The organism is Halomonas alimentaria (genome assembly GCF_009902005.1).
Taxonomy (GTDB): Bacteria; Pseudomonadota; Gammaproteobacteria; order Pseudomonadales; family Halomonadaceae; genus Halomonas; species Halomonas alimentaria.
In genome coordinates, this window is the sequence record NZ_WUTT01000001.1 from 2501368 (window position 1) to 2693761 (window position 192394).

General features: G+C 67.6%; 180 protein-coding genes and 1 other RNA gene (1 of these 181 cut by a window edge). 76 read left to right on the plus strand and 105 right to left on the minus strand.

Annotation, left to right across the window (positions count from 1 at the left end; all coding sequences use genetic code 11):
• From GRB96_RS11840 to ehuB, 3 genes are all read left to right on the plus strand, one after another.
• Positions 1-169: the 3' portion of a phasin family protein gene (locus GRB96_RS11840; RefSeq protein WP_420841784.1), read on the plus strand. The gene continues 209 nt to the left of window position 1, outside the view; the window shows 169 of its 378 coding nt (coding positions 210-378); its start codon lies off the left edge, out of view; it ends in the stop codon at positions 167-169.
• A 173-nt stretch (positions 170-342) separates the two neighbouring features.
• A complete protein-coding gene (locus tag GRB96_RS11845; protein WP_161432336.1) occupies positions 343-894 on the plus strand; it encodes a carboxypeptidase-like regulatory domain-containing protein in 552 nt (183 codons plus the stop codon).
• A gap of 148 nt (positions 895-1042) precedes the next feature.
• Positions 1043-1915, plus strand: a complete 873-nt coding sequence (ehuB, locus tag GRB96_RS11850; protein WP_161432337.1) for an ectoine/hydroxyectoine ABC transporter substrate-binding protein EhuB — start codon at positions 1043-1045, stop codon at positions 1913-1915.
• Between the two features lie 3 nt (positions 1916-1918).
• On the opposite strand, the gene hda is transcribed toward ehuB, so the two are convergent.
• Together hda and GRB96_RS11860 are read right to left on the minus strand one after the other, a co-directional pair.
• Complete coding sequence (gene hda / locus GRB96_RS11855; protein ID WP_161432338.1) at positions 1919-2620, minus strand: DnaA regulatory inactivator Hda; 702 nt, start codon at positions 2618-2620, stop codon at positions 1919-1921.
• Positions 2617-3696, minus strand: coding sequence for an AI-2E family transporter (locus GRB96_RS11860; protein ID WP_161432339.1), 1080 nt, complete (start codon positions 3694-3696; stop codon positions 2617-2619). Before GRB96_RS11860 ends, hda begins: the two co-directional genes overlap by 4 nt.
• Positions 3697-3821: 125 nt before the next feature.
• Here GRB96_RS11860 and purM point away from each other — a divergent pair, with 125 nt between their 5' ends.
• A complete protein-coding gene (gene purM / locus GRB96_RS11865) occupies positions 3822-4886 on the plus strand; it encodes a phosphoribosylformylglycinamidine cyclo-ligase (RefSeq protein WP_161432340.1) in 1065 nt (354 codons plus the stop codon).
• Positions 4883-5620 carry a phosphoribosylglycinamide formyltransferase gene (purN, locus tag GRB96_RS11870; RefSeq protein ID WP_161432341.1) on the plus strand — a complete coding sequence of 246 codons (738 nt, stop codon included), beginning with the start codon at positions 4883-4885 and terminating at the stop codon, positions 5618-5620. Before purM ends, purN begins: the two co-directional genes overlap by 4 nt.
• Before the next feature lie 137 nt (positions 5621-5757).
• Here the strand turns inward: purN and dcd are convergent, their stop codons facing one another.
• From dcd to GRB96_RS11895, 5 genes are all read right to left on the minus strand, one after another.
• Positions 5758-6324 carry a dCTP deaminase gene (gene dcd, locus GRB96_RS11875; protein ID WP_132042428.1) on the minus strand — a complete coding sequence of 189 codons (567 nt, stop codon included), beginning with the start codon at positions 6322-6324 and terminating at the stop codon, positions 5758-5760.
• A gap of 99 nt (positions 6325-6423) precedes the next feature.
• Complete coding sequence (gene apbC, locus GRB96_RS11880; protein ID WP_232911025.1) at positions 6424-7224, minus strand: iron-sulfur cluster carrier protein ApbC; 801 nt, start codon at positions 7222-7224, stop codon at positions 6424-6426.
• Positions 7225-7381: 157 nt separating this feature from the next.
• Positions 7382-8500, minus strand: a complete 1119-nt coding sequence (locus GRB96_RS11885; RefSeq protein ID WP_161432342.1) for a coiled-coil domain-containing protein — start codon at positions 8498-8500, stop codon at positions 7382-7384.
• Between the two features lie 145 nt (positions 8501-8645).
• The gene (locus tag GRB96_RS11890; RefSeq protein ID WP_161432343.1) at positions 8646-9377 is read right to left on the minus strand and encodes an RNA pseudouridine synthase; all 732 of its coding nucleotides are present in this window, start codon (positions 9375-9377) and stop codon (positions 8646-8648) included.
• A 75-nt stretch (positions 9378-9452) separates the two neighbouring features.
• A complete protein-coding gene (locus GRB96_RS11895; protein ID WP_161432344.1) occupies positions 9453-10127 on the minus strand; it encodes a spermine/spermidine synthase domain-containing protein in 675 nt (224 codons plus the stop codon).
• Between the two features lie 180 nt (positions 10128-10307).
• Here GRB96_RS11895 and GRB96_RS11900 point away from each other — a divergent pair, with 180 nt between their 5' ends.
• Complete coding sequence (locus GRB96_RS11900; RefSeq protein WP_240894160.1) at positions 10308-11234, plus strand: YihY/virulence factor BrkB family protein; 927 nt, start codon at positions 10308-10310, stop codon at positions 11232-11234.
• A gap of 31 nt (positions 11235-11265) precedes the next feature.
• On the opposite strand, the gene GRB96_RS11905 is transcribed toward GRB96_RS11900, so the two are convergent.
• The 4 genes from GRB96_RS11905 to GRB96_RS11920 all read right to left on the minus strand — a co-directional run bounded on the left by GRB96_RS11905 (position 11266) and on the right by GRB96_RS11920 (position 15818).
• Entirely contained in the window at positions 11266-12717 is a 1452-nt protein-coding gene (locus GRB96_RS11905; protein WP_161432345.1) for a phospholipase D family protein, read from the minus strand.
• A 136-nt stretch (positions 12718-12853) separates the two neighbouring features.
• Positions 12854-14380, minus strand: a complete 1527-nt coding sequence (locus tag GRB96_RS11910) for a tripartite tricarboxylate transporter permease (RefSeq protein WP_161432346.1) — start codon at positions 14378-14380, stop codon at positions 12854-12856.
• Positions 14380-14826 carry a tripartite tricarboxylate transporter TctB family protein gene (locus GRB96_RS11915; protein ID WP_205743529.1) on the minus strand — a complete coding sequence of 149 codons (447 nt, stop codon included), beginning with the start codon at positions 14824-14826 and terminating at the stop codon, positions 14380-14382. Before GRB96_RS11915 ends, GRB96_RS11910 begins: the two co-directional genes overlap by 1 nt.
• Positions 14827-14831: 5 nt before the next feature.
• Entirely contained in the window at positions 14832-15818 is a 987-nt protein-coding gene (locus tag GRB96_RS11920) for a Bug family tripartite tricarboxylate transporter substrate binding protein (RefSeq protein WP_161432348.1), read from the minus strand.
• Between the two features lie 206 nt (positions 15819-16024).
• On the opposite strand from GRB96_RS11920, the gene GRB96_RS11925 reads away from it, so the two are divergent.
• From GRB96_RS11925 to GRB96_RS11940, 4 genes are read left to right on the plus strand one after another with little or no spacing between them, the layout of a single operon-like run.
• The gene (locus GRB96_RS11925; RefSeq protein WP_161432349.1) at positions 16025-16621 is read left to right on the plus strand and encodes a helix-turn-helix domain-containing protein; all 597 of its coding nucleotides are present in this window, start codon (positions 16025-16027) and stop codon (positions 16619-16621) included.
• On the plus strand, positions 16618-17283 hold the full coding sequence (locus GRB96_RS11930; protein ID WP_161432350.1) for a response regulator transcription factor: 666 nt from the start codon (positions 16618-16620) through the stop codon (positions 17281-17283). Before GRB96_RS11925 ends, GRB96_RS11930 begins: the two co-directional genes overlap by 4 nt.
• Positions 17280-18653 (plus strand): sensor histidine kinase N-terminal domain-containing protein, encoded by a 1374-nt coding sequence (locus tag GRB96_RS11935; protein ID WP_161432351.1) that lies wholly within the window; start codon positions 17280-17282, stop codon positions 18651-18653. Before GRB96_RS11930 ends, GRB96_RS11935 begins: the two co-directional genes overlap by 4 nt.
• On the plus strand, positions 18650-19762 hold the full coding sequence (locus GRB96_RS11940; protein WP_161432352.1) for an ABC transporter substrate-binding protein: 1113 nt from the start codon (positions 18650-18652) through the stop codon (positions 19760-19762). Before GRB96_RS11935 ends, GRB96_RS11940 begins: the two co-directional genes overlap by 4 nt.
• Here GRB96_RS11940 and cobA read toward each other — a convergent pair.
• Both cobA and GRB96_RS11950 read right to left on the minus strand, forming a co-directional pair.
• Entirely contained in the window at positions 19759-20592 is an 834-nt protein-coding gene (gene cobA, locus GRB96_RS11945) for a uroporphyrinogen-III C-methyltransferase (RefSeq protein WP_161432353.1), read from the minus strand. The two genes, GRB96_RS11940 and cobA, sit on opposite strands and share 4 nt — an antisense overlap.
• Entirely contained in the window at positions 20589-22073 is a 1485-nt protein-coding gene (locus tag GRB96_RS11950; protein ID WP_161432354.1) for a sodium-dependent transporter, read from the minus strand. Before GRB96_RS11950 ends, cobA begins: the two co-directional genes overlap by 4 nt.
• 134 nt (positions 22074-22207) lie before the next feature.
• Here GRB96_RS11950 and cfa point away from each other — a divergent pair, with 134 nt between their 5' ends.
• The 3 genes from cfa to GRB96_RS11965 all read left to right on the plus strand — a co-directional run bounded on the left by cfa (position 22208) and on the right by GRB96_RS11965 (position 26490).
• The gene (gene cfa, locus GRB96_RS11955) at positions 22208-23359 is read left to right on the plus strand and encodes a cyclopropane fatty acyl phospholipid synthase (RefSeq protein WP_161432355.1); all 1152 of its coding nucleotides are present in this window, start codon (positions 22208-22210) and stop codon (positions 23357-23359) included.
• A 193-nt stretch (positions 23360-23552) separates the two neighbouring features.
• Complete coding sequence (locus GRB96_RS11960; protein WP_240894161.1) at positions 23553-24452, plus strand: GGDEF domain-containing protein; 900 nt, start codon at positions 23553-23555, stop codon at positions 24450-24452.
• Positions 24453-24519: 67 nt separating this feature from the next.
• A complete protein-coding gene (locus GRB96_RS11965) occupies positions 24520-26490 on the plus strand; it encodes a RecQ family ATP-dependent DNA helicase (protein ID WP_205743530.1) in 1971 nt (656 codons plus the stop codon).
• Here the strand turns inward: GRB96_RS11965 and GRB96_RS11970 are convergent.
• Positions 26479-27099 (minus strand): hypothetical protein, encoded by a 621-nt coding sequence (locus tag GRB96_RS11970; protein ID WP_161432356.1) that lies wholly within the window; start codon positions 27097-27099, stop codon positions 26479-26481. The genes GRB96_RS11965 and GRB96_RS11970 overlap by 12 nt on opposite strands.
• A gap of 126 nt (positions 27100-27225) precedes the next feature.
• On the opposite strand from GRB96_RS11970, the gene GRB96_RS11975 reads away from it, so the two are divergent.
• The 3 genes from GRB96_RS11975 to GRB96_RS11985 all read left to right on the plus strand — a co-directional run bounded on the left by GRB96_RS11975 (position 27226) and on the right by GRB96_RS11985 (position 30490).
• Positions 27226-27564: a 4a-hydroxytetrahydrobiopterin dehydratase gene (locus tag GRB96_RS11975; protein WP_161432357.1), complete on the plus strand. Its 339-nt coding sequence runs from the start codon at positions 27226-27228 to the stop codon at positions 27562-27564.
• On the plus strand, positions 27565-28752 hold the full coding sequence (locus GRB96_RS11980) for an amino acid aminotransferase (protein ID WP_161432358.1): 1188 nt from the start codon (positions 27565-27567) through the stop codon (positions 28750-28752). It abuts the gene before it with no gap.
• A 217-nt stretch (positions 28753-28969) separates the two neighbouring features.
• Entirely contained in the window at positions 28970-30490 is a 1521-nt protein-coding gene (locus tag GRB96_RS11985) for an NCS2 family permease (RefSeq protein WP_161432359.1), read from the plus strand.
• 84 nt (positions 30491-30574) lie between these two features.
• Here GRB96_RS11985 and GRB96_RS11990 read toward each other — a convergent pair whose 3' ends face one another.
• The 4 genes from GRB96_RS11990 to GRB96_RS12005 form a co-directional block, all read right to left on the minus strand.
• Entirely contained in the window at positions 30575-31522 is a 948-nt protein-coding gene (locus GRB96_RS11990) for a Nudix family hydrolase (RefSeq protein WP_161433103.1), read from the minus strand.
• A 90-nt stretch (positions 31523-31612) separates the two neighbouring features.
• Positions 31613-32830 (minus strand): bifunctional glutamate N-acetyltransferase/amino-acid acetyltransferase ArgJ, encoded by a 1218-nt coding sequence (argJ, locus tag GRB96_RS11995; RefSeq protein ID WP_161432360.1) that lies wholly within the window; start codon positions 32828-32830, stop codon positions 31613-31615.
• A 36-nt stretch (positions 32831-32866) separates the two neighbouring features.
• A complete protein-coding gene (gene secA, locus GRB96_RS12000) occupies positions 32867-35605 on the minus strand; it encodes a preprotein translocase subunit SecA (RefSeq protein WP_161432361.1) in 2739 nt (912 codons plus the stop codon).
• A 66-nt stretch (positions 35606-35671) separates the two neighbouring features.
• A complete protein-coding gene (locus GRB96_RS12005; RefSeq protein WP_205743531.1) occupies positions 35672-36034 on the minus strand; it encodes a hypothetical protein in 363 nt (120 codons plus the stop codon).
• Between the two features lie 99 nt (positions 36035-36133).
• Here GRB96_RS12005 and GRB96_RS12010 point away from each other — a divergent pair, with 99 nt between their 5' ends.
• Positions 36134-36601, plus strand: a complete 468-nt coding sequence (locus GRB96_RS12010) for a DUF721 domain-containing protein (protein ID WP_170293777.1) — start codon at positions 36134-36136, stop codon at positions 36599-36601.
• A 109-nt stretch (positions 36602-36710) separates the two neighbouring features.
• Here GRB96_RS12010 and lpxC read toward each other — a convergent pair whose 3' ends face one another.
• From lpxC to rsmI, 17 genes are all read right to left on the minus strand, one after another.
• Positions 36711-37622, minus strand: coding sequence for a UDP-3-O-acyl-N-acetylglucosamine deacetylase (gene lpxC, locus GRB96_RS12015; protein ID WP_161432362.1), 912 nt, complete (start codon positions 37620-37622; stop codon positions 36711-36713).
• A gap of 112 nt (positions 37623-37734) precedes the next feature.
• Entirely contained in the window at positions 37735-38913 is a 1179-nt protein-coding gene (ftsZ, locus tag GRB96_RS12020) for a cell division protein FtsZ (protein WP_161432363.1), read from the minus strand.
• 35 nt (positions 38914-38948) lie between these two features.
• Positions 38949-40238 carry a cell division protein FtsA gene (gene ftsA, locus GRB96_RS12025; protein WP_161432364.1) on the minus strand — a complete coding sequence of 430 codons (1290 nt, stop codon included), beginning with the start codon at positions 40236-40238 and terminating at the stop codon, positions 38949-38951.
• 194 nt (positions 40239-40432) lie between these two features.
• Positions 40433-41158 carry a cell division protein FtsQ/DivIB gene (locus GRB96_RS12030; protein WP_161432365.1) on the minus strand — a complete coding sequence of 242 codons (726 nt, stop codon included), beginning with the start codon at positions 41156-41158 and terminating at the stop codon, positions 40433-40435.
• A complete protein-coding gene (locus GRB96_RS12035; RefSeq protein WP_161432366.1) occupies positions 41155-42084 on the minus strand; it encodes a D-alanine--D-alanine ligase in 930 nt (309 codons plus the stop codon). Before GRB96_RS12035 ends, GRB96_RS12030 begins: the two co-directional genes overlap by 4 nt.
• Complete coding sequence (gene murC, locus GRB96_RS12040; protein ID WP_161433106.1) at positions 42081-43538, minus strand: UDP-N-acetylmuramate--L-alanine ligase; 1458 nt, start codon at positions 43536-43538, stop codon at positions 42081-42083. The genes GRB96_RS12035 and murC overlap by 4 nt, the downstream gene beginning before the upstream one ends.
• A gap of 13 nt (positions 43539-43551) precedes the next feature.
• Entirely contained in the window at positions 43552-44640 is a 1089-nt protein-coding gene (gene murG / locus GRB96_RS12045; RefSeq protein ID WP_161432367.1) for an undecaprenyldiphospho-muramoylpentapeptide beta-N-acetylglucosaminyltransferase, read from the minus strand.
• Positions 44637-45860 carry a putative lipid II flippase FtsW gene (gene ftsW / locus GRB96_RS12050; protein WP_161432368.1) on the minus strand — a complete coding sequence of 408 codons (1224 nt, stop codon included), beginning with the start codon at positions 45858-45860 and terminating at the stop codon, positions 44637-44639. The genes murG and ftsW overlap by 4 nt, the downstream gene beginning before the upstream one ends.
• Complete coding sequence (gene murD / locus GRB96_RS12055) at positions 45857-47269, minus strand: UDP-N-acetylmuramoyl-L-alanine--D-glutamate ligase (protein ID WP_161432369.1); 1413 nt, start codon at positions 47267-47269, stop codon at positions 45857-45859. The genes ftsW and murD overlap by 4 nt, the downstream gene beginning before the upstream one ends.
• The gene (gene mraY / locus GRB96_RS12060) at positions 47269-48351 is read right to left on the minus strand and encodes a phospho-N-acetylmuramoyl-pentapeptide-transferase (RefSeq protein WP_161432370.1); all 1083 of its coding nucleotides are present in this window, start codon (positions 48349-48351) and stop codon (positions 47269-47271) included. The genes murD and mraY overlap by 1 nt, the downstream gene beginning before the upstream one ends.
• Positions 48352-48360: 9 nt before the next feature.
• Positions 48361-49728 (minus strand): UDP-N-acetylmuramoyl-tripeptide--D-alanyl-D-alanine ligase, encoded by a 1368-nt coding sequence (locus GRB96_RS12065; RefSeq protein WP_161433107.1) that lies wholly within the window; start codon positions 49726-49728, stop codon positions 48361-48363.
• Positions 49728-51230 carry a UDP-N-acetylmuramoyl-L-alanyl-D-glutamate--2,6-diaminopimelate ligase gene (locus GRB96_RS12070; RefSeq protein WP_161432371.1) on the minus strand — a complete coding sequence of 501 codons (1503 nt, stop codon included), beginning with the start codon at positions 51228-51230 and terminating at the stop codon, positions 49728-49730. The genes GRB96_RS12065 and GRB96_RS12070 overlap by 1 nt, the downstream gene beginning before the upstream one ends.
• A 43-nt stretch (positions 51231-51273) precedes the next feature.
• Positions 51274-52995, minus strand: a complete 1722-nt coding sequence (locus GRB96_RS12075) for a peptidoglycan D,D-transpeptidase FtsI family protein (RefSeq protein WP_161432372.1) — start codon at positions 52993-52995, stop codon at positions 51274-51276.
• Complete coding sequence (gene ftsL / locus GRB96_RS12080; protein ID WP_161432373.1) at positions 52992-53315, minus strand: cell division protein FtsL; 324 nt, start codon at positions 53313-53315, stop codon at positions 52992-52994. Before ftsL ends, GRB96_RS12075 begins: the two co-directional genes overlap by 4 nt.
• A gap of 28 nt (positions 53316-53343) precedes the next feature.
• Positions 53344-54297 (minus strand): 16S rRNA (cytosine(1402)-N(4))-methyltransferase RsmH, encoded by a 954-nt coding sequence (rsmH, locus tag GRB96_RS12085; RefSeq protein ID WP_161432374.1) that lies wholly within the window; start codon positions 54295-54297, stop codon positions 53344-53346.
• Positions 54298-54352: 55 nt separating this feature from the next.
• Positions 54353-54705, minus strand: an RNA gene (rnpB, locus tag GRB96_RS12090) — RNase P RNA component class A.
• 246 nt (positions 54706-54951) lie between these two features.
• Complete coding sequence (rsmI, locus tag GRB96_RS12095; protein WP_161432375.1) at positions 54952-55809, minus strand: 16S rRNA (cytidine(1402)-2'-O)-methyltransferase; 858 nt, start codon at positions 55807-55809, stop codon at positions 54952-54954.
• A gap of 51 nt (positions 55810-55860) precedes the next feature.
• Between rsmI and GRB96_RS12100 the strand changes: the two genes are divergently transcribed.
• The 4 genes from GRB96_RS12100 to GRB96_RS12115 are packed head-to-tail and all read left to right on the plus strand — an operon-like array spanning position 55861 to position 59160.
• Positions 55861-57612 carry a penicillin-binding protein activator gene (locus tag GRB96_RS12100; protein ID WP_161432376.1) on the plus strand — a complete coding sequence of 584 codons (1752 nt, stop codon included), beginning with the start codon at positions 55861-55863 and terminating at the stop codon, positions 57610-57612.
• Positions 57596-57964 (plus strand): YraN family protein, encoded by a 369-nt coding sequence (locus tag GRB96_RS12105; protein ID WP_161432377.1) that lies wholly within the window; start codon positions 57596-57598, stop codon positions 57962-57964. The genes GRB96_RS12100 and GRB96_RS12105 overlap by 17 nt, the downstream gene beginning before the upstream one ends.
• Before the next feature lie 24 nt (positions 57965-57988).
• The gene (locus GRB96_RS12110; protein WP_110281837.1) at positions 57989-58582 is read left to right on the plus strand and encodes a phosphoheptose isomerase; all 594 of its coding nucleotides are present in this window, start codon (positions 57989-57991) and stop codon (positions 58580-58582) included.
• The gene (locus GRB96_RS12115; RefSeq protein ID WP_161432378.1) at positions 58579-59160 is read left to right on the plus strand and encodes a BON domain-containing protein; all 582 of its coding nucleotides are present in this window, start codon (positions 58579-58581) and stop codon (positions 59158-59160) included. The genes GRB96_RS12110 and GRB96_RS12115 overlap by 4 nt, the downstream gene beginning before the upstream one ends.
• A 109-nt stretch (positions 59161-59269) precedes the next feature.
• Here the strand turns inward: GRB96_RS12115 and GRB96_RS12120 are convergent, their stop codons facing one another.
• From GRB96_RS12120 to zapE, 8 genes are all read right to left on the minus strand, one after another.
• Positions 59270-59758: a ClpXP protease specificity-enhancing factor gene (locus tag GRB96_RS12120; protein ID WP_161432379.1), complete on the minus strand. Its 489-nt coding sequence runs from the start codon at positions 59756-59758 to the stop codon at positions 59270-59272.
• Positions 59759-59808: 50 nt separating this feature from the next.
• On the minus strand, positions 59809-60435 hold the full coding sequence (sspA, locus tag GRB96_RS12125) for a stringent starvation protein SspA (RefSeq protein WP_161432380.1): 627 nt from the start codon (positions 60433-60435) through the stop codon (positions 59809-59811).
• A 138-nt stretch (positions 60436-60573) separates the two neighbouring features.
• Positions 60574-61341 (minus strand): cytochrome c1, encoded by a 768-nt coding sequence (locus tag GRB96_RS12130; RefSeq protein ID WP_161432381.1) that lies wholly within the window; start codon positions 61339-61341, stop codon positions 60574-60576.
• Positions 61341-62600 (minus strand): cytochrome b, encoded by a 1260-nt coding sequence (locus GRB96_RS12135; RefSeq protein WP_161432382.1) that lies wholly within the window; start codon positions 62598-62600, stop codon positions 61341-61343. Before GRB96_RS12135 ends, GRB96_RS12130 begins: the two co-directional genes overlap by 1 nt.
• Positions 62600-63199, minus strand: coding sequence for a ubiquinol-cytochrome c reductase iron-sulfur subunit (gene petA, locus GRB96_RS12140; protein ID WP_161432383.1), 600 nt, complete (start codon positions 63197-63199; stop codon positions 62600-62602). The genes GRB96_RS12135 and petA overlap by 1 nt, the downstream gene beginning before the upstream one ends.
• Before the next feature lie 217 nt (positions 63200-63416).
• Positions 63417-63806, minus strand: coding sequence for a 30S ribosomal protein S9 (rpsI, locus tag GRB96_RS12145; RefSeq protein WP_161432384.1), 390 nt, complete (start codon positions 63804-63806; stop codon positions 63417-63419).
• Positions 63807-63819: 13 nt separating this feature from the next.
• The gene (rplM, locus tag GRB96_RS12150) at positions 63820-64248 is read right to left on the minus strand and encodes a 50S ribosomal protein L13 (RefSeq protein ID WP_161432385.1); all 429 of its coding nucleotides are present in this window, start codon (positions 64246-64248) and stop codon (positions 63820-63822) included.
• Between the two features lie 146 nt (positions 64249-64394).
• Positions 64395-65564: a cell division protein ZapE gene (gene zapE / locus GRB96_RS12155; protein ID WP_161432386.1), complete on the minus strand. Its 1170-nt coding sequence runs from the start codon at positions 65562-65564 to the stop codon at positions 64395-64397.
• 205 nt (positions 65565-65769) lie between these two features.
• Between zapE and GRB96_RS12160 the strand changes: the two genes are divergently transcribed.
• Positions 65770-66219, plus strand: a complete 450-nt coding sequence (locus tag GRB96_RS12160) for a ZapG family protein (RefSeq protein WP_161432387.1) — start codon at positions 65770-65772, stop codon at positions 66217-66219.
• A 58-nt stretch (positions 66220-66277) separates the two neighbouring features.
• Here the strand turns inward: GRB96_RS12160 and GRB96_RS12165 are convergent, their stop codons facing one another.
• Positions 66278-67039, minus strand: coding sequence for a Nif3-like dinuclear metal center hexameric protein (locus tag GRB96_RS12165; RefSeq protein WP_161432388.1), 762 nt, complete (start codon positions 67037-67039; stop codon positions 66278-66280).
• Positions 67040-67159: 120 nt separating this feature from the next.
• Here GRB96_RS12165 and GRB96_RS12170 point away from each other — a divergent pair, with 120 nt between their 5' ends.
• Positions 67160-68428 carry a S1C family serine protease gene (locus GRB96_RS12170; RefSeq protein ID WP_161432389.1) on the plus strand — a complete coding sequence of 423 codons (1269 nt, stop codon included), beginning with the start codon at positions 67160-67162 and terminating at the stop codon, positions 68426-68428.
• A gap of 164 nt (positions 68429-68592) precedes the next feature.
• Here GRB96_RS12170 and hisD read toward each other — a convergent pair whose 3' ends face one another.
• From hisD to GRB96_RS12215, 9 genes are all read right to left on the minus strand, one after another.
• Entirely contained in the window at positions 68593-69912 is a 1320-nt protein-coding gene (gene hisD, locus GRB96_RS12175; RefSeq protein ID WP_161432390.1) for a histidinol dehydrogenase, read from the minus strand.
• 52 nt (positions 69913-69964) lie between these two features.
• Positions 69965-70618: an ATP phosphoribosyltransferase gene (gene hisG, locus GRB96_RS12180; RefSeq protein ID WP_161432391.1), complete on the minus strand. Its 654-nt coding sequence runs from the start codon at positions 70616-70618 to the stop codon at positions 69965-69967.
• A gap of 25 nt (positions 70619-70643) precedes the next feature.
• The gene (gene murA / locus GRB96_RS12185) at positions 70644-71906 is read right to left on the minus strand and encodes a UDP-N-acetylglucosamine 1-carboxyvinyltransferase (protein ID WP_161432392.1); all 1263 of its coding nucleotides are present in this window, start codon (positions 71904-71906) and stop codon (positions 70644-70646) included.
• A 14-nt stretch (positions 71907-71920) separates the two neighbouring features.
• Positions 71921-72175, minus strand: a complete 255-nt coding sequence (locus tag GRB96_RS12190) for a BolA family protein (RefSeq protein WP_161432393.1) — start codon at positions 72173-72175, stop codon at positions 71921-71923.
• 131 nt (positions 72176-72306) lie between these two features.
• On the minus strand, positions 72307-72642 hold the full coding sequence (locus GRB96_RS12195; RefSeq protein ID WP_161432394.1) for an STAS domain-containing protein: 336 nt from the start codon (positions 72640-72642) through the stop codon (positions 72307-72309).
• The gene (locus GRB96_RS12200) at positions 72639-73277 is read right to left on the minus strand and encodes an MlaC/ttg2D family ABC transporter substrate-binding protein (RefSeq protein ID WP_240894162.1); all 639 of its coding nucleotides are present in this window, start codon (positions 73275-73277) and stop codon (positions 72639-72641) included. Before GRB96_RS12200 ends, GRB96_RS12195 begins: the two co-directional genes overlap by 4 nt.
• A 44-nt stretch (positions 73278-73321) precedes the next feature.
• Positions 73322-73786: an outer membrane lipid asymmetry maintenance protein MlaD gene (gene mlaD, locus GRB96_RS12205; RefSeq protein ID WP_161432396.1), complete on the minus strand. Its 465-nt coding sequence runs from the start codon at positions 73784-73786 to the stop codon at positions 73322-73324.
• Positions 73787-73821: 35 nt separating this feature from the next.
• Entirely contained in the window at positions 73822-74604 is a 783-nt protein-coding gene (gene mlaE, locus GRB96_RS12210; RefSeq protein WP_161432397.1) for a lipid asymmetry maintenance ABC transporter permease subunit MlaE, read from the minus strand.
• Complete coding sequence (locus tag GRB96_RS12215; protein ID WP_161432398.1) at positions 74601-75413, minus strand: ABC transporter ATP-binding protein; 813 nt, start codon at positions 75411-75413, stop codon at positions 74601-74603. The genes mlaE and GRB96_RS12215 overlap by 4 nt, the downstream gene beginning before the upstream one ends.
• Positions 75414-75565: 152 nt before the next feature.
• On the opposite strand from GRB96_RS12215, the gene GRB96_RS12220 reads away from it, so the two are divergent.
• From GRB96_RS12220 to GRB96_RS12270, 11 genes are all read left to right on the plus strand, one after another.
• Positions 75566-76522, plus strand: coding sequence for a calcium/sodium antiporter (locus GRB96_RS12220; protein WP_161432399.1), 957 nt, complete (start codon positions 75566-75568; stop codon positions 76520-76522).
• Between the two features lie 32 nt (positions 76523-76554).
• A complete protein-coding gene (locus GRB96_RS12225) occupies positions 76555-77544 on the plus strand; it encodes a KpsF/GutQ family sugar-phosphate isomerase (protein ID WP_161432400.1) in 990 nt (329 codons plus the stop codon).
• Positions 77545-77565: 21 nt separating this feature from the next.
• A complete protein-coding gene (locus tag GRB96_RS12230; RefSeq protein WP_161432401.1) occupies positions 77566-78123 on the plus strand; it encodes a KdsC family phosphatase in 558 nt (185 codons plus the stop codon).
• A 4-nt stretch (positions 78124-78127) separates the two neighbouring features.
• A complete protein-coding gene (gene lptC, locus GRB96_RS12235; protein ID WP_161432402.1) occupies positions 78128-78712 on the plus strand; it encodes an LPS export ABC transporter periplasmic protein LptC in 585 nt (194 codons plus the stop codon).
• Positions 78709-79239, plus strand: a complete 531-nt coding sequence (lptA, locus tag GRB96_RS12240) for a lipopolysaccharide transport periplasmic protein LptA (protein ID WP_161432403.1) — start codon at positions 78709-78711, stop codon at positions 79237-79239. Before lptC ends, lptA begins: the two co-directional genes overlap by 4 nt.
• 7 nt (positions 79240-79246) lie before the next feature.
• Positions 79247-79972, plus strand: a complete 726-nt coding sequence (lptB, locus tag GRB96_RS12245; RefSeq protein WP_161432404.1) for an LPS export ABC transporter ATP-binding protein — start codon at positions 79247-79249, stop codon at positions 79970-79972.
• Between the two features lie 144 nt (positions 79973-80116).
• On the plus strand, positions 80117-81529 hold the full coding sequence (locus GRB96_RS12250; RefSeq protein ID WP_161432405.1) for an RNA polymerase factor sigma-54: 1413 nt from the start codon (positions 80117-80119) through the stop codon (positions 81527-81529).
• A 191-nt stretch (positions 81530-81720) separates the two neighbouring features.
• On the plus strand, positions 81721-82029 hold the full coding sequence (gene hpf, locus GRB96_RS12255) for a ribosome hibernation-promoting factor, HPF/YfiA family (protein ID WP_161432406.1): 309 nt from the start codon (positions 81721-81723) through the stop codon (positions 82027-82029).
• A gap of 7 nt (positions 82030-82036) precedes the next feature.
• Complete coding sequence (gene ptsN, locus GRB96_RS12260) at positions 82037-82504, plus strand: PTS IIA-like nitrogen regulatory protein PtsN (protein WP_161432407.1); 468 nt, start codon at positions 82037-82039, stop codon at positions 82502-82504.
• 34 nt (positions 82505-82538) lie between these two features.
• On the plus strand, positions 82539-83444 hold the full coding sequence (gene rapZ / locus GRB96_RS12265; protein WP_161432408.1) for an RNase adapter RapZ: 906 nt from the start codon (positions 82539-82541) through the stop codon (positions 83442-83444).
• Between the two features lie 2 nt (positions 83445-83446).
• Positions 83447-83716 (plus strand): HPr family phosphocarrier protein, encoded by a 270-nt coding sequence (locus GRB96_RS12270; protein WP_161432409.1) that lies wholly within the window; start codon positions 83447-83449, stop codon positions 83714-83716.
• Here GRB96_RS12270 and pmbA read toward each other — a convergent pair.
• The gene (gene pmbA, locus GRB96_RS12275; protein ID WP_161432410.1) at positions 83713-85053 is read right to left on the minus strand and encodes a metalloprotease PmbA; all 1341 of its coding nucleotides are present in this window, start codon (positions 85051-85053) and stop codon (positions 83713-83715) included. The genes GRB96_RS12270 and pmbA overlap by 4 nt on opposite strands.
• A gap of 112 nt (positions 85054-85165) precedes the next feature.
• On the opposite strand from pmbA, the gene yjgA reads away from it, so the two are divergent.
• Positions 85166-85702, plus strand: coding sequence for a ribosome biogenesis factor YjgA (yjgA, locus tag GRB96_RS12280; RefSeq protein WP_161432411.1), 537 nt, complete (start codon positions 85166-85168; stop codon positions 85700-85702).
• 132 nt (positions 85703-85834) lie between these two features.
• On the opposite strand, the gene tldD is transcribed toward yjgA, so the two are convergent.
• The 7 genes from tldD to GRB96_RS12315 all read right to left on the minus strand — a co-directional run bounded on the left by tldD (position 85835) and on the right by GRB96_RS12315 (position 95773).
• Positions 85835-87289, minus strand: a complete 1455-nt coding sequence (gene tldD, locus GRB96_RS12285) for a metalloprotease TldD (protein ID WP_161432412.1) — start codon at positions 87287-87289, stop codon at positions 85835-85837.
• Positions 87286-91119, minus strand: a complete 3834-nt coding sequence (locus tag GRB96_RS12290) for a YhdP family phospholipid transporter (RefSeq protein WP_161432413.1) — start codon at positions 91117-91119, stop codon at positions 87286-87288. The genes tldD and GRB96_RS12290 overlap by 4 nt, the downstream gene beginning before the upstream one ends.
• 4 nt (positions 91120-91123) lie before the next feature.
• Positions 91124-92587, minus strand: a complete 1464-nt coding sequence (rng, locus tag GRB96_RS12295; protein WP_161432414.1) for a ribonuclease G — start codon at positions 92585-92587, stop codon at positions 91124-91126.
• Between the two features lie 80 nt (positions 92588-92667).
• Positions 92668-93264, minus strand: a complete 597-nt coding sequence (locus GRB96_RS12300; protein WP_161432415.1) for a Maf family protein — start codon at positions 93262-93264, stop codon at positions 92668-92670.
• 13 nt (positions 93265-93277) lie between these two features.
• Positions 93278-93772, minus strand: a complete 495-nt coding sequence (mreD, locus tag GRB96_RS12305) for a rod shape-determining protein MreD (RefSeq protein WP_161432416.1) — start codon at positions 93770-93772, stop codon at positions 93278-93280.
• Positions 93772-94677 (minus strand): rod shape-determining protein MreC, encoded by a 906-nt coding sequence (gene mreC, locus GRB96_RS12310; protein WP_240894272.1) that lies wholly within the window; start codon positions 94675-94677, stop codon positions 93772-93774. Before mreC ends, mreD begins: the two co-directional genes overlap by 1 nt.
• A gap of 58 nt (positions 94678-94735) precedes the next feature.
• Complete coding sequence (locus GRB96_RS12315; RefSeq protein WP_023005904.1) at positions 94736-95773, minus strand: rod shape-determining protein; 1038 nt, start codon at positions 95771-95773, stop codon at positions 94736-94738.
• Between the two features lie 172 nt (positions 95774-95945).
• Between GRB96_RS12315 and gatC the strand changes: the two genes are divergently transcribed.
• Genes gatC through GRB96_RS12335 form a run of 4 tightly spaced genes read left to right on the plus strand, consistent with a single transcriptional unit; the run spans position 95946 to position 99780 of the window.
• Entirely contained in the window at positions 95946-96233 is a 288-nt protein-coding gene (gene gatC / locus GRB96_RS12320) for an Asp-tRNA(Asn)/Glu-tRNA(Gln) amidotransferase subunit GatC (RefSeq protein ID WP_161432417.1), read from the plus strand.
• Between the two features lie 26 nt (positions 96234-96259).
• Positions 96260-97720, plus strand: a complete 1461-nt coding sequence (gene gatA, locus GRB96_RS12325; protein WP_161432418.1) for an Asp-tRNA(Asn)/Glu-tRNA(Gln) amidotransferase subunit GatA — start codon at positions 96260-96262, stop codon at positions 97718-97720.
• Positions 97720-99189, plus strand: coding sequence for an Asp-tRNA(Asn)/Glu-tRNA(Gln) amidotransferase subunit GatB (gene gatB / locus GRB96_RS12330; protein WP_161432419.1), 1470 nt, complete (start codon positions 97720-97722; stop codon positions 99187-99189). The genes gatA and gatB overlap by 1 nt, the downstream gene beginning before the upstream one ends.
• A 39-nt stretch (positions 99190-99228) precedes the next feature.
• A complete protein-coding gene (locus GRB96_RS12335) occupies positions 99229-99780 on the plus strand; it encodes a cupin domain-containing protein (RefSeq protein WP_161432420.1) in 552 nt (183 codons plus the stop codon).
• A 9-nt stretch (positions 99781-99789) separates the two neighbouring features.
• Here GRB96_RS12335 and GRB96_RS12340 read toward each other — a convergent pair whose 3' ends face one another.
• The 4 genes from GRB96_RS12340 to GRB96_RS12355 form a co-directional block, all read right to left on the minus strand.
• Positions 99790-99960 carry a DUF6435 family protein gene (locus tag GRB96_RS12340; protein ID WP_161432421.1) on the minus strand — a complete coding sequence of 57 codons (171 nt, stop codon included), beginning with the start codon at positions 99958-99960 and terminating at the stop codon, positions 99790-99792.
• Positions 99961-100104: 144 nt separating this feature from the next.
• Positions 100105-101625 (minus strand): aldehyde dehydrogenase, encoded by a 1521-nt coding sequence (locus GRB96_RS12345; protein WP_161432422.1) that lies wholly within the window; start codon positions 101623-101625, stop codon positions 100105-100107.
• A complete protein-coding gene (locus tag GRB96_RS12350; RefSeq protein ID WP_161432423.1) occupies positions 101622-103028 on the minus strand; it encodes an aspartate aminotransferase family protein in 1407 nt (468 codons plus the stop codon). The genes GRB96_RS12345 and GRB96_RS12350 overlap by 4 nt, the downstream gene beginning before the upstream one ends.
• Positions 103015-103794, minus strand: a complete 780-nt coding sequence (locus GRB96_RS12355) for a gamma-glutamyl-gamma-aminobutyrate hydrolase family protein (protein WP_161432424.1) — start codon at positions 103792-103794, stop codon at positions 103015-103017. The genes GRB96_RS12350 and GRB96_RS12355 overlap by 14 nt, the downstream gene beginning before the upstream one ends.
• 241 nt (positions 103795-104035) lie before the next feature.
• Here GRB96_RS12355 and GRB96_RS12360 point away from each other — a divergent pair, with 241 nt between their 5' ends.
• Complete coding sequence (locus GRB96_RS12360; protein ID WP_161432425.1) at positions 104036-105412, plus strand: glutamine synthetase family protein; 1377 nt, start codon at positions 104036-104038, stop codon at positions 105410-105412.
• Between the two features lie 78 nt (positions 105413-105490).
• Here the strand turns inward: GRB96_RS12360 and GRB96_RS12365 are convergent, their stop codons facing one another.
• A complete protein-coding gene (locus GRB96_RS12365; protein WP_161432426.1) occupies positions 105491-106186 on the minus strand; it encodes a glycine zipper 2TM domain-containing protein in 696 nt (231 codons plus the stop codon).
• Positions 106187-106908: 722 nt separating this feature from the next.
• Here GRB96_RS12365 and GRB96_RS12370 point away from each other — a divergent pair.
• On the plus strand, positions 106909-108648 hold the full coding sequence (locus GRB96_RS12370) for a formate--tetrahydrofolate ligase (RefSeq protein ID WP_161432427.1): 1740 nt from the start codon (positions 106909-106911) through the stop codon (positions 108646-108648).
• 2 nt (positions 108649-108650) lie between these two features.
• Here GRB96_RS12370 and GRB96_RS12375 read toward each other — a convergent pair whose 3' ends face one another.
• The 13 genes from GRB96_RS12375 to hemA form a co-directional block, all read right to left on the minus strand.
• Positions 108651-109943 carry an NAD(P)/FAD-dependent oxidoreductase gene (locus GRB96_RS12375; protein ID WP_161432428.1) on the minus strand — a complete coding sequence of 431 codons (1293 nt, stop codon included), beginning with the start codon at positions 109941-109943 and terminating at the stop codon, positions 108651-108653.
• Positions 109944-110090: 147 nt separating this feature from the next.
• A complete protein-coding gene (locus tag GRB96_RS12380) occupies positions 110091-111170 on the minus strand; it encodes an ABC transporter substrate-binding protein (protein ID WP_240894163.1) in 1080 nt (359 codons plus the stop codon).
• 54 nt (positions 111171-111224) lie between these two features.
• Positions 111225-112592 (minus strand): glutamine synthetase family protein, encoded by a 1368-nt coding sequence (locus tag GRB96_RS12385; RefSeq protein WP_161432429.1) that lies wholly within the window; start codon positions 112590-112592, stop codon positions 111225-111227.
• Positions 112593-112646: 54 nt separating this feature from the next.
• A complete protein-coding gene (locus GRB96_RS12390; RefSeq protein ID WP_161432430.1) occupies positions 112647-113711 on the minus strand; it encodes an ABC transporter substrate-binding protein in 1065 nt (354 codons plus the stop codon).
• Between the two features lie 39 nt (positions 113712-113750).
• Positions 113751-114548, minus strand: coding sequence for an ABC transporter permease (locus tag GRB96_RS12395; protein ID WP_161432431.1), 798 nt, complete (start codon positions 114546-114548; stop codon positions 113751-113753).
• A complete protein-coding gene (locus tag GRB96_RS12400) occupies positions 114545-115468 on the minus strand; it encodes an ABC transporter permease (RefSeq protein WP_161432432.1) in 924 nt (307 codons plus the stop codon). The genes GRB96_RS12395 and GRB96_RS12400 overlap by 4 nt, the downstream gene beginning before the upstream one ends.
• A gap of 10 nt (positions 115469-115478) precedes the next feature.
• On the minus strand, positions 115479-116588 hold the full coding sequence (locus GRB96_RS12405) for an ABC transporter ATP-binding protein (RefSeq protein ID WP_161432433.1): 1110 nt from the start codon (positions 116586-116588) through the stop codon (positions 115479-115481).
• A 37-nt stretch (positions 116589-116625) separates the two neighbouring features.
• Complete coding sequence (locus GRB96_RS12410) at positions 116626-117912, minus strand: NAD(P)/FAD-dependent oxidoreductase (RefSeq protein WP_161432434.1); 1287 nt, start codon at positions 117910-117912, stop codon at positions 116626-116628.
• 253 nt (positions 117913-118165) lie between these two features.
• Positions 118166-118927, minus strand: coding sequence for a HesA/MoeB/ThiF family protein (locus GRB96_RS12415; protein WP_161433110.1), 762 nt, complete (start codon positions 118925-118927; stop codon positions 118166-118168).
• 8 nt (positions 118928-118935) lie between these two features.
• Positions 118936-119436 carry an Lrp/AsnC ligand binding domain-containing protein gene (locus GRB96_RS12420; RefSeq protein WP_161432435.1) on the minus strand — a complete coding sequence of 167 codons (501 nt, stop codon included), beginning with the start codon at positions 119434-119436 and terminating at the stop codon, positions 118936-118938.
• 328 nt (positions 119437-119764) lie between these two features.
• Positions 119765-120616 (minus strand): peptide chain release factor N(5)-glutamine methyltransferase, encoded by an 852-nt coding sequence (gene prmC / locus GRB96_RS12425; protein ID WP_161433111.1) that lies wholly within the window; start codon positions 120614-120616, stop codon positions 119765-119767.
• A 16-nt stretch (positions 120617-120632) separates the two neighbouring features.
• Positions 120633-121724 (minus strand): peptide chain release factor 1, encoded by a 1092-nt coding sequence (prfA, locus tag GRB96_RS12430; RefSeq protein ID WP_161432436.1) that lies wholly within the window; start codon positions 121722-121724, stop codon positions 120633-120635.
• Between the two features lie 9 nt (positions 121725-121733).
• The gene (gene hemA, locus GRB96_RS12435) at positions 121734-123002 is read right to left on the minus strand and encodes a glutamyl-tRNA reductase (RefSeq protein WP_161432437.1); all 1269 of its coding nucleotides are present in this window, start codon (positions 123000-123002) and stop codon (positions 121734-121736) included.
• Positions 123003-123166: 164 nt separating this feature from the next.
• On the opposite strand from hemA, the gene GRB96_RS12440 reads away from it, so the two are divergent.
• The 11 genes from GRB96_RS12440 (at position 123167) to htpX (ending at position 133921) form a co-directional block, all read left to right on the plus strand.
• The gene (locus GRB96_RS12440; RefSeq protein ID WP_240894164.1) at positions 123167-124921 is read left to right on the plus strand and encodes a tetratricopeptide repeat protein; all 1755 of its coding nucleotides are present in this window, start codon (positions 123167-123169) and stop codon (positions 124919-124921) included.
• Positions 124922-124947: 26 nt separating this feature from the next.
• Complete coding sequence (lolB, locus tag GRB96_RS12445; RefSeq protein ID WP_161432438.1) at positions 124948-125565, plus strand: lipoprotein insertase outer membrane protein LolB; 618 nt, start codon at positions 124948-124950, stop codon at positions 125563-125565.
• On the plus strand, positions 125558-126430 hold the full coding sequence (gene ispE, locus GRB96_RS12450; RefSeq protein WP_161432439.1) for a 4-(cytidine 5'-diphospho)-2-C-methyl-D-erythritol kinase: 873 nt from the start codon (positions 125558-125560) through the stop codon (positions 126428-126430). Before lolB ends, ispE begins: the two co-directional genes overlap by 8 nt.
• A gap of 52 nt (positions 126431-126482) precedes the next feature.
• On the plus strand, positions 126483-127424 hold the full coding sequence (locus GRB96_RS12455; RefSeq protein ID WP_232913569.1) for a ribose-phosphate pyrophosphokinase: 942 nt from the start codon (positions 126483-126485) through the stop codon (positions 127422-127424).
• A gap of 109 nt (positions 127425-127533) precedes the next feature.
• Positions 127534-128181: a 50S ribosomal protein L25/general stress protein Ctc gene (locus GRB96_RS12460; RefSeq protein ID WP_161432440.1), complete on the plus strand. Its 648-nt coding sequence runs from the start codon at positions 127534-127536 to the stop codon at positions 128179-128181.
• Between the two features lie 87 nt (positions 128182-128268).
• A complete protein-coding gene (pth, locus tag GRB96_RS12465; RefSeq protein ID WP_161432441.1) occupies positions 128269-128853 on the plus strand; it encodes an aminoacyl-tRNA hydrolase in 585 nt (194 codons plus the stop codon).
• 110 nt (positions 128854-128963) lie between these two features.
• Entirely contained in the window at positions 128964-130055 is a 1092-nt protein-coding gene (gene ychF, locus GRB96_RS12470) for a redox-regulated ATPase YchF (protein ID WP_161432442.1), read from the plus strand.
• Between the two features lie 155 nt (positions 130056-130210).
• The gene (gene msrB, locus GRB96_RS12475; RefSeq protein ID WP_161432443.1) at positions 130211-130612 is read left to right on the plus strand and encodes a peptide-methionine (R)-S-oxide reductase MsrB; all 402 of its coding nucleotides are present in this window, start codon (positions 130211-130213) and stop codon (positions 130610-130612) included.
• A 71-nt stretch (positions 130613-130683) separates the two neighbouring features.
• A complete protein-coding gene (gene ylqF / locus GRB96_RS12480; RefSeq protein ID WP_161432444.1) occupies positions 130684-131649 on the plus strand; it encodes a ribosome biogenesis GTPase YlqF in 966 nt (321 codons plus the stop codon).
• Positions 131650-131684: 35 nt separating this feature from the next.
• Complete coding sequence (locus GRB96_RS12485) at positions 131685-132914, plus strand: pyridoxal phosphate-dependent aminotransferase (protein WP_161432445.1); 1230 nt, start codon at positions 131685-131687, stop codon at positions 132912-132914.
• Positions 132915-133015: 101 nt separating this feature from the next.
• Entirely contained in the window at positions 133016-133921 is a 906-nt protein-coding gene (gene htpX, locus GRB96_RS12490) for a protease HtpX (protein WP_161432446.1), read from the plus strand.
• A gap of 76 nt (positions 133922-133997) precedes the next feature.
• Here the strand turns inward: htpX and pdxB are convergent, their stop codons facing one another.
• A complete protein-coding gene (pdxB, locus tag GRB96_RS12495; RefSeq protein WP_161432447.1) occupies positions 133998-135170 on the minus strand; it encodes a 4-phosphoerythronate dehydrogenase PdxB in 1173 nt (390 codons plus the stop codon).
• Positions 135171-135262: 92 nt separating this feature from the next.
• On the opposite strand from pdxB, the gene GRB96_RS12500 reads away from it, so the two are divergent.
• On the plus strand, positions 135263-135541 hold the full coding sequence (locus GRB96_RS12500) for a hypothetical protein (RefSeq protein ID WP_161432448.1): 279 nt from the start codon (positions 135263-135265) through the stop codon (positions 135539-135541).
• 125 nt (positions 135542-135666) lie between these two features.
• On the opposite strand, the gene GRB96_RS12505 is transcribed toward GRB96_RS12500, so the two are convergent.
• Both GRB96_RS12505 and rlmKL read right to left on the minus strand, forming a co-directional pair.
• On the minus strand, positions 135667-136014 hold the full coding sequence (locus GRB96_RS12505; protein WP_161432449.1) for a glutaredoxin family protein: 348 nt from the start codon (positions 136012-136014) through the stop codon (positions 135667-135669).
• 94 nt (positions 136015-136108) lie between these two features.
• Positions 136109-138298 carry a bifunctional 23S rRNA (guanine(2069)-N(7))-methyltransferase RlmK/23S rRNA (guanine(2445)-N(2))-methyltransferase RlmL gene (rlmKL, locus tag GRB96_RS12510; RefSeq protein ID WP_161432450.1) on the minus strand — a complete coding sequence of 730 codons (2190 nt, stop codon included), beginning with the start codon at positions 138296-138298 and terminating at the stop codon, positions 136109-136111.
• 246 nt (positions 138299-138544) lie between these two features.
• Here rlmKL and rmf point away from each other — a divergent pair, with 246 nt between their 5' ends.
• Positions 138545-138751 carry a ribosome modulation factor gene (rmf, locus tag GRB96_RS12515; RefSeq protein ID WP_161432451.1) on the plus strand — a complete coding sequence of 69 codons (207 nt, stop codon included), beginning with the start codon at positions 138545-138547 and terminating at the stop codon, positions 138749-138751.
• 82 nt (positions 138752-138833) lie between these two features.
• On the opposite strand, the gene GRB96_RS12520 is transcribed toward rmf, so the two are convergent.
• On the minus strand, positions 138834-139850 hold the full coding sequence (locus tag GRB96_RS12520; protein ID WP_161432452.1) for a quinone-dependent dihydroorotate dehydrogenase: 1017 nt from the start codon (positions 139848-139850) through the stop codon (positions 138834-138836).
• Positions 139851-140024: 174 nt separating this feature from the next.
• Here GRB96_RS12520 and mgtE point away from each other — a divergent pair, with 174 nt between their 5' ends.
• On the plus strand, positions 140025-141377 hold the full coding sequence (mgtE, locus tag GRB96_RS12525) for a magnesium transporter (protein ID WP_161432453.1): 1353 nt from the start codon (positions 140025-140027) through the stop codon (positions 141375-141377).
• An 85-nt stretch (positions 141378-141462) separates the two neighbouring features.
• Here the strand turns inward: mgtE and GRB96_RS12530 are convergent, their stop codons facing one another.
• From GRB96_RS12530 to GRB96_RS12545, 4 genes are all read right to left on the minus strand, one after another.
• A complete protein-coding gene (locus tag GRB96_RS12530; protein WP_161432454.1) occupies positions 141463-146301 on the minus strand; it encodes an NAD-glutamate dehydrogenase in 4839 nt (1612 codons plus the stop codon).
• Positions 146302-146468: 167 nt separating this feature from the next.
• Positions 146469-147596: a tRNA (uridine(54)-C5)-methyltransferase TrmA gene (gene trmA, locus GRB96_RS12535; RefSeq protein WP_161432455.1), complete on the minus strand. Its 1128-nt coding sequence runs from the start codon at positions 147594-147596 to the stop codon at positions 146469-146471.
• Between the two features lie 52 nt (positions 147597-147648).
• Positions 147649-148425 (minus strand): glutamate racemase, encoded by a 777-nt coding sequence (gene murI, locus GRB96_RS12540; RefSeq protein WP_161432456.1) that lies wholly within the window; start codon positions 148423-148425, stop codon positions 147649-147651.
• A gap of 167 nt (positions 148426-148592) precedes the next feature.
• The gene (locus GRB96_RS12545; protein ID WP_161433114.1) at positions 148593-149138 is read right to left on the minus strand and encodes a hemerythrin domain-containing protein; all 546 of its coding nucleotides are present in this window, start codon (positions 149136-149138) and stop codon (positions 148593-148595) included.
• 167 nt (positions 149139-149305) lie between these two features.
• On the opposite strand from GRB96_RS12545, the gene GRB96_RS12550 reads away from it, so the two are divergent.
• The gene (locus tag GRB96_RS12550; protein WP_161432457.1) at positions 149306-150646 is read left to right on the plus strand and encodes a replication-associated recombination protein A; all 1341 of its coding nucleotides are present in this window, start codon (positions 149306-149308) and stop codon (positions 150644-150646) included.
• Positions 150647-150747: 101 nt separating this feature from the next.
• On the opposite strand, the gene lolA is transcribed toward GRB96_RS12550, so the two are convergent.
• Together lolA and GRB96_RS12560 are read right to left on the minus strand one after the other, a co-directional pair.
• Positions 150748-151377 (minus strand): outer membrane lipoprotein periplasmic chaperone LolA, encoded by a 630-nt coding sequence (lolA, locus tag GRB96_RS12555; RefSeq protein WP_161432458.1) that lies wholly within the window; start codon positions 151375-151377, stop codon positions 150748-150750.
• A 132-nt stretch (positions 151378-151509) separates the two neighbouring features.
• On the minus strand, positions 151510-154731 hold the full coding sequence (locus GRB96_RS12560) for a DNA translocase FtsK (RefSeq protein ID WP_161432459.1): 3222 nt from the start codon (positions 154729-154731) through the stop codon (positions 151510-151512).
• 150 nt (positions 154732-154881) lie between these two features.
• On the opposite strand from GRB96_RS12560, the gene aat reads away from it, so the two are divergent.
• The 3 genes from aat (at position 154882) to infA (ending at position 156727) form a co-directional block, all read left to right on the plus strand.
• Entirely contained in the window at positions 154882-155625 is a 744-nt protein-coding gene (gene aat / locus GRB96_RS12565; protein ID WP_161432460.1) for a leucyl/phenylalanyl-tRNA--protein transferase, read from the plus strand.
• Between the two features lie 25 nt (positions 155626-155650).
• The gene (locus GRB96_RS12570) at positions 155651-156388 is read left to right on the plus strand and encodes an arginyltransferase (RefSeq protein ID WP_161432461.1); all 738 of its coding nucleotides are present in this window, start codon (positions 155651-155653) and stop codon (positions 156386-156388) included.
• Positions 156389-156508: 120 nt separating this feature from the next.
• Complete coding sequence (gene infA, locus GRB96_RS12575; RefSeq protein ID WP_027961652.1) at positions 156509-156727, plus strand: translation initiation factor IF-1; 219 nt, start codon at positions 156509-156511, stop codon at positions 156725-156727.
• 106 nt (positions 156728-156833) lie between these two features.
• On the opposite strand, the gene clpA is transcribed toward infA, so the two are convergent.
• From clpA to GRB96_RS12595, 4 genes are all read right to left on the minus strand, one after another.
• The gene (gene clpA / locus GRB96_RS12580; protein ID WP_161432462.1) at positions 156834-159107 is read right to left on the minus strand and encodes an ATP-dependent Clp protease ATP-binding subunit ClpA; all 2274 of its coding nucleotides are present in this window, start codon (positions 159105-159107) and stop codon (positions 156834-156836) included.
• A gap of 143 nt (positions 159108-159250) precedes the next feature.
• On the minus strand, positions 159251-159577 hold the full coding sequence (gene clpS, locus GRB96_RS12585; protein WP_161432463.1) for an ATP-dependent Clp protease adapter ClpS: 327 nt from the start codon (positions 159575-159577) through the stop codon (positions 159251-159253).
• A 193-nt stretch (positions 159578-159770) separates the two neighbouring features.
• Positions 159771-161027, minus strand: coding sequence for an NADP-dependent isocitrate dehydrogenase (gene icd / locus GRB96_RS12590; protein ID WP_161432464.1), 1257 nt, complete (start codon positions 161025-161027; stop codon positions 159771-159773).
• 173 nt (positions 161028-161200) lie between these two features.
• Complete coding sequence (locus GRB96_RS12595) at positions 161201-163438, minus strand: NADP-dependent isocitrate dehydrogenase (protein WP_161432465.1); 2238 nt, start codon at positions 163436-163438, stop codon at positions 161201-161203.
• 277 nt (positions 163439-163715) lie between these two features.
• On the opposite strand from GRB96_RS12595, the gene GRB96_RS12600 reads away from it, so the two are divergent.
• From GRB96_RS12600 to GRB96_RS12640, 9 genes are all read left to right on the plus strand, one after another.
• Positions 163716-164357 carry a pseudouridine synthase gene (locus tag GRB96_RS12600; RefSeq protein ID WP_161432466.1) on the plus strand — a complete coding sequence of 214 codons (642 nt, stop codon included), beginning with the start codon at positions 163716-163718 and terminating at the stop codon, positions 164355-164357.
• On the plus strand, positions 164354-164803 hold the full coding sequence (locus GRB96_RS12605; protein ID WP_161432467.1) for an NUDIX domain-containing protein: 450 nt from the start codon (positions 164354-164356) through the stop codon (positions 164801-164803). Before GRB96_RS12600 ends, GRB96_RS12605 begins: the two co-directional genes overlap by 4 nt.
• A gap of 72 nt (positions 164804-164875) precedes the next feature.
• Complete coding sequence (gene mnmA, locus GRB96_RS12610) at positions 164876-166006, plus strand: tRNA 2-thiouridine(34) synthase MnmA (protein WP_161432468.1); 1131 nt, start codon at positions 164876-164878, stop codon at positions 166004-166006.
• A complete protein-coding gene (hflD, locus tag GRB96_RS12615; RefSeq protein ID WP_161432469.1) occupies positions 166003-166644 on the plus strand; it encodes a high frequency lysogenization protein HflD in 642 nt (213 codons plus the stop codon). Before mnmA ends, hflD begins: the two co-directional genes overlap by 4 nt.
• Positions 166645-166703: 59 nt before the next feature.
• The gene (gene purB, locus GRB96_RS12620; protein WP_161433115.1) at positions 166704-168068 is read left to right on the plus strand and encodes an adenylosuccinate lyase; all 1365 of its coding nucleotides are present in this window, start codon (positions 166704-166706) and stop codon (positions 168066-168068) included.
• The gene (locus tag GRB96_RS12625; RefSeq protein WP_161432470.1) at positions 168065-169255 is read left to right on the plus strand and encodes a cupin domain-containing protein; all 1191 of its coding nucleotides are present in this window, start codon (positions 168065-168067) and stop codon (positions 169253-169255) included. The genes purB and GRB96_RS12625 overlap by 4 nt, the downstream gene beginning before the upstream one ends.
• Before the next feature lie 98 nt (positions 169256-169353).
• Positions 169354-169791: a GNAT family N-acetyltransferase gene (locus tag GRB96_RS12630; protein ID WP_161432471.1), complete on the plus strand. Its 438-nt coding sequence runs from the start codon at positions 169354-169356 to the stop codon at positions 169789-169791.
• A gap of 337 nt (positions 169792-170128) precedes the next feature.
• Entirely contained in the window at positions 170129-171721 is a 1593-nt protein-coding gene (locus GRB96_RS12635) for an isocitrate lyase (RefSeq protein ID WP_161432472.1), read from the plus strand.
• Positions 171722-171988: 267 nt separating this feature from the next.
• Positions 171989-172456: an outer membrane lipoprotein gene (locus GRB96_RS12640; RefSeq protein ID WP_161433116.1), complete on the plus strand. Its 468-nt coding sequence runs from the start codon at positions 171989-171991 to the stop codon at positions 172454-172456.
• Between the two features lie 143 nt (positions 172457-172599).
• On the opposite strand, the gene GRB96_RS12645 is transcribed toward GRB96_RS12640, so the two are convergent.
• Entirely contained in the window at positions 172600-172881 is a 282-nt protein-coding gene (locus GRB96_RS12645) for a hypothetical protein (RefSeq protein WP_161432473.1), read from the minus strand.
• Between the two features lie 222 nt (positions 172882-173103).
• On the opposite strand from GRB96_RS12645, the gene GRB96_RS12650 reads away from it, so the two are divergent.
• On the plus strand, positions 173104-173586 hold the full coding sequence (locus tag GRB96_RS12650; RefSeq protein ID WP_161432474.1) for an FKBP-type peptidyl-prolyl cis-trans isomerase: 483 nt from the start codon (positions 173104-173106) through the stop codon (positions 173584-173586).
• 78 nt (positions 173587-173664) lie between these two features.
• On the opposite strand, the gene GRB96_RS12655 is transcribed toward GRB96_RS12650, so the two are convergent.
• From GRB96_RS12655 to GRB96_RS12665, 3 genes are all read right to left on the minus strand, one after another.
• Entirely contained in the window at positions 173665-174858 is a 1194-nt protein-coding gene (locus GRB96_RS12655) for an MFS transporter (protein ID WP_161432475.1), read from the minus strand.
• A gap of 32 nt (positions 174859-174890) precedes the next feature.
• The gene (locus GRB96_RS12660) at positions 174891-175520 is read right to left on the minus strand and encodes a C40 family peptidase (RefSeq protein ID WP_161432476.1); all 630 of its coding nucleotides are present in this window, start codon (positions 175518-175520) and stop codon (positions 174891-174893) included.
• Between the two features lie 216 nt (positions 175521-175736).
• On the minus strand, positions 175737-178202 hold the full coding sequence (locus GRB96_RS12665; RefSeq protein ID WP_161432477.1) for a DUF1266 domain-containing protein: 2466 nt from the start codon (positions 178200-178202) through the stop codon (positions 175737-175739).
• Between the two features lie 278 nt (positions 178203-178480).
• On the opposite strand from GRB96_RS12665, the gene GRB96_RS12670 reads away from it, so the two are divergent.
• The 6 genes from GRB96_RS12670 to GRB96_RS12695 all read left to right on the plus strand — a co-directional run bounded on the left by GRB96_RS12670 (position 178481) and on the right by GRB96_RS12695 (position 184858).
• Entirely contained in the window at positions 178481-179926 is a 1446-nt protein-coding gene (locus GRB96_RS12670) for an NAD-dependent succinate-semialdehyde dehydrogenase (protein ID WP_161432478.1), read from the plus strand.
• A 29-nt stretch (positions 179927-179955) separates the two neighbouring features.
• Entirely contained in the window at positions 179956-181248 is a 1293-nt protein-coding gene (gene gabT / locus GRB96_RS12675; RefSeq protein ID WP_161432479.1) for a 4-aminobutyrate--2-oxoglutarate transaminase, read from the plus strand.
• Positions 181249-181381: 133 nt separating this feature from the next.
• On the plus strand, positions 181382-181978 hold the full coding sequence (locus GRB96_RS12680) for a hypothetical protein (protein ID WP_161432480.1): 597 nt from the start codon (positions 181382-181384) through the stop codon (positions 181976-181978).
• A 244-nt stretch (positions 181979-182222) separates the two neighbouring features.
• Positions 182223-183554 carry a sulfite oxidase gene (locus GRB96_RS12685; protein ID WP_161432481.1) on the plus strand — a complete coding sequence of 444 codons (1332 nt, stop codon included), beginning with the start codon at positions 182223-182225 and terminating at the stop codon, positions 183552-183554.
• 60 nt (positions 183555-183614) lie between these two features.
• A protein-coding gene (locus GRB96_RS12690; protein ID WP_161432482.1) for an IS5 family transposase occupies positions 183615-184468 on the plus strand; the annotation gives its coding sequence in 2 pieces (ribosomal slippage) (positions 183615-183957 and positions 183957-184468; 855 coding nt in all).
• Between the two features lie 9 nt (positions 184469-184477).
• Positions 184478-184858 (plus strand): hypothetical protein, encoded by a 381-nt coding sequence (locus GRB96_RS12695; protein ID WP_205743534.1) that lies wholly within the window; start codon positions 184478-184480, stop codon positions 184856-184858.
• Between the two features lie 77 nt (positions 184859-184935).
• On the opposite strand, the gene GRB96_RS12700 is transcribed toward GRB96_RS12695, so the two are convergent.
• The 8 genes from GRB96_RS12700 to GRB96_RS12735 all read right to left on the minus strand — a co-directional run bounded on the left by GRB96_RS12700 (position 184936) and on the right by GRB96_RS12735 (position 191644).
• A complete protein-coding gene (locus tag GRB96_RS12700) occupies positions 184936-185934 on the minus strand; it encodes a zinc-dependent alcohol dehydrogenase family protein (RefSeq protein WP_205743535.1) in 999 nt (332 codons plus the stop codon).
• 55 nt (positions 185935-185989) lie between these two features.
• Positions 185990-186850, minus strand: coding sequence for a DUF2797 domain-containing protein (locus tag GRB96_RS12705; protein WP_161432483.1), 861 nt, complete (start codon positions 186848-186850; stop codon positions 185990-185992).
• Positions 186834-187118 carry a YeaC family protein gene (locus GRB96_RS12710; protein WP_161432484.1) on the minus strand — a complete coding sequence of 95 codons (285 nt, stop codon included), beginning with the start codon at positions 187116-187118 and terminating at the stop codon, positions 186834-186836. The genes GRB96_RS12705 and GRB96_RS12710 overlap by 17 nt, the downstream gene beginning before the upstream one ends.
• Before the next feature lie 43 nt (positions 187119-187161).
• Complete coding sequence (locus tag GRB96_RS12715) at positions 187162-188016, minus strand: rhomboid family intramembrane serine protease (RefSeq protein ID WP_161432485.1); 855 nt, start codon at positions 188014-188016, stop codon at positions 187162-187164.
• Between the two features lie 176 nt (positions 188017-188192).
• Entirely contained in the window at positions 188193-189197 is a 1005-nt protein-coding gene (locus GRB96_RS12720) for a metallophosphoesterase (protein ID WP_161432486.1), read from the minus strand.
• Position 189198: 1 nt separating this feature from the next.
• Complete coding sequence (locus GRB96_RS12725; RefSeq protein ID WP_161432487.1) at positions 189199-190116, minus strand: NAD(+) kinase; 918 nt, start codon at positions 190114-190116, stop codon at positions 189199-189201.
• A gap of 65 nt (positions 190117-190181) precedes the next feature.
• Positions 190182-191051: a carboxylate/amino acid/amine transporter gene (locus tag GRB96_RS12730; RefSeq protein WP_161432488.1), complete on the minus strand. Its 870-nt coding sequence runs from the start codon at positions 191049-191051 to the stop codon at positions 190182-190184.
• 74 nt (positions 191052-191125) lie between these two features.
• A complete protein-coding gene (locus tag GRB96_RS12735; protein ID WP_161432489.1) occupies positions 191126-191644 on the minus strand; it encodes a YqaE/Pmp3 family membrane protein in 519 nt (172 codons plus the stop codon).
• A 162-nt stretch (positions 191645-191806) separates the two neighbouring features.
• On the opposite strand from GRB96_RS12735, the gene GRB96_RS12740 reads away from it, so the two are divergent.
• Positions 191807-192214 (plus strand): CBS domain-containing protein, encoded by a 408-nt coding sequence (locus GRB96_RS12740; protein ID WP_023005815.1) that lies wholly within the window; start codon positions 191807-191809, stop codon positions 192212-192214.
• Positions 192215-192394 lie beyond the last annotated feature (180 nt).

Sequence of the window (192394 nt, forward strand, 5' to 3'; positions counted from 1 at the left end):
CTCCTACATGGAAGGTCAGCAGAAGGTCGCCAAGGACCTCGCCGAGCGCATGAAGGGCGACGCCGAGAAGGTTGTCTCCCTGCAGCAGGACTTCGTCCAGCAGAGCCAGAAGCTGACCGAGGAGAACGTCAAGCAGGCCCAGGCGACCGCCACCAAGGCCGCCCAGTAAGCTTGACCTCGGGGCGCTCCGGCGCCCTGCTCCCCCGGGAGATCCCCAAACCGCCGCCCCTTGCAGGGCGGCGGTTTTCGTTGGTAGCGGCATGCCCTTTGGCCTGGTGTTACGCTACCCTTGGCCGAGGCACGGGGCGCCTGCAGAAATTGAACCGGATAGGGAGGTCAATCATGAAACGCTACTTTCCCCTCGTCTTCGCGGCACTGGTGCTCGCCGGCTGTGAAGTCGTTCCCCCCGCCCCTACCGAGCGCATCGAGGTCATCGAGCGGGGTGAGACCCAGCGTGATGCCCCGCAGGAGACTCGTGAAGCGGAGCGCGACGCCACTGCCTCACGCGCCAAGAGAGAGGTCGCCTATCCCGAGGCCGAGTATGCCAGGCTCGAGAAACACGGCAGTGCGGCGGTCAGCGGGCGCCTGACGCTGAGCGGACGTGCGGTGCCCAATGCCGGCGTCTCGGTGGCGCCGGTGACCAGCTACTCCGCCGAGGCCGCCGAGAAGGCGCTGGCCGGGGTCGCTGTGGAGCCCGCCGACCCCAGGGCACGGGAGTACACCCACACCACTCGCACCGACGGCAACGGCTACTTCCGTGTCTCCAACCTGCCCGCCGGAGAGTTCTACGTCTCGGGTGCAGGCCCCGACCCGCAGACCGGCGAACCCAGGGTGGTGATCCGACAGGTCAGCCTGAGCAAGAGCCAGCAGCTCGAGGTCGACCTCAGCCGCTGACGGTGTGCCGCGGCATGGCGATCGCCCAAAGCAGTGGACCGGCAGGCCGCGGACGCAGACCCGGTTAGCATTATCTCTGACAGCCTCCTAGGCTTGGAAGCAGCTAGTGCGCTCCACGGGGCTCGTTTGCTGTCACAGGAGGATCCACATGGAGAGGACACCCCCCACAACCGCCGCCGGCCTGGGCATCGCCCTGTTTGCCAGCTTGCTCACCTTACCCAGCGCCGTCGCCGCCACCAGCCTCGAGGAGCTACGCGAACGCGGCCATATACGAGTGGCGGTAGCGGACGAAGTCCCCTACGGCTATCTGGATGCCGAGGGCGAGGGACGCGGTGCTGGCCCCGATGTAGCCCGTCCGCTGCTCGAACGGCTGGGCATCGAGCGGATCGAGTGGCAGGTCGTCGACTTCGAGGACCTGATCCCGGGGCTCGAGCACGGAGAGTTCGACATGGCCGCGGCGGAGATGGCCATTCGCCCTGAGCGCTGTAACCGGGTCCTCTTCTCGGAGCCCAACACCTCCTATGGCGAAGGTCTGCTGGTACAGGCCGCCAATCCCCACGAGATCACTGCCTACGACCATTTTGTCGCACGCGATGACATCCGTGTCGCGGTGCTCGCGGGAGCGACCCAGGTCGACATCCTCGCCACCATGGGCGTACCGGAGGATCGGCTGGTCGTGATCGACACCAACGCCCAGGCCATCGACACGATTCTCGACGGTAGCGCCGATGCCTATGCCGGTACAGGCCTGACGGTCAGCCAACTGGCCGAGCAGGATACCCGGGTGGAGGTCGCCCAGAACTTCGTCGACCCCGAAGTGGAGGGGGAGTTGGTACGCAGTTGGGGCGGGTTCGCCTTCTCCCCCGGCGCCGAGTCGCTACGCGACGCCTTCAACGAGGCGCTGCTCGACTATCGCAACACCGGGGCCTGGGAAGAGACCCTGAGTGGCCACGGCTTCACCCAGGATGACATCCTCAATGCCTTCCGCTTCGATACTGAATGGTTGTGCAGCCGCCAGTGATCGCTACCAGCCCAGCGCCAGCTTGACGAAGGGAATGGTCAGCTTGCGCTGGGCGGAGAGCGAGGCACGATCGAGCTGCTCCAGCAGGCGGAACAGCTCGTCGAGCCGCCGCGGCCCACGGTGCAGGATATAACGCGCCACCTCGTCGCCGAGCTGCATGCCGCGACCCCGGGCACGCAGCTGCAGGGCGGCCAGACGCCCGCTGTCGTCCAGGCCCTGAACGTGGAAGGTCACCCCCCAGGTCAGGCGCGAGGCGAGGTCGGGAAGCTTCACGGGTAGCTGGCGCGGTGGCGCCTCGGCGGCCACCACCAGCCGCTTGCCGGCATCGCGCAGGCGGTTGAAGGCGTGAAACAGTGCCTCCTCCCAGCGGGGCCGTCCCACCACCCGGTCCAGGTCATCGATGGCCACCAGGTCCAGGCGCTCGATATCCTCGAGCATCAGCGGGGGGAAGTGGCCGAGCTCCTCCAGCGGCAGATAGAGGGCACGCATGTCGCGATCCGAAGCCGCGTGGCAGGCGGCCTGCAGCAAGTGGCTGCGCCCCACTCCCGGCGCCCCCCACAGGTAGAGAAAGGGCTCGCCCTCGGGCTCGAGCTGGTGAGTCAGCCGCCCCACCAGAGTGGCGTTGGGGCCAGGATGGAAGTTGACGAAGGTGGCATCGTCACGCAGCCCGACGCCCAGTGGCAGCTGCGCGGGCGCACGGCTCATGGCGACTCCTCGTCGTGGCTTCGGTTGAGTGTCTCGTCGTACAAGGCACTGTTCTTGTAGCGGCTGTTGAGTTCCCGCAAGAGTACCATGATCACCGCCGCCGCCGGCAGCGCCAGCAGCACCCCGGTGAAGCCGAACAGGTTGCCACCGGCGAGTACCGCGAAGATCACCGCCACCGGGTGCAGGCCGATCTTGTCGCCCAGCAGCTTGGGTTGCAGCACCACGCTCTCCACCACCTGGCCGAAGCCGAACACCGCCGCCACCCCCGGCAGCAGCCACCACTCGCCGCCCTGAAAGAAGGCCACCAGGCCGGCCACGCTGATGCCGACGATCACACCCAGGTAGGGCACGATGCTGGCCAGCCCCGAGAGCAGACCGATCAGCAGGCCAAAGCGCACCCCCAGCAGGGTGAGGCCGATGGCGTAGATGATCCCCAGGCACAGCATCACGATCAGCTGGCCGCGCAGGAACGCCGAAAGCACCTCGTCGCACTGGCCCGCCAGGCGGATCACGGTATCCTCCCAGCGCCGCGGCAGCCAGTCACGCACCTTGGCGACGATGATGTCCCAGTCGAGCAGCAGGTAGAAGGTGACCACCGGAATCAATGCCAGGTTGCCGATCCAGCCGACCAGAGCCAGGCCCGAACGCGACACCTGGGAGAGCAGGGTCGCGGCGAAGGTGCCGGTCTCCTTCCAGTTGTCCATCACCGTCTGGCGCAGGGCATCGATATCGGTGGAAAGGTCCATGCCGGTCAACGACTGCACCTTCGGTACCACCGTCTGCTGTATCCACTCGAGCACTGCCGGCAGCGACTCCACCAGCTGGGCGAGCTGGCGACCCAGCACCGGCACCACCAGCAGCAGCGAGATCACGATGACCAGCGTCAGCAGCAGGAACACCAGCGACACCGAGAGTCGGCGCGACAGGCCCAGTGCCTCCAGACGGTCGGCCAGGGGGTCACCCAGATAGGCCAGCACCATGCTGACGAAGAACGGCATCAGCACCGGCTCGATGCTGACGAAGAACCACAGCGCCAGCGCCGCCAACCCGGCCGCGACCCACCACTGTCTGCGCATTGCTACCTCCTTGTCCCGCGACCGCCGACGGGCTGCCAGCCGTTCGCCGTGATGCTACAATTCCGCCCCAGACTTGCCTACCGCGTGGCGGCTCCCGCCACGCCGACCACCCGACAGGACTCCCGATGACCGACTCCTCCTCACGCCCCTCGCTCAGCTACAAGGACGCCGGCGTCGATATCGACGCCGGCAATGCCCTGGTCGACCGCATCAAGGGGGTCGCCAAGCGTACCACTCGCCCGGAAGTGATGGGCGGACTGGGCGGCTTCGGCGCCCTCTGCGAACTGCCCACCGGCTACCGCGAGCCGGTGCTGGTCTCGGGCACCGATGGCGTCGGCACCAAGCTGCGCCTGGCCATGGACCTGGGTCGCCACGACACCATCGGTATCGACCTGGTGGCCATGTGCGTCAATGACCTGGTGGTGGCCGGCGCCGAGCCGCTGTTCTTCCTCGACTACTATGCCACGGGCAAGCTCGATGTGGACATCGCCGCCGACGTGGTCGACGGCATCGGCGCCGGCTGTGAGAAGGCCGGCTGCGCCCTGGTGGGCGGCGAGACTGCCGAGATGCCCGGCATGTACGAGGGCAGCGACTACGACCTGGCGGGCTTCTGCGTCGGCGTCGTGGAGAAGTCCGAGATACTCGATGGCCACAAGGTGGCCGAGGGCGACGTACTGCTGGGCATGGCCTCCTCCGGCCCCCACTCCAACGGCTACTCGCTGATCCGCAAGATCCTCGAGGTCTCCGGCGCCGCGCTGGACACCGAGCTCGCCGGCGAGTCCCTGGGCGACGCCCTGATGGCGCCGACGCGCATCTACGTGAAGCCGCTGCTGTCACTGATCAGGGAGAGCGGCGTGCCGGTGCATGCCCTCTCACATATCACCGGCGGTGGTCTCACCGAGAACCTGCCCCGGGTGCTGCCCGAGGGCCTCGCCGCCCGGGTCGATGTCAGCGCCTGGCAGCGTCCGGCGGTCTTCCAGTGGCTGCGCGAGCAGGGCAACGTCGCCGAGGAGGAGATGTATCGCGTGCTGAACTGCGGCATCGGCATGGTCATCGTGGTCCCGGCCGAGAAGGCCGACCAGGCCCGCGCCCACCTGCAGGCCCAGGGTGAGGCGGTCTACCGTATCGGCGAGATCGTCGCCGGCGAGAATGGCGGCGAACGGGTGATCCTGGAGAACCTGTCGGCATGAGCGAGAACTACGAGAGCGATACCCTGCAGGACTTCACCCCCGAGGCCGCCGATGCCCGCCGGGTGGTGGTGCTGATCTCCGGCAACGGCAGCAACCTGCAGGCGCTGATCGACGCCCAGAGCCACGATGCCCTGGGCGGCGAGGTCGTCGCGGTCGTCTCCAACGAGCCGGGCGCCTACGGGCTGACCCGCGCCCGGGAGGCGGGCATCGACGCGGTGGTACTGCCCCACCGAGAGTACGAGAGTCGCGACGCCTACGACGGCGCCCTGATCAAGGTGATCGAGCGCCATGAGCCGGATCTGGTGGTACTCGCCGGCTTCATGCGCATACTCACCCCGCGCTTCGTGCAGCGCTTCCTGGGGCGCCTGATCAATATCCACCCCTCGCTGCTGCCCGACTACCAGGGCCTGAACACCCACGCCCGGGCGCTGGCCGATGGTGTCGCCGAGCATGGCTGCAGCGTGCATTTCGTCACCGAAGAGCTCGACGGGGGGCCGGTCCTGATGCAGGCCGTGGTCGAGGTCGCCGCGGACGAGACCGAGGAGAGCCTCAAGCAGAAGGTGCACGCCCGCGAGCACCTCATCTACCCCATCGCCGTGAAGTGGTGCCTGGAGGGTCGCCTGCAGTTCACCGGCGAGGGCGCGACCCTGGACGGCACCCCGCTGCCGCCCCACGGAATGCGCATGTCCCACGCCGACGCCGCCGAGGAGCTGGACGAGGATCTCGAGGCATAAGCGGCCAAGTAGAAAGTAGAAAGACGTTCCAGCGACACTGAAAAGCCCCGCAGGCTGCGCGCCGGCGGGGCTTGCTTTTCACTTGCACCTTGTCACTTGAACCTTGTCACTTGTCACTTGAACCTGGCCGAAGGCCCTCAGGTGCGCGGCAGGGTCACGCCTCGCTGCCCCATGTACTTGCCGCCGCGGTCCTTGTAGGAGGTCGCGCACACCTCGTCGGACTCCAGGAACAGCATCTGGGCCACGCCCTCGTTGGCGTAGATCTTGGCCGGCAGGTTGGTGGTGTTGGAGAACTCCAGGGTCACATGCCCTTCCCACTCCGGCTCCAGCGGCGTCACGTTGACGATGATGCCACAGCGCGCGTAGGTGGACTTGCCCAGGCAGATGGTCAGCACGCTGCGCGGGATGCGGAAGTACTCCACGGTACGCGCCAGGGCAAAGGAGTTGGGCGGAATCACGCAGACGTCACCCTTGACGTCGACGAAGCTCTTGTCATCGAAGGCCTTGGGGTCCACCACCGCCGAGTGGATGTTGGTGAACACCTTGAACTCGTCGGCACAGCGCACGTCGTAGCCGTAGCTGGAGGTCCCGTAGGAGATCACCCGACGCTCGTTCACATAGCGAACCTGGTCGGCCTCGAAGGGCTCTATCATGCCCTCCTGCTCGGCCATGCGGCGAATCCAGTTGTCGGACTTGATGCTCATGGAACCTTTTCCTGCTGCGTTGGAATCAGGGGCGCGGGCCCGGGGCCGCCATGATAGCGGCCCCGGGCCCGGGCGTCACGCCGGCGGACACACTGAGAATCACTCGCTGAACGAGATGCTCGGGCCCTCGTCGGCCTGGGCCTGCACCTGCGCGGCGACCTGGCGCGCCATGTCGCGGAAGGTGGCGGTCACCTCGCCCTCCGGGTCGGCAACCACCGTGGGCCGGCCACCGTCGACCTGCTCGCGGATGGAGAGGGTCAGCGGCAGGCGACCCAGCACCCGAGTCTCATACTCCTGGGCGATGCGCTCCCCGCCACCCTCGCCGAAGATCGGCTCGGCATGACCACAGTTCGAGCAGATATGCAGCGACATGTTCTCCACCACCCCGAGCACCGGCACGTTGACCTTGCGGAACATCTCGATCCCCTTGCGGGCGTCCAGCAGGGCAATGTCCTGGGGCGTGGTGACGATCACCGCGCCATCTACCGGCACCTTCTGCGCCAGGGTCAGCTGGATGTCACCGGTGCCCGGCGGCATGTCGATGAACAGGTAGTCCAGGTCATCCCAGACGGTCTGGGTCAGCAGCTGCTGGAAGGCCCCGGCTACCATCGGTCCGCGCCACACCATGGGCTCGCGGATATCGACCATGAAGGCCATGGACATGGCCTGGATGCCATGGGCCTCGAGCGGGCGCATGCGATTCTCGCCGGCCGCCTCGGGACGCACACCCTCCCCCACACCGAGCATCTGGGCCTGGCTGGGGCCGTGGATGTCGGCATCCAGGATGCCTACCCGGTACCCTTCCGCGGCCATGGCCAGGGCCAGGTTCACGGTGACGGTAGACTTGCCGACGCCGCCCTTGCCGGATGCCACGGCGACGATATGCTTGACCCCTTCAATCACGTCCTGCTCCTTCGCTTGTAGAATCACCGCGCCGGCGCGAGACCGACACACAGGAAATCAGTATACGCCTTGCTTGACGGCGACCGAACCTCCCACAGCAGGACGGCGGACCCCGGGGCCCGCCGTCCTGTCATGCTGTCGAGGTGCGCTGGCGTCAGCCCTGCCCCTCGGTCTCGGCGGCCGCCGGCTCGGCTTCGCTGTCCGCCGCCTCACCGGCCTCTGCATCACCACCGAGGTTCGTCTCGGTCTCTGCCGACTCCGAATCCCCGCTGGAATCCTGGCTGCTGCCGACCTCGAGCGACTCGAGTTCGCTGCGCCAGGTCGCCAGCTGCGACTCCAGCCCACGCAGCTGGGCCTCGCGACGCTCGACCTCGCTCTCCACGGCGGCCTGCTCGTCACGGCCGATGCCGATGGCCAGCTTGAGGTCCTCGAGCTGGCCCTGTGCCTCCTGGACTGCCTGCTGCGCCTGGTCACGCTCATCGCGCAGCGATGCGAGTTCCTGAGTCAGGGCATCGCGCTCCTCGCCCAGGGCCGCGAGGCGCTCCTCGAGCTGGTCGCGTTCGGCCTGGCTGGCCTCGACCTCCTCCTGGAGTGCCGCATGGCGCTCTCCCGCCGCATCGATCTCCCCCTGCAGGTTCTCCAGGTCCGCTTCTGCCTGCTGACGCGCCTCCTCGGCCGCCTGGCGCTCCTCCAGCGCCGCCTGGCGGGCCTCTTCGGCCTCCTGGCGCTGGCCCTCGGCCTCCTGACGGGCAGCCTCGGCGGATTCGCGCGCCTCCTCGGCATCGCTGAGCGCCTGCTCCACGGTGTCGCGCTCCTCCTTCAGCTCCGCCAGGGTCGTCTCGAGACCCGACTGCTCCTCTTTGAGCGTGGCAATATTCGCCTCGAGGGCCTCCCGGGACCCCTTCAGCTCCTCGAGTCGCGTCTCGGCAGAGCCGATCTCGGCCTGGATGGCCTCCAGGCGCTCGCTGGCCTCGGCCTCACGTGCCTCGACGTCGGCCTCCAGGGTCTGTCGGCGCTGCTCGAGTTCGGCGATCTGCGACTCGAGCGCCTCGATCTCCTGGCTGGCCTGGTCATGCTCTTCCAGCTGGGTGGCCAGTGTCTGGTTACGCGACTCCAGCACGGCCATCTCGGCCTCAAGGGCCTCGCGCGCCTCCTTGTGGGTACCGGCACTGCTCTGGGCGATGATCGCCCAGACGAAGCCAACGGCCGCGATGCCGGCGAGGCCGCGCACGCGGTTATCCTTGAACGGTGATGTCTGCGGGGTTTCCGACATGGATGCATCCTCGTTGAGTCGGCCCGGGGGCCGGTTCCGGATTCGGGACCGGTCGGCGGGGGCCGAACAGTAGTGGGGCACTCGAGTTCAGCATACAGAGCGATACCCAGCGGGGAAAGGGACGCGGTGGACCGCCCCTCGCGACTCAGAAGCGCTCGTCGCGTCGCAGGTAGCGCCACTCTCCGGCCGGCACCGAACCCAGTGACACGCCCCCGACACGCAGGCGGCGCAGGCCAACCACCGTGAGCCCCACGGCACGGCACATCGGTTCGAGCTGGCCGGGCACCATGCCCTTCATGGCGAAGCGCAGGCGGGTCTCGCTCTGCCAGCTGACCTTGCCCGGGGCCAGGCGGCGCCCCGGCACCGCCGAACCATCGCGCAGTGCCGCAAGACCCTGCTCGTCCAGGGTACCGGTCACTTCCACCAGCCACTCCTCCTCCAGCCGCGAGCGCTTCTCCTCCAGGCGTCGCACCACGCCACGATCCTGGGTGAATACCATCAGGCCCGCTTCGGCGGGGCCCAGCGGCAGCAGGGTGACCAGTCCACGGAAGTGTGCCTTGAGCGGCGGCTGTCCGGCGGGATCCTCCGTCCAGTGGTTGGCCTTGCGGATCAGGCGCCTGGCCAGGTCCTCGCCCTCGGCGACGCCGATATCGGCAGGGCAGTTGAACAGCAGTGTCGCCGGCGGAATCTCCAGCGGCCGGGCCCCAGGGATCAGCTCGATTCGCTGTTCGACGACCTTGAACTGGGGCTCCTCGACGATCCGGCCGTCTACGCTCACCCAACCCCCGGCAATATAGAACTCGGCCTCGCGACGAGAACAGGGCAGCTCACGGGCCAGCCGCTTGGAGAGGCGTTCGCCACTTTCGTTGTTGCTCATTCCTGCTCCTCTGCCGAAGCGTTCCGATCCACCATGCTCTGGGGCCCCTGCCCCACCGCTACCGTTGCCGACATTTCAGTAAGCCAGCCAGATGCAGTGCCTGGCCCCCTTGCCGGGACGCTGGGCACGCACCGTGACCGTCTCGACCAGCAGGCCTACCCGCCGCAGGCGCTCGGTAAAGGCCGGATCCTGGCCCGCCGACCACACGGCGAGCACCCCGTCGGGACGCAGTGCCTGCTGGGCAGTAGCCAGTCCCTCGGGCGAATAGAGCCAGTCGTTCTCGCGCCGTGTCAGCCCCTCGGGGCCGTTATCCACGTCGAGCATGATCGCATCGAAGCCGCCGGGCTCTCGGCGCAGCAGCTCACCCACGTCACCCACGCTGACCCGCGTGCGAGGGTCGGCCAGAGGGTTGCCCGCGGCGGTACCCAGCGGGCCACGGTTCCACTCCACCACGCCCGGCACCAGCTCGGCCACCACCACCTCGGCATCCGCCCCCAGGGCCTTGAGCGCCGCGGCCAGGGTGAAGCCCATGCCCAGCCCACCCACCATCACCCGGGCCTGTGGGCGGTCGGCAACTCGCCGACAGGCCAGCTCGGCGAGGGCATCCTCGGAGCCATGCAGGCGGGTATTCATCAGCTCGCCGGGGGTCCCGGCGATGCGGATGGAGAACTCATCGTTGCGTTGCAACAGCCGCAGCTCGCTGCCCTTGCCGGGAATGCTTGCGGTACCGATCGTTTCGAACTTGGCCATGGAGTCTCTTATCGGAAGTAAGGTGGGGAGGCATCGGACAGACGGTTCGCCGTATTATGCGGGTCCCGGCGGGGGGTTGCCATGCAGCCATGGCGCAGCACGCGGATAGTTGCCGCCTGCGTTGACGCCCGGCGCCAGCACGGGCGTATGATGCAGGAACGCCCATGGATGGCCAGGCCGATGACATCTCCTTACCCTGCGCGCCACCTTGCCCTTACCCTGCTGCCGCGCATGGCGCGCTTTCTGTGGCGGGTGATCTGCGCGTTCCTGCGCAACCGGGGGATCCTGCTCGCCGGCGGGGTCGGCTACAACATCCTGCTCTCCATCGTGCCGCTGTTTGCGCTGCTGGTAGTCCTGCTGGCGGGCGTGGTCGATGAGACGCGCCTGCTCGAGGTGCTCTCGGTTCAGGCCCGCCACCTGGCGCCGGCCCATGCCGAGGTCCTGCTCGAGGCGGTGCGCGCCTTGCTCGAGTCGCGGGAGGTGATCGGCCTGCTGGGTTTCCCGGTTCTGCTGCTATTCAGCTCCTTTGCCTTCCGCATGCTCGAGGATGCCCTGGCAATCATTTTCCATGCGCCGGATGCCCAGCACCAGGGACGCAGCCTGTGGGTATCGGTACTGCTGCCCTATGCTTTCATGGTGGTGCTGGGCGCGGGCCTGCTGGCGCTGACCCTGGTAGTCAGCCTGCTGAGCGGCCTCAACGCCCTCTCGATCGCCCTGGCGGGGCGCGAGCTGCCGCTGTCCGGACTCTCCGAGCCGCTGCTCAACCTGACCAGCTTCGTCGGGGTCTTCCTGCTGTTCAGCGCCATCTACAAGGTGCTGCCGGTGGTGCGCATCGCCCTGCGGCGCGCCTTGGTGGGCGGCTTCGTGGCCGCCCTGCTGTGGGAAGGCGTGCGCCTGCTACTGGTCTACTACTTCGCCAATCTCTCCTTCGTCAACGCGGTCTACGGGTCACTGGCGACCCTGATCGTGGTGCTGCTGAGCCTGGAGGTGGGCGCCATTATCCTGCTGCTGGGTGCCCAGGTGATCGCCGAGCTTGAACGCAATGCCCGCCTCGGCCTGCCCTGGCACATCGATCCGCGGCATCAGGCCGTCACCCACGTGGATTGATGCCCCGAAAGGCATGAGCCTTGCCCACTGGCTAGAACGTCGATAGCCCCGTGGCCTCCATCAGCCGATAGCGCATTCGCTGCCAGAGGGTGGTGTCGTCGAATGCCGCAAAGGGCGCACTGGTGTTTCGCTCGGGAGTGCTGTTCCAGCGCTCCTCGAAGAAGGCTGCCGCCTCCTGGAGGGCCGGGGTGTCCGCCGGGCCTACCAGACGCACGCTGGTTTCGAGGTTGAGATCGTCGAGGTTGCGGCGAGTGAAGTTGGCCGAGCCGAGGATCATCTCGGCCTCGCCGGCACCGGCCGGGCGGCGCAGCAGCAGCTTGCTGTGGCACTGCTCGCCGCGGGTCATGCACCAGCGAACCTCGATGCCCGCCGAATGCAGCTCGTGGGCCACCGGCCGGTTGGGAATGCCGCTCTTCTCGATGCCGAAGGCATCGCGGTTGGGATCGAGCAGCACTCTCACCATGGCGCCACGTGCCCGGGCCTGCTCGAGTGCCTCGATCACGCCACGGTGGGCCAGGTAGAACACCGCTACGTCGAGGCGATCACCGGCGCCGCTGGCGGCAATGGCCGCCACCAGGGCATCGCGGATCGCCCCCTCAGTCAGCAGCTGCAGCCTGGTGCCTTCGCGTACCGGCTCCTGTACCGGGGCAGGCTCGGGGCCGGGCAGCGCCACGCCGGACCAGGCCGCCACGGGCCGCTCGCTGGCCAGCAGGTCCAAGGCCGCCGCTCCCTGGAAACGCAGAGCCACGTTGCCATGCCGGCTGCTGGCATCGTGGGGGTTGGCGGAGGTCACCAGGCCCGCCCAGCCATCGCCATGATCCACCACCAGGGTCTTGCGGTGATTGGCGTTGAAGTTGAGCAGCGACAGGTAGCTGCGCAGGGTGACCCGCCCCGGCCCCAGGGCATTGGGCAGCCAGCCTCCGTCGCTGTCATTGCCGAACCAGCGCGGGCCCAGGTGCCACAAGCCCGACCAGAGGGGATTGGAGGCGCGCAGACGGGTCAGGTCGCTCTCCACCACGGCAACGCCCGCCCCGCGCAGACGCTGGAGGTGGTCGAGTTCGAGGCCACCGTAGAGGGTATTGAGCGGATCGGTGATCAGCACCGCCTGGAGCCCGGGATGGCGGCGCTTCTGCTCGAGCAGAGCCTCGGTCAGCTGCCGGGAGAGCGGGCGGAAATCTTCGCCCTCGGCACTGCCGGCGAAGTCATTGAACAGGAACATGTCCGCCACCACCAGACGCCTTGCCTGGGCGATCATGGCGAGCACCTCATCGAAGATCGCCTGGTCGAGGTGGCGCTTTCCGGCGACGTCGTACCAGGTACTGTCGGCCACGAAGCGCACCTGCTCGGCGGGACGCTCGGGAAAGGCCACGCCAACCCCCTCGGGAAGTGGCTTGAAGCGCTGCCAGGCCCCCATGCCACCCCACGCCAGCAGCGCTACCATCAGGATGATCCCCACCACACGCCCTCTCCCTCGCCTGGCCATCTCTCGCCCTCCCTGCCCGAGCTCCCTAGCCGGTCCAGCATACGCCGCGGGGCGCGGTGATGCAGCGGGGACGAAGCGAAAGCGGGGGCGCCGACCCGGTCGACGCCCCCGCTGGGCAGCACCCCGAACCCGTGGTTCAGTCTCCCTCGGGGCCGCCCGTGCCGGTGTTGACCTTCATGCGTCGACGCAGCAGCGGGCCGACGATGTAGGGCAGGATCAGCCCCAGGCCGGCGAACACCCACAGGCCGATGGCCAGGCCGCTGTCCCACAGGATGGTCCAGTCACCGTCGGAGATGTCCATGGCATGGCGCAGGTTCTTCTCCATCTCCGGCCCCAGCAGCAGGCCGAGGATGACCGGCACCAGCGGGATCTCCAGCTTGCGGAAGATATAGCCGGCGACGCCGAAGGCGACCATGAAATAGAGATCGAAGGTGGTATTGCTGATCGAGTAGATGCCCACGAAGGCGATCATGGTCACGATCGGCAGCAGGAACATCGGTGGCACCGACAGCAGCTTGACGAAGATCCCCACCAGCGGAATGTTCAACAGCAGCAGCAGGAAGTTGCCGATGAGCAGAGCCGCGATCACGCCCCAGACGATGTCGGCGTTCTGGGTGAACATCAACGGGCCGGGGGTGATGTTGAGCGAGATCAGCAGCGCCAGCAGCACCGCCGTGGTGCCGCTGCCCGGCACACCCAGCGTCAGCATGGGCACCAGCGCGCCACTGGAGGCACCGTTGTTACCGGCTTCGGGGCCTGCCACGCCGCGCGGATCGCCCTGGCCGAAATAGCCCTTCTTGCCCACCACCTTCTTCTCGAGGGTATAGCCGATAAAGCTGCCCAGGGAAGCGCCGGCACCGGGCAGCACGCCGGCGATGAAGCCAAGCACCCCGCCGCGCAGGCTGGAAGGCAGGATATTGCGGATATCGGCCCACTTCAGCGACAGCTTGTTGACGGTCATCTTCTCCTTGCCGCCACCGGCCTTCTCCTCGATGAAGAACAGCAGTTCGGAGATGGCGAACAGGCCGACGATGGCGATGATGAAGTCCACCCCCTCGTAGAGCTCCAGCACGCCGAAGGTGTAACGCTGCACCCCGGTGTTGTCGATGCCCACGGTGGCGATCATCAGGCCGATGCAGGCCGCCACCACGGTCTTCATGGGATTCTTGCCAGTGATCCCGCCCAGGGTGGCGAAGGCCAGCAGGAAGAGCGCGAAGTACTCGGCGGGGCCGAAGGTCAAGGCGAACTTTGCCAGCACTGGAGCGAGCAGGATCAGTCCGACGGTCGCTACCAGGCTGCCGATAAAGGACGCCACGGCGGAGATCGCCAGGGCCTCCGCCGCCTTGCCCTGCTGGGCCATGGGATAACCGTCCAGGCAGGTCATCATGGCCGGCTCATCACCAGGAATATTGAGCAGGATCGACGAGATCCGCCCGCCATACATGGCCCCGGCATAGACCGAGGTGAGCATGATCAGGGCGGTTTCCGGGGCCAGGCCCAGGGTGAAGGCCAATGGAATGAGGATCGCCACCCCGTTGGCCGGGCCCAGGCCCGGGAGCGCGCCGATCAGGGTACCCAGGAAGGCACCCAGCAGCGCAAACATAAGGTTATGGGGCGCCAGCGCCACCCCGAAGCCGTCGATCAGGAAGCCGAGGGTCTCCATCAGCTCACCTCCAGGAAGGAAAGCACGCCCAGCGGCAAGGCCAGATCAAGGGCGAAATTGAACAGCAGGAATACCACCACCCCCGATGCCGCACCGGTCAGGTAGGCCCGCACGGGTGCCGACCCCATGCGCCAGCAGAGCGTGCCGACCGCCAGGGTGGTGCTGAGGATGAAACCCAGCGGCTGCAGCAGCGCCGCGTAGAACACTAGCACCACCACTGCGATCACCAGCTCGATGCCGGTGCGGCTCCAGGGCCAGGCGTTGTCGGGGTCGGGACGCACGATCATGTAGAGGCTGGAGAGGCCCAGCACCACCGACAGCAGCAGGGGGAAGGTCTCGGGACCCACCGCTTCGCTGCCGCCGAAGGGGGCGGGGAGCTGAGTGGCGCCCCAGCCGTACGCGACGGCCAGGACGATCAGCAGGATGCCGAAGATACGATCATTCATGGTTGTCACTGGATCAGCCCGATGTCCTTGGAAAGCTGCTCGATATCGGCGATCTGCTCCTTGACGAAGGTCTCGAACTCACCGGCAGTCATGTGGAACGGCATCAGGCCGTTGCTGACCATCAGCTCCTTCCACTCATCGCTGGCATAGACGGTATCCATGGCGTCGATCCAGTACTGCCGCGACTCGTCGGAGATATCGGTGGGCATGTAGAAGCCGCGCCAGTTGGGGCCCACGGCATCGATACCCTGCTCCATGGCGGTGGGAATGTCGTCGAACTCACCGGGCAGACGCTCCTCGGAAAGCACCGCGAGCACCCGGAGGTCCCCCGACTCCATGAAGCCCTGGGCCTCGGAGATATCGCCGGTGAAGGCATCGACGTGGCCACCGACGACCTGGGTCATGGCCTCGCCGCCATTGTTGTAGGAGAGGTAGGGAATGCGCGGCAGCTCGTCGACCCCGGCCGCATCGGCGGTGATCAGTACCTTGAGGTGGTCCCAGCCGCCCTTGGCACTGCCACCGGCGAACTTGACGCTGCGCGGGTCCTCATCGATGGCCTCCATGAGCGCCGGCAGGTCCTGGTACTCGGAGTCGGCCGACACGGCAATCACGCCATAGTCGGCACCCAGCGCCCCGATCCAGTTGACCATGTCGGCATTCATGCCGGGAAACTGGCCCTGGGCCAGACGCGTGGTGGTGGCGGTCGAGGCGGCAACCAGCAGCTGTTCATCTCCGGCGCGCTTGCTCACCACATGGGCGTAGGCCACCCCACCGCCGGCGCCGGCCATGTTGATGGTCTGGACGTTGCCGGGCACCAGATCCAGCTCCTGCAACACGTTACCCACACTGCGGCAGGTGAAGTCCCAGCCACCGCCGGGGTCCGACGGGGCAATGCACTCCACCTTGCCCTTGGGCTCGAAGGCCATGACGCTGCCGGCACTCACGGTGAGCGCGGCAACGGCAACCAGCTTGAGAGGCGTCTTGATCGACATGGTGATGTCCTCGGGTTTGTTGGATGGTGTTGAAGGACAATCCCGGCGGCCTTGCCGAGTGCTTTCAACTGGCTTACAATTCTGTAAGGCAGAACTACGTTCTTCAGGGTAGAAAGCTAGAGGGCGTCACGCAGGCCGTCAACGCTGCACGGACAAATTACGACCAAAGTTCGAGAAGGGGGTTTTCCCCGAGGAGTCGTTTGAGTATGGCCCAGGATCGTGTGGAGGCCGTCGAACGCGCGTTGACGGTGCTGGAGGCGTTCGACGCCGACCGCCCCGTCATGAGTCTCGCCGAGCTGGCCAACGCCACCGGTTTCTACAAGAGCACCCTGCTGCGACTGCTGGGATCGCTTTCGCGCTTCGACTATGTGCGCCGCGACGCCGATGGCCTCTGGCAGCTGGGCGAGACGCCTGGCCGCCTGGCGCGTCGCCAGGACCCCCTGCGCCTGCTCACCGCCCGTGTCCAGCCGGTGCTCGACCGGCTGGCAAGCGGACTCGGCGAAACCGCCTCACTGCTGGAGCAGGCGGGAGGACAGATCGAGTGCCGGCTGGTGGCACTGCCTGCCAGCGCGCTGCGCCACGACTTGCGACCCGGCGCCACCTGGCAGACCATCACCCGAGATTCGCCCTGCCCGACCATTGCCGGTGGCGTCATGGTCGCCCACCCGCTGCCGGGATCACCCCCACGCTGGCTGGCACTCTCCGGCCCCGAGGGGCGCCTGGTCCTCGCCGATGCGACCCGGGCCCTGGCCGACGCCAGCGCTGGCCTGGAAGCACCGTCCGCAGAGGAGCCGGTGAAATGAAACTGCTGCTGGTGGAAGACGATGCCCTGCTGGCCGAATCGCTGCTGGCACTGCTGCGCGACCACGGCCATCGGGTCGAACACCTGCCCCGCGGTGACGCGGCGCTGGCGCGGCTCGCGGATCACGAGCACAGCATCGACCTGGTATTGCTCGATCTCAACCTGCCCGGCGCCGGTGGCCTCGAGGTGCTGGAGGCGCTGCGCCGACACGACCGTGAGACCCCGGTGCTGGTGCTGACCGCGCGAGGCGCCGTGGAGGATCGCGTGCGCGGCCTGGACCTGGGGGCCGACGACTATCTGGCCAAGCCCTTCGCCCTGGACGAGCTGGAGGCCCGGGTCCGCGCCCTGCTCAGGCGCCACGCCCGCGCCACTCGCCTGACCCTGGGGCCGCTCGAGTTCGACGCCACCACCCTCGGCTTCACCATCGACGGTGCGCCCTTTCCCCTCCCCCCCCGCGAACAGCGTCTGCTGGCCTGCCTGCTGCGCCACGCCGGCGAACCCGTGGAGAAGGCGCGCCTCGCCGAGGAAGCCTTCGGTGGCGAACCACTGGGCGACAACGCCATCGAGGTCTACGTACACCGGCTGCGCAAGCGCCTGCCCACAGAGCGACTGGCACTCAGGACCGTTCGCGGCCTGGGCTACCTGCTGGAAACCGGGCCGTGAACCCTGCCGGCAGCCTCTACGGTCGCCTGCTGGCCTGGCTGACCCTGCCGCTGCTGACGCTGGGTGCCCTGCTGCTGCTGCAGGCCTGGCTCGAGGCCCGCGCCACCGCCGACCGTGCCTATGATCGCCTGCTCGACGCCGCCACCCTGGCGATCGCCGAGCAGGTGCAGTGGCAGGATGAGCGTCTCTGGCTCGACCTGCCGCCAGCCGCCCTGGAGATGCTGGCGGGTGACGCCCAAGAGCGGGTCTTCTACTCCCTGGTGGACCAGCAAGGCCGCCACATCACCGGCAACGCCAGGCTGCCGGAGCATCCCGGCGCCAGCGCTGCCAGCGGCGACACCCTGCTCTACCGCGATATTGAGCGGCATGGCATGGCCCTGCGCCAGGGCATCCGTCGCACGCGTCTCGAGGACTGGCGCAGCGGGGAGCCTTTCGAGGTCCGAGTTGCCCACACCCGTGAAGGGCGCGATGCGCTGCGCCTCGAGCTGTTGCGCAGCAACCTGGCCGGCATCCTGGCCATGGGAGCGCTGGCGGTCGCTACCCTGCTGCTGGCGGTGCGAGCGGCGCTGAAACCGCTAACCCGATTGCGCCACGCCATCCGCGCCCGGGACCCGCGCACCCTGAAGTCGCTTGACCTGGAGCTGCCCCGGGAACTCGCAGAGCTGCGCGAGGCACTCAACGAACTGCTCGCGCGCATGCGCCGGGTGCGAGCCAACCAGGAGCGCTTCATCGGCGACGCCTCGCATCAGCTGCGCACGCCCCTGGCGGGCATCACCGCGCGTGCCGAGCTGGCCCTGCGTCGTCAGGAACCCGAGGAGTGGCGTACCGCCCTGGAAACGGTTCACTCCACCAGCGAGAGGACCGCCCGCCTGGCCATGCAGCTGCTCTCGCTGACTCGACTCGACAACCCCGAATACCGACCGGAGTTGCATCCCGTCGATCTCAATGACTGCGTACGCCAGGCAGTACGCGACCACTGGGTGGCCTGTCATCAGGCGGGTATCGACCTGGGCGCCGACTGCCTGCCATCGCCGCTGCGCGTCGCGGCGAGCGAGTGGCAGCTCCAGGAGGCGCTAGCCAACCTTATCGACAATTCACGCCGCTATGGCGCTCACCGCATCACCCTGGGCGTCCTCAGCGACCCTCCGCGTCTCTTCGTCGAGGACGATGGGCCAGGCATCCCGGCCGAGCGACGCCTGCTGGTCCTGCGCCCCTTTCATCGCGGACGCGACGACGGCGAAGGCTCGGGGCTGGGGCTCGCCATCGTCGACGGTATCGCCCGCAACCACGGCGCTCGACTGGATCTCGCCGAGAGCGACTCGGGGCGCGGGTTGCGGGTGGAGATGCGTTTCCCGGAGGCCCCGACATGAAGTGCTCCGCCCTCGCCCGCGTGGCGCTTCTCGGCGCCCTCTGCCTGCTGCCGGTGGTCGCCTGCGCCGAGCAGCTGCTGCGGCTGCCCGCCGCCACGGATGCCGGGCCCGCCCGCCCGCTGGTGATTCATGCCGCCCTCGACCTGCCCCAGGCGCGCCCGCTGCTGGAAGACTTCCATCGCCGCCACCCCGGCATCGACCTGATCTATCGCAACCTCACCACCCTCGAGCTTCACGAGCGTTTCCTCGACCATCCCGACGAGGTCGACGTGCTGATCTCCTCGGCCATGCCCTGGCAGTTCGCGCTGGCCAACGATGGTCATGCCCGACCGCTCGACAGCCCCCACCTCGAGGCCTGGCCGGCCTGGGCACGCTGGCGCGATGAACTGATCGCCTTCACCTTCGAGCCCATCGTCATGGTGATTCACCGCGAACTGGCAGACATTGCCGAGCCACCACGCAACCATGCCGAACTGCTGGCGCTGCTGAATACCCATCGCCAGGCACTCGCGGGACGGGTGGCCAGCTATGACCCGGTACGCAGCGGGGCAGGCTATGCCTATGCCATGCAGGAGTCGCAGCTCTCGCCGCGTTACTGGGACCTGGTGGCCGCGCTGGGCGGCGTCGAGGCCGAGCTGGTGGAGACCACCGGGGCGATGCTCGACGGCCTGAAGGAGGGACGCTTCCTGATCGGTTACAACCTGCTGGGCAGCTACGCTGCCCCCGGGGTAGCGGCGGCTCCGGACCTCGAGATGATCATCCCCGATGACTACGCCCTGGTCAGCCAGCGCCTGGCTTTGGTGCCCCGCCAGGCGCCCAACCCGCAAAGTGCGGAGCTGTTCATGGACTACCTGCTGAGCCTGGAGGGGCAACGCACCCTGGCCGAGGAGACCTCGCTGGGCGCCATCCACCCCGCCTTGACGGGCCCGGGAACCGCCACCCAACTGCGCGAGCGACTCGGCGATGCCCTGCGTCCGCCGGGCCTGGGGCCGGGCTTGCTTGCCGGTCTCGACCGCCTCAAGCGCCAGGCGTTACTGGCTCGCTGGCAGCGCGAATTTCGCCGCGCGCTCGCCACTGACGACAGCGCCGACAGCGTCGCGGCGGACTAGCCGCAGCGCTCGGCGGTCTCCCAGCCGGCGGTGCCGGCCCGGGTCGCCTCGAACCAGGCCAGGCGGTCATGCAGCGCCACAACCCCACCGACGATGATCAGGGTGGGCGGCTTGACGCTGACCCCGGCGAGTTCTCCCGGCAGGCTCGCAAGACTCGCCCGGTGCACTCGCTGGCGGGCCGTGGAGCCCTGTTCGATAAGCGCTACCGGGGTCTCGCCCGGCAGACCGTGGGCGACCAGCTGGCGACAGATCTCGGGCAGGCCGTGCAGGCCCATGTAGAACACCAGGGTCTGTCCTCGGCTCGCCAGTGAGGGCCAGTCGAGGTCGGCACTCCCCTTGCGCAGATGACCGGTGATGAAACGCACCGACTGGGCGTGGTCACGGTGGGTAAGCGGGATGCCGGCGTAGGCGGCACAGCCCGAGGCGGCGGTGATGCCGGGGATCACCTCGAAGTCGACACCGGCCTCGGCCAGGGTCTCGAGCTCCTCGCCACCGCGCCCGAAGATGAAGGGATCGCCCCCCTTGAGGCGCACCACCCGCTTGCCCTGGCGCGCCCAGTCGACCAGTGCCTGGTTGATCTCGGCCTGGGGCAGGCTGTGGTCGGAGCGTGCCTTGCCGACATACAGCCGCCGGGCGGCGGGATTGGCCATGGCCAGCACCTCGGGGCTTACCAGGCGATCATGCAGGATGACCTCGGCCGCCTCGAGGCGCCGCAGCGCCTTGAGGGTGAGCAGCTCAGGGTCACCGGGGCCAGCGCCCACCAGGCTGACGATGCCGCGTGGCTCGGCTTGCCCCGCCCCCCCTTCTTGCGGATCTCTCTCGACACTCATTCGACGCCCTCCCGTGATGGGGTGCTGTCAGACAGGGTACGCCGTAGCCGCGGGCTTGCCAGCTCTCCCCCCAGGCTGATGGCCAGCAGCAGCCCCAGCAGGAAGGGCCAGTGCGTGGCGAACTCCACGGATACGATGCCCAGGGCATCGACGAAGATCACCAGGATCCCCAGTGGACTGACATAGCGCACCATGTAAAGCCACAGGGCATGCCAGGCCGAGGACAGCCCCAGCTCCTCGCGCATTGGCGCCGCACCCAGCACGAAACCGACGAGCAGCGCCGTGCCCAGGCCGCCCAACGGCATCATCCAGCGCGAGGTGAGGTAGTCGAGCCAGTCGAACAGGTGGCGACCGGCCAGGGTCCAGTCGGCGCCGACATTGAAGGAGAGCATGGCCAGGGTGCTGATCACCCACAGCACGCCGCCCGCCACCCAGGCCGCGGCGCGGCGCGAGAGCCCCTGGCGGTCGCACAGCCAGGAGACGGTGGCCTCTACCATGGAGATCGACGAGGTCAGCGCCGCCATGGAGAGCATGGCGAAGAACAGCACGCCGAACAGGGTACCCAGGGGCATGGCCTGGAAGGCCAGCGGCAGGCTCATGAAGATCAGCCCCGGCCCCTCGCCAGGATCCATGCCATTGGCGAAGATCGCCGGAAAGATCGCCAGACCCGCCATCAGCGCCACCAGGGTATCGGCTACCGCCACCGTCAGGGTGGTGCGGGCGATGGAGGCCCCAGCCGGCAGGTAGCTGCCATAGGTGAGGATGGCGCCGGAGGCCAGCGACAGGGTGAAGAAGGCGTGTCCCAGGGCCGCCAGCAGGCCTTCGCTGGAGAGCGAGCCGGCATCGAAGACGAACAGGAAGCGCAGGGCGTCGGAGAAGCCGCCGGAGAACACGCCATACAGGATCAGCACCAGCAGCATCACCACCATGCCGGGCATCATCCAGCCGACGCTCTTCTCGATGCCGCCCTGCACCCCCTTGCCGACGATGAGCATGGTGACCACCGTCACCAGGGTGCTCCACAGGCCGAGGTTCAGCGGACTGGCGTTGTTGGCCGCGAAGATCGCCACCATGTCGTCGACACTGCCGCCGGCCAGGCCACCGCTGAGCATCTTCCACAGGTAGGAGAAGGACCAGCCGGCCACCACCACATAGAAGCACAGGATCAGGAAGCCACAGAGCATCGCCATCCAGCCCAGCAGCGACCAGGCCGCCGAGCGCCCCGACTCGGCGGCCACTCGGCGGACCGCATCGATGGGGCTGCCCCGGCCGCGCCGTCCCAGGGCGATCTCGGCCATCATCACCGGCACCCCCAGCGCCAGGATGCAGACGAGATAGACCAGCACGAAGGCGCCGCCGCCATACTCGCCGGTCATGTAGGGAAACTTCCAGATATTGCCCAGGCCCACCGCCGAGCCGGTAGCCGCCAGCACGAAGCCCCAGCGGCCCAGCCACTGGATACGGGGTTGCGTCGTCGTCATCTTGTGCCCGTCGGTTGAGGAGTCGCTGCCACGCCGCGTGGCAATACTAAAGCCGCATATTGTGCCGGATTTTTCCCTCGCTGACAGGCTCGACTATGCTCATATGGACGAGACTTCTGGACTCGGAGCCTGTCATGACCAGCAACCCTCGGATCGGCCCGATCGCCCTGCCCGACACTCGAGCGCGCCGCGTCTTCCAGGAACTGCTCGAGGGTTCCGGCGTCACCCTCAATGGCGATGCCCCTCAGGATCTGCGCATCTATCATCCCGACTTCTTCTCTCGGGTGCTTCATCAGGGCACCCTGGGCCTCGGCGAGGCCTACATGGACGGCTGGTGGGAGTGCGAGCGCATCGACGAGATGGCCTGCCGGCTGCTGCGCCACGGCCTCGCCGAGCGCGCCCATACCCCATCGGAGCGGCTGATGTATCGCCTGCAGGCCGGCTTCTTCAACCTGCAGAGCCGGGCACGGGCCTACATCGTCGGAGAAGCTCACTACGACCTGGGCAACGACCTCTTCGAGCGCATGCTCGACCCGACCATGTGCTACTCCTGTGGTTACTGGAAGGAGGCAGATACCCTGCACGAGGCCCAGGTCGCCAAGCTGGAGCTCGCCTGTCGCAAGCTCGCACTGGTGCCGGGCATGCGCGTACTGGATATCGGCTGCGGCTGGGGCAGCTTCGCCGAACACGCCGCGCGCCACCACGGGGTCGAGGTGACCGGTATCACCATCTCCCGGGAGCAAGCGGCGCTGGCCCGCGAGCGCTGCGCCGGCCTGCCGGTGACCATCGAGCTGATGGATTATCGCGACCTCACCGGCCGCTTCGACCGCATCGTCTCCATCGGCATGTTCGAGCATGTCGGTCATCGCAACTATCCCACCTACTTCGCCACCGTGGAGCGGCTGCTGGAAGCCGAGGGTCTCTTCCTGCTGCATACCATCGGCTCCAACCACTCCGAGATCACCGCCGACCCCTGGATCAACAAGTACATCTTCCCCAACGGGGTACTGCCCTCGGCAATGCAGATCGCCCGTGCCAGCGAGCCGCACCTGCTGATGGAGGATTGGCAGAATTTCGGCCCCGACTACGACCGCACCCTGATGGCCTGGCTGGCGAATTTCGACACTCACTGGTCCGAGATCGCCCATCGCTACAACGAACGCACCCGGCGCATGTTCCGCTACTACCTCGCCGTGTGTGCCGGTGCCTTCCGGGCACGCCATCTGCAGCTGTGGCAGGTGGTCTTCTCCCGGGACCGTCCCCAACGCTATGATGCGCCGCGTTGAAGATGCCTGCTCCCTGATATGAATCAGGAAACGATGAATTGTCGGCGATTTCCTACATCATCAGATGGAGATTCGTCAACGCACGGCAACCGGGAATCCGGGTAGACTGGCCCCATGGCCAGCCGCAGCGCCGCGCCCAACATAACCAGAACACGACCTGTACGCAGCAGGACACTGACAAGAGGAACCCCGCATGACGTCGACGACAGTCATGCCGGGCAGGAGAGATGCAGACGCCGCGGCCATCGACAGGCTGCCAGGGGTCATCTTTCAGCTGCACCGCAGTCATGACGGGCGGCTACATTTCCCCTACCTGGCCGGCGGTGGCGTCCGCCTGATCGGCATCGCCCCGGAGCGACTCGCCGAGGATGCCCGGCCCGCCCTGGACCGCCTGGTCGAGGAGGATTACCCCCGCCTGATGGCGGCACTGGAACGCTCGATGCGTTGGCAGACGCCGCTCAGCACCCGCTTCCGGTTGCCTCTCAAGGGGCAAGGCGTGCGCTGGGTGGCCCTGCGCGCCCAGCCGTCGCCCTTCCCGGACGGCATGCGCTGGCATGGCATGATGATGGATATCTCGGAACAGGTCAGCGAGGAGGCCCGCCTGCGTCGGCTCTCCGACACCGACGACCTGACCGGGGTGGCCAACCGCCGCCGCCTGATGGCGCGTCTCGAGGAAGCCGTGTCACTCAGCAACCGACACGCCACGCCGCTCTCGCTGATGATCCTCGACATCGACCATTTCAAGGGCATCAACGACACCCACGGCCATCTGCAGGGCGATGAGGTACTGCGCCAGGTCGCCCACCTGTGCCGGGAAACCCTGCGAGAAGAGGATCTGGTGGCCCGCATGGGCGGTGAGGAGTTCGCCCTGCTGTTGCCGCTGACACCTGGACATCGCGCGTTGACGCTGGCCGAACGCCTGTGCGGCGTCATCGCGGCGCATGATTTCGAAGTGGAGAACGGTATCACGGTCAGCATCGGCGTCGCCGAGCACCGCATCGGCGAGGGCCACCGCCAGCTCATCGAGCGCGCCGACCGCCAGCTCTACGCGGCCAAGGGCGATGGGCGCAACCAGGCCATGGCCGATGCCTGAGCGGTGAGGACATTCCTGGACGGGAGCGACTATACTGGACATACATCCATAATAAGCTGATCCCAACATGATCGACGAGACCCTCCAGCGCGTCTTCGGCTACCCCGATTTCCGCCCCGGCCAGCGCCCCGTGATCGAAGCCGTGGTGGCCGGGCGATCGGCGGCGGCGATCTTCCCCACGGGCTCCGGGAAGTCGCTCTGCTACCAGCTGCCCGCCCTGCACCTGCCCCACCTGACCCTGGTGATCTCGCCGTTGCTGGCGCTGATGCAGGACCAACTCGCCTTCCTCGAGCGCCACGGCATCCGGGCCGCCAGCATCGACTCCGGGCAGAGCCGCGAGGAGGCCGCCGCGGTGATGGCGGGGGTCGAACGTGGCGAGATCCGCATCCTGATGATCTCGGTGGAGCGCCTCAAGAACGAGCGCTTCCGCGCCTTCATCCGCCGGGTACCGATCTCGCTGATGGTGGTCGACGAGGCCCACTGCATCTCCGAGTGGGGGCACAACTTCCGCCCTGACTACCTGAAGCTGCCCGACTACCAGCGCGAGTTCGCCATCCCCCAGGCTCTGCTGCTCACCGCCACCGCCACCCCGCGGGTGATCGACGACATGCGCGAACGCTTCGCGATCGAGGCCTCCGATGTCACCGCCACCGGCTTCTACCGCGAAAACCTCGACCTGACGGTGGCACCGGTACCCGCCGACACCCGCCCCCGCGCCCTGGCCACCTGGCTCAAGGAGCGCCGGGGCGATGCCCCCTTCCCCACCATCGTCTACGTCACCCTGCAGCAGACCGCCGAGCGACTCGCCGCCTACCTGGGCAAGGCCGGCATCGCAGCCACCGCCTACCATGCAGGCCTCGACGCCGAGCGGCGCGAGGCAATCCAGCGCGACTTCATGGCTGGCCACAGTGACTGCATCGTCGCCACCATCGCCTTCGGCATGGGCATCGACAAGGCCGATATCCGCGCCGTGGTCCACTTCGACCTGCCCAAGTCCATCGAGAACTACAGCCAGGAGATCGGCCGTGCCGGTCGCGACGGCAAGCCCTCCGAGTGCCTGATGCTGGCCGGCCGCGACACCCTCGGTGTGCTGGAGACCTTCGTCTACGGCGACACCCCGGAGCGGCACGGCATCCGCCGGGTGATCGACGAGCTACGCGCCGCCGGGCCGCGCTGGGAGCTGACCCTCAACGCACTTTCCCAGCATGCCAACATCCGGCCGCTGCCGCTCAAGACCCTGCTGGTGCAGCTCGAGCTGCGTGGCATCATCCGCCCGCGGCACGCCTACTTCGCCGACTATCGTTTCAAGCTGCTGTGCGAACCCGAGAGCCTGGTCGCCCGCTTCCAGGGCGAGCGTCAGGCCTTCGTCCAGGCAATCCTCGACGCCTCCCGCAAGGCACGCACCTGGCACGAACTGGATTTCGCCAGCCTGGAGGCCCTGGGCCGGGAGCGTGGCCTGGACACCACACGCAGCCGGGTGATCACCGCCCTGGACTACTTCGTCGACAAGGGCTGGCTCGAGTTGCAGAGCCGTCAGCTCACCGAGGTCTATGAGGTCGAGCAGCCCGGGCTCGATCCCCAGGCATTGAGCGACGAGCTCCACGGCTATTTTCGCGACAAGGAGGCCGCCGAGATCACTCGCCTGCATGCCATGCTCGAACTCTTCGAGAGCGAGCGCTGCCTGAGCCGCCGCCTGGCCGAGTGGTTCGGCGACGACCGCGCACCGGAACAGTGCGGCCACTGCTCGGCCTGTCGTGGGCAGCCCGCCCGGTTGCCGCCGGCCGCCGAACGCGCCCCGCTGACGGGACGCCATCCCGACGAACTGCTCGGCGAGTTCCGCACGCGCCTGGCCGACCAGGGCGACGGACACCCCGCCACTCCGGACCTGCTGGCACGCTTCCTGTGCGGCATAGCCACCCCGCTCTTCACTCGGCTCAAGGCGCGGCAGCTGTCGGGCTTCGGTGCCCTGGAGGGTACCCCCTACGCCGAGGTGCGCGAGTGGCTGGCCCCGCATGGCGCGAGTGATTCAGCGCAGTAGCCCCCGGCGCTGCAGGGCGCGCATCAGCAGGTGAACGGGCAGGAAGAGCAGCAGTGGCCAGAGGCCCATCAGGGCGACCAGGTAGAACAGCGGGTCCACCAGGGCCTGGGGCTCGCTGCCGAAGGGGCCCCGGGTCCAGTTGACGTTGCGCGAGGGGTCGGTGAGCAGGAAGCTGGCCGGGATCACCAGCCAGGTGAGCCCCGTCTGCCAGGCCAGGGCCCGCCGGTCATAGCCCAGCCGCCAGACCGAGAGCCCCGCCACCGCCGGCAGGATCAGGTGGTAGAGCGAGAGCAGTCGGGTCAGCAGCGGCTCCTCGCCGTCGAACATGTACTCGGTACCGCCGATGGGGTGCCAGCCGATCAGCACCGCGGTCCCCACGTCCAGCGCCCACAGCGTCCCGACCAGGGCCACCGCCAGCCACTGCATGGAGAGCAGCAGGCGGCTCTCGCGCCACAGTCCCACCAGGATCAGGAAGTTGGCCAGGTTGCATAGCCAGAAGTAGTTCTGGGGACCCAGCAGCACCCAGAAGGTAGGCGCCCACCCGGCGATCCAGGCGGTGAAGGCGAGCTTGAGCCAGAGGGGAAGTGAGTTGCTTGCAGTGTCGGGCATTCCAACTCCCTTCAGGCATAAGGCGTGCCTCTTGAGAGTGACAGCGGCTGGCATGCGCTGCAACGCTTGACGCCTCGCCCCCGCTGCACGACCTTTCGGGTTGAATCCCCGACCCAGGAGACGACCATGAGCCAGCTTTCCAGAGAGTCCTGCGAGGCCTGCCGCGTCGGCGCCCCGAGGGTCACCGAGGAGGAGGTCAAGGCACTCGGCGCCGAGGTACCCGAGTGGCAGATCGTCGAGCGCGATGGCATCATGAAGCTCGAGCGGGTCTTCACCTTCCCCGACTTCCGGCAGGCGCTGGCCTTCACCCAGCGCGTCGGTGAGCTCGCCGAGCAGGCAGATCATCACCCAGCCCTGCTGACCGAATGGGGCAAGGTCACCGTGACCTGGTGGTCACACAAGATCAAGGGCCTGCACAGGAACGACTTCATTCTTGCCGCCAGAACCGACGAGGTAGCGAAATAAATGTTCGAACACATTGAGCGGGTTCCCGGGGATGCCATCCTCGGTCTGATCGAGGCCTTCAAGAAGGACACCAATCCTCAGAAGGTCGATCTCGGCGTCGGGGTCTACAAGGACGCCCAGGGCAACACCCCGGTAATGCGCGCCGTCAAAGAAGCCGAGGCCCTGCTGCTCAAGAACGAGACCACCAAGACCTACATCGGCTCCCACGGGGCGCCGGAGTATGGCGCGGTGATCCTGCCCATGGTCCTGGGCGAGGCCTCTCCAGTACTCGAGGCCGGTCGCGCCAGCGCCACCCAGTCGCCCGGCGGCACCGGCGCCCTGCGCCTGGCGGCGGACTTCATCGCCAAGAAGCTGCCCGGCAAGGGCATCTGGGTCTCCGACCCCACCTGGCCCAACCATCACGGCATCTTTACTGCCGCCGGCATCGAGCTGCACAAGTACCCCTATGTGGACGCCGACAACCGCCTCGACTTCGACGGCATGCTCACGGCCCTCAAGCAGATCCCCGAGGGCGATGTCGTGGTGCTGCACGCCTGCTGCCACAACCCCACCGGCTTCGACTTGTCCCGTGAGCAGTGGCAGACCGTGCTCGAGGTGCTGCGTGAGCGTCGCCTGCTGCCGCTGGTGGACTTCGCCTACCAGGGCTTCGGCGAAGGCCTGGACGAGGACGCCTACGGGGTGCGCCTGCTGGCCGAGAATCTCGACGAGGTGATCATCACCAGCTCCTGCTCAAAGAACTTCGGCATCTACTGCGAGCGCACCGGCTGCCTGATCATGGTGGCGAAGGACGCCGAGCAGATGGAGAACGTACGCTCCCAGATCGCCATCGTGGCCCGCGAGAACTACTCCAACCCGCCGGCCCACGGCGGGGCCATCGTCAGCGAGATCCTGAACTCCGCCGAGCTCGCCGCCATCTGGCGCGAGGAGCTCACCGAGATGCGCGACCGCATCAACACCCTGCGTCGCGACTTCGTCGAGGCCCTCAAGCCCTACGGCCTGGACCAGAAGTATGCGCATATCGCCGAACAGCGCGGCATGTTCAGCTATACCGGTCTGACGCCGGAGCAGGTCGACCGCCTGCGCGACGAGTTCGGCATCTACATGGTGCGCTCCGGCCGCGCCAACGTGGCGGGCTTCTCCCATGAGAACCTGCCCTACCTGGCCAAGGCGGTCGCCGCGGTCAACTGATCGCCGCCATGCCAGCCAGTCACGACGCCCGGGCCCTGCCCGGGCGTCTGCGTTTGGGGTAGAATCCCCGCCTTCCAGAGTCATCGACTCCATTGCCGCCGGGGCCCGGGGCGCCGAGTGGCGCCCGTGGAACGGCCAGGCTTGACCAGTCAGTCAGGTTTCGACCAGACTGCCTCTCGGCCTTGTTCCAATAATCCGACAACCAAGAGGCTCACCCATGGCGGCTCCCTCCCAGCACCAACCGGTGCACTACCCCTGGTACAAGAAGGAGGACACCGACGCCTTCTTCGCGCTGTTCCAGAACAATATCGCCAACTTCGTGATCATCGCCATCACCATGCTGGGCATGGAGTTTCCGGCCTCGATCGTCTTCGGCCAGGTACTGCCCGGCGCCGCCGTAGCGGTGATGGTGGGCAATTTCTACTATGCCTGGAGTGCGGCGCGCCTGGCCCGCAAGGAGAACCGTGCCGACGTCACCGCCCTCTCCTACGGCATCTCGACTCCGGTGATGTTCGTCTTCCTGTTCGGCGTGCTGCTGCCGGCCAAGCAGCTCACCGGCGATGCCGAGCTGGCCTGGAAGGTGGCGGTGGCCGCCTGCTTCATCAGCGGTGCCATCGAGGCGGTAATAAGCCTGATCGGCCGTTGGGTGCAGTACCACCTGCCGCGGGCGGCGATGCTCGGCGCCGTGGCTGGCGTTGCCTTGACCTTTATCGCCGGCGAGATGCTGTTCAAGACCCTGGAGATGCCGGTGATCGGCCTGCTGGTGCTGGCGATCATCATCGTCGGCCTGGTGGCGCGGGTGGCGATGCCCTTCCGCCTGCCCACCTCGCTGTTCGCCATCGTGGTGGGTACCGCCATGGCCTACCTGATCGGCGACGCCGGCGGCGAGCGCTTCAGCGATGCCTTCACCCATCTGGGCTTCTACCCGCTGCTGCCCAACCTGGCCTGGTTCGAGGGCCTGGGGCTGCTGTTCACCGGTATGCTGGCGGTGCTCACCGTGGTGCTGCCGATCACGCTCTACAACGCCATCGAGACCATGAACAACGTCGAAGCAATGGAGGCCGCCGGCGACAAGTATGACGTGCGTGAGTGCCAGGCGGTGGACGGCGTGGGCACCATGCTCGGCGCCCTGTTCGGCGGCGTCTTCCCGACCACCGTCTATATCGCCACCGTGGGCGCCAAGTGGATGGGCGCGGGACGCGGCTACAGCATCCTCAACGGCGCGGTCTATGCCCTGGCCACCATGTTCGGGCTGATCGCCGCGCTGGCCGCCATCATTCCGGTCTCGGTGGTGGCGCCGATCCTGGTGTTCGTCGGCATGTCGATGATCGCCACCGCCTTCCAGAGCAACGATACCCGCTACTATCCGGCGGTGGCCCTGGCCATGCTGCCCTATTTCGCCAACTACGTGATGACCCGCTTCAACCGCGCCGCCGAGGAGACGGTGAGCGGGATCTCCGGCGGCGTGGTGCCCCTGGGCCAGGGCGCCATGTTCACGGCGATCTTCCTCGGTGCCATGACGGTGGCGGTGATCGACCACCAGTTCCGGCGTGCCGCCGCCTTCGCCGCCGTCGCGGCCGGCTTCTCCTTCGTGGGGCTGATGCACGCGCCGAAGCTCGCCCTCAATGCCGCCGGCGACTACACCCTGGGCTACCTGGTGATGGGCGCGCTGTTCCTCTACTTCGCCTGGCAGGAGAGCCGCCAGGCAATGAGTGACCCCGCCACCCGGCCAAGCTGAGCGCTATCACGCCCGACACAGACGACTCGCCCCGCCAGATGGCGGGGCGAGTCGTTCAGGGCTGCCGAGTGGCTCGGCGAGGCCTCACTTCCAGAAGTCGCGGATCGAGGCGACCCCCTGAGCCCCCACGGCGCGGGCGTGGTTGGCATCGAAGCGGGTCATGCCACCCAGCGCAAAGACCGGCATGGCGGCGCGCTCCACCAGCTCCTGGAAGTCGTGCCAGCCCACGGGCGGCACATCGGGATGCGACGGCGTGGTACGCAGCGGCGAGAGGGTCACGAAATCGCAGCCCAGCCTGCCGGCCTGGACGAGCTGCTCGCGATCGTGGGTCGAGGCGGCGAGCCACTTGCCCTCGGCGATGGGGCGCCGCTCCAACTGCATCAGCCGCTCACTGGTCAGGTGGATACCATCGGCATCCACCGACTCGAGCAGCTCGGGTTCCCCGTTGAGCAGCAGACGCGCACCGTACTGGCGACAACGCGCCAGAGCGGACTCCGCGCGAGCCAGGTAAGCGGCGTCATCCAGCTGCTTGGCACGCAGCTGCACCAGGCGCACGCCATCCTCTACCAGGGCATGCTCGAGACGCTGGTCAAACTGCCCATCGTCCTCCTCCTCGCCGGAGATAAGGTACTCGGTGGGCAGCATCACCGCGCGCAGGATCGGCAGGTTGGCCGCCGGAAAGGGGTAGTTGACCAGGTCCTTCATCGGCACCCAGCGCACCGCCTGACCCTCGCGACCGAAGGGCTCACCGGAGAACTCATGGACCTGCCATACATCGAGCAGGATATGCTTGTCGGGATACTCGTGATGGATGCGAATCAGCGGCTGGGCGCGCCGGATCTCGACGCCCAGCTCCTCGTGGAGCTCGCGCTTGAGCCCACCCAGGCCCGTCTCGTAAGGCGCCAGCTTGCCGCCGGGAAACTCCCAGAGCCCACCATGATCAACGTTACTGGGCCGGCGCGCGATCAGCACCTCGCGGCCGTCGGCGCTGATGATGGCCGCCGCCGCCACGTGCACCCTTCTCTTCACCATTGCGTTCATTCACCCTTCCAACGTGTCCGCGCACGGCGGCGCGGGGTCTGTGTCTGACCGGATGTACCGGATCTGGCAGTATGCCGACGCTCAGCTGCGGTAGTCGGCATTGATGCTGACATAGTCATGGGAGAGGTCGGTGGTCCACACCGTGGCACTCTCCCCACCGCGGTCGAGCGCGATGCGGATGGGAATCTCCTCGCGCCCCATCACCGCGCTTCCGGCCTCCTCGGTATAGCCCGGGGCACGCCCGCCCCCTTCCACCAGGCGCACCTCGCCCAGGTCGATGGTCACCCGTGACACATCGAAGTCGGCCACCGGCGCACGCCCCACCGCGGCAAGTATTCGCCCCCAGTTGGCATCCGAGGCGTAGAGCGCCGTCTTGACCAGCGGCGAGTTGGCTACCGTGAAGGCCACGTCGAGTGCCTCCTGCCGACTGGTAGCGCCGTCGACCTGCAGGGTCACGAACTTGGTGGCGCCTTCTCCGTCACGAATGATCGCCTGGGCCAGCTCGGACATCACCCGCTGCAGGCCGTTGCGGAAGATGGCAATCGCCTCCTCATCCGCCACCACCGGGCCGCGCTGGGTGCTGATCAGCACGCAGGCGTCGTTGGTGGAGGTGTCACCATCCACGGTGATGCAGTTGAAGGAGCGCTCGACGCTCTCGCGCAGCAGCCTGTCGAGGAGCTCCTGCTCGAGGCTGGCATCGGTGGCCACGAAGGCCAGCATGGTGGCCATGTTGGGCTGGATCATCCCCGAGCCCTTGGCGATGCCGTTGATGACCACCCGCTCCCCGGCAATCTCCAGGGTGACGCTGGCGCCCTTGGCGCGGGTATCGGTAGTCAGGATTCCCTCTCCGGCCTGGTGCCACGCCTCGGCACCTTCATCGAGGCTGTCGAGTGCGGCCGGCAGGCCCCCCAGCAGCCGCTCCATGGGCAGCGGCTCGCCGATCACCCCGGTGGAGAATGGCAGAACGGCCCGTGCGTCGACCCCGGCCAGGCGGGCCAATTCGGCGCAGCTGGCACGTGCGTCACGCAATCCGATCTCGCCGGTCCCGGCATTGGCGTTTCCGGTATTGATCACCAGGTAGCGCGGCGCCTCACCGCTTGCCAGGTGCTCCCGGGCTACCGTCACCGGGGCCGCGCAGAAGGCATTGCGAGTGAAGGCTCCCGCCATGCGGGCCCCCTCGGGACTCTCGATCACTACCAGGTCGCGGCGGCCAGGCTTCTTGATCCCCGCCATGGCGGTGCCCAGTCGCACGCCGGGAATGGCCGGCATCTCGGGAAATGTTGCGTCACCCACTGCCATCGTCTCGTCTCCTCTGGGGTTGGCCGAAGGCCAGGTTCAGCTCAGCTTGCCGCAGCACTGCTTGTACTTCTTTCCCGAACCGCAGGGACAGGGGTCGTTGCGCCCCACCTTGGGTCCTTCACGACGTACCGGACGCCCATCGGCTCCCGGCGCCACCGGCGCCTCGTCGTCGTCATCACGGGCGGCCTCGGGCGCATCGTGGCGACTCGCCGCGGTGGCCTTCTCGCGCTCCAGGGCCTCACGGCGCTGACGCTCCAGCTCCTCGACCTCCTCGGGACGGCGAACCTGAACGTGGCTGAGAATGCGCGTGACATCGCCCTTGATATTGGCCAGCAGGTTCTGGAACAGCTCGAAGGCCTCGCGCTTGTACTCCTGCTTGGGATTCTTCTGGGCGTAGCCGCGCAGGTGGATGCCCCGGCGCAGGTGGTCCATGGATTGCAGGTGCTCCTTCCAGCGGGTATCCAGCACCTGCAGCATCACCTGCTTCTCGAAGCGGCGCATCAGCTCGGCGCCAGCCTGCTCCACCTTGGCCTCATAGGCCTCGCGGTGCAGGCTCTGCAGACGCTCGCGCAACTGCTCCTCGTGGAAGCGCTCGTCCTCCTCGGCCCACTGCACCACGGGTGCGTCCAGGTTGAACTCTGACTTGAGGTACTCCTGGAGCCCGGCAAGATCCCACTGCTCGGGCAGACTCTGGGGCGGCACGTAGTCGCTAATCGCGAGGTCCATGACCTCCTCGCGGATGCCGGCCACCGCCGCCGATACCTCCTCGGCGGCAAGCACCTCGTTGCGCTGCTCGTAGATCACGCGACGCTGGTCGTTGGCCACGTCGTCATACTCGAGCAGCTGCTTGCGAATATCGAAGTTGCGGCTCTCGACCTTCTTCTGGGCACGCTCCACGGCATTCGACACCATCTTGTGCTCGATCGCCTCGCCGTGTTCCAGGCCCAGTGCCTTCATCATGCGCTGTACCCGGTCGGAGCCGAACAGCCGCATCAGGCTATCCTCCAGCGACAGGAAGAAGCGGGTCGAGCCCGGGTCACCCTGGCGGCCGGCACGGCCACGCAGCTGGTTGTCGATGCGCCGCGACTCGTGGCGCTCGGAGCCGATCACGTGCAGGCCGCCGGCCTCGAGCACCGCCTCATGGCGGGCCTGCCACTCGGCCTTGAGCTGCTCGACCTGCGCGGCACTGGGATTCTCCAGCTTGGCCGCCTCAGCCTCCCAGTTGCCACCCAGCACGATATCGGTACCGCGGCCGGCCATGTTGGTGGCGATGGTAATGGCTCCCGGGCGGCCGGCCTGGGCGATGATCTCGGCTTCGCTCTGGTGCTGCTTGGCGTTGAGCACGTTGAACTTGAGGCCGCCCTTCTTCATCAGGTTGGCCAGGTACTCGGAGGTCTCGATGGAGGCGGTACCCACCAGCACCGGCCTGCCCGCCTCGGTCTCGGCCTTGACGTCCTCGATGATCGCCTCGAACTTCTCCTCGGCGGTGAGATAGACGAGATCGTTACGGTCGCGGCGAATCAGCGGCTTGTTGGTGGGGATCACCACCACGTCGAGGCCGTAGATCTGACGGAACTCGAAGGCCTCGGTGTCGGCAGTGCCGGTCATGCCCGCCAGCTTCTCGTAGAGGCGGAAATAATTCTGGAAGGTGGTGGAGGCGAGCGTCTGGCTCTCGCGCTGCACGGCCACCCCCTCCTTGGCCTCCACCGCCTGGTGCAGCCCCTCGGACCAGCGACGGCCGGGCATGGTGCGGCCGGTGTGCTCGTCGACGATCACCACCTGGCCATCGCTGACGATATAGTCGACGTCACGATGGTAGAGATGACGGGCGCGCAGGGCCGAGTGCATATGCTGCAGCAGGTTGAGGTTCTGGGCGGCGTAGAGGGAGTCTTCCTCGCCCAGCAGCCCCTGCTCGCGCATCAGGTCCTCGATCTTGTGGTGACCGTTTTCGGTGATCTCCACCTGCTTGTGCTTCTCGTCCAGCGTGAAGTCACCCTCTACCGAAGCATCGGCATCTTCCGAGACTTCGCCCTGGACCAGATGCACCGACAACCGATCGACAACCCGATAGAGTTCGGTATTCTCGTCCACCGCCCCGGAAATGATCAGCGGCGTGCGCGCCTCATCGATCAGGATCGAGTCCACCTCGTCGACGATAGCGTAGTGCAGCCCGCGCTGGACCTTGTCCTCCAGGGAGAAGGCCATGTTGTCACGCAGGTAGTCGAAACCGAACTCGTTGTTGGTGCCGTAGGTGATGTCGCAGGCGTAGGCGGCACGCTTCTCCTCGGGTGTCTGGCCGGCGTAGATGACGCCGACGCTGAGCCCGAGGAACTCGTATAGGGGACGCATCCACTGGGCGTCACGCCGCGCCAGGTAGTCGTTGACCGTCACCACGTGCACACCCTTGCCGGGCAGGGCGTTGAGATAGACCGCCAGGGTCGCCACCAGGGTCTTGCCCTCGCCGGTCTTCATCTCCGCGATGCGACCATTGTGCAGGGTCATGCCACCGATCATCTGGACGTCGAAGTGGCGCATGCCCATGACCCGCTTGCTGGCCTCGCGCACCGTGGCGAAGGCCTCGGGCAGCAGCGCATCCAGCGCCTCGCCCCCCTCGAGGCGCTCGCGGAAGTCGTCAGTACGCGCCTTGATGGCCGCATCATCGAGCCCTTCGAGCTCGTTCTCGAGAACATTGACGCGCTCGACCTGGCGGCCCATGCGCTTGACTTCGCGGTCGTTCTTGGAGCCGACGACCTTGCGTAACAGGGAATTGATCATGAAGTGTCCGTAATCTGCGTATGGCATAGCGCCGACGGCCCGGGGCGGTCGGCCATGGTCAGGGGTTCAGCTTGCCCACGCAGGGGGAGGACCGCGGCGAGTCAGGACGTCATGGGCGGCGGTGGCCTGCAGGATGGCCACGCGTGGGAGTGCGGGCATGCCGCCACGGGGTGTCACGCTGGCCCGCCGCAGCAGCGGCCAGCCCCGCATCCGGCGGCGCGCCTTGAGCCGCGAGCTGGCTCGAATCAGCGCCGGGGCCAGGATGCACACCTGCACCAGCCGCTCGGCCTGACGCGTCAGGTCACCCTGGGCAAGGCCCGCGGGGAGCAGGCAGCTCACCAGCAGGCCAGCCAGCCACCAGCGGGCGTGACGCCGCGATGGAGCGGGCCTGGCGGGTGTGGCTGGCGAGTGGCTGAGGGTCACGGCCATGCTGTCGAGGGGCTCCCGGGCGTGCTAGTCTGGCGGGCGCTGCAGGCCCATCGCGTTTATCGTCTGACCCGCCTGGCGCGGGCCGAGAGAGTCAAGCCCATGAGTATAAAGGTTAAGCGCTTTCGCGCCCAGCCCATGTCCCGGCTGCTTGGCGGGCGCGGCGAACTCGGCTCGCTGATGCGCATGGCGAGGCTGATCGACCTCGCCCAGTCACACCTGCGCGCCCACCTGCCCGAGGAGCTTGCCGAGCACCTGCATGTCGGCGGCTTTCGCGACGGCAAGCTGACCCTGATCGCCGACGGTGCCGCCTGGTTGACCCGACTGCGCTATGAACAGCCTCGCCTGCTGGAACTATTGCACGAGTTGCCCGGCTTCGAGGCGGTCCAGGGGTTCAACCTGAAGGTCAGGCCCGTGCGCCCACCCAAGGCACCGCTACGCCAGGTTCGCCATCTGCCGACCCGGGCCGCCGACGAGATCTCCAGCTGCGCCGCCGATACCGAGGACCCGAGGCTCAGGGAAGCCCTGGAGCGGCTCGCCTCCCATGCCGAACGGAAGGACGAGCCGTAAGCTGGAAGCTGGAGCGCGCCATAAAGCAAACCGCCCCCGTGGCATGACCACGGGGGCGGTTCTCTTGCAGCTTGAAGCTTATGGCTTACAGCTCCCAGCGCAGCCGGGTTCAGGCCATGGCGGGGGCAGCATAGGAGATCGGGGCGACCTCGCTCTCGTCCTCGAAGGTGACGATCTCGTAGGCATCGGGCTGGTCCATCAGGGCGCGACACAGCTGATTGTTCAGGGCATGCCCGGACTTCACGCCATGGAATTCGCCGATCAGGCTGTAGCCCAGCTGGTAGAGATCACCGATGGCATCGAGCACCTTGTGCTTGACGAACTCGTCGTCGTAGCGCAACCCGCCCTCGTTGACGATGCGGTAGTCGTCCACGACGATGGCGTTGTCGAGGCTGCCACCCAGCGCCAGGTTGTTGGAGCGCAGGTACTCCAGGTCACGCATGAAGCCGAAGGTGCGCGCCCGCGACACCTCCTTGACGAAGGAGGTGGTGGAGAAGTCCACGGCGGCGGTCTGGGTCTGGCTCTCGAACACCGGATGGTCGAAGTCGATGGAGAAGCCTACCTTGAAGCCCTTGTGGGGGCGGAAGGTGGCTTCCTTGTCGCCATCACGCACCGTCAGCTCGCGCTTGATGCGCATGAACTTCTTGGGGGCGTTCTGCTCGCTGATCCCCGCTGACTGGATCAGGAACACGAAGGGGCCGGCGCTGCCATCCATGATCGGCACCTCGGCGGCACTGAGATCCACGTAGGCGTTGTCGATACCCAGCCCGGCCAGCGCCGACATCAGGTGCTCCACGGTGGCAACCTTGGCGCCGGCATGGGTCAGGGCGGTGCACAGGGTGGTATCGGTCACCAGTTCCGCGCGGGCCGGAATCTGCACCTCGGGATCCAGGTCGGTGCGCACGAAGATGATGCCGCTATCCACGGGCGCCGGCCTCAGGGTCATGTAGACCTTCTTTCCGGAATGCAGGCCGACGCCGGTGGCGCGGATGACGTTCTTCAGGGTGCGTTGTCTGATCATGGGCAGTGGCCAGGCGGTTATCGGATTATCAAACAGTGTTCACTATAGCACCGAACGAGCGTTTCAACAAAGAAAGCTCGTTCGGTGCGGCGCATGGCCCCGATAGCCTGCCTCAATCGGCCTGACGACGCAGGAACGCCGGAATATCGAGGTAGTCATCGAGCTCCTGGGAGCGGCGCTTCTCGGGGCGCGGCTTGGGGGCCTCCTCGGGCTCGGCACGGGCCGCCGCGGCGGAGGACTGCCGTGCAGCGATACCCGGCTGGGCACTGCGACGGTAGTCGCCACCCGCCTCGACCCGCTTGGCACTCTCGCGGCTCGACGCCTTCTTCTGGGCACCCTCGAGACCGGCGGCCACCACGGTGACGCGCAGCTCGTCGGTCAACTCCATGTCGATGGAGGTACCCACCACGATGGTGGCATCCTGGGAGGCGAACTCCTGGACGGTGGCACCCACATCGTTGAACTCGCCGATGGAGAGGTCCGGACCGGCGGTGATATTGACCAGGATACCGCGGGCGCCGTGGAGGTCGATGTCCTCCAGCAGCGGGCTGCGGATGGCCTTCTCGGCGGCCTCGCGGGCGCGGTTCTCCCCGGTGGCGCTGCCCGTGCCCATCATCGCCATGCCCATCTCGGACATCACGGTGCGTACGTCGGCGAAGTCGACGTTGATGATGCCGGGGCTGGTGATCAGCTCGGCGATCCCCTGCACGGCCCCCAGCAGAACATCATTGGCGGCACTGAAGGCGGAGAGCAGGCTGGCACTCTTGCCCAGCACCGAGAGCAGTTTCTCGTTGGGAATGGTGATCAGCGAATCGACGTGCTCGGAGAGCTCACGCATGCCCTCTTCGGCGGCGCGCATGCGCTTGGGACCCTCGAAGGGGAAGGGCCGGGTCACCACCGCCACGGTGAGGATGCCCAGCTCCTTGGCCACCTGCGCTACCACGGGGGCACCACCGGTGCCGGTGCCACCACCCATGCCGGCGGTGATGAACACCATATCGGCGCCCTCGAGCAGCTCGGCGATGCGCTCGCGATCCTCCATGGCGGCCTGGCGCCCCACATCGGGGTTGGCACCGGCCCCCAGCCCCTTGGTGATCTCGTTGCCGAGCTGGAGCACGGTCTTGGCCGCCACTCGCTTGAGGGCCTGGGCATCGGTGTTGGCGCAGATGAACTCCACGCCCTCGATGCTGCTCTCGACCATGTGGTTGACGGCATTGCCGCCGCCGCCGCCCACGCCGATCACCTTGATGACCGCGCTGCTTGAGGGTGCGCTATCTACCAGTTCAAACATTTGCCCCGTCTCCTGAACCGCCGCTGGCGATCCTGTCAGAAATTTCCTTTCAACCAGCCCTTCAGCCTCGTCAGCGCCGAGAGTCCTTCCCTGTCGCCGCGGCGTGCGGCGTCCTCGCGCCGGGACTGTGCGGACATCATGCTGCCCTGTGCCTGTCGACCGTGCCCCTGCCGTGTTTCTTGTAGAGCGTAATGTAACAAACCGACTCCGGTCGAATAAATCGGGTTGCGCACCACATCGGCCAGCCCGCGGACGTTCTGCGGGCAGGCGATGCGCACCGGCATGTGAAAGATCTCCTCGGCCAGCTCCACCACACCCTCCATGCGGGCGGTACCCCCGGTCAGCACCACACCGGCGGCCACCAGGTCCTCGTAACCGCTGCGGCGCAGCTCGTCGCGGACCAGGGTGAAGAGCTCCTCGTAGCGCGGCTCGACCACCTCGGCGAGAGCCTGGCGCGAGAGGTCGCGGGCCGGGCGGTCACCGACGCTGGGCACCTTGATCATCTCGTCGCTGGCGGCCAGCTGAGTCAGCGCACAGGCGTACTTGACCTTGATCTCTTCCGCGTGCTGGGTCGGCGTGCGCAGCGCCATGGCAATGTCGTTGGTGACCTGGTCGCCGGCGATGGGGATCACCGCGGTGTAGCGAATGGCCCCCTCGGTGAACACGGCGATATCGGTGGTACCACCACCGATATCGACCATGCAGACCCCGAGCTCGCGCTCATCCTCGGTAAGCACCGCCATGCTGGAGGCGAGCTGCTCGAGGATGATGGCGTCGACCTCCAGTCCGCAGCGGCGCACGCACTTCTCGATGTTCTGCACCGCATTGAGGGCGGCCGTGACCAGATGGACGCGCGCCTCCAGGCGCACACCGGACATGCCCAGCGGCTCGCGGATGCCGCCCTGGGCATCGATGGCGAACTCCTGGGGCAGCACGTGCAATACCCGCTGACCCTCGGAGATGGCCCGGGCACGGGCCGAATCGATCACGCGGTCGATATCCGAAGGGGTGACCTCGCGCTCCTTGATCGCCACCACGCCATCGGAGTTCATGGAACTGATATGGCTGCCCGCGACCCCCACATAGACCGAGTGGATATCGCAGCCAGCCATCAGTTCCGCCTCTTCCACGGCACGCTGGATCGACTGCACCGTGGATTCGATATTGATCACCACTCCCTTCTTCATGCCTCGGGAGGGGTGCGAGCCGATACCGGCGATCTCGATGCCGCCGTCATCGGTGGGCTGCCCCACGATCGCCACCACCTTGGACGTTCCGATATCCAGCCCGACTACCATATTGGACGCATTGGATGGACCTGCCATGAGTCGGGAAGTCTCCTCGAACCTGGCCCGCTTGATGGGCCTGCAACACGAAAATGAACCTGGGGCCAATTATAGGAACAACTGAGCGTATTCCTCCACCCCGGAACGAAAAAGCCCCTTCACGATACGGCCATTTTGTCGCGAAAGAAACAGGCGTATGCCCTTCACCATGCGTGTTTGGCCGAAAAAAGGGCTCAGCCCTCCTCTTCGCCATCCTGCTCGAGAGGGTCGCTTTCGCCGTGCCATGCCACGGCCACCCCATTGGGGTATCGAAGGTCGATGTAGCGGATATGCGACGCCTGCTCTTCGAGCTGTCGACGCCAGGCCGCGGTCAGGCGCGCCAGGCGCCCTTCGCGGTCACTGCGCCCCAGCATCACCCAGACGCCGTCATCGAGCTGGAAGCGCCAGGCGCCCCGCGGCTCCAGTCGCAGCTGGGTCAGCTCGAGCCCCAGTTCGGCGAAGCGCGTGGCGAGACGTTCATGGTAGGCGAGCACCTCGGCACCGCTTCCGCGGGGACCGGCGAGATCGGGCAGGTCGCCGGGAGGCGACACCGGGCCGGTGGCGAAGGGTTCCCCCTCGGGATTGAGCAGGTAATCATCGTTCCAGCGTGCGACCGGCACCTGCTCCACCAGTTCGAGGGTCAGGGCATTGGGCCATTCGCGGCTGACCCGAGCCTCGGCGATCCACTCGACCTCCAGGGCCTGCTCGCGTAGTTCAGCGACATCCACCGACAGCCAGGTATGGCCACGCAGCAGCGGCGTCAGCTCGCTGCGCAGATAGTCGGCGCTGACATGCTCCAGGTCACCGCCGATCGAGACGCGCTCGAGGGGGCGATCCAGCCACAGCCACAGCGCCCTGCCACCGGCGCCGAACAACACCACCAGCAGCATCACGCCCAGCCATCCACCACGCTGGTTCATGCCGGACGGCTCTCCAGGGTAGCGGCAAGGATGCGCAGCACCAGCGTCTCGAAGTCGATGCCGACATGGGCCGCGGCCTGGGGAACCAGGCTATGGTCGGTCATGCCCGGGGAGGTGTTGACCTCGATCAGCCAGAAGCGTCCCTGGGCATCACGCATCACGTCGACACGTCCCCAGCCCTCACCGCCCACCGCGGCGAAGGCCTGGCGGCACAGCTCACCCAGCTCGGCCTCGTCGCTCTCCCCCAGCCCACAGGGCAGGTGGTAGAGGGTCTCGTCGGAGAGGTACTTGGCCTCGTAATCGTAGAAGCCACCGGCGGCCTCCACGCGGATCGCCGGCAGCACCTCGTCGCCGAGCAGCGACACCGTGTACTCCTCGCCCTTCACGAAGCGTTCGGCCATCACCCGGGCATCGAAACGCGCCGCCTCGTGGTAGGCCTCGGCCAGCGCCTCGGCGCTTTCCACCACACTGATGCCCAGTGTCGAGCCTTCGTGAACCGGCTTGACGATCAGCGGCAACCCCAGGCGTTCCACCACGGCCTGCCAGTCGGCTGCCGGCCCCAGCATCTCCGCCTCGGGGGTAGGCATGCCGAGTGCCTGCCACACCAGCTTGGTGCGCTGCTTGTCCATGCCCAGCGCCGAGGCCAGCACCCCGCTGCCGGTATAGGGAATGCCCAGCAGTTCCAGCGCCCCCTGCAGGGTGCCGTCCTCGCCACCACGCCCGTGCAGAGCAATGAATACGCGATCCGGAGCCAGCGCCTCGAGCCCCACCAGGCCGCCATCGGCCGGGTCGTAGCCGACCGCATCGACACCGGAGCGGGTGAGCGCCGATAGCACTGCCTGCCCGCTCTTCAGCGATACCTCACGTTCGGCGGAACTGCCGCCGAAGAGCACCGCCACGCGCCCCAGTTCAGTCACCAGGCTCATAGCGTCACCTCCTCGAATGCCAGCGCCGCCTCGGCCAGCGCCAGGGAGATGCCACCGATATCACCGGCCCCCTGGGTAATCAGGATATCGTCGGGCCTGAGCACGCGGCCGAGCAGTTCGGGCAGCTCTGCCTTGTCCTGGACGAAGATCGGGTCGACGGCGCCGCGCTGCCGAATGGAGCCGGCCAGGGTGCGCCCCTCGGCACCGGGGATCGCCGCCTCACCCGCGCTGTAGACGTCGAGCAGCAGCAGGGTGTCGACTCCGCCCAGAACCCGCACGAAGTCTTCAAAGAGATCACGAGTGCGCGTGTAGCGGTGTGGCTGATAAAGCATCACCAGGCGACGCTCGGGCCAGCCGGCACGCACCGCCTGAATCACCATCTCCACCTCACGAGGATGGTGACCATAGTCGTCCACCAGCATCACCTCGCCCTCGCCTCCCGGGGCCGGGTAGTGGCCGTGGACCTGGAAGCGACGTCCCACCCCCTGGAAACCGGCAAGGCCGCGCAGGATGGCGTCATCATCCACGCCGGCGTCACTGGCCACGGCGATGGCGGCCAGGGCATTCAGTGCGTTGTGGCGGCCGGGCATCGCCAATCTCACCTCGAGGGGAGCCAGCTCGCCGGGACGGCGGGCGGTGAAGCGCACCTCGCCCTGGGCCTGGACGAAGTCCTCGACGCGGTAATCGGCATCCTCGCTGAAGCCGTAGGTGACGAACTGGCGGCTGACACGGTCGAGCAGCCCGCGCACATGTTCATCATCGATACACAGGATGGCCAGTCCGTAGAAAGGCAGGTTGTGCAGAAACTCGATGAAGGTGCCCTTGAGCTTCTCGAAGTCACCGCCGTAGGTGCTCATGTGGTCGGCGTCGATATTGGTGACGATGGAGACCATGGGCTGCAGGTGCAGGAAGGAGGCATCGGACTCGTCGGCCTCGGCCACCAGATAATCGCCCTCCCCCAAGCGTGCGTTGGTGCCGGCGCTGGTCAGCCGACCGCCGATCACGAAGGTGGGATCGAGACCACCCTCGCCGAGCAGGGTCGCGGTCAGGCTGGTGGTGGTGGTCTTGCCGTGGGTACCGGCCACGGCGATGCCGTGGCGGAAGCGCATCAGCTCGGCAAGCATCTCGGCACGCCGCACCACCGGCACACGATGCTCATGGGCCCAGACGATCTCGGGGTTGGTCTCGTCCACCGCGGTGGAGACCACCACCACGTCGGCGCCGGCGACGTGCTCGGCGGCATGACCGATGGCCACGCGGATTCCGCAGCGGCGCAGCCTGGCGACCACCGGCGACTCGCGCAGGTCGCTGCCGCTGACGGTGTAGCCCTGGTTGGCCAGCACCTCGGCGATACCGCACATGCCGGCACCGCCGATGCCCACGAAGTGGATGTTGCGGATACGGCGCATGCCCAGACCGCGACCATGGCGGGCGGGCTCGGCCTGGCCGGGCATCGGATGTGATCTGCTATCGCTCAAAGCCTGTCTCCATGCAGCCGGCCACCAGGCGCTCGACGGCGTCGAGATGGGCGCAGGCGCGGGCCCGCGACGCCATGGTGGCGAGGGTATCGGGGTCGAGCAGCGCCGCCAGCCGGTCGGCCAGCGACGCTGCACTGAGTTCTCTCTGGGGCAGCAGCTCGGCGGCGCCCTCCTCCACCAGCGCCCTGGCATTGGCGGTCTGGTGGTCGTCCACGGCGTGCGGGAAGGGCACGAACAGCGCCGGCTTGGCCGCGGCGGCGAGCTCCGCCACGGTCAGTGCCCCGGCCCGGCACACCACCAGGTCGGCCCAGGCATAGGCGGAAGCCATATCATCGATAAAGGCGGTGACCTCCCCGACGACGCCCTGCCGAGCGTAGGCATCGCGGGTGGCGGCATCCTTGTCACGACCGGCCTGGTGGTGAACCTCGGGTCTGAGCTCCTCGGGCAGCCGGGCCAGGGCCGCCGGCAGGCCCTCGTTCAATGCCTGGGCGCCCAGGGAGCCGCCGACCACCAGCAGGCGCAGCGGACGCCCGGCCATCTCGGCGACGCCACGCGGGGCCTCGCCGAGGATCGCGATCTCGTCGCGCACCGGGTTGCCGATCACCTCGCCGCGGCCCCGGAAGGCCTGGGGGAAAGCCGCATAGACCCGCCGCGCCAGCCGCGCCAGGGCACGGTTGGTGAGACCGGCCACGGCGTTCTGCTCGTGGATCACCAGCGGGCGCCGCGACAGCCAGGCGGCGAGTCCGCCGGGGCCACTGGCGAAGCCACCCAGTCCCACCACCAGCTGGGGGTCGAAGGCACGGATCACCCGCCATGCCTGCCATACCGCCCGGCTCAGGTTGAAGGGCGCCAGCAGCCAGCCGGCCGCGCCGTTGCCGCGCAGGCCGGCCACGGCGATGCGATGGAGGGGAATGCCTGCCTCCGGCACCAGGCGGTTCTCGATGCCCCGCGGGCTGCCCAGCCAGGCGACCTCCACGCCGCGGGCCTGAAGGCCACGGGCCAGGGAGAGCGCGGGGATCACATGGCCCCCGGTACCGCCGGCCATGATCAGAGCCCGACGGGGAGTGGATTCGCTCATGGCTCGACTCCTTGTCTGGCCAGTGTGGACGAGCCGACAGCCGCCACCGGGCGTGGAGCCGCTGGTGAGCGGCGTCGCTGTTCACGCCGCGTCTCGATATCCACGCGCAGCAGCATCGCCACCATGCAGGTACATACCAGCAGACTGGAGCCGCCGTAGCTGAGCAGCGGCAGGGTCAGCCCCTTGGTGGGCAGCATGCCGCTGCTCACCGCGATATTGATGAATGCCTGGGCGCCGATCACCAGTGCGATGCCATAGCTGAGGTACGCGGAAAATGCTCGACCCGCCAGCTCGGCACGCCGCCCCACCGCCATGGCGCGCCACACCAGCAGGGCGAAGAGGCCGATGACGCAGACCGCCCCCAGCAGCCCGAGCTCCTCGGCCAGCACCGCGAAGACGAAGTCGGTGTGCGCCTCGGGCAGGTAGAAGAGCTTCTGGACGCTGTTGCCCAGCCCCACACCCAGCCACCCGCCGCGACCGAAGGCGATGAGCGCCTGGGTCAGCTGGTAGCCGCTGGCGAACTGGTCGGCCCAGGGATCGACGAAGCTGGTCAGTCGCGCCAGCCGGTAGGGCTCGGCGATGGCCAGCAGGGCACCACCGGCGGCCACCAGCAGCGCCAGCAGCAGGAAGCGTCCCCAGGGCGCACCGGCCATCAGCAGCATGCCCATCACGCAGCCGGTCAACACCACCACGGCGCCGTAGTCGGGCTCCATGATCAGCAGGACCCCGTACAGGCCAAGTACCACCAGGGGGCGCAGGAAGGCCCCCCAGTGCCGACGCACCTGGGGCAGGAAGCGCTCCAGGTAGCCTGCCAGATAGACAATCAGGAACAGCTTGGCGAATTCGGAGGCCTGGACATTGAAGGGCACCCCGGGAATCGACAGCCAGCGCCTGCTGCCGTTGACCTCGCGCCCCACCAGCAGAACCAGCGCCAGCAGAAGCAACCCCAGCAGCAGCAGCAGGGGGCCGTTGGCCCTCCACCAACCCAGCGGCACGCGCAGCACGCCGGTCGCCACCGTGATCGCCACCAGCAGGAAGATGCCGTGACGAATGCTGAAGTACCAGGGGTTACCGGTCAGGCTCGCCGCCACGCCGGTGGAGGCGGAGGTGACCATGACCCAGCCGACCAGTAGCAGTGCCAAGGCGGCCACCAGCAGCCATCCGTCAACGGGGTGGTCACGGGTCGAGAGTGCCTCGCGGAGTCTTGCCAGTCGGCTCATGCCCCCTCCTGCGCCAGGTGATGGTGGACCCAGTCGCGAAAGGCGTCGCCACGCACCTGATAGTTTCTGAACTGATCGAGGCTGGCACAGGCCGGCGAGAGCAGCACAGCATCTCCCGGTTCGGCGATGGTCACGGCCCGTGCCAGGGCCGTGGCCAGGTCGGCGACCCGGGTGACCGGCAGCCGCCCGGCGAGAGCCGCCTCGAGGCGGCCGGCATCGGCACCGAACAGGATCGCCTCGCGGCCGAAACGCGCCAGGGGCTCGGCCAGGGGCGTGAAGTCGGCGCCCTTGCCCACGCCACCGGCCAGCAGGATCAGCCGGCCATCGAGGGTGGGGCCAAGCCCGGCGATGGCCGCCAGGGTCGCGCCGACGTTGGTGCCCTTGGAGTCGTTGATCCAGCGCACGCCGCCCGCCTCGGCGACCAGCTCGCTGCGGTGGGGCAACCCCGGGAAGCGTTCGAGCACCGCCCGCATGGCATCCAGCGGAAAGCCGAGCCGATGGCCCATGGCCAGGGCCGCCAGGGCGTTGGCCTGGTGGTGACGGCCGGCCAGGCGCATGGCGGCGACGGGCATCAGCGGCGACTCGCCATGCATCAGCCAGTCACCACCGTCGCGGCCGGCCACACCCCAGTCGTCGCCCTGCGGCAGCCCGGTGGTAAAGCGATCGACAACGGGCACCTCCCCCGCCGGCCAGGTCAGGGCGTCGTCGGCATTGACCACGGCGTGGCGTGCGCCCCGGAAGATGGCGAGTTTGGCGGCACGGTAGCCGGCCATGTCGCCATGGCGGTCCAGATGGTCCTCGGAGAGGTTGAGGAAGGCGGCGCTCTCGGCGCCCAGGTGCGGCGTGGTCTCGAGCTGGAAGCTGGAAAGCTCCAGCACGTAGAGCCCGGCATCGGGCACCTCGGCAAGCAGATCGAGAGCCGGGGTACCGAGATTGCCTCCCACGGCCACCCGCACCCCCGCCTCACGGGCCATCTCACCGACCAGCGTCGTCACGGTGGACTTGGCATTGGAGCCGGTGATCGCGGCGATGGGCGCTCGGGCCGCGCGCACGAAGAGCGCGATCTCGCCGATCAGTCGCGGCTCGCCGGTGGCGGGATTGATGCCCCCGGCCAGCGTCTCGAGCCCCTCCGTGTGCGGGTCGATGCCGGGGCTCAGCACCACCTCCTCGACCGCCTCGAGGTCGAGTGCATCGAGGGGACCGAGGTGTAACGCGACCCCGGGATGGGCGGCCCGGAAGTCATCCACTCCGGGCGGCGCCTCGCGGGTGTCGGCGACCATGAAGGGCACGCCAAGCCGCGCCAGATGGCGACAGATCGCGCGACCGGAGAGCCCCAGCCCCACCACCAGGGTGGTGCCGGGGGGCACCGGGATGACGGCATCATGCGTGGCGGTCGCGTCGTGTTCCATCAGCGCACCTTGAGGGTGGCCAGCCCGATCAGCACCAGCACCACGGTGATGATCCAGAAGCGCACGATGACCCGCGGCTCCGGCCAGCCCTTGAGCTCGTAATGGTGGTGCAGCGGCGCCATCCGGAAGATGCGCCGACCGGTGAGCTTGTAGGACGCCACCTGCAGGATCACCGAGACGGTCTCCATCACGAAGATACCGCCCATGATGAACAGAACGATCTCCTGGCGCACGATCACCGCCACCACGCCGAGGGCCGCGCCCAGGGCCAGCGCCCCCACGTCGCCCATGAACACCTGGGCCGGATAGGTGTTGAACCACAGGAAGCCCAGGCCGGCGCCGGCGATGGTGGCACAGAACACGGCGAGCTCACCGGCCCCGGGAATCCCCGGGATCTGCAGATATTCGGCAAACACCGCATTGCCGCTGGCATAGGCGAAGATCCCCAGCCCCATGGCCACCAGCACGGTGGGCATGATCGCCAGGCCATCGAGGCCGTCGGTAAGGTTGACGGCGTTGGAGCTGCCGACGATCACCAGATAGGCCAGCACCACGTAGAAGAGCCCCAGCGGCAACACGAACTCCTTGAACAGCGGCACGATCAGGCTGGTCTCCACCGGCGAGGCGGCGGTGACATAGAGCAGCACCGCCGCCGCCAGGCCGATCACCGACTGCCAGAGATATTTCCAGCGAGCCGGCAGGCCGCGCGGATTCTTCTCCACGACCTTGCGGTAATCATCGACCCACCCGATGGCACCGAAGCCCAGGGTCACGGCCAGCACGACCCACACATAATGGTTGGCCAGGTCTCCCCACAGCAGGGTACTGACGGCGATGGCCATCAGGATCATGGCGCCGCCCATGGTCGGGGTGCCCGCCTTGGAGAGATGCGACTGGGGACCATCGTCACGCACCGCCTGGCCGATCTGCCCCTCGACCAGCCGGCGGATCATCACCGGGCCGAGCCACAGGCAGAGCACCAGGGCGGTGATGGTGGCGAGGATCATCCTCAGCGTGAGGTATTCGAAGACATTGAAGGCACTGAAGTACTGCGCCAGGAATTCAGCCAGATAGAGAAGCATGTATCACGTTCACCGTGTTGTGTCCTCGCGCAGTGCCGCCACCACCTGCTCCATGGCGACACTCCGCGACCCCTTGACCAGCACGCTGGCGCCGGGGGGAAGATGATCCAGCGCGTGGCGCACCAGCGCCTCGCGGCCGTCGAAATGGCACCCGCCTTCACCGAAGGCATGGCTGGCGGGGCGTGCCGCCTCGCCAAGGGTGCCCAGGAAGTCGATCCCCAGTTCCCGTGCGTGGCGCCCGATCTCGGCGTGCAACGCCGCGGACGCCTCTCCCAACTCTCCCATGGCACCCAGCAGGCACCAGCGCGGCGCTGGCAGGCTGCCCAGCAGCTCGAGTGCGGCCTTCACCGCACCGGGGTTGGCGTTATAGCTGTCATCGATGATTCGGGTGGCGCGGATGCCCGCCACCACGGCCTGGCGGCCGGCCATCGGCTCGACCGCCGCGAGGCCTGCCAGCACATCGCTGACGGAGGCCCCCATGGCCAGGGCCGCCGCCGCCGCGGCCAGGGCATTGGCCACGCTGTGGCGTCCCATCAGTCGCAGACTGACATCGCCAAGCTCGTGGTCGTCGACGACAAGCGTGAAAGCATAGCGCCCGAGGGCATCTGCGACCAGTGAACGCGCCGTGACCCTGGCGCCCTCGGCCAGCCCGAAGTCGAGCACCTCGCGCGGGGCGGCCAGCTGGCTCCAGGTGGCGAAGTAGGTATCGTCGCGGTTGAGCACCGCCACGCCGTCCGCGGGCAGGCCGGCGATAATCTCCGCCTTGGCCTGGGCGATCTGCCCCATGCCTCCGAACTCGCCGACATGGGCACCGGTAACGTTGGTGATCACTGCCACTCGAGGTTCGGCCAGGCCTACCGTCCAGGCGATCTCGCCCAGATGATTGGCCCCCAGCTCCACCACCGCCTGGCGGTGGGCCGGGGTCAGCTCGAGCAGGGTCAGCGGCGCCCCGAAGTCGTTGTTGAGGTTGCCGCGCGTGGCCAGCGTCGCCCCGTGGCGGTTGAGGATTGCCGCCAACAGCTCCTTGACGGTGGTCTTGCCGCTGTTGCCCGTCACCGCCGCCACCGGGCCACCCCAGGCGCGACGACGGGCACGGCCCAACAGACCCAGGGCGAGGCGGGTATCGGCCACCACCAGCTGGGGCAGCGGATCATCCACCGCCCGCTCGACCACGGCGGCCACGGCCCCCGCCTCGCGGGCCTCGGCCAGGAAGTCATGGGCATCGAAGCGCTCGCCGCGCAGCGCGACGAAGAGCGCCCCCGCCGCGACCTTGCGGGTATCGGTAACGATCGCGTCCACCGGCAGGTCCTCGGCCGGGATTGCGATCCCCAGGGCCTCGGCCACCTCGGCCAGGCTGGACAGCCCGCAGCGGCTCATCACGCCCCCTCCCCCTTGCCGCGAGCCGCCAGCGACTGCTCGGCCACCTCGCGGTCGTCGAAGGGGTGGCGCACGCCGGCGATCTCCTGGTAGTTCTCGTGGCCCTTGCCGGCGATCAGCACCACATCGTCGGGGCCCGCCTCGGCCAGGGTGCGGCGGATGGCCGCCGCGCGCCCGGCGATATCCCAGGTCCTTTGACGGGCCGCCTCGCTCAGGCCAGCCATCATCTGCTCGCGGATGGAGGCCGGCGCCTCGCCGCGGGGGTTGTCGTCGGTGACCACCAGGCGGTCGGCGTGGCGCTCGGCGGCGGCGGCCATGGGTGCCCGCTTGCCGGGATCGCGATCGCCGCCACAGCCGAACAGGCACCAGAGCCGGCCCTGGCCGGGCAGGTGGTCGAGCAACGCCGACAGGGCGTTGTCCAGGGCATCAGGGGTATGCGCATAGTCGATCACCACCGTGGGCATCCCGGGCCGTGCCAGGATCTCCATGCGCCCGGGCACCGGTGCGAGATGCTCCACCGCCTCGCACAGTGCCTCGAGGTCGTGCCCCAGCCCGAGCAGCGTGGCCATGGCCAGCAGCACGTTGTCGAGGTTGAAGCGCCCCACCAGCGGCAGTGCCAGCTCGCGCTCGCCCTGGGGTGTGGCGATCAGGGCGCGCTGACCGGTGGCATGGGGGAAGCGCTCCAGCACGCGCAGGGTCACCGCCTCGTCATGTCCGGTGGCGAGTACCCGCACGCCGGCGGACAGGCCGGCCAACATCAGCCGGGCCAGGGGGTCATCGCCATTGACCACGGCGAGCTCGAGCTCGGGCCTGCGAAACAGCCGCGCCTTGGCGGCGGCATAGGCGGCCATGCTGCCGTGGTAGTCGAGGTGGTCGCGGCTCAGGTTGGTGAAGACCGCGGCCTGCACCCGGCAGCCATCGAGGCGGCCCTGCTCCAGGGCATGCGAGGAGACCTCCATGGCCACCCGCGTGACGCCGTCGTCGGCGAGCTCGGCAAGCGAGGCCTGCAGCGCCAGGGGCCCCGGAGTCGTCAATCCGGCGTCGACCAGTTGACCGGGGCGGCCGTTGCCGAGGGTGCCGGTCACCGCGGCATCGACGCCCAGCGACCGGCTCAGCTCGGCGATGTAATGGGTCACCGAGCTCTTGCCGTTGGTGCCGGTGACACCGACCAGCTCGAGGGAATCGGGCACGCCGTAGAGCAGGCGGCCGAGCTCTCCCAGGCGTTCGCGCAGGCCCTCGAGCGGCACTACCCGCGGGTCGGTGAGGCATCCGCGGCCGTCACCCGAGTGGCAGAGCACCCGCAGCGCACCGCCGGCCAGGGCCTGGTCGATGAAGTCGCGCCCGTCCACCGCCACCCCGGGCACCGCGACAAAGACATCGCCCGTCGCCACCCGCCGGCTGTCGGTCTCCAGGCGGGTCTCCCCCTCGCCTTGCGTGACGAACGCGTGGTCGGGCCAGAGCCGCGACAGGGTGGCGTCCAGGCGGGAGAGCGTTATCGACATGACAGGGCTCGCTTCAGGCGGTCGGTTGGCAGGAGGGGTTCGCTCATTCGTCCTCCGGGACGTGACGCTGGTCGGGGGGTACATCGAGCAGGCGCAGGGCACTGCCGGCGACGCGCGAGAACACCGGTGCCGCCACCGCACCACCGTAGTAGGAGTCGCCCCGCGGGTGGTCGATCATCACCACCGCCACGATGCGCGGGTTGCTGACCGGGGCGATGCCCACGAAGAAGCCGCGATAGGCGTTCTCCTGGTAACCCCCGGCGCCGGTCTTGCGCACCGTGCCGGTCTTGCCGGCGACACGATAGCCCGGCACCTCGGCTCGCCGGGCACCGGTATCCGGCTCGACGACCTTATCCATCATTTCCAGGACCTGGCGAGCGACCTCGGGCGAGATGACCTGCTCCCCCGTGACGGGCTCGTCGAGGCGCAGCAGTGACGGCGGCAGCAGGCGCCCCTGGTTGGCGATGGCAGTAAAGGCACTGGCCAGCTGGAGCGGCGTGACCGAAAGTCCGTAGCCGTAGGAGAGCGCCGCCCACTGGCTGCTCGACCAGCGCACCGGTGCCGGCACCTCCCCGGTCGCCTCGCCGGGAAAGCCGGTACCCGGTGCCTGGCCGAAGCCCAGGCGGCGATAGAGCTGGGGCACCACCGGCTCGTCATAGCGCAGCACCAGCTTGGACATGCCGATATTGGAGGACTTCTCGAGGATACCGGCGAGGTCGAGCTCGCCGTAGTTGCGTATATCGCGGATGGTGAAGCGGTCGATCCGCATCCAGCCGGGGGAGGTATCCACCACGGTGGAGGGAGACAGGTCGCCGGCATCGAGCATGGCCGCCATGGCCAGCGGCTTGACCACCGAGCCGGGCTCGTAGGGGTCGACGATGACTCGGTTGCGCAGCCCCTGGGGATCAAGCCCGGCACGGTTGTTGGGGTTGTAGGAGGGCTGGTTGGCCATGGCCAGCACCTCGCCGGTGCGCGCATCCAGCATCACCACCACGCCACCATCGGCATCCTGCTCGGCCACCGCGGCCTTGAGCTCACGGTAGGCCATGTACTGGAGGCGCTGGTCGATGGAAAGCGTCAGCTCGCCACCGGGCTTGGCCTCGCGCAGCACCTCGAGGTCACGCACCAGGCGTCCGCGCCGGTCCTTGAGCACGCGGCGCAGCCCGGGGGTGCCCGCCAGGTAGGGCTGATAGGCCAGCTCGAGCCCCTCCTGCCCCACGTCGTCGACGTTGGTCACCCCCAGCAGCTGGGCGGCCACCTCGCCGGCCGGGTAGTAGCGCTTGTACTCGTCCTGGCCGTAGACGCCGGGCACACGCAGGTCGAGGACCCGCTGGGCCGCCTCGGGGGTCAGCTGACGGCGCAGGTACATGAACTCGCGCTCGGCATAACGCGCCAGCCGCTCGTTGAGGGTCTCCAGCTCCATGCCCAGCGCCGAGGCCAGCTGGACACGCTGGATGGGGTCATCGGGCACATCCTGGGGGTTGGCCCACAGGGTCACCACCGGGGTGGAGATGGCCAGCGGTTCGCCGTGACGGTCGGCGATCATGCCGCGGTGGGCAGGCAGCGAGTCGGTGCGCAGGGTACGGGCATCGCCCTGCCCCTGCAGGAAGGGGCGGTCGACCACGTGCAGGATGACCACACGCCCCACCAGCAGCCCCAGCCCGAGCAGCACCATTCCCAGCATCACGACATAGCGCAGCCGCCCCATGGGCACGCCGGGCGGGCGACGACGCGGCGACACACCGCTGCGAACTTCGGTATTCATCGCCGGATCACCTCCACCTCGTCCACGCCGGGCAGGCGCATCTCCAGGCGCTCCACGGCCAGGCGCTCGATGCGGGCCGGCGACGACCAGGCACTCTCCTCGAGGAGCAGCTGACCCCACTCGGTCTGCAGCTGCTGCTGCTCGCGTTCGAGCTGCTGCAGGGCGGCGTACTCCTCACGGGTCAGGTGGCTGATGGCGATCACTGCCAGGGCGCTGGCCAGGCAGCCGGCCAGCAGCAGAAGCACCAGCAGCGCGCGCGGGTTCAGGCGCAGCGCCGAGGGCCAGGCGAGACGAGCGGTAAACGACCTTCCCTGTGTCATGCCGACTCCTTCCTTCACTGTCGCATGCTCAATAGCGCTTGCGCGCGACGCGCATCACCGCGCTGCGTGCGCGGGGGTTCTCCTTGACCTCCGACTCCCCGGGACGCTGGGCCTTGCCCACCGCCTCCAGGCGACGCTCGAGCTGCTCGTCGCGAATCGGGATGCCCCGGGGCAGGTGGGTGTCACCCCGCACATGGTGCCGGATGAAACGCTTGACCCGACGATCCTCCAGGGAGTGAAAGCTGATCACCACCAGGTGGCCACCCGGGGCCAGCGCCTCCAGCGCCGCCTCCAGAGCCGCGTCGAGCTGCTCGAGCTCGCCGTTAACCTGGATGCGCAGGGCCTGGAAGACCCGCGTCGCGGGGTGCTTGTGCTTCTCCCAGGCGGGGTGGGCGGTCTTGACCACCTCGGCCAGGTCGGCGGTGCGCTCGAAGCGTCGCTCGGTGCGTCGCGCGAGAATCGCCCTGGCCAGGCGCCGGGCATAGCGCTCCTCGCCGTACTCCTTGAACACCCGAGACAGCTCGGCCTCGCCGGCGCGGGCAATGAAGCCCGCCGCGCTCTCGCCTCGGGTCGGATCCATGCGCATGTCCAGCGGGCCGTCGCGCAGGAAGCTGAAGCCGCGCTCGGGATCGTCGAGCTGGGGAGAGGAGACGCCGATATCGAGCAGCACCCCGGCCAGCCGACCATGCAGCTCATGGGCACGGGCGACCTCGTCGAGGCGGGCGAATTCGGCACGCTCGATGGTGAAGCGCGGGTCATCGATGGCGGCTGCCTCGGCAATCGCCTGAGGGTCACGATCGATGGCCAGCAGCCTGCCCCGGGGCGAGAGGCGCGACAGGATCTCCCGCGAGTGGCCGCCGCGACCGAAGGTACCGTCGAGATAGGCACCATCGGAATCGTGGACCAGGGCATCGACCGCACCGTCGAGCAGCACGCTGGCGTGGCGAAAACCCCGCGGGGGTGTATCAGGGGCGGACTGCATGCGCTTATCGATCCACGGTGGGGCGACGGAGAGTTCCGCCGCCGGACTGAAAACAGGGGGGAGCCGGCCGATAAGCCGGGTTCTGTCGAGGACAGTCATTCATCTAGGGGTCGCGTCACCACGACCCTCGAGCAACCTACCCGAACCCGGCGCGGGCCACGCCAGCGGGTTCCTATTTGGTCTTGCTCCGAGTGGGGTTTACCGTGCCACGCACTGTTACCAGGCGCGCGGTGCGCTCTTACCGCACCCTTTCACCCTTACCGGCCTCCCGAGGGAGACGTAGGCGGTCTGCTCTCTGCTGCACTTTCCGTCGGCTCACGCCGCCCAGGCGTTACCTGGCACTCTGCCCTGTGGAGCCCGGACTTTCCTCCCCCGGATCACTCCGGCGGCGACTGTCTGGCCGACTCCCGCGGCAAGGATACCAGTGCCTCGGGCTGCCCTCAATGTCGACCCATCCTGTCCCAGGGCATTCGCAGTTACCGACAGAGAGATAGCGAAAGGCGCCGGGGACAGGTCGAAGAGGGGGTCCAAGGACCAGGGATGGCCGAGGTAGCCTACAAGGAAGTACTCGTAGCGCCCCTTCGGAGGCCTGTCGCCGGAACAGCCTTGAGTGGAGCTGCCATCTGCAATAGCCCTGCATCCTGTCCACCCGCCCTACCCCTGCTCCTTCAACGCCAAGGCGCGGGCATACCAGGCCTTCTTGGCGCCCCCCAGCACACGCGACGCCACCGCCGCAGTCTGCTTGACGCCGGCGCCCTCGGCCAGCAGCGCCGCGAGCAGCGCCTCCCCCTCCACTTCGCCGCCGGCGCCCTTCTCGCGCGGCGGCGCACCGGCCACCATCACCACGAACTCGCCGCGGGCCTGGTTGGGGTCCTCCTCCATGCGCCGGGACAGCTCGGCGGCGCTGCCCTCCAGAAAGGTCTCGAAGGCCTTGGTCAGCTCCCGCGCCAGCACCAGGCGACGCTCGCCGAATACCGTCCCGATATCCGTCAGGGTGTCGCGAATGCGATGCGGCGATTCATAGAAGACCAGGGTCTCGCTGCGCGTCGACAGCTCCTCGAGCTGCGCGCGACGCGCCCCGCCCTTGGCCGGCAGGAAGCCATGGAAGGTGAAGCGGTCGGTAGGCAAGCCCGCGGCCGAGAGAGCGGCGACCAGCGCACAGGCACCGGGAACCGGCACGATGCGCCGCCCCCGGGCGCGCAACTCGCGCACCAGCACGAAGCCGGGGTCGCTGATCAGCGGCGTACCGGCATCGGAGACCAGGGCGATGGACTCGCCGGCGGCCAGGCGGGCGTCCAGCTGCTCGACCCGCGCCGCCTCGTTATGCTCATGCAGCGACAGCATGGGCACCTGCACCCCCAGGTGGCGCAGCAGGCGTGCGGTGTGCCGGGTGTCCTCGGCGGCGACCAGCGCCACCTCGGCCAGCACCCCGGCGGCACGCGGGCTCAGGTCGGCCAGATTCCCAATCGGCGTGGCGACCACGTACAATGAAGCAGAGTTCGGTTCTGACACGTCGCCTCCTCGGCGGGCTCCCGATACGACGGATGAAGAAAGGAAGGATGCATGCTCACACTCACACGCGGCCTGCTGGCCACCGCGCTACTCGCGCTGCTGCTGGCCGGCTGCGCCTACCAGCCGGGCATCGTCGAGCGCGTCACCGATGATGACCCCGCGAGCCTGCTCGAGCAGGCCCAGCAACAGGAACCGGACCAGGCGGCGCGCACGCGGCTGGACGCGGCGGACATCCTAGCACGCCAGGGGGAGCGCACCCAGGCACTCGAGATCGCCCGCAATATCGACGATGCTCGCCTGGCCGGCGACCAGCGGGCGCGCTGGGCGCTGCTGCTGGCCGATCTCGGCGAGAGTGAAGGCAACCCCGAGGCGGTGATCCGCGCGACCCAGGACCTCGACGGCCTGGAGCTGAATCGTGGCCAGGCACTGGCCCTGCGCGAACAGCGGGGCCTGGCCCTGCTCGAGGTCGATGAGCCCCTTGCCGCCGCCGAGGCCCTGCTGGCAGTGCAGGCAGAGTCCGATGACGAGGCCCTCAACGACCCCATCTGGCGCGCCCTGGGGGGGCTCGATGGGCGCCGGCTGACCCGGTTAGGTGAACAGGGCGATGCCCTGACCCGCGGCTGGGTCGAGTTGAGCGAGACGGTGCGCAGCGGCGGTGGCGATATCGAGCGCCTGTTCCAGCGCCTGGATGACTGGCGCAGCCGCAATCAGCGCCACCCGGCGGCACGCCGACTGCCGGCAGACCTGCTCGCCCTGCGCGAGCTGAGCGGCCAGGAGGTACAGCATATCGCCGTGCTGCTGCCCGACTCCGGCCCCCTGTCACGAATCGCCGAGGCCGTCGCCGAGGGCATTCGTACCCAGCACCGCCTGTCGAATGATGCCAATGTCCGCCTGAGCTTCATCGATGGCTCCTCCGGCAGCCTCGAGGCGCTCTATCGGGAAGCCGAGAATCGCGGCGCCCAGGTAGTGATCGGCCCCCTCGACAAGGACCGGGTCAGCGAACTCGAGCGCCGCGACCGGGTGCCACTCCCCACCCTGGCGCTCAACTACGGCAGGGGCGGCAGCAATCACGCCGAGGGGCTCTTCCAGTACGGCCTCTCCGCCGAGGACGAGGCCGCCCAGGCCGCCCAGCGCGCCTGGCGCGACGGGCATCGCCGCGCCGCCCTGCTGGTACCTGACAACGACTGGGGGCGCCGCGTCGGCGAGGCCTTCTGGGATGAATGGCGCGCCCAGGGCGGGGAGGTCACCAAGGCGGTGCGCTACAACCCCGGCGCCGCCGCCACCGAAAGCACCCGTCGCGCCATCGCCGAGGCACGCCCCGACGCCCTGTTCATGCTGGCGCTTCCCGACTACGCCCGCCAGGTACCACCGACCCTGGACTATTACGGCGCCGGCGACCTGCCGGTGTATGCCACCTCGCACCTGTTCAACGGGCAGCTCAATCCGCGCCTCGACGGCGACCTGGACGACGTGCTGTTCCTCGACATCCCCTGGCAGATCCCCGATGCCGCCGTGGGCGGCGAGGACGCCCTGCCCTTCTCCGCGAGCTACCGCGCCCTGCGCGAGGAGGCGGACCCCAACCTCTTCCGCCTGAACGCCATGGGGGTCGACGCCTTCGAGCTGGCGCGGCGGCTGCCCCAGTTCCAGCTGGTGTCGGGCAGCGAGGTGTTCGGCGCCACCGGCACCCTGCGCCCGGGGCCCGACGGCCGTATCCAGCGTCAGCTGCCCTGGGCACGCTTTGTCAACGGCGTCCCTCAGCCGGTGCTGATCCCGGGGATCTTCGGTGATGAGCAGTCCCCGTAATGCACGGGCCCGCGGCGAGGCCATCGAGCGCCTCGTCGCGGCCTGGCTCACAGAGCGCGGCCTGACGCCGGTGGCCGCCAACCAGCACGCCAAGGGTGGCGAACTGGATCTGGTGATGCGCGACGGCGAGACCCTGGTCTTCGTCGAGGTGCGTCACCGGGCCGATACACGCCACGGCCACCCCCTCGAGACCATCACCGCCACCAAGCAGCGCCGCCTGGTCCGGGCGGCGCGTTTTTATCTCCAGCGCAACCGGCTATCATGTGCCTGCCGCTTCGATGTGGTGGCCGTGACCGGCCAGCCCCCCGAACTCGACATCCAGTGGGTGGTCAACGCCTTCGATGCCTACTAACTCGCCAGAGGAACCCGACTCAGCATGGATTTCCAGCAGCGCATTCTCGGCCACTTCAACGCCAGCATCGACACCAAGACCTACGCCAGTGAAGTGCTGCCGCCCTTCATCGAGGTGGCCAGCCAGATGATGGTCCAGTGCCTGGTCAGCGAGGGCAAGATCCTGGCCTGCGGCAACGGCGGCAGCGCCGGCGACAGCCAGCACTTCTCGTCGGAGCTGCTCAACCGTTTCGAGCGGGAGCGCCCCAGCCTGCCCGCCCTGGCGCTGACGACCGACACCTCGACCCTGACCTCCATCGCCAACGACTACAGCTACAACGAGGTCTTCTCCAAGCAGGTGCGCGCCCTAGGCCAGCCCGGCGATATCCTGCTGGCGATCTCCACCAGCGGCAACTCGGCCAACGTCATCCAGGCCATCCAGGCCGCCCATGACCGCGACATGACGGTGGTGGCACTGACCGGACGCGACGGCGGCAACATGGCCTCGCTGCTCGGCCAGGACGACTGCGAGATCCGCGTCCCGGCGACCTCCACCGCGCGCATCCAGGAGGTCCACCTGCTGGTGATCCACTGCCTCTGCGACCTGATCGACGAACAACTCTTTGGAGCAAGCGAATGACGACACGCACCCCCCTGCTCAGCGCGCTGCTGCTGTCCGCCGTCCTGGGCCTCGCCGGCTGCACCACCGTGACCAGCGTGACGCACCAGGGCACCATCGACGAGAACTACGGCAAGCGCACCGCCGGTGCTCAGGTCGAGGATCAGAGCATCGAGACCAAGATCTCCCACAACCTCGGCCGCACCGACGCCCGCCTGGGCGATGCCCGGATCAATGTCGACAGCTACAACGGCGTGGTACTGCTTACCGGCCAGGTCCCCAGCGAGGAGCTCAAGGCCCGGGCCAACGAAGTGGCCAGTGACGTGCGCAACGTGCGCACCATTCACAATGAGCTCACCATCGCCGGCAACCTGCCCGCCAGCCAGCGGCTCTCGGATACCTGGCTCAATACGCGCATCCGCACCCACCTGGCCGCCAACGAGAGCATCGACTCGAGCCGCATCCGGGTGATCACCGAAAATGCCAGCGTCTACCTGATGGGCATCGTGACCCGTGCCGAGGCCGAGCGCATCGTCCAGGCAGTCTCGCAGCTGGGCGGCATGCAGCGTATCGTCAAGGTGTTCGACTATCTTGACTGACGGGCTCGACTGACCGGCGTGCCCGACGGGCACCGCGACAAGCCCCCCCCCAACGCAGGACGGCAGGCCCTCGGGCCTGCCGTCCTGGGTTTCCACACCTGACCGGGAACTACTTGATCACGCGCAGCGAGGGCCTGCCCTTGGGCGGGCGACGGTTGCCTTCACCCTCCTCGGCCGGAGGCTCCTCGCCTGCCGAGGCATCGCCGTCACTCTCCACCTCGGTCAGCGTCGGCGCCTCCTCGTCGGCGGCATCGGCGGGCTGCGGCATCACCGGCTCATGGCCGAAGACCATGCCCACGCCATTCTCGCGACCATAGATGGCCACCAGGGCGTCGCTCGGCACCATCACCCGCATGGGCTGGCCACCGAAGCGGGCCCCGAAGCTGATCGCGTCGTTCTCCATGGCGAGATCACGTACCGCGGTCGGCGACAGGTTGAGGACTATCTGGCCGTTCTGCACGAACTGCCGCGGGACCTCGACGTCGGGGTGCTCCGCATCGACCACGATATGCGGCGTGAGGTCGTTGTCCAGCAGCCACTGGAACAGGGCCCTGGCCAGGTAGGGGCGACTGGATAGGTTGGGACGACTGGAATCCATCGTCAGGCCCTCCTCCGTTGAACGGCCGCCCGCAGGCGACCGGAAGTGTATCAGCTACGCATCTCGCGCTCGCGTTCACTCAGCGAGGCCTTGAAGCCATCACGCTCGAAGACCCGTTCCATGTAGCCGAGCAGCGGCCCTACCTGCTTCTCGGGCAGCTCGATGCCCAGTGCCGGCAGGCGCCACAGGATCGGTGCCAGGCAGCAGTCCACCAGGGTGAACTCCTCGCTCATGAAGAACGCCATGTCCTCGAAGATGGGCGAGATACCCACCAGGCTCTCGCGCAGCTCCTTGCGTGCCTTGTCCGCCTCCTTCTTGGCCCCCTGCTCGATCTGCTCCACCAGCGGGCACCACTCGCGCTCGATGCGATGCATCCAGAGGCGGCTCTGGGCACGCGCCACCGGATAGACCGGCAGCAGCGGAGGATGCGGGAAGCGCTCGTCCAGGTACTCCATCATCACCTTGGACTCGTACAACACCAGATCACGATCCAGCAGGGTCGGCACGCTGTTGTAGGGGTTGAGGTCGGCGAGCTCCTCGGGGGGCTGGTCCTGGGTGACTTCCACGATGTCCACCGCCACACCCTTCTCGGCGAGCACGATACGCACCCGATGACTGAAGTGATCGGTACCACCGGAATAGAAGATCATCGACGACCGCTTGGCCACTACACCCATGAAACAATCCTCGCATCAAATCGAACGACTATGATAACACGCGGGCAGCGCTCCGCGGGGGAGCGTTTCGCCCGGCACATACGTCGCGGGGGCGCATGGCCGTTGGCCGTGCGCCCCCGCATTGTCCACCGCGGTGGATCAGTGGATGTCGCGCCAGTACTCGCGCTTGAGCAGGTAGGCGATGACACCGAAGATGAAGATGAAGATCAGCACCTTGGGCGCCAGGGCCTGGGCCTGCAGCTTGGAGGGCTCGCCGACGTAGGCCAGGAAGTTGGTCAGGTCATAGACCGCTTCCTCGAACTCCGCGGGCTCCATCTCACCGGGCTGGGTCACCTGCAGGGTCTCGCAGGACTGGTACTTGCCGGTCAGCGGATCGAGCTCGGCCCCTTCTACCGGGCGGTCGGTCTCGGCACACACCTTCTCCTGCACACCCTGCAGCGGCTCCAGCACGTTGGGCATGGCCACCAGGTCGAACACGGCGTTGTTCACCCCGGTGCCGGTGCTCGGATCCTTGTAGAACGACAGCAGGTAGGAGTAGATCCAGTCGGTACCGCGCAGGCGCGACTCCAGGGTCAGGTCGGGCGGCGCTGCACCAAACCAGGCCTCGCCGTCATCCTGGCTCATGGCGATATGCATCTGGTCGTTGAAGGCCAGGTCGGAGGAGAAGATCAGGTTCTCCTCGACCAGGTCCTGGGGCATGTTCAGGTCCTCGGCAGCCCGCGCGAAGCGCTGGTGCTCGAGGGAGTGACAGCCCATGCAGTAGTTGGTGTAGAGCTGCATGCCCCGCTGCAACGACGCCTTGTCGTCCAGGTCGGGCGTCATGGAGTACGGCACGCTCGCCCCCCCCGCGGCCATCGCCGTCAGGGGCACCAGCGCGAAGAGCAGTGCGAACAGTTGCTTTTTCATTAGCCAGTCACCCTCTCCGGAACGGGTTTGGTCTTCTCCAGCCGGGTGTAGAACGGCATCAGCAGGAAGAAGGCGAAGTAGATAGCGGTGCAGATCTGGGCCACCAGGGTCCGACCATCGGTGGCGGGCAACACGCCCAGCACCCCGAGGATCACGAAGCTGATGGCGAACAGCACCAGCATCACCTTGGAAATCCAGCCCTTGTAGCGGATGGAGCGCACCGGGCTGCGGTCGAGCCAGGGCAGCACGAAGAGCACCGCGATCGCCCCCCCCATGCAGATCACGCCGAGGAGCTTGGCGTCGAGGCCGAACAGCGAGAAGTTGATGGCGCGCAGGATCGCGTAGAAGGGCGTGAAGTACCACACCGGCGCGATATGGTCCGGGGTCACCATGGGGTTCGCCGGCTCGAAGTTGGGCTTCTCGAGGAAGTAGCCGCCACCCTCGGGGAAGTAGAAGATCACCACCGCGAAGACGAACAGGAACACCGCCACACCGACGATATCCTTCACCGTGTAGTACGGGTGGAAGGGGATGCCGTCCAGCGGCTTGCCGGTCTCGTCCTTCTTCTGCTTGATGTCGATGCCGTCCGGGTTGTTGGAGCCGACTTCATGCAGGGCAATGATGTGCAGCACCACCAGCGCCAGGATCACGATGGGCAGCGCCACCACGTGCAGGGCGAAGAAGCGATTGAGCGTGATACCGGAGATCAGGAAGTCGCCGCGCACCCACTGGGTCAGGTCGGGGCCGATCACCGGGATGGCGGAGAACAGCGAGATGATGACCTGGGCACCCCAGTAGGACATCTGCCCCCAGGGCAGCAGGTAGCCCATGAAGGCCTCGGCCATCAACGCCAGGTAGATCGCCATGCCGAAGATCCACACCAGCTCGCGGGGGGCCTTGTAGGAGCCATAGAGCAGGCCGCGGAACATGTGCAGGTAGACCACCACGAAGAACGCCGTGGCGCCGGTGGAGTGCATATAGCGAATCAGCCAGCCCCACTCCACATCGCGCATGATGTACTCGACGGAGGCGAAGGCGCCCTCCGCGGAGGGGTTGTAGCTCATGGTCAGCCAGATGCCGGTCAGGATCTGGTTGACCAGCACCAGCAGCGCCAGCGAGCCGAAGAAGTACCAGAAGTTGAAGTTCTTGGGGGCGTAGTACTTGGACAGGTGCTCCTGCCACATCTGCGTCGCGGGGAAGCGCTCATCCACCCAGCGCATGAGCCCCTTCTCCGCCATCGCCTTGTTCGGGTTACCCATCAGGCAGTCTCCTCATCTTCGCCAACGACAATGATATCGTCGGACTCGAAGCGGTAAGGCGGCACCTCCAGGTTGGTGGGCGCCGGCACCCCGCGGAATACCCGACCCGCCAGGTCGAAACGCGAACCGTGACAGGGGCAGAAGTAGCCACCCGGCCAGTCGTCGGTGCCCACGTCGTCGGCATCCGGCTCGGGACGGAACAGCGGTGAGCAGCCCAGATGGGTGCAGATCCCGATATAGACGCCAAGTTCGGGCTTGATCGCCCGCAGCGGCCCCGTCACATAGGCGGGCTGCTGGGGAACCTCCGAATCGGGATCGGCCAGACGCGAGGCGTCGAAGCCCTCGGTTCGCTCGACCATCTCCGGGGTACGGTAGACGACCCACACCGGTTTGCCGCGCCACTCCACGACCATGCGCTGACCCGGCTCCAGCTTGGACACGTCAGCCTTTACCGGCGCGCCCGCCGCTCTCGCCCTGGCACTCGGCTGCCAGGAAGCCACAAAGGGGACCGCAACCCCGACGGCACCAACCCCACCTACAACGGTGGTGGCACCCACGAGGAAACGGCGCCGACCCTTGTTCACGCCGTTATCTGCCATTTCAAGGTTTCTCCCATCAGCTTACCCGTTGATCCATCACGGGCATCATCCCCGCGAACACGGACACCAAATGCGGTACATGTTAAGAAATCGAGCCGCCCCGCACAAGGAAAAGGACCTTGACCAAGGTGGCATGGCACACACAAATTGTTGACCCAGAACAAGAAACGCCCGGGTTGATAAACCCGGGCGTCGAAGCTTCCAAGATGGCTGGCGATCAGCGCTTGGAGAACTGCGGACGGCGGCGCGCCTTGCGCAGACCGACCTTCTTGCGCTCGACCTGGCGTGCGTCACGGGTCACATAGCCCGCCTCGCGCAGCGGCGCGCGGAAGTCCTCGTTATAGGACATCAGGGCGCGGGTGATGCCGTGACGGATCGCGCCGGCCTGGGCAGAACCACCACCGCCCTTGACGGTCACGTAGACGTCGAACTGGCCCAGGGTCTCGGTCAGCTCGAGGGGCTGACGGACCACCATGCGACCGGTGACGCGACCGAAGTACTGGTCCAGCTCACGGCTGTTGACGGTGATCTTGCCGGTGCCCGGCTTCAGGAAGACGCGGGCGGTAGAGGTCTTGCGGCGCCCGGTACCGTAATACTGCTGTGTCATGGCGAAGATTCCCTCAGAAGTTCAGTTCTTGCGGCTGCTGGGCGGCGTGCGGATGCTCGGCGCCGGCGTAGACCTTGAGTTTGGTATACATGGCGCGGCCCAGGGGGCCCTTCGGCAGCATGCCCTTGACGGCACTCTCGATGATACGCTCGGGGGCGTGGTCGAGCATCTTGTCGAAGGTCATGGAACGCAGGCCACCCGGGTAACCGGTGTGGCGATAGTAGGTCTTGGCCTTGGCCTTGTTGCCGGTGACCTTCACCTTCTCGGCGTTGATAACGACGATGTAGTCGCCGGTATCCACGTGCGGGGTGAACTCCGGCTTGTGCTTGCCGCGCAGGCGACGAGCGATCTCTGTGGCCAGACGGCCCAGCGTCTTGTCCGTGGCGTCGACGACGTACCAGTCGCGCTCGACGGACTGCGGTTTGGCAGTGAACGTCTTCATGGAATCTCACCAATCAAGTGTATTGGGTTATCAGCCGATCATCCGGCATGCAACCATCCCTATTCTTCTTGGTTGCCCCCGACTGGCGGGCACAACGAGTAGAGCGCGCGAATTCTACATGGGCACGGCCCACAAGGCAATGCCACTCAGGGCTTGTGGGGTAGTGCCAGGTAGTCGTGGGACTGCATCTCCTGCAGCCGCGACAGGGTGCGCTGGAACTCGAATTCAAGGCGCCCGTCGGCGTACAGGGCCTCGGCGGGCACCTCCGCGGACATCAGCAGCTTGACGCCGCGATCGTAGAACTCATCGACCATGTTGATGAAGCGTCGCGCCTGGTCGTCGGTGGCCCCGCTCATGCGGGTCACGTTGGAAACCAGCACCGAGTGGAACTCGCGGGCCAGCTCGATATAGTCGTTCTGGCTGCGCGGACCGTCGCACAGCTCGCGGAACTCGAACCACACCACATCGTCGTGGAGCCGCCGGGCGTGCAGCACGCGATGGTTCACCTCCAGCGGCACATCGACCTCGCCGTCATGGCCGGCGATCTCGCGGAAGCTGCGCGCCAGCTCCACCTCGGCAGCCTCGTCGAGGGGCGAGTGGAAGATCTCGGCACGCTCCAGAGCGCGCAGCCGGTAGTCGATACCCGAGTCGACATTGACCACCTCGCAGTGGCGCTCGAGCAGGTCGATGGCCGGCAGGAAGCGTGCGCGCTGCAGGCCATCCTTGTAGAGATCGCCGGGCACGATATTGGAGGTCGCAACCAGCACCACCCCACGCTCGAACAGCGCCTCGAGCAGGTTGGCCAGGATCATGGCATCGGTGATGTCCTTGACGAAGAATTCGTCGAAGCAGATCACCCTGGCCTCGGCGGCGAACTTCGCGGCGATCAGGCGCAGCGGATTCTTCTCGCCCTTGTAGTGCTCCAATTCGTTGTGCACCCGCTGCATGAAGCGGTGGAAGTGGGTACGCATCTTCTCGGGAAAGGGCAGCGACTCGTAGAAGGCGTCCACGAGGTAGGTCTTGCCGCGCCCGACACCGCCCCAGAAGTAGAGCCCGCGGACCTCCGGCAGGACCGGCGCCTCGGGTTCACTGCGTGCACGCTTGCCGAACAGCCCGGCCACGCGTGAGGCCAGCCCACCACCCGAAGCGGCAGGGCGCGGCGGCGACGCCGGCGCCGCGAGCAGCTCCTCGTACAGTCGCTGCAGATGCGCCACGGCCTGCTCCTGGGCGGCGTCATACTGGAAGTCGTCACGTTCCAGATCGGCCCGATAGCGGGCCATGGGGGTGGGACGAACGTCTCGATTTGCGGCACTCATGGGGGCGAAAACGGCCTGTTGCGGCTTCGACAGGCTGCATATTATACGCGCCTGAACCACGAAGCGCATCGCCGACGCCTGTCCGCGTTGACCCGGCGATGGCGCTCGCCCCTATAATGGTGCGCGCCGGGGCTACCGCCCCACCACCGGATCCGCCCGCCGAAACGCCGGCCGCTGGATCGTTCACCGCCGCAGGGAGACCGACGTGGACGAGAGCAACATCAACTGGATTCTGGCCATCGCCTGCCTGCTGGCCGGTATCGGCCTGGGAGCACTGGGCTACCACCTGCTCAATGCCGGTGCACACGGCATGCAGCGCCTGCGCCAGCGACTCGCCGAACGCGACCGGGAGCTTGCGGCCCTGCGCGACGGCCTCGACGAGCACTTCGACGAGGTCAGCCGACTGGCGGAATTGCTGCGCCGGGACGGTGAGGCGCTGGCCGCCCGCCTCGCCGAGGATGCCGGCAACCTCGGCGGGCGCACACGGAACCGCCCGGGCCTTGCCGTGGAGACGCCCGCCATCCCTGCCGACGCCACCAACGACGAGGCCCTGCCGACGCCCCGTGACTATGCCGACGGCTCCGGCGGCACCCTATCCGAGGACTTCGGCCTCAAGGACGATGCCAGCCGGGAGCCCGAGGCTCCTCGCTACTGAGCCGAGTACCAGCCACCAGCGCCCCGCCCCACCGGCGGGGCGTTGCGGTTTCAGGGCCTCATGCCGGGTTATCGATATCCACGAAGCGGTGCTCGATGCCGAACTCTCCGGCCAGCCACTCGCCCAGCGCGCAGACACCGTCGCGCTCGGTGGCGTGGTGCCCCGCACACAGGTAGTGAATGCCCAGCTCGCGGGCCAGATGGGTGGTGCGTTCGGAGATCTCTCCGGAGATGAAGGCGTCGGCGCCCGCCTCCCAGGCCGCGGTGATCATGTCCTGGGCACCGCCGGTGCACCAGGCCACCCGCTCGATGCGCCCACTCGCCGGCGCCTCCACCAGCAGCGCCTCGCGCCCCAGACGCTCACCGACGTGGTCGGCCAGCGCCCGCGCATCCATCACCGACGGTGGCGCCCCCAGCCAGAGGAGCCCCTCCCCGAGCTCACCGTCGGCGCACCCTTCCACCGTGAAGCCCAGCCGACGCCCCAGCTCGGCGTTATTGCCGAGCCCGGCATGGGCATCCAGCGGCAGATGATAGGCCAGCAGGCTAATGTCGTGGGCCAGCAGGGTCTTCAGGCGGCGCCGTTTCATACCGGTGATGGCCACCGGCTCGTTCTTCCAGAAATAGCCATGGTGCACGAGCACCAGGTCGGCCTCCCACGCCAGCGCCTCGTCGAGCAGCGCCTGGCAGGCGGTGACGCCGCTCAGCACCCGCATGACCTCGTCACGCCCCTCCACCTGCAGGCCGTTGACGGTGTAGTCCTTGAAGCGCTCGGGCTGCAGCTTGCTGGCGCAGGCCGCCACCAGGGTGTCGCGATGGGTCATCGTCTCCTCCGGACGCTGTGGAATGAAGGTGTTACCATGCGCCGATTGTAACCGTCACCGACGAGTGCCGGCGACCGTCACAGACCTGACGCGACCGCCCGGACGAGAACCGAGTCCCGCATGCCGTACCGACTACCGCGCCATCGCCTTCGCTCCCTCGCCCCCTACCTGCTGCCGGTACTGATCGGGGTGCTGCTGGCCGTGATACTGCTCAATGCCTTCCCGCAGCTCACCGGCCGCGATACGGCCGACTCGCCGTCGCCACAAGCGCCCTCCCCGACCCGGCGCGAGCCGCTGGCGGTGTCCCCCGATGTCGCGGCATCCAGCGATGAAACCGAGCGCCCCGCCCCGGCACTGCGCCAGGCACCGCCGCTCGCCCGCGAACAGGGGCCGGCCAGCTACGCCGCCGCGGTGGAGCGTGCCGCCCCGGCGGTCGTCAATATCTACTCCTCACGGGTCGTCGAGCGCGACCAGCACCCGCTGATGTCGGACCCCTTCTTCCGCCAGTTCTTCGGTGACGACATGCCGACGCGCCAACGCATGCTCTCGAGTCTCGGCTCGGGCGTCATCGTCAGTGAAGAGGGCTATGTGCTGACCAACCACCATGTCATCGGCGGCGCCGACCAGATCCAGGTAGCCCTGCGCGACGGCCGAGAGACCCTGGCCGAGGTGATCGGTACCGACCCGGAGAGCGACCTCGCCGTGCTGCGCATCCAGCTCGACGACCTGCCGGTGATCGAGCTCGCCGACTCCGCCGAGGTGGCTATCGGCGATGTGGCCCTGGCCATCGGCAACCCCTTCGGGGTCGGCCAGACGGTCACCATGGGCATCATCAGTGCCACCGGCCGCAGCCACCTGGGGCTCAACGCCTACGAGGACTTCATCCAGACCGATGCCGCCATCAACCCGGGCAACTCCGGAGGCGCGCTGATCAGCCCCGACGGCGCCATGGTCGGCATCAACACCGCCATCTTCTCGCGCTCCGGCGGCTCCCAGGGCATCGGCTTCGCCATCCCCGCCAACCTGGCGCGCAATATCCTCGAGGAGCTGGTCACCCAGGGGCGGGTGATCCGTGGCTGGTTGGGAGTCGAGGCCCAGGAGCTCAACCCGGAGCTGGCCGCCTCCTTCGGCCTGCAGGCGCCGCGTGGCGTGATCATTGCCGGAGTGGTTCCGGGAGGCCCTGCCGACCAGGCCGGCCTGCGCCCCGGTGACGTGCTGCTCTCGATCGAGGGCCGACCGATCCTCGATGCCCGGGAAACGATGTCCGACATTGCCGCGGTGGAGCCCGGCGATAGCCTGCCGCTCACCGTGGTACGCGGCGGCGAGGAGCTGGAGCTGACGGTAGAAGTCGGCGAACGCCCGCCCCCCGAGCTGCGCAGCCCCGAGTAGCCGCTCGGCCTCGACGTCACCCGGCCATTACCACTCCCCCACAACGCAGAGGGCCCCGCCATCCGGCGGGGCCCTCTGCTTACAGCCAGTCATTCATGCAGCTGACTGGCCGACTCACTCTCCAACCACGACCCACTCTCCCACCACGACTCACTCGGGGCCGCTCACTCCTTGATCCGGTACTCGGCGCTGCGCGCATGGGCAGTAAGCGATTCGCCGCGAGCCAGCACCGAGGCCACCCGGCCCAGCTCCGACGCCCCTTCGGGCGAGCAGTGAATGACCGACGAGCGCTTCTGGAAGTCGTAGACCCCCAGCGGCGACGAGAAACGCGCGGTGCCCGAAGTCGGCAGCACATGGTTGGGGCCGGCACAGTAGTCGCCCAGCGCCTCGGCGGTGTAGCGCCCCATGAAGATGGCACCGGCGTGCCGCACCTCGGGCAACCAACCCTCGGGGTTGGCTACCGAGAGCTCGAGGTGCTCCGGGGCGATGCGGTTGATCAGCGTCATCGCCTCGGCGCGATCGCGGCAATGAATCAGCGCCCCACGCCGGGAGAGCGACTCGCGAACGATCGCCTGGCGCTCCAGGGTCGGCAGCAGCCGGTCGATGGCGGCCTCCACGGCGTCCAGGTGCCCGGCATCCCAACCAACCAGGATCGCCTGGGCGTCCTCGTCATGCTCGGCCTGGGAGAACAGGTCCATGGCCAGCCACTCGGGGTCGGTGCCGCCATCGGAGACCACCAGGATCTCCGAAGGGCCGGCGATCATGTCGATGCCTACCTGGCCGAACACCGCGCGCTTGGCGGTGGCCACGTAGATGTTGCCCGGACCGACGATCTTGTCGACCCGCGGCACCGTCTCGGTGCCGTAGGCCAGGGCCGCAATGGCCTGGGCGCCGCCCACCGTGAACACCCGGTCGACCCCGGCGAGATGCGCCGCGGCCAGCACCAGCTCGTTGAGCACCCCATCCGGGGTGGGCACTACCATGATGATCTCGCGAACGCCGGCCACGTGGGCGGGAATCGCGTTCATCAACACCGAGGAGGGATAGGCCGCCTTGCCACCCGGCACATAGATGCCGGCGCGGTCCAGCGGCATGACCTGCTGGCCGAGCACGCTGCCGTCCGCCTCGGTGTAGTGCCAGGACTCGGGCTTCTGGCGCTCGTGGTAGAGGCGGATACGTTCGGCGGCCTGGGCCAGCGCCTCGCGCTGCTCGGCGGGCAACCCCTCATAGGCCTGGCGCAAGCGCGGTGCACTGAGGGTCAGTTCGGCCATGCTCGATACCGAGAGGCGATCGAAGCGGTTGCTGGCCTCCACCAGGGCGGCATCGCCGCGATCCTTCACCGCGGCGAGAATCTCCGCGACCCGCGCCTGGACCTCGCCGTCGGAGACCCCCTCCCAGGCCAGCAGGTGGTCGAGCCGAGCCGTGAAGTCGGCGTCGGTAGTGGCGAGGCGGGCAATTCCGGAGGGAGCAGTGGTCTCGGTCATGGCAGCATCCATATCGTGTCGGGACTATCCAGTCGGGTCCATCGCCGGCATCTCAGCCCGCGACGCCCTCGCGACGTGCGGTCACCGCCTGCTCGAGGCGCTCGAGCAGCGGCTTGATACGCGCATGCTTCATGGTCATCGACGCCTTGTTGACCACCAGGCGGGTGGAGATCGGCGCGATCAGCTCGCGGGGCTCCATGCCGTTGGCGCGCAGGGTATTGCCGGTATCGACGATATCGACGATCTCGTCGGCCAGGTTCATCAGCGGCGCCAGTTCCATGGCGCCGTAGAGCTTGATCACCTCGGCCTGGATGCCCTGCTCGGCATACCAGCGCCGGGCGACGTTGACGAACTTGGTGGCCACCCGGCGCCGCGCACGGGCCGGCTCGGCGCCGGTGATGCCCGCGGTCATCAGCCGGCAGCGAGCGATCTCCAGGTCCAGCGGCTCATAGAGCCCCGCCGCGCCGTGCTCGAGGAGCACGTCCTTGCCCGCCACCCCCAGATCGGCGGCGCCCAGCTGCACATAGGTCGGCACGTCGGTGGCGCGGATCACCACCAGCTTGACGTCGGGCAGGTTGGTATCGAACAGCAGCTTGCGGCTGCTGCCCAGGTCTTCCGCCGGCTCGACGCCGGCGTCGGCCAGCAGCGGCAGGGTCTCGTCCAGGATACGGCCCTTGGAGAGGGCCACGATCAGTTGTTTGCTCATGCTCTCGCCTTGGTCAGGGTGCAGGCTAGCCCGGTACGCGACGGATGCGCGCGCCGAGCAGCTGCAGCTTCTCCTCGATGCATTCGTAGCCGCGATCGATATGGTAGATACGGTCGACCAGCGTCTCCCCCTCGGCCATCATCGCCGCGATCACCAGCGACGCCGAGGCGCGCAGGTCGGTCGCCATCACCGGGGCACCGGAGAGCTGCTCGACTCCTTCGATCACAGCGGTGTTACCCTCCAGAGCGATCTTCGCCCCCATGCGATTGAGCTCCTGGACGTGCATGAAGCGGTTCTCGAAGATGGTTTCGACTACCCGCGAGGTGCCGTCGGCCACCGCGTTCATGGCCACGAACTGGGCCTGCATGTCGGTGGGAAAGGCCGGATAAGGCGCGGTACGAATATTGACCGGCCGCGGGCGCCTGCCGTGCATGTCCAGCTCGATCCAGTCATCGCCGATGGTGATCTCCGCGCCGGCCTCCTCAAGCTTGGCCAGCACCGCCTCGAGGATATCGGCGCGGGTGCGCCGCACCCGGACGCGTCCGCGTGACAGTGCGGCGGCGACCAGAAAGGTGCCGGTCTCGATGCGGTCGGGCATCACGTCGTGGTAGGCGCCGTGCAGGCGCTCCACCCCCTCGATGGTGATGGTATCGGTACCGTGGCCGCGGATGTTGGCCCCCATCTTGATCAGCAACTCGGCCAGGTCGACCACCTCAGGCTCCCGGGCGGCGTTTTCGAGCACCGTGGTGCCCTCCGCCAGCGCAGCCGCCATCAGCAGGTTCTCGGTACCGGTCACCGTGACGGTATCGAAGAAGATGGTGGCTCCCTTCAGCCGCCCCTCCACCCGGGCACGGATATAGCCGGCCTCGACGCGAATCTCTGCCCCCATGGCCTCGAGGCCACGCAGGTGCAGATCGACCGGACGCGAACCGATGGCGCACCCCCCTGGCAGGGAGACATCGGCGTGGCCGAAGTGAGCCACCAGCGGGCCCAGCACCAGGATCGAGGCACGCATCTTCTTGACCAGCTCATAGGGCGCATCGCAGTGCTTCACCTGGGAACCATCGAGCTGGATGGTCATCTTCTCGCCCATCACCGGCTCCACCCCCAGATGGCCGAGCAGCTCCAGGGTGGTGGTGATGTCCTGCAGGTGCGGCAGGTTGCCGATGGTCACCGGCTCGTCGGCCAGAAGGGTGGCGCAAAGGATGGGCAGGGCGGCGTTCTTGGCACCGCTGACCCACACCTCGCCATCGACCGGCCCGTTGCCGGTAATGATCAACTTGTCCATGGAGGGTCGAGGTCTCAGGCGCGGGAATTCTCCGGCGCGTCTTGCCACTGCGCCGGGGTATAGGTCTTGATGCTCACCGCATGCAGCGCGCCGGAGGCGATCTCGTCGGAGAGCGCGCCATAGATCAGCTGCTGGCGCTTGACGGGTGACATGCCAGCGAACACCTCGCCCACGGCCACCACCTGGAAATTGCAGCCCTCGCCCTGGATATGGAAATCGCAGCCGTCGATACGCGACTCGAGCAGCCCCTTGACGTCACTGGGTTGCATGGTGAGGCACTCCTTGTAGTACTGAAATGAAAGAGCTGAAACGGGTCCGTCGACGACAGCCACCTCGTCGTCGACAGGCAATAGGGATGACCCATGGTAATGAAAAGCACCGCGCTTGGCGATCGCCCCGGCTACTCGCCCGCCGCCTCCAGCGGCAGCAGTCGCTCGAGGCCGGCCAGGTCGGTGAGGCGCCAGAGGGGCGCCGACAGCTGTACCCGCTCCAGGGCGAGCCCGGCACGGCTCGCCGCACGGGCCCACTCCAGCAGCACGGAGAGGGCCGCACTGCTGACGCCGGCGACACCACGCAGGTCGAAGCTCACGGTCTCGCCCGACTCGCGCCCCGCCAGCCAACGACTGCCCGCCTCGGCGAGTGCGGCCGCATGCTCAAAGCCCACTTCGCCGCGCACCACCAGACCAGCATCACCGGCCTCCAGCCTCAGGCCATCGCGCACCAGCAGGTCGCTCACGCGCCCTGCTCCAGCTCCTCGACACCCACCTCCGGCGACCAGCCGTCGATCACGGCGTCGTAATCGCGAGCGTTGTCACGCATCGCCTGATCGAACTGGTTGCGGAAGGTCAGCCCCAGGTTGATGCCGTTGACAATCACGTTGACCACTCGCCATTCGCCACCGGAGAGGCGCAGGGAGTAGCTGACCGGGTAGACGGTACCATCCTCGGCCACCACTTCCATGTCCACGCTGGCCTGATCCTCGTGGCGCTGGGCACGCTGGGCATCGAGCACGCGCAGCTCGCGGTAGTCGAAGGTCACCAGCCCCTTGGCGTAGGTATCGATCAGGGTCTGGCGGAAGGTCTCGACGAAGCGCGAACGCTGCTGCGGCGTGGCGTTGGCGAAATAGCGCCCCATCACGCTGGCGCCGATGTAGCGGAAGTCGGCGATCTCATCGAGGCTGTCGTCGACCAGCGCCTCGAGCTCATCCATGTTGTTGGCGAAGTGATCACGCCGGCCCTCGATCTGGCCGGTCAGCGTCTCGACGCTGTGGCGGATCAACTCATCGGGGCTGCGCTCGGGGGCGGCCTGCACGGTCAGGCTGAACAGCAGGCTCAGCAGCAACGTTGCCAGGGCCAGGGGATAACGGATCATGATCAACGTCTCCATGTCGGGGTCGATGAAAGGTCGGTCAGCGGCTAGTCGCTGACCATGTTTGACACGAACTGCTGGATGAGTTCTTCAAGCACCAGGGCCGACTGGGTATCGCGGATGGTATCGCCGTCGGCCAGGGTCTCGGGGTCGCCGCCCACGGAAAGCCCCACGTACTGCTCGCCGAGCAGGCCCGAGGTCAGGATCGCCGCGGTGGTATCCCGGGAGAGCTGCCCCTGCAGGTCATCGTCGAGCTCGAGCACTACACGGGCATCGTACCAGTCGGTATCGAGCTCGATGGCCGCCACGCGCCCCACCGTGACCCCTGCCATGGTGACCCGTGCGCGGGGCTTGAGGCCGCCGATATTGGCGAAATTGGCCTCCAGGCGGAAGGTATCGCCGGGGGTCTGCAGGGTCATGCCGCTGACCCGCAGGCCGAGGAACACCAGGCCGAGGATGCCGGCGAGCATGAAAAGCCCCACCCCCAGCTCCATGGTTTTGCTGCGCTTCATCAGTATCTCCACACATCAGGGCGATCGTTCGCCGCTCAGGCGAGGCCGCCGAACATCACGGCGGTCAGCACGAAATCGAGGCCGAGCACGGCCAGCGAGGAATAGACCACGGTACGGGTGGTGGCCCGCGAGATGCCCTCCGAGGTGGGCACCAGGTCATAGCCCTGGAAAACCGCGATCCAGGTCACCACCACGGCAAACACCAGGCTCTTGATGATGCCGTTGCCCACGTCGTCGATGAAGTCGACGCTGGCCTGCATGTTGGACCAGTAGGAGCCCTCGAAGACGCCCAGCCAGTCGACCCCGACCAGGTAGCCACCGTAGATGCCCACCACACCGAAGCCCACGGTAAGCAGCGGAAGGGCCACGAAGCCCGCCCACAGGCGTGGCGCCACCACCCGGCGCAGCGGGTCGACGCCGATCATCTCCATGCTGGTCAACTGCTCGGTGGCCTTCATCAGGCCGATCTCGGCGGTCAGTGCCGAGCCGGCGCGCCCGGCGAACAGCAGTGCCGCCACCACCGGGGCAAGCTCACGCAGCAGAGATAGCGCCACCATCTGACCCAGCGCATCCTCGGCACCGAAATCGACCAGGATGGTATAGCCCTGCAGCGACAGCACCATGCCGATAAAGAGCCCCGAGACGAGCACGATGGCCAGCGACAGCACGCCCACGAAATGCATCTGGCGCACCCAGAGGTAGAGGCCCTCACGACTCGGCAGCCCCACGGCGGACTGGACCAGGAAGATGCCGGCGCGGCCAAAGGCCTCGAGCAGGTCGCAGCCGCGGCGCCCGAGGCGCCGGATTCGCTGGATCATCGTGGACCTCCCGGGCTGAGCATGTCGCTGATGAAGTCCACCGCCGGGTAGTGGAAAGGCACCGGCCCATCCGGCTCGCCGTGGACGAACTGGCTGACCCGGGGATCCTGGTCCACGTCGAGGCTCTTGGGCGTGCCATGGGCCATCACCTGGCCATCGGCGACCACGTAGACGTAGTCGGCGATGGTCAGGGTCTCCTTGATATCATGGGAGACCACGATGGAGGTCAGCCCCAGCGCCTGGTTGAGGCGCTTGATCAGCTGCACCAGCACGCCCATGGAGATCGGGTCCTGGCCGACGAACGGCTCGTCATAGAGGATCAGCTCGGGATCCAGGGCGATGGCCCGGGCCAGGGCCACCCGGCGCGCCATGCCCCCGGAAAGTTCCGCGGGCATCAGCTCCCTGGCTCCGCGCAGCCCCACCGCCTCGAGCTTCATCAGCACCAGGTCGCGGACCATGGTACCCGGCAGATCGGTATGCACCCGCAGCGGGAAGGCCACATTCTCGAACACGCTGAGGTCCGAGAACAGCGCCCCGCTCTGGAACAGCATGCCCATGCGCTGGCGCATGGAAAACAGCGCCTTGCGCGACTGGCGATGCACGTCCTGACCCTCGATCAGCACCCGGCCGGCGTCGGGCATGAGCTGGCCGCCGATCAGCTTGAGCAGGGTGGTCTTGCCACTGCCGCTGGGGCCCATGATGGCGGTGATGCCGCCTCGCTGGATCAGCATGTCGACGCCGCGGAAGATCTCCTTGTCGCCACGCGCGAAATGCAGCCCCTCCACCGCCACGAAGGGAGTGTCACTCATCGGCTCAGCCATCCCAGTAAAATTATCGAACATCGTATCCTAACTGCCCTGTCGGGTGCCAGCCCGATGCCGCCAACCCGGCTTGCACCACTGCTGGCCAGCACGTTTAATGGCGCCCTTCCGACATTGGCCGAACGAACGAGACGCTTTCCATGCTGCTTCCCCTGATCGCCGTCGCCGCAGGCCTCGTGGCCCTGCTGTGGAGCGCCGACCACTTCGTCGGCGCGGCGGCCGCCACCGCCCGCCGCGCCGGCATGAGCACGATGCTGGTGGGCATGACCATCGTCGCCCTGGGCACCTCGGCGCCCGAGATCGTGGTCTCGCTGATGGCGTCCCTGGACGGAATTCCCGACCTGGCCACCGGCAACGCCCTGGGCTCCAACATCGCCAATATCGGGCTGGTGCTGGGCATCACCGCGCTGGTGGTGCCAATCCCGGTACGCTTCTCCATCGTGCGCCGCGAGCTGCCGCTGCTGCTCGGCGCCACCGGACTGGCCGGCTACGCCCTGGCCAACGGTCACCTGGGGCGGATAGATGCCGCGCTGCTCATCGCCCTGCTGGTGTTCAGCCTGTGGTGGCTGTTCCGTGCCGATACCCCGGACGCCAAGGAGGAAGTGGCAGGCGAGATACCCGACATGACGCTGGCGCGTGCACTGCTGTGGCTGGTGGCGACCCTCGCGGTGATGGTCGCCGGCTCCCGGGGCCTGGTGTGGGGGGCCAGCGAACTGGCCCGCAGCATGGGGGTCAGCGAGCTGGTCATCGGCCTGACCATTGTCGCCATCGGTACCAGCCTGCCCGAACTGGTGGCCTGCGTGGCCAGCGCCCTCAAGCGACACCACGACCTGGCCATCGGCAATATCATCGGCTCCAACCTCTTCAACCTGCTGGCGGTACTGCCGGTACCCGGCCTGCTTGCGCCGGGCCCGACCGACCCCGCCGCCGGCGAGCGTGACTATCCGCTGCTGCTGGTGCTGACCCTGGTACTCGGCGCCCTGCTGCTGTGGCACCGCCGCAACCATCTGGGTCGCCTCCCCGGCGCGGCACTGGCGGCCAGCTATTTCGGCTACCTGATCTGGCTCGGCACGACCAGTCTGGGCGGCGGCTCTTGAGTGAACCCCTCGAACAGGCAACAATCGTCGCCATGACATCCGATACCCCCTCGGCCGGTTCGGCCCTCCGTGACAGCGCCAAACGCACCCTTCGCCTCGAGCAGCAGGCCGTGGGCGCCCTGGTGGCGCGCCTCGATGACGCCTTCGACAGCGCCTGCGAACTGATCCTGGCCTGCCACGGCCGGGTGGTGGTCACCGGCATGGGCAAGTCGGGCCATATCGCGGGCAAGATCGCTGCCACCCTGGCCAGCACCGGCACGCCGGCCTTCTTCGTGCATCCCGGCGAGGCCAGCCACGGCGACCTCGGCATGATCACGCCTGGCGACGTGGTGCTGGCCCTCTCCAACTCGGGCGAGACCGCCGAGGTAACCGCCCTGCTGCCGCTGCTCAAGCGCATGAAGGTGCCGCTGATCAGCATGACCGGCCGCCCGGCCTCGAGCCTGGCCCGCCACGCCGAGGCGCATCTCGATGTCGGTGTCGAACGCGAGGCCTGTCCTCTCGACCTCGCCCCGACCGCCTCCACCACCGCCGCCCTGGCCATGGGGGATGCCCTGGCCGTGGCCCTGCTGGAGTCGCGCGGCTTCACCGCCGAGGACTTCGCCCTTTCCCATCCCGGGGGCAGCCTCGGCAAGCGGCTGCTGCTGCGCGTCGGTGACCTGATGCACTCGGGTGACAGGCTGCCCCGGGTGGCACTGGGCAGTCCGCTGCGCGACGCCCTGCTGGAGATCACCCGCCAGGGGCTGGGCTTCACCTGCGTGGTAGCTCCCGACGGCCGCCTCGCCGGGGTCTATACCGATGGCGACCTGCGCCGCACCCTGGACCAGCACAGTGACCTCACCGGGCTGACCGTGGATGAGGTGATGACCTGCCCCGGCAAGCGCGTCTCCCCGGAGACCCTGGCCGCCGAGGCGGTAAGCCTGATGGAAGACCACCGCATCTCCGCCCTGGCCGTGGTCGATGACGAGGGCCGCCCCGTGGGCGCCCTGCATATGCACGACCTGCTCGCCAGCGGCGTGATCTGACCTCAACGACACGGAGTCCCCATGACCCATACCTCCCCCCTGCAGGATCCGCTGCTGACCGACCGCCTGCGCCGCATCCGCCTGCTCGCGCTTGATGTCGACGGCGTGCTCACCGACGGCCAGCTCTACTTCCAGGCCGACGGCATCGAGATCAAGGCCTTCAATGTCCAGGATGGTCACGGCCTCAAGCTGCTCAAGCGTGCCGGCATTCAGGTCGCGCTGATCACCGGCCGTGAATCCCCCACCGTGAGTCGCCGCGCCGCTGCCCTGGGCATCCAGCATGTCTTCCAGGGTGTGGAGAAGAAGCTGCCGGTGCTGCGGGAGCTCACCGCACGCCTGGGCCTGGAGTTCGACCAGGTGGCCTACTGTGGCGACGACATGCCCGATGTCGGCGCCATCCGCCGTGCCGGCGTGGGCATCAGCGTGCCCAATGCACCAGCCTATATCCAGAAGCACGCGGACTGGGTCACCGAACGCAGCGGCGGCCAGGGCGCCGCCCGCGAGATCGCCGACACCCTGCTGCGCGCCCAGGGCCACTGGGACGCGGTGATCGACACCTACCTCCACGGGGCCGGCTGAGATCATGGCCCTGCCGCGCCCCGGCTTTCGCACCTGGCTGACCCTGCTGCTGCTGGCGCTGGGCGGAGGCCTGGCGCTGCTCGACCTGCGCGACCCCAGCCCCACCGGTCAGGTACCGCGCGATGCCGCGGGCGAACCCGACTTCTACCTCGAGAATGCCCGCCTCACCCGCTTCGACAGCGAGGGCCGGCCCCACCAGCGGGTGACCACGCCGCGGCTGGTGCATACCCCGGTAGACGACGTGACCCGCCTGGAGACGCCGCTTGCCCGGCTCCACGACCGCGAGGGTCGGCTATGGCTGGCCGAGGCCGAGCGCGGCGAGCTGGGGGCGGGAGGCAACCCGCTGCTGCTCGACGGTGACGCCCGCCTGCGCGCCCCCGCTGAGCGCTGGGAGCTCGAGACCGAGACGCTGCACTACGATGCCGACACCGGGCATGCCTGGAGCACCACCCCGGCCACGCTGCGCCAGCCCCCCCAGCGCATGAGCGGCGAGCGTTTCGACGCCTGGCTTCATGACAACCGGGCGCGCCTGACCGACAATGTGCGCGGCCACCATCCGCCCGAGACAGCCGAGGAGTCCTCGCCATGACGCGCCATCCGCTCTCCACACTGGCCTGTGCACTGCTGCTGGCGCTGGCTATCGCCCCCGCCAGCCAGGCACAGAACCAGTCCCAGAATCAGGATGCCAATGCCCCCATCCTGGTCGAGGCGGACCGCCTCGACCTGGACGACCGCGCCGGCACCGCCGTCTACACCGGCAACGTGGATATCCGCCAGGGCAGCATGCGCCTGACCGGCAACCGAGTGGAGATCCGCCGCAACGCGGCCGGCGAGCTCTCCCTGGCCACCGCCACCGGCGAACGGGCCTACCTCGAACAGCAGCCCGATCCCGCCGAGCCGGTGGTCAAGGGGTGGGGCCGCACCGTCATCTACCACGTGGCCGAACGCCGCGTGGAGCTGATCGATCGCGCCGAGCTCCACCAGGGCGGCGACACCTTCGAAGGCGGCTATCTGGAGTACTTCCTCGACCGCCGCGTGGTGCAGGCCCGCGCCGATGCCGAAGGCGTCGAAGGCAGCCAGCGAATCCGCATGACGCTCCAGCCGGAACAGCAGTAAGGATGCCATGAAGACCCTACACGCCCGTCACCTGGCCAAGAGCTACAAGCGCCGCCGCGTGGTGCAGGACATCGGTCTGTCTATCCCCCAGGGCAGCATCGTCGGACTGCTGGGGCCCAACGGCGCCGGCAAGACCACCTCCTTCTATATGATCGTGGGACTGGTGCGTGCCGATGCGGGCTCGGTGGCCATCGATGACCTGGATCTCTCCCGGGCCGCCATGCACGAGCGAGCCCGGGCGGGGATCGGTTACCTGCCCCAGGAGGCCTCGATCTTCCGCAAGCTGTCGGTGGCCGACAACATCATGGCCATCCTCGAGACCCGCAAGGATCTCGACCGGGAGGGCCGTCGCGCACGCCTGGAACAGCTGCTCGAGGAGTTCCATGTCACGCATATTCGCGACAACCCGGGCATGAGCCTTTCCGGCGGAGAGCGGCGCCGGGTGGAGATCGCCAGGGCGCTGGCGACGGAACCCGCTTTCATCCTGCTCGACGAGCCCTTCGCCGGGGTCGACCCGATCTCGGTGGGCGAGATCAAGGGCATCATCCGCCAGCTCAAGGCCCGCGGCATCGGCGTGTTGATCACCGACCACAACGTCCGCGACACCCTCGACATCTGCGACAGCGCCTATATCGTCGGCGACGGCAAGATCATCGCCGAGGGCGACGCTGAATCGATCCTCGCCAACCAGAGGGTGCGCGAGGTCTACCTCGGTGAAGACTTCCGCCTGTGATCACCGGCCGGAACAAGCGCCTCACTATATTCATATTCCGGCGGGCAATCCATCAATGGCATGATTATTGCTTAAAGACTTATTGCGCCCTGCGAGGCCAGGCGCTAGGGTAAGGCTTTCCGACACGCCAGGAGGACGCCTGCCATGGCCATGAAGGCATCCCTGCAGTTGCGGGTCGGCACCCAGCTGACCATGACACCCCAGTTGCAGCAGGCCATCGCCCTGCTGCAGCTCTCCACCCTGGACCTGCGCCAGGAGATCCAGCAGGCGATGGAGAACAACCCGCTGCTGGAGCTCGACGACGGGTTCGGCGAGCAGGCCACTCAGGAGCCCGCGGAAGACGACTGGGCAAACGAGATTCCCGAACAGCTCGTCACCGACAGCGACTGGTCCGACACCTACCAGGACCTGGGCGCGCCCGCCGGCGGTGAGGGGCCCGATTTCGAGCGCCAGGCCCAGGGCCAGAGCCTCCAGAGCCACCTCGCCTGGCAGCTGGCGATGAGCGACCTCGATCCCCGGGCACGACAGATCGCCGAGAGCCTGATCGATGCCGTGGACGATGCCGGCTACCTGGCCGCCCCCCTCGACGAGATCCGTGACGGCCTGAAGCAGCAGGGCCTTGCCGACCTGCGCAGCCCGGAGATGGAGCGGGTGCTGCTGCGCCTGCAGCAGTTCGAACCCACCGGCATCTTCGCACGCGACCTGCGCGAATGCCTGCAGCTGCAGCTCGCCGCCTTCCCCGACGACACACCGCTGCTGCCCCAGGCGCGGCGCCTGGTACGCCAGTTCCTGGAGGCCCTGGCCAGCGGCGACCGACGCCTGCTCAAACGGCGTCTGGGGCTGGACGATGCCACGCTCGACGCCACCATCAGCCTGGTGCGAGGTCTGGACCCACGACCCGGCAGTGCCTTTGCCAGCGTGACCGACGACTATGTGATCCCCGACCTCGTCGCCTTCCACGACCGGGGTGGCTGGCACGTCGAACTCAACCCCGAGGCACTGCCAAGGCTGCGCATTCAACCCGATTACGCCGCCCTGGTGCGCCGCGCCGACAGGAGTGACGACAACCAGTTCCTGAAGGAGCACCTCCAGGAGGCGCGCTGGTTGATGAAGAGCCTGTCCAGCCGCAACGACACCCTCCTGCGAGTGGGCCGTGAGATCCTGGCCCGCCAGCTCGACTTCCTCGAGCGCGGCGAAGAGGCGATGAAGCCACTCATCCTGGCCGATATCGCCCAGGCGGTGGAGATGCACGAATCCACCATCTCGCGGGTCACCACCCAGAAGTTCATCCACACGCCGCGGGGGGTGTTCGAGCTCAAGTACTTCTTCTCCAGCCAGGTCCGTGGCGAGGGCGATGGCGACGCCCACTCCAGCACCGCCATCCGCGCACACATCCGCAAGCTGATCCAGGCGGAACCGCCACGCAAGCCGCTCTCCGACAGCAAGCTGGTCAGCCTGCTCGACGAAGCCGGCATCAAGGTCGCGCGCCGCACCGTAGCAAAGTACCGCGAGGCCATGGGCATCCCCTCTTCCAGCGAACGCAAGCGGCTGGGATAACCCCGCGCGGCGCCGCACCGTGGCACTCTCCAAAGCTTACCCGCGAGGCCATGGGCATCCCCTCCTCCAGCGAACGCAAGCGGCTGGCATGACCCGCGTCATCACGGGCATCCAGGGCGTCAGCACGGGGGGTATGCAAGGCAGGAAAAAGGGTTACAATCGAAGCACAACCAACGAGCAAGGAGCGTGTCATGCAAGTCAACATCACCGGCCATCATGTGGAACTGACCGATGCCCTGCGTGACTATGTCAGCGAGAAACTGACGCGCGTGGAGCGCCACTACGACAATATCACCAACGTGCAGGTGACCCTGTCGGTGGAGAAGGAGCGCCAGTCTGCTGCCTGCACCCTGCACGCCGCCGGTGCCGATCTGCACGCCGAGGCTCAGGAGAACGACATGTACGCCGCCATCGATGCCCTGGCCGACAAGCTGGACCGCCAACTGGTCAAGCACAAGGAAAAGGCTCAGGCCCGCGCCCAGGGCGCCGGCGCTCGCTGAGTCCACGATGTCGTCTCTCGAAACCATCCTGCCCCCCGAGCGCACCCTCTTCGATGTGCCCGGGGGGAGCAAGAAGCGGGTGCTGGAGTTCTTCAGCACCTTCATTGCCCAGAATACTCCCAGCCTCGACAGCCAGGAGGTGTTCGCGCGGCTGATCGCCCGCGAACGCCTGGGCAGTACGGGGATCGGCAATGGCGTGGCCATCCCGCATGCCAGAAGCCCCCACTGCAAGGCCCCCATCGCCGGCTTCCTGAAGCTGGCCGAGCCGGTGGATTTCGATGCCATCGACGGCGAGCCCGTCGACCTGGTGTTCGTGCTGCTGGTGCCCGAGGAGGCCGATGCTGCCCACCTGACCCTGCTGGCCCAGGTGGCCGGCATCATGAACGACGTCGACACCCGAACTCGCCTGCGCCGAAGCACCAGTCAGCGAGAACTCCACGAGGGCCTGATCGAGGCCATCCGACGACAGGGCTGAGCACCCGCTCGGCCAGGACGACCAGGAGATCCCCATGCAGCTCGTGATCATCAGCGGCCGTTCCGGCTCGGGCAAGTCGATCGCCCTGCAGGCCCTGGAGGATCTCGGCTACTACGCCATCGACAACCTGCCAGCCATGCTGCTGGGCTCACTGGTCGACGAGCTGGGCAACCCCGAGTCCCCTCGCTCCTCGATTGCCGTCAGTATCGACGCCCGCAACCTGCCCCAGGCCCTGAAGCGCTTTCCCAGCCTGCTCGAGGAGGTGCGTGACCGCGGCATCGACTGCCAGGTGATCTACCTCACCACCGACGCACGCATCCTGATCGAGCGCTACTCTGCCACCCGGCGCCGCCACCCCCTAACCCGCGGAAGCGAGATGACGCTGGCCGAGGCGATCGACTCCGAGGAGCAGGCGCTGGCCGAGATCCGTGACCTGGCCGACCTGGTGATCGACACCTCACGGCTGTCGGTGCACGAGCTGCGCGGTCGCATCGCCGACCAGGTGGCCCGGCATCGCCCCGAGCAGCTGACCCTGACCGTGGAATCCTTCGGCTTCAAGCGCGGCGTGCCCCTCGACGCCGATCTGGTGTTCGATGCCCGCTGCCTGCCCAATCCCTACTGGGACCCGCGCCTGAGGCCGTTCACCGGCCAGGACCCAGAGATCATCGCCTTCCTCGAGGGCTATCCCCTGGTCCAGGCGATGCTCGAGGATATCCACGCCTGGCTGACCCGCTGGCTACCCAGCTACGAGGCCAGCCATCGCAGCTACCTGACCGTGGCCATCGGCTGCACCGGCGGGCAGCATCGCTCGGTTTATATCGCCGAGCGGCTGGCGATGCAGCTGGCACAGAGCCAGACCCATGTACGCCTGCGCCACCGTGAGCTGGGCACCCAGAACACCCTGCCCGGCCCCGACGCCACACCTCATCAAGGAAGTTGAGCGTGCCGCAACGCAAGCTGACCCTGACCAACAAGCGCGGGCTCCACGCCCGCGCCGCCACCCGGCTGGTGCAGTGCTGCCAGCCCTTCGACGCACGCATCTGCGTGGCCAATGGCGCCATGCAGGGCGCGGCAGACAACATCATGTCGCTGCTGATGCTCGCCGCCCCCTGCGGCACCGAACTCACCGTCAGCGCCGAGGGGGAGGATGCCGAGACGGCCCTCGACGCCGTGCAGGCGCTGTTCGAGGCCCGCTTCGACGAGGATGACTAGCTGCCGGCCACGGTCATCTCGTCGATCAGCCAGCTGCCGGTATGGATGCTTCCGCGGGTGTCGATATCGCTGCCCACGCCGGCCAGTCCGCGGAACATCGCCTCCAGGTTACCGGCGATGGTGAACTCCTCCACCGGGTACTGGATCTTGCCGTTCTCAACCCAGAAGCCTGCCGCGCCGCGCGAGTAGTCGCCGGTGACAGCATTGACGCCCTGCCCCATCAGCTCGGTGACCAGTACGCCGCGCCCCATGCGGGCGAGCAGCTCGTCGCGTGAGGCCAGCGGCGCCGCGATGCGCAGGTTGCGGGCGCCGCCGGCGTTGGCGGTGGTCTGCATGCCGAGGCGGCGGGCACTGTAGGCCGAGAGCATGTAGCTGGCCAGGCGCCCGTTCTCGATGAACACATTGTCGCGGGTCTGCACGCCGTCGTTGTCGAAGGGCAAGCTGGCCATGGCGCCGATCTCCATGGGCTTCTCCTGCAGGCTGAACCACTCGGGGAAGAGCTCATCGCCGAGGCGGTCGCAGAGGAAGGAGGACTGGCGGAACAGCGCTCCGCCGGCGATGGCGCCCATCAACGAGCCGACCAGGCCCGCGGCCAGGTTGGGGTCGAAGAGTACCGGCATGCGCCCGGTGGCCGGCCGGCGGGCGCCCAGGCGCCGCAGGGTGTGCTCGGCGGCGCTCTCGCCGACGCGCTCGGGAGCCAGCAGGTCGCGGGGGTTCCGGGCGCTGGTAAAGTCGTAGTCGCGCTGCATGCCGGCAGCGTCCTCGGCGATCAGCATGCAGGAGAGGGAGTGGCGGCTGCCGCACTGGCTGCCCAGGAAACCGTGACTGTTGGCATAGACCCGCACCCCCTCGCCGCTGGAGAGCGAGGCCCCGTCGGAGCTCTTGATTCCCGCCTTGCCGCGACCGGCAGCCTCGCAGGCCAGCGCCAGGTCGATCGCCTCCTCGGTGGTCAGCGGCCAGGGGTGGTGCACGTCGAGATCCGGCAGGTGGGTGGCCATCAGCTCGGGGTCGGCGAGGCCGGCGGCGGGATCCTCGCCGGTGTAGCGGGCGATGGCGATGGCCTTCTCGACCACGGCACGAATGGAGGCCTCTCCGGCGTCGGTGGAGGAGGCACTGCCCTTGCGCTGCCCGAGATAGACGGTCACCGCGATGCCCTGGTCACGAGAGAGCTCGACGGTCTCCACTTCCCCTTCGCGCACGCTGACACCGACGCCCTGGTCGACGCTGGCGCCCACTTCGCAGGCGTCGGCACCGAGCTTGCGGGCCAGCTCCACGGCCTGTCGGGAACGGCTCTCCAGCTGGATCTGCTGGGCGACGGCATCGAAAGCCTGAGTCATCTCTATCCTCCTTCGGCGGACCCAGAGGCCGCGCCTGTGATGTTCATTCTCAGCCCGGTGTAGCGGGCTGGTATACTGTCGGGACACCCAGCCCCCAACCGATGGAAGCGGCATGTCCCAGGAATCTCCCCGCGAGCTGCTCGACCAGATCCTTCAGCAGCCGGACAACGACGAACGCCCCAGCAAGTCCCAGCTCAAGCGCGAGATGCAGGCGCTGCAGACGCTGGGCGAACAGATCATCGCCATGACACCCGGCGAGCGGGCGCGCTTTCCGCTCTCCGACGACATGCTCGCCGCGGTGGAGGAGACCACGCGCATCCGCTCCCACGAGGGGCGACGCCGCCATATGCAGTACATCGGCAAGTTGATGCGTCGCGAGGACCTCGAGGCGATCCGGGCCGTCCACGACGAGATCGAGCAGGAGACGCTGCGCCGCGACCACGCCTTCCATCGCCTCGAGAAGTGGCGTGACCGCCTCGTCGACGAGGGCGACGCCGCAGTGGAGGCCTTCGTGGCCGACTACCCCGACGCCGACCGCCAGGCCCTGCGCCAGCTGATCCGCAATGCCCAGCGCGAGCGCGAACGGGGCAAGCCCCCGGCCAGCGCCCGCAAGCTGTTCAAGCTGATCCGCGATACCGCGGGGCTGTAGGTCTCGCACTGCTCGGGGCTGATCCGGCGGCAAGCTTGCAAGGGGGCGCTGTGAATACCTCCCTGTACGCTACCGATTCCTTCCCTGGAATCGAACCTCCTCTTCAGCTTGCCCCCGGCGCCCCTCGCTCGATCAGGAAGCAGTACCACCCACGGTCAGCTCGTCGATCTTGAGGGTCGGCTGGCCGACGCCCACGGGCACGCCCTGGCCCTCCTTGCCGCAGACGCCAATGCCGCTATCCAGCTCCATGTCATGGCCGATCATCGACACCTGCCCCATCACCTCGGGGCCGTTGCCGATCAGCGTCGCGCCCTTCACCGGGGCGGTGATCCGGCCATCTTCGATCAGGTAGGCCTCGCTTGCCGAGAACACGAACTTGCCCGAGGTGATGTCCACCTGGCCGCCGCCGAAGCTCACCGCATAGAGGCCACGCCTGACGCTCTTGAGGATATCGGCGGGGTCGTCCTGCCCGGCCAGCATGACGGTGTTGGTCATGCGCGGCATGGGCAGGTGGGCGAAGGACTCGCGGCGTGCGTTGCCGGTGGGCGCCATGCCCATCAGCCGGGCATTGAGCTTGTCCTGCATGTAGCCGGTCAGGATGCCATCCTCGATCAACGGGGTGCGCTGACCGGCAGTGCCTTCATCGTCGACACTCATCGAGCCGCGGCGGTCGGCCAGGGTGGCATCGTCCACCACTGTCACCCCCGGCGCGGCCACGCGCTGGCCCATGCGTCCCGCGAAGGCCGAGCTGCCCTTGCGGTTGAAGTCGCCCTCCAGGCCGTGACCCACCGCCTCGTGGAGCAGGATGCCGGGCCAGCCTGGTGCCAGCACCACCGGCAGCTGGCCGGCCGGGGCGTCGACCGCCTCCAGGTTGACCAGTGCCTGGCGTACCGCCTCCTTCGCATAGCGCTCGGCCACGCCTTCGTCGCGCAGGCGCGACATGGGATAGCGGCCACCGCCACCGGCGCTGCCGCGCTCGCGACGCCCGCCCCGCACCGCAATCACGCTGACGTTGAAGCGCACTAGGGGGCGGATATCCGCCGCCAGGGTGCCGTCGCTGGCACGCACCAGCACCACCTCATGGACCCCGGAGAGCGAGGCACTGACCTGGCTGACCGAGGGATCGGCGGCGCGGGCCACGCGATCCGCCTCCTTGAGCATGGCGACCTTTTCCTCGGCAGAGAGGCCTGAGAGCGGGTCGACCCCGGCATAGCGCGCCGTGGGCGTGACGGCGACAGGAACGCCCAGGCTCAGGCGCTTGCCGCTGCGCACGATGCCCGCGGCGGTGCGCCCGGTCTCGCCCAGGGCGTCGGCGGTGATCTGGTTGGAGTAGGCGAAGCCGGTCTTCTCGCCGGCCAGGGAGCGCACGCCCACCCCGCCGTCGATATTGTAGCTGGCCTCCTTGACCTCGCCGTCCTCCAGCACCCATCCCTCATGCCAGCTGCGCTGGAAGTAGAGGTCGGCATAGTCGATGCCCGGGCCCATGGCGTGGCCAAGGCCAGCATCCAGGTCATCCAGGGAGAGGCCGCCGGGAGCCAGCAGGATACCGGCGGCTTCGTCTAGCAGTGCGTGTCTCGCTTGGGTCATTCGGCGCTTTCCACTGAGATCTGCGGCGCGGTCCAGGGACCGAGCACGCGATAATGAATTCGGGTCACGCTGTCGATGGCATCACCGAACAGGCGGTCGGCAATGAACAGGGCGCCACCTACCACCGGGGCGCCGGCGATCACCGCGGCCAGCGGCAGGTTGCGGCTGACGGGTACCGTGACCCCCAGCCGCATGTCGAGTTCCCGCCGTGCCAGCTCGACGCTGCCATCCACAGAGAAGCGGGTGGCGGGCCCCACGACCTCGACCGGCCCCCGTGTCTCGAGACTGCCACCATACAGGGTCGCCGCGCCACTGACACGATCGAAGGCGGTCCCCTGTCCGGTCACGTCGGAGAAGTCCAGACGCAGGCGACGTACCAGGTTGTCGATATTGAGCAGACCCACCAGGCGCGCCGGGGTGGATTCCAGATTGACGAAACGCCCGTCACGCAGCTCCGCCTCCACGCTGCCCCGGGAGCGCTCCAGGGCAAACTGCCAGGGGGCCCCCGGCCAGGCGAGCTGACTCTTGACCCGGGTCTCCTGGCTGCGGATCACCGCCTCCTGCCCAAGGCGCTCGAGCGCCGTGCCAAGGTCGCGCCCATCCAGGTCGAGACGCGCACGGGTCAGGCTGGCCCCGGCACCGGCTGCCTCCCAGACCAGTTCGCCGCGGGCACTGACCTCGCCCAGGGTCAGCCCCAGGGGCGCGATAGTGAGTCGCTCGGGTGTGGCCTGCCAGCGGGCGGTCAGGGGGCCCAGCCGCTGGCCGGCGCGTTCGTTGTCGGCAACACGCAGGCGACCGTCGGGGAGGTCGCCCACCCAGCCGGGCAGTGGCTGCGGCTCGGGTGGGGTGGCGATCTCGTCGAACAGCGAGCCGACTTCGCGACTGCCCGGCATCAGCGCATCCAGGGAGAGCCGAGCCAGTCCGATATCCAGGGGCTCGGCGAGTTGGGGCCGGTAGTCGAGCTGCCCCTCCAGCAGGCTGCCATCCAGCGCCAGGCGCCAGCCGCCTCCGGATTGAGGGCGTGCCGTGGCGTAGAAGGAACCCAGACAGCGGTCATCGTGATGCAGGCAGTCACTCGCCAGGCGCGCCTCGCGCAGATTCAGGGCGCCGCCCGCCGTTCCCGAGCCGGCACCCACCAGGCCGGAGAGCGACTCGCCCCAGGCGGCGGGTGACAGCCTCGGCAGGTAGGCGTCGACCCACCAGCCCGCCCCCGTTGGCCAGCTGCCGGAGGCCGGGCGACCCAGCCACACCTGTCCCTGGCCGCTGTCGCCACCCGGCAGCGCCCGCCAGCGCAGTGCCAGCGCCTCACCCAGGCGCCCCTCCAGGCGCCCTTCGGTCAGGTCCATGTCGAGCCGCAGCGGACGCGTCTCCCCCGCCGACTTGCCCAGCGGGGCAGGCAGGTCGGCGGCCAGCCCCTGGAGAGTGCTCTCCAGACGCAAGGAAACGCTCTCGCCGACGCCCAGCCGTCCGCGCCAGTCGAAACGGCCCGACAGCCGTTCGCCGAGTGCGGTGACACCGCCCAGCTCGAGCAGCGCTCTCGTCTCGGCCGTGCCGGCAAGCTCGAGACCACCCTGCAGGGTGTCGATATCGGCCTGCACCGGCCCGCCCAGCGCCTGGCCCTCGATGCGTCCCTCGAGACCGCCCTCGTCGCCACGCTGGCGCCAGGCAAGCGGCCCCGCGAGGTCGCGGAAAGCAAGGCCAAGGGGACGATACTCCAGGCGCGGGAAGGCGGTCTCGGTGACGATATCCAGCTCGAGGCCCTCGGGCTCGGCCAGGGGCAGCGCCAGGGAGAGCGCGCCCTCGGCACGCCCCTCGGCCTGCCAGGCATCCAGAGCCTCCATCCCCTCCACCGGCATGGCCAGCAGGAAGCGACGCAGCCCGGCCGCCTCGGTGGCCAGCTGGCCCTCCACCTCGAGGCGCTCGTCGGCCAGGCGTACCCGGCCATCGCGGGCCTCCACGCCGAGGCTCTCGGCGTGGGTCACCTCGGCGTCGAGTACGCCGTCGTCGAGGCGCAACCGGCCCCCGATGCCCTCCAGCATCGGCCAGCCCGGGGCGATGGGCAGGCGACCATCGCGAATGGCGAGGTCGAGGCCGAAGCTCGCCGCGACGCGCTCGTCGCGGCCCCCTGAGAGCGGCACATGCAGGCGCAGCGAACCCTCGGGCACCCGCCCCGCCACGCCGTCGGCGAGCCAGTCGTGCAGTTCATCACCGAGGATACCCACCGGCAGCCACTCGATAAGCGGTGTCTCCACGGCATCGACCTCCTCGAGGGCCAGGGTCAGGCCGAAACCACCCCGGGCACCACTGCCGACGGAGAGGCCGAAGCCGCCGCTGACCTCGGCGCCGTTCCAGCCCACCACAAGGTCGCGGCCGCTGACCATGCTGCGCGGGCCATCGTAGACCCAGCGCACCTCGCCCGAGGCGTGCTCGAGCGCCATGGGGCCGGCGAAGACCTCGGGAAAATGCAGCGTGGCGGCGTCGCCGCCGACGAAGCGCACCAGCCCGCTCCCCCCGCGGGCTTCCACCCACATGTCGAAGGGCCCACCGCCCGGCGCCTGCTGCCAGGGCGAGACCTCCACCCCGCGCAGTGCGGCCCGCGCCTGCCACTCTCCCTCCTGGAAACCCAGGCCGAAGCCCATCACGCGCCCGCGCGGGTCGAGGCTGTCCACCACCCGGGACAGGGCCTCGGGCAGCGGGACCCGGTCACGCCAGGCGGCCAGCGAACCCAGGTCGAAGGCACTGGTGTTGAGCCACCAGCCGTCGGCATCACCGCTCAGGTGCCAGCGATAGGGCAAGGCCGGGCCCCAGCGAGGTGCGGGGACATCTGGCTCGCTGGCATCGGGACTCTCGGCGTCGCCCTGGAACCACGCCTGCCAGCCACTCTCTCCCTTCAACCACTGGCCGCGCCCGGTAACGCTGTCGAGTTCCAGGTCATGGCGCTCTCCCGCCGCGTCCCGGTGGCTGACCGCCAGCCGTTCGATGTCCAGGGCCAGGCGGGCGTCGGCCAGGCTGCCGCCTTGCCAGCGTCCCCACAGGCTCGCCTCACCGCGCGCCTCGTCGAGGCGCAGCGGCTGGCTGTTACCCAACACCGCGGCCAGCTCCACCAGGCTGTCGAGACGCAACTCGGCCTGCAGGGCGGCGCCGAAATCGCGAAATCCGGCCTGGCCCGGCAGCACCTCCAGGGCCACCTGCATGGCAACATCCGGATCGCCCACCAGGCGCAGTTCCCCCTCGAGATGGGCGCGTCGGTCATCGCCGGTCATCAGCAGTCGCGGCGCCTCGAAGGCGACCCGCCGTTCACGGCCATGCAGCACCACGTTCACCCGCTCGGCCCAGGCGCGCTGACGCAGCAGGACCCCGACCCAGAAGTCGATACGTTCCAGGTCGAGCTCGCCTTCGGGCTGCAGTTCGGGCGGTAGCTCGGCGGGATCGGGCCAGTGCCAGCCCCCGTCGGGAGTCTGGTAGAGGTGCAACGTCACGCCCTCGAGGCGAGCATCCTCCACCACCGGCAGCCCTTCGCGCAGGCTCTGCCAGCTGTCCAGGCGCAGGTGGCCCGACCGGACCTCCAGCAGCGGCCTGTCACCCTCCCGGGTGCTCAGGCTCAGATCATCCAGGCTGAGGTGCGGGTCGAGGTACGCCAGGCCGCCTTCCAGGGAGGCGATCCGCACCTCCGCCGCGAAACGCGCCGAGAGCAGCGCCTCCAGCCGCGGCACCAGGCCATCGGCCAGCCCCAGCGCCAGGCGCGCCAGCAGCACCAGCAGCGCCACCCCCGCCAGCAGCAAGGCCACCAGGGTCAGGGTCCAGCGAATCACCGGGCGAGTCATGGCCATGGGCTCACATCAGCACGATGTCGTACTGCTCCTGGGAGTAGTGGGCCTCCACCTGGAAGCGGATCGGCTTGCCGATGAACTCCTCCAGGTCGGCTACCGCCGCCGACTCCTCGTCGAGCAGGCGGTCCACCACCTCCTGCGCCGCCAGTACCATGTAGGTCTCGGCACTGTAGGCACGCTCCTCGCGCAGGATCTCACGGAAGATCTCGTAGCAGACCGTCTCGGGGGTCTTGAGAGTGCCACGGCCCGCGCAGGTCGGGCACGCCTCGCAGAGCGTCTGCTCGAGGCTCTCCCGGGTGCGCTTGCGGGTCAGCTGCACGAGACCCAGTTCGGTGACCCCGGTGCACTTGGTCTTGGCGTGATCGCGCTCCAGCGACTTCTCGAGCATGCGCAGCACCTGGCGCTGATGCTCGGTATCCTCCATGTCGATGAAGTCGATAATGATGATGCCGCCGAGATTGCGCAGCCGCAGCTGGCGGGCGATGGCGGTGGCGGCCTCGAGATTGGTCTTGAAGATGGTCTCCTCGAGGTTGCGGTGCCCCACATAGCCGCCGGTATTGACGTCGATGGTGGTCATCGCCTCGGTGGGGTCGATCACCAGGTAGCCACCGGACTTGAGCTGAACCTTGCGGCCCAGCGCCTTGTGAATCTCGTCCTCGACGCTGTAGAGGTCGAAGATCGGCCGCTCGCCGGCGTAGTGCTCGATGCGCTCCACGGCGTCAGGCATGAACTCCTCGGCGAACTCGATCAGCTTGACGTAGTTCTCCCGGGAATCGATGCGCACCTTCTCGATGTCGTCACGCATCACGTCGCGCAGGATGCGCATGAACAGCGGCAGGTCGTCGTAGATCACGCTGGGCGCCGAAGAGGTCACCTTGCGCTCGCTCACCTTGCGACACAGCCGCAGCAGGAAGTGCATGTCGGCGGCCAGTTCCTGGACGCCCACCCCCTCGGCGGCGGTGCGCACGATAAAGCCGCCGGCCACCTCCAGGCTCTGCTGGGCCTGGGCCTCCTCGATCAGGCCGCGCAGGCGCTCACGCTCACGTTCGTCCTCGATACGCTGGGAGACGCCGTGATGGGGGGCGTCGGGCATGTAGACCAGGTAGCGCGACGGCACCGACAGATGGGTGGTGAGCCGCGCCCCCTTGGAGCCGATGGGGTCCTTGGTGACCTGCACCACCAGCGCCTGGCCCTCGTGGAGCAGGTGGCCTATGGAGAGCTGCTCCTCGGCCGGGGTGCCGGGGGGCATCACCTCATGGGCATGGATAAAGGCGGCACGGTCGAGGCCGATGTCGACGAACGCCGCCTGCATGCCGGGCAGTACCCTCACCACCCGGCCCTTGTAGATATTGCCGACGATGCCGCGTCGCCGGCTGCGCTCGATGAAGGCTTCCTGCAGCACGCCGTTTTCCACCACGGCGACGCGGGTCTCCATCGGCGTCAGGTTGATCAGTACTTCGCCGCTCATGCGGAAATCCTTGTCCAGATTGCTTTGCGGCCATTATGACATAGAGACCCGCCCCCAAGGCGCAGAGATGGGCCGCGGCCTCAGCCGAGGGCGCCATCCCACAGCGCCACCCCCTGGCGGCGCAACAGCGCGGCGGTCTCGAACAGCGGCAGACCCACCACCGCCGAGTGGCTGCCGGCAATATGCTCGACGAACACCGCCGCCCGTCCCTGGATGGCATAGCCTCCCGCCTTGTCGGCGGGCTCGCCGCTGGCCCAGTAGGCGGCGATCTCGTCATCCGAGATCTCGCGCATCGCCACCGTGGTGGCCACGCAGGCGTCGAGCAGGCCGGCGGGGCCGGTGACCGCCACCGCGGTGAGCACCCGGTGCTCTCGCCCGGCGAGCGAGCGCAGCATGGCGGCCGCATGCGCCGGCCCCTCGGGCTTGCCGAGGATCGCGCCATCGAGGACGACTGCCGTATCGGAGCCCAGGGTCGGCAGCGAAGAGAGGCGCGCACCGGCCAGCGCCTTCTCCCGGGCCAGGCGCGTCACATACGCCTCGGCTGACTCGCCGGGGAGAGGGGTCTCGTCGATATCCACCGGACAAGACGTCAACGGCACGCCGATGGAGGCCAGCAGTTCGCGGCGCCGCGGCGAAGCGGAGGCCAGGCAGAGCAAGGGAGAGGGGGTAGCGGACATTGACAGGCTCCGGTCAATCGCCGGCCAGGCGCCGCCCCAGGGCATTGAAGAGGGTGGCGAACCAGGGCCAGAGCAGCGCACCGATCAGCGACGGCGTCAGGAAGGAGAGGTGGATGGCGAAGGGGCCGAGCAGAGTGCGCAACCACTGTTCCAGGAGCTGCACGCTGCCCAGCAGCACCAGCACCATCAGGGCCTGCTGGACCAGCGAGTAGGCACGAAAGCGCGGATAGACCAGGGCGCACAGGAAGGCCAGCAGCGACAGCAGCAGGGCGTTCTGGCCGAGCACCGCCCCCTCGATCAGGTCGAGCAGTATGCCCAGCACGAAGGCATGGAAGACGCCCACCCGATAGGGAGTCTTCATGCACCAGTAGACCAGCATCAGTCCCAGCCAGTCGGGCCGCCAGATCTGCCAGCCTTCGGCCAGCGGCATCACCTGAAGGCACAGCGCCAGCAGCAGGGAACACCAGATCCACGGCAGCGCCAGATTGGCGGCGGAGGGGGCGGCCATCAGCGATCCTCCTCGTCGTCGTCCTCGGGGGCGGGCGCCCGTACAGCGTCGCCGACCACCGCCCGGGCTGCCTCGATGGCCATCGCCTCGATGTCGCCGTCCCACCCGAGATCATCGAAGCGCAGCTGGCTGGGCGGGAAGAGCAGCAGGAAGTGGCGCGAGCGCTGCAGCTGGGCCACCGGCGCAGCACTGACCCGGGCGAACGGCTCGCCAGGGTCGTGCACCACCTCACTGACCCGGGCCACCGGGTAACCGGGGGGGAAGCGTCGCGCCAGGCCCGAGGTCACCAGCAGGTCGCCCACACGGATATCGGCGGTATCGGGGACATGCAGCACGTTGAGGCGGTCGTAGCTCCCACCGCCCTGAAGAATGAAGCGCAGGCCATTGCGATTGACCCGTACCGGCAGCGCATGGCTCGCATCGGCCACCATCAGCACCCGGCTCGAGTAGGCCGAGACCGAGGTCACCTGGCCGACCAGGCCGGCAGCATCCATCACCGGCTGCCCCACATGGACCCCGTCGCGACGACCACGATCCAGCACCATCTGATGGGCGAAGGGGTCGGGGTCCAGGGAGAGCAGCTCGGCGGTGATGAAGGGCATGTCGTGCTGGCGAGCGGCGGAGAGTAGCTCGCGCAGGCGCACGTTCTCGGCGGTGAGATCCGCCATGCGCTGGACGCGGTGAGAGAGTGTCAGGATCTGCTCGCGCAGCCGCCGATTCTCGTCGACCAGAGCACGCTGGTCGGAGAGTGCCAGCGTCGCCCAGCTCAGCACGCTGCTGGGCAGACTGACCACCCACTGGACGGGGGCCACCACCGTGGAGAGCTGGGCGCGCACCTCCTCCATGCGGGTCAACCGCAAGTCGGCGACCATCAGCCCGACCGCGACGATCGCGCAGACCAGCAGGCGATAGACAGGCAGCGGGCCATGCGAGAACAGCGGCTTGATGACGCGTCTCCCCGGGTCAGTCGCTGGACAGCAGCTCGAAGGTGTGCTGGTCGATCATCTCGAGGGCCTTGCCGCCGCCGCGCGCCACGCAGGTCAGCGGATCCTCGGCGACGATCACCGGCAGGCCGGTCTCCTCGGCGATCAGCTTGTCCAGGTCACGCAGCAGCGCACCCCCGCCGGTCAGCACCAGGCCACGCTCGGCGATATCGGAGGCGAGTTCCGGGGGGGACTGCTCCAGGGCGTTCTTCACCGCGGCGACGATGGAGGCCAGGGTCTCCTGCAGGGCGTCGAGGATCTCGTGGGAATTGAGGGTGAAGCTGCGCGGGATGCCCTCGGCCAGGTTGCGGCCGCGCACATCGATCTCGCGCAGCTCGCCGCCGGGGTAGGCGCAGCCGATCTCCTCCTTGATGCGCTCGGCGGTGGCCTCACCGATCAGGCTGCCATAGTGGCGCCGCACATAGCCGATGATCGCCTCGTCGAAGCGGTCGCCGCCGACGCGGATCGACTCGGAGTAGACGATGCCATTCAAGGAGATGATGGCGATCTCGCTGGTGCCGCCACCGATATCCACCACCATGGAACCCTGGGCCTCCTCCACCGGCAGGCCGGCACCGATGGCGGCCGCCATGGGCTCCTCGATCAGGAACACCTCACGGGCACCGGCGCCCTCGGCGGACTCCTTGATGGCCCGGCGCTCCACCTGGGTCGACATGCAGGGCACGCACACCAGCACCCGCGGACTCGGGGTGAGGAAGGTGCTCTGATGGACCTTGCGGATGAAGTGCTGGAGCATCTGCTCGGTGACGGTGAAGTCGGCGATCACCCCGTCCTTCATCGGCCGGATGGCGGTGATATTGCCAGGGGTGCGGCCCAGCATGCGCTTGGCGTCGGAGCCCACGGCGGCCACGCTGCGCATGTTGCCGGACTGGCGAATGGCCACGACCGATGGTTCGTCGAGCACGATGCCTCGGCCGCGGACGTAGATCAGCGTATTGGCCGTGCCCAGATCGATCGACAGATCGCTGGAGAACAGCCCCCTCAAGCGTTTGAACATGGAAGTCGTTACCTAGTGCAGTCCGGGAACCCTGTGCGGAGGCAAACGGTATCACCGCACCCCCTCAGCAGCAAGCGAAACCCCCGGGCAGCGGCACATCGAGGCCCTGCCCGAGCGACGCCGAATATGGTACCTTCAGCGGCCTGATTTTCTCATCGAGGACACCCGACTCATGGCGCTTGAACACGCTGATGTGCTCAGGGCCGCGCATCTCGCCCGGCTCGGCCTCTCCGACGAAGACGCCGTCCACTACCTGGACGACCTCGGCCGCATCCTCGAGATGGTCGACCGCCTCCAGGCACTGGACACCGAGGGCGTTGCCCCCCTGGCCCACCCCCTGGACGCCACCCAGCGGCTGCGCGCCGACGAGGTCACCGAGAGCGACCGGCGCGACCATTTCCAGCGCTGCGCCCCGGCGGTGGAACAGGGCCTCTACCTGGTACCCCGCGTCGTCGAGTGAGCCACTTTCTACGGAGCCTCCGGCCCATGCATGACAAGACACTGACCGAGCTCGCCGCCAGTCTGGCGGCCGGCGAGTTCACCAGCCGCGAGCTGACCGAACATCTGCTGGGGCGTATCCAGCGCCACGACGGTGAGCTCAACAGCTTTATTACCGTCACCCCGGAGCAGGCCCTGGCCGCGGCCGACGCCGCCGATGCCGCGCGTACCCGCGGCGAGGCCGGGCCGCTGACCGGCTTGCCGGTGGCGATCAAGGACCTGTTCTGCACCGACGGAGTGCTGACCACCGCCGGCTCGAAGATGCTGGCCAATTTCGTCGCCCCCTACGATGCCAGCGTGGTGGAGCGACTCAAGGCCGCCGGCACGGTGAGCCTGGGCAAGGCCAACCTGGACGAGTTCGCCATGGGCTCCTCCAACGAGAACAGCGCCTTCGGCGCGGTGAAGAACCCCTGGGACACCAGCGCCGTGCCGGGCGGCTCCTCCGGTGGCAGCGCCGCCGCGGTAGCCGCGGGACTGGCTCCCGCCGCCATGGGCACCGACACCGGCGGCTCGATCCGCCAGCCAGCCGCCTTCTGCGGCATCACCGGCCTCAAGCCCACCTACGGCCGGGTATCGCGCTGGGGCATCATCGCCTACGCCTCGAGCCTCGACCAGGCGGGCCCCATGGCGCGCACCGCCGAGGACTGCGCCCTGCTGCTGAACGCCATCGCCGGCCACGACCCCAGGGATTCCACCTGCGTGGCCCGCGGCGTGCCCGACTACCGCGAGGAACTCAACGCGCCATTGGCGGGCCTCAAGATCGGCCTGCCCCGGGAGTACTTCGGCGACGGCCTCGACCCCGAGGTGGAGAGTGCGGTGCGCGAGGCGGTGGCGGTCTACGAGTCGCTGGGCGCCAAGGTGCGCGAGGTCAGCCTGCCGCACACCCACTACGCGATCCCGGCCTACTACGTCATCGCCCCGGCGGAGGCCTCGTCGAACCTCTCCCGCTATGACGGCGTGCGCTTCGGCCACCGCTGCGAGAACCCCAGCGACCTTATCGACCTCTACAAGCGCTCCCGCGCCGAGGGCTTCGGCGAGGAGGTCAAGCGGCGCATCCTGATCGGCACCCATACCCTCTCCGAAGGCTTCTTCGATGCCTACTACAAGAAGGCACAGCAGGTGCGCCGCCTGATCCGCCAGGACTTCCTCGATGCCTTCGAGGAGGTCGACGTTCTGATGGGCCCGGCCTCCCCCACCCCGGCCTTCGACCTGGGCGCCCAGAAGGATCCGGTCTCCATGTACCTGCAGGACATCTACACCATCGCCGTCAACCTGGCCGGCATCCCCGGCATCAGCGTACCGGCGGGCTTCGTGGGCAAGCGCCCGGTGGGGCTGCAGATACTCGGCACCCACTTCGCCGAGCAGCGCCTGCTCAACGTCGCCCACCAGTTCCAGCAGGCCACCGACTGGCACCTGCGTCGTCCCCAGCTTGTCGAGGAGAGCGCCTGATGCAATGGGAAACCGTGATCGGCCTTGAGGTCCACGTCCAGCTCGCCACCCGGTCCAAGATCTTCTCCGGCGCCCCCACCGCCTTCGGCGCCGAGCCCAACACCCAGGCCTGTGCCGTGGATCTGGGCCTGCCCGGGGTGCTGCCGGTGCTCAACGAGCAGGCGGTGGCCATGGCGGTGCAGTTCGGCCTGGCGATCCACGCCGAGATCCCGGAGATCTCGGTGTTCGACCGCAAGAACTACTTCTACCCCGACCTGCCCAAGGGCTACCAGACCAGCCAGATGTACCACCCCATCGTCGGCCCCGGCGAGGTGGAGATCACCCTTGAGCAGGGCGAGGCCAAGCGCATCCGGGTGCACCACGCCCACCTGGAAGAGGACGCCGGCAAGTCCCTCCACGAATCCTTTTCTGACGGCATGGGCCACGCCATGACCGGCATCGATCTCAATCGTGCCGGCACCCCGCTGCTGGAGATCGTCTCCGAGCCGGACATGCGCTCGGCGAAGGAGGCGGCCGCCTACCTCAAGGCGATCCACTCCATCGTCACCTATCTCGGCATCTCGGACGGCAACATGGCCGAGGGCTCGATGCGCTGCGACGTCAACGTCTCGGTGCGCCCCGTGGGCCAGGCCGAGTTCGGTACCCGCGCCGAGATCAAGAACGTCAACTCCTTCCGCTTCGTGGAGCGCGCCATCGAGTTCGAGGTGGAGCGCCAGATCGAGCTGATCGAGGATGGCGGCAAGGTGGTCCAGGAGACGCGCCTCTATGATCCCGAGCGCGACGAGACCCGCAGCATGCGCACCAAGGAGGAGGCCAACGACTACCGCTACTTCCCCTGTCCCGACCTGCTGCCAGTGGTGCTCGACGGCGCCTACGTGGACCACCTGCGCGAGATCCTGCCGGAGCTGCCCGACGAGAAGCGCGCCCGCTTCCAGGACGAAATGGGACTCTCCGCCTACGACGCCGGTGTGCTTGCGGCCAGCCGCGAGATGGCCGAGTACTTCGAGGCGGTCAAGGACGCCTGCGGCGATGCCAAGCAGGCCGCCAACTGGGTGCAGGGGGAGCTCTCCGGCGCCCTGAACCGTGAGGGCCTGGCGATCCAGGACAGCCCCGTCTCCGCCGCTCAGCTCGGTGGACTGATCGCCCGGGTGATGGACGACACCATCAACGGCAAGGCCGCCAAGCAGGTGTTCCAGGCGCTGTGGAACGGCCAGGGCGAGAGCGCCGACGAGGTGATCGAGGCCAAGGGCCTCAAGCAGGTCACCGACACCGGCGCCATCGAGGCGATGATCGACCAGGTGATCGCGGACAGCCCCGCCCAGGTGGCCCAGTACCGCGACGCCGAGCCGGAGAAGCGCGGCAAGATGATCGGCTACTTCGTCGGCCAGGTAATGAAGGCCTCCCGCGGCACCGCCAACCCGCAGCAGGTCAACGGCCTGCTCAAAGAGAAGCTCGACGCCCTGTGCTGACGACGGGGACGACACTCGGAGCCCAGGAGGAGGTCCGACATGGCCGATGACGTCGGCGCACGGCTGCGCACCCTGCGCACCCTGCGCGGTATCTCCCAGCGTGAGCTGGCCAAGCGCTGCGGGGTGACACACTCCAGCCTGTCGCTTATCGAGCAGGGCAAGGTGAGCCCCTCGGTGAGCTCCCTGAAGAAGATCCTCGACGCCATACCCATGAGCGTCGGTGACTTCTTCACCATGGACCTGGAGAACGGCCGCCGAGTCTTCTATTCGGCCGAGGACCTGGCCGACGTGGGCGCAGGCGACGTCATCTACAAGCTGGTGGGCGCCGATCGTCGCGACCGGGCCTTGGCCTTCATGATCGAGACCTATCCCCCCGGCGCCGACACCGGCCGCGAGATGATCGCCCACCAGGGCGAGGAGGCCGGCGTGGTGCTGGAGGGAGAGATCGAGATCACCATCGGCGCCGAGTCGCGGATGCTGAAGGCCGGGGAGGCCTACTACTTCGAGACCAACGTGCCCCACCGCTTCCGCAACCCGGGCGGCGAGCCCTGCCGCCTGGTGAGCTGCGCGACCCCCGCCCGGGCCTTCTGAGGCCCGGGTTCAGCCCTTCTTGAGCTTGTCGATCTCCTCGCGCAGCGCCTCCGCCTCCTCGGTGAGGGAGGCGTTGGCGCGCATGTCGCCGTTGCGAGCGGCGTGCATCGCCTGCTCGAGCTTCTGCTCGTAGGCCTTCTGCAGCTTCCTGGTCGGGTCCGTCTTGAAGAGTCCGAACATGGGGCATCTCCTCTGGGGGTGTTCCCACAGCCTACCCCTTTCGGCAGGATAAATCGATACAAGAGTTGTACGAATGATTCATTTAAATACAACGAGGCCAGCGCCATGGCGCCGGCCTCGTCGTGTTGCGGAGGGTCACGCAGCTCAGTTGGCCAGCGACATCCACACGCTCTTGAGGTCGGAGTACTCCTCCAGGGAGTGGTGGGACTTGTCGCGGCCGTTGCCGGACTGCTTGACCCCACCGAAGGGCATGGTCTGGTCGCCGCCGGCCCAGTTGTTGACGAACACCTGGCCCGACTGCAACCGCCGGGTCACCCGCATGATGCGGTCGATGTCCTGGCTCCACAGGCCTGCCGCCAGGCCGTAGACGCTGTCGTTCGCCAGGCGCACCGCCTCCTCCTCGCTGTCGAAGCCGAACACCGAAAGCACCGGACCGAAGATCTCCTCGCGACCGATGGCCATCTCGGGGGTGACGCCATCGAACACCGTGGGCGGGATGAAGAACCCCTTGCCATCGACCACGGTGGCCTCACCACCGGCACGCAGTCGGGCGCCCTCTTCCTGGCCACGGCGGATGAACTCCAGCACCCGGCGGTACTGGGTCTCGTCGACCATGGCGCCCATGAAGCTCTCCGGGTCGAGCGGGTCACCGGGCTGCATGGTCTCGGCCGCGGCCACCACCTTGTCGATGAAGGCCTCGCGAATGCTGTTCTCCACCAGCAGCCGGGAGCCGGCGATGCACACCTCGCCCTGGTTATGGAAGATCGCCGCAGCGGCATGCTTGGCCACCTGATCCAGGTTCTTGCAATCGGCGAAGACGATATTCGGGCTCTTGCCGCCGCACTCCAGGTAGAGGCGCTTGAGGTTGGACTCGCCGGCGTACTGCATCAGCAGCTTGCCCACCCCGGTGGAGCCGGTAAAGGCGAGACAGTCCACCTCCATGGAGAGCGCCAGCGCCTTGCCCACGGTATGGCCGAAGCCCGGCAGCACCTGGAAGACGCCCCGCGGCAGGCCCGCCTCCCGGGCCAGCTGGGCCAGGCGCAGCGCCGAGAGCGGCGACTTCTCAGAGGGCTTGAGGATCACGCTGTTGCCGGCGGCAAGCGCCGGGGCCACCTTCCACGAGGTCATCATCAGCGGGAAGTTCCAGGGCACGATGGAGGCCACCACGCCCAATGGCTCGCGCAGCACCAGCGCCAGGGCCTCCTCGCCGGTGGGGGCCACCTCGCCGTAGAGCTTGTCGATGCACTCCGCCTGGTAGCGGAAGCAGGCGATGGCGCCACTCATGTCGCCGAGCGAGCTTGCGATCGGCTTGCCCATGTCCAAGGTATCGAGCAGGGCGAGCTCGGCCTTGTTGGCCTCCATCAGGTCGGCCAGGCGCAGCAGCGTCTTCTTGCGCTTGCCCGGGGCGCGGCGTGACCAGTCACCGCCATCGAAGGCGGCGCGGGCGTGGCTCACCGCCACGTCGGCGTCGGCGGCATCGCAGCTCGCCACCCGAGCCAGCACCTCGCTGGTAGCCGGATTGACGCTCTCGAAGGTCTCGCCGCTGGCGGCATCGACGAAGACGTCATTGATGAAGGCGCGGGTCTCGAGACCGCTATCGGACTTGAGGGCGGCGGCGAGTTGCTGCCACTCGGCCAGGGTCTTGGGCATCTCGGGGCGACTCATGCGGAGGTCTCCTCTTGCTGATCGGTGGTGGTGTCGGCCAGTCGAGCCAGGGTAGCATCCAGGGCGGCGCGCGCCTTGTCGACGAGTTCGTCGATCTCGGCGTGGGAGATCACCAGCGGCGGCGAGATGATCATGGTATCGCCCACCGAGCGCATCACCAGTCCCGAGGCGAAGCAGAGGTCGCGGCACAGGTTGCCCACCGCAAGCGCCTTGTCGAAGCGCTCGCCGGTGGCGGGGTCGATCAGCTCCAGGGCGCCGATCAGGCCCAGCGAGCGCGCCTCGCCCACCAGCGGATGCTTGGCGAGTGCCTGCCAGCGCTGCGCCAGGTAGGGGCCGAGGTCGTCGCGCACCCGCTCGACCACGCCCTCCGCCTCCATCAGCTCGAGGTTCCTCTGCGCCACGGCGGCGCAGGTGGGGTGGCCGGAGTAGGTGAAGCCGTGGAAGAACTCACCGCCCTCCTCGATGAGGGTGTCGGCGACCCGGTCACCCACCAGCACGCCGCCGATGGGCAGGTAGCCCGAGGAGAGCCCCTTGGCGATGGGCATCAGGTCGGGCTCGAGCCCGTAGTGGACGCTGCCGAACCACTCGCCCAGCCGGCCGAAACCGCAGATCACCTCGTCGGCCACCAGCAGGATGTCGTACTTCGCCAGCACCGCCTTGACCGCCGGCCAGTAGCTCGCCGGGGGGATGATGGCGCCGCCGGCGCCCTGCACCGGCTCGGCGATGAAGGCCGCGACGTTCTCCTCGCCGAGCTCGAGGATCTTCGCCTCCAGGGCCGCGGCACACTCGCGCCCGAAGGTTTCGGGGTCCTGGCCCTCGGAACGCCCCTCTCCAAACCGCCCTTCTCCAAACCACCAGGGCTGGCGTACATGGGCGATCTTCGGCACCAGGGGGCCACCCTGCTCGTGCATGGGCGCCATGCCACCGAGGCTCAGCCCGGCCACGGTGGAGCCGTGGTAGGCATTCTCGCGGCCGATCACCCACTGTTTTTCGGGCTGCCCCTTCAGGGCCCAGTAGCGGCGCACCATGCGCAGCACGGTGTCGTTGGCTTCGGAGCCGGAGCCGGTGAAGAAGACGCGGTTGATATGCGGCGGCGCCAGCCGGCATAGCGTCTCGGCGAGCTTGACCGCCGGCGGATGGGTGGTCTTGAAGAAGTTGTTGTAGTAGGGGAGCTGGCGCATCTGGGCGGTGGCGGCCTCCACCAGCTCCTCGCGGCCGTAGCCGAGGTTCACACACCACAGACCCGCCATGCCGTCGAGGATGCGGTTGCCCTCGGAGTCGATGATATAGACCCCCTCGCCACGCTCGATGATGCGGCTGCCCTCCTCACCCAGGGCCTTGAAGTCGGTGAAGGGGTGCAGATGGTGGGCGCGGTCGAGCCGCTGGTAGTCAGAGGTCTGCATGGTCGACGACTCCAGGCTGGGGAATTCGGGCGGCCCGACGGGAGTGGCACGCCTCGGCGAAGCCACGAAACAGGGCGTCATAGAGCGGATGCTCGGTGGGGTGCCACTCGGGGTGCCACTGCACGGCCAGGGCGAAGCCCGGGGCATCGCCCACCGAGATCGCCTCGACCAGCCCGTCCGGGGCGTGGGCCTCGGCGACCAGGCCCGGCCCCAGGGTGGCGACGCCCTGCTGGTGCAGGGAGTTCACCTGGGCGTGGGGTTCGGGATAGAGGGCAGCCAGCCGGCTGCCAGGCACGATGGCAAGGTCATGGCTCGGGGCGTACTGCTCCGACTTCTCCCCCGCGGGCTCGCGGTGGTCGAGCATGCCCGGCACCCGCTGCACCGCCTGATGCAGGGTCCCGCCGAAGGCCACATTGAGCTCCTGGAAGCCGCGACAGATGCCCAGCAGCGGCAGGCCGAGATCCAGTGCGGCGGGAATCCAGGCCAAGGCTGCGGCGTCGCGGTGGAGGTCATCCCGGGTATTCTCCGGCTCCCGCTCGGCCCCGTAACGGCCCGGCTCGACGTTGGTATAGCTGCCGGTGAGCAGCAGGCCATCCAGATGGGCCGGCAGGTCGCCGGACACGGCGTCCTCCCACACCGGCAGGATCACCGGCGCCAGGCCGTACTCGCGCAGGGCGGCAAGATACTTGTCGGTGACCATATGCGCCGGATGGCCCTCCACCTCGCGGCGGCAGGCAATCACGCCCACCAGGGGTCGGGACGACATTGCGCTCTCCTCTCGTCAATGAATCTCGATGTTATGCTTTGTTCAACATAGCCTGTCCCGGGACGGATGCCAAGCGGGAGCCGAAAGGCCACAGGATACGATGGGAAACCATGAGGAAGCAGCGACCAGACGATACCGATACCACTGCCTGCGGGCCGCGTATAACGTAAAGTATTTGACAACACCCAGGTGCCACCACAAAGATAGCACCAAGCCAAGCCAAACAAGGGACTCTGCCATCATGTCGCCACACGTCGCCTCCGAGGCCCGGGACTTCCTCGCTCAGCACCCCGAGATCGACGCCATCGACCTGCTGATCAGCGATCTCAACGGCGTGCTGCGCGGCAAGCGGGTCTCTCCCGAGAACCTGGAGAAGGCCTATACCCAGGGTATCAACCTGCCCGCCTCGGTCTACGCCCTGGATATCCTCGGCAATACCATCGAGGAGACCGGTCTGGGCCTCGACAGCGGCGACGCCGATCGAGTGTGCCGGCCGCTTCCCGGCACGCTGATGCCCACCCCCTGGCGACGCCAGGGCCGCCAGGCCCAGTTGCTGATGCATATGCAGGAACCCGACGGCAGCGGCTTCTTCGCCGAGCCGCGCCAGCTGCTCGGCCGGCAGCTCGAGCGCCTGACGGCGCGTGGCCTGACCCCGGTGGTCGCCGTGGAGATGGAGTTCTACCTGGTGGACCGCCAGCGCGACGCCAGCGGCACGATCCAGCCGCCCTGCTCACCGGCGACCGGCGAGCGCGCCAGCCAGAGCCAGCTCTATTCGGTCAGTGAGCTCGACGAGTATGCGGACTTCCTCGGCGAGGTTCAGAGCGCGGCCGACATCCAGGGGCTGCCGCTGGATACCATGCTCAAGGAGTGTGCCCCGGGGCAATTCGAGATCACCCTGAAGCACGGCGCGGACGTGCTGGCCGCCTGCGACGCGGCGGTACTGCTCAAGCGGCTGATCAAGGGGGTGGCGCAGAACCATGGCTTCGAGGCCACCTTCATGGCCAAGCCCTACGGCCTCGAGGCGGGCAACGGCACCCACGTGCATATCAGCCTGCTGAACGAGGACGGCGACAACGTCTTCGCCGCCACCGACGGCGACCCCCTGGGCACTCCCGACCTGCATCATGCGGCGGCCGGCCTGCTGACGCTGATGCCGGCCAGCGTGGCGCTGTTCGCTCCGAACCTCAACTCCTTCCGCCGCTTCCAGCCGGGACTCTACGTGCCCATGGCGCCCACCTGGGGCTTCGACAATCGCTCGGTGGCGGTGCGCATCCCCTCGGGGCCCAACGCCGCACGGCGGCTCGAGCACCGGGTGGCCGGCGCCGATGCCAACCCCTACCTGCTGCTGGCGGCCCTGCTGGCGGGCATCGACTACGGCCTCTCCAGGGAGCTGACCCCGCCGCAGCCGATCACCGGCAACGCCTATGCCCAGGTCGAGCCGAGCCTGACCAACAGCTGGTGTCAGGCGCTCGACCTGCTGGAGGCAAGCGAGCCGCTCCGCGCGGCCCTGGGAGACGACTTCCTGACGGTCTTCCTGGCCAATCGACGTGCCGAACGCGATCTCGCCATGCAGCATGTCAGCCGCCTGGAGACCGACTGGTACCTGCGCCAGGTCTAGGCACCTGCCGGACTCGAGGCTGACTCACGGCGAGGGCCGGTCACATCCGACAGGCTTCAGGGCGCGAACACCGCAGGCTCACACCTCGGTGGCCTCGCCCTCCCGAACCTCGGGCTCGGCCTGCCACTGTACCTCGCCGTCAATTACCGGCAGGCGCTCGGCCTGGGGAGCGGTATCGAGGCGTCGCGACTGCTCCTCGCCGTCGAGGCGGTAGGTGACGTCATAGCCCTGGGTCTCCTCATGTTCCTCCATGACCGTGCGGCACTGCTCCTCGGTCACCACTCGCTCGCGGGTCTCGTAGCGCGTCTCGTAACGGGTCTCGTACTGGACCTGCGGCTGTGCCTGGGCATGCTGGCGGGCCTCGACACGCTCCTGCACCTCACGCCCGGCCAGGGCACCGCCGATGGCACCGGCCACGGTGGCGAGCTTCTTGCCGCTGCCACCACCGATCTGGTTGCCCAGCAGGCCACCGACGACGGCACCGGCAGCACCACCGACGATACGGTGAGGATCCCGGCTGGCCGCCGGGCCGCTCGGGGCCGGCGCCTCCACCGGTACCTGAACCGGCACCTCGACCGGCACCTCCTCGCTCACGACCCGCTCCACGTCCTCGCAGACCTCGCGGGGCCGCTCCACGGTACGGGTCACGGGCTGCACGGCCAGGATCTCGGCGTACTCCGGCCCGCGTGGCTGCTGGACCTGCCAGGCACCGAAGGCCAGCCCGCCCAGGCCCAGCACGGCCAGCGTCGCACCGACGACTATCGACTTGCTCATCTGTCACCTCCTGAAGAGAGTGGAACACCACTCGCTGAAACACCATCGGGCTCCAGGCGTGAGTGACCATGACGGCTTGGGGCGATGAGAGGGGCAGCGCAATCCGGCGCCACCCGACGAAACCCAGTATAGGATGATGCGTCCTGTCGAGGGCCCGGTGGAGATGACTTCCACAGACTCTCCCTGGCCGTCGCCGCCTGGCGACAGCCAGGTCAGCAGAGACAATCGCGGCAATCAGGCCAGGGGCTCGCCGGCGGAGGTGACGGCTTCGCCTTCCGGCTCGGCCACTGCGGCCCGCGGCGCCGCGAGCCCCCAACGCCCATCCAGCCAACGGCGGGTAGCTTCGACTCGATTGAAGGTTTAGACGTGCAGACCGACAAAAGAGGGGGCGCTCGGCCAGATGGTTGGCCATGCGCAATGACTCCAGGGCCGCGGAGAAGGCGAGTTGCGAGAACCCTGTCAGTAGCAGGAAGCCGATGTCATAGTGACCCTTGGCCGAAACGGGAGCATCCATCACGCCTCCTGATCATCGCCAGCGCACGACCGCGGCGAGGTTGTCATCAGGCATAGCCCATCCCTTCGGCTTTCGGCAAGAGCAGAGGCACAGGAGGTATGTCGTTGCGCCCAAGGCCGCGGACGTCGGCAGACAAGAGTATCGCGCGAGGCGCACGATACTGAACGCAACACGAGCACGACTCGCCGCTGCCCAGGAGGAGAGAGCGATGGCCCCACAAGCGAGCGAACCGGCGGCGGCCCCGTCGGCTGACAACCTGAGCATCGCCCGTGCGGCGAGACTCTGGCCCATCGAGGAGATCGCCCATCGCCTGGGCCTGTCCGGCGAGGCGGTGGAGCCCTATGGCCGCGGCATCGCCAAGCTCGACCTGACGGCCATGGCGAGCCTGGCCGAGCGTCCTAGGGGGCGCTACGTGGTGGTGACCTCGATGACCCCCACCCCGCCCGGGGAGGGCAAGACCACCACCGCCATCGGCCTGGTGCAGGGGCTCCAGCGCCTCGGCCACACCGCCACGGTGGCCCTGCGCCAGCCCTCCATGGGCCCGACGCTGGGCCTCAAGGGCGGTGCCACCGGCGGAGGCTACAGCCAGGTGCTGCCCATGGAGCGCATCAACCTGCACCTCACCGGCGACATCCACGCGGTGGGAGCGGCCCACAACCTGCTGGCGGCCATGGTCGACAATCACCTTCACCATCGCCTGGCCCCCGAGCTGGATCCCCGCGAGGTACGCTGGCAGCGGGTCATCGACCTCAACGACCGCGCCTTGCGGCATCTGGTGATGGGTCTCGGCGGGCGCAGCGACGGGGTCCCCCGCCAGGGCGGCTTCGAGATCACCGCCGCCTCGGAGGTGATGGCGGTACTGGCGCTGGCCGACTCCCTGGCCGACCTGCGCCGCCGCCTGGGCCGGCTGATCGTGGGACTGGACCACGACGGCGAGCCGGTCACCGCCGAACAGATCGGCGCCGCCGGTGCCATGACGGTGCTGCTCAAGGAGGCGCTCAAGCCCAACCTGCTGCAGACCCTGGAGCACGCCCCGGCGCTGATCCATGCCGGCCCCTTCGGCAACATCGCCCACGGCAACTCCTCGATCGTCGCCGACCGCATCGGCCTTCACGCCGGCGACTTCCTGATCACCGAGGCGGGTTTCGGAGCCGACATGGGTGCCGAGCGCTTCTTCAACATCAAGTGCCGGGCCTCGGGCCTCGTCCCGGATGCCGCGGTGCTGGTGGTCACGGTACGCGCCCTGAAGTACCACAGCAGCCGCCACCGAGTGATGCCCGGCCAGCCACTGCCCGCCTCGTTGCTCGGGGAATCCCCGGACGAGGTCCGGGAGGGGGGCGCCAACCTGCTCAAGCAGATCGACAACGTGCGCGCCCACGGCCTCACCCCCGTGGTGGCGATCAATGCCTTCCCCGGCGACCACCCGAGCGAGCATGCCGCCATCCGCGAGCTGTGCGCCTCGGTGGGGGTGCGCGCCGAAGTCTCCACTCATGTGCGTGACGGCGGTGAGGGTGCCATGGCCCTGGCAGAGGCGCTGATCTCGGCGATCGACGAGGCAGACACCACCGGGAACGGCTTCCACTTCCTCTACCCCGCCGAGATGGCGCTGGCGGAGAAGATCGAGCGCATCGCCACGCGCCTCTACGGCGCCGAGGGGGTCGACTTCGCCCCCGGCACACGCGAGCGACTGGAGACCTGGCAGCGCCAGGGCTACGGAGCCTATCCGGTGTGCATCGCCAAGACACATATGTCGCTGTCGGCCGACCCGAAACGGCTCGGCGCCCCGACCGGCTGGCGGCTGCCGGTGCGCGAGGTGCGCCTTTCCGCCGGCGCCGGCTTCGTCTACGCCCTGGCCGGGAACATCCTCACCATGCCGGGATTCAGTGCCTCTCCCGCCGCCACACGGCTCGATATCGATGAGGATGGCGAGACAGTCGGCCTCTACTGAGTTCAGATACCCAACCTGTCGCGGGTCTGGTAATACCAGGCGCCGACGGCCGAGAGCGGCACCCGCAGCAGGCGCCCGCCCGGGAACGGCAGCTGGGGCAGCCCGGCGAAGGCATCGAAGCGCTCCCCCTGGCCATGCATGACCTCGGCGATCAGCTTTCCGGCCAGGTGGGTGCAGGTAACGCCGTGGCCGGAGTAGCCCTGGGCGAAGTAGACATTGCCGTTGACCACCCCGAACTGGGGCAGACGGTTCAAGGTCATCAGGAAGGTGCCGCTCCAGGCGTAGTCGACCTTGACGTCGGCGAGTTCTGGAAAGGTCTTGAGCATCTTGGGACGGATCACCGCCGTGATGTCTGCCGGGTCGCTGCCGCCGTAGTTGACCCCGCCGCCGTAGAGCAGGCGGTTGTCGCGGGTCAGGCGGTAGTAGTCGAGCAGGTAGTTGCAGTCCTCCACCGCCAGGCCATTGGGAATCAGCTCACGGGCCCGCTCCTCGCCCAGCGGCTCGGTGGTGATGATCTGGGTTCCGCAGGGCATCGACCTGCCCTCGATCTCCGGCAGCACCCCCTTGAGGTAGGCGTTGCCCGCCATCACCACCCGTTCGGCGCGCACCCGGCCGTTGGCGGTGCTCACCACCACGGGCTCGCCATGCGCAAGGCCGGTCACCGGCGAGTATTCGAAGATGCGCCCGCCGAGCGACTCCAGGGCGGCGGCCTGACCCAGCACCAGGTTGAGCGGGTGCAGGTGGCCGCCACCGTGATCCACCAGGGCGCCGGAGTAGCGGTCGGAATTCACCTCGCGCTTGAGTGCCTCGCCTTCCAGCAGCTCGAGCTCGCGGTAGCCATAGCGCTCCCAGAGCGCCTGGTGCTCGCGCAGCCCCTCGAGCTGCTTTTGATTGCAGGCGGCGAAGAGGTTGCCGTCCCTGAGATCGCAGTCGATGGCATAGCGGTCGACGCGCTCGCGGATGATGCGGTTGCCCTCGAAGGCCATGTCGCCCAGGGCTCGGGCGGTCTCGGCACCGTACTTGGCCTCGATCACGTCCATGTCGCGGCTGTAGCTGTTGACGATCTGGCCGCCATTGCGCCCGGAGGCGCCGTAGCCGACCCGCACGGCCTCCAGCACCACCACCGAGAGGCCCCGCTCAGCCAGGTGAAGGGCGGCGGAGATGCCGGTGAAGCCGGCGCCCACCACGCAGACATCACACTCGACCTCGCCCTCGAGGGCGGGGCGCTCGGGAGCAGGGTTGGCGGTGGCCGCGTACCAGGACGCGGCGTGATCGGGCTCGAACGAGACGGACATGAGACCCCCTTGGAAATTTTATTCAACACTTGATCGCCATATTACCGACCTATCCCGGAGAATGGCAAACATGATGGCATTATATATTCACCAAAAAAGACGCCGCCGAGGGTGCCCCCGGCGGCGTGATGGCGAGCGCGGCCAGCCTCAGCGGCTGCGCGCCTCGTTCCACAGCTCCTGGAGCAGCTCCAGCTGCTCGCCACTCACCGAGGGGGTGAAGTGGAGCCGCTCGCGGGCGGCGGCGTCGGGCATCACCGGCGGTTCGCGAAGGGCATCGTTGACCAGCGACAGGGCCGCCTCGTTGGGCGTGGTATAGAAGTTGTAGTTGGCCAGTCGGGCGGCCACCTCGGGACGCAGCAGGTACTCGATGAAGGCCTGCGCCGCCTCGGGGTTCGGGGCGCGCGCCGGGATCGCCAGCACGTCGACCCAGCGCTGGGATCCCTCCTCGGGGATGAAGAAGCCCAGCTTGCCGTAGGTCTCGGGATCCTCGGCACGCTTTCCGGCCAGGTCACCGTTGTAGGCGATGCCGGCGTGGATCACCCCGTTGGCCACCTGTTCGATGGCCGCCGTGGCATCCACGAAGCCGACGAAGTTGTCTCGGCCGCGGGTCTCGATGACCTGCCTGGCCGCCGCTACCCAGGGCTCCTGCCCCACGCAGTCGAAGCCGGCCCCCTGGAAGGCGCAGGCGGTGCCGAAGGTGAACTGGGCGTCACCCTTGAGCAGCGCGAAGGGGTAGTCGCCGTTGACCTCGGGATCATAGAGCAGGCCCCAGCTCGGTACCGGGTCGGGCCAGGTCTCGGTGTTGTAGACGATGCCGGTGGCGCCCCACAGGTAGGGCACGGTATAGGCACCCTCGGGGTCATAGCTGGGTGCGCGGAACTCGTCGAGGATATTGTCGTGCCCCTCCAGCGCCTCGCCCTCGGCGGCCAGTGGACGCACCAGCCCGGCGTCGATCAGCCGCGGCACGAAGTAGTCCGAGGGCACGATCAGGTCGTACTGGGCGTCGCCCCCGGCGGTGAGCTTGGAGAACAGTTCGGCGTTGGAGTTGTAGTAGTTCTGTACCACCTCCAGGCCACTCTCCTCCTCGAAGTCCTCGATGATGGCCGGATCCATGTAGTCCGACCAGTTGAACAGCCGCAGCTTGCCGTCAGCGGCAGCGGCGGCCACGCTCAGCGTGAGCAGGCCCAGTCCGGCGAGCGGCGCCCAGCGGCTCGGTGTCATCGGCATCGTCATTCTCCCTGTTGCGGATCACCGGGCGCATCGAGGCGCCCGGCTGTAAGCCTAGACCCTGAGCAGCAGATGCTCCCGCTCCCAGGAACTGATCACCTGGAAATAGGCACGATGCTCGGCGCGCTTCACCGCCAGGTAGCTGTGGGTAAAACGCTCACCGAGGATATCGGCCAGGGGCTGGCAGTCGTGCAGCAGATCCAGGGCCGGGCCGATATCGTCGGGCAGCTTGTGGCCGCCGGACCAGGCGGAGCCGGTCATCGGCGGACGCGGCTCGAGCTGGCTGAGCATGCCCAGGTAGCCGCAGGCCAGCGAGGCAGCCATCACCAGGTAGGGGTTGGCATCGGCGCCGGCCAGGCGGTTCTCCACCCGGGTCGCCTCGGGCGACGAGACTGGCACCCGCAGCCCCACCGTGCGGTTGTCCATGCCCCACTCCACGTTGATCGGCGCAGAACCGCTGCTCTCGGTGCGCATCAGGCGACGATAGGAGTTGACGTTGGGAGCCAACAGCGGCATCACCGACGGCAGGTACTTCTGCAGGCCGCCGATGAAGTGGTGGAAGAGCCGGCTGGGCTGGCCGTCGTCGCCGGCGAAGACGTTATGCCCGTCCTTGGCGTCCAGCAGGCTCTGGTGGATATGCATGGAGCTGCCCGGCTCGTTGGCCATGGGCTTGGCCATGAAGGTGGCGTACATGCCGTGGCGCAGCGCCGTCTCGCGCAGGGTGCGCTTGAACATCACCACCTGGTCGGCCAGTGCCAGCGGGTCGCCATGCTGGAAGTTGACCTCCATCTGCCCCGCCCCCTCTTCGTGGATCAGGGTGTCCAGGTCGAGATTCATGGCCTCGCAGTAGTCGTACATCTCCTCGAACAGCGGATCGAACTCATTGACCGCATCGATGGAGAAGGACTGACGGCTGCTCTCCTGGCGCCCGGTACGGCCGATGGGCGGCTCCAGGGGGTAGTCGGAGTCGGTGTTGGTCTTGACCAGGTAGAACTCCACCTCGGGGGCGATCACCGGGGTCCAGCCACGCTTGGCATAGAGCTCCAGCACCCGCTTGAGCACATGGCGCGGCGCCAGCTCCACCGGCTCACCGGTCAGGTAGTAGCAGTCGTGGATGATCTGGGCAGTGGGATCCTCGGCCCAGGGCACCAGGAAGACGGCCTTGGGATCGGGCACCAGCTCCATGTCCCGCTCGGCGGGATTCCAGAAGCGGATATCCTCGTCATCGGGATACCCCCCGGTGACGGTCTGGATGAAGATCGAGTCGGGCAGGCGCGGTCGCCCGCCGTTGAGGTACTTGCCGGCGGGCATGATCTTGCCCTTGAGGATGCCGGTCAGGTCGCTGACCAGGCACTCCACCTCGGTGATACCGTGATTCTGGAACCAGTCGTTGAGGAGCGGCTGCTCCTGTCGGTTACTCATGGGAATGTCCTTGCTCATGGTAAGGCGGCCCCCGGCGCACCGGGGGCCGTCCGCTCAGCGTGACTGAACCTCCGACCAGAGCTGCTGGAAGATCTGCAGGGACTCGCCCTCCAGGCTCGGCGTGAAGCGCAGGCGTGCCATGTCATCCTCGCTGGGCTGCACTGGCGGCACGGTCAGCACCTCATCCAGGTAGGGCTCGGCGGCGGCATTGGGGCTGGCGTAGTAGTTGTAGTTGGAGAGCTGGGCGCCCACCTCGGCATCGAGGATGAAGTCGATGAACTTGTGGGCCATGTCGGCATTGGGGGCCTCGGAGGTGATCATCATCGAGTCCACCCACATCTCGGCCCCCTCGTCGGGGATCATGAAGTCCAGGGTTTCGAAGGACTCCGGGTCCTCGTCCTTGAAGAACAGGTAGTCGCCGTTGTAGGAGAGTCCGATATGGGTCACGCCGCGGGCCAGCTGCTGCAGCGCCGGGGTGCCGTCGGTGAAGCCGCTGAAGGTATCGCGTCCCTTGGTCTCGATCAGCAGGCGGGCGGCCTCCTTCCAGCCCTCGGGGTCGGTGCAGTCGTAGCCGTGGCCGAGGTAGGCGCAGGCGCCGCCCAGGCTGACCTGACCGTCCCCCATCAGCGCGAAGGGATGGTCCGGATTGACCTCGGGGTCGAACAGCAGCGACCAGCTCTTGGGCGCATCCGGGAAGGTCTCGGTGTTGTAGACCACCCCGGTGGTGCCCCACTGGTAGGGGGCGGTGTACTCGGCGCCCGGGTCGAACACCGGGTCCTGGAACTGCTCCATGACGTTGGCGAAGTTGGGAAGCTTCGCCTTGTCGAGCTTCTGCACCAGGCCGGTCTCGATCAGCCGCGGCACGTAGTAGTTGGAGGGCACGATGATGTCGTACTGGGAGACACCCCCGGCCTGGAGCTTGGAGAGCATCTCAGGCAGCGAGTTGAAGTAGTTCTGCACCACCTCGACGTCGTACTTCTCCTCGAAGGCCTCGATGATCTCGGGGTCCATGTACTCGGTCCAGTTGAACAGGTAGAGCTTGTTCTCCTGGGCCTGGACGCTGCCGGCGAGCAGCGCGGCGCCGACGGACAGGGCAAGTGCGGTCTTGTTGATTGTCATGATGACTCTCCTGGTTTCCCCGTGGAGTGAGGTGCCGGCTCAGGCCTGCCGGCGACGGCTGAACATCAGGCTGATGATGGCGGCGATGGCTACCGCGCCGATCATCAGGGTAGCGATGGCGTTGATCTCGGGCGACACCCCCTTCTTGATCGCACCCCAGATGTAGATCGGCAGGGTCGCGCTCTCCGGCCCCGCGGTGAAGAAGCTGATCACGAAGTCATCCACCGACAGGGTGAAGGAGAGGAAGAAGGCCGAGATCAGCGCCGGCTTGATGGTCGGCAGCATGAAGTGGATCACCCGCTTGGCCGGCGTGGCATAGAGATCCTTGGCCGCCTCGAAGAGCGTCGGGTCCAGACCCACGAAGCGCGAGTAGACGATCAGCGCCACGAAGGGGATCTGGAAGGTGACGTGGGCGATGATCATGGTGCCCAGGCCCGGCTGGAAGAGCCCGGTCAGGCGGTGGATCTGCACAAAGAAGGCCATCTCCGAGATGCCGAAGACGATGTCGGGCAGCACGATGGGCAGGTAGATCAGCACGATCAGCCAGCCCAGCTTGCGATGCCGGTGACGGTACATGCCGTAGCCGATCAGGCAGCCGACGCCCAGTGCGATCACCGAGGAGACGATGGCCAGCACCATGCTGTTGGCGAAGGCCGAGAGGATCTCCTCGTTGCCCAGCAGCCGCTCGTACCAGCGCAGCGAGAAGCCGGTAAAGCGTGCCGCGCTGTTGGAGGCGTTGAAGGAGAACAACATCACCACCGCCAGCGGCAGGTAGAGGAAGGCCAAGGTGAACCACCAGAAGCCGGTCAGGCCTCGCTTGAGCGTGCGCTTTCTCATATCACCACCTCCTCGCCGCCACCCAGGCGCTTGCCGATGCGACGCATGGCGTAGAGCCCGATGAAGGTGGCGATCAGCATCAGGATCGCGCCGGCCGCCCCCAGCGGCCAGTTGGCGCCACCGGAGAACTGGTTGGCCACCAGGTTGCCGAGCATCATGCCCTTGCCGCCGCCCAGCAGCTCGGGGATTACATACATGCCGAAGGCGGGAATCGCCACCAGCACGATGCCGGCCAGCAGCCCCGGCAGGGTCTGGGGGAACACCGCATGCCAGAAGGCGCGCACGGGCGAGGCGTAGAGGTCCTGGGCGGCCTCCACCTGGGCGGTATCGAGCTTCTCGAAGGCGGCGTAGAGCGGCAGCACCATGAAGGGCAGGAAGTTGTAGACCAGGCCCAGGGTCACCGCGAAGTTGGAGGGGTAGAGCCCCATGTTGGGAGCGATCAACCCCAGGCTCTCGGCCAGGCCGGAGAGCGGGGTGCCCGGGGCCAGCAGGTTCATCCAGCCGAAGGTGCGGATCACCTGGTTGGTCCAGCTGGGTACCACCACCAGCAGCAGCATGATCGGCCGCCACTTCGCGCGACAGGTGCTGATGTAGTAGGCGATGGGGTAGGCAACGATCACCACCAGGCCGGTGGAGACCAGGGTCTGCCACAACGAGCGCAGCAGGGTGTAGAGGTTGCCCGGGCTCCAGCCCAGGAAGCCGAAGCCCGCCAGGCGCCGGAACGATTCCAGCGACAGCGGCATCTCCGGCAGGCCGTAGGGGCCATTGGTCATGAAGGCCACGCCCATCAGGTAGGCGCTGGGCAACACCAGGAAGATGATGATCCAGGTCGCCCCGGGGGCGACGGTAAACAGCAGGTGGCGACTCTCGCGCACCATGGCCCGGCTGCGGGCCGTCGGGGTCACGCCGGCGTAGGACATGGGAAACTCCTCATTCGCTCAGGGTGACCAGGTCTTCCGGGGCCACCTTGACGGTGACCCGGTCGCCCACCTCGGGCAGGCGCCGTCCGCGGTTGTTCAGCGTGGCCTGCAGCGTCGTCTCGCCCACCTCCAGGCGATACTCGGCGTGGCTGCCGCGGTAGAGCCGCTCGCTGACGGTGGCCGGCAGCTGGTTCTCGCCGGCCTGCTCGCCGGGGAGCAGGTCCAGGGTCTCGGGGCGGATCAGCAGCAGGTCGCCCTCCCCGGCCGCTTCGGCGGTAAGCTCGCCGAGCGACGTGGTCAGGCGGTCGCCGTCGCGGGCACTGATCGGGTAGAGGTTGTCATGACCCATGAAGCGCGCCACGAAGGCGTTGGCCGGGTGCTCGTAGACCTCCCGGGGCGGGCCCACCTGCTGGATCACTCCGCCGTTGAGCACGGCGATGCGGTCGGACATCACCATCGCCTCCTGCTGGTCGTGGGTGACGAACACGAAGGTCATGCCCAGGCGCTTCTGTACCCGCAGCAGCTCCACCTGCAGCTGGCTGCGCAGGCCGGCATCCAGCGCCGAGAGCGGCTCGTCGAGCAGCAGCACGTCGGGCTCGTTGACCAGCGCCCGGGCCAGGGCGATGCGCTGGCGCTGGCCGCCGGAGAGCTGGTCGACGCGGCGGTCCACCAGGTCGCCCAGCTTGATGAATTCGGCGATCTTCGCCACCCGCGCCTCGCGCTCCCCGGGGGGCATGCCACGCATCTTGAGGCCGAAGGCCAGGTTCTCGCGCACCGACAGGTGCGGGAAGAGCGCATAGGACTGGAACACGGTATTGACGCTGCGCTTGTGGGGTGGCACCTCGGTGACGTCACGGCCGCCGATGGCCAGGCGCCCGTCATCGGCCTCCTCCAGCCCGGCGAGGATGCGCAGCAGGGTGGTCTTGCCGCAGCCGGAGGGGCCCAGCAGGGTGAAGAACTCGCCGGCCTCGATGACCAGAGCGACGCCGTCCAGGGCCACGGTGTCGCGCCCGAAGCGCTTGTGCAGCCCCTGCATCTCGATGGAGGAGGCCTCGCGAGTCGACTCGGCGGCCTCGGCTCGCGAGGCCTCGGCGGCATCCAGGGTCAGGGTATCGTTCATGGCGTTGCTCTCTGTTGTTTTGGTGTCTCGCCGGCCGTCACAGCCGGTCACGCAGCTTGTAGAAGGTGGTCGCCAGTACCAGCAGTGGGGTCCGCAACAGGGCTCCCCCCGGGAAGCGCCGATGAGGCATGGCGGCGAAGGCGTCGAAACGTTCGGCCTGGCCGGCGATGGCCTCGGCCATCAGCCGCCCGGCCAGCCCCGCCAGGGCCATGCCGTGTCCGGAGTAGCCCTGGGCATAGTAGATATTGCCGCCGAGGCGGCCGAAGTCCGGCGCACGATTGAGCGTGATGGCCACGTCGCCACCCCAGCGATAGTCGATGGAAATGCCCTCGAGCACCGGGAAGAGTCGCGCGATCTTGGCATCCATGCGCGCCTGGATGCCCTTGGGCTCGCGGCCGTCGTAGCTCACCTCGCCGCCGTAGATAAGGCGGCGATCACCGGAGAGGCGGTAGTAGTCGAGCACGAAGTTGGCATCCGACAGGGCGTCGTTGTGGGGCAGTACCTGCGCCGCCTGGTCCTCGCTGAGCGGGGCGGTGGCGATCATGTAGTTGGCGGCACGCATCACCCGCCCCCCCATTTCCGGCACCAGCCCCGCCTGGTAGGCGTTGGTGCCCAGCACCACGAAATCGGCGGTGACCCGCCCGGCGGCGGTACGCACGCTGGCCGGCTGGCCACGCTCGATGGCCACGGCGGCGCTCTGCTCGTGGATGACCACCCCGGCCTCGCGGGCGGCGCGGGCCAGCCCCAGGGTGTAGTTGAGCGGGTGCAGATGCCCGGCAGCGGACTCGTGCAGGGCGGCCGGGTAGGCGTCGGTGACCACCCGTTCACGCAGTGCATCGCCCTCGAGCATCTCGAGATCATGGTAGTCATAGTCCCGGGCCATGCGCTCGCGGTGCTCGGCCAGCTCGCGCACATGGCGCGGCTTGACCGCCGCATGCAGGTAGCCCCACTGCAGGTCGCAGGGGATGGCGTGGCGCTCGACACGCTCGGCGGTCAGGCGAACCGCCTCGCGACTGAGCTGCCAGATGTCGCGGGCCCGCTCACGCCCCAGGGCCTTCTCCACGGTGGCCATGTCGGTGCCCAGCCCCGGCAGGATCTGCCCGCCGCTGCGCCCCGAGGCGCCGTAGCCGATCTCGCCGGCCTCCAGCAGCACCACCGAGTAGCCGCGTTCGGCCAGCTCCAGCGCTGCCGAGGAGCCGGTGATGCCGCCCCCCACCACGCAGACATCGGCGCGTACCTCGCCCTCGAGGGGCGGACAGGCGCCGAGGTCGACGGCGATGGAGTCGCGGTACCAGGAGTTCGGCGGTGCGGCGTGGTCGGTCATGCGGGCTCCCCGGGGTTGGGCGCTGGGCGCCGGTGGCCATTGTCGTTGTTGTGAAGACGGGTGCTGCTGGGAATCAGTTTGACACCAGGCGACGCGTGCATGTCAAGTATTCAATAACAACGCCCAACCACCACAGCCCCCTTTCCCGGACGCCCAGGCAACCGGCCCTGGCATCGCTACTGCGCCATGAAGGGCCGTACGTCGCGATCGTGCAGGCGCTCGGCGCGGCGCGCCAAACGTCAAGAAATCACGATCACGATACCGTCACGGGATTGCCACAGGTGACGCAGGCAGGATCCCGCGGCACGCCGAAGCGGCGCCACTCGCCGCTCAGGCCGTCGAAGGTGGAGAGCCCCCGATGGGGGGTGCCCGCACCGCTGAGCAGCTTGATCGCCTCCAGTGCCTGGAAGCTGCCGATCAGCCCCACCAGAGGCGCCACCACGCCGCTCTCGGCGCAGGAGAGCGCCGCGTCGCCCTGGCCATCCGGGGGATAGAGACAGGCGTAGCAGGGGCAGTCGGGATCGCGGGGGTCGAACACCGCCAGCTGGCCCGAGAAGCGGATCGCCGCGCCCGAGACCAGCGGCACCCCGGCCGCGTGGCAGGCGGCGTTGATGGCGTAACGGCTGGAGAAGCGGTCGGTGCAGTCGAGCACCACGTCGGCGGCGGCCACCGCCGTGGCCATGCTCTCGCCCTCCAGATGCGTCGTACACGTCTCGATGCGACACCCCGGGTTGAGCGCCTGCGCCGCCTCGCGGGCCGACTCGGCCTTGTTGCGCCCCAGGTCCGCCTCGCCGTGGGCGATCTGGCGCTGCAGGTTGGAGAGCTCGACCTCGTCGGCATCGGCCAGGGTCAGCCGCCCGACACCGGCGGCGGCCAGGTAGAGGGCCACCGGCGACCCCAGGCCACCGGCGCCGACCACCAGGGCGTGGCCGGCAAGCAGGCGCTCCTGGCCCTCGATGTCGATGGCCTCGAGCATGATCTGGCGGCTGTAGCGCAGCAGGTCGCGGTCGTTCATGGCGTGACTCACTTGCTGTCGAACTCCTCGATATCGGGCACGTGGAGGGAGAACTCCTCCTTGACCTCCTCCATCACCACGTAGCTCTTGGACTCCTTGACCCCCGGCAGGGTCAGCACCACGTCGCCGAGCAGCTGACGATAGGCAGACATCTCGGGAATGCGGCACTTGAGGATGTAGTCGAACTGCCCCGAGACCAGATGGCACTCCTGGATCTGGGGCAGGCGCGCCACGGCGCGGCGAAACTCGTCGAACACCGCCGGCGACTGGGTCTCCAGGCTGATCTCCACGAACACCAGCAGGTTGGCCTTGAGCGCCCGGGGATCGAGCACGGCACGGTAGCCGCGAATCACCCCTGCGCGCTCCAGGCGCTTGACCCGCTCAAGGCAGGGGGTGGTGGAGAGTCCCACCTGGCTGGCGAGGTCGACGTAGGAGATACGCGCGTTCTCCTGCAGGCAGCGCAGGATCTTGAGGTCGATGCGGTCGAGGGAGCGGGACTTGGCTTTCATTGTAATGGGTGGCACCGGTCGGAAGAGTCATGAGCGCCGCCGCAACAGCAGAATCGACTGCTAATCACCCTGCATTACGGCAGCTGACGGAAATATCATCTGCCGAAGGTGTACCACAGCCTCGCATCCACGGCTATCAACGCTTGGTCTGACTCAGGGCTATCGCAGATGACTTGTCGCTCGGGGCTGATCTGGCGACAAGCCTTCGAGGAGGCGCTGTGAACCCCTCCCTGGGCGCTACCGACGCCATCCCTGGCGTAGGACCTCCTCTACGGCTTGTCACCAGCGCCCCTTGGTTTCTGCAACTGCGATTGCTCTGTGGCCTGACTCACGCCGGGTGACGCCCCAGGCTGATGCGCTCATGGCCGGCGAGGTCGCGGCGGCTGGCCACCTCGGCGTAGCCCGCCTCCACCAGTGCCTCGCGCACCGCCTCGGCCTGGCGAAAGCCATGCTCCAGCAGCAGCCAGCCGCCGGGCAGCAGGTGCTCGCGTGCCGCCGCCACCAGGTGGCGCAGGTCGGCCAGGCCCTCGCCACCGGCCACCAGCGCCGAGCGCGGCTCGAAGCGCACGTCGCCCTCGGCCAGGTGCGGGTCGTCCGCGGCGATATAGGGGGGATTGGAGACCACCAGGTCGAAGCGGGCATCCTCGCCCTGCCCGGCCAGGGCGGCGAACCAGTCGCTCTCGTCGAACACGGCGTTGGCCAGGGCGTGACGCGCGGCATTTTGTCGCGCCAGGGACACCGCCTCGGGGCGGATATCCAGGCCCAGCACGCGCCAGCCGGGGCGTTCACTGGCAAACGCCAGGGCGATGGCGCCGCTGCCGGTGCCCAGGTCGAGCAGCCGCCCGCCAGACGTCGTGGCCAGGGCCAGCGCCGCCTCGACCAGGGTCTCGGTATCGGGGCGCGGAATCAGGGTGCTGGGGTCGGTGGCCAGGGTAAGCCCCCAGAACTCGCGCTCGCCGGTGAGATAGGCCACCGGCTCTCCCGCCATGCGGCGCGCCAGCAGCGCCCGAAAGCGCCCAGTCGCCTCGCCGTCGGCGTCGCGGTCGCCCCAGGTGTAGAGCCAGGTGCGCTCGACACCCAGCACATGGCAGAGCAGTACCTCGGCATCGAGGCGGGCCGACGGCGAGCCCGCCGCAACCAGACTCGCCGTGGCCTCGGCCAGCAGGGCGTCGAGGGTCACTCTTCCGCCCGCCACCTCAGGCCTCCTGCTGCAGGGCGGCGAGCTGTTCGGCCTGATACTCGTGGATCAGCGGCTCGATCACTTCATCGAGGTGTTCGCCGCCGATCACTTCGGCGAGCTTGTAGAGGGTGAGGTTGATGCGGTGGTCGGTGACCCTCCCCTGGGGAAAGTTGTAGGTGCGGATGCGCTCGCTGCGATCCCCGGAGCCCACCAGGGAGCGCCGGGTATCGGCCTGCTGCTGGCGCTGGCTGTCCACGGCGTGCTGCTTGAGGCGGGCGGCGAGCAGCGACATCGCCTTGGCGCGGTTCTTGTGCTGGCTGCGCTCCTCCTGGCACTCCACCACCACGCCACTGGGCAGGTGGGTGATGCGGATGGCGGAGTCGGTGGTGTTGACGTGCTGGCCGCCGGCGCCGCTGGAGCGGAAGGTGTCCACGCGCAGGTCGCCCGGGTCGAGGTCGATGTCGCCCACCGCCTCCACCTCGGGCATCACCGCCACGGTGCAGGCGGAGGTGTGGATGCGCCCCTGGGACTCGGTGGCCGGCACGCGCTGCACGCGGTGGGCGCCGGACTCGAACTTGAGCCGGGCGTAGGCCCCCTCGCCCTTGATGCGCGCGATGACCTCCTTGTAGCCGCCCTGCTCGCCGTGGCTGGCGCTGATCACCTCCACCTTCCAGCCGTGCTTCTCGGCGTAGCGGGAGTACATGCGGAACAGGTCGCCGGCGAACAGCGCCGCCTCGTCGCCACCGGTACCGGCGCGCACCTCGAGGAAGACGCCACGGCCATCGTCGGGGTCTTTCGGCACCAGCAGGCGCTTGAGGGTCACCTCCAGGGCGTCACGCTTCTCGCGACTCTCGGCCAGTTCGAGCTCGGCCAGCTCGCGCATCTCGGGGTCACTGTCGGAGGCGAGCTGTGCGGCGTCCTCGATATCGTTCTCCACGGCGCGATATTCCCGCCACGCCTCCACCAGGGACTCGAGCTCGGCATATTCACGGGAGTAGTCGCGGAAGCGGGCCTGGTCGCCGATCACCTCGGGCTCCGCCAGCAGGGCGGCGAGCTCCTCGAAGCGCTCGCCGAAGGCGTCGAGACGCGCACGCAGGGAAGCTTTCATGAATCGGTCCTATCGGGTCTTGTCGGGGGTCGCCTCGAGCAGCAGCACGCTGGCCGCCTCGAGCAGGTCGTGGCGTTCTGCGGAAGCGGCCTCACGCAGCGCCACGGTGGGGCCGTGCAGCAGCCGGTTGGTGAGCTGATGGGCCAGGCGCCGCACCACGGCCTCGGGATCCTCGCCGCGACCGAGCCGCGCCAGGGCCTGCTCCAGGGAGTGGTCGCGCTGCACCTCGCCACGGGAGCGGTAGTCATGGATCAGCTCGCCGCCGCTGCGGATGCGACGGTCATGCAGCCAGGCACCCACGCCGTGCTCGATCAGCGACTCCGCCTGGTCGGCGGCCACCTGGCGGTGGCGGCGGTTCTCCGCGATCACCTCCTGAAGGTCATCCACCGTATACAGGAAGATGTCGGCCAGCTGGCCCACCTCGGGCTCGATGTCCCGGGGCACGGCAATATCGACCATGAAGATCGGCCGGTGACGGCGCTTCTTCAGAGCCCGCTCCACCATGCCCTTGCCGAGGATCGGCAGCGGCGCCGCGGTGGAGGAGATGACGATATCGGCATCGGCCAGGGCGTCGGGGATGGCATCCAGGGTGATCGCCCGGCCACCCAGTGGCGCGGCCAGAAGCTCGCCGCGCTCGCGGGTGCGGTTGGCCACGGTAAGCTGGCTGACGCCCGCCTCCACCAGGTGGCGGGCCACCAGCTCGATGGTCTCGCCGGCGCCGATCAGCAGCGCCCGGGCGCGGCCGAAGTCATCGAAGATGCGGCTGGCCAGGCTCACCGCCGCATAGGCCACCGACACCGGGTTGCGGCCGATGCCGGTCTCGGTGCGCACCTGCTTGGCCACGGCGAAGGTGTGCTGGAACAGGCACTCCAGTTCCTTGCCCAGGCCACGCCCCAGGCGACTGGCCTGGTAGGCGTCCTTGAGCTGGCCGAGGATCTGCGGCTCGCCCAGCACCATGGAGTCCAGCCCCACCGCCACCCGCATCAGGTGGCGGGCGGCGTCGTTGTCCAGGTAGTGATAGGCGCACTTCGAGAGGTCATCGACCGGCAGGCCGTGAAAGCGGCCCAGCCAGTCCAGGATGGCCACCTCCCCTTCGGGCTCGGTCACGCAGTAGAGCTCGGTGCGATTGCAGGTGGAGAGGACGGCCGCCTCCTTTACCTCGGGCAGGCCACGCAGTTCGCCCAGCGCGGCATCCAGCTCGGCGGGGTCGAAGGCCACCTGCTCGCGCACCTCCACGGTGGCGGTTCGGTGATTGATTCCAAGGGCAAGCAGCGTCATGCGTCGGGCATCTTGAACGTGGGGTGTGCGGCCATTACGGCCTCGCGATCGAGGCGCGAGGATTCTATCACAGCCGACAGGCGAAGGGCGCACCCCACCGCTTGCCTTTGCCCACGCCGGCCGAGCCGTTATGCTGAGGCCACCGCACCGCAAGCGAGACCCCCATGGCCCGCGCCCCGCTTTCCCTGTTACCCCTGCCTCTGGCGATGCCGGCACTGGCCCTGATGCTGGCCGGCTGCCAGGCGTGGCCGCTCGCCGACGACGAGGCCTCACTGATGGAGGACCCGCTGGCCGGTGCCCCGCCCATCGAGCGCGGCCTCGACGCCGAAGGCCTGGCCGGGCTGATCACCGCGGAGCTGGCCGGCCAGCGCGGTGATTACCGACGTGCGGCCGAGGGCTATCTTACCGCAAGCCAACGCTACCGCAGCGCCGGCCTGGCGGAGCGGGCGGCACTGGCCGCGAGCTTCGGCAACGAACCCGAGCTGCTCGACCGAGCCGCCCGGGAGTGGCAGGGGCTGGCTCCCGGCAGCCCCGCGCCGGCCCGGCTGCTGGCCGGCCTCGCCGTGCAGCGCGGCGACTGGGACGAAGCGCTGCGCCAGCGGCTGGCACTGGTTCGGGAGGGCGGCGACAGCGAGATCTCGCCGCTGGTCGAATCCGCCCTGGCAGCCAACGCCGACGCTGCCCCGCTGCTGTCCAGGCTGCGCGACTACCTGGCCACGGCGCCTGAGGATGCCCGCCGCCATGACGCCGAGCTCGCCACCGCTATGCTCGAGGTAGCCGTCGGCGAGACGGATGCCGCCGAACGACGCCTGGAGCGACTCGGAGCCCGGGCTCCGGAGCTGCCGGCGCTGTGGCTGACCCGTGCCCGGTTGGCCCAGGAGGCGGACGACCCGCGTGCCGCCCGCAGCGCCGCACGCCGCGGCCTCGAGGTCTCGCCTGGCGACGCCCGCTTCATCCTGCTGCTGGCCCAGAGTGAGCTGCGCCTGGGTAACGTCGCGGCCGCCGAGGCGCAGACCGACGCCCTGCTCGAGGAGCATACCGGCGATGCCGCGCTGACCATCGGCCTGGCCCGCCTCTACCTTGACGAAGGGCACCACGAGCCGGCACGGCGCCTACTGCTGCCGCTGGTGGAGTCCCCCGAGGCCCCCGCCGATGCCTTCCTGCTGCTCGGCGATATCGCCCGCGCCGAGGGCGAGATCGACAACGCCCTGCTTTATTACCGCCAGGTACCCCTGGAGCAGGGCTTCCTGCTCAGCCGGCTGCGGGCCGCCGAGATGCTGGTCGAGGACGACCGGCTGGATGACGCACGCACCTTCCTGCGCAACGAGCGGCTGCGCCACGACGACTGGTTCAGCGAACTGGTCTCCCTGGAAGCCGAGCTGCTCGACCGCGAGGGTCTCGGCGAGGACGCCGATGCCCTGCTCGACCGCGAGCTGGCCCGCACCCCCAACGACGAGCAGCTGCTCTACCTGCGTGGAATGCGCGCCTGGGAGGCTGGCGACCTGGCGGGCATGGAGCGCGACCTGGGGCGCATCATCGAGCGCAACCCCGACAACGCCATGGCCCTCAACGCCCTGGGCTACACCCTGGCCGACCAGGGACCCGCATCACGCCTGGCGGAAGCCCGCGAACTGGTCGAGCGCGCCCACGCCCTCGAGCCCGACAACCCCGCCATCCTCGACAGCCTGGGCTGGGTGCATTACCGCGAGGGCGACCCGCAAGGCGCCCTGCCATGGCTGGAGCGCGCCTATCGCGTCATGCCCGACCAGGAGATCGCCGCCCACCTGGCCGAGGTGCTGTGGGCCCTGGACCGCCGCGAGAAGGCCCGCGAACGTGTCCGCGAGGCCCTCGAGCGCTTCGACGAACATCCGCTGATCGACGACCTGCTGCAACGCATCCCGGAAATTGCTCCCCGATAACACGCCCACCCGACCATGAGACCGCCATGCGACGCCGACACCCGCTTCGACTCACCGCCGCCCTGCTGCTGATGGCCCTGGCCGCCGGCTGCGCCCGACAGGCTCCGCTGCCCGAGGGGGAGCGGGCCGCGGGGCAGTGGCAGGCCCAGGAGGCACGCATCGAGTCACTGGATACCTGGCAACTGGCCGGCAAGGCCGGGCTGCGCACCCCCGAGGACTCCACCAGTGCCAACCTCGACTGGAGCCAGCACCCCCACTACTACCGCCTGCTGATCAGTGGCCCCTTCGGCGGCGGCCGCACTACCCTTGAGGGCCGCGAGGGACGGTTCTCGTTGACCACCTCCGAAGGGCGCTTCGAGGCCGAGACCCCCGAGGCGCTGATGCAGCAACAGCTCGGCTGGTCGCTGCCGCTCGGTGCACTGTCGGACTGGATCCGCGGCCTGCCCGGCGACGCCAGCGACTATCGGCTCGAGGAGGACGAACTGGGCTTCCCGGCCCGCCTCGAACAGGATGGCTGGAAGGTCGACTACCGCGACTGGCTCCATACCGACGGCCTGTGGCTACCGAGACGCCTGGTGATGACCTACGGTGATCTGCGGGTGACCTTGGTGGTCAACGACTGGCGCCCCGTCGTCGATGAGTGACGCCCAGCCCGCCCCGTGCCGGCGCCTGACCTTGCCGGCCCCGGCCAAGCTCAACCGCATGCTGCACATCACCGGGCGGCGCGCCGACGGCTACCACGAGCTGCAGACGCTGTTCCAGTTTCTCGATCATGGCGATACCCTGCACCTGACCCGGCGCGAGGATGGCGAGATCCGGCTGACGCCGGAGGTTCCCGGCGTGCCCCATGACCAGAACCTGATCGTGCGTGCGGCACGTCGGCTCCAGGCGGAGAGTGGCTGCCGGGTGGGCGCCGATATTCGCCTGGAGAAGCGCCTGCCCATGGGTGGCGGCCTGGGCGGTGGCAGCTCGGATGCCGCGACCGTCCTGCTCGGCCTCGACGCCCTCTGGGGACTGGGGCTGTCGCTCGACCGCCTCGCCGAACTGGGCCTGGCGCTGGGCGCCGATGTGCCGGTCTTCGTGCGCGGCCACGCCGCCTGGGCCGAGGGGATCGGCGAGCGCCTCACGCCGGTGGATCTCGACACGCCCTGGTTCGTGGTGGTCCACCCTGGTATCGAGGTGGCCACCCCGGCGGTATTCCGGGCCCCCGAATTGACACGCCACACCCCCCCGATTACCATGGCGCGCGCCCTGCAGGGGGGAGCGTCCAGCTGGCGCAACGACTGCGAGGCCACGGTCAGGTCACTCTATCCGCCGGTAGCCGCAGCCCTGGACTGGCTGGCGCGACGAGCCCCGACCATGCTGACCGGCACGGGTGCCTGCATCTTCGCCAGCGTGGCAGACGAGAAGCAGGCCGACCGGCTGCTGGCCGAGATCGACGGCCGCTGGCAGGCCTTCAAGGCCCACGGCCTGAATCGCTCTCCGCTGCATGACGCTCTGGATCGCTGATCACACCCGATCCGCCCCCCGATGACCCAACACACTGCATAGGTGGCCGCGCGTGTCAAAATTGATGGTTTTCGCCGGGAACGCCAATCCCGAACTCGCCCGCAAGATCGCCGAGAGTCTGGACACCCGCCAGGGCAACGCCACGGTCGGTCAGTTCAGCGACGGCGAGATCGCGGTAGAGATCAATGAGAACGTACGCGGCAAGGATGTCTTCGTCCTGCAGTCCACCTGTGCGCCGACCAATGACAACCTGATGGAGCTGATCCTGATGATAGATGCCCTGCGCCGGGCCTCTGCATCGCGGATCACCGCCGTGGTGCCCTACTTCGGCTATGCCCGTCAGGACCGCCGCGTACGCTCCGCCCGCGTGCCGATCTCGGCCAAGATCGTCGCCGACATGATGGTCAAGGCCGGCGTCGACCGGGTGATGACCATGGACCTCCACGCCGACCAGATCCAGGGCTTCTTCGACGTGCCGGTGGACAACGTCTACGGCTCGCCGATCCTGCTCGACGACATCGAGCGCCAGAACTACGAGAACCTGGTGGTGGTCTCCCCCGACGTGGGCGGCGTGGTGCGCGCCCGTGCCATCGCCAAGCAGCTCAACGCCGACCTCGCCATCATCGACAAGCGTCGCCCCGCGGCCAACCAGGCCCAGGTGATGCACATCATCGGCGAGATCGAGGGTCGCAACTGCGTGGTGGTGGACGACATGATCGACACCGCCGGCACCCTGTGCAAGGCCGGCGAAGCGCTCAAGGACCACGGCGCCGAGCGTGTGGTGGCCTACGCCACCCACCCCATCCTCTCGGGCCCGGCGGTCGACAATATCATCGGCTCGGTACTCGACGAGGTGGTGGTCACCGATACCATTCCGCTCTCCGAACCCGCACGTCGCAGCGGCAGGATCCGCCAGCTGAGCGTGGCCGGGCTGATTGCCGAGGCGATCCGTCGGGTGAGCAACGAGGAATCCGTCAGCGCCATGTTCCACTGAGGGCAACCTCGGCAACAGGCGCCGGAAAGCGCCCTTCGGGGCATCCGGAAGCGTCAGGGCTCTGGTCGCGGTCCCTGACGCTTTCCTACTTCAAGCAAGAGGCAATTCCATGTCCGATTTTACTCTCAACGCCAGTGTTCGTAACGACCTGGGGAAAGGTGCGAGCCGCCGCCTGCGTCGTGCGAACGAGCAGGTTCCCGCCATCATCTACGGTGGTGAGAAGGAGCCCCAGCCGATCGCCGTCGAGAAGTCCGCCTTCTACAAGGCGATCGAGGAAGAGTCCTTCTTCTCCTCCATCCTCAACCTGGTGGTCGACGGCAAGAGCGAGCAGGTAGTGGTTCGTGACCTGCAGCGTCACCCCTTCAAGCAGCTGGTCACCCACGCTGACTTCCTGCGTGTGGATGCTACCCACGAGATCACCCTGAACGTGCCGCTGCACGTGGTGGGCGAGGACAAGTGCAAGGGCATCAAGGACCAGGACGGCGAGCTGCACGTGCTGGCCAACGAAGTCCAGGTGAGCTGCCTGCCCAAGGACCTGCCCGACTACCTGGAAGTCGACATCTCCGAGGTCGAGCTGGGCACCACCCTGCACCTCTCCGACCTGAGCCTGCCGGCCGGTGTCACCCTGGTCGACCTGACCCATGGTGAAGACCACGACAACGCCGTGCTCAGCATCTCCAAGCCGAAGGTGCGCGCCGAGGAAGACGAAGGCGAAGCCGCCGAGGACGAGGAAGAGGGCGAGAAGGGCGAGGAGTGATCCTCACCCGCTCAGGGGCCGCGCCAGGCGCGGCCCTCCTGCTGATGATCAAGCGCCCCGGCGCTTGATTTTTTTTGGAGGTGAAACATGAGTCAGGTCAGAGCGATCATCGGCCTGGGCAACCCCGGTGCCGACTACGAAGCCACCCGTCATAACGCCGGGGCCTGGCTGGTGGAGGCGGTGGCACGCCGCGCCGGCGGCGAACTGCGGGCGGACCGCAAGTTCCTGGGCCTGCATGCCAGGGTCCAGTTCGAGGGGCGTGACCTCCACCTGCTCAACCCCACCACCTTCATGAACCGCAGCGGCGGTGCGGTGGCAGCACTCTGCCAGTTCTTCAAGCTGGCACCGGATGAGCTGCTGGTGGCCCACGACGAGCTGGACCTGCCCCCGGGCAGTGCGCGCTACAAGACCGGCGGCGGCCACGGCGGCCACAACGGCCTGCGCGACATCATCAGCGCCCTGGGCAACGAACGCGGCTTCCATCGCCTGCGCCTCGGCATCGGTCACCCCGGGGACTCGCGCCAGGTGACGAACTATGTGCTCGGGCGCCCCGGCAAGGCCGAGCATATCGCCATCGAGGCTGCCATCGACGAGTGCCTGGCCACCCTGCCCGACGCCCTCGACGGTCAGTGGGCCAAGGCCATGAACCGGCTGCACAGCTTCTCTGCCTGAGGCGGAAGAGCCAGCCGCGAAGCGGCGCTATTCCAGCTTATAGCTTGCCCTCCAGTCGGGTAGAATGGTCGCCACTTTCCACTCGCGAACACGCTTTCCAGGACACTCCCATGGGTTTCAACTGCGGTATCGTCGGCCTGCCCAATGTCGGCAAGTCGACCCTCTTCAACGCCCTGACCAAGTCCGGCATCGACGCCGAGAACTTCCCCTTCTGCACCATCGAGCCCAACGTCGGCATCGTGCCGATGCCCGATCCGCGTCTCGACAAGCTGGCGGAGATCGTCAAGCCCCAGAAGGTGCTTCCCACCACCATGGAATTCGTGGATATCGCCGGCCTGGTCGCCGGTGCCTCCAAGGGCGAGGGACTCGGCAACAAGTTCCTGGCCAATATCCGCGAGACCCAGGCCATCGCCCATGTGGTGCGCTGCTTCGACAACGACAACGTGATCCACGTCGCCAACCAGGTCGATCCGCGGGCGGATATCGAGATCATCAACATGGAACTCGCACTGGCCGACCTCGACACCGTGGAACGCGCCATCCAGCGCCTGGTGCGCGTGGCCAAGGGCGGCGACAAGGAGGCCATCGCCACCAAGGCGATCCTCGAGCGCATCCAGCCCCATCTCGCCGAGGGCCTGCCGCTGCGCAGCTTCGGCCTGAACGACGACGAAAAGCACCAGCTCAAGGGGTTCGGCTTCCTGACGCTGAAGCCCACCATGTACATCGCCAACGTCAACGAGGATGGCTTCGAGGAGAACCCCTATCTCGACGTGGTCAACGAGATCGCCGCCGAGGAAGGCGCCGTGGTGGTGCCGGTATGCAACCAGCTCGAGGCCGAGATCGCCGAGCTCGACGACGAGGAGCGTGCCATGTTCCTCGACGAGATGGGCATGCAGGAGCCGGGGCTCGACCGCGTGATCCGCGCCGGCTACGCCCTGCTCGGCCTGCAGACCTACTTCACCGCGGGGGTGAAGGAGGTGCGCGCCTGGACCGTGAAGGTGGGTGCCACCGCCCCCGAGGCCGCCGGGGTGATCCACACCGACTTCCAGAAGGGCTTCATCCGCGCCGAGGTCATCGCCTACGACGACTTCGTCACGCTGGGTGGCGAGCAGGGTGCCAAGGACGCCGGCAAGTGGCGACTGGAGGGCAAGGAGTACATCGTCCAGGACGGCGATGTGATCCACTTCCGCTTCAACGTCTGACCCCCTCCTCGACTCCCCCCGAGACTCGCGCCCCCGGCACTCTACCGGGGGCAACTGCGTTGAGGCGTCGTGACCGCTACCGCGGCAAGGACTCCCCCGCCATGCCCGGTGCGTGCCACAATAGGAGCATTGCCCCGACGACAAGGAGAGCCGCCATGCCCTGGAAGATCGACAAGCCCGACGCCGAATGGCGCGAGCAGCTGACCCCCGAGCAGTACCGCGTCACCCGCGAGAAGGGCACCGAGCCGCCCTTCAGCGGCGACTGCCGGGTCACCGACGAGCACGGCATCTACCACTGCGTCTGCTGCAACGCCCCGCTGTTCGAGAACGAGCACAAGTTCGAGGCCGGTTGTGGCTGGCCGAGCTTCGACCGGCCCATGACCCCCTCCTGTGTCGCAGAGCATCTCGACACCTCCCACGGCATGCGCCGCACCGAGGTGACCTGCGCGCGCTGCAATGCGCACCTCGGCCACGTCTTCCCCGACGGCCCCGCCGACACCACCGGCCTGCGCTACTGCATCAACTCCGTGGCGCTGGACTTCCACGCCGGCGAATAGACATCCCATCCTGCCGCGGCCGCGCATCTGCTAAGATGGGCGGCCGATTCTTTTGAAGGCAGGAGAGGTCCATGCTCGGCTGGTACCCGGGACACATGAACAAGGCGCGGCGCCAGATTACCGAGGCGCTGCCGGAGATCGACGTGGTGATCGAGGTGCTCGACGCCCGCCTGCCCTACTCCAGCGCCAACCCCATGCTCGCCGAGCTCACCCGCCACAAGCCGGTGCTCAAGATCCTCTCCCGGGCCGACCTGGCCGACCCGGAGCGCACCCGTGAGTGGGTGGCCTATTTCGACGCCCAGCCCGACATGCGCGCGCTCGCCGTGACCACCACCAACGCCCGGGAGCTCAAGCGCATCCCCAAGCTCTGCCACGAGCTCGCCGGGGCGGTCCGCGCCGACCGCGACGTGCGGGTGATGGTGATGGGCATACCCAATGTCGGCAAGTCGACCCTGATCAACGGCCTGGCCGGCAAGAGCATCGCCAAGACCGGCAACGAGCCCGCGGTGACCAAGCGCCAGCAGAAGGTGCGCATCGGCGGGCGCGTGGCGCTGATCGACACCCCCGGGGTGCTGTGGCCCAAGATCGAGGACCAGGCCAGCGCCTACCGGCTGGCGGCCAGCGGAGCCATCCGCGACACCGCCATCGACTACGTGGACGTGGCGGTGGTCGCCGCCGCCGAGCTGGCCCGCCGCTACCCCGAGGCCCTCAAGGCCCGCTACAAGCTCAAGGCGCTGCCCGGCTACCAGGCCAACCCGGAAGCCGCACGGGTCGAAGCCGACGGCCCGCTGCGCGTGGACCTGCTGGCCGTGGCCGGTTTCGACGGCCACGCGATACTGGCCGATATCGCCGGCCGGCGTGGCGGCCTGCGCCCCGGCGGCGAGGTGGACCTGCATCGCGGTGCCGAGGTGCTGCTGCATGAGCTGCGCGACGGCAAGCTCGGCCGCCTGACCCTGGAGACCCCGGCAGACATTCCCCCGGAGCCGGTCATCGAGCCGGATGGCGCCGATGACGCCGAGCCCCCGCACGACGCATAATCCTATCGCCCTCGCCGACCTGGACACCGAACGACATGGATACCACCCCGATCCGCAAATCGCACAAGCTGCACAACGTCTGTTACGACATCCGCGGCCCGGTGCTCGACCACGCCAAGCGCCTGGAGGAGGAAGGCCAGCGCATCCTCAAGCTCAACATCGGCAACCCCGCCCCGTTCGGCTTCGAGGCCCCCGAGGAGATCCTCCAGGATGTGATGCGCAACCTGCCCACCGCCCAGGGCTACTGCGACTCCAAGGGCCTCTACTCGGCGCGCAAGGCGATCATGCAGGAGTGCCAGCGCCGCGAGATCCCGGGCGTCGGCATCGAGGACATCTACATCGGCAACGGTGTCTCCGAGCTGATCGTGATGGCGCTGCAGGCGCTGCTCAACGACGGTGACGAGGTGCTGATCCCGGCCCCCGACTACCCGCTGTGGACCGCCGCGGCCAACCTCGCCGGTGGCCATGCCGTCCACTACCGCTGCGACGAACAGGCCGACTGGGCGCCGGACCTGGACGACATCCGCTCCAAGATCACCGCCCACACCCGGGCGATCGTGATCATCAACCCCAACAACCCCACCGGCGCCGTCTACCCCCCGGAAGTGCTGCGCGAGCTGCTCGAGATCGCCCGCCAGCACGACCTGGTGGTGTTCTCCGACGAGATCTACGACAAGATCCTCTACGACGACGTGGCGCACGTCTCCACCGGGGCACTTGCCGGCGAGGACCAGCTGGTGGTGACCATGAACGGGCTCTCCAAGAGCTACCGCTGCGCCGGCTTCCGCTCCGGCTGGATGATCCTCTCCGGCAATATCGCCAAGCAGCGCGCCGCCGACTTCATCCAGGGGCTGACCATGCTCGCCTCGATGCGCCTGTGTGCCAACGTGCCGGCGCAACATGCGATCCAGACCGCCCTCGGCGGCTACCAGTCGATCAACGACCTGATCCTGCCGGGCGGGCGCCTGCTGGCCCAGCGCGATATCACCCATGAGAAGCTCAACGCCATCCCCGGCGTCTCCTGCGTGAAGCCCAAGGGCGCGCTCTACGCCTTCCCGCGCCTGGACCCCAAGGTCTTCAATATCCAGGACGACCAGCAGATGGTGCTCGACCTGCTGCTTCAGGAGAAGATCCTGCTGGTGCAGGGTACCGCCTTCAACTGGCCGGAGCCGGACCATGTGCGCATCGTCACCCTGCCCTGGGCCGACCAGCTGGGTGATGCCCTGGACCGCTTCGCGCGCTTCCTGTCGCGCTACCGTCAGTAGCGGCGCTTGAAACCCGCAGTGCCTGGCCGTATCTAAGCAACAGCTTGTCCACGCCGCCCGACGGGCGGCACCCTTTCGATGATCGATGGAGATCCACCGACATGATGCGAATCCTGCTCTTCCTGGGCACCAACCTGGCGGTACTGCTGGTGGCCAGCATCACCCTGCGCCTGCTGGGCGTGGAGAGCTACCTGAGCGACCAGGGGATCAACTTCCAGAGCCTGCTGATCTTCTGCTTCATCTTCGGCATGGCCGGCTCGATGATCTCGCTGTTCATCTCCAAGTGGATGGCCAAGCGCAGCACCGGCACCGTGGTGATCGAGACACCGTCAAATGCCACCGAGAAGTGGCTGGTGGAGACCGTGGCGGAGCTGGCCCGGGATGCCGGAATCAAGACCCCGGAGGTCGGCATCTTCCCGGCCCAGCAGTCCAATGCCTTCGCCACCGGCTGGAACAAGGATGACGCCCTGGTGGCGGTCTCCGCCGGCCTGCTCAACCGCATGCGCCCCGAGGAGGTGCGCGCGGTGCTGGCCCACGAGATCGGCCACGTGGCCAACGGTGACATGGTCACCCTGGCATTGATCCAGGGCGTGGTGAACACCTTCGTGATGTTCTTCGCCCGGGTAGTGGCCCAGCTGGTCGACCAGTTCCTGCGCGCCCGTAGTGACGGCGAGGGCGGCCTGGGCTTCATGGGCTACTTCGCGGTGGTCATGGTGGCCGAGATCGTCTTCGGCATTGCCGCCTCGGCCATCGTCGCCTGGTTCTCGCGCTTCCGCGAGTATCGCGCCGACGCCGCCGGTGCCAAGCTGGCCGGCTCCGGGGCCATGATCAATGCCCTCGCCCGCCTCAAGGCCGAGACCGAGCTGCCCGACCAGATGCCCGACACCCTGCGTGCCATGGCCATCACCAAGGGCCAGACTCGCTCACTGGTGGAGAAACTCTTTGCCAGCCACCCTCCCCTGGATGATCGCATCCGGGCGCTGAAGGAGGCGGCCTATCGCGAGTAACGATTGACTCGTGAGCGACACACGCAACGGGCCCGCCAATCGGCGGGCCCGTTGCGTTTCCACTCCTCCCGTCAGGCTAGGCGGTGGTGACTCGAAATCCCGCCCCCGTCAGCCACCCCGCCATCTGCCCCTCCGCTTCCAGCAGCGCCACCTCGAGGGTGGCGAACTCCCGGCGCAGCGGGTAGGCCGCCCGGCAGGCATCGAAGCCGGCGGCCATGCCCTGGCGGCGACTCTCGCGTTGCAGTGCGTCGTGGTCGCGGCGCGGGTCGTAGACGGCGCGCATGGCAAGACGCAGGGCCTCCTCGGTGGAGAGCCCCGGGCCAAGCTCGAGCCGGGCCAGCGGCGGCGCCGGCAGCAGCTCGTCGAGGCTAACGCGGCACGGCAGGCCGAACGCCCGGCATAGAGCCCGGGTCACCTGGTGGGTACCGCGCAGCTTGCCGTCGAGGCTGTAGCCGGCGATATGCGGGGTGGCGAGCTCGACCAGGTCGCGCAACGCCGCGTCGATGCCGGGCTCACCCTCCCACACGTCGAGCACCGCGGAGATATCGCCCTGCCCCGCCAGGCGCGCACGCAGCGCCTGGCCATCGAGGCAATCACCGCGCCCGGCATTGAGCAGCAGCGTCCCGGGGGCCAGGGCGGCGATGCGCTCGGCATCGAGCAGGTGATGGGTGGCATGGGGGCCCTCGCGCACCAGCGGAGTGTGCAGGCAGAGCACGTCGCACTCGTCGATCAGGGTATCCAGGTCCACGAAGTCGGCAGGCGCACCGCTGCCGGGTGCAACGAGGTCCTCCGCCTCTACCCTGGGCGGGTCGCAGGCCAGGCAGTCGATGCCCATGGCCGAGAGGCGGTGCAGCAACCGCCCGCCCACGTTGCCGGCGCCCACCACCCCCACGCGCCGCTCGGCGAGCCGCCAGCCCTGGCGCTCGGCCAGGGTCGCGAGGCTCACCAGCACATGGTCGACCACCGCCTCGGCGTTGCAGCCCGGGGCGCTGGCGAAGGCGATGCCGCGTTCGGCCAGCAGCCGGGTATCCACATGGTCGGTACCGATGGTGCAGGTGCCCACGAAGCGCAGACACCGCGCCTCGGCGAGCAGCGCCGCATCGACCCGGGTGATCGAACGCACCACCAGGGCATCGGCATCGCGCAGGTCGCCGGGGGCGATCTCGCGTCCCGGGCGGCGAACCACCTCCCCCAATGCCCCGAAGCAGGCATCGGCGGCAGGCACATTGGCATCGACGAGGATCTTCATGAACGTTGTTCGCCCCCAGCAAGCCATTACAATAGGCGCCAGCTTACCACTTCGCCGCCCAGGCCGGCACACAGCAGCACGCGGGAGTCACCATGATCATTCGCTGGGAAACCGACCATGACTATGTGCTGGTGCACATCCATCAGGACATGTTCGGCGACTGGATTTTCAGCCGCGCCTGGGGCCAGATCGGCACCCAGTTCGGCGGCCTCAAGCACCAGCTGGCCGACGAACGCGACCAGGCGATGATGTGGCTGGCCGACGAGGCCACCATCCAGGCCTCCCGGGGCTTTCGCAAGGTGCTGGAGGTTGAGGACCATAGCCCCGAGGGTCGCGAGGCGGTCAGCCAGCTGTCGCTGCTCGAGCCGTAAGCTGAAAGCTGAAAGCTGAAAGCTGAAAGCTGAAAGGCAACATAGCCCATTACCGTCGCGCTCAAGGGGTTGCTTCCAGCTTCCAGGAGCGAAGCGACGCTCTTCCAGCTCCCGACTACGTCGGGTCACCCCAGATAGCGCCTGCCGCCACGCACCGTCGCCGGCCGCGCCTCCCGGGGCTCGTCCGCGCCGGAAAGCTCGCGCAGGAGTGACGCCCAGGCCGCCTCATCCAGCCAGCCCCGGGCCTTCAGCCAGGCGGCGAGCCGTTCGGGCTCGAAGCCGCGATCGAGCTCGTCGTCCTCGCCATCGGCTAGCACCGGGATACGCACGCCGTAGCGCGCCATCAGGCCCTCGTCCTCGCTGATCTCCACACGCTCCAGGACGACCGGCTCGTGGCACAGCCGTGCCAGCAACGCCTCCAGCTGGGTGCAGAGATGGCAGCCGAGGGTGGTGTAGAGGGTCAACTGGATCATGCGTCGCCCCCTTTCCGTGATTCCTGGTGGCGGATCAGGAAGACGTGGTGCAGATCGGGATTCCGAGAGCATGTCAGAGAGCGGGTCGAAGGCCTCATGCCGGGCCCTCCCGGTGGCGGATCAGGAAGACGTGGTGCAGGTCGGGATTCCGAGAGAAATCGGGGTCGAAGGTCCGCGCCGAGATCTCCTCCACCGCATAGTGTTCCGCCAGGTCGGCGTCCAGCGTGAAGCGCCGCTGGTTATTGGAGAACACCAGGGTTCCCCCGGGTGCCAGGCGCGCCATGGCCAGGCGCACCAGCCGGCCGTGGTCGCGCTGGATATCCAGGGTATCCTCCATCTTCTTCGAGTTGGAGAAGGTCGGCGGGTCCATGAAGATCAGGTCGAACTCGGCCCGGGCACTCTCCAGCCAGCGCAGGCAGTCGTCACGCACCACCCGATGTCGCCCCGGATCGAGGCGGTTGAGCGCAAAGTTGTCGCGGGCCCACTGCAGGTAGGTGTTGGAGAGGTCGACGCTGACGCTCTCCACCGCACCACCCGCGCTGCCGCTGCCCAGGGCCGCCTGCACGGTAGCCGCCCCGGTGTAGCAGAACAGATTGAGGAAGCGCTTGCCGGCGGCCATCTCGCCGAGCATCCGGCGTACCGGGCGATGGTCGAGGAAGAGTCCGGTATCCAGGTAGTCGCGCAGGTTGACCCACAGCCTGGCCGGCCCCTCGTGCACCTCGAAGCGCTCGCCGGTGGCGGCCTGCTTCTGGTACTGGTCGCGTCCGCTCTGGCGCTGGCGTCGCTTGACCACGACCCGTGCGGAGTCCACCTCGAGCACCTCGGGGATCACCGCCAGCGCCTCGAAGAGCCGCTTCTGGGCCTGGCCGGCATCCACCGACTTCGGCGCCGCATACTCCTGCACATGCACCCAGCCAGCATAGACATCCACCGCCAGCGCATACTCCGGCATATCCGCATCGTAGAGGCGGTAGCAGCTCTCGCCGCTCTTCTTCAGCCACTTCCTGAGCCGCTTGCGGTTCTTCTCCAGCCGGTTGGCGAACATCTGCGCCCCCTCCGAGCGGGACGGCGGCGTGGCCGTCTCCTCGCCCTCCCGCTCGGGTACCGCCATCAGCAGCAGCTTCGTCTCCAGGGGGCCGTTGCGCAGCGCATACTGCTTGTGGGCACGCAGGCCGATGCGATGGCCAAGGTCAGGGTTGCCGGTGAACACCGCCAGGCGCCAGCCAGGGAAGGCTGCGCGCACCCGCTCGCCCAGCCGGGCGTAGAGGGTCACCAGCTCCGGCAGCTCGCCGAGTCGCTCGCCATAGGGCGGATTCGTGATCACCAGGCCCGCCGGCGCCTCCTCGAGCCCTTGCGGGCGGGCCAGCTCGGCGAGCCCCGCGCCCTGAAGCTCGATCAGCGCCGGGATGCCGGCACGCATGGCATTGGCTTTGGCCGCGGAGAGCGCCGCCGGGCTCTGGTCGAAACCGTAGAACCGCGAACGGCAGCGCTTGCGACCGATGCTGGCCCGCGCCTCGGCCTCGCGCCGGAGCTCTCGCCATGCCGCCTCGTCGTGCCCCGCCCAGCCGTGGAAGCCGAAGCGCTCCCGGGGCAGGTTGGGTGCCATGTCGGCGGCCATCAGTGCCGCCTCGATCAGCAGGGTCCCGGCGCCACACAGCGGATCGACCAGCGGCGCCCCCTGGCGGGCCAGCTCGGGCCAGCCGGCACGCACCAGCAGGGCCGCGGCCAGGTTCTCCTTGAGCGGCGCGTGCCCCACGTCGCGACGATAGCCACGACGGTGCAGGCTCTCGCCGGAGAGGTCGATACCCACCACCAGGCGACCACGGTGGAGATTGGCGTAGAGACGCAAGTCCGGCTGCTTGAGATCCACCGAGGGGCGCGGCAACTCCCGGGCCTGCAGGCGATCGACCACGCCATCCTTGACCGTCTGGGCACCGAAGCGGGTGTGGCGGATCTCCTCGCTGCGTCCATGGAAGTCCACCGCCAGGCTGGCACCGAGCGGCAGGTGCTGCTCCCAGGCCACCGCGGCCACCGCCTCGCGCAGTTGGTCGGGGGTATTCACGCCCTCCTCGCGGACCAGGCACAGGATGACGCGGTTGGCCAGGCGCGACCACAGGCAGAGCCGGTAGGCCGAGGCCAGGTCAGCCCGGGCATTCACCGCCCCCACGGTGCTCTTGCCGGGTGCGGCGCCAAGGGCTGCCAGCTCCTCGGCCAGCAGTTCCTCGAGACCGCGGGGGCAGGTCACCAATAGCTCAAGGGAAGAGGTGGATGGGGTCGGATTCATCGGCAATCACCGCGAGGCAGTAGGGTAAATGTGTGCCATGTCAGGCAGGTGAACGAGCTGTTACAAATCGGTGGTCGACAACCCGGATCGGGATGGGCTATCAATAGGACAGTAGCTACTGAGAACACGCATGCGTTTCCTGTCATCGGGCCTGCCCTTTCCAGATTCTGGGCCGGTGGCATGTTACGGCTCGGGCCGCTTCAACAATCCCCGAGCCAGTCAGATACCTTATCAAGAGGTAGTCCAATGAAACGACAGAAACGTGATCGCTTCCAGCGTGCCTATACGCATGGCTACAAGGCAGGTGTCTCAGGTCGCTCCCGCGATGACTGTCCCAGTCAGGACGTCAATCTTCGCGAATACTGGATGAGCGGTTGGCGTGAAGGTCGTGGGGATCATTGGGCCGGCATGACCGGTGTCTCCGGCATCCACAAGAACCCCATGGTGGTGTGAACCCGCTACCCGAACCTATCGAGGTTCACGCTTCCTCAAGCCCGCGGCAAGCCGCGGGCTTTTTGCGTGGGTACGCTGCGGCTCAGGCCCCGTCGCGCAGCGCCCGCGCGCACTCCCCAACGAGCGCCGGGCCGCGGTAGATGAAGCCCGAATAGAGCTGTACCAGGTCGGCCCCGGCCTCGCGCTTGGCCAGTGCCGCCGCACCGCTGTCGATGCCACCCACGCCGACGATCGGCATCTCGGGCAGCCGGCGGCGCAGCTCCCGAATCACCGCATTGGATGCCTCGAACACCGGTCGTCCGGAGAGGCCGCCGGCCTCGTCGGCATGGGCCAGGCCCGCCACCGCCTCGCGGGACACCGTGGTATTGGTGGCAATCACCGCATCGATGGCATTGGCCGCCAGGCAATCGGCCACCAGCCCCACCTCCTCGGCCTCCATGTCCGGCGCGATCTTCACCGCCAGGGGCACCCGGCGACCGCTGTCGCGGTCGAGGCGCGAGCCCGCCTCGCGAAGCGCCGAGAGCAATCCGTCGAGGTGCTCGCCGAACTGGAGGTTACGCAGCCCCGGGGTATTGGGCGAGGAGATATTGACGGTGACGTAGTGGGCGTAGGCGTGCACCTTCTCCAGGCAGATCAGGTAGTCATCCACCGCCTGCTCCACCGGGGTCGTCAGGTTCTTGCCGATATTGATGCCGATCACGCCGTCGAAACGGCTGGCCCTGACCTTCGCGACCAGGTGGTCGACCCCGGCGTTGTTGAAGCCCATGCGGTTGATGATGGCACCCGCCTCGGGCAGCCGGAACAGCCGCGGCCGTGGATTGCCGGGCTGTGGCCTGGGGGTCACGGTACCGACCTCCACGAAGCCGAAGCCCAGCGCACCCAGGGCATCGAGGTGGTCGCCATTCTTGTCGAGTCCGGCGGCGAGTCCCACCCGGTTGGGGAAGCGCAGCCCCATCAGCTCCACCGGGTCCGCCACTCGCTCGCCCCCCAGGCGTGCCGCCAACCCCACCCTGGCGGCCAGGTCCAGCCCGCGCAGGGTCAGGCCGTGGGCTGTCTCGGCGTCCAGACGAAAGAGCAGCGAGCGGGCAAGAGAGTACATGGCGTCTCCGGAGGGTAGCGGTCACGGGCGGGGCGTGATTATAGCAGCGCCTCCCTGGGGAAACGACGTCACAGGGGGCAGCCGACGCCGATTTTGTGATCTACTGTAGCCAACCAAGAGACACCGGGGTGTGGAGCACCCGGAACACACCGCCGCGGAGCCAGGGAGATGCATATGGCCGAGACCACCGAAACCCTCGAGGACCGCCTGTCGCGCATACACCGTGCGCTGGGGGATGAGCATCTCGAAGCCGTCGATGCCGTGCTGGACGACCTGGAGCCGGCCGAGATCGCCCTGTTGCTGGAGTCGCTGCCTCCCGCTGCGCGTATCCGCCTGTGGCAGCGGGTACCCGGCGAGGTCGACGGCGAGGTGCTGCTGCATGTGCACGACGAGGTGCGCAGCACCCTGCTGGACGACATGGACCACGAGGAGATCGTGGCCGCCGCCACCGGCATGGACACCGCCGACCTGGCGGAGATCTTCGAGGACCTACCCCAGCAGGTCGCCGAGGACATGCTGCGCTCCATGGATGCCCTGCAGCGCGAACGCCTGGAGGAGACCCTCTCCTTCGAGGAGGACAGCGCCGGGCGCCTGATGCGCACCGACACCATCGCGGTGCGCAGCGACGTCAGCCTGGAGACGGTGTGCCGCTTCCTGCGCTGGAAGGAGTCGATCCCCGACAACACCCACCTGCTGATGGTGGTGGACCGCGACGGCCTCTTCCAGGGCACCCTGCCGATGGCGCGGCTGATCAGCCACCCGCCGGAGATGGCGGTGGCCGACCTGATGGACCACGAGGTGGACAGCATCCGCGTGGACATGAAGTCCCGCGACGTGGCCACCCTGTTCCAGACCCACGACCTGGTCTCGGCACCAGTGGTGGACGAGGCGGGCCTGCTGCTCGGTCGCATCGTCATCGATGATATCGTCGACGTCATCCGCGAGGACTCCGAGCAGGCACTGATGAACATGGCCGGCCTCGACGAGGAGGAGGACCTGTTCGCCCCGGTGCTGCCCAGCGCCAAGCGTCGCGCCGTGTGGCTGGGCATCAACCTGATCACCGCCTTCCTGGCCGCCTGGGTGATCGGCCGCTTCGAGGATGCCCTGGACCAGATCGTCGCCCTGGCGGTGCTGATGCCCATCGTCGCCAGCATGGGGGGCATCGCCGGCAGCCAGACCCTGACCCTGGCGATCCGCGGTCTTGCCCTGGGCCAGATCAGCAGCACCAACAGCGCCTGGCTGCTGCGCAAGGAGGTCGGCATCGCCATCCTCAACGGCGTGCTGTGGGCCCTGGTGGTAGCGGTACTGGCACTGCTGTGGTTCAAGAGCATCGCCATCGGCACGATCATCGGCGCCGCCCTGGTGATCAACATGCTGGCAGCAGGCATCGCCGGCATCGTCATTCCGCTGCTGCTCAAGCGGGCAGGAATCGACCCGGCGCTGTCGGGCTCGGTGATCCTCACCACCGTCACCGACGTGGTGGGCTTCATGTCCTTCCTGGGCCTGGCCACCTACTTCCTGCTGTGAGACTCCCGCCAAGCCCTGCTCGCCGCCCATAACGAGGAACCCCGCCTGATGGCGGGGTTCCTCGTTGGTGGTGAATGGAAAGTGCTCAGAGATCGCGGCTGCTCTCGGCCAGGTCGACCAGTTCGCGAACCGCCACGGCGAACAGCGGGAAGCCACCCTGGCCGCCGCTACCCACCTGCTCGAGCAGACGGCGCCAGCGCGCATGCATGGCATCATGCCGCTCGAGCCACTCGGCGACACGGGCCACGGCGTCGTCGGGCCCCGCCTCCATCTGCAGCACGCTGACCGTCAACGCCAGCTGCTGACGATCGATGTCGTCACGGAAGGTCTCGCGGGCCTGGGCCTGCCAGCTGTCGCGCACCTGCAGATCGGTGATCTGGCGAATCATCCACGGCAGCTCCAGGCGACTGCCGATCTCGTAGAACACCTCGGCCACCTGTTCCGGCACCACATCGGCCTGGCGTGCGGCCTGGATGATACCCAGCCCGGCATACAGGCTCCCGGCGGCCGCCACGCTGGACGCCAGTGCCTCGGGCACCCCGGCTTCCACCAGCTCGTCACGACGCGCCTCCCAGCTCTCGCGCTCCTCGCCGCTGAGGCGCTCGCCGATACCCTCGCGGATCGCCGCCAGGCGAGGCGCGAAGTAATCGATACACTCGCGGGTATCGACGCCGACGCGACCGCGCAGGAACCAACGAGTGGAGCGGCGGATCATCCGCATCAGGTCGAGCATCATCGAGTACTGCACGTGGCTCGGCACCCGGTTGTCCAGCGCCTCGATCTGCGACCAGATCTCGCCCAGCCCGAACACCTCGCGGGCAATGATATAGGCGCGGGCAATCTCGGCCCGGCCAGCCCCGGTGGAGTCGATCAGCCGGCGCACGAAGACGATGCCCATGTGGTCGACCAGGTCGTTGGCCACCTGGGTGGCAACGATCTCGCGCTTGAGGCGATGCTCGTACATCTCGTCGCGGTAGCGCTCCACCAGTACCCCCGGGAAGATGCGCTCCACATAGCGCACGATGACCGGGTCGTCGGGAACATCGGAGACGATTAGGTCACCCTTGAGCACGCTCTTGGCGTAGGAGATCAGCATGGCCAGCTCCGGCAGCAGCATGCCCTGCTGGTTGGCGGCACGCTCCTGGAGTTCCTCGTCCGCGGGCAGGAACTCGAGCTCGCGGTCGAGCTGACCGGCGGCCTCCAGCTCGCTGATGAAGCGCCGGAAGGGGCCGACCCCCTGCTGCGAGAGCAGCTCGGCGAGATCCAGGGCCTGGGTCTGGCGATAGTTGTCGATCAGCACCAGATCGCTCACCTCACCGGTCATCTCGGCAAGCAGCTGGTTACGCTGCTTGTCGGTCATATCGCCGCGCTTGACCACCTCGTCGATGAGGATCTTGATGTTGACCTCATGGTCGGAGCAGTTCACCCCACCGGCGTTATCGATGAAGTCGGTATTGACCCGCACGCCCCGGGCGGCGGCCTCCATGCGGCCACGCTGGGTGAAGCCTAGGTTGCCGCCCTCGCCCACCACCTTGCAGTTGAGCTCGCGGCCGTCGATGCGCAGGCCATCATTGGCCTTGTCGCCCACCTGGGCATCGGTCTCGTCGCTGCCCTTGACGTAGGTGCCGATGCCGCCGTTCCAGATCAGGTCGACTTCGGACCTGAGCATGGCGCTGATCAGCTCGTTGGGCGAGAGCCTGTCTTCGCGGACACCGAAACGCGATTTCATCTGCTTGGAGATGGGGATCGACTTGGCACTGCGCTTGAACACCCCGCCCCCCTCGGAGATCAGTGCGCTGTCGAAATCCTCCCAGCTGGAGCGCGGCATCTCGAAAAGGCGCTTGCGCTCGGCGAAGGTGGCCACCGCGTCAGGCTCGGGGTCGACGAAGATATGCAGGTGGTTGAAGGCCCCCACCAGTCGGATCTTGTCCGACAGCAGCATGCCGTTGCCGAAGACATCGCCGCCCATGTCGCCGATGCCCACCACGCTGAACTCGTCCTCCTGGGTGTTCACCCCCAGGCCGCGGAAGTGGCGCTTGACCGACTCCCAGGCGCCCTTGGCGGTGATCCCCATCTTCTTGTGGTCGTAGCCGTTGGCGCCACCCGAAGCGAAGGCATCGCCCAGCCAGTGGTCATACTCGGCGGAGATCTCGTTGGCGATATCCGAGAAGGTCGCGGTGCCCTTGTCGGCGGCCACCACCAGGTAGGCGTCATCGTCGTCGTGGCGCACCACGTCGCGCGGCGGCACCACCTCGCCCCCCTTGAGGTTGTCGGTCACATCGAGCAGGGCACGGATGAAGGTCTTGTAGCACTCGATGCCCTCGCGCTGGAAGGCCTCGCGATCGCCCTCGGGCAGCCGCTTGCAGACGAAGCCGCCCTTGGCGCCCACCGGCACGATCACCGAGTTCTTGACCTGCTGGGCCTTGACCAGGCCCAGCACCTCGGTGCGGAAGTCCTCGTGGCGGTCGGACCAGCGCAGCCCGCCGCGGGCCACCTTGCCGCCGCGCAGGTGAACGCCCTCGACCCGCGGGGAGCAGACGAAGATCTCGAAGGCGGGACGCGGCTTGGGCATGCCGGTGACCTTCGAGGGCTCCAGCTTGAAGGCGATATAGTCCTTGACGCCACCGTCCTCGCGGCGCTGGTAGTAGTTGGTGCGCAGGGTCGCCAGGATCAGCTCCATGTAGCGACGCAGCAGCTGGTCGTCGTTGAGGCTAGCCACCTCGTCGAGCAGCCGCTGGATGCGCTCCACGCAGGACTCCACCTCACCCTCATCGGGGCGGTCGGCGGGGTCGAAGCGCAGCTCGAACAGCGTCACCAGCTCGCGGGTGATCTCCGGATAGCTGGCCAGGGTGTTGGCCATGTAGTCCTGGGAGACGCCGAAGCGGATCTGCTTGAGGTAGCGGGCGTAGGCACGCAGCATCGCCACCTCGCGCCAGTCGAGGTTGGCGCCAATGATCAACCGGTTGAAGGCGTCGTTGTCCGCCTCGCCGGCCCAGATGCGCTGGAAGGCCTCGATGAAGGGCTCACGCATCTCCTGGAGATTGACCTCGGTGCTGGTGTGGTGCTCGAGGTTGAAGTCATGGATCCAGTAGCTGGCATCGGTGGCGCCAATCTCGTAGGGACGCTCGCCGATCACCCTGAGCCCCAGGTTCTCCATCATCGGCAGCACATCGGAGAGCGGGATCGGCGCATCACGGTGAAACAGCTTGAGGTTGACCCCGCTGCCCTCCTCCTCCACCAGGCGGTAGAGCGACAGCGACAGCGCGTCACCATCATCCAGCTCACCGATATGGTGCAGGTCATAGACCGCGGTGCGGGCACTGAAGTCGTCGCGGTAGCTGGCCGGGAAGGCATCGCGGAAGCGATCCATCAGGCGGTTGGCCTGCTCCTCGCCGAAGCCGTCGATGCAGGCGGCCTGGAGGTCATCGCGCCAGTTGCGTGCCAGCTTGGACAGCTTGGCCTCGAGGCGCTTGATGTCGTACTCGGCCGGGCGTTCGTCCTTGAAGCGCAGGATGAACTGGATGCGCGCCAGCACCGACTCCGAGAGGTAGGTATTGAAGTCGCCGAAGGTGGCATCGAGCTCCTCGCAGAGCATCTCCTGGATGCGCAGGCGCAGCTCAGTGGAGAACACGTCCCGTGGCACGAAGGCCAGGCAGGAGTAGAAGCGCCCCGGACGATCCTCGCGCACGAAGAGCCGCACACGGCGGCGCTCGCGGATGCTGAGGATGCCCAGCGCCGTCTGGGCCAGCTCCTCGGTATCGATCTGGAAGAAGTCGTCGCGGGGATAGACCTCGAGGATCTGCAGCAGCTGCTTGCCGTTGTGCCCCTTGGGGTTGAAGCCGGCGATCTCCATCACCGACTTGAGCTTGCGGCGCAGGATCGGCACGTTGCGCGGCGACTCGTTGTAGACGGTGGCGGTAAACAGCCCCAGGAAGCGATGCTCGCCGACCAGGTTGCCCTTGGCATCGTAGCGGTCGATGGAAATGTAGTCGGGATAGGTCGGCCGATGAACCCGGGCGTGGTGGGCACTCTTGGAGAAGCTCAGGAGCTCGGGTACCAGGACGTAATGGCCATCCTCGATACCGAGTTCGGTGCGGATACGCTCCCGATAGCGGGGCTGGTCAAGGCGGAACACCCCGAGCTCGCTGCCCTTGACCTTGTCGAGGGTCTCCTTGCCGCTCTTCTCCTTCACCACGTAGGCGTCGTACCCCAGGAAGGTGAAGTTGTCATGGAGCATCCACTCCAGGAAGGTGATCGCCTCGGCATGGTCATCCGGATCGGTCTGCGGTGGGCAGCCGGCACGTAACTCCGCCAGGGCCTCCTCGACCTTGGAACGCATGGGATCGAAGTCGGCCACCGCGGTACGCACGTCGACCAGCACTTCCTCGAGGCTGGCCTGCATCTCCTGCAGCATCTCGACATCGGAGTGGCGATCGATCTCGATGACGATCAGCGATTCGCGCCGCGCAGGGGCGGCGGGATCCTTCGGCGAGGTCACCTGCTTCAGGCGATGGTCGCGACCGCGCTCGGTGGCCAGCACGGCATTGTGAATGGCATGCACGGTGATGCCACGCCGGTTGAGCTCGATGCGCACCGAATCGACCAGGAAGGGCATGTCCTCGTGCAGCACCGCCACGAAGGTGTGGGGTGACTGCCAGCCGTGTTCCTCGAAATCCGGGTTGAATACCCGCACCTTGGGATCGGCCGGATCGAACTGCTGCAGGAAGTGCCACACCGAGAGGGTGGCGCCATAGACGTCGTCGAGGCGACGATCCTCAAGGTCATCCAGTGGCACGGCGGCATAGAAGTATTCGGCGAAGGCGCCGACAGCCTCCGCCTTGGCGGCGTCCAGCTTGGCATTCAGCCTCTCATGAAGCTGCTTGAGCAGATCCTGTCTGGCTTCGTCATTCGCAACGTGCTGCATCCATCACCTCGGCTACCGGCGGTCGCTGCTGCGACCGGAAGTGTTCGACACGGCCCCGGCGGGGCCCTGTCGCCAGCTTACGCGACTCCCGGAGCTCGACCCAGCCACTTGACGTTCTGCTCATGGAGCATGTCGGTTGCGCATTGCCAATCGCAGACAGGACTCCGTCACTCGCGTCGCTCGAGCAGAACACCGCACTCGCAGTGGTGGGTCCAGGGAAACTGGTCGAACAGCGCGAAGCGCGTGATCCGGTGGGTCTCGGTCAGGCGCTCCAGGTTGTTCGCCAATGTCTCCGGGTTGCATGAAATATAGACGATACGAGAGTAGCCGCTCAGCTGGCGGCAGCTGGCCTCGTCGAGACCGGCGCGGGGCGGGTCCACCAGCACGGTAGTGAAGTCATACTCGTCCAGGGCCCACTCGGCCACGCGGCGCCCACCCTTCTCGCCCTTGAGTGCCGCGGCGAACTCCTCGGCGGACATGCGCCCCACGGTGACGTTGTCGATGCGGTTGGCAGCCAGGTTCTCCCGGGCGCTTGCCACCGAGGTGCGCGAGATCTCGGTGGCAAGCACACGGCGGAAATTCTCGGCCAGGCCCACCGTGAAGTTGCCGTTGCCACAGTAGAGCTCCACCAGATCACCGTCCTGGCTGCCCCGGGTGACCTCTCTCGCCCAAGTCAGCATGGAGCGGCAGATCTCGGCGTTGGGCTGGGTGAAGCTGTTCTCCACCTGCTGATAGACGAACTCGCGTCCCTCCACCTCGAGACGCTCCCACACATGATCCCGCTCGAGCACCCGGCGCTGCTTGCGGGCGCGGCCGATGATCATCACCCCGAGCCGATCCTGCAGGCGCCGTGCCTCGGCCTCCCATGCCTCGTCCAGAGGGCGATGATAGATCAGGGTGACCAGAGCCTCGCCGGAGAGGGTGGTCAGGAACTCGACCTGGAAGAGCCGACGACGCAGCAGGTCGTTGTCGCGGATGGCGTCGAGCAGGCGCGGCATGAGGGCGTTGATCTGCCGGCTGGCCACCGGGTAGTCATCCAGGCGAACCACCGTCTTGTGCTTTTTCTTCGAGCCCTCGGCATCCCCCTCGGACTCCTGTATCTCAAACATGGCGTAGAAGAGGTCATCCCCCTCGTGCCAGATCCGGAACTCGCAACGCTGGCGATAGTGGCTGGGGGGCGAGGGATAGACCTCCAGGGCAGGCGGGGCGAAGCGAGCGAAGTCGCGGCGGATGCGCTCGGCCTTGGCCTCGAGTTGCTGGTCATAGCGGGCGGGTTCGACGACGGGAATGGCCAAGAAGCCTCCAGGGATACCAGTGAACAGGAAAAGGGGAACGGGTCCCGGACATTCAGTCCAGGTGCAGCAGCTGCGGGGCGGCGAAGCCGAAGCGTGCCAGGGCGCTGGCCAGGGCCGCGTCGGGGGCGGTGGCAAAGCTCGCCCCGGGGCCCGCTGCGGGCGCCACGCCAGCCGCCACCTGGGCCGTGCGCCGGGCGATGGCCTCGCTGGAATCGACCCAGGCCACCTCACGAGGGGCGGCAGCGGCCAGGGCGTCACGCAGCAGAGGAAAGTGGGTACAGCCGAGCACCACGGTGTCGAGCTCGGGATCCTCCCACAGCGGCGCCAGGGCCTCCTCGATCACGGCGGCATCGTGGGCCTCGCCGGCCAGGCGGCGCTCCGCCTCGCGCACCAGGGGGTCCGCCGCGATCCGACGTACCGTGCAGTCCGTGGCGAAGGTCTCGATCAGGCGCAACGTATAGGGACGCGACACCGTGGCGCTGGTGGCCAGCAGGCCAATGTGTCCGCTGCGGCTGAGGGCGGCGGCGGGCTTGATGGCCGGTACCGTGCCAACCACAGGGACCCGCAGCCGCTCGCGCAGGGCGTCCAGGGCCAGGGTACTGGCGGTATTGCAGGCCACCACCAGGGCCACACAGCCGCTGGTGCGCACGGCGGCATCGCACACCGCGAGGATACGCCGCACCAACCAGGCATCCTCCCGCCGCCCGTAGGGCAACATGGCGTTGTCGCAGGCATAGGCCAGGGCTGCCTGGGGCAGCCGCTCGCGCAGGGCGGCCACCACCGAGAGGCCGCCCACACCGGAATCGAAAACCAGGATCGGACCCGCCATCACCCCTCCTCCCGTCGCCTCGAGGACGGGGCGGGAAGGCAGGTGCCTGGCGGGGCAAGGAGGGTCGGATGGGACATGACAAGACGCTGGCCGATGAGATAGCCGAGCATTCTACCTCACACTCGGCGGCGAGCCGAGGCTCGCACCCGGCGTCTGGTCGGCGGCGCTCAGGTCACCGGCTCGGGGGCATCGCGCAGCTCGGCATAGAGTTCGGGGTAGGCCTCCTGCAGCCGTTCGAGCTGTGCCTGGGCACCCTCGGGCAGCGCCGCTGCCAGGGCCTTGAGGTCCTCGTCATTGAAGTTCGCGCGAATCAGCGGAAACAGCAGCTCGCGCTCGTCGCGCAGGTAGGCACGGTGGCTGTCCAGATAGGCCCTGAGGTCCTCGGCGAAACGATCCATTGGCACGACGGCATCCATCAGGATCATGTCAAGGTCGTTGGAGAGGCGCTTGAGCCGGGACTGCAACGCTCGATAGTCCTGGGCCAGACGCTGGGTCACCTCGGTGCTGGAGGGGTCCAGCTCGGAGAGTCGCTCCGTGCAGACCTTCTCGAGCGGACGGGTGAAGCCTTCCTGGTAGTCGAGTATGTAGTCGACGACCTCGCGGACCAGTTGAAAATTGGGACGCTCGCCGGCGGCCAGGGTCTTCTGCTTGAGCTGCAGAACGTGCAACATGCGCGCCATATTGGCATGATCCTGACGCAGCTGGGTCAGCATGGGCATGTCGGGCCCTCCTGTATGGTACATGGGAGAAGGCACTCTCCATTGGATGCGTCATCCGGGACAGGGTTCATCGTGGAGCCCGATAGGCCCCTCGACGCCTCCCCCACTCTAGCAGCCTGGCCGCCGGCCTGCTGCTTTTCGATCAACGCAAGGAGTCGCCCATGGATCTCTTCGCAAGCGAGCGTGACGACGATGCCCCGCTCGCCTGGCGCATGCGGCCGCGACGGCTCGACGACTATGTGGGACAGCAGGCGCTGGTCGGCCCCGGCAAGCCGCTGAGGCGCATGGTCGAGAGCGGCGTGGTGCGCTCGATGATCCTGTGGGGACCGCCGGGCACCGGCAAGACTACCCTGGCCGAGATCCTGGCCGCCGAGTCCGGCGCTTGCCTCGAGCATCTCTCCGCGGTGATGGCCGGGGTCAAGGAGATCCGCGCCGCCGTGGAGCGCGCCAGGGCCCAGCAGTCCCGAGGGATGGCGACCCTGTTGTTCCTCGACGAGATCCATCGCCTCAACAAGAGCCAGCAGGACGCCCTGCTGCCCCATGTGGAGTCCGGCCTGCTGACGCTGATCGGCGCCACCACCGAGAACCCCTCCTTCGAGGTCAACTCGGCCCTGCTCTCCCGTGCCCGGGTGCATGTGCTGACATCACTCTCCGAGGAGGAGCTGGTGGAGGTGCTGCAGCGAGCGCTGGCCGACGAGGCGCGAGGCCTGGGCATGCGCCGTATCCACGCCGAGGAGGGGGTGCTCGGGGTGCTGGCCCGGGCTGCCGCTGGCGATGCCCGCCGCGCCCTGGGGTTACTGGAGAGCGCCTGCGACTTTACCCAGGCCAATCCGGAGGGTGGCGAGACGCTGCGCCGGGAAGCCCTGGAGGCGGTGATCGGTCACCAGGCCAGCGCCTTCGACAAGCAGGGCGATCACTTCTACGACCTGCTGTCGGCGATCCACAAGTCGGTGCGCTCATCGCGCCCGGACGCCGCCCTGCTCTACATGGCCCGCTTTATCCAGGGCGGCGGCGACCCGCTGGACGTGATTCGCCGCCTGACCGCCATCGCCTCCGAGGATGTGGGCAATGCCGACCCCCGCGCCCTGCCGCTGGTGATGGCCGCCTGGGACGCCTACCTGCGCCTGGGTGATTACGAGGGCCAGCGCGCCATCGCCCACGCCGCGATCCATCTGGCGGTAGCCCCCAAGAGCAACGCCATCGACCGGGCCTGGCACCAGGCCAAGGCTTTCGCGGCTGGCCAGCCACAACTGGAGGTGCCGACCTATCTGCGCAACGCCCCAACGAAGCTGATGGAGAGCCTGGGCCACGGCCAGGGCTACCGCTATGCGCATAACGAGCCCCACGGCTACCCCGCCGGCAGCGGCCACGACTGCTGGCCGGAGGAGCTCCCTCGCCAGCGCTTCTATCGTCCCACCGAGTTCGGCCAGGAGAAGCGCTACGCCCAGATCATGGCGTGGCGGGAGCAGCTCGACGCCGAGGCGGACGAAGGCGACGAATAGCGCCGTAAGCTGGATAGCAGCCTAATGTGAATCGCCCCCATGGCAGGCCATGGGGGCGATTCTTCTTCCAGCTTAAGGCTTCGAGCTCCGGCCCAGCCGGGTCAGTGCGTATCGCGAATCACATCGGTGCCATCCGGGATCACAAAATCGAAGCGCGCATCCTCGATGGCCCGGTTCATCTGCACGTCGTGAAAGGCGATGGCCGTGCGCTGGCCAGTGCTGTCGAGCATCTGAAGACCAACCAGGCGTTCGCCTCGGAAAGTCATCTCCAGCTCCTCGAAGAGGGTGTCGGGGTCCTTCGGCAGCAGGCTGAAGCGCTCGGCGCTGCCCTGCTGGCTGCGTGTGACGTCGAAGCTCTCGACCAGCTCATCGGCGCTGCCCGAGAGCAGCAGGGCCGGCGTATGGGTCACCCGCTGGTCCAGCGCCTGGACGGTCGCCTGCTCCAGGTCGGGGTCGTAGAGCACGACATCCTCACCGTCGGAGACCACCAGCTGCTGATAGGGGGCATCCACCTCCCAGCGGAATTTTCCGGGCCGCGACAACCACATGCTGCCGCGCGCCTCCTGCAGCCGCTCGCCGCTGGCATCGAGTATCTGCTGCTCGAAGGTGGCCTCGTAGGTCTGCATCGGTTCCAGTATGCGACTGAGCCGCTCGGCGCCTTCGCTGGCGATCGCCGATAGCGGCATGGCAAGGCCAACGACAAGGGTGGCGAGGGTCTTCTTCACTGTCATGACTGTCTCCCTGGGCGGTTCCGGTAGATCCTGACACTCGGACCCCGCGTGCACCGCCGGGTTGCGTTCCCGACGGCGTGTTCATGGTAGCTGCATGGTTACATGACGCTGTCGCCAGATGACGACCGCAGGTTAGCCGCCGGCCGGCGGCGGTGCCAGCACCTCACGGGCACCATTGGTGCCCATGGTGGAGACCACCCCCGCCATCTCCATCGCCTCCACCAGACGGGCGGCTCGGTTGTAACCGATCTTGAAGCGGCGCTGCACGGCCGAGATGGAGGCGCGCCGCGAGTCGGTAACAAAGGCCACCGCCTCGTCGTAGAGCGCATCCTGCTCGGCGTCATCGCCATCCGCCCCTTCGGCCTCCAGCCCGGTGAGGGCCTCGGCGGAGACACCGCCGGAGAGGATCTCATCGATATACTCGGGCTCGCCGCGACGCTTCCAATCCTCCACCACCCGATGCACCTCATCGTCGTCGACGAAGGCGCCATGCACCCGGGAGGGCATGCCGGAACCTGCGGGCAGGTAGAGCATGTCACCATGGCCCAGCAGATTCTCGGCGCCGCCCTGGTCGAGGATGGTACGCGAGTCGACCCGCGAGGAGACCTGGAAGGCCATGCGGGTGGGAATGTTGGCCTTGATCAGACCAGTGACCACGTCCACCGAGGGACGCTGGGTGGCGAGTATCAGGTGGATGCCGGCGGCGCGAGCCTTCTGGGCCAGGCGGGCGATCAGTTCCTCGACCTTCTTGCCGACGATCATGAACATGTCGGCGAACTCGTCGATCACCACCACGATGTAGGGGAGCTTCTCGAGCACCGGCGGGGTCTGGTGCATCTCCCATGGCTGAGGCTCCCACAGCGGGTCCGCCACCTGGGCACCGGCCCGCTCGGCCTCATCGAGCTTGGCGTTGAAGCCGGCGATATTGCGCACCCCCATGGCTGCCATCAGCTTGTAGCGCCGCTCCATCTCGGCCACGCACCAGCGCAGGGCGTTGGCGGCCTCCTTCATGTCGGTGACCACCGGCGCCAGCAAGTGCGGGATGCCGTCGTAGACGGAGAGCTCCAGCATCTTGGGATCGACCATGATCAATCGAAGCTCGTCGGGCGTGGCCTTGAGCAGCATGGAGATCAGCATGGCGTTGACCCCCACCGACTTGCCCGAGCCGGTGGTGCCGGCGACCAGCAGGTGGGGCATCTTGCCGAGGTTGGCCACCACCGGGCCACCGCCGATGTCCTGGCCCAGCGCCAGGGTCAGCGCCGAGGCCTCCTGCTGGTAGCGGTCGGAGTCGATCACCTCGCGCAGGCGGATCATCGCCCGGTGCGGATTGGGGATCTCGATGCCCACCGTGGGTCGCCCGGGAATCACCTCCACCACGCGCACGCTCTTGACCATCAGCGAGCGCGCCAGGTCCTTGGCCAGATTGCTGATCTTGGAGACCTTAACGCCGGCGGCGGGCTTGATCTCGAAGCGCGTGATTACCGGCCCCGGCCAGGTATCCACCACCTCCGCCTTGACCCCGTATTCGCGCAGGCGGACCTCGAGGAGCTCGGCCATCTCGGCTAGCTGTTCGCCGGAGTAGTTCTGCTTCTGGGGTTCCGGCGGGGTGAGCAGGCGCAGGCTGGGCAGGTCACCATCGGGCTCGGGCAGGTCATCCAGCACCGGGCGCTGGCTCTGCAGGTGCTCCACGGTCCATAGCCGCATGCCCTCCTCCTCGACGGCCTCCCTGGCCTGCTCGGCGGTGGCCACTCGCGGCGTCTCCGGCTCGTCATCCTCACCTGCCTGCTGGGGCTCGGGCGGCTGGTGCAGCGCGGAGGCGTCGGGGTCCTGCGCCGAGGTCACGGCCGGCGGCACTTCGTCCTCCTCGGCCTCCTCGGCCACCGCCGGCTCGTCCCAGGTGAGCCTCGGCTCATCATCGTCGGTGCCGTCGCCATCGAGGTGGCCTCCGCCCAGGGCCGGCTCGCGGCGCTGGTGACTGGCCGACTCCGTCCTGTGGGTCGACGCCGCGGAGGCAACGGACCCGGCGGCCGGTTGCGCGTCCACCAGATCCCGATCGGCCGCCGGGGTCTCGTCGTCGCGGGTGGCCCTCAGGGCCGGCCCATGCCAGGCCGTTGCCGGCTCATCCTCATCGGGGAGCATGGGTTCGGGCACGCTCTCCGGCGCCCGTGTCGGCAGTACCTGCTCGCTCTCGGGAGCCCCGGCAGCGGAGGGAGGAGGCGTCGAACCGCCGGTTGCGGACGGCTCAGCGGCCGCATCCGCCGCGCCGGCAGTGGCGCCCTGGGTGGCGGCGCGAGCCATGCCTGCGGCAGTGCCCGCGGCGCCGGCGGCCACGCCTGTGCCGTCAGTCGTGCCACGAGGTGCGAGTGAAGCGGAAGTTGCCGCCGTTGCGGAAGATGCAGAACCCGCGGATTCACGCGCGGTATAGGCGGCGCCGGGCTGCTTGGCCGACGGTGTCCGCTCGGGCACTTCCCAGGGGATCTCGGTATTGCCGTCATCGCCGAAACCGGGCTCACGGCGTGATGCGTGGGCAGCCGTCGATTCGGACTGACCGGCGCGCCGCCCTGGCAGCAGGCGCTGCCACCAGCGCGGTCGATCGGTACCCTCCTCCGCCAGCGCCGAGTCGGCTTCGGCCTCCTCGGTGGCAGCGCTGCTGGCCGCCTCGGGCTCGGCAGGCGACGAGGCTTCCTGCCGAGTGAAGGCGAAACGCCCTGCCACCCAGCCCCACAGGCGCAGCGCCCCGCGGCCCAGCTCATCCATCACGCTGAACCAGGAGATCCCACTGAAAAGGGGAAAGCCGCAGAGCAGGGCCGCCAGCGCCAGCAGGCCGCTGCCGCCCACGCCTACCATGGGCAGCAGGGCCCCCACCAGGCCTTCACCGAGGATGCCCCCCGTGGAGTAGGGCAAGGGGCCCTCCGGACGATAGAAGTGCAGCGCGCCGAGGGTGGTGGTCCCCAGCAGCAGCAGGATCAGCCCACCGCCGCGCACCGCCAGCGCCGTGGCATCCCAGACCAGGCGAACCTGTCGGGAACGCAGCATCCGCCAGGCGGCAAAGCCCAGCATGCCCGGCCACCACAGGGCGCTGACGCCGAACAGCGAATAGAGTACATCGGCAAGCCAGGCGCCCACCGGGCCCATCCAGTTGGCCACTTCGGTCTCGGGGCCACTGCGCGACCAGCCGGGGTCGGCTCCCTCATAGCTGAACAGGGCCAGCAGCAGGAACACGCAGGCCGCCAGCAGCACGATCACCACACCCTCGCGCGCCGCTCCCTGCAGCTTCACCCCGAAGCGTTTCGCCGATTCCCTGGCGTTGGTCGCGCGATCTCGCCGCGACACGGTCTGCTTGTCGACACTCAACTGGTCATCCCCCTTGCGCCACGCCTGGCGCCTTGCGAATGCGTGGCGCCAATCATACCCGAGCGAAGGCGCCGCATCACAGTCGCCACGCCTTGAGCGATGGGGTCGCGGGCGGCACACTGCTCCTTCCACCGCAAGGATGCCGACGCCATGCTGCCCTGGCTGCCCCCCTCCCCCGTGCAGTTCCCCTCCGTGGACGAGGCGCTGCGCGACCCCGACGGCCTGCTGGCGGCCGGCGGGACACTCGCTCCCGAATGGCTGCTGGCCGCCTATCGTCGCGGCATCTTCCCCTGGTACAGCGACGACCAGCCGATCCTGTGGTGGAGCCCCGACCCGCGCATGGTGCTGTTCCCGAACGAGATTCGCGTACGTCGCAGCCTGGCCAAGCGTCTGCGCAACGGTGGCTTCACGGTGACCGCCAACCGCGCCTTCATCGACGTGACGGCGGCTTGCGCGGCACCCCGCGAGGGCCAGCCGGGTACCTGGATCAGCGACGAGATGCGCACCGCCTACGCTCGCCTGCACGCCATCGGCGCAGCCCATTCGGTGGAAGTCTGGCGAGACGGAAAACTGGTGGGCGGACTCTACGGCGTCGCCCTGGGACCGGTATTCTTCGGCGAGTCGATGTTCTCGCGGGTCGCCGACGCCTCCAAGATCGCCCTGGTGCGGCTGGCCAGCGCCATGTCAGCGGGCGGCGGACGGCTGATCGACTGCCAGATGCACACCCCTCACCTGGCCAGCCTGGGGGCTCGGGATATCGCCCGAAAAACGTTCATCGGCTATCTTGAAGAGTGGCTGGGTTGCCCCGGTGAAGGTGACTCATCGTCCCACCGCTGGACACCCGCCTGCTGGTCTTTTGAGCCCCTCGCCGGGCCTGCCAGCGATTCCGACTGACTGCCCTGTGCCAGGGAGAGCCGCCGTGAGCAGCAACACCCCCCGCCAGCCGACCCGGGACCTGCGTTTCTTCCTCACCGTGCCCCACGCCTGCAGCTATCTGGAGGGGCGCGAGGCCACCACGCTGTTCCTGGATCCCCAGGAGTCTCCTGGCCAGGGGGTCTATGACGCCCTGGCCCTGCTCGGCTTCCGGCGCAGCGGGCGCCATCTCTATCGCCCTCACTGCGAGGGCTGCAGCGCCTGCATCTCGGTACGCATCCCGGTGGCGGAGTTCACCCCCGACCGCACCCAGCGGCGCCTGGCCAGGCGCAACGCCGACCTGACCCTTCATCTGAGGCCGGCCATCTACGACCCCGAACACTATGCGCTCTATGCCCGGTACATCCGCACACGTCACGCCGATGGCGACATGTATCCACCGAGCCACGAGCAGTACCGCACCTTCCTGACCCTCGATCAGCCCTATGCTCGGCTGCTCGAATTCCGCCTCGCGGGTCGCCTGGTGGCGGTTGCCGCCTTCGACCAGCTCGAGCACGGCCTATCGGCGATCTACACCTTCTTCGATCCCGCCCCGGATCTGGAGCGGCGCTCCCTGGGTACCTACGCGGTGCTGAGCCTCGTCGACCTGGCGCGGCGTCGCGACTTGCCCCACGTCTACCTGGGCTACTGGATCCGTGAATGCCGCAAGATGGCCTACAAGCAGGCCTTCCAGCCGCTCGAGCGGCTGGAGGGCCGCCACTGGCGGCGACTGATTCCCGCGTGACGGTAACCGCCCTTTCTTTGCCTTGCAGGCCGGCATGCGGCACAATACCGCGCTATTCTTGTACCCAGGGGCCACGCTGGCCAGTGGGTCGTGATTAACCAACAGCGAGGAATCGCCTATATGGCACGTGAAGACCATATCGAGATGGAAGGCGTCATCGTCGACACCCTTCCCAACACCACCTTCCGCGTCGAACTCGAGAACGGACACGTGGTGACCGCGCATATCTCCGGCAAGATGCGCAAGAACTATATCCGCATCCTCACCGGCGACAAGGTCAAGGTCGAGCTGACTCCCTATGACCTGACCAAGGGTCGCATCGTCTACCGCTCCCGCTGATCCCGGCGGTCGAGCGACTCGACCTCCCCTGACGCCGACACGACAACGCCCCGTCTCTCGACAGGGCGCTGTGTCGTGGATGAGCGGCGGGCTGACGCCCGCCCGATCACGGTGCGTCGGCCATCTCCGACTCGGTCTCGAGGTGCAGTTCTCCCTCCTCCACGCTGACGTGGACCAACCCGCCGTGCTCGGAAAGCTCGCCGAACAGGATCATCTCCGCCAGCGGCTTCTTGAGCTTCTCCTGGATCAGGCGCGCCATGGGCCGAGCCCCCATGTCCGGATCGTACCCCTTCTCCGCCAGCCAGGCGCGGGCCTCCTCGTCCACGTCGAGCTGGACTCGCTTCTCGTCCAGCTGGGCCTGCAGCTCCACCAGGAACTTGTCGACCACGCTGCGCACCACCGAGGTCGGCAGGGAGTGGAACTGGATGATGCCGTCCAGGCGGTTGCGGAACTCCGGCGAGAAGGTCTTGCGGATCACCTCCATGGCGTCGGTGGAGTGATCCTGGGTCTGGAAGCCGATGGAGCGCCGCGTGGCCTGCTCGACCCCGGCATTGGAGGTCATGATCAGGATCACGTGGCGGAAATCCGCCTCGCGGCCGTTGTTGTCGGTGAGCCGGCCGTGGTCCATCACCTGCAGCAGCAGGTTGAAGACCTCGGGGTGCGCCTTCTCGATCTCATCGAGCAGCAGCACGCAGTGCGGCTGCTTGGTGATCGCCTCGGTCAACAGCCCACCCTGGTCGTAGCCGACGTAGCCGGGAGGGGCACCGATCAGGCGTGACACCGTGTGGCGCTCCATGTACTCCGACATGTCGAAGCGCACCAGCTCGATGCCCATGATGTGCGCGAGCTGGCGGGCCACCTCGGTCTTGCCCACCCCGGTCGGACCGGCGAATAGGAAGCTGCCCACCGGCTTGTCCGGCGCCTTGAGGCCGGCCCGCGACAGCTTGATCGCCGCCGACAGGCTGTCGATCGCCTCATCCTGGCCGAACACCAGCATCTTCAGGTCGCGATCGATATTGGCCAGCAGCTTGCGGTCGGAACTGGAGACGCTCTTCGGCGGAATCCGTGCGATGGAAGCGACCACCGCCTCGACCTGGTCGGTATCGATGGTATCGACACGCATCTCCGGCGGCAGCAGGCGCTGGTGGGCACCCGCCTCGTCGATCACGTCGATCGCCTTGTCTGGCAGGTGGCGGTCATTGATATAGCGATCCGCCAGGCGCGCCGCACTCTCCAGGGCACCATCGGTGTACTTGAGCTGGTGGTGCTCCTCGAAGCGCGAACGCAGACCCTTGAGGATGCGGATGGTGTCATCCACCGACGGCGCGGGGACGTCCACCTTCTGGAAGCGACGGGCCAGGGCGCGATCCTTCTCGAAGATGCCACGATACTCCTGGAAGGTCGTGGAGCCGATGCAACGCAGCTCGCCGGAAGAGAGCATCGGCTTGAGCAGGTTGGAGGCGTCCATCACCCCGCCGGAGGCGGCCCCGGCACCGATCACGGTATGTATCTCGTCGATGAAGAGGATGGCATTGGGCTGCTTGCGCAACTCGGCAAGCAGCGCCTTGAGACGCTTCTCGAAGTCACCGCGATACTTGGTGCCGGCCAGCAGCGCACCCATGTCCAGCGAGTAGACCACGGCGTCGCCGATCACCTCCGGCACATCCTCCTCGACGATACGCTTGGCCAGCCCCTCGGCGATGGCGGTCTTGCCCACGCCGGCCTCACCCACCAGCAGCGGGTTGTTCTTGCGCCGGCGGGCGAGGATCTGCACCACCCGCTCCAGCTCGTGCTCACGGCCGATCAGCGGGTCGATCTTGCCCATGCGGGCCTGCTCGTTAAGGTTGGTGGCATAACCGGTCAACGGGTTGGATGCTGTCTCGCCGCCCTCCTCGACCTCGTCGGAATCCGGCGACGAGGAGGATGGCGCCTGATCATGGCCGGACACCTTGGAGATGCCGTGGGCGATATAGTTGACGGCGTCGACACGCGCCACGTTCTGCTGCTTGAGGAAGTAGACCGCCTGGCTCTCCTGCTCGGAGAAGATCGCCACCAGCACGTTGGCACCGGTCACCTCGCTCTTGCCGGATGACTGCACGTGGAACACAGCACGCTGCAGCACGCGCTGGAAGCCCAGCGTGGGCTGGGTCTCGCGGTCGGCATGATCCTCGGGAATCAGCGGCGTGGTGGAGTTGATGAAGTCCTGCAGGTCGGACCGCAGCTTGTCGAGGTTGGCCCCGCAGGCGCGCAGCACATCGGCCGCCGAGGCGTTGTCGAGCAGCGCCAGCAGCAGGTGCTCCACGGTCATGAACTCATGGCGCTTGGAGCGCGCCACGGTGAAGGCCGTGTTCAGGGTCAGTTCAAGTTCTTTGCTCAGCATGGCAGTCCCCTTCTTGCCGCCCAGGGCATTGCGTCGGATCTTTCTCGGTCCGGCATCATCAACATCGGGTACAAACGCCACCGTTGCAAGCTCACTTACCAACGGCAGCCGATGGCACACCCGTCGCGACCATGTCCGGGGAGTCAGTCCGCCGCCTCGATATCCGAGAGCAGCGGATGCTGACACTCTCTAGCATATTGATTGACTTGATGACTTTTGGTTTCAGCGATGTCACGGGTAAAGATGCCACAGGTCGCCTTGCCCTGGGTATGCACCGTCAGCATCACCTGCACTGCGGTCTCGCTATCCAGGTGGAAGAAGGTCTGCAGCACCTCCACCACGAACTCCATGGGGGTGAAGTCATCGTTGTGCAACACCACCTTGTACATCGGCGGCGTCGCCAGTTGAGGATCGGCACTCTGTACCGCCAGGTCGCCGTCCTCCTCCCCCGGCGCCGGGGGGCGCGTCATGCCGCACACCACTTCATTTCTGAACATAGGGCCCACTTTCCATCTCGACAAGCCGGCAGCCATTCGAGCATCTCGACCGAGGTTGGACGTCGCGCTGCCGACAGGGTTCACCGCCCCGCTTGATATCGGGGCGATAACGTAAAGGCCCCCGCCCGCCGGATGGCGGACGGGGGCCCGGATCCCGCATCGCCACTTACATGTTGTCGGCGACTGCCTGACCGAACTCGGAGCACTTGAGCAGCTTGGCATCGTCCATCAGGCGATGGAAGTCATAGGTGACCTCGCCCCTGGAGATCGCCTTCTCCATGCCCTTGAGCACCAGGTCGGCGGCCTCGACCCACCCCATGTGGCGCAGCATCATCTCGGCGGAGAGGATCAGCGAGCCCGGGTTGACCTTGTCCTGGCCGGCGTACTTCGGCGCGGTGCCGTGGGTCGCCTCGAACATGGCAGTGGTATCGGAGATGTTGGCACCCGGCGCGATGCCGATGCCGCCCACCTCGGCCGCCAGGGCGTCGGAAAGATAGTCGCCGTTGAGGTTCAGGGTCGCGATCACATCGTACTCGGCCGGGCGCAGCAGGATCTGCTGCAGCATGGCGTCGGCGATCACGTCCTTGATGACGATTTCCTTGCCGGTCCTGGGGTTCTTCATGGTCATCCAGGGGCCACCGTCGAGCAGCTCGGCACCGAACTCCTCACGGGCCAGCTCGTAGCCCCAGTCCTTGAAGGCACCCTCGGTGAATTTCATGATGTTGCCCTTGTGCACCAGGGTCAGCGACTCGCGGTCGTTGTCGATGGTGTACTGCAGGGCCTGGCGAACCAGACGCTTGGTGCCCTCCACGGAGACCGGCTTGACACCGATACCGCAGTTCTCCGGGAAACGGATGTTGGTGACCCCCATCTCCTCACGGAAGAACTTGATGACCTTGTCGGCCTCCGGGGTGCCGGCCTTCCACTCGATGCCGGCATAGATGTCCTCGGAGTTCTCGCGGAAGATCACCATGTCGACGTCGGCGGGCTTCTTCACCGGGCTCGGCACGCCCTCGAACCAGCGCACCGGACGCTGACAGACGTAGAGGTCGAGCTTCTGGCGCAGGGCCACGTTCAGGGAGCGGATGCCACCGCCCACCGGGGTGGTCAGCGGCCCCTTGATGGAGACCACATAGTCCTTGACGGCTTCCAGGGTCTCTTCCGGCAGCCAGGTATCGGCATCATAGACCTGGGTGGCCTTCTCGCCGGCAAAGACCTCCATCCAGTGGATCTTGCGCTCGCCGTTGTAGGCCTTCTGCACGGCGGCGTCGATGGCGATCATCATCGCCGGGGTGACATCGACACCGATGCCGTCGCCCTCGATGAACGGGATGACCGGCTCGTTCGGCACGTTCAGAGTGTTGTCGGCGTTGGCGGTGATCTTCTGGCCGCCTTCGGGAACGACAATTTTCTGGAATCCCATTGAGAACTCCCCTGTAGTGGTGTGTTCATTGGAGCGCGAAGTATAGCATTGCCCGCCCCACCCGGCCCATGGCACCCCTTCGACATAACGCTAACGGCCCCCGCCCACCTGGTGGTGGACGGGGGCCGAAGGAACCTCCCTGGGGAGGGTACAACGCTCTGTAGCGCGATACTTCAGCCTTTGGCGACCAGCGCCAGGGCGTCATTCAGGGTCTTGCTGGGACGCATGACCGCACGGGCCAGCTCGGCGTCGGCATGGTAGTAACCCTTGATATCCACCGGCTGTCCCTGAACACCATTCAGCTCCTCGAGGATGGTCGCCTCGTTGGCCTCCAGGGTTTCGGCCAGACGCCCGAACAGCGCCTTGAGGTCGGCGTCCTCGTCCTGGGCGGCCAGCGCCTCTGCCCAGTACAGCGCCAGGTAGAAGTGGCTGCCGCGGTTGTCGATCTCGCCGACCTTGCGCGACGGTGACTTGTTCTCCTCGAGGAAGCGGCCGGTGGCCTTGTCCAGCGCATCCGCCAGCAGGGTAGCGCGCGTGTTGCCGAAGGTCTTGGCGAGATGCTCCAGGGAGGCGGTCATGGCCAGGAACTCGCCGAGGCTGTCCCAGCGCAGGTGGTTCTCCTCGAGCAGCTGCTGCACGTGCTTGGGCGCCGAGCCGCCGGCACCGGTCTCGAACAGGCCGCCACCCTCCATCAGGGGCACGATGGAGAGCATCTTGGCACTGGTACCGAGCTCGAGGATCGGGAACAGGTCGGTGAGGTAATCACGCAGGATGTTGCCGGTCACCGAGATGGTGTCGAGGCCACGGATCACACGCTCCAGGGTGTAACGCATGGCACGAACCTGGGACATGATCTGGATATCCAGGCCCTCGGTGTCGTGGTCCTTGAGGTAGGTGCGGACCTTCTTGATCAGCTCGTTCTCATGGGGGCGATAGGGGTCGAGCCAGAACACCGCCGGCATGCCGGAGTCGCGGCAACGGTTCACGGCGAGCTTGACCCAGTCGCGGATCGGCGCGTCCTTGACCTGGCACATCCGCCAGATATCGCCCTCCTCGACGGTCTGGGAGAGCAGCACCTCGCCGGTTTCCAGATCGGTGATATTGGCCACGCCCGCCTCCGGCACCTCGAAGGTCTTGTCGTGGGAGCCGTACTCCTCGGCCTTCTGGGCCATCAGACCGACGTTGGGCACGGTGCCCATGGTGGCGGGATCGAAGGCGCCATGCCACTTGCAGAAGTTGATCATCTCCTGGTAGATGCGGGCGAAGGTGGACTCCGGCATCACCGCCTTGACGTCCTTCATGCGGCCATCGGCGCCGTACATCTTGCCGCCGGCTCGGATCATGGCCGGCATCGAGGCGTCGACGATCACGTCGCTGGGCGAGTGGAAATTGGTGATGCCGCGTGCCGAGTCCACCATGGCCAGCTCCGGGCGCTCATCGTGGCAGGCGTGCAGGTCGCGGACGATCTCGTCACGCTGAGCCTCGGGCAGGGTATCAAGCTTCTCGTAGAGGTTGGCGATGCCGTTGTTGACGTCGACGCCCAGCTCATCGAACAGCGCGCCATGCTTCTCGAAGGCCTCCTTGTAGAACATCCGCACACAGTGGCCGAACACGATGGGGTGCGAGACCTTCATCATGGTGGCCTTGACGTGCAGGGAGAACATCACACCGGTCTTGCGGGCATCCTCGATCTCGCGCTCGTAGAAGTCGAGAAGCGCCTTCTTGCTCATGAACATGCTGTCGATGATCTCGCCTTCGAGCAGCGAGACCTCGGGCTTGAGCACCAGCGCTTGGCCGCTGTCGGTGATCAGCTCCATCTTCACCTTGCGGGCGCGGTCCAGGGTCATCGACTTCTCGCCATGGTAGAAGTCGCCGCCATGCATGTGGGAGACATGGGTGCGCGAGGCCTGGCTCCACTCGCCCATGTGGTGCGGGTACTTGCGGGCGTACTCCTTGACCGCCTTTGGCGCGCGACGGTCGGAGTTGCCCTCGCGCAGCACCGGGTTCACCGCGCTGCCCATGACCTTGGCAAAGCGCGCCTTGATGTCACGCTCCTCGTCGCTGCTCGGCTCGTCCGGGTAGTCCGGCAGCGGGTAGCCCTGGCCCTGCAGCTCCTTGATCGCCGCCCGCAGCTGCGGCATGGAGGCACTGATATTAGGCAGCTTGATGATGTTGGCCTCCGGCGTCTTGGTCAGGGCGCCCAGTTCGGCCAGGTGGTCCTCGACGCGCTGGCCTTCGGCCAGATAGTCGGGGAACAGAGAGAGGATCCGCGCCGCCAGGGAGATGTCGCGGGTCTCCACTTCGATGCCGGCAGCATCGGTGAAGGCGTCGATGATCGGCAGCAGCGAGTGGGTCGCCAGCGCAGGCGCTTCGTCGGTGAACGTGTAGATAATCTTCGGCGTTTTGGACATGTTGGCGTTGATCTCTCTGGTTGCTGCGGTAGCAAGAAACGGGATCGCTAGCGCGCTCACGATGACTGGAACGGGGGACCCCGGGGTGCTCCCCCCAAGTTATGATCCGGCGGGGATGCGCTCGGCACCGCGCCGCTGGCGGAGTCTCGGCAGGCCTTGTAATGACGATGCACTGCCGGCAAGCGGGCGCATTATACCAGCCACCCCGCCCCGGCGTATGCGCAATAAGGCTGACGCGCCCCTGCCATCCCGCCCGGCTTGCCGGTAAGCTTGCCCCATGAGCAACCTCTATCTGCTGCACAAGCCCTACCGCATGCTGTCCCAGTTCACCGACCGCGGGGACGGTGACAGGGGGCCGCGCGCCACCCTGGCCGATGTGATCGACGTGCCCGGCATCTACCCGGCCGGCCGCCTCGACCACGACTCGGAAGGACTGCTGCTGCTCAGCGACGACGGCGAACTGATCCATCGCATCAGCCACCCCCGCCACAAGCAGCCCAAGACCTATCGCGTTCAAGTAGAAGGCACCCCCGGGGAAGACGCCCTGCAGGCGCTGCGGGCAGGCGTCGAGCTCGGCGACGGCATGACACTCCCGGCCAAGGTGCGCCGGCTTGCGCAGAGCGGGCTGCCGGAACGCAACCCGCCCCTGGACCCCAGGCGCCACCCCGTGACCACCTGGTTGGAGCTGACCATCAGCGAGGGGCGCAATCGACAGGTAAGGCGCATGACCGCGCATGTGGGCCACCCGACCCTACGCCTGGTGCGGGTGGCTATCGGCCCCTGGCGGCTCGACGGGCTGGCCCCCGGGGAGTGGCGCCGCGAGACGCTGCACGCCCCCTCCGCCACCCGCCGCACGCAAGGGCCCCGCCGCGGGGCACCCGGCAAGAGACCCACCGACAAGCAAGGAGGCAGACGATGAGCCGCTGGCACCCCTATGTGACGGTGGCCTGCGTGGTAGAGCGCGCCGGCGCCTTCCTGATGGTGGAAGAGGAGCGCGGCGGCCCGCAGACGCTGTTCAACCAGCCCGCCGGCCATCTGGAGCCCGGCGAGCGCATCCGCGATGCCGCCCTGCGCGAGGTGGAGGAGGAGACCGCCTGGCGGGTCGGCATCAGCGACTATCTCGGCATGTACGTCTACCAGGCCCCCGACGGCAAGACCTTCCATAGCCACGCCTTCCTCGGCATGGCGCTGGCGCATATGGGCAATGATCTGGACCCGGCGATCCACGCCGTGCACTGGCTGACCCTGGAACAGATCGAGGCACTGGAGCGCGAGGGGCGCCTGAGAAGCTCCCTGGTGCTACGCCGCATCCGCGACGCCCTGGCCGGACGCTTCTACCCCATGGACGTGATTCACGAACGTTGAGCGCTCGGCGACCAGCGCCCGGATCATGTATAATCTCGCCCCATTTATGTCACACCGATTTCGAGGACGCCCATGACCGCCACCCCAGGCAAGGTGATCGTCGGCATGTCCGGCGGCGTCGACTCCTCCGTCTCCGCCCTGCTCCTGCTCGAGCAGGGCTATGACGTCGAGGGCCTGTTCATGAAGAACTGGGACGAGGACGACGGCACCGAATACTGCACCGCCAAGGAGGACCTGGCGGACGCCGAGGCCGTCTGCGAGAAGCTCGGCATCCGGCTGCACACCGCCAACTTCGCCGCCGAGTACTGGGACAACGTCTTCGAGCACTTCCTCGCCGAGTACCAGGCGGGACGCACGCCGAACCCGGACATCCTCTGCAACCGCGAGATCAAGTTCAAGGTGTTCCTGGAGTACGCCGAGATGCTCGGCGCGGAGAAGATCGCCACCGGCCACTATGTTCGTGAAGGACGGGTCCGCCAGGGGATCCGCGGCGAGGTCCGCCCGAGATTGCTCAAGGGGCTCGATCCCAACAAGGACCAGAGCTACTTCCTGCATGCCGTGCCCGAGGCCGCCATCGCCCGCACCCTCTTCCCGGTGGGCGAACTCGAGAAGCCCGAAGTGCGCGCCATCGCCGAGCGCCACGACCTGGTCACCGCACGCAAGAAGGACTCCACCGGCATCTGCTTCATCGGCGAGCGGCGCTTCCGCGACTTCCTGCAGCAGTACCTGCCCGCCCAGCCCGGGGTGATCGAGACCCCCGAGGGCGAGGTGATCGGCGAGCACATGGGACTGATGTACTACACCCTGGGCCAGCGCCAGGGGCTCGGCATCGGCGGGCTGCCCGACCATCCCGAGGCGCCCTGGTACGTGGCCGCCAAGGACCTCGAGCGCAACGTGCTCGTCGCCGTGCAGGGCAAGCACCACCCGCTGCTCTATACCGACAGCCTGGCCACCGAGGCCATGGAGTGGGTCGCCGGCGAGGCACCGCTGGCCGAGGGCCGCCTCACCGCCAAGACTCGCTACCGCCAGGCCGACGTGCCCTGCACCTTCCGCACCCGGCCGGACGGCGGCGTCGAGGTGGTCTTCGACGAACCCCAGCGTGCCGTCACCCCCGGTCAGTCGCTGGTCCTCTACGACGGCGAGATCTGCCTGGGCGGCGGTGTCATCCGCGAGACCTGGAACGCCGCGGAGGTGGCCGCATGACCGCCACCACGCCGATCCACCGCGTCCCCGACGACCCCACCACCCGCCAGGCCCTGGCCCTGGCCGGGGTCTTCCAGGCCGCCAGCCTGGTCGACGAACTGGCCCGCACCGGCCAGGTCGACCAGCGTGCCTGGGACACCCTGATCCGCGCCACTCTGGACACCAGTCCCGAGAGCTTCGAAGCGATCTATGGCGGTCACCCCAACAACCTGCGCCGGGGCCTCGAGGTACTCGAGGGTGTGATCGGTCGCAAGCAGGCAAACCCGGTGGTGCTGCGCTACGGCTTCACCCTGCTGCTGCTGATGAACAAGCTGCGCCAGAACACGGCGATGATGGATGCCCTGGGCGAGAAGCTGGCCCGTATCCAGGGCCAGGCCGAGCACTTCGGCGACACCCACGAGAACGTCATCGCCAGCCTGGGCGAGGCCTACCAGGAGACGCTTTCCACCTTCAAGACCCGTCTCGTGGTCCAGGGCGACCCCTCGCTGCTGCAGAGCCGCATGATGCCGGAGCGGGTACGTGCCTGCCTGCTGGCCGGCATTCGCTTCGCCCTGCTGTGGCACCAGCAGGGTGGCCGGCGCTGGAAGCTTATCGTCCAGCGTGGCGCCCTGAAGAAGTCCCTGGATCGGCTCGCCTGAGCCACCCTCCCCCTACGACGCTCAATGCCCTCATGAATCGGAACACGCCCATGCAAGCCCTGCCCCTCTCCGCCTTGACCGCCCTTTCTCCCGTCGACGGCCGCTACGGTACCAAGGCCGAGCGCCTGCGCGAGCACTTCAGCGAATTTGGCCTGATCCGCGCCCGCGTCATCGTCGAGGTCCGCTGGCTGCAGCGCCTGGCCGAGCAGTCCGGCATCACCGAGGTACCGCCGCTCTCTGCCCAGGCCACGGCCTTCCTCGAGGAGCTGATCCGCGACTTCTCGGTAGAGGACGCCGAGCGCGTCAAGACCATCGAGAGGACCACCAACCACGACGTCAAGGCAGTGGAGTACTTCCTCAAGGAGCGCATCGCCGAGGTGCCCGAGCTGCACGCCATCGGCGAGTTCGTGCACTTCGCCTGTACCAGCGAGGATATCAACAACCTCTCCCATGGGGTGATGTTGAGCGACGGCCTCGCATCCCTGCTGCCGACCATGCACGAGGTGGCCGATCAGATCGCTCGCCTGGCCCATAAGCATGCCGAGCTGCCGATGCTCTCGCGCACCCACGGCCAGACGGCGAGCCCCACCACCCTGGGCAAGGAGATGGCCAACGTCGCCTATCGACTGCGCCGTCAGCTGAAGCTGATCGAGGGTGTCGAGATACTGGGCAAGATCAATGGTGCGGTGGGCAACTACAACGCTCATCTGACCACCTATCCGGAAGTGGACTGGCAGGCCAACGCCCGCACCTTCGTCGAGGGCCTGGGCCTGACCTTCAACCCCTACACCACCCAGATCGAACCCCATGACTATATCGCCGAGCTGTTCGATGCGGTGTGTCGCTTCAACACCATTCTTGTCGACTTCGACCGCGACGTCTGGGGCTACATCTCGCTGGGCTACTTCAAGCAGAAGACCGTGGAGGGCGAGATCGGCTCCTCGACCATGCCCCACAAGGTCAACCCCATCGACTTCGAGAACTCCGAGGGCAACCTGGGGCTTGCCAACGCGATCCTCGACCACCTGGCCCAGAAGCTGCCGATCTCACGCTGGCAGCGCGACCTCACCGACTCCACGGTGCTCAGGAACCTGGGCGTGGGCCTGGCCTACGGCCTGATCGCCTACGAGGCCGCGCTCAAGGGCATCGGCAAGCTGGAGGCCAACCCGGCGCGCATCGCCGAGGACCTCGACGCCAGCTGGGAGGTGCTCGCCGAGCCGATCCAGACCGTGATGCGTCGCTACGGCATCGAGAAGCCCTATGAGAAGCTCAAGGAGCTGACGCGGGGCAAGCGCATCGACCAGGCCGGCTTTGCCGCCTTTATCGACACACTGGAGCTGCCCGCTTCCGTGAAGGCCGAACTCAAGGCACTGACCCCGGCCTGCTATATCGGTAATGCCGCCGAGCAGGCGAGAAGCCTATGAGTCCCGAGACCCCACTCACCATGCTCGGTGATCTCACCAGCGCTGAATTCCTGCGCGATTACTGGCAACAGAAGCCGGTGCTGATCCGCGGTGCCTTCCCCGACCTTGAGTGTCCGCTTTCCCCCGACGAGCTGGCCGGGCTGGCCTGCGAAGAGGGAGTCGAGGCTCGCCTGGTCGAGGAGCATGGCTATGACGAACAGGGCCGGGTGTGCCCCTGGCGAGTCAGCCATGGCCCCTTCAGTGAAGCGACCTTCGCCGCCCTGCCCGACCGTGACTGGTCCCTGCTGGTGCAGGCGGTGGACCACTACGTGCCCGAGGTGGCCGAACTGCTCGAGCGCTTCGCCTTCCTGCCCCGCTGGCGCCTCGACGACATCATGATCAGCTACGCCCCGCCGGGGGGCAGCGTCGGTCCCCACGTCGACCAGTATGACGTCTTCCTGCTCCAGGGCATGGGGAGCCGCCGCTGGCAGCTGGGCGGCCGGGTGCCCGACGATGCCGCGATCATCCCCGGCATCGACCTGCGCATCCTCGAGCGCTTCGAGGTGGAGGCCGGCGACGACTGGGTGCTGGAACCCGGCGACATGCTCTACCTGCCACCGGGCTGGGCCCACCACGGTGTCAGCCAGTCCGACGACTGCCTGACCCTCTCGGTGGGCTTCCGGGCCCCCTCGGCCGACGAGGCGATCGTCTCCTTCGCCGACTTCCTGGGTGACAAGCTCCCCGACTCGCTGCGCTACGCCGACGCCGGCATGGCCCCGCCCGTCGATCCCGGCGAGCTCGATGACGCCGCCGTCGAGCGCATGCGCCGTCTGATCCTCGACACCCTGGACGACCCCACCCGGCTCGCCCAGTGGTTCGGCCGGGTGATGACCCAGCCCAAGTACGCCGACCAGCTGGTGGCCAACGAGACGCCCACCGACCCGACGGACCTTGTCGCCGCACTACAGGCGGGCGAGGTGCTGGTGCGCACCCCGGGCTCCCGCTTCGCCTGGCATGCCCTGGGCGAGGGTCGCGCCACCCTGTTCGCCGATGGCGATGGCGCTGAGTGCGCGCTGCCACTGGCCCGGCTGATCGCCTCCCAGGCGGTGCTGGATGCCGAACTGCTGACCCACGAAGGGGCCGATGCACTGCTCGCCGCGCTGCTCGACGCCGGCAGCCTGGCCTGGGCGGATGAGCTCGAAGAGTAGCAAGGCGCAAGGCGCAAGGCGCAAGGCGCAAGGCGCAAGGCGCAAGGCGCAAGGCGCAAGGCGCAAGGAAATCATGATCCAACCGGGAGCTGCTTATCATGCAAAGGGATACCGTGGAGATTCGCGAGGGTAGCTGGGAGGCGCTCGGGGCCCAGGCCACCGAGATCCGCCACTTGGTCTTCATCGAGGAGCAGGGGGTCTCCCGGGAGGAGGAGTGGGACGGCCGTGATGGCGAGTGCCACCACTTCCTTGCCCTCCTGAATGGCCGGCCGGTGGGCACCGCCCGCCTGCTGCCGGATGCTCATATCGGACGGGTCGCGGTGCTCGCTGGGGCGCGCGGCCACGGCATCGGGGCGGCGCTGATGCACGCCGCCATCGAGGCCGCCCGCCGCCACGGCCACGCCGTCGTGGAACTCGCCTCCCAGACCCATGCCCTCGAATTCTACGCCCGGCTGGGCTTTGCGGCCCATGGCCCGGAGTTCCTCGACGCCGGCATACCGCACCGCAATATGCGCCTCCTGCTGGGCGACCGCTGAGCCACCCCTCCCACCTTCAAACGAAAAATCACTACAGGAAGTCCCCGCAGGGCGGCTTCCTGTAGTCGAGCTACAACCCTGCCTTACCCTAAGGGGCGATTGTTGTGTCCCGTCGCCATGCGCCATAGTGCTGATCAAGGCGAGTGAGCAAACACCTGTTTAAGGTTTTTTTCAGGCCTGTCTCATACAGATGTTTCAAATCCGCCAGTGTTCGACCAAGGCAGCAGAGACAGACCGCCTTCGATCGATGACCCTGATCTCACTTCGCAGGTGCAGCATCGAGAAGCACCGGCAAGCGACCAACACCCGAGCAATTTCCCTGAGAGAGGATGGCCCCATGTCATACCAGGAAGATATCAAGGCACTGTCCCAGCTTCGTGAAGCCATGCAGGGCAAGTGGGCAGACATCAGCCCCGAGAACGCCGCCCGCATGCGTGCCCAGAACCGTTTCAAGACTGGCCTGGACATCGCCAAGTACACCGCGAAGATCATGCGCGACGATATGGCGGCCTACGACGCCGACAGCGCCAAGTACACCCAGTCACTGGGCTGCTGGCACGGCTTCATCGGCCAGCAGAAGATGATCTCCATCAAGAAGCACTTCGGCACCACCAAGAGCCGCTACCTCTACCTCTCCGGCTGGATGGTCGCCGCCCTGCGTTCCGAGTTCGGCCCGCTGCCCGACCAGTCCATGCACGAGAAGACCGCCGTCTCCGGCCTGATCGAGGAGCTCTACACCTTCCTGCGCCAGGCCGACGCCTGGGAGCTCAACCACCTGTTCCGCGACCTGGAAGAGGCCCGTCAGGCCGGCGACAGCGCCAGGGTGACCGAGCTCGAGAAGGCGATCGACAACCACGAGACCCACATCGTGCCGATCATCGCCGACATCGACGCCGGTTTCGGCAACGCCGAGGCCACCTATCTGCTGGCCAAGCAGATGATCGAGGCGGGTGCCTGCTGCATCCAGATCGAGAACCAGGTCTCCGACGAGAAGCAGTGCGGCCACCAGGACGGCAAGGTCACCGTGCCCCACGAGGACTTCCTGGCCAAGATCAACGCCGTGCGCTACGCCTTCCTGGAACTCGGTATCGACGACGGCGTCATCGTTGCTCGCACCGACTCCCTGGGCGCCGGCCTGACCCAGAAGATCGCCGTGACCAACGAGCCGGGCGACCTGGGCGACCAGTACAACAGCTTCCTCGACGGCGACGTCATCGAGAAGGCCGAAGACATCAACAACGGTGACGTGGTCATCAAGCAGAACGGCAAGCTGGTCAAGGTCAAGCGCCTGGCCTCCGGCCTCTACCAGTTCAAGCCGGGTACCGGCGAGGACCGCGTGGTGCTGGACTGCATCACCAGCCTGCAGAATGGTGCCGACCTGATCTGGATCGAGACCGAGAAGCCCCATGTCGGCCAGATTGCCGGCATGGTGAACCGCATTCGCCAGGCGGTGCCCGACGCCAAGCTGGTCTACAACAACAGCCCGTCCTTCAACTGGACGCTGAACTTCCGTCAGCAGGTGTTCGATGCCTGGCAGCAAGAGGGCAAGGATGTCTCCGCCTACGATCGTGCCAAGCTGATGAGCCCAGAGTACGACGCCACCGACCTGGCCCGGCTGGCCGACGAGTGGACCCGCAACTTCCAGCGCGACGCCTCCCGCGATGCGGGCATCTTCCACCACCTGATCACCCTGCCCACCTACCACACCGCGGCACTCTCCACCGACACCCTGGCCAAGGGCTACTTCGGCGACGAGGGCATGCTGGCCTACGTGGAGGGCGTGCAACGCCGCGAGATCCGCGAAGGCATCGCCACCGTCCGTCACCAGGACATGGCCGGCTCCAACATCGGCGACGACCACAAGGAGTTCTTCCACGGCGATGCGGCTCTCAAGGCCGGTGGCAAGGACAACACCATGAACCAGTTCTGAGCATGGTGCCGCACTAGACGACTGGAACCTTGGGGAGGCTCACGCCTCCCCTTTTTTTGTGTGCGCAAATTCTATTACCGCCGGTGAATATCCACTTTTCTTGTCACCTTATCGGGCTAGAATGAACAGCAATCACCCGCCCGGTGCTGGCCAAGCATGGTGGTCCCGGGTAAACTTGAATTAACAAAACAGTGTTCGCTCACTCGACAGGAAGTCATCGAAGCCATGGCGCTCGGTGAACGCCCCAGGAGGTCAAGCATGATTCCCATGAAACGTCTTCTCCCCGTACTCGCCATCGGCGCCCTGACGCTGGCCGGCTGTGCCAACACCGCTTCCATGGGCGGCAACGTCTACAGCAGCAACCAGGTCGGTGCCGAACAGACCGTGCGCTTCGGCACCATCCAGGCCCTGCGCCAGGTGCAGGTCCAGGCCGACAGCCGTGCCGGCGGCATTGTCGGTACCGGCGGTGGTGCGGTGATCGGTGGCCTGCTGGGCAACCAGGTGGGCGGTGGCTCCGGGCGTACCCTGGCCACCGCCGCTGGCGTCATCGCCGGCAGCGTGGCTGGCAGCAAGATCGAGGAGTCCGCCAACCGGGTCAGTGCCTGGGAGATGGAGATCCGTCGTGACGACGGCATCGATATCGTGGTCGTGCAGAAGGCCGACCAGGCCTTCCAGGTCGGTCAGCGCGTGCGCCTGATCGGCAGTGGCAGCAATATCACCGTCGCCCCCTACTGAGGCACCGGCGCTCATCGCTGCCTGGTGATGAACTGGCAATGCCGGCTTGAAATGCCGGCATAAACAGAGAAAGGCCCGCGGAGAGATCCGCGGGCCTTTCGCATGGCGCATCGAATGGCCTGGCCAGTGGCCAGGCCAACGGCTCAGTGGAAATCCACCTTGCTCATCGCCCAGCCACCCAGCTTGACGGCGACCAGCACCAGGATGCCGACCACGATGGCGGTCATCAGAACGTCCACCGGACGCACCAGGGTGGTGGCACCGATCACGGCCAGGGCCAGGCTCCAGACCACGCTGTTGTTGCCACCGGTCTTCATCGCCTGGGGCAGGAGGCAATCCAGCGATGCACTCAGCGACGGCCAGCGCTTGAGCGAGAGAAACAGGATCGCTGCGAAGGCGATCAACCAGATCACGACTTGGGCCATGGGGGTCTCCAGGATTCGAGTGAGTGTCGTTGGAAGATTCGAGTGGACGCTAGGTTAGCCCCGGCACCGGGGCGACGCAACCATCCGAAGGTCGGCGCTGATGCGGGTGAACACGACTCAGGATGGTGGCGAAGATCCTGAAAATGCCCCATCGCCCCTGACAGGATGTGCCCGTCGCGTTACCATGCCCACGACATGCACTCACCGAAAGGTTCTTCAATAATGCAGATTGCGCAAAATTCCGTTGTCGCGTTCCACTACACCCTGACCAATGACGCAGGTGAAGTGCTGGACAGCTCGGAAGGCCGCGAGCCGCTGACCTACCTCCACGGCGCCGGCAACATCATTCCGGGCCTCGAGAAGGAGCTTGAGGGCCGCGCTGCCGGCGACAAGCTCAACGCCACCGTGACGCCCGCCGAGGGCTACGGCGAGAAGCAGGAGCAGCTGGTTCAGGAAGTGCCGCGTGACGCCTTCCAGGGTGTCGAGAGCATCGAGCCCGGAATGCAGTTCCAGGCCCAGACCCAGGGCGGCCCGCTGATGGTCACCGTGACCCAAGTCGGTGGCGACACCGTCACCGTCGATGGCAACCACCCGCTGGCAGGCCAGACCCTGAACTTCGACGTCGAGATCGCCTCGGTGCGCGAAGCCAGCGAGGAAGAGGTCGAGCACGGTCATGTGCACGGCGAGGGTGGCCACGAGCACTGAGTCACTCAGTGAGCGACACCGCATCGTGAAGGGGCAGCCGATTGGCTGCCTCTTTTACGTGTGCATGCCGGTGACGAGTCAGCTGGCGGCGGCACCCTCCGGACGCCGCCGCCACAGCCAGATGGCGATGGATAGCGTCACACCCAGCACCAGCCAGGAACCCAGTGCCACTCCCCTCCAGCCGCCCAGGTGCCAGAACGGCTCCAGCCAGAACACCCCGAGGCTGGCGCCGGTGTAGTAGAACACCAGATAGAGTGCCGAGGCGCTGCCCCGCGCCTGGCGCGCATGCCGCCCCACCCAGCTCGAGGCCATGGAGTGGGCCACGAAGAAGCCGAAGGCGTTGATGGTCAGTCCCACCAGGATCAGCGGCAGGCTGTCGGAGAGCGTCACCAGGGTGCCCGCCATGAAGATGGCGATGCCCATCATCATGCAGGCCGGCTGGGAGAGATGGCGCACCAGTCGCCCGGAGAGCGACGAGCCCAGGGTGCCGCCCAGGTAGGTGAGAAAGATCAGCCCCAGCAGGGTGGCACCGAGGTCGAAGGGCGGAGCCGCCAGGCGGAAGGTAATGTAGCTGTACTGGTTGATGAAGATCAGGAAGTTGAGCCCGCCGAGCAGGTACGCCGAGAGCAGGGTCGGGTTGCGCAGGTGGGCACCGAGATCCGCGACGGCGCCGGCCAGCTCGAAGCGGCGCGGCGTGAAGCCCCGCGACGGCGGCAGCAGCTTCCAGAATAGTACCACCCCTGCCAGGGTGATCAGCCCCACCGCCAGGAAGCCGGACGCGCTGCCGCCCAGCTCACCCATGCCACCGCCCACCACGCGCCCGCTGATCCCACCCAGGGTGTTGGCACCGATATAGAGGCCCACGGCGGCCAGCATGGCATCGGGCTCGAACTCGTCGCCCATCCAGGCGATGGCCACCGCCGGCAGGCCACCCAGCACGAAGCCCTGCAGGGTGCGCAGCGCCAGCAGGGTCTCGAAGTTGGGCGCCAGGGCCAGGGCAAGGGAGAGCAGTCCCGCCGCCAGCAGGCTGAGACGCATGATGCCGGCGCGGCCGATGGCATCCGACAGTGGCCCGAAGACAAGCAACGAGGCCGCCAGCGCCAGCGTGGCCAGCGACATCACCAGCCCCACCACCAGCGTCGAGACACCGTAGGCCTCGCGCAGGTCAGGCAGCAGCGGCTGCGGCGCATAGAGATTGATGAAGACCAGCAGCGAGCCCAGGCTCAATGCCAGGGTGGCTCGCCACCAGGCGGCGCTGCGTATGCGAATCATGACAGACCTTGAATGGCGGGCGCCCTGCCCCCTCAGGCGTCGACGTCGGCCTGCAGGCGCTGGGCCAGGTTGGTCGGCTCCAGGGCACGCCGAGCCTGCCAGTAGTGGCGACGCCAGTAGCTGTTGTCGAGCTTGGAGATCATCACCCCTCGCGAGGAGGAGGCGTGCAGGAAGCGCCCCTCGCCGACATAGATGCCGACGTGGCGGTAGGTGCCGGGCGGCCGGAAGAACACCAGATCGCCCGGGGCCAGCTCATCGCGTGCAACGGGACGCCCCTGGCTCACCTGCTCACCGGTGGTGCGCGGCAGGGAGAGCTGGAAGGTCTCCTCGAAGACATTCTGCACCAGAGCCGAACAGTCGACTCCTCCCCGGGAGGTACCGCCCAGGCGGTAGGGAGTGCCCACCCAGCGCTCGTGCTGGGCCAGCAGGGCCTGACGCACCAGCGCCGGCGGCGGATTGCCGAGACGACGTGCCTCGAGGATGGGGTTGTCCACCGGCGACATCATGGGGTCCCAGCCGCCGGGAAGGCCCGGCAAGTCACGGGCAAAATAGGGCTCCTCGGCGTCGAGGGAAGCGCGATCCCGCGACGTCGAGGCACAGCCGGCCAGCACGGCCAATGACACGACAACCAGCAGGGTACGGCACAAGGGGTTGACGACCATCCTGCAGCGACCTCTTCCCTGAGCCACGCCCGCCGGCATCGTGGATCCGGGGCGGGGAGCAACGCTGTGGCAGTGACGCCGGCCAAGGCCGGTAGCACTGCCGAAGCGGCCTGTCGGCGGCTCGAGTGATACGGGGCTCCCGACAGGTGGAGCCATGGCATATTCGGGAACGACTATAAACCAGCATCGCGGGGCTGGCGAGCCCCGCGCATCGCCTCAGTGCAGCAGCCGGGCGTCGCCCGGCAGGGTATCGATATGCATCGGCGCCCAGTGACGCGGCCGGGCACCGGGAAATTCCAGGCTGGCCCAGGGTCCCGCCAGGGGTGGCGCGGCACTGAGCCAGGCCACCAAGGCCTGACGAAGGCCCGCCAGGAAGCTCTCGCGCTCCGGGGTCTCCCCCATGAAGAAGGAGAAGCCGGCGTAGAAGCCGCGGGCGTAGGCATCCCAACCGGAGTAGTGGGACGCGGCCAGGCCGTGGGCTCGCTCCAGCACCCTGTCGAAGGCCGCCGACTCCAGCCAGCCCAGCTGGCGACCGGCGACCGCCAGGTCCACCGCCTGGGCCAGATCCCAGGCCGTGAGGTCGGTCTCGTTGCAGCCATCCTCGTTGTCGCGAACCCGCTGGAGACGCAGCAGGTGGGTGCGCTCCTCGTCACTGCACTCGCCGCTCTCCAGGGTGGCTATCTCAGAGGCGAGGCGGGCCGAATTGAGCGTGTAGGGGGCGTAGTTGATCTGGTACTCCTGGCGATCACCGTTCTCCAGCAGGAAGTCCAGGAACTCGCTGAGCTCCTCGGCGGAATGCAGGCCGTAGTGGCCATCGACCCACTCGCGGATGGCCACCGCCTCACGCTCGCTCTCGCGGTGCGGCACGCTCCAGGGCGGACTGTTGAGCGGCCCCACCAGTGATAGCGCGGTAAACTGCGAGAGCCTCGGGCGGGGGCCGGGCTCACGCCACTCGTCGACCCGCCAGTCGAGCCAGTGGAACAGGCTGCCCGGGTCCTCCAGGTGCCAGCGGATCTCCAGGGCGAGAGTCGGCTGGTCCTCCTCCGGGAGCAGCGAGTCCCAGCTGACCCAGGCCTCCAGCAGGCGTCGGGAATCGGGGTAGAAGCGACACAGGGAGCCGCGCAGCGCCTCGGCCAGGGCCTCCAGCCCGTCGACATCGAAGGCCTCGCTGTCGAAGGCCATCTGCAGGTAGAAGGCGTACTTCTCTGCCATATGGATGGTCGCCGCATGATGGCTGGCCCGGCGCAGGCCATCACGCTGGGCCAGCGCGGCAGGCTCCGCCACCCCGAAGGGCGTCTCGGCCGGCGGCAGGGCTCCGTGGGCCGCATCGGCAGCGAGCTGGTTCAGGTGATGCGCCTGGGCCGGCAGCCAGTAGCGTTCCAGTGCCGCGACTCCCTCTTCGGGATGCAGGTCGAGATTCTCGGCCAGAAAACCCAGCGCATCGTCACGGCGCGCCGCGCTCACTGCCACCGGTGGTCCCTGGCGCACGGCGAGCTCCGGCTCTCGCACCGAAGCCAGTGCCAGCACCCAGTGGCGAGGATCGGCACGCCAGCCTCGCATCGCCTCGCGGGCCGGTGCCAGCCGCTCCTCGTCGACCAGCCCCTGCAGCGGCACCCGCCAGGGGCTCAGCGGCGACTGCAGCAGCAGGCGCCAGTCGCTCTCGAACGCTCCCAGCAGGTCGCGCCCATCGAACAGGCTGCGTCCGCGCTGGTAGGCCCTCGCCAGGGCCGACCAGTCGCTGTAGCGGTGCTGGATCAGGTCGGCCGCATGCAGGGCGAAGGTTTCGGCCTCCTCGGCCTCGAGCCACCCCAGGCAGGCGCCCGCCCAGGCCAGGTCCACCAGGCGCAGCCAGTCCCAGGCGGCCCACTCCAGCGGCTCGCCCTGCTCCAGTAAGGCCAGCAGGGTGCGACCGTAGCGGCGCTCGTCCGCCTCCAGCCCAGCGCACCAGGCACGACGGGCATCGTGATCCAGGGCCAACAGCCGAGTGGCATCCAGGTCCCAGCCCTGGCGGTCGCCCTGAGCTCCCAACCAGAGCAGGACCCGCAGCAGGTCCTCGCGGCTGTGCACCCGCCAGTCCTCGGCGAGCCACTCGGCCAGGCCCGCCCAGTCGTGCTCGCCGGCGGGCAGGGCCAGCACCGGGGCAAAGCCGGCACGCAGCCGCCAGGCCGCCGCGCCACCGCCGCCGGGCCAGGGTGCCTCGGGACGATCATGCACCGCCAGCCACTCGCCGAGACGCTCCCAGGTGATTCCCTCCCCCTCGTGTTCGAGCACCGCCAGCGCCTCGCAGGCATCGGCGAAGCCATCATCGCCGCGCACCCAGCCATCGGCACTGCGCGCGCGGCGCAGCGCTTCCAGCCAGGCGTCCAGGTCGCGATGGTGGGCCACGACCTCGCCGGCCAGCCAGTGGGCCCAGGCGCGTGCCTGGGCCTCGTCCAGCCAGCCCGCGGCCGCGCCCAGGGCGGCCAGCTCGAGAGCCGCCAGCAGCCTGGCCGGGTCGGCATCGGCACCACCGGTGCCCAGTGACTCCAGCAACCGCCAGCCAAGCTCACCGCGATCGGGTACCGCCAGGATCGACAGTCGAGCACGGGCATCTTCCGGCTCCACGCTGAGCGGGTCGGGGTCGAAGGCCCAGTCACAGAGCACCAGCTGCTGGGCCCACCAGGCGTTCAGGAGATCGATCAATGCTCACCTCGATATCAGGTCGCAAGGGCCGCTCGCAGCGGCCGGAAGATGTCGACGTGGGAGTCGTCCGGCGTCAGTGACACTGGGCGCCGTGCTGTCAGGGGCCATGATTTCAGGCGCCATGATTTTAGGCGCCATATTGTAGCGGAAAGCATCGCCGGCGCCGATGACTGGCGCGATCTTTCATCCATCACCGTTAGCGGATGCCATCTGCTTGGCGCAGCGTTTTAAATAATGCACACTGCGTAAATTATGCCAACAACACCCCCGGAGGACCCATGCCAGAGCTGCCCGATATCCTGATCCCCAAGGCCTTCATCGCCGGCGAGTGGCGCGATGCCGAGACGCGCTTCGCCGTCACGGACCCCGCCAGCGGCGAGGTGCTCGCCGAGGTACCCGACCTGGGCGCCGACGCCACCCGCGACGCCGTGGCCGCCGCCGAAGCCGCCTGGCCTGCGTGGCGGAAGCGCACCGCCAAGGAGCGGGCCAACCTGCTGCGCGGCTGGTATGACGCCATCATGGACCATCAGGAGGCACTCGCCCGGCTGATGACCCGGGAGCAGGGGAAGCCGCTGACCGAGTCCCGGGGCGAGGTGGCCTACGGCGCCTCCTTCGTGGAGTTCTACGCCGAGGAGGCCAAGCGCGTGGCCGGCGAGACCCTGCCCAGCCACGGCGTCGACAAGCGCATCCTGGTGTTCCGCGAGCCCATCGGTGTGGTGGCGGCCATCACCCCCTGGAACTTCCCGCTGGCGATGATCACCCGCAAGTGCGCCCCGGCGCTGGCCGCCGGCTGCCCGGTGGTGATCAAGCCCGCCGAGGCCACGCCGCTTACCGCCCTGGCGCTGGCACGCCTGGCCGAGCTCGTCGGCTTCCCGGCCGGAGTGATCAACGTGGTCACCGCCAGTCGCCCGGCCGAGGTCGGCGAGGTGCTGACCAGCGACCCGCGAGTACGCAAGATCTCCTTCACCGGCTCCACCCCGGTGGGCAAGAAGCTGCTCGCCCAGTGCGCCGGCACCGTCAAGAAGGCCTCCATGGAGCTGGGCGGCAATGCGCCCTTCATCGTCTTCGACGACGCCGACCTGGACGCCGCCGTGGAGGGCGCCATCGCCTCCAAGTACCGCAACTCCGGGCAGACCTGCGTGTGCACCAATCGCCTGCTGGTGCAGGACGGCGTCTACGACGCCTTCGTGGAGAAGCTGGCCGCCCGGGTGGCCGAGCTCCGGGTGGGCAGTGGTCTCGAGGAGGGCGTGGCCCAGGGGCCGCTGATCAATGCCGCGGCGGTGGAGAAGGTCGAGGCGCACATCGCCGACGCCCTGGCCAAGGGGGGGCGCCTGGTCACCGGCGGCAAGCCCCACGCCCTGGGTGGCACCTTCTTCGAACCTACGGTGATTGCCGATGTCAGCGAGGAGATGCGGGTCGCCCGCGAGGAGACCTTCGGTCCCCTGGCACCGGTGTTCCGCTTCGCGACCGAGGAGCAGGCCATCGCCATGGCCAACGCTACCGAGTTCGGCCTCGCCGCCTATTTCTACGCCCGCGACTACCGTCGCATCTGGCATGTCATGGAAGGGCTGGAGTATGGCATGGTGGCGGTGAACGAGGGGATCCTCTCCACCGAGCTGGCCCCCTTCGGCGGCGTCAAGGAGTCAGGCCTCGGGCGCGAAGGCTCCCACCACGGCCTGGATGAATATACTGAACTAAAATATGTGTGTGTCGGCGGCCTGTAACGTCCGCCACTCAACCACCAGGAGGCAACATGACCAACGCTGAACTCAACGACCTGAAGAAGCGCTACGTCGCCAACGGCGCCGCCAGCCCCGCCACCCAGTTCGCCGACCGCGCCGAGAACGCCCTGATCTGGGATGCCGACGGCAACCGCATCATCGACTTCGCCGGCGGCATCGGCGTGCTCAATATCGGCCATCGCCACCCCAAGGTGGTCGAGGCGGTCAAGGCGCAGCTCGACAAGGTGATGCACACCTGCCAGACCGTGATGCCGTACGAGGGCTACGTGAAGGTGGCCGAGCAGCTCAGCAAGGTCACCCCGGTGCGCGGCCACGCCAAGGTGATGCTGGCCAACTCCGGCGCCGAGGCGCTGGAGAACGCCGTCAAGGTCGCGCGTGCCGCCACCGGCAAGAACAACGTGATCTGCTTCGACGGCGGCTACCACGGCCGCACCTTCATGACCATGGCCATGAACGGCAAGGTCGCCCCCTACGCCGCCGACTTCGGCAGCATGCCGGGCAACGTCTTCCGCGCGCCCTACCCGGTGCCCTACCACGGGGTCAGCGAGGATGAGGCCCTGCGCGGCCTGAAGATGGCGCTCAAGACCGACGCCAACCCCCGCGACACCGCGGCCATCGTGCTCGAGCCGGTGCTCGGCGAGGGCGGCTTCTACCCCGCCCCGGCCAGCTTCCTCAAGGCGATCCGCGAGATCTGCGACGAGCATGGCATGCTGATGATCATCGACGAGGTGCAGTCCGGCTTCGGCCGCACCGGCAAGATGTTCGCCATCGAGCACAGCGGTGTCGAGCCGGACATCATCACCATGGCCAAGAGCATGGCCGACGGCATGCCGATCTCCGCCGTGGTGGGTACCGACGTGCACATGGACGCCTCCGGGGCCAACTCCCTGGGCGGTACCTACACCGGTAGCCCGGTCTCCTGTGCCGCGGTGCTGGCGGTGCTGGACGTCTTCAAGGAGGAGAACATCCTCGAGAAGAGCCAGGCGCTGGGCGAGAAGCTCGGCAAGCGCTTCGAGAAGTGGCAGCAGCAGTTCGACTGCGTCGACAACGGCCGCCACATGGGCGCCATGGCCGCCATCGACCTGGTCTCCGACAAGGCCAAGCACACCCCGAATGCCGACCTGGCGGCGGCGCTTTGCAAGCGTGCCCGCGAGAAGGGGCTAATCCTGCTCTCCTGCGGCCTCTACGGCAACACCATCCGCTTCCTGATGCCCGTCACCATCGAGGACGAGGTGCTGGAAGAGGGCCTGGCCATCGTCGAGGAGTCCCTCAAGGAGCTGGTGGGCCAGCCCGCCACCGCCTGATCCCGGCGACCCCGCCCGACCTCACCGCCCGGCCACGTGCCGGGCGGTGCTCGTTTTGAACGCTCAGTATCTCCCTACTTGCATGGATAGCAGCCAGCCAGGAAGATAGCGGCGTCCACCGCGAGGCCATAGCGTGATACTCAGAACCCTCTCCCTGCTGCGCTCCCTGCAGGGCGCCAGCCACACCGCCGACGAGGCCCGCGCCAGCGTGCAGCAGGCCAGCGACTATCGCTGGCTGTGCGACCAGCTGCGCCACGGCACCGTGGTCGACGAGGCGGCGCGCCTCGCCGACGGCACCCCGGCGCTGGCCGTCGCCCTCGCCTACCCTGCCACCGCGAAGCGCCTGGCCGGGGGCAGCTGGCCCGAGCCCCCCGAGGCCCGCGAGCGCTGCCACGTGGCCGGCACCCACGCCTGTCGCGCCGCTGGCGCGCCGGCCTACCGCACCCTGGAGAGCCTCTCCCGGGGTGTCGCCGAAGGCGCCATCTCCATACTGCGCGACGCCGCACGTTTCCAGTATCTGCTGGAACGCGACGCCCTCGAGCTCGCCTGGCGGCGTCCGCAGCGACTGCCGACCGGCCTCGCCGCCGCCCTTCCCGAGTCATCCGGCGCCAGCGGCTGGTTCCTGCTCACGCTGCGCGTGCCCAGCACCACACCGCCTCCCCGCCTCACCGGGGCCTGGCTCGACGAACGCCTCGACCGCTACCGACGCATCCTGCCCAGGCCGGGCTGAGCCCGCGCCCGCCAGACTGTCACCGACGCGCCCAGGGTCCACCGATACGTGCGGGCTGCGACGGCGCAAGTAAGCTGCATGCCTGGGGTGACCCCTGCACCCCGAGCGGCAATTTGCCGCAATCCTGCTAGGCTGGAATAACGTAATACCCGAGCAAGGGACGACTCCGGCACCAAAACCACAAGCACAACAAGGGGCCGGCGCCAGCGGGAAGCTGGTGTCCGGTCCCGCCAGGAGCAGCGCCATGACAAAACTCCCCCCCGACACCAGGACTCGCGGCCTCCATGAGCTCTACGCCGAGGACCCCGAGGCAGCGGACCGCCTGCTGTGGAACCGCGAAGTCGACCCGGTGACCCGCCGCGGCTTCCTCAAGCGCTCGAGCCTGCTGGCCATGGCGGCCGCAGTGGGTGGCTCGATTCCCTTTGCCGACAAGATGCCTGGCGGCCTGATCCCGGCGGCCCTCGCCCAGAGCGAGGAGCCCTTCACCCTGGAGGGCAAGGAGGGACTGACCGTCCTCAACGACCGTCCGATCAATGCCGAGACCCCGGCCCACCTGCTCGATGACGACATCACCCCGGCGAAGTACATGTTCGTGCGCAACAACGGCATCCCTCCCGAGGTGGAGAGCATCGACGCCGACACCTGGGAGCTGGAGATCGGCGGGGAATCCTGCGAGAACCCACAGACCTTCACCATCGCCGACCTCAAGGAGAAGTTCGAGCATCATACCTACCAGCTCCAGGTAGAGTGCGGTGGCAACGGACGCAGCGAGTACGTGCCCTCGGCCAGCGGCAACCAGTGGACCACCGGCGCCGTGGCCTGCCCGACCTTCACCGGCGTGCGCCTGCGCGACGTGCTGGAGGCCTGCGGGATCAAGGACGATGCCGTCTATATCGGCTACTACGGCGCCGACCGTCATGCCAGCGGCGACCCTGGCAAGGACCCGATCTCGCGCGGCGTGCCCATGTCCAAGGCCCTGGAGGACGAGTCGCTCATCGCCTGGGCGATGAACGGTGAGGACATCCCCTACCTCAACGGCTACCCCCTGCGCGTCGTCTGCGGCGGCTGGCCGGGGTCGGTCTCCGGCAAGTGGCTCAAGCGCATCGTGATCCGCAACCAGAAGCACGATGGCACCAAGATGGGCGCCCCCTCCTACAGTGTGCCCAAGAACCCGGTCGCCCCGGGCAGCGTGGTGCCCAAAGAGGACTTCGTGACCATCGAGTCGATGCCGGTGAAGTCGCTGGTAACCTTCCCGAAGTCCGGGATCGACCACGCCCTCGGCGAGGCCATGGAGGTGCGCGGCCATGCCTGGGCCGGCGACCTGGCCGTGAAGGAGGTGCACGTCTCCATCGACTTCGGCGCCACCTGGCAGAAGGCCGAATTGAAGGAAGCCCCCAACCGCCTGGCCTGGCAGCGCTGGACCACCGCCGTGGAGTTCCCCGAGACCGGCTACTACGAGGTATGGGCCAGGGCCACCGACGAGGAGGGGCACTCCCAGCCCATGGTGGTGCCGGGCTGGAACCCCAAGGGCTACCTCAACAACGCCTGTCACCGCATCGCGGTCCAGGTGGCCTAGGCTTTGTCCGAAAACTCGAATTTGCTAATGTCACCTATGCCTCAGCAGCATAGGTGAACCATGGCAGGACGCTACGAGATCTCCGACAACGGCTGGGCCCTCATCGAGGACATCGTGTCGCCGCCACAAAGGACGGGGCGCCCCCGCCGTGATGACCGCCAGGTGCTGAACGGCATCTTCTGGATCCTCTGCTCAGGCGCCAAGTGGCGCGATCTGCCGGAGCGCTACGGTCCTTGGAAGACGGTCTATGACCGCTTCCGTCAGTGGCGAGACGATGGCACCTTCGAAGCCATCCTGGCGCGTCTCCAACTCCGCTTGCGAGAGGATGGCCTGATGGACCTGGACACTTGGATGATCGACTCAACGTCGATCCGCGCCACCCGTGCCGCCTCTGGAGGCGGCAAAAAGGGGGACACCAGGAGCCCGTAGACCATGCCCTGGGCCGCAGCCGTGGCGGTCTGACGACCAAGATCCACATGGTCTGTGATCGGCATGGATGGCCGCTGACCTTCACACTCTCTCCCGGTCAGGACTCGGATACACGGCACTTCATCCCGGCCATGGAACACGTTCATCTGCCTGGAAACAGGGGCAGGCCACGTAAGCGCTGTCGCTACATCGTGGCGGACAAGGGTTATGACAGCGACCCGCTTCGCCGCTACTGTGATAGGCACCGCATGAAGCCGATCATTGCCCGGCGCAAGATGAAGCGAAAACCGCGCCCTGGCGCCCCACGGGGCTTCGACAAGGTGCGCTATCGAGAACGCAACATCATCGAGCGCTGTTTCGGGTGGATTAAAGAACTGCGCCGCGTCTGCACCCGCTACGACAAGTTGGCCAGCAGCTTCAGAGCGATGGTATGCCTGGCCTGCATAGATCGCTGTCTACGTGCCGACTTTCCAGACAGAACCTAGGAGGTAGCCATGATGCGTTTCAAGAGGCTTATCAACCCGCTGCTGGGTGTCGCGATGCTCGGCTTGCCGCTGAGCGTCGCCGCCCAGGAGAGCGACCCCGATACCGGCCTGGTGATGGCCGAGGGCTGGGAGACGGTCCGCAGCAACTGCACCGCCTGCCACTCGGCCAATCTGGTGACCCAGAACAGCGGCACTCGCAACCACTGGGAGTACCTGATCCGCTGGATGCAGGAGACCCAGGGGCTGTGGGAGTTCCAGCCCGAGACGGAGGACACCATCCTCGACTACCTGGCCGAGTACTACGGTCCCAAGGAGGATACCCGCCGTCCGGCGCTACCGCGCACGCTGATGCCGGACAACCCCTACCCGACGGTCGCCGACTCCGGCTGACGCGCCATCCACACACCGAGGCATCCACAGGCCCCTTGCGAGGGGCCTGGTCGCGTTGGCACGTGGGCGGCCGAAGGTCAGGGAATCAGCACCGCCGCCCCGGAGAGGCGCCCAACGCGCAGGTCATCAAGCGCCTGGTTGGCCTGCGCCAGGGGGTAGGCGCGGGTCTCGGTACGAATCGGCACCCCGGGGGCCAGGGCCAGGAACTCCTCGCCGTCGCGACGGGTCAGGTTGGCCACCGACTTCACGCTGCGCTCCTCCCACAGCAGGCGGTAGGGAAAGCTCGGGATATCGGACATATGGATGCCACCGGAGACCACCACGCCACCGGGACGCACCTGGGCGAGTGCGGTGGGCACCAGATCGCCCACCGGGGCGAACAGCAGGGCGGCGTCGAGGGGTTCAGGCGGTACCTCGTCGCTGCCACCGGCCCACTCGGCGCCGAGGCGGCGGGCGAAGGCCTGGGCCTCGGCATCACCGGGTCGGGTAAAGGCGAAGACGCGCTGGCCTCGGGCGACGGCCAGCTGTGCCAGGATATGCGCCGCGGCGCCGAACCCGTAGATACCCAGGCGTTGGTTCGCCTCGCCGCCGGCCAGGCGCCAGGTGCGGTAGCCGATCAGTCCCGCGCAGAGCAGCGGTGCACACGCCTGGGCATCGTCGCCGTGCACGGGAAAGCAGTAGCGGGCATCGGCCACGCAATACTCGGCGTAGCCACCATCGCGGGTGTAGCCGGTGAACTCGGCGCGCTCGCAGAGGTTCTCCTCGCCGCGCCGGCAGGGGGCGCACTCGCCGCAGGTCCAGCCCAGCCAGGGCACCCCGACGCGCTGGCCGATCGCGAGTCCGCTCACCCCCTCCCCCAGTGCGGTGACCTCACCAACGATCTCATGGCCGGGCACCAGCGGCAGGCGAGGTTCGGTCAGCTCGCCATCCACCACGTGCAGGTCGGTACGGCACACGCCACAGGCCAGCACCCGCAGCTGGACCTCTCCGGCCCCCGGTCGAGGGCGCGGCAGGGTTTCCAGCACCAGCGGCTGGCCGGGGGCATGCAGGCGCATGGCGCGCATGGTCTCGCTCATCGGGCGTCTCCTGTCGGCTGTCATCGTGGGCTCAGCCGACAGGATAGCCGAGGCGTCAGGCGACGACCTTGACCTCGTACCCGGTGTACTTGCGCAGGTTGATCACACCGCTGTCCAGTATCAGGTACTGCCCCTTGAGGCCCAGCAGGGTGCCGGACACCTCCGGGCTCTTGTCGAGGTTATGGGAGACCACCTTGGTGGGATACTCGAGCACCGGATAGTCGAGAGCCACCGGTGTCTCGTCCAGCACGCGGATGGCATCCGCACCGAAGCGTTCACGCAGGTTGGCGAGGCCGGCCTCGAGGCGCGCCAGCAGGCGGTCCCGCTCGGCGGGCAGGTCGAGCGCTGCGGTCTCGCCCTTGAGCATGGCTCGCCAGTTGGTGCGGTCGGAGACCTCCTCCTTGAACAGCACCTCCACGAAGCCGGACTGCTGACGGGTATCCACGACCAGGACAGGCAGCGCCTGGACGGCGCCCTGGTCGAGCCAGCGGGTCGGCACCTGGGTGCCGCGGGTAATCCCCACCTTGAGGCCCGAGGCGTTGGCCAGATAGACGATATGCGGCTGGAAACAGTGTCGCTCGGCCCACTCCGGCTCTCGGCAGGTGCCCTCGAAGAAGTGGCAGGTCTCCGGCTTGACGATACAGGTATCGCACTGGGCGAGGCGCTTGAAGCAGGGGTAGCAGTAGCCCTGGGCGAAACTCTTCTTCGTCGCGCGGCCGCAGTGGGTGCAGGCGATGGCACCGCTCCAGGCAAGCGAGAGCGGCTTGCCAAGGCGTTCGTTGAGGTCAAGGCGCTGCTCGCCAGCGCGCAGGGTATAGCGGGCGGGCTCGCCGCCCTGCCCCGGAACGATGGCCATCTTGGTCAGGCAGCCCGTCACCTCGGCGGCCGCGGCAATGGACTCAGTCACGGCCGGCATCCTTGGCCAGGCCGGCCAGCGCGGGGTCGACATTCGCCCCGCTGCTGGCGCCGCCGCAGGTGCGCCGTTCGAGGTAGCCTACCCGCTCGCTCTCGGGCACATTGTTCTCCACCTCGAAACGCATCACTGCCTCGAGGCACAGCTCGGTCTGCTCGCGGGTCAGCATCCGGCCGTCGGGCCACTTGCGCAGGGACACCGCCTGCTTGAGGCTCGTGTAGATGGCCGGGGTCATCTGCTGGATCATGCGCTCGAAGGTCATATCGCTCATGGTTCATCTCTCTGTGTTCATACGCAATGCGGTGACGGCGAGATCAGCGCTGCCGGCGTGCCCGCCCGGAATAGTACCAGCCCATCACCAGGCCCACGACCAGGCCGCCCAGGTGTGCCTCATTGGCCACGTTGCCGAAGCCCACTGCACCGGCCATGTCGGTCATGGTGAAGAGCATCCAGCCGAGCATGAAGACCACCAGCATCTGGGGCACGAAGAAGCCGCTGCCCGGGGCGCGCCGCGACATCAGCCAGACATAGCCGAGCAGCGCGAAGTCCACGCCGGACATGCCGCCGAACAGCGCGGTTCCGGCGGCGTACTGGGCCAGGTTGGCACCGATCCCGGCGGCAAGCAGGATCGTCAGCATGCGCAGGCTGCCCTGCAGCGCCTCCACCTGGCGGCCGAAATACCACAGCCAGAGCATGTTGAAGATCAGGTGCATCCAGCCGAAATGCAGGAAGGCCGGCGACAGCAACCGCCACACCTGGCCCGACGCCAGCGCCTCCGTCAGGCTACCCACCGACAGGGTGCCGGCCGGGCTGATCCCCAGAGGCACGATGGCAAGCCCCGCAATCACCAGATCGCCGAACACCGCCATGGCGGCAAACACCAGCAGGCACAGGCCCAGGGTCGCCGCGGTGAGCGGCACCTGGCGCAGCACCGACAGCAGCGAGTCGGCATTGCCGGGACGCAGCGGCGGCGTCTCGACCGGCAGCGGCTCACCGCGCTGCCAGCGTCCCACCACCTCCACCATCGCCTCGTGCTGGGCCGGGTCGGCCAGCCACAGCAGCTGCCCCTCCGCCTCCTCGGTGATGCGATGGCCGATGCGCGCCGCCCACAGGGCGCGGCGCAACTCTCGGGTATCGGCGTCGGTGGGCAGCAGCATCACACGGTACATGGCATTACCTCGAGCGGAGGGAAGTGTCGACGGCAAGCGCTGGACGGACACGCATAAAAAATCCGGCGGAGGGTCCGCCGGACAAGAGCAAGGGATCATTCAAGGGAACACCTACTCAGATGGCGGATAGGGTCGGGAGTTCAGCCCCCGGCCCAGGAATTTTGTAACGGTTTGTATCAATCGAGATCGATCTCCCACGGCTGGGGACGCACCCGCTCTTCCCGGGGCACTCCCAGCCACACGAAGTGGTCGGCATCCAGGCGCGACTCGCCGCTCCATCGATAGGCCACCAGACGCCCGAACTTGACCGCGCTGTAGTCCAGGCAGGCGATATTGGGAGCCGGCAGCGCGGGAATGCCCTCGCACCAGTAATGCCCGATGAACAGCGGCGGCTCGTCGAGACCATAATGGCTCAGGCGAGCTCGCTCCTCCGCCGTCAAGGGACGCTGTTCGAGGTCCCCCGGCAGGTTGTCGGGCTGGAACACCACATCGCCCCAGGTCTCGGGCGCCCGTGCCCAGAAGTGGGCGCGGAAGCTGCGGCGGGTGAAGCCATCTCCGGAGTGGATGTCCACGCCCAGCGGCAGGGGGATCTGAGTGCCACGCGTCAGGCGATCGAGGATATGAAAGGCCCGGGTGCCGGGCGCCGTGGACTCGACCAGGAAGGCCTCGTCCATGCGGCCATTGGGACGCCGCCGATAGAGCTCGTCGACCAGCGGCTGGTCCCAACAGGCGTGCACCACGCGCAGACCATCGAGTTCCAGGCACAGCGGGATCTCCAGAAACCAGGCCAGGGCATCCTCCCACTCCTGGGGATGGTCCTGATACTGCTCCAGGGTCTCGCGAATGATGCGGTTGTTGCGTGGGGTATGCTCGCGCAGCCAGTCGCGCCCCAGTCCGGAGGGAGCACGCTGGCAGTAGGTCAGGGCATTGTATTCGTGATTGCCCATCACGATATGCGCCTCGCCCTCCTCCACCATGCGCCGGGCGATCTGCACCGCTAGCCGGATACGCGGCCCCCTGTCGACCAGGTCGCCGAGGAAGATCACCTTGCGCCGCGGATGGCGGTAGACCCCGCCGCGCTGGTGGTAGCCCAGCTTCTCCAGCAGCGCGGCCAGGGTGGCACCACAGCCGTGCACATCGCCGATCAGGTCATAGCCTTCGAGCCTCGCCCGCTTGTTCACGTCAATCTCCCAGGCGGTGGCTCCAGCCCAGCTTGCTGCGCAGGACCTCGTAGAAATTGTGTCCCACCGGATGCACCAGGTGCACCGTCTGGGGCTTGCGGCGAATCACCAGGACGTCGTCGGGCTTGGCCACCGCCCGGGTCTGGCCGTCGCAGCTGATATGCGGATAGGTCTGGTTGGTCTCGCCGATATGGATGCGGATCTCGCTTCCGGCATCCACCACGATGGGGCGACTCGACAGGGTGTGCGGAAACATCGGCACCAGAGTCAGCACATCCAGCCGCGGATGCATGATCGGCCCGCCGCCGGAGAGCGAATAGGCCGTGGAGCCGGTGGGGGTAGCGATGATCAGGCCGTCGCTGCGCTGGCTGTAGACGAACTGACCGTCGAGGAACAGCTCGAACTCGATCATGCGCACCGCCTTGCCGGGGTGCAGCACCACCTCGTTGAGGGCGTCGCCGCTGCCCATCAGGGTGTCGCCGCGGTAGAGCTCGGCATCGAGCAGGAAGCGCTCCTCTACCTCATAGCGCCCCTCGAGCACCTCACCCACCCGCTCCTCCAGCTCGTCGGGGGAGATATCGGTCAAGAATCCCAGCCGGCCACGATTGACACCAAGCACCAGGGTGCCGCTGTGACACAAGGTGCGAGCCGCGCCCAGCAGGCTGCCATCGCCGCCGACCACGATCACCAGGTCACACAGTTCGCCGAGCATGCGACGACTGGCCTCGGGGTGGCCATGGTCGAGCAGCACCGTGGCGGTACGATCCTCGACGATCACATGCAGGCCACGCTCATCGAGGAAGCGCATCAGCCGCTTGAGGGTCTCGACCACCTTGGCACTGCCCAGGCGGCCGATCAGGCCGATGTTGCGGAAGGGTGGCGTCTCGCGCCCCTCGGGTGTTCTCTGTTGGGATGGCATTCGGGGGCCTCTCGCATCGCAGCGGCTCATTATGGCGAGCGACCCGGTCCCGAGCAAACCGGACCTCAGGCCGCTTCCACCGAGCGCCGACGCACCCACCACTCGTTGAGCAGCAGGGCCGCCAGGATGATGGCGCCACCGAGCCCCAGGCGGGCGAGGTCGGCATCGCGGTTCCAGATCACCAGGTTGACCACCAGCCCGGCCGGAATCAGCGCGTTGTTCATGATCGCCAGCGCGCCGGCATCCACCCGCACGGCACCGAGGTTCCACAGGAAGTAGCCGAGACCCGAGGCCACCAGGCCCAGCCACAGCAACACCCCCCACTGCACGCCGGTGGTGGGCAGCGCGGCGGCGTTACCGAGGAATGCGAAGGCAGGTACCGCCACCAACAGGGCCCCTAGATAGAACCAGGCGAACACGCTGTGGCGCGGTAATGCGTCGGGAAGCTCGGCCGACAGCCGCCGGTAACCCACCTGCCCCAGGGCGAAACAGAGGTTGGCACCCTGTACCACCAGGAAGCCCAGCCAGAAGCCGCTGTCCACGTCGGCGTAGCGGATCACCGCGGCACCCAGCACCGCCAGCGCCGCGGTGGCCAGGTAGAAGGGGGTGAAGCGGCCGAACAGCGCATCGTCGAGCAGGGTGATATAGATCGGCGTGAAGATGGTGAACAGCAGCACCTCCGGCACCGACAGCAGCAGGAATGACTGGTAGAAGAACAGGTACATCACGCCCAGTTGCACCGCCCCGAGCCCCATCAGCAGCCAGCGCTGCCGTCCTCTCAACAGCCGTGGGCGCAGGAAGGGCAGGAAGACCAGTGCCGCCAGCCCGACACGCATCAGCACCGCAAAGTAGCTGTCCACCTGGCCGGCCAGGTAGACGCCGATCAGCGAGAAGGAGAACGCCCACAGGACGGTAACACCAACCAGGAAGCCCATCGGTAAACCTCAATTCAAAAGAAGGTTTACCAAGCTTACAGGGGGTACTACCCCACTGCCAAGAGGCTCGCACCTCAGGGGCTCGAGAGCCGTCGCCAGGCGTATACCACCCCGGGTATCCAGCCCAGCAGAGTCAATGCCACGGCGACCAGCACCCGGCGTGGGGACTGTCCGGCCAGGCCAAGGGCCAGGGGCGGCAGCAGGATCGCCAACATCCTGAACGCCAGGCGCACCCGTGGCGGTTCAGCGGGAGCCTGATCGGGCAACGGAGGCAAGGTACCACTGTCACCCACCTCGCGCCCCCGGGAAGGCACATGGCTCCTGACAGTGGCATCGTCGCGGGGGGCGCTGTCATGATCCAGGGCGCGGCGGTGGGCCTCACGGTCAATCTTCTGGGTGATCGACTCGGCACCCTCGGCCAGATCGTCGTGGTAGCGCTCCCACTCTTCCCAGTCATAAGGCGTGCCGGCCCGGGGGCGGTGATCGCCGGCCTCCCGGGCACGGGCCCAGGCCTTCTCTTCCAGGGTGTTGGGGCGTTCGCGGTCGCGTTCGCCGTCGATCCCCTGTCTGGCGAGGTATTCGCGTGCATCCATGGGCGGGCTCCGGAGGATCAAGGAATGGTGAGAACTTGGAGGGGGTGATGGCGTGCCGGGTTCCACAGACGCCGCCGAGCGTTGAAGCCGCCCGCCGGAGCGAGGCGGACAAGCCGCCATGGTCGGCTATGCTAAGGGCAAACCGGCACAAGGAGACCCTTCATGCCCAACAAGGCCCCCACCATCGTGCGTGAGATCATGTCACGCGACTGCTACCGGGTCACCGGCAAGACCTCGGTCTCGACGCTGGCCGAAGGCCTCTCGCTGCACCGGCTGCCCGGCGTCCCGGTGGTCGACGACCACGACCACCTGATCGGCTTCATCTCCGAGCAGGACGTGATGGGCAAGGTGCTGGAGAGTGCCTACCTCAACGACGAACCACCGCTGGTCAGCGACCTGATGCGCCACGAGGTGCTCTCGGTATCCCCCACCAAGAGCATCACCGACCTGGCCCAGGAGATGCTCGGCAACAAGCCCAAGGTCTACCCGGTCGTGGAGCAGAACCGGCTGGTGGGCATCGTGACCCGCCGCGACGTGCTCAACGCCATCCTGCGCATGCGCCACCGCTGAGCGGCGACGACCTCGCCCCTCCCTCACTTGCTCGCCCCGTCAGTCGACGGGGCGAGCGCGTTGTCGCCACCCGCCAGGCCCTGACTCGTCTCCCGAAAAAAAGAAGGTTCTTCGCAGACTGGCGTGAAAACGAAGTACTCTTAGGCGACGGCGGGATAGAGAAACGGCGGTAAATCCGAG

Coding starts and splice junctions, on each gene's coding strand:
- GRB96_RS12530 (WP_161432454.1), bottom strand. CDS start 146,301: ATGCAGCACGTTGCGAATGACGAAGCCAGACAGGATCTGCTCAAGCAG.
- hemA (WP_161432437.1), bottom strand. CDS start 123,002: ATGACGCTGCTTGCCCTTGGAATCAATCACCGAACCGCCACCGTGGAG.
- GRB96_RS12415 (WP_161433110.1), bottom strand. CDS start 118,927: ATGAACGACCGCGACCTGCTGCGCTACAGCCGCCAGATCATGCTCGAG.
- GRB96_RS12010 (WP_170293777.1), top strand. CDS start 36,134: ATGAGTATAAAGGTTAAGCGCTTTCGCGCCCAGCCCATGTCCCGGCTG.
- dcd (WP_132042428.1), bottom strand. CDS start 6,324: ATGAGCATCAAGTCCGACAACTGGATTCGCCGCATGGCCGAGCAGGAG.
- GRB96_RS12700 (WP_205743535.1), bottom strand. CDS start 185,934: ATGAGCGAGACCATGCGCGCCATGCGCCTGCATGCCCCCGGCCAGCCG.
- ftsW (WP_161432368.1), bottom strand. CDS start 45,860: ATGAGCCGACTGGCAAGACTCCGCGAGGCACTCTCGACCCGTGACCAC.
- lpxC (WP_161432362.1), bottom strand. CDS start 37,622: ATGATCAGACAACGCACCCTGAAGAACGTCATCCGCGCCACCGGCGTC.
- GRB96_RS12335 (WP_161432420.1), top strand. CDS start 99,229: ATGGCCGATGACGTCGGCGCACGGCTGCGCACCCTGCGCACCCTGCGC.
- GRB96_RS12375 (WP_161432428.1), bottom strand. CDS start 109,943: ATGTCCGTCTCGTTCGAGCCCGATCACGCCGCGTCCTGGTACGCGGCC.
- GRB96_RS12340 (WP_161432421.1), bottom strand. CDS start 99,960: ATGTTCGGACTCTTCAAGACGGACCCGACCAGGAAGCTGCAGAAGGCC.
- GRB96_RS11960 (WP_240894161.1), top strand. CDS start 23,553: ATGACGTCGACGACAGTCATGCCGGGCAGGAGAGATGCAGACGCCGCG.
- GRB96_RS12220 (WP_161432399.1), top strand. CDS start 75,566: ATGCTGCTTCCCCTGATCGCCGTCGCCGCAGGCCTCGTGGCCCTGCTG.
- hflD (WP_161432469.1), top strand. CDS start 166,003: ATGACCGCCACCACGCCGATCCACCGCGTCCCCGACGACCCCACCACC.
- GRB96_RS11895 (WP_161432344.1), bottom strand. CDS start 10,127: ATGGCCAAGTTCGAAACGATCGGTACCGCAAGCATTCCCGGCAAGGGC.
- infA (WP_027961652.1), top strand. CDS start 156,509: ATGGCACGTGAAGACCATATCGAGATGGAAGGCGTCATCGTCGACACC.
- gabT (WP_161432479.1), top strand. CDS start 179,956: ATGACCAACGCTGAACTCAACGACCTGAAGAAGCGCTACGTCGCCAAC.
- GRB96_RS12520 (WP_161432452.1), bottom strand. CDS start 139,850: ATGTACTCTCTTGCCCGCTCGCTGCTCTTTCGTCTGGACGCCGAGACA.
- GRB96_RS12485 (WP_161432445.1), top strand. CDS start 131,685: ATGGATACCACCCCGATCCGCAAATCGCACAAGCTGCACAACGTCTGT.
- GRB96_RS12355 (WP_161432424.1), bottom strand. CDS start 103,794: ATGTCGTCCCGACCCCTGGTGGGCGTGATTGCCTGCCGCCGCGAGGTG.
- GRB96_RS12190 (WP_161432393.1), bottom strand. CDS start 72,175: ATGCAACCCAGTGACGTCAAGGGGCTGCTCGAGTCGCGTATCGACGGC.
- zapE (WP_161432386.1), bottom strand. CDS start 65,564: ATGAGTGCCGCAAATCGAGACGTTCGTCCCACCCCCATGGCCCGCTAT.
- rpsI (WP_161432384.1), bottom strand. CDS start 63,806: ATGACACAGCAGTATTACGGTACCGGGCGCCGCAAGACCTCTACCGCC.
- ychF (WP_161432442.1), top strand. CDS start 128,964: ATGGGTTTCAACTGCGGTATCGTCGGCCTGCCCAATGTCGGCAAGTCG.
- rsmH (WP_161432374.1), bottom strand. CDS start 54,297: ATGCAGTCCGCCCCTGATACACCCCCGCGGGGTTTTCGCCACGCCAGC.
- hisG (WP_161432391.1), bottom strand. CDS start 70,618: ATGAGCAAACAACTGATCGTGGCCCTCTCCAAGGGCCGTATCCTGGAC.
- GRB96_RS12315 (WP_023005904.1), bottom strand. CDS start 95,773: ATGTTCAAACGCTTGAGGGGGCTGTTCTCCAGCGATCTGTCGATCGAT.
- hda (WP_161432338.1), bottom strand. CDS start 2,620: ATGAGCCGTGCGCCCGCGCAGCTGCCACTGGGCGTCGGGCTGCGTGAC.
- GRB96_RS12725 (WP_161432487.1), bottom strand. CDS start 190,116: ATGCCATCCCAACAGAGAACACCCGAGGGGCGCGAGACGCCACCCTTC.
- GRB96_RS12345 (WP_161432422.1), bottom strand. CDS start 101,625: ATGAGTCGCCCCGAGATGCCCAAGACCCTGGCCGAGTGGCAGCAACTC.
- GRB96_RS11885 (WP_161432342.1), bottom strand. CDS start 8,500: ATGTCGGAAACCCCGCAGACATCACCGTTCAAGGATAACCGCGTGCGC.
- secA (WP_161432361.1), bottom strand. CDS start 35,605: ATGATCAATTCCCTGTTACGCAAGGTCGTCGGCTCCAAGAACGACCGC.
- GRB96_RS12165 (WP_161432388.1), bottom strand. CDS start 67,039: ATGACCCATCGCGACACCCTGGTGGCGGCCTGCGCCAGCAAGCTGCAG.
- GRB96_RS11860 (WP_161432339.1), bottom strand. CDS start 3,696: ATGCGCAGACAGTGGTGGGTCGCGGCCGGGTTGGCGGCGCTGGCGCTG.
- GRB96_RS11990 (WP_161433103.1), bottom strand. CDS start 31,522: ATGGTGAAGAGAAGGGTGCACGTGGCGGCGGCGGCCATCATCAGCGCC.
- GRB96_RS12390 (WP_161432430.1), bottom strand. CDS start 113,711: ATGACAATCAACAAGACCGCACTTGCCCTGTCCGTCGGCGCCGCGCTG.
- ispE (WP_161432439.1), top strand. CDS start 125,558: ATGAGTGACGCCCAGCCCGCCCCGTGCCGGCGCCTGACCTTGCCGGCC.
- purM (WP_161432340.1), top strand. CDS start 3,822: ATGACCGACTCCTCCTCACGCCCCTCGCTCAGCTACAAGGACGCCGGC.
- lptA (WP_161432403.1), top strand. CDS start 78,709: ATGACGCGCCATCCGCTCTCCACACTGGCCTGTGCACTGCTGCTGGCG.
- GRB96_RS12200 (WP_240894162.1), bottom strand. CDS start 73,277: ATGATCCGTTATCCCCTGGCCCTGGCAACGTTGCTGCTGAGCCTGCTG.
- GRB96_RS12595 (WP_161432465.1), bottom strand. CDS start 163,438: ATGTCCAAAACGCCGAAGATTATCTACACGTTCACCGACGAAGCGCCT.
- GRB96_RS12170 (WP_161432389.1), top strand. CDS start 67,160: ATGCCGTACCGACTACCGCGCCATCGCCTTCGCTCCCTCGCCCCCTAC.
- GRB96_RS12640 (WP_161433116.1), top strand. CDS start 171,989: ATGAAACGTCTTCTCCCCGTACTCGCCATCGGCGCCCTGACGCTGGCC.
- murD (WP_161432369.1), bottom strand. CDS start 47,269: ATGGAACACGACGCGACCGCCACGCATGATGCCGTCATCCCGGTGCCC.
- GRB96_RS12705 (WP_161432483.1), bottom strand. CDS start 186,850: ATGCCGGCCGTGACTGAGTCCATTGCCGCGGCCGCCGAGGTGACGGGC.
- mgtE (WP_161432453.1), top strand. CDS start 140,025: ATGGCCGAGACCACCGAAACCCTCGAGGACCGCCTGTCGCGCATACAC.
- pmbA (WP_161432410.1), bottom strand. CDS start 85,053: ATGACTCAGGCTTTCGATGCCGTCGCCCAGCAGATCCAGCTGGAGAGC.
- GRB96_RS12645 (WP_161432473.1), bottom strand. CDS start 172,881: ATGGCCCAAGTCGTGATCTGGTTGATCGCCTTCGCAGCGATCCTGTTT.
- GRB96_RS11910 (WP_161432346.1), bottom strand. CDS start 14,380: ATGGAGACCCTCGGCTTCCTGATCGACGGCTTCGGGGTGGCGCTGGCG.
- rmf (WP_161432451.1), top strand. CDS start 138,545: ATGAAACGACAGAAACGTGATCGCTTCCAGCGTGCCTATACGCATGGC.
- ylqF (WP_161432444.1), top strand. CDS start 130,684: ATGCTCGGCTGGTACCCGGGACACATGAACAAGGCGCGGCGCCAGATT.
- GRB96_RS12110 (WP_110281837.1), top strand. CDS start 57,989: ATGGATTTCCAGCAGCGCATTCTCGGCCACTTCAACGCCAGCATCGAC.
- GRB96_RS12440 (WP_240894164.1), top strand. CDS start 123,167: ATGGCCCGCGCCCCGCTTTCCCTGTTACCCCTGCCTCTGGCGATGCCG.
- ptsN (WP_161432407.1), top strand. CDS start 82,037: ATGTCGTCTCTCGAAACCATCCTGCCCCCCGAGCGCACCCTCTTCGAT.
- GRB96_RS11905 (WP_161432345.1), bottom strand. CDS start 12,717: ATGGCCAGGCGAGGGAGAGGGCGTGTGGTGGGGATCATCCTGATGGTA.
- GRB96_RS12460 (WP_161432440.1), top strand. CDS start 127,534: ATGTCCGATTTTACTCTCAACGCCAGTGTTCGTAACGACCTGGGGAAA.
- pth (WP_161432441.1), top strand. CDS start 128,269: ATGAGTCAGGTCAGAGCGATCATCGGCCTGGGCAACCCCGGTGCCGAC.
- GRB96_RS11845 (WP_161432336.1), top strand. CDS start 343: ATGAAACGCTACTTTCCCCTCGTCTTCGCGGCACTGGTGCTCGCCGGC.
- GRB96_RS12605 (WP_161432467.1), top strand. CDS start 164,354: ATGAGCCGCTGGCACCCCTATGTGACGGTGGCCTGCGTGGTAGAGCGC.
- GRB96_RS11915 (WP_205743529.1), bottom strand. CDS start 14,826: ATGAATGATCGTATCTTCGGCATCCTGCTGATCGTCCTGGCCGTCGCG.
- GRB96_RS12600 (WP_161432466.1), top strand. CDS start 163,716: ATGAGCAACCTCTATCTGCTGCACAAGCCCTACCGCATGCTGTCCCAG.
- GRB96_RS12030 (WP_161432365.1), bottom strand. CDS start 41,158: ATGAACCAGCGTGGTGGATGGCTGGGCGTGATGCTGCTGGTGGTGTTG.
- GRB96_RS11950 (WP_161432354.1), bottom strand. CDS start 22,073: ATGACGACGACGCAACCCCGTATCCAGTGGCTGGGCCGCTGGGGCTTC.
- GRB96_RS12400 (WP_161432432.1), bottom strand. CDS start 115,468: ATGTCCTACGCCGGCGTGACCCCGACGGCCCGCAGCCGGGCCATGGTG.
- GRB96_RS12005 (WP_205743531.1), bottom strand. CDS start 36,034: ATGGCCGTGACCCTCAGCCACTCGCCAGCCACACCCGCCAGGCCCGCT.
- GRB96_RS12065 (WP_161433107.1), bottom strand. CDS start 49,728: ATGAGCCGCTGCGGGCTGTCCAGCCTGGCCGAGGTGGCCGAGGCCCTG.
- rng (WP_161432414.1), bottom strand. CDS start 92,587: ATGAGCGGCGAAGTACTGATCAACCTGACGCCGATGGAGACCCGCGTC.
- GRB96_RS11980 (WP_161432358.1), top strand. CDS start 27,565: ATGTTCGAACACATTGAGCGGGTTCCCGGGGATGCCATCCTCGGTCTG.
- clpA (WP_161432462.1), bottom strand. CDS start 159,107: ATGCTGAGCAAAGAACTTGAACTGACCCTGAACACGGCCTTCACCGTG.
- GRB96_RS12405 (WP_161432433.1), bottom strand. CDS start 116,588: ATGAACGATACCCTGACCCTGGATGCCGCCGAGGCCTCGCGAGCCGAG.
- gatA (WP_161432418.1), top strand. CDS start 96,260: ATGCATGACAAGACACTGACCGAGCTCGCCGCCAGTCTGGCGGCCGGC.
- tldD (WP_161432412.1), bottom strand. CDS start 87,289: ATGACCCAAGCGAGACACGCACTGCTAGACGAAGCCGCCGGTATCCTG.
- sspA (WP_161432380.1), bottom strand. CDS start 60,435: ATGGGTGTAGTGGCCAAGCGGTCGTCGATGATCTTCTATTCCGGTGGT.
- GRB96_RS12625 (WP_161432470.1), top strand. CDS start 168,065: ATGAGTCCCGAGACCCCACTCACCATGCTCGGTGATCTCACCAGCGCT.
- GRB96_RS12035 (WP_161432366.1), bottom strand. CDS start 42,084: ATGAGCCTGGTGACTGAACTGGGGCGCGTGGCGGTGCTCTTCGGCGGC.
- GRB96_RS11970 (WP_161432356.1), bottom strand. CDS start 27,099: ATGCCCGACACTGCAAGCAACTCACTTCCCCTCTGGCTCAAGCTCGCC.
- rapZ (WP_161432408.1), top strand. CDS start 82,539: ATGCAGCTCGTGATCATCAGCGGCCGTTCCGGCTCGGGCAAGTCGATC.
- cfa (WP_161432355.1), top strand. CDS start 22,208: ATGACCAGCAACCCTCGGATCGGCCCGATCGCCCTGCCCGACACTCGA.
- mlaE (WP_161432397.1), bottom strand. CDS start 74,604: ATGATCCAGCGAATCCGGCGCCTCGGGCGCCGCGGCTGCGACCTGCTC.
- GRB96_RS12685 (WP_161432481.1), top strand. CDS start 182,223: ATGACAAAACTCCCCCCCGACACCAGGACTCGCGGCCTCCATGAGCTC.
- GRB96_RS12735 (WP_161432489.1), bottom strand. CDS start 191,644: ATGGATGCACGCGAATACCTCGCCAGACAGGGGATCGACGGCGAACGC.
- GRB96_RS12420 (WP_161432435.1), bottom strand. CDS start 119,436: ATGAAAGCCAAGTCCCGCTCCCTCGACCGCATCGACCTCAAGATCCTG.
- GRB96_RS11930 (WP_161432350.1), top strand. CDS start 16,618: ATGAAACTGCTGCTGGTGGAAGACGATGCCCTGCTGGCCGAATCGCTG.
- GRB96_RS12250 (WP_161432405.1), top strand. CDS start 80,117: ATGGCCATGAAGGCATCCCTGCAGTTGCGGGTCGGCACCCAGCTGACC.
- hisD (WP_161432390.1), bottom strand. CDS start 69,912: ATGACCGAGACCACTGCTCCCTCCGGAATTGCCCGCCTCGCCACTACC.
- ftsZ (WP_161432363.1), bottom strand. CDS start 38,913: ATGTTTGAACTGGTAGATAGCGCACCCTCAAGCAGCGCGGTCATCAAG.
- GRB96_RS12215 (WP_161432398.1), bottom strand. CDS start 75,413: ATGAGTGACACTCCCTTCGTGGCGGTGGAGGGGCTGCATTTCGCGCGT.
- GRB96_RS12105 (WP_161432377.1), top strand. CDS start 57,596: ATGAGCAGTCCCCGTAATGCACGGGCCCGCGGCGAGGCCATCGAGCGC.
- GRB96_RS12365 (WP_161432426.1), bottom strand. CDS start 106,186: ATGAGCAAGTCGATAGTCGTCGGTGCGACGCTGGCCGTGCTGGGCCTG.
- yjgA (WP_161432411.1), top strand. CDS start 85,166: ATGTCCCAGGAATCTCCCCGCGAGCTGCTCGACCAGATCCTTCAGCAG.
- cobA (WP_161432353.1), bottom strand. CDS start 20,592: ATGAGTGTCGAGAGAGATCCGCAAGAAGGGGGGGCGGGGCAAGCCGAG.
- GRB96_RS11975 (WP_161432357.1), top strand. CDS start 27,226: ATGAGCCAGCTTTCCAGAGAGTCCTGCGAGGCCTGCCGCGTCGGCGCC.
- aat (WP_161432460.1), top strand. CDS start 154,882: ATGCTGCCCTGGCTGCCCCCCTCCCCCGTGCAGTTCCCCTCCGTGGAC.
- GRB96_RS12695 (WP_205743534.1), top strand. CDS start 184,478: ATGATGCGTTTCAAGAGGCTTATCAACCCGCTGCTGGGTGTCGCGATG.
- rplM (WP_161432385.1), bottom strand. CDS start 64,248: ATGAAGACGTTCACTGCCAAACCGCAGTCCGTCGAGCGCGACTGGTAC.
- GRB96_RS12135 (WP_161432382.1), bottom strand. CDS start 62,600: ATGGGTAACCCGAACAAGGCGATGGCGGAGAAGGGGCTCATGCGCTGG.
- argJ (WP_161432360.1), bottom strand. CDS start 32,830: ATGGCAGTGGGTGACGCAACATTTCCCGAGATGCCGGCCATTCCCGGC.
- GRB96_RS12500 (WP_161432448.1), top strand. CDS start 135,263: ATGATCATTCGCTGGGAAACCGACCATGACTATGTGCTGGTGCACATC.
- GRB96_RS11965 (WP_205743530.1), top strand. CDS start 24,520: ATGATCGACGAGACCCTCCAGCGCGTCTTCGGCTACCCCGATTTCCGC.
- ehuB (WP_161432337.1), top strand. CDS start 1,043: ATGGAGAGGACACCCCCCACAACCGCCGCCGGCCTGGGCATCGCCCTG.
- GRB96_RS12710 (WP_161432484.1), bottom strand. CDS start 187,118: ATGAGCGATATGACCTTCGAGCGCATGATCCAGCAGATGACCCCGGCC.
- GRB96_RS12300 (WP_161432415.1), bottom strand. CDS start 93,264: ATGTCCGCTACCCCCTCTCCCTTGCTCTGCCTGGCCTCCGCTTCGCCG.
- GRB96_RS12225 (WP_161432400.1), top strand. CDS start 76,555: ATGACATCCGATACCCCCTCGGCCGGTTCGGCCCTCCGTGACAGCGCC.
- murA (WP_161432392.1), bottom strand. CDS start 71,906: ATGGACAAGTTGATCATTACCGGCAACGGGCCGGTCGATGGCGAGGTG.
- hpf (WP_161432406.1), top strand. CDS start 81,721: ATGCAAGTCAACATCACCGGCCATCATGTGGAACTGACCGATGCCCTG.
- GRB96_RS12650 (WP_161432474.1), top strand. CDS start 173,104: ATGCAGATTGCGCAAAATTCCGTTGTCGCGTTCCACTACACCCTGACC.
- lolA (WP_161432458.1), bottom strand. CDS start 151,377: ATGACAGTGAAGAAGACCCTCGCCACCCTTGTCGTTGGCCTTGCCATG.
- GRB96_RS11890 (WP_161432343.1), bottom strand. CDS start 9,377: ATGAGCAACAACGAAAGTGGCGAACGCCTCTCCAAGCGGCTGGCCCGT.
- GRB96_RS12715 (WP_161432485.1), bottom strand. CDS start 188,016: ATGTACCGTGTGATGCTGCTGCCCACCGACGCCGATACCCGAGAGTTG.
- htpX (WP_161432446.1), top strand. CDS start 133,016: ATGATGCGAATCCTGCTCTTCCTGGGCACCAACCTGGCGGTACTGCTG.
- GRB96_RS12740 (WP_023005815.1), top strand. CDS start 191,807: ATGCCCAACAAGGCCCCCACCATCGTGCGTGAGATCATGTCACGCGAC.
- GRB96_RS12075 (WP_161432372.1), bottom strand. CDS start 52,995: ATGAATACCGAAGTTCGCAGCGGTGTGTCGCCGCGTCGTCGCCCGCCC.
- GRB96_RS11925 (WP_161432349.1), top strand. CDS start 16,025: ATGGCCCAGGATCGTGTGGAGGCCGTCGAACGCGCGTTGACGGTGCTG.
- pdxB (WP_161432447.1), bottom strand. CDS start 135,170: ATGAAGATCCTCGTCGATGCCAATGTGCCTGCCGCCGATGCCTGCTTC.
- mraY (WP_161432370.1), bottom strand. CDS start 48,351: ATGCTTCTCTATCTGGCTGAATTCCTGGCGCAGTACTTCAGTGCCTTC.
- mlaD (WP_161432396.1), bottom strand. CDS start 73,786: ATGAAGCGCAGCAAAACCATGGAGCTGGGGGTGGGGCTTTTCATGCTC.
- GRB96_RS11920 (WP_161432348.1), bottom strand. CDS start 15,818: ATGTCGATCAAGACGCCTCTCAAGCTGGTTGCCGTTGCCGCGCTCACC.
- purN (WP_161432341.1), top strand. CDS start 4,883: ATGAGCGAGAACTACGAGAGCGATACCCTGCAGGACTTCACCCCCGAG.
- clpS (WP_161432463.1), bottom strand. CDS start 159,577: ATGACGCGCCCCCCGGCGCCGGGGGAGGAGGACGGCGACCTGGCGGTA.
- GRB96_RS12670 (WP_161432478.1), top strand. CDS start 178,481: ATGCCAGAGCTGCCCGATATCCTGATCCCCAAGGCCTTCATCGCCGGC.
- murI (WP_161432456.1), bottom strand. CDS start 148,425: ATGGCGGGTCCGATCCTGGTTTTCGATTCCGGTGTGGGCGGCCTCTCG.
- rlmKL (WP_161432450.1), bottom strand. CDS start 138,298: ATGAATCCGACCCCATCCACCTCTTCCCTTGAGCTATTGGTGACCTGC.
- icd (WP_161432464.1), bottom strand. CDS start 161,027: ATGGGATTCCAGAAAATTGTCGTTCCCGAAGGCGGCCAGAAGATCACC.
- petA (WP_161432383.1), bottom strand. CDS start 63,199: ATGGCAGATAACGGCGTGAACAAGGGTCGGCGCCGTTTCCTCGTGGGT.
- GRB96_RS12350 (WP_161432423.1), bottom strand. CDS start 103,028: ATGCAGACCTCTGACTACCAGCGGCTCGACCGCGCCCACCATCTGCAC.
- msrB (WP_161432443.1), top strand. CDS start 130,211: ATGCCCTGGAAGATCGACAAGCCCGACGCCGAATGGCGCGAGCAGCTG.
- prfA (WP_161432436.1), bottom strand. CDS start 121,724: ATGAAAGCTTCCCTGCGTGCGCGTCTCGACGCCTTCGGCGAGCGCTTC.
- lptC (WP_161432402.1), top strand. CDS start 78,128: ATGGCCCTGCCGCGCCCCGGCTTTCGCACCTGGCTGACCCTGCTGCTG.
- murC (WP_161433106.1), bottom strand. CDS start 43,538: ATGCCCGGCCAGGCCGAGCCCGCCCGCCATGGTCGCGGTCTGGGCATG.
- GRB96_RS12070 (WP_161432371.1), bottom strand. CDS start 51,230: ATGTCGATAACGCTCTCCCGCCTGGACGCCACCCTGTCGCGGCTCTGG.
- lptB (WP_161432404.1), top strand. CDS start 79,247: ATGAAGACCCTACACGCCCGTCACCTGGCCAAGAGCTACAAGCGCCGC.
- murG (WP_161432367.1), bottom strand. CDS start 44,640: ATGAGCGAATCCACTCCCCGTCGGGCTCTGATCATGGCCGGCGGTACC.
- GRB96_RS12505 (WP_161432449.1), bottom strand. CDS start 136,014: ATGATCCAGTTGACCCTCTACACCACCCTCGGCTGCCATCTCTGCACC.
- GRB96_RS12290 (WP_161432413.1), bottom strand. CDS start 91,119: ATGGCCATGACTCGCCCGGTGATTCGCTGGACCCTGACCCTGGTGGCC.
- lolB (WP_161432438.1), top strand. CDS start 124,948: ATGCGACGCCGACACCCGCTTCGACTCACCGCCGCCCTGCTGCTGATG.
- GRB96_RS12370 (WP_161432427.1), top strand. CDS start 106,909: ATGGCCCCACAAGCGAGCGAACCGGCGGCGGCCCCGTCGGCTGACAAC.
- GRB96_RS11985 (WP_161432359.1), top strand. CDS start 28,970: ATGGCGGCTCCCTCCCAGCACCAACCGGTGCACTACCCCTGGTACAAG.
- GRB96_RS12380 (WP_240894163.1), bottom strand. CDS start 111,170: ATGCCGATGACACCGAGCCGCTGGGCGCCGCTCGCCGGACTGGGCCTG.
- GRB96_RS12410 (WP_161432434.1), bottom strand. CDS start 117,912: ATGACCGACCACGCCGCACCGCCGAACTCCTGGTACCGCGACTCCATC.
- mreD (WP_161432416.1), bottom strand. CDS start 93,772: ATGGCCGCCCCCTCCGCCGCCAATCTGGCGCTGCCGTGGATCTGGTGT.
- GRB96_RS12130 (WP_161432381.1), bottom strand. CDS start 61,341: ATGAAAAAGCAACTGTTCGCACTGCTCTTCGCGCTGGTGCCCCTGACG.
- GRB96_RS11900 (WP_240894160.1), top strand. CDS start 10,308: ATGACATCTCCTTACCCTGCGCGCCACCTTGCCCTTACCCTGCTGCCG.
- GRB96_RS12120 (WP_161432379.1), bottom strand. CDS start 59,758: ATGGATTCCAGTCGTCCCAACCTATCCAGTCGCCCCTACCTGGCCAGG.
- GRB96_RS12630 (WP_161432471.1), top strand. CDS start 169,354: ATGCAAAGGGATACCGTGGAGATTCGCGAGGGTAGCTGGGAGGCGCTC.
- GRB96_RS12385 (WP_161432429.1), bottom strand. CDS start 112,592: ATGAGTAACCGACAGGAGCAGCCGCTCCTCAACGACTGGTTCCAGAAT.
- GRB96_RS12635 (WP_161432472.1), top strand. CDS start 170,129: ATGTCATACCAGGAAGATATCAAGGCACTGTCCCAGCTTCGTGAAGCC.
- gatB (WP_161432419.1), top strand. CDS start 97,720: ATGCAATGGGAAACCGTGATCGGCCTTGAGGTCCACGTCCAGCTCGCC.
- GRB96_RS12100 (WP_161432376.1), top strand. CDS start 55,861: ATGCTCACACTCACACGCGGCCTGCTGGCCACCGCGCTACTCGCGCTG.
- GRB96_RS12550 (WP_161432457.1), top strand. CDS start 149,306: ATGGATCTCTTCGCAAGCGAGCGTGACGACGATGCCCCGCTCGCCTGG.
- GRB96_RS12360 (WP_161432425.1), top strand. CDS start 104,036: ATGTCGCCACACGTCGCCTCCGAGGCCCGGGACTTCCTCGCTCAGCAC.
- ftsL (WP_161432373.1), bottom strand. CDS start 53,315: ATGACACAGGGAAGGTCGTTTACCGCTCGTCTCGCCTGGCCCTCGGCG.
- mnmA (WP_161432468.1), top strand. CDS start 164,876: ATGACCGCCACCCCAGGCAAGGTGATCGTCGGCATGTCCGGCGGCGTC.
- GRB96_RS11940 (WP_161432352.1), top strand. CDS start 18,650: ATGAAGTGCTCCGCCCTCGCCCGCGTGGCGCTTCTCGGCGCCCTCTGC.
- GRB96_RS12230 (WP_161432401.1), top strand. CDS start 77,566: ATGACCCATACCTCCCCCCTGCAGGATCCGCTGCTGACCGACCGCCTG.
- GRB96_RS12545 (WP_161433114.1), bottom strand. CDS start 149,138: ATGCTGACCCAGCTGCGTCAGGATCATGCCAATATGGCGCGCATGTTG.
- GRB96_RS12115 (WP_161432378.1), top strand. CDS start 58,579: ATGACGACACGCACCCCCCTGCTCAGCGCGCTGCTGCTGTCCGCCGTC.
- ftsA (WP_161432364.1), bottom strand. CDS start 40,238: ATGGCAGGTCCATCCAATGCGTCCAATATGGTAGTCGGGCTGGATATC.
- GRB96_RS12660 (WP_161432476.1), bottom strand. CDS start 175,520: ATGGTCGTCAACCCCTTGTGCCGTACCCTGCTGGTTGTCGTGTCATTG.
- GRB96_RS12655 (WP_161432475.1), bottom strand. CDS start 174,858: ATGATTCGCATACGCAGCGCCGCCTGGTGGCGAGCCACCCTGGCATTG.
- GRB96_RS12730 (WP_161432488.1), bottom strand. CDS start 191,051: ATGGGCTTCCTGGTTGGTGTTACCGTCCTGTGGGCGTTCTCCTTCTCG.
- GRB96_RS12395 (WP_161432431.1), bottom strand. CDS start 114,548: ATGAGAAAGCGCACGCTCAAGCGAGGCCTGACCGGCTTCTGGTGGTTC.
- gatC (WP_161432417.1), top strand. CDS start 95,946: ATGGCGCTTGAACACGCTGATGTGCTCAGGGCCGCGCATCTCGCCCGG.